Source organism: Vibrio hepatarius (assembly GCF_011806575.1).
Taxonomy (GTDB): domain Bacteria; phylum Pseudomonadota; class Gammaproteobacteria; order Enterobacterales; family Vibrionaceae; genus Vibrio; species Vibrio hepatarius_A.
The window spans coordinates 1-212377 of sequence record NZ_JAATOO010000008.1 but is presented as its reverse complement, the minus strand read 5'-3'; the positions used below and the strand labels follow the sequence as shown (position 1 = coordinate 212377).

191 protein-coding genes are annotated in these 212377 nt (G+C 45.8%); 86 read left to right on the top strand and 105 right to left on the bottom strand.

Going from position 1 to position 212377, the window contains the following annotated elements; all coding sequences use genetic code 11:
* Positions 1-1004: 1004 nt before the first annotated feature.
* Positions 1005-1457: a dCMP deaminase family protein gene (locus HCZ42_RS08810; protein ID WP_053409101.1), complete on the top strand. Its 453-nt coding sequence runs from the start codon at positions 1005-1007 to the stop codon at positions 1455-1457.
* On the opposite strand, the gene HCZ42_RS08805 is transcribed toward HCZ42_RS08810, so the two are convergent.
* Positions 1440-4001 carry a hybrid sensor histidine kinase/response regulator gene (locus HCZ42_RS08805; RefSeq protein WP_254868914.1) on the bottom strand — a complete coding sequence of 854 codons (2562 nt, stop codon included), beginning with the start codon at positions 3999-4001 and terminating at the stop codon, positions 1440-1442. The genes HCZ42_RS08810 and HCZ42_RS08805 overlap by 18 nt on opposite strands.
* Positions 4002-4836: 835 nt before the next feature.
* Between HCZ42_RS08805 and HCZ42_RS08800 the strand changes: the two genes are divergently transcribed.
* The 5 genes from HCZ42_RS08800 (at position 4837) to HCZ42_RS08780 (ending at position 8866) form a co-directional block, all read left to right on the top strand.
* Positions 4837-6273: a glyceraldehyde-3-phosphate dehydrogenase gene (locus HCZ42_RS08800; protein ID WP_053409103.1), complete on the top strand. Its 1437-nt coding sequence runs from the start codon at positions 4837-4839 to the stop codon at positions 6271-6273.
* A gap of 170 nt (positions 6274-6443) precedes the next feature.
* Positions 6444-6650 carry a hypothetical protein gene (locus HCZ42_RS08795; protein ID WP_167420337.1) on the top strand — a complete coding sequence of 69 codons (207 nt, stop codon included), beginning with the start codon at positions 6444-6446 and terminating at the stop codon, positions 6648-6650.
* 19 nt (positions 6651-6669) lie between these two features.
* Positions 6670-7836, top strand: coding sequence for an alpha/beta hydrolase (locus HCZ42_RS08790; RefSeq protein WP_368484179.1), 1167 nt, complete (start codon positions 6670-6672; stop codon positions 7834-7836).
* Between the two features lie 183 nt (positions 7837-8019).
* Entirely contained in the window at positions 8020-8505 is a 486-nt protein-coding gene (locus HCZ42_RS08785) for an acyl-CoA thioesterase (protein ID WP_053409106.1), read from the top strand.
* 115 nt (positions 8506-8620) lie between these two features.
* Positions 8621-8866, top strand: a complete 246-nt coding sequence (locus tag HCZ42_RS08780) for a hypothetical protein (RefSeq protein ID WP_053409107.1) — start codon at positions 8621-8623, stop codon at positions 8864-8866.
* 413 nt (positions 8867-9279) lie between these two features.
* Here the strand turns inward: HCZ42_RS08780 and malG are convergent, their stop codons facing one another.
* The 3 genes from malG to malE form a co-directional block, all read right to left on the bottom strand.
* Entirely contained in the window at positions 9280-10170 is an 891-nt protein-coding gene (malG, locus tag HCZ42_RS08775) for a maltose ABC transporter permease MalG (protein ID WP_167420336.1), read from the bottom strand.
* An 11-nt stretch (positions 10171-10181) separates the two neighbouring features.
* Positions 10182-11756, bottom strand: a complete 1575-nt coding sequence (gene malF, locus HCZ42_RS08770) for a maltose ABC transporter permease MalF (RefSeq protein WP_167420335.1) — start codon at positions 11754-11756, stop codon at positions 10182-10184.
* A 74-nt stretch (positions 11757-11830) separates the two neighbouring features.
* The gene (gene malE / locus HCZ42_RS08765; RefSeq protein ID WP_167420334.1) at positions 11831-13012 is read right to left on the bottom strand and encodes a maltose/maltodextrin ABC transporter substrate-binding protein MalE; all 1182 of its coding nucleotides are present in this window, start codon (positions 13010-13012) and stop codon (positions 11831-11833) included.
* Positions 13013-13692: 680 nt separating this feature from the next.
* Here malE and malK point away from each other — a divergent pair.
* Positions 13693-14817, top strand: coding sequence for a maltose/maltodextrin ABC transporter ATP-binding protein MalK (malK, locus tag HCZ42_RS08760; RefSeq protein WP_167420333.1), 1125 nt, complete (start codon positions 13693-13695; stop codon positions 14815-14817).
* A gap of 57 nt (positions 14818-14874) precedes the next feature.
* Here the strand turns inward: malK and HCZ42_RS08755 are convergent, their stop codons facing one another.
* From HCZ42_RS08755 to HCZ42_RS08740, 4 genes are all read right to left on the bottom strand, one after another.
* Positions 14875-15927, bottom strand: coding sequence for a TRAP transporter substrate-binding protein (locus tag HCZ42_RS08755; protein ID WP_167420332.1), 1053 nt, complete (start codon positions 15925-15927; stop codon positions 14875-14877).
* 122 nt (positions 15928-16049) lie between these two features.
* Positions 16050-17324, bottom strand: coding sequence for a TRAP transporter large permease (locus tag HCZ42_RS08750; RefSeq protein WP_167420331.1), 1275 nt, complete (start codon positions 17322-17324; stop codon positions 16050-16052).
* Positions 17321-17854, bottom strand: coding sequence for a TRAP transporter small permease (locus tag HCZ42_RS08745; protein WP_167420330.1), 534 nt, complete (start codon positions 17852-17854; stop codon positions 17321-17323). Before HCZ42_RS08745 ends, HCZ42_RS08750 begins: the two co-directional genes overlap by 4 nt.
* 426 nt (positions 17855-18280) lie before the next feature.
* The gene (locus HCZ42_RS08740) at positions 18281-19546 is read right to left on the bottom strand and encodes an alanine racemase (RefSeq protein ID WP_167420329.1); all 1266 of its coding nucleotides are present in this window, start codon (positions 19544-19546) and stop codon (positions 18281-18283) included.
* Between the two features lie 170 nt (positions 19547-19716).
* Here HCZ42_RS08740 and HCZ42_RS08735 point away from each other — a divergent pair, with 170 nt between their 5' ends.
* From HCZ42_RS08735 to HCZ42_RS08715, 5 genes are all read left to right on the top strand, one after another.
* Positions 19717-20580 carry a MurR/RpiR family transcriptional regulator gene (locus HCZ42_RS08735; protein ID WP_167420328.1) on the top strand — a complete coding sequence of 288 codons (864 nt, stop codon included), beginning with the start codon at positions 19717-19719 and terminating at the stop codon, positions 20578-20580.
* A gap of 41 nt (positions 20581-20621) precedes the next feature.
* Positions 20622-22061, top strand: a complete 1440-nt coding sequence (locus tag HCZ42_RS08730) for an N-acyl-D-amino-acid deacylase family protein (RefSeq protein ID WP_167420327.1) — start codon at positions 20622-20624, stop codon at positions 22059-22061.
* Between the two features lie 66 nt (positions 22062-22127).
* On the top strand, positions 22128-22529 hold the full coding sequence (locus HCZ42_RS08725) for a RidA family protein (RefSeq protein ID WP_167420326.1): 402 nt from the start codon (positions 22128-22130) through the stop codon (positions 22527-22529).
* Between the two features lie 37 nt (positions 22530-22566).
* The gene (locus tag HCZ42_RS08720) at positions 22567-23493 is read left to right on the top strand and encodes a sugar kinase (RefSeq protein ID WP_167420325.1); all 927 of its coding nucleotides are present in this window, start codon (positions 22567-22569) and stop codon (positions 23491-23493) included.
* A gap of 9 nt (positions 23494-23502) precedes the next feature.
* Entirely contained in the window at positions 23503-24126 is a 624-nt protein-coding gene (locus HCZ42_RS08715) for a bifunctional 4-hydroxy-2-oxoglutarate aldolase/2-dehydro-3-deoxy-phosphogluconate aldolase (protein WP_167420324.1), read from the top strand.
* Positions 24127-24226: 100 nt separating this feature from the next.
* On the opposite strand, the gene HCZ42_RS08710 is transcribed toward HCZ42_RS08715, so the two are convergent.
* Entirely contained in the window at positions 24227-25045 is an 819-nt protein-coding gene (locus tag HCZ42_RS08710) for a phosphate ABC transporter substrate-binding protein (protein WP_167420323.1), read from the bottom strand.
* 157 nt (positions 25046-25202) lie between these two features.
* Between HCZ42_RS08710 and HCZ42_RS08705 the strand changes: the two genes are divergently transcribed.
* Both HCZ42_RS08705 and HCZ42_RS08700 read left to right on the top strand, forming a co-directional pair.
* Positions 25203-25556, top strand: a complete 354-nt coding sequence (locus HCZ42_RS08705; RefSeq protein WP_167420322.1) for a DUF3024 domain-containing protein — start codon at positions 25203-25205, stop codon at positions 25554-25556.
* Positions 25557-25910: 354 nt separating this feature from the next.
* Positions 25911-26468 carry a YfbU family protein gene (locus HCZ42_RS08700; protein WP_167420321.1) on the top strand — a complete coding sequence of 186 codons (558 nt, stop codon included), beginning with the start codon at positions 25911-25913 and terminating at the stop codon, positions 26466-26468.
* A gap of 564 nt (positions 26469-27032) precedes the next feature.
* Here HCZ42_RS08700 and rnb read toward each other — a convergent pair.
* The gene (rnb, locus tag HCZ42_RS08695; RefSeq protein ID WP_167420320.1) at positions 27033-29036 is read right to left on the bottom strand and encodes an exoribonuclease II; all 2004 of its coding nucleotides are present in this window, start codon (positions 29034-29036) and stop codon (positions 27033-27035) included.
* Between the two features lie 368 nt (positions 29037-29404).
* On the opposite strand from rnb, the gene HCZ42_RS08690 reads away from it, so the two are divergent.
* Entirely contained in the window at positions 29405-31336 is a 1932-nt protein-coding gene (locus HCZ42_RS08690) for a DEAD/DEAH box helicase (protein WP_167420319.1), read from the top strand.
* 90 nt (positions 31337-31426) lie between these two features.
* Here the strand turns inward: HCZ42_RS08690 and HCZ42_RS08685 are convergent, their stop codons facing one another.
* The 6 genes from HCZ42_RS08685 to rbsD form a co-directional block, all read right to left on the bottom strand.
* Positions 31427-32431, bottom strand: coding sequence for a substrate-binding domain-containing protein (locus HCZ42_RS08685; protein WP_167420318.1), 1005 nt, complete (start codon positions 32429-32431; stop codon positions 31427-31429).
* Between the two features lie 34 nt (positions 32432-32465).
* Entirely contained in the window at positions 32466-33386 is a 921-nt protein-coding gene (gene rbsK / locus HCZ42_RS08680; RefSeq protein ID WP_167420317.1) for a ribokinase, read from the bottom strand.
* Positions 33387-33565: 179 nt separating this feature from the next.
* Complete coding sequence (gene rbsB / locus HCZ42_RS08675) at positions 33566-34444, bottom strand: ribose ABC transporter substrate-binding protein RbsB (RefSeq protein ID WP_167420316.1); 879 nt, start codon at positions 34442-34444, stop codon at positions 33566-33568.
* A 56-nt stretch (positions 34445-34500) separates the two neighbouring features.
* The gene (rbsC, locus tag HCZ42_RS08670; RefSeq protein WP_167420315.1) at positions 34501-35484 is read right to left on the bottom strand and encodes a ribose ABC transporter permease; all 984 of its coding nucleotides are present in this window, start codon (positions 35482-35484) and stop codon (positions 34501-34503) included.
* Complete coding sequence (gene rbsA / locus HCZ42_RS08665) at positions 35481-36986, bottom strand: ribose ABC transporter ATP-binding protein RbsA (protein WP_167420314.1); 1506 nt, start codon at positions 36984-36986, stop codon at positions 35481-35483. Before rbsA ends, rbsC begins: the two co-directional genes overlap by 4 nt.
* Positions 36987-37009: 23 nt before the next feature.
* Entirely contained in the window at positions 37010-37429 is a 420-nt protein-coding gene (gene rbsD, locus HCZ42_RS08660) for a D-ribose pyranase (protein WP_167420313.1), read from the bottom strand.
* Between the two features lie 304 nt (positions 37430-37733).
* Here rbsD and HCZ42_RS08655 point away from each other — a divergent pair, with 304 nt between their 5' ends.
* A complete protein-coding gene (locus HCZ42_RS08655; protein WP_167420312.1) occupies positions 37734-37997 on the top strand; it encodes a DUF3012 domain-containing protein in 264 nt (87 codons plus the stop codon).
* A gap of 70 nt (positions 37998-38067) precedes the next feature.
* Here the strand turns inward: HCZ42_RS08655 and HCZ42_RS08650 are convergent, their stop codons facing one another.
* From HCZ42_RS08650 to HCZ42_RS08630, 5 genes are all read right to left on the bottom strand, one after another.
* Complete coding sequence (locus tag HCZ42_RS08650; RefSeq protein ID WP_167420311.1) at positions 38068-38727, bottom strand: LuxR C-terminal-related transcriptional regulator; 660 nt, start codon at positions 38725-38727, stop codon at positions 38068-38070.
* Positions 38728-38887: 160 nt separating this feature from the next.
* Complete coding sequence (locus HCZ42_RS08645) at positions 38888-39913, bottom strand: S1 family peptidase (RefSeq protein ID WP_167420310.1); 1026 nt, start codon at positions 39911-39913, stop codon at positions 38888-38890.
* Positions 39914-39973: 60 nt separating this feature from the next.
* Complete coding sequence (locus HCZ42_RS08640) at positions 39974-40999, bottom strand: S1 family peptidase (protein WP_167420309.1); 1026 nt, start codon at positions 40997-40999, stop codon at positions 39974-39976.
* A gap of 106 nt (positions 41000-41105) precedes the next feature.
* Positions 41106-42224 carry a glycine cleavage system aminomethyltransferase GcvT gene (gene gcvT, locus HCZ42_RS08635; protein ID WP_167420308.1) on the bottom strand — a complete coding sequence of 373 codons (1119 nt, stop codon included), beginning with the start codon at positions 42222-42224 and terminating at the stop codon, positions 41106-41108.
* A 259-nt stretch (positions 42225-42483) separates the two neighbouring features.
* A complete protein-coding gene (locus tag HCZ42_RS08630) occupies positions 42484-43107 on the bottom strand; it encodes a helix-turn-helix domain-containing protein (protein WP_167420307.1) in 624 nt (207 codons plus the stop codon).
* 372 nt (positions 43108-43479) lie between these two features.
* Here HCZ42_RS08630 and HCZ42_RS08625 point away from each other — a divergent pair, with 372 nt between their 5' ends.
* From HCZ42_RS08625 to HCZ42_RS08605, 5 genes are all read left to right on the top strand, one after another.
* Positions 43480-44775 carry a serine hydroxymethyltransferase gene (locus tag HCZ42_RS08625; protein ID WP_167420306.1) on the top strand — a complete coding sequence of 432 codons (1296 nt, stop codon included), beginning with the start codon at positions 43480-43482 and terminating at the stop codon, positions 44773-44775.
* Between the two features lie 36 nt (positions 44776-44811).
* Entirely contained in the window at positions 44812-45192 is a 381-nt protein-coding gene (gcvH, locus tag HCZ42_RS08620; RefSeq protein ID WP_167420305.1) for a glycine cleavage system protein GcvH, read from the top strand.
* Positions 45193-45315: 123 nt separating this feature from the next.
* Positions 45316-48180 (top strand): aminomethyl-transferring glycine dehydrogenase, encoded by a 2865-nt coding sequence (gene gcvP / locus HCZ42_RS08615; RefSeq protein ID WP_167420304.1) that lies wholly within the window; start codon positions 45316-45318, stop codon positions 48178-48180.
* A 194-nt stretch (positions 48181-48374) separates the two neighbouring features.
* On the top strand, positions 48375-49076 hold the full coding sequence (locus HCZ42_RS08610) for a helix-turn-helix transcriptional regulator (RefSeq protein WP_167420303.1): 702 nt from the start codon (positions 48375-48377) through the stop codon (positions 49074-49076).
* 64 nt (positions 49077-49140) lie between these two features.
* Entirely contained in the window at positions 49141-49512 is a 372-nt protein-coding gene (locus HCZ42_RS08605) for a VOC family protein (RefSeq protein ID WP_167420302.1), read from the top strand.
* Between the two features lie 60 nt (positions 49513-49572).
* Here HCZ42_RS08605 and HCZ42_RS08600 read toward each other — a convergent pair whose 3' ends face one another.
* The 7 genes from HCZ42_RS08600 to HCZ42_RS08570 form a co-directional block, all read right to left on the bottom strand.
* A complete protein-coding gene (locus tag HCZ42_RS08600; RefSeq protein ID WP_167420301.1) occupies positions 49573-49857 on the bottom strand; it encodes a type VI secretion system PAAR protein in 285 nt (94 codons plus the stop codon).
* Between the two features lie 28 nt (positions 49858-49885).
* Entirely contained in the window at positions 49886-50593 is a 708-nt protein-coding gene (locus HCZ42_RS08595; RefSeq protein ID WP_167420300.1) for a DUF2931 family protein, read from the bottom strand.
* Positions 50577-52655, bottom strand: coding sequence for a phospholipase effector Tle1 domain-containing protein (locus HCZ42_RS08590; RefSeq protein ID WP_167420299.1), 2079 nt, complete (start codon positions 52653-52655; stop codon positions 50577-50579). The genes HCZ42_RS08595 and HCZ42_RS08590 overlap by 17 nt, the downstream gene beginning before the upstream one ends.
* Complete coding sequence (locus HCZ42_RS08585; RefSeq protein WP_167420298.1) at positions 52652-53428, bottom strand: DUF4123 domain-containing protein; 777 nt, start codon at positions 53426-53428, stop codon at positions 52652-52654. The genes HCZ42_RS08590 and HCZ42_RS08585 overlap by 4 nt, the downstream gene beginning before the upstream one ends.
* 14 nt (positions 53429-53442) lie before the next feature.
* Positions 53443-55482, bottom strand: coding sequence for a type VI secretion system Vgr family protein (locus tag HCZ42_RS08580; RefSeq protein ID WP_167420297.1), 2040 nt, complete (start codon positions 55480-55482; stop codon positions 53443-53445).
* A 125-nt stretch (positions 55483-55607) separates the two neighbouring features.
* The gene (locus HCZ42_RS08575) at positions 55608-56126 is read right to left on the bottom strand and encodes an Hcp family type VI secretion system effector (protein WP_053409141.1); all 519 of its coding nucleotides are present in this window, start codon (positions 56124-56126) and stop codon (positions 55608-55610) included.
* A gap of 258 nt (positions 56127-56384) precedes the next feature.
* Entirely contained in the window at positions 56385-58001 is a 1617-nt protein-coding gene (locus HCZ42_RS08570; RefSeq protein ID WP_303047955.1) for a glutamate synthase-related protein, read from the bottom strand.
* A gap of 157 nt (positions 58002-58158) precedes the next feature.
* Here HCZ42_RS08570 and HCZ42_RS08565 point away from each other — a divergent pair, with 157 nt between their 5' ends.
* The 10 genes from HCZ42_RS08565 to HCZ42_RS08520 all read left to right on the top strand — a co-directional run bounded on the left by HCZ42_RS08565 (position 58159) and on the right by HCZ42_RS08520 (position 70601).
* On the top strand, positions 58159-58794 hold the full coding sequence (locus tag HCZ42_RS08565; RefSeq protein WP_167420295.1) for a response regulator transcription factor: 636 nt from the start codon (positions 58159-58161) through the stop codon (positions 58792-58794).
* Between the two features lie 35 nt (positions 58795-58829).
* Positions 58830-60386: an MASE1 domain-containing protein gene (locus HCZ42_RS08560; RefSeq protein WP_175579445.1), complete on the top strand. Its 1557-nt coding sequence runs from the start codon at positions 58830-58832 to the stop codon at positions 60384-60386.
* Positions 60387-60478: 92 nt separating this feature from the next.
* Entirely contained in the window at positions 60479-61783 is a 1305-nt protein-coding gene (gene uhpC / locus HCZ42_RS08555) for an MFS transporter family glucose-6-phosphate receptor UhpC (protein ID WP_167420293.1), read from the top strand.
* A gap of 69 nt (positions 61784-61852) precedes the next feature.
* Complete coding sequence (locus HCZ42_RS08550; protein ID WP_053409146.1) at positions 61853-62887, top strand: ABC transporter substrate-binding protein; 1035 nt, start codon at positions 61853-61855, stop codon at positions 62885-62887.
* A gap of 78 nt (positions 62888-62965) precedes the next feature.
* On the top strand, positions 62966-65050 hold the full coding sequence (locus tag HCZ42_RS08545; protein WP_167420292.1) for an ABC transporter permease: 2085 nt from the start codon (positions 62966-62968) through the stop codon (positions 65048-65050).
* A 14-nt stretch (positions 65051-65064) separates the two neighbouring features.
* The gene (gene fbpC / locus HCZ42_RS08540) at positions 65065-66126 is read left to right on the top strand and encodes a ferric ABC transporter ATP-binding protein (protein ID WP_167420291.1); all 1062 of its coding nucleotides are present in this window, start codon (positions 65065-65067) and stop codon (positions 66124-66126) included.
* Positions 66127-66351: 225 nt separating this feature from the next.
* Complete coding sequence (locus HCZ42_RS08535) at positions 66352-66774, top strand: MarR family winged helix-turn-helix transcriptional regulator (protein ID WP_167420290.1); 423 nt, start codon at positions 66352-66354, stop codon at positions 66772-66774.
* 50 nt (positions 66775-66824) lie between these two features.
* Complete coding sequence (locus tag HCZ42_RS08530; protein ID WP_167420289.1) at positions 66825-67262, top strand: hypothetical protein; 438 nt, start codon at positions 66825-66827, stop codon at positions 67260-67262.
* A 339-nt stretch (positions 67263-67601) separates the two neighbouring features.
* Positions 67602-69164, top strand: coding sequence for a bifunctional metallophosphatase/5'-nucleotidase (locus HCZ42_RS08525; RefSeq protein ID WP_167420288.1), 1563 nt, complete (start codon positions 67602-67604; stop codon positions 69162-69164).
* A 30-nt stretch (positions 69165-69194) separates the two neighbouring features.
* On the top strand, positions 69195-70601 hold the full coding sequence (locus HCZ42_RS08520) for a hypothetical protein (protein ID WP_167420287.1): 1407 nt from the start codon (positions 69195-69197) through the stop codon (positions 70599-70601).
* Positions 70602-70654: 53 nt separating this feature from the next.
* On the opposite strand, the gene copI is transcribed toward HCZ42_RS08520, so the two are convergent.
* The 6 genes from copI to HCZ42_RS08490 all read right to left on the bottom strand — a co-directional run bounded on the left by copI (position 70655) and on the right by HCZ42_RS08490 (position 79235).
* On the bottom strand, positions 70655-71212 hold the full coding sequence (copI, locus tag HCZ42_RS08515) for a copper-resistant cuproprotein CopI (protein WP_167420286.1): 558 nt from the start codon (positions 71210-71212) through the stop codon (positions 70655-70657).
* Between the two features lie 90 nt (positions 71213-71302).
* Positions 71303-74422, bottom strand: coding sequence for an efflux RND transporter permease subunit (locus HCZ42_RS08510; protein ID WP_167420285.1), 3120 nt, complete (start codon positions 74420-74422; stop codon positions 71303-71305).
* Positions 74423-74424: 2 nt separating this feature from the next.
* Positions 74425-76131 (bottom strand): efflux RND transporter periplasmic adaptor subunit, encoded by a 1707-nt coding sequence (locus HCZ42_RS08505; protein ID WP_167420284.1) that lies wholly within the window; start codon positions 76129-76131, stop codon positions 74425-74427.
* Positions 76132-76144: 13 nt separating this feature from the next.
* Entirely contained in the window at positions 76145-77443 is a 1299-nt protein-coding gene (locus HCZ42_RS08500) for a TolC family protein (RefSeq protein WP_439848992.1), read from the bottom strand.
* A gap of 170 nt (positions 77444-77613) precedes the next feature.
* Positions 77614-78030: a hypothetical protein gene (locus tag HCZ42_RS08495; protein ID WP_167420283.1), complete on the bottom strand. Its 417-nt coding sequence runs from the start codon at positions 78028-78030 to the stop codon at positions 77614-77616.
* 209 nt (positions 78031-78239) lie between these two features.
* The gene (locus HCZ42_RS08490; RefSeq protein ID WP_167420282.1) at positions 78240-79235 is read right to left on the bottom strand and encodes an NADP-dependent oxidoreductase; all 996 of its coding nucleotides are present in this window, start codon (positions 79233-79235) and stop codon (positions 78240-78242) included.
* Between the two features lie 237 nt (positions 79236-79472).
* Between HCZ42_RS08490 and HCZ42_RS08485 the strand changes: the two genes are divergently transcribed.
* The gene (locus tag HCZ42_RS08485; protein WP_167420281.1) at positions 79473-79901 is read left to right on the top strand and encodes a MarR family winged helix-turn-helix transcriptional regulator; all 429 of its coding nucleotides are present in this window, start codon (positions 79473-79475) and stop codon (positions 79899-79901) included.
* A gap of 75 nt (positions 79902-79976) precedes the next feature.
* Here HCZ42_RS08485 and HCZ42_RS08480 read toward each other — a convergent pair whose 3' ends face one another.
* Positions 79977-80534, bottom strand: a complete 558-nt coding sequence (locus HCZ42_RS08480; protein WP_167420280.1) for a DUF1439 domain-containing protein — start codon at positions 80532-80534, stop codon at positions 79977-79979.
* A gap of 300 nt (positions 80535-80834) precedes the next feature.
* On the opposite strand from HCZ42_RS08480, the gene HCZ42_RS08475 reads away from it, so the two are divergent.
* Entirely contained in the window at positions 80835-81149 is a 315-nt protein-coding gene (locus tag HCZ42_RS08475) for a DUF1840 domain-containing protein (protein WP_167420279.1), read from the top strand.
* A gap of 46 nt (positions 81150-81195) precedes the next feature.
* On the opposite strand, the gene HCZ42_RS08470 is transcribed toward HCZ42_RS08475, so the two are convergent.
* The gene (locus tag HCZ42_RS08470) at positions 81196-81705 is read right to left on the bottom strand and encodes a hypothetical protein (protein ID WP_167420278.1); all 510 of its coding nucleotides are present in this window, start codon (positions 81703-81705) and stop codon (positions 81196-81198) included.
* A 277-nt stretch (positions 81706-81982) separates the two neighbouring features.
* On the opposite strand from HCZ42_RS08470, the gene speG reads away from it, so the two are divergent.
* Complete coding sequence (gene speG / locus HCZ42_RS08465; protein WP_167420277.1) at positions 81983-82507, top strand: spermidine N1-acetyltransferase; 525 nt, start codon at positions 81983-81985, stop codon at positions 82505-82507.
* Positions 82508-82583: 76 nt separating this feature from the next.
* Here the strand turns inward: speG and HCZ42_RS08460 are convergent, their stop codons facing one another.
* A complete protein-coding gene (locus tag HCZ42_RS08460) occupies positions 82584-83177 on the bottom strand; it encodes a porin family protein (protein WP_167420276.1) in 594 nt (197 codons plus the stop codon).
* A gap of 405 nt (positions 83178-83582) precedes the next feature.
* On the opposite strand from HCZ42_RS08460, the gene HCZ42_RS08455 reads away from it, so the two are divergent.
* Both HCZ42_RS08455 and HCZ42_RS08450 read left to right on the top strand, forming a co-directional pair.
* Positions 83583-85166: a BCCT family transporter gene (locus HCZ42_RS08455; RefSeq protein ID WP_167420275.1), complete on the top strand. Its 1584-nt coding sequence runs from the start codon at positions 83583-83585 to the stop codon at positions 85164-85166.
* Between the two features lie 231 nt (positions 85167-85397).
* Positions 85398-86183, top strand: coding sequence for an HAD-IIB family hydrolase (locus HCZ42_RS08450; RefSeq protein ID WP_167420274.1), 786 nt, complete (start codon positions 85398-85400; stop codon positions 86181-86183).
* A gap of 117 nt (positions 86184-86300) precedes the next feature.
* On the opposite strand, the gene phnE (HCZ42_RS08445) is transcribed toward HCZ42_RS08450, so the two are convergent.
* From phnE (HCZ42_RS08445) to HCZ42_RS08415, 7 genes are all read right to left on the bottom strand, one after another.
* A complete protein-coding gene (phnE, locus tag HCZ42_RS08445) occupies positions 86301-87104 on the bottom strand; it encodes a phosphonate ABC transporter, permease protein PhnE (RefSeq protein ID WP_167420273.1) in 804 nt (267 codons plus the stop codon).
* Positions 87104-87895, bottom strand: coding sequence for a phosphonate ABC transporter, permease protein PhnE (gene phnE / locus HCZ42_RS08440; protein WP_167420272.1), 792 nt, complete (start codon positions 87893-87895; stop codon positions 87104-87106). Before phnE (HCZ42_RS08440) ends, phnE (HCZ42_RS08445) begins: the two co-directional genes overlap by 1 nt.
* Positions 87883-88653: a phosphonate ABC transporter ATP-binding protein gene (gene phnC, locus HCZ42_RS08435; RefSeq protein WP_167420271.1), complete on the bottom strand. Its 771-nt coding sequence runs from the start codon at positions 88651-88653 to the stop codon at positions 87883-87885. The genes phnE (HCZ42_RS08440) and phnC overlap by 13 nt, the downstream gene beginning before the upstream one ends.
* Positions 88654-88740: 87 nt before the next feature.
* On the bottom strand, positions 88741-89781 hold the full coding sequence (gene phnD, locus HCZ42_RS08430) for a phosphate/phosphite/phosphonate ABC transporter substrate-binding protein (protein WP_167420270.1): 1041 nt from the start codon (positions 89779-89781) through the stop codon (positions 88741-88743).
* Positions 89782-90013: 232 nt separating this feature from the next.
* Positions 90014-91225 carry a glycerophosphodiester phosphodiesterase family protein gene (locus HCZ42_RS08425; RefSeq protein WP_167420269.1) on the bottom strand — a complete coding sequence of 404 codons (1212 nt, stop codon included), beginning with the start codon at positions 91223-91225 and terminating at the stop codon, positions 90014-90016.
* Between the two features lie 214 nt (positions 91226-91439).
* Entirely contained in the window at positions 91440-92825 is a 1386-nt protein-coding gene (locus HCZ42_RS08420) for a sigma-54-dependent transcriptional regulator (protein WP_167420268.1), read from the bottom strand.
* The gene (locus HCZ42_RS08415) at positions 92822-94777 is read right to left on the bottom strand and encodes an ATP-binding protein (RefSeq protein WP_368484177.1); all 1956 of its coding nucleotides are present in this window, start codon (positions 94775-94777) and stop codon (positions 92822-92824) included. Before HCZ42_RS08415 ends, HCZ42_RS08420 begins: the two co-directional genes overlap by 4 nt.
* Before the next feature lie 318 nt (positions 94778-95095).
* Between HCZ42_RS08415 and HCZ42_RS08410 the strand changes: the two genes are divergently transcribed.
* Complete coding sequence (locus HCZ42_RS08410; RefSeq protein ID WP_167420267.1) at positions 95096-95998, top strand: DMT family transporter; 903 nt, start codon at positions 95096-95098, stop codon at positions 95996-95998.
* Positions 95999-96048: 50 nt separating this feature from the next.
* A complete protein-coding gene (locus tag HCZ42_RS08405; protein WP_167420343.1) occupies positions 96049-97002 on the top strand; it encodes a GGDEF domain-containing protein in 954 nt (317 codons plus the stop codon).
* 32 nt (positions 97003-97034) lie between these two features.
* Here the strand turns inward: HCZ42_RS08405 and HCZ42_RS08400 are convergent, their stop codons facing one another.
* Positions 97035-97952, bottom strand: coding sequence for a DMT family transporter (locus HCZ42_RS08400; RefSeq protein WP_167420266.1), 918 nt, complete (start codon positions 97950-97952; stop codon positions 97035-97037).
* Between the two features lie 89 nt (positions 97953-98041).
* Here HCZ42_RS08400 and HCZ42_RS08395 point away from each other — a divergent pair, with 89 nt between their 5' ends.
* Positions 98042-98932, top strand: a complete 891-nt coding sequence (locus tag HCZ42_RS08395) for a LysR substrate-binding domain-containing protein (protein WP_167420265.1) — start codon at positions 98042-98044, stop codon at positions 98930-98932.
* 90 nt (positions 98933-99022) lie between these two features.
* Positions 99023-99502, top strand: a complete 480-nt coding sequence (locus tag HCZ42_RS08390; RefSeq protein ID WP_167420264.1) for an aminoacyl-tRNA deacylase — start codon at positions 99023-99025, stop codon at positions 99500-99502.
* A gap of 46 nt (positions 99503-99548) precedes the next feature.
* Here the strand turns inward: HCZ42_RS08390 and HCZ42_RS08385 are convergent, their stop codons facing one another.
* Positions 99549-100511, bottom strand: a complete 963-nt coding sequence (locus HCZ42_RS08385; protein ID WP_167420263.1) for a ribonuclease Z — start codon at positions 100509-100511, stop codon at positions 99549-99551.
* Between the two features lie 554 nt (positions 100512-101065).
* Here HCZ42_RS08385 and HCZ42_RS08380 point away from each other — a divergent pair.
* From HCZ42_RS08380 to HCZ42_RS08355, 6 genes are all read left to right on the top strand, one after another.
* On the top strand, positions 101066-102103 hold the full coding sequence (locus tag HCZ42_RS08380) for an LPP20 family lipoprotein (RefSeq protein ID WP_167420262.1): 1038 nt from the start codon (positions 101066-101068) through the stop codon (positions 102101-102103).
* A 48-nt stretch (positions 102104-102151) separates the two neighbouring features.
* Complete coding sequence (locus HCZ42_RS08375; RefSeq protein ID WP_167420261.1) at positions 102152-103132, top strand: hypothetical protein; 981 nt, start codon at positions 102152-102154, stop codon at positions 103130-103132.
* Between the two features lie 23 nt (positions 103133-103155).
* Complete coding sequence (locus HCZ42_RS08370; protein ID WP_167420260.1) at positions 103156-103770, top strand: lipoprotein; 615 nt, start codon at positions 103156-103158, stop codon at positions 103768-103770.
* Between the two features lie 81 nt (positions 103771-103851).
* Positions 103852-105333, top strand: a complete 1482-nt coding sequence (locus tag HCZ42_RS08365; protein WP_167420259.1) for a transglycosylase SLT domain-containing protein — start codon at positions 103852-103854, stop codon at positions 105331-105333.
* A 64-nt stretch (positions 105334-105397) separates the two neighbouring features.
* A complete protein-coding gene (locus HCZ42_RS08360) occupies positions 105398-105568 on the top strand; it encodes a hypothetical protein (RefSeq protein ID WP_167420258.1) in 171 nt (56 codons plus the stop codon).
* Between the two features lie 2 nt (positions 105569-105570).
* Positions 105571-106386 (top strand): ETEC_3214 domain-containing protein, encoded by an 816-nt coding sequence (locus tag HCZ42_RS08355; RefSeq protein ID WP_167420257.1) that lies wholly within the window; start codon positions 105571-105573, stop codon positions 106384-106386.
* Between the two features lie 100 nt (positions 106387-106486).
* Here HCZ42_RS08355 and HCZ42_RS08350 read toward each other — a convergent pair whose 3' ends face one another.
* From HCZ42_RS08350 to HCZ42_RS08340, 3 genes are all read right to left on the bottom strand, one after another.
* Entirely contained in the window at positions 106487-107215 is a 729-nt protein-coding gene (locus HCZ42_RS08350; RefSeq protein ID WP_368484176.1) for a substrate-binding periplasmic protein, read from the bottom strand.
* 302 nt (positions 107216-107517) lie between these two features.
* Entirely contained in the window at positions 107518-108006 is a 489-nt protein-coding gene (locus tag HCZ42_RS08345; protein ID WP_439848990.1) for a hypothetical protein, read from the bottom strand.
* Between the two features lie 28 nt (positions 108007-108034).
* Entirely contained in the window at positions 108035-108547 is a 513-nt protein-coding gene (locus HCZ42_RS08340) for a nicotinate-nicotinamide nucleotide adenylyltransferase (RefSeq protein ID WP_167420255.1), read from the bottom strand.
* Positions 108548-108726: 179 nt separating this feature from the next.
* Here HCZ42_RS08340 and nadE point away from each other — a divergent pair, with 179 nt between their 5' ends.
* Together nadE and HCZ42_RS08330 are read left to right on the top strand one after the other, a co-directional pair.
* Entirely contained in the window at positions 108727-109554 is an 828-nt protein-coding gene (nadE, locus tag HCZ42_RS08335; RefSeq protein WP_167420254.1) for an ammonia-dependent NAD(+) synthetase, read from the top strand.
* 278 nt (positions 109555-109832) lie between these two features.
* A complete protein-coding gene (locus tag HCZ42_RS08330; protein ID WP_167420253.1) occupies positions 109833-110381 on the top strand; it encodes an MSHA operon transcriptional regulator in 549 nt (182 codons plus the stop codon).
* Here HCZ42_RS08330 and HCZ42_RS08325 read toward each other — a convergent pair.
* Together HCZ42_RS08325 and HCZ42_RS08320 are read right to left on the bottom strand one after the other, a co-directional pair.
* Positions 110378-110659, bottom strand: coding sequence for a hypothetical protein (locus tag HCZ42_RS08325; RefSeq protein WP_053409186.1), 282 nt, complete (start codon positions 110657-110659; stop codon positions 110378-110380). The genes HCZ42_RS08330 and HCZ42_RS08325 overlap by 4 nt on opposite strands.
* A gap of 117 nt (positions 110660-110776) precedes the next feature.
* Positions 110777-111706, bottom strand: a complete 930-nt coding sequence (locus tag HCZ42_RS08320; protein ID WP_167420252.1) for a carbamate kinase — start codon at positions 111704-111706, stop codon at positions 110777-110779.
* Between the two features lie 341 nt (positions 111707-112047).
* On the opposite strand from HCZ42_RS08320, the gene HCZ42_RS08315 reads away from it, so the two are divergent.
* Both HCZ42_RS08315 and HCZ42_RS08310 read left to right on the top strand, forming a co-directional pair.
* Complete coding sequence (locus tag HCZ42_RS08315; protein ID WP_167420251.1) at positions 112048-112599, top strand: DUF924 family protein; 552 nt, start codon at positions 112048-112050, stop codon at positions 112597-112599.
* Between the two features lie 28 nt (positions 112600-112627).
* Positions 112628-113617 carry a D-2-hydroxyacid dehydrogenase family protein gene (locus tag HCZ42_RS08310; protein ID WP_167420250.1) on the top strand — a complete coding sequence of 330 codons (990 nt, stop codon included), beginning with the start codon at positions 112628-112630 and terminating at the stop codon, positions 113615-113617.
* On the opposite strand, the gene HCZ42_RS08305 is transcribed toward HCZ42_RS08310, so the two are convergent.
* The 3 genes from HCZ42_RS08305 to hutX form a co-directional block, all read right to left on the bottom strand.
* Positions 113611-114132 (bottom strand): ATP:cob(I)alamin adenosyltransferase, encoded by a 522-nt coding sequence (locus HCZ42_RS08305; protein ID WP_167420249.1) that lies wholly within the window; start codon positions 114130-114132, stop codon positions 113611-113613. The two genes, HCZ42_RS08310 and HCZ42_RS08305, sit on opposite strands and share 7 nt — an antisense overlap.
* Positions 114133-114227: 95 nt before the next feature.
* Positions 114228-114758, bottom strand: a complete 531-nt coding sequence (gene hutZ, locus HCZ42_RS08300; RefSeq protein WP_167420248.1) for a heme utilization protein HutZ — start codon at positions 114756-114758, stop codon at positions 114228-114230.
* A gap of 117 nt (positions 114759-114875) precedes the next feature.
* Positions 114876-115379: a heme utilization cystosolic carrier protein HutX gene (gene hutX, locus HCZ42_RS08295; RefSeq protein WP_167420247.1), complete on the bottom strand. Its 504-nt coding sequence runs from the start codon at positions 115377-115379 to the stop codon at positions 114876-114878.
* 380 nt (positions 115380-115759) lie between these two features.
* Here hutX and HCZ42_RS08290 point away from each other — a divergent pair, with 380 nt between their 5' ends.
* The 6 genes from HCZ42_RS08290 to HCZ42_RS08265 are packed head-to-tail and all read left to right on the top strand — an operon-like array spanning position 115760 to position 120280.
* The gene (locus tag HCZ42_RS08290) at positions 115760-116506 is read left to right on the top strand and encodes an energy transducer TonB (protein WP_167420246.1); all 747 of its coding nucleotides are present in this window, start codon (positions 115760-115762) and stop codon (positions 116504-116506) included.
* Positions 116506-117192 carry a MotA/TolQ/ExbB proton channel family protein gene (locus HCZ42_RS08285; RefSeq protein ID WP_167420245.1) on the top strand — a complete coding sequence of 229 codons (687 nt, stop codon included), beginning with the start codon at positions 116506-116508 and terminating at the stop codon, positions 117190-117192. The genes HCZ42_RS08290 and HCZ42_RS08285 overlap by 1 nt, the downstream gene beginning before the upstream one ends.
* The gene (locus tag HCZ42_RS08280; RefSeq protein WP_167420244.1) at positions 117189-117605 is read left to right on the top strand and encodes an ExbD/TolR family protein; all 417 of its coding nucleotides are present in this window, start codon (positions 117189-117191) and stop codon (positions 117603-117605) included. Before HCZ42_RS08285 ends, HCZ42_RS08280 begins: the two co-directional genes overlap by 4 nt.
* A 7-nt stretch (positions 117606-117612) precedes the next feature.
* Complete coding sequence (locus HCZ42_RS08275) at positions 117613-118452, top strand: heme/hemin ABC transporter substrate-binding protein (protein ID WP_167420243.1); 840 nt, start codon at positions 117613-117615, stop codon at positions 118450-118452.
* 8 nt (positions 118453-118460) lie between these two features.
* Entirely contained in the window at positions 118461-119498 is a 1038-nt protein-coding gene (locus HCZ42_RS08270; protein ID WP_167420242.1) for a FecCD family ABC transporter permease, read from the top strand.
* Positions 119495-120280 (top strand): heme ABC transporter ATP-binding protein, encoded by a 786-nt coding sequence (locus tag HCZ42_RS08265; RefSeq protein ID WP_368484174.1) that lies wholly within the window; start codon positions 119495-119497, stop codon positions 120278-120280. Before HCZ42_RS08270 ends, HCZ42_RS08265 begins: the two co-directional genes overlap by 4 nt.
* Before the next feature lie 45 nt (positions 120281-120325).
* Here the strand turns inward: HCZ42_RS08265 and ppsR are convergent, their stop codons facing one another.
* Positions 120326-121159: a posphoenolpyruvate synthetase regulatory kinase/phosphorylase PpsR gene (gene ppsR / locus HCZ42_RS08260; protein WP_167420241.1), complete on the bottom strand. Its 834-nt coding sequence runs from the start codon at positions 121157-121159 to the stop codon at positions 120326-120328.
* A gap of 179 nt (positions 121160-121338) precedes the next feature.
* Between ppsR and ppsA the strand changes: the two genes are divergently transcribed.
* The gene (gene ppsA / locus HCZ42_RS08255; protein WP_167420240.1) at positions 121339-123711 is read left to right on the top strand and encodes a phosphoenolpyruvate synthase; all 2373 of its coding nucleotides are present in this window, start codon (positions 121339-121341) and stop codon (positions 123709-123711) included.
* 56 nt (positions 123712-123767) lie between these two features.
* Here the strand turns inward: ppsA and ompW are convergent, their stop codons facing one another.
* From ompW to HCZ42_RS08235, 4 genes are all read right to left on the bottom strand, one after another.
* Entirely contained in the window at positions 123768-124406 is a 639-nt protein-coding gene (ompW, locus tag HCZ42_RS08250; protein ID WP_167420239.1) for an outer membrane protein OmpW, read from the bottom strand.
* Positions 124407-124658: 252 nt separating this feature from the next.
* Positions 124659-125912: a peptidoglycan DD-metalloendopeptidase family protein gene (locus HCZ42_RS08245; RefSeq protein ID WP_167420340.1), complete on the bottom strand. Its 1254-nt coding sequence runs from the start codon at positions 125910-125912 to the stop codon at positions 124659-124661.
* 196 nt (positions 125913-126108) lie between these two features.
* The gene (locus tag HCZ42_RS08240; RefSeq protein ID WP_167420238.1) at positions 126109-126408 is read right to left on the bottom strand and encodes an isoamylase early set domain-containing protein; all 300 of its coding nucleotides are present in this window, start codon (positions 126406-126408) and stop codon (positions 126109-126111) included.
* An 86-nt stretch (positions 126409-126494) separates the two neighbouring features.
* Positions 126495-127112, bottom strand: coding sequence for a hypothetical protein (locus tag HCZ42_RS08235; protein WP_167420237.1), 618 nt, complete (start codon positions 127110-127112; stop codon positions 126495-126497).
* Between the two features lie 137 nt (positions 127113-127249).
* On the opposite strand from HCZ42_RS08235, the gene HCZ42_RS08230 reads away from it, so the two are divergent.
* The 5 genes from HCZ42_RS08230 to HCZ42_RS08210 all read left to right on the top strand — a co-directional run bounded on the left by HCZ42_RS08230 (position 127250) and on the right by HCZ42_RS08210 (position 131772).
* Entirely contained in the window at positions 127250-127657 is a 408-nt protein-coding gene (locus tag HCZ42_RS08230) for a GFA family protein (protein ID WP_368484172.1), read from the top strand.
* Positions 127658-127746: 89 nt separating this feature from the next.
* Positions 127747-128430 (top strand): YoaK family protein, encoded by a 684-nt coding sequence (locus tag HCZ42_RS08225; protein ID WP_167420235.1) that lies wholly within the window; start codon positions 127747-127749, stop codon positions 128428-128430.
* Between the two features lie 223 nt (positions 128431-128653).
* Positions 128654-130024 carry a YjiH family protein gene (locus HCZ42_RS08220; protein ID WP_167420234.1) on the top strand — a complete coding sequence of 457 codons (1371 nt, stop codon included), beginning with the start codon at positions 128654-128656 and terminating at the stop codon, positions 130022-130024.
* A 159-nt stretch (positions 130025-130183) separates the two neighbouring features.
* Positions 130184-130678: a molybdopterin-dependent oxidoreductase gene (locus HCZ42_RS08215; protein ID WP_254868912.1), complete on the top strand. Its 495-nt coding sequence runs from the start codon at positions 130184-130186 to the stop codon at positions 130676-130678.
* Between the two features lie 68 nt (positions 130679-130746).
* On the top strand, positions 130747-131772 hold the full coding sequence (locus tag HCZ42_RS08210) for a GGDEF domain-containing protein (RefSeq protein ID WP_254868911.1): 1026 nt from the start codon (positions 130747-130749) through the stop codon (positions 131770-131772).
* A gap of 61 nt (positions 131773-131833) precedes the next feature.
* On the opposite strand, the gene HCZ42_RS08205 is transcribed toward HCZ42_RS08210, so the two are convergent.
* From HCZ42_RS08205 to HCZ42_RS08100, 22 genes are all read right to left on the bottom strand, one after another.
* A complete protein-coding gene (locus HCZ42_RS08205) occupies positions 131834-132280 on the bottom strand; it encodes a low molecular weight protein-tyrosine-phosphatase (RefSeq protein ID WP_167420232.1) in 447 nt (148 codons plus the stop codon).
* On the bottom strand, positions 132281-133690 hold the full coding sequence (locus tag HCZ42_RS08200) for an O-antigen ligase family protein (protein ID WP_167420231.1): 1410 nt from the start codon (positions 133688-133690) through the stop codon (positions 132281-132283).
* A 50-nt stretch (positions 133691-133740) separates the two neighbouring features.
* Positions 133741-134193: a hypothetical protein gene (locus HCZ42_RS08195; RefSeq protein WP_167420230.1), complete on the bottom strand. Its 453-nt coding sequence runs from the start codon at positions 134191-134193 to the stop codon at positions 133741-133743.
* A 73-nt stretch (positions 134194-134266) separates the two neighbouring features.
* On the bottom strand, positions 134267-134932 hold the full coding sequence (locus tag HCZ42_RS08190) for a hypothetical protein (protein ID WP_167420229.1): 666 nt from the start codon (positions 134930-134932) through the stop codon (positions 134267-134269).
* Positions 134922-135677, bottom strand: coding sequence for a WecB/TagA/CpsF family glycosyltransferase (locus tag HCZ42_RS08185; protein ID WP_167420228.1), 756 nt, complete (start codon positions 135675-135677; stop codon positions 134922-134924). The genes HCZ42_RS08190 and HCZ42_RS08185 overlap by 11 nt, the downstream gene beginning before the upstream one ends.
* A 12-nt stretch (positions 135678-135689) precedes the next feature.
* On the bottom strand, positions 135690-136415 hold the full coding sequence (locus HCZ42_RS08180; protein ID WP_167420227.1) for a heparin lyase I family protein: 726 nt from the start codon (positions 136413-136415) through the stop codon (positions 135690-135692).
* Positions 136402-137430: a glycosyltransferase family 4 protein gene (locus HCZ42_RS08175; RefSeq protein ID WP_167420226.1), complete on the bottom strand. Its 1029-nt coding sequence runs from the start codon at positions 137428-137430 to the stop codon at positions 136402-136404. Before HCZ42_RS08175 ends, HCZ42_RS08180 begins: the two co-directional genes overlap by 14 nt.
* Entirely contained in the window at positions 137430-137987 is a 558-nt protein-coding gene (locus HCZ42_RS08170; protein WP_254868910.1) for a serine O-acetyltransferase, read from the bottom strand. Before HCZ42_RS08170 ends, HCZ42_RS08175 begins: the two co-directional genes overlap by 1 nt.
* Positions 137974-139080 carry a glycosyltransferase gene (locus tag HCZ42_RS22030; protein ID WP_167420224.1) on the bottom strand — a complete coding sequence of 369 codons (1107 nt, stop codon included), beginning with the start codon at positions 139078-139080 and terminating at the stop codon, positions 137974-137976. The genes HCZ42_RS08170 and HCZ42_RS22030 overlap by 14 nt, the downstream gene beginning before the upstream one ends.
* Positions 139077-140003, bottom strand: a complete 927-nt coding sequence (locus HCZ42_RS08160; RefSeq protein WP_167420223.1) for a glycosyltransferase family 2 protein — start codon at positions 140001-140003, stop codon at positions 139077-139079. Before HCZ42_RS08160 ends, HCZ42_RS22030 begins: the two co-directional genes overlap by 4 nt.
* Positions 140000-141331, bottom strand: a complete 1332-nt coding sequence (locus tag HCZ42_RS08155) for a flippase (protein WP_167420222.1) — start codon at positions 141329-141331, stop codon at positions 140000-140002. Before HCZ42_RS08155 ends, HCZ42_RS08160 begins: the two co-directional genes overlap by 4 nt.
* Positions 141324-142529, bottom strand: coding sequence for an O-antigen ligase family protein (locus HCZ42_RS08150; RefSeq protein ID WP_167420221.1), 1206 nt, complete (start codon positions 142527-142529; stop codon positions 141324-141326). The genes HCZ42_RS08155 and HCZ42_RS08150 overlap by 8 nt, the downstream gene beginning before the upstream one ends.
* A gap of 71 nt (positions 142530-142600) precedes the next feature.
* A complete protein-coding gene (gene wecC, locus HCZ42_RS08145; RefSeq protein ID WP_167420220.1) occupies positions 142601-143851 on the bottom strand; it encodes a UDP-N-acetyl-D-mannosamine dehydrogenase in 1251 nt (416 codons plus the stop codon).
* 80 nt (positions 143852-143931) lie between these two features.
* Positions 143932-145062 carry a non-hydrolyzing UDP-N-acetylglucosamine 2-epimerase gene (wecB, locus tag HCZ42_RS08140; protein WP_167420219.1) on the bottom strand — a complete coding sequence of 377 codons (1131 nt, stop codon included), beginning with the start codon at positions 145060-145062 and terminating at the stop codon, positions 143932-143934.
* 9 nt (positions 145063-145071) lie between these two features.
* A complete protein-coding gene (locus HCZ42_RS08135; RefSeq protein ID WP_167420218.1) occupies positions 145072-147285 on the bottom strand; it encodes a GumC family protein in 2214 nt (737 codons plus the stop codon).
* A gap of 38 nt (positions 147286-147323) precedes the next feature.
* Entirely contained in the window at positions 147324-147854 is a 531-nt protein-coding gene (locus HCZ42_RS08130) for a polysaccharide biosynthesis/export family protein (protein ID WP_167420217.1), read from the bottom strand.
* Between the two features lie 25 nt (positions 147855-147879).
* Positions 147880-149109, bottom strand: a complete 1230-nt coding sequence (locus tag HCZ42_RS08125; RefSeq protein WP_167420216.1) for an outer membrane beta-barrel protein — start codon at positions 149107-149109, stop codon at positions 147880-147882.
* 10 nt (positions 149110-149119) lie between these two features.
* Positions 149120-150517 carry an undecaprenyl-phosphate glucose phosphotransferase gene (locus tag HCZ42_RS08120; protein WP_167420215.1) on the bottom strand — a complete coding sequence of 466 codons (1398 nt, stop codon included), beginning with the start codon at positions 150515-150517 and terminating at the stop codon, positions 149120-149122.
* A gap of 469 nt (positions 150518-150986) precedes the next feature.
* Positions 150987-151736: a phosphate ABC transporter ATP-binding protein PstB gene (pstB, locus tag HCZ42_RS08115; RefSeq protein ID WP_167420214.1), complete on the bottom strand. Its 750-nt coding sequence runs from the start codon at positions 151734-151736 to the stop codon at positions 150987-150989.
* 48 nt (positions 151737-151784) lie between these two features.
* The gene (gene pstA, locus HCZ42_RS08110) at positions 151785-152648 is read right to left on the bottom strand and encodes a phosphate ABC transporter permease PstA (RefSeq protein ID WP_167420213.1); all 864 of its coding nucleotides are present in this window, start codon (positions 152646-152648) and stop codon (positions 151785-151787) included.
* A 20-nt stretch (positions 152649-152668) separates the two neighbouring features.
* The gene (gene pstC / locus HCZ42_RS08105; RefSeq protein ID WP_167420212.1) at positions 152669-153601 is read right to left on the bottom strand and encodes a phosphate ABC transporter permease subunit PstC; all 933 of its coding nucleotides are present in this window, start codon (positions 153599-153601) and stop codon (positions 152669-152671) included.
* A gap of 96 nt (positions 153602-153697) precedes the next feature.
* Positions 153698-154519, bottom strand: a complete 822-nt coding sequence (locus HCZ42_RS08100; RefSeq protein ID WP_167420211.1) for a phosphate ABC transporter substrate-binding protein — start codon at positions 154517-154519, stop codon at positions 153698-153700.
* Positions 154520-154894: 375 nt separating this feature from the next.
* On the opposite strand from HCZ42_RS08100, the gene HCZ42_RS08095 reads away from it, so the two are divergent.
* Positions 154895-156538 carry a methyl-accepting chemotaxis protein gene (locus tag HCZ42_RS08095; RefSeq protein ID WP_167420210.1) on the top strand — a complete coding sequence of 548 codons (1644 nt, stop codon included), beginning with the start codon at positions 154895-154897 and terminating at the stop codon, positions 156536-156538.
* A 54-nt stretch (positions 156539-156592) separates the two neighbouring features.
* Here the strand turns inward: HCZ42_RS08095 and HCZ42_RS08090 are convergent, their stop codons facing one another.
* Complete coding sequence (locus tag HCZ42_RS08090) at positions 156593-157936, bottom strand: DEAD/DEAH box helicase (protein ID WP_167420209.1); 1344 nt, start codon at positions 157934-157936, stop codon at positions 156593-156595.
* Positions 157937-158280: 344 nt separating this feature from the next.
* On the opposite strand from HCZ42_RS08090, the gene HCZ42_RS08085 reads away from it, so the two are divergent.
* Entirely contained in the window at positions 158281-158529 is a 249-nt protein-coding gene (locus tag HCZ42_RS08085) for an Lpp/OprI family alanine-zipper lipoprotein (protein WP_053409231.1), read from the top strand.
* A gap of 59 nt (positions 158530-158588) precedes the next feature.
* Here the strand turns inward: HCZ42_RS08085 and HCZ42_RS08080 are convergent, their stop codons facing one another.
* The 4 genes from HCZ42_RS08080 to HCZ42_RS08065 are packed head-to-tail and all read right to left on the bottom strand — an operon-like array spanning position 158589 to position 162648.
* Positions 158589-159491: a L,D-transpeptidase family protein gene (locus HCZ42_RS08080; protein ID WP_167420208.1), complete on the bottom strand. Its 903-nt coding sequence runs from the start codon at positions 159489-159491 to the stop codon at positions 158589-158591.
* On the bottom strand, positions 159481-160908 hold the full coding sequence (gene phrB, locus HCZ42_RS08075) for a deoxyribodipyrimidine photo-lyase (protein WP_167420207.1): 1428 nt from the start codon (positions 160906-160908) through the stop codon (positions 159481-159483). The genes HCZ42_RS08080 and phrB overlap by 11 nt, the downstream gene beginning before the upstream one ends.
* 2 nt (positions 160909-160910) lie before the next feature.
* A complete protein-coding gene (locus HCZ42_RS08070) occupies positions 160911-161708 on the bottom strand; it encodes a MerR family transcriptional regulator (RefSeq protein ID WP_167420206.1) in 798 nt (265 codons plus the stop codon).
* Positions 161698-162648 carry a YbgA family protein gene (locus HCZ42_RS08065; protein ID WP_167420205.1) on the bottom strand — a complete coding sequence of 317 codons (951 nt, stop codon included), beginning with the start codon at positions 162646-162648 and terminating at the stop codon, positions 161698-161700. Before HCZ42_RS08065 ends, HCZ42_RS08070 begins: the two co-directional genes overlap by 11 nt.
* 345 nt (positions 162649-162993) lie before the next feature.
* On the opposite strand from HCZ42_RS08065, the gene deoD reads away from it, so the two are divergent.
* The 6 genes from deoD (at position 162994) to HCZ42_RS08035 (ending at position 170088) form a co-directional block, all read left to right on the top strand.
* Positions 162994-163704, top strand: coding sequence for a purine-nucleoside phosphorylase (gene deoD / locus HCZ42_RS08060; RefSeq protein ID WP_167420204.1), 711 nt, complete (start codon positions 162994-162996; stop codon positions 163702-163704).
* A gap of 62 nt (positions 163705-163766) precedes the next feature.
* A complete protein-coding gene (locus HCZ42_RS08055) occupies positions 163767-165236 on the top strand; it encodes an IS1 family transposase (protein WP_167420203.1) in 1470 nt (489 codons plus the stop codon).
* A gap of 124 nt (positions 165237-165360) precedes the next feature.
* Positions 165361-166842 (top strand): tetratricopeptide repeat protein, encoded by a 1482-nt coding sequence (locus HCZ42_RS08050; protein ID WP_167420202.1) that lies wholly within the window; start codon positions 165361-165363, stop codon positions 166840-166842.
* The gene (locus tag HCZ42_RS08045) at positions 166826-168403 is read left to right on the top strand and encodes a tetratricopeptide repeat-containing diguanylate cyclase (protein WP_167420201.1); all 1578 of its coding nucleotides are present in this window, start codon (positions 166826-166828) and stop codon (positions 168401-168403) included. The genes HCZ42_RS08050 and HCZ42_RS08045 overlap by 17 nt, the downstream gene beginning before the upstream one ends.
* 165 nt (positions 168404-168568) lie before the next feature.
* A complete protein-coding gene (locus tag HCZ42_RS08040; protein ID WP_167420200.1) occupies positions 168569-168958 on the top strand; it encodes a DUF3302 domain-containing protein in 390 nt (129 codons plus the stop codon).
* Positions 168958-170088, top strand: a complete 1131-nt coding sequence (locus HCZ42_RS08035; RefSeq protein WP_167420199.1) for an HlyD family secretion protein — start codon at positions 168958-168960, stop codon at positions 170086-170088. The genes HCZ42_RS08040 and HCZ42_RS08035 overlap by 1 nt, the downstream gene beginning before the upstream one ends.
* A 48-nt stretch (positions 170089-170136) precedes the next feature.
* Here the strand turns inward: HCZ42_RS08035 and HCZ42_RS08030 are convergent, their stop codons facing one another.
* Positions 170137-170493: an acyl-CoA synthetase gene (locus HCZ42_RS08030; RefSeq protein WP_167420198.1), complete on the bottom strand. Its 357-nt coding sequence runs from the start codon at positions 170491-170493 to the stop codon at positions 170137-170139.
* A 301-nt stretch (positions 170494-170794) separates the two neighbouring features.
* On the opposite strand from HCZ42_RS08030, the gene HCZ42_RS08025 reads away from it, so the two are divergent.
* The gene (locus HCZ42_RS08025; RefSeq protein WP_167420197.1) at positions 170795-172228 is read left to right on the top strand and encodes a methyl-accepting chemotaxis protein; all 1434 of its coding nucleotides are present in this window, start codon (positions 170795-170797) and stop codon (positions 172226-172228) included.
* Positions 172229-172273: 45 nt separating this feature from the next.
* Here the strand turns inward: HCZ42_RS08025 and HCZ42_RS08020 are convergent, their stop codons facing one another.
* Complete coding sequence (locus HCZ42_RS08020; protein WP_167420196.1) at positions 172274-173038, bottom strand: ferredoxin--NADP reductase; 765 nt, start codon at positions 173036-173038, stop codon at positions 172274-172276.
* A 224-nt stretch (positions 173039-173262) separates the two neighbouring features.
* Between HCZ42_RS08020 and HCZ42_RS08015 the strand changes: the two genes are divergently transcribed.
* Complete coding sequence (locus HCZ42_RS08015; RefSeq protein WP_167420195.1) at positions 173263-173967, top strand: DUF445 domain-containing protein; 705 nt, start codon at positions 173263-173265, stop codon at positions 173965-173967.
* A 59-nt stretch (positions 173968-174026) separates the two neighbouring features.
* Here the strand turns inward: HCZ42_RS08015 and HCZ42_RS08010 are convergent, their stop codons facing one another.
* From HCZ42_RS08010 to HCZ42_RS07975, 8 genes are all read right to left on the bottom strand, one after another.
* Complete coding sequence (locus tag HCZ42_RS08010) at positions 174027-174560, bottom strand: hypothetical protein (protein WP_167420194.1); 534 nt, start codon at positions 174558-174560, stop codon at positions 174027-174029.
* 50 nt (positions 174561-174610) lie between these two features.
* Positions 174611-175180: a hypothetical protein gene (locus HCZ42_RS08005; protein ID WP_167420193.1), complete on the bottom strand. Its 570-nt coding sequence runs from the start codon at positions 175178-175180 to the stop codon at positions 174611-174613.
* Positions 175181-175423: 243 nt separating this feature from the next.
* Entirely contained in the window at positions 175424-175900 is a 477-nt protein-coding gene (locus HCZ42_RS08000; RefSeq protein ID WP_053409248.1) for an Lrp/AsnC family transcriptional regulator, read from the bottom strand.
* A gap of 104 nt (positions 175901-176004) precedes the next feature.
* Entirely contained in the window at positions 176005-176235 is a 231-nt protein-coding gene (locus HCZ42_RS07995; RefSeq protein WP_167420192.1) for a hypothetical protein, read from the bottom strand.
* Between the two features lie 174 nt (positions 176236-176409).
* Positions 176410-177897 carry a sodium/proline symporter PutP gene (gene putP / locus HCZ42_RS07990; RefSeq protein ID WP_167420191.1) on the bottom strand — a complete coding sequence of 496 codons (1488 nt, stop codon included), beginning with the start codon at positions 177895-177897 and terminating at the stop codon, positions 176410-176412.
* A gap of 99 nt (positions 177898-177996) precedes the next feature.
* Positions 177997-178695, bottom strand: a complete 699-nt coding sequence (locus HCZ42_RS07985) for a 1-pyrroline-5-carboxylate dehydrogenase (RefSeq protein ID WP_167420190.1) — start codon at positions 178693-178695, stop codon at positions 177997-177999.
* A 22-nt stretch (positions 178696-178717) separates the two neighbouring features.
* Positions 178718-181837 (bottom strand): bifunctional proline dehydrogenase/L-glutamate gamma-semialdehyde dehydrogenase PutA, encoded by a 3120-nt coding sequence (gene putA, locus HCZ42_RS07980; RefSeq protein WP_167420189.1) that lies wholly within the window; start codon positions 181835-181837, stop codon positions 178718-178720.
* Between the two features lie 186 nt (positions 181838-182023).
* Positions 182024-182839 (bottom strand): AraC family transcriptional regulator, encoded by an 816-nt coding sequence (locus HCZ42_RS07975; protein WP_167420188.1) that lies wholly within the window; start codon positions 182837-182839, stop codon positions 182024-182026.
* Between the two features lie 812 nt (positions 182840-183651).
* Here HCZ42_RS07975 and HCZ42_RS07970 point away from each other — a divergent pair.
* A complete protein-coding gene (locus HCZ42_RS07970) occupies positions 183652-184362 on the top strand; it encodes a helix-turn-helix transcriptional regulator (protein WP_167420187.1) in 711 nt (236 codons plus the stop codon).
* 18 nt (positions 184363-184380) lie between these two features.
* Here the strand turns inward: HCZ42_RS07970 and pdxH are convergent, their stop codons facing one another.
* Positions 184381-185016: a pyridoxamine 5'-phosphate oxidase gene (gene pdxH / locus HCZ42_RS07965; protein ID WP_167420186.1), complete on the bottom strand. Its 636-nt coding sequence runs from the start codon at positions 185014-185016 to the stop codon at positions 184381-184383.
* A gap of 211 nt (positions 185017-185227) precedes the next feature.
* Here pdxH and HCZ42_RS07960 point away from each other — a divergent pair, with 211 nt between their 5' ends.
* The 4 genes from HCZ42_RS07960 to HCZ42_RS07945 are packed head-to-tail and all read left to right on the top strand — an operon-like array spanning position 185228 to position 191388.
* Positions 185228-186619, top strand: a complete 1392-nt coding sequence (locus HCZ42_RS07960; RefSeq protein ID WP_167420185.1) for an HlyD family type I secretion periplasmic adaptor subunit — start codon at positions 185228-185230, stop codon at positions 186617-186619.
* A 54-nt stretch (positions 186620-186673) separates the two neighbouring features.
* Positions 186674-187336, top strand: coding sequence for a transglutaminase-like cysteine peptidase (locus tag HCZ42_RS07955; protein WP_053409257.1), 663 nt, complete (start codon positions 186674-186676; stop codon positions 187334-187336).
* 5 nt (positions 187337-187341) lie between these two features.
* Entirely contained in the window at positions 187342-189252 is a 1911-nt protein-coding gene (locus HCZ42_RS07950) for a bifunctional diguanylate cyclase/phosphodiesterase (protein WP_167420184.1), read from the top strand.
* A gap of 21 nt (positions 189253-189273) precedes the next feature.
* Entirely contained in the window at positions 189274-191388 is a 2115-nt protein-coding gene (locus HCZ42_RS07945) for a type I secretion system permease/ATPase (RefSeq protein ID WP_167420183.1), read from the top strand.
* 98 nt (positions 191389-191486) lie between these two features.
* Here HCZ42_RS07945 and HCZ42_RS07940 read toward each other — a convergent pair whose 3' ends face one another.
* Positions 191487-194036, bottom strand: a complete 2550-nt coding sequence (locus tag HCZ42_RS07940; protein WP_167420182.1) for a glycosyl hydrolase family 18 protein — start codon at positions 194034-194036, stop codon at positions 191487-191489.
* 345 nt (positions 194037-194381) lie between these two features.
* Positions 194382-195779: a tryptophanase gene (locus HCZ42_RS07935; protein WP_167420181.1), complete on the bottom strand. Its 1398-nt coding sequence runs from the start codon at positions 195777-195779 to the stop codon at positions 194382-194384.
* A gap of 417 nt (positions 195780-196196) precedes the next feature.
* On the opposite strand from HCZ42_RS07935, the gene HCZ42_RS07930 reads away from it, so the two are divergent.
* Positions 196197-196835, top strand: coding sequence for a DUF2057 family protein (locus HCZ42_RS07930; protein ID WP_167420180.1), 639 nt, complete (start codon positions 196197-196199; stop codon positions 196833-196835).
* Between the two features lie 16 nt (positions 196836-196851).
* On the opposite strand, the gene HCZ42_RS07925 is transcribed toward HCZ42_RS07930, so the two are convergent.
* Positions 196852-198129, bottom strand: a complete 1278-nt coding sequence (locus HCZ42_RS07925; protein ID WP_167420179.1) for an HD-GYP domain-containing protein — start codon at positions 198127-198129, stop codon at positions 196852-196854.
* Between the two features lie 226 nt (positions 198130-198355).
* On the opposite strand from HCZ42_RS07925, the gene HCZ42_RS07920 reads away from it, so the two are divergent.
* The 5 genes from HCZ42_RS07920 to sstT all read left to right on the top strand — a co-directional run bounded on the left by HCZ42_RS07920 (position 198356) and on the right by sstT (position 201903).
* Positions 198356-198889, top strand: coding sequence for a GNAT family N-acetyltransferase (locus HCZ42_RS07920; RefSeq protein ID WP_167420178.1), 534 nt, complete (start codon positions 198356-198358; stop codon positions 198887-198889).
* 101 nt (positions 198890-198990) lie between these two features.
* Entirely contained in the window at positions 198991-199419 is a 429-nt protein-coding gene (locus tag HCZ42_RS07915; RefSeq protein WP_167420177.1) for a hypothetical protein, read from the top strand.
* Positions 199416-200012, top strand: coding sequence for an SCO family protein (locus HCZ42_RS07910; protein WP_167420176.1), 597 nt, complete (start codon positions 199416-199418; stop codon positions 200010-200012). The genes HCZ42_RS07915 and HCZ42_RS07910 overlap by 4 nt, the downstream gene beginning before the upstream one ends.
* A 1-nt stretch (position 200013) precedes the next feature.
* Positions 200014-200460 carry a copper chaperone PCu(A)C gene (locus tag HCZ42_RS07905; RefSeq protein ID WP_167420175.1) on the top strand — a complete coding sequence of 149 codons (447 nt, stop codon included), beginning with the start codon at positions 200014-200016 and terminating at the stop codon, positions 200458-200460.
* A gap of 222 nt (positions 200461-200682) precedes the next feature.
* Positions 200683-201903: a serine/threonine transporter SstT gene (gene sstT / locus HCZ42_RS07900; protein WP_167420174.1), complete on the top strand. Its 1221-nt coding sequence runs from the start codon at positions 200683-200685 to the stop codon at positions 201901-201903.
* 73 nt (positions 201904-201976) lie between these two features.
* Here sstT and HCZ42_RS07895 read toward each other — a convergent pair whose 3' ends face one another.
* On the bottom strand, positions 201977-203203 hold the full coding sequence (locus tag HCZ42_RS07895) for a tetratricopeptide repeat protein (RefSeq protein WP_167420173.1): 1227 nt from the start codon (positions 203201-203203) through the stop codon (positions 201977-201979).
* Between the two features lie 365 nt (positions 203204-203568).
* Here HCZ42_RS07895 and nagB point away from each other — a divergent pair, with 365 nt between their 5' ends.
* On the top strand, positions 203569-204369 hold the full coding sequence (nagB, locus tag HCZ42_RS07890) for a glucosamine-6-phosphate deaminase (protein WP_167420172.1): 801 nt from the start codon (positions 203569-203571) through the stop codon (positions 204367-204369).
* A gap of 90 nt (positions 204370-204459) precedes the next feature.
* Here the strand turns inward: nagB and HCZ42_RS07885 are convergent, their stop codons facing one another.
* Positions 204460-204636 (bottom strand): aminoacyltransferase, encoded by a 177-nt coding sequence (locus tag HCZ42_RS07885; RefSeq protein WP_167420171.1) that lies wholly within the window; start codon positions 204634-204636, stop codon positions 204460-204462.
* 493 nt (positions 204637-205129) lie between these two features.
* On the opposite strand from HCZ42_RS07885, the gene HCZ42_RS07880 reads away from it, so the two are divergent.
* Together HCZ42_RS07880 and HCZ42_RS07875 are read left to right on the top strand one after the other, a co-directional pair.
* Positions 205130-206878: an SgrR family transcriptional regulator gene (locus HCZ42_RS07880; protein ID WP_167420170.1), complete on the top strand. Its 1749-nt coding sequence runs from the start codon at positions 205130-205132 to the stop codon at positions 206876-206878.
* 135 nt (positions 206879-207013) lie between these two features.
* Positions 207014-207811, top strand: a complete 798-nt coding sequence (locus HCZ42_RS07875) for a Cof-type HAD-IIB family hydrolase (RefSeq protein WP_167420169.1) — start codon at positions 207014-207016, stop codon at positions 207809-207811.
* Positions 207812-207885: 74 nt separating this feature from the next.
* Here the strand turns inward: HCZ42_RS07875 and HCZ42_RS07870 are convergent, their stop codons facing one another.
* The 3 genes from HCZ42_RS07870 to malQ all read right to left on the bottom strand — a co-directional run.
* The gene (locus HCZ42_RS07870; protein WP_167420168.1) at positions 207886-208524 is read right to left on the bottom strand and encodes a hypothetical protein; all 639 of its coding nucleotides are present in this window, start codon (positions 208522-208524) and stop codon (positions 207886-207888) included.
* Between the two features lie 234 nt (positions 208525-208758).
* Positions 208759-210936 carry a 1,4-alpha-glucan branching protein GlgB gene (gene glgB, locus HCZ42_RS07865; RefSeq protein ID WP_439848991.1) on the bottom strand — a complete coding sequence of 726 codons (2178 nt, stop codon included), beginning with the start codon at positions 210934-210936 and terminating at the stop codon, positions 208759-208761.
* Between the two features lie 164 nt (positions 210937-211100).
* On the bottom strand, positions 211101-212377 hold a 1277-nt coding region (gene malQ / locus HCZ42_RS07860; protein ID WP_167420166.1), incomplete at its 5' end, for a 4-alpha-glucanotransferase.

Here is a 212377-nt window from a genome sequence, read left to right as displayed (position 1 = left end):
AGCAATAAGTTGCTTAAATCGAGCAAGAAGTTGCCCGCGCGAGCAAAAATCCGCCCGAAGCAAGATCTCATTTTTGCTTACGCTTGACTTAAGTCGTTGGGAGAAATAGATAAGTGTCAGAGTACAGTATGCGTATTTGCTGTAAGAGCAAATGAAAGACGTCATTATAACCTTAGGCTTAGCGACAAAAGAAAACCCCACTAAGCTTTCACTTAGTGGGGTTTAAACTTTACTCGCAGCAATCCGGCTACTAATAGGTGCTCCCTGCATCTATTCCTTGATAGTACGCTGAATCCTTCAGCACTTTCCTTACCATCGCCTTCCTAGCGGTGTCCTTGGCAATCCAGCCCGTTAGCTATCCTCGCTAACTCTCATCGCTTTATCCTTAAGCGGTGTCCTTGCTTCCATCATCCTGACGGATATTGCCTTAGTCCGTTAAGCGTCCATTGATTTTCCCTGTGTAACCATCCTAGTTACTAGCGTCCAGCCAATGTCCTTTGCTTTCCATGCCAATTATTCATCCTGAATAATCGAATCTTCGTCCTGAAGATGACCTATCCTTGGGTCTTTCCTGTTCCGTGTCTGCATCCTGCTGACAAATCCAGAATAGGAGATCGAGAATTTTTCACAACAAGACTTTTGGCTAATCTCCCTACACCCACTTGAACAAAAAGCAGACAAATAAAATAATTTCAATAAGTTAAAAACCACCCGTACCTGTTGTCGCATACTTTAATTCTATCTAAGCTTACGCTCTTGTGAGAGATCTCGCACAAGATGGCGAGCAAATATGCCTAAGCTTCCAAATAACTGTTCGTCACTTTATGTGACATCAATCACGCGACAACTATGAATCACACTGTATTCATTCGAGATAGATTTGTTTTTACTAGACGAACAGGGGCTAAGTTAGGATATTATTACACGATCTCTATCACACTTAACCCGTATTCATGCCTGACAAAGCTAGAGGCACGAAACCAATTTCCTAGAGGAAAGACTGAATGATTTCTAAGTGGGCACAACGCTTTTACCAAATGGCTGAACTTGTTGGCTCTTGGAGTAAAGATCCATCAACACAAGTTGGCGCAGTTATCACCAAACAAAACCGTATTGTATCGGTTGGTTTTAATGGCTATCCACACGGCATCTCTGATAGTGCGATGACTGACGATAGAGAGATGAAGTACCTAAAAACCCTGCACGCAGAAGAGAACGCGATTCTATTTGCTAAGCGTGATTTAGACGGGTGTGAGATTTGGGTAACTCACTTCCCTTGCCCGAACTGTGCGGCAAAAATCATTCAAACAGGTATTGCTGCTGTGCATTGTCCTGAGCAAACCGATGACTTCCTTTCACGCTGGGAAGACAAGATCAAAGTTAGTCAGGAAATGTTTCTACAAGCTGGCGTCAAAGTGAACTGGCTGCCTCTCGAAGAGTTAGAAAGCGACCTGTAATCTTTCGAAGGTGTCAAAAAGCTGCTGCGATTTATAAGGTTTAGGCAGATACGCATCCATACCAACATCAAAGCAGCTTTGAATTTCTTCCGGAAGCACACTTGCAGTTAAAGCAATGATCGGGACTCCCGGGAGATTGTTTTCTTTTTCCCACGCTCTGATCTCTTTGGCGGCAGTCAAACCATCCATGATAGGCATCATACAGTCCATCAGAATTGCACTGTAAGTCTCGCCGGATTTAATCAGATCCACTGCTTCTAGCCCGTTACTTGCGATGCTAAATTCAATCCCGACTTTACTCAGGAAGAAGCTCGCAATCTTCTGATTCATTAAGTTATCTTCCACGATCAGCACTGTTTTCGAGCTATGTGCAGGTAAGCCCGCTGTTGACCTACCTTCCTTGGTATGACGGATGGTCGCACCTTGCTGGGCATTGCGTAGAACAAACTCAAACCTTTTACCCAGTAACGGCAAGGTAACCTGAGACGTAAGCAAAGCATCGAGATCGCCTTCCATATAAAGGTGGTGCTGCATACCAACGATATCCGCAGTTGGGAAATGCGCCCTGATATTGGCTAGGTTGCGCCGTGACTGTTTCTCTTTATATAAACAATACATCACCAAATCGACGTCATCTTGCAGACTCAAAATGCCATCGCTATCTTCGCTCGCTATGACGTCCAATCCCAAGCGTTGGCTTTCTTTCAGTACTAATGGAGCGTGTGGTGCAGAATTCGTCACGAGTAATGCCTTAAGTGGGTACTTACGTGGCTGTGGCATAACTTCTGGTAACGTGATGGGGATGGTCACGGTAAAACGGCTGCCTTCCCCTACAGTTGATTCCACCGATATGCGCCCTTTCATCAACTCCAGCAATTGGCTACAAATCGTTAACCCCAATCCTGTGCCACCGAATCGACGCGTAATGGTTCCATCTTCTTGAGTAAATGGGGCAAAGATTTCTTTGAGCTTTTCATTGGCGATCCCGACACCGTTGTCGTGTACCTCGACAGACAACATGTCACCAGGCTCATTTCTCAATACAACACGGACTTGCCCATTCGGGCTGAACTTAATCGCGTTACTCAACAAGTTCATCAGGATCTGTTTGAAACGAAACTCATCAATCTCAACGCAATCGGGTAAGTGTGGGGAAAACTCAACATTCAGTTCGACTTCTAACTTCAACGCATGGCCATTGACCATATTCAGCGCATCGTAAATCAGTTCACGTAAGTTTGAAGTGTGGGGAGATAACGCCAAGTTACCCGACTCAATCTTAGACAGGTCTAAAATGTCATTAATCAAGACCAGTAGCGCCTGAGACGATGCATCAATATCTTTTAAGATTTCTTTCTGGCTGGTGTTGAGCCGGCTATCTGACAAGATCTCACTCATGCCGATAATTCCGTTGAGCGGCGTTCGAATCTCATGAGACATATTGGCAAGAAATACGCTTTTTGCTTGGTTAGCGGCTTCCGCATTTTCTTTTGCCTCGACCAGTTCATGCTCATACGCCCTTTGTTTGGCAATGGTGTAGTTCAGCTCATGGGCAAACTTAGCAAACTCATCTCCGCCGTCGACTGGGATCAATTCAACCGAACCTTGATCGCGCATGTTTCCCATAACCGAAAGAATCTTTGAGAGTTTTGAGTTGATTCTGTAGAGCGTACTTGTGCCCCAAGCAAACATAAGCACTAACAAAGCGATTGCCGCGCCAACCACCAGCCATAGCCGCTGCTGATCTTGTTTGATCGCAATGTCTAACTCGTTCTGTAGTTGATTAGAAAGCGACAACAGTTGTTTCTCTACTAGTAAGTTACGGCTCTCAATAATACCTACTGATTCTTGGATCTCTTCTGCGGTCGGTAAATTGTGGAGAATCTGCTCTTTAACAGCGACACCCTGCCTGAAATCACTGCTGGTAAATATCTTCAGTAAAGCGGCACTCTGTTCGTGCAAACCCACATTGTTCAGAAACTTATCGATAAAAAACTGTTGCCGTTCACTAACACGAAAATACGCAGGCGCGTAACCTTGATAAGCCCAATCAGTCGTATGTATCTCCTTAGCGATCCATGCTTCTTTTTCCATCCAGAAATAGAGCCAACTGAGATCGCTGATAATGATGTCCAAACGGTGAACTCGAGCACTGGATTCATGACTTTCGGTTGACAATATGCTGGCGTACAAATCATACAACAAGCGATATAGCGGTCGCCCCAACGCGATGCTTTCCGATTGCGAGCTACGTTCGAGCTTAACGATCATTTGTTTGAGATCGTAAATATAGCCAGTAATCGTCGGTGAGAATTGATGGGCTTTATCAACGCTACCAAAAGGAATTTGGCTCAACTCATTAAGCGTCGATTGTGCAAGCTGTAATGATGAGCTAGAAGGCTGCCCCAGTAAGCGTTCGCTTAACGCGGTATAAAGATGCTGAGAGAATCGAGTTAATAATCGGATCGAGTGATTTTTCTCACTGACTAACTGGTAGTTATCGAGACGAATTTGGGTCTGCTTAACGAGATTTGTACTCAACAAGATAATGACTATAGTAGGCAGCAAACACAGTATTAGTAGTCGACTTTTTATAGACATTCTCGTCAAAAGCATTTGAGTTCATTCCTTTGAATCAAATTTGTTACCAACCGCTAAGTCTAAATGAATTTTCCGGACATAGCATTAATGGCACGTTTACTCATACATAGACATTAGTCGTCCTTTACAACTATTGACAATATTTGCACCAGCAAAAACATAAAATATGTGACCATTATTTCGCCTAGAATTTAAAACTTAAGTTCAGCATCAACGAATTAACATTAACCTTAGTGTGGTTAATCAGAAAACTTAATACTCAGGGTGTTTTAAACGCCGATTTTTATCTCAGTTTGATTGTGAATAATCGATAACTCGTGTCAAAAATTGTTCAAGTACGCCAAAAATTAAGAAAGAGACTCTCATACTTGCAACCTAAAATTGCATAAACCTTAGTTTCATTGATTTTTAACGAGAGAATGCCACTTCTTGTTTACGCTTTAAGTGTATAAAACAATCTAGATCACACTTACATTCACTTGCTGATCATGTATTTCATAGATTCATGATGTGTGAGTATTTTTTTTCGCGAAATAACCAAGGTAGATTTGTAAAGTCAATAGGATAATCAACTAAGGATATATGGCTAAATTCGCTGTTTAGTTGGGTTCTTACAGTAAATTACCCTGATATTATTTTTACTAGCAGAATAAGGTGTTAGGCCTTACAATCCTGCCGCATAAAAATTACAAAAATAATACACAGTTTTAATCTCTATTTGGCTTCCCCTACAAAGCGATTTAGAGTCTGTCCCCCATAGCGAAAGGTCCAAACGAAAATGAGTCCAGAGAAACATCTTCTAGACTGGCAAAAGAGCCAAACGATTGCGGAAACTATCTCCCCACTACTTGGTCAACTTTACCGTCAAAAAGGCGTAGAAGTTTTACTTTTCGGTAAAACGCTCGTGAACGCGGCAACGATCGACATCATCAAAACTCATCGTCTAGCGCGTCGCTACACAGGCACTCCTCTCTCTCCAGAGCAAACTTTACCTCTGATTAAAGCCCTGTCTGAAATGGAACTTTCACCATGTCGCATCGACGTTGGTCAACTTGCACACGAGTTTTGGCAAGGTCGCGACGACGAGCACGGCGTTAAAGACTTCTTGCACACTTCTCTACTCGGTGCAATGAACGGCCAAACAGTTTCTGAACCACGCGATGTTGTTCTGTACGGTTTCGGTCGTATCGGTCGTTTGTTAACTCGCCTTCTTGTTGAGAAAAACGGCCCAGGCTACCCACTACGTCTTCGCGCAGTTGTTGTACGCGGTGGCAAAAAGGGTGACCTAGAAAAACGCGCAAGCCTACTACGTCGTGACTCTGTTCACGGTCAGTTCAACGGCAGCATCATCGTAGACGAAGAGCGTAAAGCCATCATCGCTAACGGTAACTACATTCAATTCATCTACGCGAACAAACCAGAAGAAGTGGATTACACTAGCTTCGGTATCAACAACGCACTGATCGTTGATAACACTGGCGTATGGCGCGATGCAGATGGCCTAAGCCAACACCTAGCGTGTAAAGGTGCCGAGAAAGTGCTACTGACAGCGCCAGGCAAAGGCGACATTAAGAACGTAGTATTCGGCGTTAACGAAAGCGTTATCAAGCCTGAAGATACGATTATCTCTGCAGCGAGCTGTACGACGAACGCTATCACGCCAATCCTGAAAGCAATGAACGACAAGTTCGGTGTAATCTCTGGTCATATCGAAACGGTTCACTCGTTCACTAACGACCAAAACCTTATCGATAACTTCCACTCTGGTGAGCGCCGCGGACGTAGTGCTTCACTGAACATGGTCTTGACCGAAACAGGTGCGGCTAAAGCGGTAGCAAAAGCACTCCCTGAACTTGCTGGTAAGCTAACGGGCAACGCAATTCGCGTACCAACGCCGAACGTATCAATGGCGATCGCTAACTTGAACCTTGAGAAAGGCACAAACAAAGACGAACTGAACGCATACCTACGCGAAATGGCGATTGCTTCAGAGCTTTCAGCACAAATCGACTACACTGAGTCAACTGAAATCGTATCGACTGACCTAGTGGGTTCTCGTTTTGCTGGTGTGGTTGATGGCGCAGCAACTATCGCACAAGATAACCGTTGCGTATTGTACATCTGGTACGACAACGAATTTGGTTACAGCTGTCAGGTTGTTCACTGTATGGAACAAATGATGGGCGTACGTTACAAAACGTACCCAACTAAATAACCAACCAAATAAAGCTCCCAGTTCTCGCTGGGAGCAAGTCTCCACAACACCTATAATAATCCCCCAATTATTTGCCGCTTTTACTGGCTGAAAGTGGCTTTTTTTATTCCATTCATCTTTTGTTCATTTACCCATCGTTAAGCTGAAAACACGATTAAGAGGTAACGAATATGAACAGAGTCCTATCCAGCATCGCGCTACTATTTATTGGCTTCTTCACACTACTATTCAGTCTCGTTTTAGCGATCCCGTTGACGATCGTGGCACTTGTCACTGGTAAACGAATACAGAATGCGATTAAAGTAAACAGCTCAGCTTTCAAACAACGTTCACAAAGCAATGTTTTTGAAGGAGAATACGAAGAAGTGTCAAAGTAAAGGATTCGCTTAGCTCATCGTGAAAACAATATCGTCTTTACTGGCTGTCACTGCCAGTTTGCTTTTATTTAGCGGCTGCTCGGCAGATATCGAAGCCCCTGAATACAACAAAGCAGAAACACTACCCAGTTACACGCAAACCAGTTTTGCTCAATACATCGAAGACACGCGAGAGTGGCTTGAGCAGAATCGCCTGTTTATTACCGATGACCAACAATCAGAACTGTCGTTGGTGCTACCAAGAGAATACGTCCCTACCAAACCTAACGGTCAAGGTGTGTTGCTCGTCCACGGCTTAGGGGACTCTCCTTATTCCTTTGTCGATATTGCCACTCATCTTGCTAATCAAGGCTATTTGGTACGCACGATTCTTCTACCCGGCCATGCAAGCAAGGTAGGAGACTTACAACTTCCGACACTTGAAGATTGGCAGGGCGTGGTAAAACACCATATCAAGCTACTCCAACAAGACACCGATTCAATTTGGGTTGGCGGCTATTCAACCGGTGCAAACCTCGTCACTTCAGAAGCACTTAACGATGATTCGATTAACGGGTTACTGCTGTTCTCGCCTGCCCTGTTACCAAATTCGGGCGCGGTGAAATTTGCGGGTATCGCCAGTTATTTCTTTACCTGGGCTGACCAAGACCCAGAAGATAATCCGCTACGCTACAACTCCTTGCCGATGAGTGCGGCAGCAGTGTATTACGAAACCTCAGCGATTGTCAGAGAGCAACTCGATGGCGTTAGCTACAATAAGCCCGTGTTTATGCTGATGAGTGAAGGCGATAAAGTCATCAGCACTCAGTACGCAATCGACGTGTTCAGCAAGCAAATGCCAAACCCAAACAGTCATATTGTCTGGCAGGGCGAAGTTGATCTACTCGAGCCGCGTTCCAGCCGATTCTCAATGAAGCGCGACGATCTGCGTATCTCCAATGGCTCGCACATGGGGCTACTCTTCTCTCCGAACAATCCTTATTACGGAGTGAACGGGAGCAACGTCATTTGTAGCAATGGTCAAGGTGAGGAGGCAGAGCCGTTATGCCTACAGGGATCCACACCGCTGTGGTATTCCGCGTGGGGGTATCGTGAAGAAGGCAAACTGCACGCTCGCTTAACCTACAACCCTTATTTTGAGCAAAGTATGGCAATAATGGACAAAGTCATGTCCTCATCGCTGTAGTGCTTGTCTCTTTTGCTTATAGCCTGCGGTAATGCAGGCTTTTTATTTGCGCCTTGTTGAGCGTGGAAAGCCTCTCCATCAGACATTCTCAAGCGAAATCTAAGCCTAAAGTCTAATAGATGTTGCAGAATGATAACGGGTTTGTTATTAACAAATAAACCTATAACAATACAGGATTGACAGATGAGCACTGGTCAACGCAGCACAACACTACGATTTCTAGCTGAACCCGGGGATGTAAATTTTGGCGGTAAAGTCCACGGTGGCGCCGTAATGAAATGGATCGACTTAGCCGCCTACGCTAACGCGGCTGGATGGAGCGGAAAATACTGCATTACCGCTTACGCAGGTGGTATCCGGTTCGTTCAACCGATTCACGTGGGTAACCTCGTCGAGGTCAGCGCTAAAGTGATTTATACAGGTAAAACATCCATGCACATCGCTATCGATGTACAAGCCAGTGATCCAAAAGAACTCAAGAACCGACTTACGACTCACTGTATCGTCATCATGGTTGCTGTTGATGAAAATGGTAAGCCGACTTCAGTGCCAGAATGGGTACCACAGACACCGGAAGATATTGAGCTGCGTGACTCCGCTGTACGCTTAATGAACATGCGTAAACAAATCGGTGACGAGATGGAAGCACACGTCAAATACTTAAAGTAGCCCCCGAATCGAAAAAGAGACGCTCAGTCTCTTTTTTCATCTCTGCATTGTCATCATTCCTTCATCTTGATTTGCTTTAATCCGCAAGCATCCGGAATTGTATGAAGGAATATCAGTGAACGTAACAGGCATTACATTGAGTGAAGAAACATTGTCGAATCCAAAAGCGGTCGAGTATCAATGGGTCAGAACGATGTATGTAGAAGGTTATTGTGACGACGACATTAACCAATACATAAGAAAGTGCTTTGGTGGTGATGACATCTTTGCCAATCTATTTCGAAAAGTCGCGCTATCACAAGAAAGTATTTTCGTGCTACTTCAATACGCAGGTTGTGCTCCCTCTAATCGCGAATTTTAATTCACCGCAACTATACTTCACGCTACCAACTCAACTGTAAATTATGGATTTAATTACAGTTTTATCACCATTCTCTCGTCTGTCAGAAAATAGTTATAATTCAGTCAACAAATTGCTGAATGCGATACTGTTATTACATTTTCCTGTGCGTTGTCGATCGCATGCCCTACTTGTTGAAATCATTCGAATGTAAAACACCGATATAATCCCCAGCAGCAAAAAACAAAAAACCCGAGCAATGCTCGGGTTTTGGTTACAAAAACTGTTAGTAGTAATTTAGTAAGGAATCTAGCTAACAGCCAGCTATGCGTAACGCCAGTTATGCACTCTTCTTAACTGATCGGCGGCCAAACCAAAATTGTTAAGCGGAGATACAAAATGGGCGACCCTAGCGGTCGCCCTTATCGTTCTTATTAGCCTTTCACCCCGCCGGCGGTCAATCCTCCGACCAACCAACGCTGTGCAAGTAAGAATACGATGGTAATTGGTAGTGCAGACAATACTGCTGCTGCTGCAAAATCGCCCCACAGATAATTTTGTGGGTATAGATATTGCTGCATACCAACTGCTAGTGTGTATGAGTTTACATCAGAAAGCAGTAATGATGCTACTGGAACTTCACCCACCACCATGATAAACGACAGGATGAATACCACCGCTAAGATAGGCACTGATAATGGCAGTAGTACCAATCTAAAAGCTTGCCATGGAGTTGCGCCATCAAGCGCTGCCGCTTCTTCAAGCGATCCATCGATGGTTTCGAAGTAACCTTTAATCGTCCACACGTGCAGGGCAATACCGCCGAGATAAGAAAAGATTAAACCGCCATGCGTGTTCAAGCCCAAGAAAGGAATGTACTGACCTAACTTATCAAACAAAGCGTAAAGTGCGACCAGAGCCAGTACCGCAGGGAACATTTGGAAAATCATCATCGCTTTCAAAATGGTGTTCTTGCCTTTGAACTTCATGCGAGCAAACGCATACGCCGAAGTGGTTGACAGACACACAATCAAGATAGATGAGATACCAGCCACTTTCACCGAGTTCCACAACCAAGTCAAAACTGGGAATGGTGGTGGCGTCACCGTACCATCGGCATTGGTGACTGAGAAACCAAGCGCCAGCTTCCAGTGCTCGAGTGACGGGTTGTTTGGAATGATGCTACCGGTCGCAAAGTTACCCTCACGGAACGAGATAGCAACAATCATCAACAGTGGGAAGATAATCAGTGAAAGAAACGCCCACAAAGCGATGTGCGTTGCCCACACTCGGTATTTTATAGACTTACCTTGTACCATTGCCATTATGCGTCTCCTTAATCCTGAGCGACTTTTGTTACTCGTAGGTTAAGCAGTGCGAGTGCCCCTACAAGTAAGAAGATAAGTGTTGCGATTGCACTAGCCAGACCAAAGTCCTGACCACCAGCCCCTTCAAAGGCAATACGGTATGTGTAGTTAACCAACAAGTCCGTGTAGCCAGCAGGTTCCGAAGTGCCAATCATATTTGGACCACCTTGAGTCAATAGCTGGATAAGAACAAAGTTATTGAAGTTGAACGCGAACGCCGCAATTAAAAGTGGTGTCAGTGGCTTGATCATTAACGGTAGCGTGATTTTGGTAAAGTTCGATACGAAGTTAGAACCATCAATCGCAGAGGCCTCGTAAAGATCCTCAGGAATCGCTTTTAGTAGCCCCATACACAGAATCATCATGTAAGGGAAACCAAGCCAAGTATTGACGATAAGAATCATGGTCTTAGCCAAAATTGGATCTGAGAACCAAGACGGGCTGATACCAAACAAACCTTGCAACACCATGTTCACTTCACCAAAGCTCTGGTTAAATAAACCTTTGAAAATCAAAATCGAGATGAATGCAGGTACCGCGTAAGGCAAAATCAGCAACACACGATAGATAGCGCGACCTTTAAGCGCTTCCCACTGCACAATACTGGCTAGAATGAGTCCGATAAACACCGTCAGCGCGACACTCACAGCAGAGAAAACAACGGTCCAGATAAAGATACTGATAAACGGCTCTTTGATACCATCGTCTTGCCAAACACGCTCAAAGTTGTCGCTACCAATGTTAACGATAAAGCCCGGGGAGACCGTATTACCAACGAAGTTACCGTTTTCATCCACCGGTTGATAGAAACCGACTTCCATGTTTGGACGCAGTAGCTCTTGGGTGCGATTGTTATAAAGGGATTCACCATCATCTTGTAGCGTATACAAAGCAACCACCGCGGCAAATTTGCGCAGACCACTCATACGAATGTCTTCACCACTTGGCAGGTGAAGGTCCAGCTCAGACAATACCGGACGGTTTTGGATAATGGTTTTGATTTTCTCTTTTTGACCATCAATTGCATCAACTGGCATCAAATCCATATCCGATGGCGTCAAAGCCGCTAGGTCAAAAGCCTCTGTGGCTAACAGCTGGTCACCACTAGTGATTGCAATGCGGTGGCCTTGTTCGGTGCTGTAGAGAGAGAATGGGTAGCTTTGACCACTTTGGAAAGTACGATCAAGCAGAACACTTTGAGCACGGTCGAAGGAAAGCTGATTTTTAGCACTGTAGTTCGTAAATGCAAGACCAATAGTGTACGCCAATGGGAATAGGATGAAGAGAATCATCCCCGCGATACCCGGATAAATATAGCGATGTGCGTAGGTCTTTTTACTACCGAAGACAAAAAGTGCCAAAGCAGTAAGAATAATGGTCAGGAGGGCAAAAGCCATCTCACCGCGTGAATACATAAGAATAGTAGCGTAACCATTGAGGATGCCGATACCGCCGAGTAATGCCCACTTAATGAATACATTTTTACTTGATGGCAAGCTCGCTTTTGTAGATGCCATTGCATCTGTACCTTGAACTGACTGCATAATAGAACCTGCTAGCGATAATAAAACTTAGAAAAGCAGGAGGGGTTGCCCCCTCCGCAAAAGGTAGATATTGGCTATTTAGTCATTTGTTTTTCTGCGTCAGCAAGCGCTGCATCAACAGTTTGACGACCATCTACGATGTTAATGATCGCGTTTTTCGCGCTGCCCCAGAAAGCATTCATCTGTGGGATGTTTGGCATCACTTCACCATTCATCGCGTTGTCCATCGTCGCCGCGATACGCTTGTCTGAATCTAGCTCACGTTGGAAAGAATTCAGTGCTACAGCGCCCAGTGGCTTATCTGCGTTCACTTTTGCCAGACCTTCGTTAGTCAGTAAGTAGTTCTCTAAGAACTCAACCGCGAGATCTTTGTTTGGAGAAGCCGTGCTGATACCAGCTGTCAGTACACCAACGAATGGTTTCGATGATTGGCCGTTAAACTTAGGCAGTGTGGTTACACCGTAGTTGATACCAGACTTCTCGATGTTGCCCCAAGACCAAGGACCATTGATGGTCATCGCGACTTCACCTTGGTTGAACGCAGATTCAGACACTGAGTAATCCATATCCGCTGAAATCACGCCTTTATCCACTAAGCCTTTCACAAACGTCATGGCGTCTTTTACGCCATCTTTTGCAATACCTGCGTCTTTGATGTCGTAACCTTCAGCGCCAAATTTGAATGCATATCCGCCATCAGCGGCCATTAGTGGCCAAGTGAAGTACGGTTCTTTCAAGTTCCACATGATTGCAGATTTGCCGTTTTTCTTCAGCTCTGCATCCAGTTTTGCTACGTCTTCCCAATCTTTAGGTGGATTTGGTACTAGGTCTTTGTTGTAGATGAGAGATAGAGACTCAACAGCCACTGGGTAACCGATAATTTTGCCGTTGTATTTCACCGCGTCCCACGCGAAGTCTACGATGCCTTCTTTGATTTCTTTTGATGGCGTGATTTCAGCTAGAAGGCCAGCTTCTGCGTAGCCACCGAAACGGTCGTGTGCCCAAAATACGATATCAGGACCATCACCTGTGGCCGCAGTTTGAGGGAATTTATCTTGAAGCGCATCTGGGTGAGCAACAGTGACTTTGATACCCGTATCTTCTTCAAACTGTCTACCTACTTCAGCAAGTCCGTTATAGCCTTTATCACCGTTAATCCAGATTGTTAGTTGACCTTCTTCAATAGCAGCATTAGCACCAAATGAACCAAGAGCAACCAGAGTACCCAGTGCTACCGTAGTTAGGGCATTTTTCATGTTCATATCCTTTTTATATTTGTGTTGTAGAGCTCAACCAAGAGGCTTCACCGTATTTCGCCATATATTTTCAGCCAAACTGAGCGGTGGCTCATCCTCCTACTCCCTACGCCCTAGGTATTATGGCTTATTTTCGTGATCACCATCGTTTTAGCTTGCGGAGCGAAATCACAAAATCGACCCTTTATGTGATCAGATTCAACGTTGAGCGTGAAATTAATTTGAACTTGATCTAACTACGCCTTTTACCCCCTCCTTTGGCTCCTCCTCCTCTACTACCCCTACAAAAAACCTAGGCAGGAGGATGTACAAGACTGTCAATAAGGAGAAACTACAGCCATCCAAGAGTGGATGGTAAGAACCCTTTCCAGTTTTCACGTTGGTCTACTGCCAAACGCTATACTGGTTTGCAATGCCGCAGGGTTTGCCGTTATGCAATAAGCATTCGTATTGATTGGGTCTTTGGACCAGACATTTAACGGGGGAGGTGCTTATTGAATATGGGGGAGGCAAACTCTTGATTGGCTTTGATGGGTGATGTGAGTAATCCGTCACCCAAATTTTCTTACCACTGTAAACAATCCATTCCTTACCAAATTCCTACTGTTACTGTCCGAGCAATAATTCATATAATGAAAGGCAGTAAAAATATAAAAATTATTGATTCGAGGGCGAGCTAGATGGCGAGTGTCACGTTAAAAAATGTATGTAAAGCTTACGGCGATGTTCTAATTTCAAAGAACGTTGATTTGGACATCCAAGAAGGTGAATTTGTGGTCTTCGTTGGCCCGTCAGGCTGTGGTAAATCGACCCTACTACGTTGTATTGCAGGTTTAGAAGACATCACCTCTGGTGATCTTTACATCGGCGAACAGCGCATGAATGACGTAGAGCCGTCTAAACGCGGCGTGGGCATGGTGTTCCAGTCTTACGCGCTCTATCCTCACCTAAACCTGCACGACAACATGTCGTTTGGCTTGAAGCTGGCAAAAGCAGACAAAACAGAAATCAACAAACGTGTTGAGCACGCGGCAGAAATCCTGCAATTGAGTCATTTACTCGAGCGCCAACCTAAAGCGCTATCAGGTGGTCAGCGTCAACGTGTGGCGATCGGCCGTACTTTAGTCTCTCAACCTCAGGTTTTCTTACTCGACGAACCGTTGTCTAACCTTGACGCAGCGCTTCGTGTACAAATGCGTTCAGAAATCACTAAGCTGCAACGCAAGCTGGGTTGTACCATGATTTACGTCACCCACGATCAGGTCGAAGCAATGACAATGGCAGACAAGATCGTCGTATTGGATGCGGGCTTCGTCTCTCAGGTGGGTAAACCGCTAGAACTTTACCACTACCCTCAAAACCGTTTTGTAGCGGGCTTTATCGGCTCTCCAAAAATGAACTTTATGAGTGTATTCATTGAAGCGGTTGAGAAAGACCGCGTGATGGTACAACTGGCGAACGGCACTACGTTCTGGATTCCAGTTGACGGCACTACGGTCACCAAAGGCGAACGTATGTCTTTAGGCATCCGCCCTGAACACTTAGTTCCAGCAAACGACGGAGATGCAACCATCGAAGGTGAAATCAATATCGTTGAAAAACTCGGGAACGAAACGCAGGTTTACATGCACATTGATGCAGCAGACGCTGACATGATTTACCGCCAACCAGATACCCTAGCAGTAGAAACAGGCGACAAACTTGCGGTTGGTATTCCAGCGCACCGTTGCCACTTGTTCCATAGCGATGGCCAAGCGTGCCAACGACTATTCAAAGAAGCAGGCGTTGAATTCGACAACGAATAACCCGCAGCTAAGATCAACAAAGCCCAGCGACATGCTGGGCTTTATTGAGAGTAACGCTTATTGTAGATAAGTTGAATTATTGGCTTTTTCCACTTCAGATAAGAATAGGTTGAGCAACTCTTGACCCTTCTCTCCATGTGTCTGTGTAATGTATTTTTTTACACCAGGTTGAGTCGCCTGACGCATCTGCTCACGGTGCTCGTCAGTTAGCGCGTTTACTTTCATCTTCTTCTTCAACCCAGCCAACCCACGTTCGCTAGAAGCTTCAATCAGGCGAGATAGTCCACGGTTCGCACTCAGCGCAATCTCTACAGCATCAGATACAATTTTTTTCTCGTTAGGGGTCAAGCTGTCATAAAAAGACTTATTCACCATAAAGGTGTAAGGTGCGAACAAATGGTTAGTTAATGTAAGATATTTTTGCACCTCATCAAACTTCGCAAACGAAACGGTAGGCACTGGATTCATTTGACCATCAATTACGCCAGTTTGAAGTGACGAGTATACTTCACCCCACGAGAGAGGATAGGCTTCTGCACCCAGTGACTGAATAATCTTCTGATGCGTTGGTAGTGTCATCGTTCGGATACGTAAACCTTTAAAGTCATCCAAGTTTTCAATCGAGCGCTGCGAGTTAGTTACCGAGAAGAAGCCACCTGTATCTGGGAACCCCAGCACTTTGACATCTTTTAGTTCTGCTTCAATATCACGAGCAAGTGTCTGGCCAAACTTCCCATCGAATACTTCGTATGTAGAGGCGTTGCTATTGAAAGCAAATGGCACATCCAGCACACCAATACGTGGATAGTAGCCAGCCAAAGGACCAACGGGTGCCAGCGTACCTTGAAGTTGACCATCACGAACCATTTGAATATGTTCTTTTGCATTTCCTAACTGGTTGCTTGGGAAGACCTGAACTTTGATCTCGCCGTTAGTTGCTGTTTCTACAATATTCTTAAAAACACCGGTAAACGCATGGGCTGGGTTTTCCATCATGTCCGCTTTATTGTCATGGCCAATACGCAATACTTTTTCCGCCATTGCTATTGGTGATGCTGTTATAGCTGTCGCTAGCGCAGCGGTTATCAGCGTTGTGGTTAACTTTTTCATATCTACTCCATTACTATGAATGTTTTTGTGTGTATCAAGTTAGCAAGAGGAACCCCTTATACCCTCCACCGTATGTTGACTCGACAGTCGATTGAGCCAAAAAATCATTGTGCTACATAAGATTAATAACCAAGCAATCTCGGTATAAATAGAACGATGTCAGGGAAATAGGCGATAGCGAACAGTAGTAGCAGCTGGCCTATTAAAAATGGCATAAGCTCTTTTGATATCCCTTCAATCTTTGTACCCGTCACGGAGGAAAGGACAAATAAACATGCTCCAATTGGTGGCGTCATTAACGAGATATTAAGCGCTAGGATGAATACAATCCCAGCATGTAGTGGATCCATCCCTATTTCCGCAGTCAATGGGATCAAAATAGGAGCTAGAATTACTAACATCACATTGATATCCATGATCATTCCCACAACAAGCAGCAAAATAATGATCAAAGCGAGGATAATGTTAGGATTATCAGACAGGGCGATAAACGTATCTGCAATCATTTGTGGGATCTGATTAAAACTCAACCACCAACCGAGTATCGAAGCGGAGCCGATAATCAAGTAGATAACGGCTGAGATCTGCGCGGTACGCACTATCATATGGTAGAGAGCCTTGACCGAAAGATTACGGTAGATAAAAACGCCTATGAACAGCGCATATGCCACCGCAATCGAAGCAGCTTCGGTTGGTGTCACTATACCAAATACAATCCCACCAAGTATGATTAGTGGCATCAGAAGGGCTAAAGACGAGTACTTAAAGTGGTTAAGCACTTCACTTAAGGACGCTCTTTGACTCATTTTTGGCAAATTCTTACGTTTACCCATCGCGGCAATGATCGCCATACACACTAGGCACACTAGAAGGCCAGGTAGAATACCTGTAGCGAATAACCCGCCAATCGACACTCCCATCAACGAGCCATAAACCACCATTAGACCAGAAGGCGGAATTGTCGGGCCAATAATTGAGCCAGCGGCAGTCACTGCACAAGCGTACTCGCGACTGTAACCTTGCTTTTCCATTGCTGGAACTAATGTACGTCCAAATGCGGCCGCATCAGCAGTTGCAGAACCAGTTATGCCGGAGAAGAACACAGAAGCCACCATATTTGAGTGCGCTAATCCTCCACGGAAGTGCCCAACCAGTGCTTCAGAAAGATAGACTAAACGATTAGTAATTCCAGTATGGTTCATGATCTCGCCAGCCAAGATGAAAAACGGCATGGCAAGGAATGGGAAGATATTCAATCCATTAAATATCTTACTGGGTGCTAATGAGGTAAAATGAGTCCCTCCAACTTCGTGCATGCCTGCCAATCCAGCGACCCCCAACGCAATAGCAATAGGTGCGCCAAGTAACATCAGTGCAGCAAATATAATTCCGATCATAGCGGCTCTCCTTGAGTCACTGAAGTATCCTCAGCCATTCTTAATTTCAACAGGTAAATATCTTCGAGCCACACCAGGAATGCTTGCAGGGCAGAAAGAGAAAAGGTCACTGGTATAGCGGCATAGGCATAAGACATAGGCATTGCAAAAACAGTCGAGAGTTGATTGACTCCTTTCTCTGCGAACGCATAACCAAGATAAGCAACGTAGGCAAAGAAAACAGTAGTTAACGCACCGATCAGAATCTTCAGAACATACTGGATTTTGATTGGTAACCGCTTGGTGACAAATTCTAATCCCATATGCTCGCGTCCCGCCGTACAGCAAGGAACAGCCATTAATATCGCCCAGATCATTATGTAACGAGCGATTTCTTCTACCCACACCAACTGTAGTTTTAGAATGTATCTATCCAGTACGCCGAGCCAAACATCTAAGATTAGAAGAGTGGTCAACACCGCAACGCATAATTGATTGGCTTTATTTAAACGATGTTTAGTCTTTGTAATTATGTTTGTCGCTATCGCCATTACTCAGGTCCCTTACTTGAAACTACCGCAACACTCCACAACCTCAAACGAATGTGCTTTGCAATAAACTCACTTTAGCGACTCCTCAAATTATTAAAATTGACAATGCTCACAAAACAATCAATGCGTGATACTTTCAAACATTAGGCAGTATAATATCAACACAAAGCATTGATTTTTAAATCAAAAATAAAATAACGCATATATAGCACGCCAAGGTATAGTGTTTAAAAGTAACATGATGAAATGTTATTGATATTCAAGAACTTATAAGATCACTTCATTTAGATTTTGATAAAACTATCTCCAAATATATGCGTTGATATTTGAGATGAATCACACTTTCATGTTCAAGAATACGAGGGAAAGAAAGGCGCAAAAGCGCCTTATATTGAATATGAAATATTGACGGGCAACTGTCTGATATTAAAAGTAAGTCTCCATCCAGTGGGTAATCACATCATCTTGATTGATGACACCAACAAATCTCCATTTATCAAAAGTTAAGCAAGGATGCGATGTGGACATGACTAAAATATCTCCAACCTGTAGCACCTCTTGAGGCATATCCACAAATAAGTGCTGATCCATCACATTGCTAGCCACGAGCCCCTTAATGGCGATCTCCTTACCATCTCTAATCACGCGCTCAATCTTAGGCAAGCCAGCATCAAAAGCAACGTCACGCTTACCAAGCCCAACAACAGCTTTGCTTGGCTCTGGAACAGATATGACATAGGCCCAAATTTCAAGGGAGGAAACGAGATCGCCAGCAAGATCACAGGCGATTCCACCATTAATACGTGCTCGTTTTTGTACCTTATCTTGTGCCATCTGATAAATTCCAGTGTCATGCACTGCGTAACAGCCAGGGCGAATTACCGCTGTTATATTCTGCAGTTGGCTAAATTCTTCTGCCACCACGTCATACCAAGCAGATCCTGCTCCTGAAATAATGGGTTGGGCGAGAGCGTAAATTTGTTTCAGCTCAAGTAGAATAGAAACGGCAAAACATAAGAACTGGCGAATATTCTGCTCAGCATGCTCACCACTAATCACTCCTTCATATACTTCTATCCCATGCAGTTCCAATGCGTCACTAGCCATTATTAACTGTGCAAGTTGCTTTACTTGTTCCTCAGTGCGACACCCACATCGCCCACCTTTTACCCCTAGCTCAATGAATAGCGGTACCGTCACCCCAAACTCTTTCGCTTGAGCTTGCCAAGCCTTCACATTGGCCACACTATCGACACAAATGAAGATATTCACGCCATGTTGCTGAATCAGGTTAATTACCATCTGCATATTGACGATACCTACCACCTGATTGGCAATAATGATTCTCTGAGCACCAGCCATCACGGCGATTTCCGCTTGAGCTGGAGTGGCTACTGTCAATCCCCATGCGCCAGCCTCTAATTGCTTGGCAAAAAGCTCAGGAGTCATCGTGGTTTTCCCATGCGGACAAAGTTCAACATTATGCTGCTTTGCAAATGTCTGCATCCAGTCGATATTACTCTCAATAGCCGAACGCCTGACAACTGCACACGGTAAACTAACCTCTTCATCTTTTAGTGAAAATGCTCCTTGTGATGAGCGACAAAGAGGTGCCCCTTTACTACCCAATGGCAATCGCGTACCTCGGTTGGCAGATAAAAACTGTTGAGAAAGGTGTTTTTCTTGATACATATTCAATTTCTCCTAACAAGGTGCTGATCGCCAGTAGTCACTGGACCTAATGTCAGTTAACATAGAGATCATGTTAGAAAGTATCAAACAAAAAATTGTTAACTGTGCACTTTCTCACTTTTTAGTTTCAACACACTTTTTAGTATTTATTCTGCAGAAGGGAAAGCCTTATGAGTATCGATATTGATATCGTTTCTTGTATCTCTGAGCGTTTTAATGCGCTACGGGATGCAGAGAAAAAAGTCGCAAAGTTGGTAATGGATGATTTGGATAGCTGTGCTAATGCTAGCATCACGCAGCTGGCTGAACGTGCAGGTGTCAGTGAAGCAACAATTACTCGTTTCGCTAAAGCGGTGGGTTGTAAAAACGTTAGAGATCTAAAAATCAAGCTCGCGCAATCTTTGGCTGTGGGCCAACGCTTTATCTATGAACCAGTTGATAACTCAGGTGCTCAAGGAATTTATGAGTCGATTAAACAATCGATGGATTTAAACCGAAAGTTACTCAATGAGGATGATATCCGCACCGCAGTTGAATGGCTGCACAACGCCCGCCAAATCATAGCAATCGGCATGGGCGGAGGGTCAACGATGATAGCGCAAGAATTTCAAAATCGAGTTTTTCGATTGGGCTATGCGGTCACCTCCTATTGTGATGGTCTGCAAGTACGAATGGTCGCGTCAACGGCAGACGCCAATGATGTCATTCTGATTATGTCGGTCACAGGTTACACGCCAACGATAGTAGAAACTGCGGAGCTGGCAAAACATTATGGCGTGAAAGTGATCGCGATTACCGTTGTTGACTCACCGCTAGCAGAGTTAAGCGATTTAGTTTTACCCATAACAACAAAAGAAACAGATTTTATTTATAAACCCTCTGCCTCTCGATATGCCATGTTGGCGATGGTCGATGTTCTTGCGATGGAGCTTGCTGTTAGTCACAAACGTCGCTCTCGAGATCGTTTACGTCGATTGAAACTGGCTCTTGACGCACATCGAGGAGGCATTGATAGGCAACCACTAGGAGACTAAAGCACATTGTGGCTTTGGCCCATAACCGGGAATAGCTAACTATGCTGTTTGATATTGTGATTCGAAATGCCACTGTAATAGATGGTACCGACTCTCCCGCCTACTTTGCTGATGTCGGAATTTATCGGGATAAGATTGCTGCGATTGGTGATCTCTCTAATGCAACGTCCCCAAACACTATCGATGCACAAAAGCATATACTTGCGCCCGGTTTTATCGATGTACATACGCATGATGATACCAACGTTATTCGTATGCCAGAATGCCTCCCTAAAATTAGTCAAGGCATAACAACGACAATTGTCGGAAACTGTGGTATCAGCGCGTCACCAGCGACCCTATGTGCCCCACCACCAGATCCGATGAATTTGCTTGGAAAACAAGAAGATTTTAAATATCCCGAATTTTCTGATTATGTTGACGCAGTGACCCAGGCTCAACCTGCCGTCAATGTTGCAGCTTTGGTTGGTCATACGACCTTACGGAATAACGTAATGGACAACCTACATCGTCATGCAACTTCAGAGGAAATTACTCAGATGCAAGACACCTTGCGTCTCGCGATGCAGCAAGGAGCATTGGGGTTAAGTAGTGGCTTAGCTTACGCAAATGCAAAATCCAGCTCAGAAACGGAAGTTCAGCAGCTTGCACAAATCCTCGCCTCCTATCAAGGGATTTATACAACCCACATGCGTACTGAGTTTGCAGGCATATTAGATGCGATGGATGAGGCTTTTCGAGTCGGTCAAAAAGCACAGGTTCCAGTCGTCATTTCGCATCTTAAGTGTGCCGGTGCTGGGAACTGGGGACGAACTGTTGAAGTGCTCGATAAACTTGATGGCGCTCACCAGCAACAGGAAGTCGCCTGCGACTGTTACCCATACTCTGCCAGCTCCTCTACTTTAGACCTCAATCAGGTTACTGAAGATATCGACATTTTCATCACATGGTCAGATTCCAAACCCGAATACGCGGGGAAAATGCTTAAAACAATTGCCAACGAACTCAAACTGTCGCTCATAGACGCAGCCAAAGCCCTGCAACCTGCTGGCGCCGTCTATCACTGCATGGACGAAACCGATGTAGAGCGCGTTCTCAAGTATAAGCTCACCATGATTGGTTCCGATGGCCTCCCGAACGACCCCCACCCTCATCCACGTTTATGGGGAGCATTTCCTCGCGTCCTAGGTTATTACTGTCGCGAGCGTGAGATTTTTCCACTTCATACTGCAATTCACAAAATGACTGGCTTATCAGCAAAAAGATTTAACTTAAATCAACGCGGTGAGATTAAGACAGGGAACTACGCAGACCTGGTACTGTTCGATAAACAACGCATCAAAGACACCGCAGACTTCAAAGCCCCCATCGCAGCAGCGCATGGGATAGAGCTCGTAGTTGTTAACGGAAGTATCGCTTATAAACCAAATTTAGGGGTCATCAAACGCAGTGGGCGCTTTATCAAACGCAGTTCGCAGTAACGGAACGTCACTTTAATTCACGGTACATAACCGAACATTTTTAACGTAAATCAATTGGAGATAAACATGACGATTAAACGCTACGGTATTGAAGGCGGTACTGGAACCGGAGGCCAACATTTACCATTCGCTCGCGCAACACAGGCCGGGGGATTCTTGTACGTATCGGGTCAAACCCCTATGACAAATGGAGAAGTCGTTGAAGGTGGCATCATTGACCAGTCTCGCCTCGCTATACAAAACTGTATCGACATCATGACTGAAGCTGGATATGAAATGAAAGATGTTGTGCACGTAAAAGTAGTACTGACGGACTCCCGCTATTTTCAGTCGTTCAACAAAGTATTCAAAGAGTTTTTTGGTGAACATCCACCTGCTCGTATCTGTATGGTTTGTGACCTTGTGGTCGATGTGAAGGTTGAAGTGGACGTGACTTGCTATCGAGCGGACCGCACTGATTTGTCATGAAGCAGTGAATAACTTCATAGCAGTAGGAGTGAGCACAATGTACGAAAAAAACATCATCGTATTCGGTGAATGTATGGTTGAGCTAAGTGGGTCGCCACTTAGTAAGCGCTTTGGAGGAGATACGCTAAATACCGCGCTCTACCTAACTCGGATATTACAAAACCATCCTTTTACTATTCGTTATGCCACTGGATTGGGTAATGATATGCACAGTTCATCACTAATTGATGCATGGCAAGCGGAAGGGATCAGATGTGATTTAGTCGCCACCATCGATGGGAAACAGCCTGGACTATATATAGTGGAAACTGATGCCAATGGCGAACGTTCTTTCCATTATTGGCGTAGCGATAGTGCCGCTAAGTACTACTTTGAACAACATTCGCCACTAGAACAAGCAGTGGAGCAACAAACTATAGATATGTTCTATCTCAGCGGCATCAGTTTGGCGATTCTCAGTCATACCGCCAGAGATAAACTACTAGCAACCATAGCGAAAATGAAAACCAATAATACGATAATTGTATTCGACAACAACTATCGAGAGGCACTTTGGTCTGCAGATGAGGCTAAGTTATGGTATGAAAAAGTTCTCAAGTATACCGATATCGCACTGATCACTGAGGAAGATGATTATGCAGTGTGGGGGGATCAAGAGATTATTCAGCGATGTACTGACTTCGGTTGCCAACAGGTTGTGATCAAACGAGGCGGTCACCCTTGTACCTTGGTAGAAAATCTACAATCGCAACAAACCTTAACTAATGTTGCTCCTATAAAAGTTGAGAAAGTCGTTGACACCTGTTCTGCAGGAGACGCTTTTGCCGCAGGTTACTTATCGGGCTACCTAACTGGGCAGTCAGCACAACAGAGACTTAACCTCGCACATCAAACCGCCGCTACCGTTATTCAATATCCAGGAGCAATCACTCCAAAGTCGGCGATCACTCCACTGGAAATTTAAGGAAAAGCCATGTCTCTCATATCTAAACTACAAACGTTTAAAATTATTCCTGTTGTACAAATCGATGACGCTAATAATGCAGTCCCATTAGCTAGAGCTTTAGTTGAGAATGGTTTACCTGTAGCTGAAATTACGTTTCGTACTGATGCCGCAGCGCAAGCCATCAGTGCTATGCGAGAAGCCTATCCTGATATGTGCATTGGAGCGGGAACGGTACTCAACAAAGAACAAGTTGACCTAGCTAAAGCTGCTGGTGCAGAATTTGTAGTCGCGCCAGGCCTAAACCCTAACACCGTCCAATACTGCCAAAAAGTTGGTATTCCTATCATTCCTGGTATCAACAACCCTAGCCAAATTGAGCAAGGTTTAGAGTTAGGTCTTACACTGATGAAGTTCTTCCCTGCAGAAGCCTCCGGGGGAGTTAAAATGGTGAAATCACTACTCGCGCCATATAATGACCTTAGTTTAATGCCCACTGGTGGCATCAATGAAAACAATGTGTCGAATTACTTAAATATAGATAAAGTCGTGTGCTGCGGTGGAACTTGGATGGTGTCGCCGACGTTAATAACAAAGCAAGATTGGGAAGAAATTGGACGATTAGTTCGTGAGACGGTAAAACGGCTCTCTTAACATCAACCTAATACCAACGTGGCCAGCAATACTAAAATTTATTACCAATCAAAAAGGACGCTCCCTGCGTCCTTTATAAGCACTTCTCTAGATTACATTTTTATCTCTCGATTGGCGTATAACCGTATTCTTCAATCAGTTTTTCCGCATCTTTGCTGCTCAAATACTGAATAAAAGATTTGGTGTCATCATCAGCACGCTCCGGCAGATAAACCACAAGAAACGGGCGCGCAAGCTGATATTTGCCACTTGAGATGGTTTTGCTCGTTGGCTTAATACCTTCAAACAAGATAGGTTTAACCGACTGGTCAATCGAACCCATTGAGATAAAGCCGATCGCTTGTTTGTTGTGGTTTACAATGGTTTTCACCATGCTATTGCTGTTTACCACTAGGTTGTCTTGGCTAATATCTGATACCAGACGATCATTAATGACTTTCGTTAATCCCATCAAGCTTTCAAAACTGTAGCGAGAACCTGACGACGCTTCGCGGGTAACGACAGCAATAGATTGATCATTGCCACCGACCTGTTTCCAGTTGGTGATCTTACCTTTGTAGATATCAAACAATTGCTCGCGGCTAATGTTTTCGACCGGGTTAGACTTGTTTACCACCACAGCAAGACCATCGTACGCGATAAGAGTGGTATCTAAACTTTCATCCTTTTCGCTTTCTGTCAGGTAGCGAGAACTCATGCCGATATCAGCAACACCTTTCTTCACCAGTGTAATGCCGGCGGTAGAACCCACGCCCTGTACGGCGACGTAGCTGTCTGGATGAGTAGCGTTATAAGTTTCGGCCAAAACATCCATGACTCGTGCTACTGAGGTAGAGCCGGAAACATTCACTTCTGCAGCAAGTGCAGGTTGAGCCACAAATGACCAAGAGAGCAGCGCAGCTACCGCAACACGGACCATAATTTTCTCCATACTTGTTTGGGTATAACACTAGGGGCGACGGACCCTAAGACTTGTCTAATCATATTGCGGTTAGATTACAATTTTGTGAAAGGCTATGCAGACAGCGAAATATCCATTAAATACTATGCTTAGAGTATCTATACTGGGAGCCGATATGAGTGTTGTGAGTTTGCTACAAAGACAAGTCGAAAGCCGCGCTCAACTCATCTGTCAGCAGCGTAATCAAAGCGTGCCTGCCGAACTCGGTAAAGCGAGCTATGAAGTGACTCCCCTCGGCGTGGTATTTATTAAAGAACACTTCCTACTCGATTCCACTCATCGAGAATTTTTAAACCGCGTCGCGAAGGTGGAATGGAACGCAGACACCAACCGCTGGGAACTCTTTATGGCTGACGCTGATAGCAATGATGATTGGCTACCCTACCCGTTTTTAGCCAGCAGTAACGATTTGACCGCAATCATGCGCGAAATCGATAAAGACCCCAAAGAGATATTCTGGGAAGATTAACCACCGTGTTGGTATCTCCACACTTCCTAAAATCAAAGTTAGCTCCACATCCTGTGACCAAGATAAATTATCGGTTCTTCTCTACTTACACTTAACCTTGATACTTCAATTAACGTGTCAGCTTAAATGCGTGATTAAGTTCGCTAACGAATCTTCCCTCAATGATAAACATTAAACATTACAAGTTTGTCATATTTCCAAAGTTCCTACTTTCATTTTTGTTTTTTCTGGATTTTTTATCTACTGCACAGAAAGCAAATTAAGTAATTCTTAGTTTTAAAATTAGTGATACCACTTCAATCACGTCATTTTACTATGTGCAAGAATGCCAACTCACTTGAGTAGGAGGAAGGCATGGTACTAACGGAAGGTGAAAAATTGAATGCGTTAATGTTGGCTGACTTATACGAGAATTTGGAGGTAAAAGGCGATATCGACCCTAGTTTTATCAAAACCGCTATTTACAACAATCACTGTTGGAGCATTTCTTTTAGGTACCCCAGTATTTTTTCAAAAAGCCGGGAATTGCCTGAAAAAGTAAACGACGTATTTGAAATTTTAGAAATGTGGCAATTCATCGAGCGTCATTGTTTGTTGCTCAATGAAGAGGAAAAAACGAGACTCACACGGGCGATTAAACCACTGCGAAGCAACCCCAAATTTGAGGGATTTGATGGCAACAACGAAACGGAATATATGGAGATCACACAGTGTATCGTGGAGGAACTCGAACTTTTTCAAGAATTTAAAGGTAGAAGCTTTAACTCGTATGCTCCATCGATAGACGGCTACAAACGGATGCTAGTTGTTTATGAGAAAATAAAACAAGCTAGTCTGTACGGAAACCAAATAGGAGTCGAAGAAATTGCTCGCGTATTACATGAAATGCTATACCTAAAACAAATTTACTAACGTCAAATAGTTTCAGTTTGCTAGGGTCGCGTAAAGCGGCCTTTTTATTTCCTTTTTGGCGACTCCCTAGTCACTACTTATCGACTCCGAATCCTTTGCTACGCGAAATCTCAGACAAAAAAAATGCTCGCTATACTGGGATATAACGAGCAATCGCTAAAAAACGCACTATTTGATAATCAAGTTATCTATGACTTAGTGTCAGACTTACAATAAGCAGCGCACAAACAAAAGTATGTAGTCGGATTCTTGGTCTAAAATCCTTTTTGTCGGATTGTTATGACAAACAAAAATTAAATGGCGCAAAAAATGTAGGAAGGCAAATGTGAAGCGCTAAACAGCAGATAAAAAAAATGCTCGCCATACCTAAGATTACGACGAGCCTAACACCAACAATACATTGTCGAAAATAAACTTCTATTGCTATTTATGAAGCAACACCAGAGTAGTCAACCTCGAAACAAATGTATGTCATCTGATTCTGCTTTTCTGTCGTTTTATGTCAGATGTTGATGACAAAAAAGGCCGCTATCTCTAGCGACCTTAGCAGTACTCAGTGTGGTGTTATTCCGCCGCAGCTTCTGTTTGCTTAGGCGTTTTCACGTCTTCAAACACTTGCACAGGTTTCGCGACGATGCTGCGGTTCTCTTGGTTAACATCGTTGAGAACAACTTCAAGAACATCACCCAGACGGTAAACCACTTCTTTGTCGATAGAGATCATGCCCGATTCGCCATCGCACGCCAAACGTTCTTTGTTCGCAAGAATCAAAGAGCCTGGAATAAACGCTGCCGCACCGTTTTCTAATAGACGGATTCGAGCGCCAGCGCGTGAGATATCAAAGATCTCGCCGTTAAACACCGTGCCTTTTTCAACTTCACCCGCCAAAGTACGCGCGTAAAGCCAGTCGCCCACGTTACGCTCTGCAATCTTGTGGTGCTTGCGGTGCAGTGCCAGCTCTTCGCCCACAGTTTCATCCGCGGTTTGTACTGGCTCTTTACCCAACACATGTGCTTTTAGCATGCGGTGGTTAATCATGTCACCGTATTTACGGATTGGTGATGTCCACGTTGCGTACAGGTCTAGGCCCATCGCGTAATGTGGTAGTGGTTGGTTACCAATTTCGCTGTAAGTTTGGAACTTACGGATACGGTTATCGAGGTATGACGTTTCTTGCGTCGCTAACCAGCGGCGTAGTTCAGCAAAACCTTCTAGAGTCGCAATAGATTCCGCAGTGAACGGTAGTTCGCCGTCAGGGTTGATCAGCGCAACCACTTCTTCGATTTTCTCTGGTTTGAAACCCGCGTGAGTGTTAAACACACCCGAATCAAAGTTCGCTTTTAGCGTACGACCTGCACAGATGTTTGCGGTGATCATCGCTTCTTCAACCAAACGGTTTGCACTACGACGCATGTCAGCGTGGATAGCCACGACGTCGTTGTCTTCGCTTAGCTCAAATCGGTAATCTGGACGGTCTGGGAACACAACCGCGTTCTTCTCACGCCACTCTGCGCGCGCTTTAGAGAACTCGTACAAGTCGCGCACAATTTCCGCAATGTCATCGCTTGGCAGCCAAGCGTCTGAGGTGCCGTTTTCGATCCAGTCAGAAACGTTGTCGTAAACCAAACGAGCATGAGACTTAATGTTGGCAGCGAAGAACTTGATGTCATCCCCAATCACGCCGTCTTTACTGACCGTTACGCTACAACATAGTGCTGGGCGAACTTCGTTCTCAATCAACGAACACAGCTCATCCGCTAGATCGCGTGGGAGCATCGGGATATTGCGGCCTGGAAGATAAATAGTGAAACCACGCTCGCGTGCCACTTTATCCATATCGCTATCTGGCGTGATGTAAGCGGTTGGATCGGCAATCGCAATCGTCAGCTCAAAGTCGCCAGATTCGGTTTTCTTCGCGTACAGCGCATCGTCCATATCTTTTGTTGATTCACCATCGATGGTCACGAAAGGAACATGAGTCATGTCTACGCGTTCGAGATCTGCGTCGTCTTTGATTTCCCAGTTATCGATGCCCGCAGGTTCGCTATTAGGCAGATCGTTTTCCGCCAACGTTACCCACCAAGGTGCGATCTTGTCGTCGGCGTCGGTGATCTTTTCAGAGATTTCAACGAAGAAGCCGTTGTCACCTTTTAGCGGGTGACGAATTAGGTGAGCAACCACCCAATCGCCCTCTTTCAGATCATCGCTCTTAATGCCCTTACGGGTTTTCGCTTTGAGAGACAGCTTTTTCAATTGAGGGTGATCCGGTGCAACGTTCAGCTTACCTTTGAACAGTTTCACTCGACCGATAAAGCGAGTCAGAGATTGTTCCAATAACTCTTCTGGTTCAGCAACTTCACGCTCTTTTTCAGTACGGATGATCGCCTTTACTTTGTCGCCGTGTAAGCACTTTTTCATGTACGGTGGCGGAATAAAGAAGCTGGTTTTACTGTCGACTTCAAGGAAACCAAAGCCTTTGTCCGTTGCTTTGATTGTACCTTCCTTTTTAGGTAGGTTCTCTTGGATTTGCTGCTTAAGTTGAGCCAGTAGCGGGTTATCTTGGAACATCTCTACATTTCTTACTGGAAAAATTGCCGACACTATAACATTGCCGCTATAGCCAAGCTAGCTTGAGGCCATGTCTATCGACAGAATTATCGCCATCAACGAACTATCAATCACTTGGCGTAACTCAAATGTGACGTAAATATGAACAGATTCTCCGCTGTCGAGAAAAATATGTGATGTATTTCAATTTTTTCTGGCTTTTCTTATGCTTTTAGGGAATAATTCGCCCCCTTATATATATGTCCCTAGCGGCTTGATGCGATTTACGACTTATCCGCATCTGAACGGAATCAGCAATTTAACTGGATTGGTATTGGAATTGGTAGAGCTCGTGGGACCTTTTGTTGACATTAATTAGTAGGATCCCAATGACAGATTCTGTAATTCAGTTTAGCGATCTAGCGCTTAACGACTCTATCCTTTCGGCTCTTGACGGAATGGGTTTCGTTTCACCAACTCCAATTCAGGCGGCGGCTATTCCTCACCTGATGGCTGGTTCAGACGCACTAGGTAAAGCTCAAACTGGTACTGGTAAAACAGCAGCTTTCTCTCTGCCACTTCTAAACAAGGTTGATTTCTCTCAACGTAAGCCACAAGCAATCGTGCTTGCTCCAACTCGTGAGCTAGCGATTCAGGTTGCAGCTGAGATGAAAAACCTAGGTAAAAACATCTCTGGCCTTAAAGTACTAGAAATCTACGGTGGTGCATCTATCGTTGATCAGATGCGTGCTCTTAAAAATGGCGCACAAATCATCGTTGGTACACCAGGTCGTGTTCAAGACCTTATCAACCGCGATCGCCTTCACCTAGACGAAGTACACACTTTCGTTCTTGATGAAGCAGACGAAATGCTAAACATGGGTTTCGTTGACGACGTAACAGCGATCATGGAACACGCACCATCATCTGCACAGCGCGTATTATTCTCTGCAACTATGCCTCCAATGCTGAAAAACATTGTTGAGCGCTTCCTACGTGAACCAGTAACGATTGACGTTGCAGGTAAAAACCACACGGTAGATAAAGTAGAGCAACAATTCTGGGTTGTTAAAGGCGTAGAAAAAGACGAAGCAATGTCTCGTCTACTAGAAACTGAAGAGACTGACGCGTCAATCGTATTCGTACGTACTCGTCAGGACACTGAGCGTCTAGCAGATTGGCTATGTGCACGTGGTTTTAAAGCATCTGCACTACACGGTGACATCCCTCAATCTCTACGCGAGCGTACGGTTGACCACATCAAACAAGGTGTTATCGACATCCTTGTTGCAACTGACGTTGTTGCTCGTGGTCTTGACGTTCCTCGTATTACACACGTATTTAACTACGACATCCCATTCGATGTTGAGTCTTACATCCACCGTATCGGCCGTACTGGTCGTGCTGGACGTAAAGGTAAAGCGATCCTTCTAGTTCGCACTAACCAAATGCGTATGCTTCGCACTATCGAGCGTGTAACTAAGTCTTCAATGGAAGAAATCCAACTTCCACTGCGTGACAAAGTTGCAGAGGCTCGTCTAGTTAAACTAGGTGCAGAACTAGAAGCAGACAAAGAACACAAAGCGCTAGAGAAATTCTCTGAGCTTGTTGAAAAACTGCAAGAAACGCTAGAAATCGATGCAACCGCACTGGCTGCAATCCTTCTTAAGCGCCAGCAAGGCAAACGCCCTCTATTCTACATTGGCGAAGACCCAATGGTTGAAGCAATTGAGCGTGATAAGAAACGTCGTCAAGAGCGTCGCGAAGGTGGCCGTGATGGTCGTCGTGAAGGCGGTCGTGGCTTCAACAGCAACCAAGATTGGGATACTTACCAATTCCAAGTTGGTCGCGAGCAAGGCGTTCAAGTGAAAGACATCGTTGGTGCACTAGCAAACGAGCTAGGCCTAACTAAAGGTTCTATCGGCGCGATCAAACTGGATCAAGGCGAAACTTACGTTCAGCTACCAAAAGCGATGTCTTCAGACGCAGCAACTAAGCTAAGCAAACTGCGTATTCGTCAGAAACAAGTCGATGCTGTTGTTTGTGACTTCAACGATTTCCGTGAGCCTCGTGGTCGCCGTGAAGGTGGTCGTGGTCGCGATGGTGGTCGTCGTGAAGGTGGTTTCCGTAATCGTGATGGAAACCGTGAAGGCAACCGCGAAGGCGGCGGCTACCGTGGCAACCGTGAAGGTGGTCGTGGTAATCGTGAAGGCAGCGGCCGTGATGGCGAGCGTCGTTTCGACCGTAACCGTGGTGGTGACCACCGTGGTAACTACCGTGGCGAACGTGGTCATGGACGTACTCGTCGCAGCGAAGGTTAATCCTTGCTGATACGCACATGAATACAAAAAGCCAGTAGCGATGCTACTGGCTTTTTTTGTTAACTCTTAAATGAGTTCGGAAAAGGTTAGTTAACTCACTCGTTTCACGGTTTTTCGTTCCACCAGCGTAGGCTCAAGCTGCACCACTTGCGGTTCAGTTTCTCCGCCATCTAACTTATTCAACAAGGCTTCTACTGCCGCTTTGCCTAAACGGTATTTTGGCTGGTGTACCGTAGTCAGTGCCGGAGTCATAAATTTCGCGATATGAATATCATCGTAGCCGATAATCGAAAGATCGTCCGGAATACGAATACCTCGCTCGTTCGCCGCGTGAATCACGCCCATCGCCATCATATCGTTACACACAAAAATCGCGTCAGGTAATGTTCCTTTGTCGCACATTTTAATAAACGACTCATAGCCACCTTCACACTCGAAGTCTGACTCGATGATCCAGTTAGAATTGAACTCTAGCCCTGATTCATTCAATGCGCGTTTATAGCCTTCGTAACGCATTTGCGCCTGATGCTTAACCAGCGGCCCGGTAATACAACCAATGTGCTTATGTCCCGCATCCACCAAGTGCTTCGCCGCCATATAGCCACCGCGCAGTGAGTTATCTTGAATCTTGTCACTGGTAAACAACATCGGTCCCCAGTCCATCACCACCACGGGAATGTCTGGGTACTTTTCAAACACATCGATACGCTCGCCTTCCAACGAGGAACACATCAGAATCAAGCCATCGACACGCTTTTGCAGCAGGGTGTTAATTGATTCACGCATACGCTCATTGTCACCCTCCGTGTTACACAAAATGAGGTTGTACCCTTTGTGATAACAGCTGCGCTCGACCCCTTTCACCACTTCACCAAAAAACGGGTTGGTTGATGTCGTAACCAGCATGCCGATGGTTTTGGTGCGATTGATTTTCAGGCTGCGAGCTAGCGCGGAAGGTGCATAATTGAGCTCCTGAGCAGCCTTGTTGACTCGCTCAGAAATCTCTTCACTGACAAATCGCGACTTGTTGATTACATGGCTAACGGTTGAGGTCGATACCCCCGCCAGTCTCGCAATGTCTTTCATTGTTGCCATGCAATATCCTCTTTCAAACTGGCGAAAATACTAACTAAGCTTGCTCAGCTAGAAAGGCATCGACTTCTTCTCGGCTAGGGATAGAGGTTTGTGCACCAAAACGCGTGACCGAGATTGCTGCCGCCGCATGAGCAAACTTAATTGCTGATTTTAGAGGCAATTGTTCCAATAAACCAGTGACCAATGCCCCATTAAAGGTATCGCCTGCTGCGGTAGTATCAGTCGCCTTAACTCTGAAACCGGCAATCAATTCACCTTGCCCCGCACGACTTAACCAAACGCCTTTTGCGCCAAGTGTAATCAATACGGTGTCGATACCCTTTCTGTGAAGCGCATTCGCGGCTTCTTGCGCGGTCGCATCATCAATAACTTCAATACCCGTAAGCACTTCCGCTTCGGTTTCGTTCGGAGTGATGATGTCGACACAAGATAGTAGCTCATCAGACAACGCTTTTGCTGGCGCTGGGTTGAGGATCACCGTAGTGTGCGCTTGTTTCGCCACTTGTGCCGCCTTTTCAATGCCGCAAAGTGATGTTTCAAGCTGCATCAACAAATAGTTGGCCTGACGAATGCGTTCAAGGTCAGGCTCAATGGCTTCAGCAGTCAACTGAGCGTTGGCTTCCGCAGAAATGCAGATGCTGTTCTCGCCGCTGTCAGAGACTTGAATCATCGCGATACCGGTTGGGCAGTTGGGCTGCATTTTGACCGCACCGATATCGATGCTATCCATTTTGAAGTTTTCACGAATATTGATGCCAAACGCATCATCACCAACACAGGCAATAAAGCCGGTATCTGCTTTTAGGCGCGCGGCTGCCACCGCTTGGTTCGCCCCTTTGCCACCTGGGATAACTTGGTAATTACGACCATGGAGCGTCTCGCCTGGACGAGGAAAAGAAGGCACTTGAAGAACATGGTCAGCGTTAACACTACCTAAAACCACTAACTTATTCATACGGTTATCCTCGGTTCTCTAGAACCTTTATACAATTTCAACAGTTAATAAGTTTGTGCTCTCGTAAAAGCACAAGCTTATTGGCCCTCCCCCTCTAAACGACAGATTACAACGAGGGAGAGGACACAATTTGGCTCACGCCAATGTTAAGGACGGCTTCTCGCCCTAATAGGTGTCAGTTATTTAGTCACCACTTTTAGTGGTACTGGGATGTATTGCTCAACCGACTCGCCTTTTAGTACTTTGGCTGCAGTTTCAATGCCTAGTGCACCAATTAGCTCTGGTTGCTGCGCTACCGTCGCTGCCAGTTTGCCGCGATTCACCGCAGCAATACCGTCGTCTGTACCGTCAAAGCCGACGATCATCACATCTTTACCTGACGCTTGTACCGCACGTAGTGCACCCAACGCCATTTCGTCGTTTTGTGCGAATACCGCTTGAACATCTGGGTTGGCCGCTAACAGGTTCTCCATTACGTTCAGGCCTTTAGTACGATCGAAATCAGCAGGCTGGCTTGCGAGCAGTTCCATCTCGCTACCTTTCACTGAGTTCATAAAGCCTTCACCACGTTCACGCGCGGCAGAAGTCCCCGCAATGCCTTCTAGCTGGATAACTTTCGCCTTCTCACCCACTTTTTCCATGATGAAGCGACCAGCCATTTCACCGCCAGCTACGTTGTCTGACGCGATGTGGCTAACAACGTCCCCACGGCTTGCACCACGGTCGAGCGTCAGTACAGGGATGTTTGAACGGTTTGCCATGCGAATCGCGTTCGATACCGCATCGGAATCCGTTGGGTTGATCAAAATGGCTTTAACACCACGAACCGTTAAGTCTTCCACGTTAGAAAGCTCTTTGCTCGGGTCGTTTTGAGAATCTAGAACGATTAGGTCGTAACCCAGTTCTTTGGCTTTTGCTTCTGCACCGTCTTTCATCGTAACGAAGAACGGGTTGTTCAACGTAGACAGTACGATAGCCATCGTGTCTTGTGCCTGTGCTGAAACGGAAACAGTGGACGAAAGAAGTGCAGCAGAGATAAGAGTTGCGAGTTTTTTCATTGTGTTAGTCCTTGTGTAGGGTGGCTCGAAGTCCTTTCCTCCGAGCCTGTTATGAATCACTTGTTTTTGTTGTCTACCAATACTGCCAGTAGGATAACGACCGCTTTCGCAATCATTTGGTAGTAAGAAGATACGTCGAGTAGGTTTAGAGCGTTGTTAAGGAAGCCGATGATCAGCGCACCAATCAAGGTGCCCATGATGCGGCCTTTACCGCCCATTAAGCTGGTACCGCCGAGTACCACTGCGGCAATCGCATCCAGCTCGTATCCCATGCCTGCAGTCGGCTGCGCAGACGAAAGACGTGACGTAATGATGATGCCCGCGAGAGCGGCAAGTAGACCACAGATGGCGTACACGCCAATCTTCACGCGGTCAACATTGATTCCCGATAAGCGAGTCGCTGACTCGTTGCCACCTAGCGCGTAAACGTAGCGGCCAAAACGAGTATGGTTAAGCACATACCAAGCCGCAGCGAACACCACCACCATGATCCAAACTGGAACAGGGATACCCAGCGCGTAGCCAGTACCGAACCAAGCAAAAGCATCAGCGGTATCGGTAAAGCCTGTCGAGATTGGACGACCTTCGGTGTACACCATAGTTACACCACGTAGCAGCGTCATTGTGACTAGCGTTGCAATGAACGCCTGTACTTTACCTTTGGCGATAATAATGCCGCTGATCGCACCCAGTGCCGCACCGGCAAACAAAGCGGTCGGTACAGCAATCAGTACCGGAACTTCCATCGCAATCAAGCTAGCGGCAAAAGCACCACACAGCGCGAGTACCGAACCAACACTCAAATCAATCCCGGCGGTTAAGATAACCAACGTCATACCTACCGCAATAATCGCATTCACAGAGGTTTGACGCAGAATGTTAAGAATGTTGTCGACGGTAAAAAAGTTCGGATTGAGGAAAGAGACCACAACAATCAAGAACAGTAATGCAATCAGCGATTTTTGTTCAATCAGCCATTCTTTGCTGAACAGCTTCTTGCTGCCAGTTTCATTTGGTTTGCTCATCGTGTTAGTACTCATGCTGCTTCCTCGTTAATATTTTTGCCAACGGCACAGGCCAGTAGTTTTTCCTGATCGGCATCTTTTGCATCAAATTCACCGCTGATACGACCTTCGTGCATCACCAAAATGCGGTCGCTCATGCCCAATACTTCAGGCATTTCGGAAGAGACGAGGATGATGCTCATCCCATCAGCTTTGAATTTATTAATTAGTTGGTAGATCTCTTTCTTGGCACCAACGTCAACACCACGTGTTGGCTCGTCGAGAATGAGAACTTTAGGTTTGGTCATTAGACCTTTAGCTATCGCAACCTTTTGCTGGTTACCGCCAGACAGGTTGCCAATAATTTGATCGCGGGTTGGCGTCTTGATGTTGAAGAGTTTGATGAAGTCTTCAACGGCAATCACTTCTTCGTTGTGTTGGATACGACCACCTTTGGTTAGCTTATCCAGCGCACACAGTGACATGTTTTCTTTCACCGACAGACCCAACACTAAACCGTCGCCTTTACGGTCTTCCGAAATATAAGCAATACCATTGGCCAAGCCGTCTTGCGGGCTTACAGGATTAATGGTTTTGTGGTCTAAGTTGATCACGCCGCGCTCACTTGGCAACGCGCCATAAATCACTTTCATCAACTCGGTTCGACCCGCGCCCATCAAGCCTGAAATACCGAGAATCTCACCACGTTTGAGGGTAAAGCTGACGTCTTTCACACCCGAACCCGTCAGGCCAATCACCTCAAGACAAGTTTCGCCGTGACGCACGTCGATGCGTGGGTATTGTTCATCGAGTTTACGGCCGACCATCATTTCAATCAGGCCGTCTTCATCGGTATCGGAAACTTGACACTCACCGATAAATTTGCCATCACGCAACACGGTAATGTCATCGCAAATCTGAAAGATTTCTTTCAGGCGGTGCGAGATGTACACAATGCCGCAGCCTTGGTCGCGCAATTCGTTGATCACGCTAAACAGCGATTCAGTTTCGGTATCGGTCAACGCATCGGTTGGTTCATCCATAATGATGACTTTCGACTCAAACGACAGTGCTTTGGCAATTTCCACCATTTGCTGCTCGCCTAAACTCAAGTCGCCCAATAACGTCTTCGAGCTGTGTTTGACGTTCAAGCGCGCCAGCAGCTTGTCGGCTTCAACGTACATTTTGTCCCACTGAATGCGTCCCATCACGCCTGTGAACTCTCGGCCAAGGAATATGTTTTCCGCAATGGTGAGTTCTGGGATCAAGTTAAGCTCTTGGTGAATAATACTGATGCCCGCGTGTTGAGAGTCTCGCGGGCCTTTAAATGCCGCTGGGCTGCCTTGGTAGTGAATCGAACCCGCATCTTTGCTGTAGATGCCAGTCAGCACTTTCATCAAGGTAGATTTACCAGCGCCATTCTCACCCATAAGTGCCATCACTCGACCTGGGTATACGTTAAGACTGGCTTTGTCTAACGCCTTCACACCTGGGAATGCTTTCTCAATCTCGCTTAGTTGTAAGATGGCTTGAGTCATATTCAATCCTTAATTTGTGTGGTTTAAAACACCACACCAGCTTGAAAAATCACATTCGCGTATGGCGTGCATTCACCAGTACGAACGACGGCTCTGCTCTGCTGAGAGCGAGATTTAAATTCTTCGTGTGATAGATAAGAAATGGCGATGGTTTTGCCAGTTTTCTCTTGCTCGCTAGCAAGCTCTTCCAGCAGTGCTTCATGCAGCTGTGGACTGACGGAAGCAAACTCTTCAGCCATGATCACGCCTTCAACCTGAGATTCACTCAACCAAACACGCACCGTTTGCAAAAAGCTTGGGACTCCATGAGTCAGGGCAAGATCTATGCGCTGCACCGATGGCGGGATGGGTAGTCCGGCGTCACAAATGGTGACTTCATCGGTATGTCCTAGCGTGGCAACTAAGTAAGAAAGTTCAGAGTTAATCAGGGTACTTTTTTTCATCTCATCGACCTATGTCATTCACGTTTAGACAAACAAGAGCTTTCAAAACCTGCCATTTTCGTACTGACAGAAAACTCATCGAAACGTTTCGATGAAATCTTAATAGCTATCTGTAAATTTGCGAGAAGGGACGAGTAATTGTGTGAAATGGATCTTTTAAGTAACTAAAAACCGCTTCAAAAAGTGATTTCATTCACTAATTTGATATTTAAAGATCGCAAGAACGAATGAATTTTACCTGCCGCAAACACACTGATCGATAAAATTTAGGTATAGTGTCGCCAATTAGATTCAGGAACAAAACATGAAAAAAATTACATTTATGTTGTTTGCGCTAGTGACTTTAAGCGCGTGTGAAGACGAAGTTGGCACCCAATCTTGGTGTGATGAAATGGACAGTACGCCAAAGACAGAATGGAATGCACAAGGTGCGGTGGATTACGCTAAACATTGTGTTTTGCTTGATGCAGTGGGCAGCCAAGCATGGTGTGAACAGCTGGAAAACAAGCCTAAAGCAGATTGGTCAACCAACGACGCGACAAGCTACGCTAAATACTGCATTCTTTAAACTCAGATCAATGCCTATAAACTAGAAAAAGCTGCCAATTGGCAGCTTTTTTTTCACTTTAAATGAGCGGTTAGGCTCTTTCTTCAAGTGAGATGTTATTGTTTGCCCACAGTAGAGCTTGCAAACGGTTCTTGGCATTAATCTTCTTAAAGATATTGTGCAAGTGTGTTTTTACCGTGTTTTCACTCACATATAGCTTATCAGCGATCTGTAAGTTTGAAGCGCCATGCCCAAGCAGACGCATGATCTCTTTCTCTCGCTTAGTCAGGTTGGCGTACGCTTGAGAAGTCGTCACCGTGTTTGCACATCGGAAGTACTCGATGTAGTCCTGCGCCACTCTACGTGACAACCACATCTCACCATCCATAATTTTTGCCATCCCTCTTAGCAGAAGGTCGATGTCATCATCGACATAGAAAACGCCCGCTAAGTTATGCCATCGGAACAGTCGATTTGAAGCGACATCCTTTGGGCAGTTGATTACGATTTCCTTTGCCGGTTGTTCGTAATTCGCACGCGCTTGGCTATATTGGCTTAGTTTTTCATCATCAAGATATTGAAAATCGAATAGTACAACGTCGCCGAGACTATGTTCATTATTAGATTCACTGAGCTGCTCTAGAGTTAAAAGATCAACTTTGAGCTGTAGCCCCCTTTCTAGTGAATCCTTAAATAAGTTCGACTGCATATTCACATCCGATAAAAGGGTGATTCGATAGGTATTTTCCATAATCGTCAATCTCCAGCTCGGTTACTCGGTCTCCTAGACTATCTAACTTTTAGCATTATCTAGTCAATATCGCTCATACTCAAACTGGTGGAAAATCAGCGAAAAACACTTATTATTCAAATAATTATTAAATAGTTCTTAAGTTTGAGAAAACGTAATATTAAAGTTTAGTCCTATATATAGCTATCAATAGCGCGTTCCGAAGCATCAAGATCACAAATAAACTAATGGCGCTGATGAAAGAGAACGCCCCGCCACCACTCCGGCTAAAGATAGTACTCACGGCATCTGGATCGGCGCCTCCAGGATCGTTGTTAATCAGTACACGTACGCCATTTTGTACCTCAACGTACGCTTTAGGTTCGACTTCCCCATTCAGTACTTTGGTTATCCATGCCTGATAGTCGTACACATCCGTGTAAATCGAGCTCACACTGTAATTTGGGTCACCACAGGAGACTGGGCCGAAACTGGTAATACCGACTTGTACATATTGCATACCGTCGAAATAGTAGATTGGCCCCCCTGAGTCACCGATACAGGTTGAGTTCTGCAAGCCATTGACGATCTCGCCACCAAAGCAAAGCTGTTTACTGGTGATTTTGCTACCGATTTCAAATCGACATTGTGAGGTCGACACGTAATCCATCTCTGTTTCCAGTAATTCAGTGCCTCCTCGAACACCATCTTCAATGTAACCATGACCAACGGCTCGAAATTCGGAATTGGGCGGATAACTGTTATTCAGCGAGCTATTGAGAAGAGACCTTAAGTTGCCAGTAGAGAGCGCAGTTTCTAGTTTAATGATGGCAATATCGTCTGGCCACAACTCAACAGAAGAATTGATGAACGTATCTGGGTAGTAGAATTCGGCTGCGCGAGCCTGTTCATTTGAGAGGAATTGGCTTTCGTCTTGCAGTTGCGGCGCAACCACGGTGTACAACATCATATCGTCATCACCATAGACACAGTGGGCTGCGGTCAACACATATTGACTGTTGATCATCGTAGCGCCACAGAAGCTGCGCGTGCTATAGACTGTATTGTCGCGGTAAAACAAGCTGGCAAACGATGGATAATCACTAACCGTCGCTGTTGTACCGTTTACGATATAAGGCTTCACTTCCACTGCGTTAACCGAAGTACAAGCGAGCAGTGCCAAAAAGAAGCTCAACCGCCAAAGCATGGATCTTCTCCCTCTTTTGTATGACTTAAAATATAGTCGAGTCCTAAAAGAAGAGAGAAGTTATTGTGCCGTTTGTGAACTGTGAAGCTTACGTCTGAAGCCAATAAGAGCCAATACGAACATCGATAGCGCACCTAAAGAGCCGCCACCACCGGAACTACTTTGGCTAGAGCTATCATCGTCTGTACTCGTGATTGAGGAAGTCGTAGCGCCACCACTGGCTAAGAACTCCGCACGTTGCTGATCGTTGACCACGACTTTAGGTAACGCCGTACCGGCGAGTACAGATTGAATCCAGTCGTGGTATCTTGCGACCTCAGTAAATACCGAGTTGGGCTCTACTCCCGGGTCACCGCAGGTAGTCGGGCCAAAACTGGTGATACCGACTTGCCTACCTTGCCAGTAGAGCGGTCCACCCGAGTCCCCCTGACACGTAGCATTGTCATAAACAACCGTTGCTGCGCCCGTCATGCACAAATTCTCTGACGTATCAGCGTTTAGATACACATTGCAATTGGCATTATCCACAAAGCTCAGTTGCGTATCTTGCAGCGTATCACTGTCATCCACATTAGATTGGGTATTACCGTGGCCTACTGCATAAAATGCCTCGGTTGTTTTACGGTAATCACCGATATTTGCTATATCGACAAATGTTGCATAGCTCGACACCGCAGTAATTGGCGACGCTAGTTTTAGAATCGCAATATCATCTTGCAGGGTCGTGTTATTGTATGTATCGGGGTAGTAATACTCCTCCACCATCACGCGCTGTAAAACGGAATATGGGAAGTCGCTTTCGTTTTGCAATTGAGGCACGGCAGAGGTAAATAACTGGGTATCCTGATCGCCGTAAATACAGTGAGCTGCGGTGAGAACATATTGGTCGGCAAGTAACGTCGCACCACAATATGGCCCAACGCCGTACCGACGATCATAATTGATACGGTCATAGAAAAGGCTAACAAAAGACGGATATTTGATTGCGCTAATGTCATTGCCATTCACGATGTAAGGCGTGACTTCAACTGACGCTGCTGCATTTAGTACGGTCAATAAACCCGCTGTGAATACAACTTTTTTCATTCGTTAACTCTTAACTACAACTTTATGGCTAGTTTCGAATATACATACAAAAAAACCTCTCAGTCGAGAGGTTTTATCACTATTAACGATAATTTTGACAATTCTATTAACCGCGGTAATAACGCTGAGGTACGAAAGGCATTTTCTCAACAGTCATTGGAAGCTTTTTACCACGTACATCGGCAAACAACTCTGTACCGATAGCCGCTAGGTCAGCTCTTACATAAGCCATTGATACTGGTTTGCCCGCGTTAGGACCCGCCGTACCACTGGTTACTACGCCAACTTTATTATCTTCTGCGTCGAACAGTTCTGCGCCTTCACGGACTGGAGCTTTCGTTTGACCAACCAAACCCACGCGCTTACGAGTGACGTCTTTAGATTCAATTTGGTTAAGGATGATATTTGCGCCCGGGAAACCACCTTCACGCTCGCCACCAATACGACGAACTTTTTGAATACCCCAAAGTAGGCTTGCCTCAACAGGTGTCGTCGTCGTATCTAGGTCGTGGCCATATAGACATAAACCACACTCCAAGCGTAGTGAGTCACGTGCACCAAGACCGATCCACTCTACTTCCGCTTCATCAGTCAGTTTACGAGCTAGCTCTTCAGCATGAGAGCTTGGTACTGAGATTTCGTAACCATCTTCACCGGTGTAGCCACTGCGGCTTACGATGCATTCAACGCCGAGAATGTCTAACGTCTTCACATCCATAAATAACATATCAGCCACTTCAGCATTGAAGCGCTTCAATACCTCAACCGCTTTAGGACCTTGCAGGGCAAGCAGCGCGCGATCTTCGATCACCTCCAGCTCAACACCTTCAGGAAGATGCGCTTTAAGATGGTTGATATCTTGTTCTTTACACGCCGCATTCACGACCACAAACAGATGATCACCCAGATTCGCGACCATTAGGTCATCCATGATGCCGCCTTGCTCGTTAGTAAAGAAAGCGTAGCGTTGGTTGCCTTGCGGCAAATCGATGATATCTACAGGAACTAATGACTCAAGGAATGCTGCTGCACCTTCGCCGTGTAGACGTAGTTGCCCCATATGAGAAACATCAAACAAACCCGCAGCGTCGCGCGTATGTAAGTGCTCTTTCTTCACGCCAAGCTTGTATTGCACTGGCATATCGTAGCCTGCGAAAGGAACCATTTTCGCACCCGCTTCAATGTGCAAAGCATGAAGTGGCGTTTTTTGTAGATCTTGAGTCATTGTTGTCTCCATTTAATCAGGTTCGTTTTCCATTCGAGGAAACCTTGTTTCCAATAATAAACACGAGTGGAGAAGTTTTGCACCATTAACAAGTTGGGAACAGTTCAAAATGTGACATTTAACATTAAATTCACATCGAAAGTGCAGAAGAGAAAGCGCCACCTTAGGCAGTAATTGCTCAAGGTGGCGCTATTGTACTCATCTAAAACTCAAAAGCAAACGTTTGCTTTCACTATAGGAAATTTCAATTTAAGTCTGATTATTTCGCGGTAACCCACAAAATGAGCGCATCTTCTTCGCTGGTCGACACCAACATATGTCCCATATTGGCATCGTAATAAACACTGTCGCCCTCATGCAGCTCTACCGGTTCATAGAACTCTGAAAAGAAGCGGACAGAGCCGGACAAAATCAGCAGAAACTCTTCACCATCATGGCGAACCCAATCACTATACGCTTCAAACTCACGCGCATGGATTCGGCTCTTAAATGGCATCATCTTTTTGTTTGACAGTTGAGTGGCCAGCAGCTCGTGTTCGTAAGTGGGCGTTGGGTGTGGTTTACCTTGTCCTGCCAAGGTGATATCTCGTCGACCTGTTGCTGCTTTTTTCCTTGGTGGTTCAAACAGTTGAGGCATATCGATTTGCAAGCCAACGGCCAGTTTTTGCATCGCTTGAAAGGTTGGCGAAATCTGCTCGTTTTCTATCTTACTCAATGTAGAGCGCGCAAGCCCAGTGCGCTGGCTTGCTTCTTCCAGAGTAATGCCTAGCTTGCTACGAATATCCTTGATGCGTTGGCCTAGCTTTAAAGGCTCTATATTTTGCTCTGTCGACTCTTTCGCTAGAGTCAGTGACGGGTACTCGTCATAGATGTCTTCAGACATGCTTCCCTCTTTTAAGACTGCTACTTCCTGTTCCATTTTCATTGTGCACGAAGCGGATCATAGAAAAAAGTATCGAACAATAAATAAACCGTGCTCCCGGTAACAAAATTAGAAACCATGTTTCCAATAGGAAATTTTTGGTTGATTGTTGTGGTAACAACGGCTATGTTACCAACTTGTTAGTTGAAGAGATGCTGTTTCCGAATTTTTGAGTTGATGCTTTTAACAATTAAATTCGGCTTTACCCCGTCGTTTTGGGGCATGGAATTCACGTTGTTTTCTCCTTAAAGAAAACAATTACAAGTAAGGACTGACAAGAGCTGTACCCCTACAAAAAACACTCTTGTTAGCACGATAGGAAGGTCTTCTACCATGAACAACACTTATCAGAATCACAGCCTAGAGAACTTTTTCTCTACTAACCTTTCTGCGACAGATGACTCAGTATTTGCCGGCATTCAGGCAGAGTTCACGCGTCAAAACGAACAAATTGAGCTTATCGCTTCAGAGAACATTGTGTCTAAAGCGGTAATGCAAGCACAAGGCACATGCCTAACCAATAAATACGCAGAAGGTTACCCAGGCCGTCGTTACTACGGTGGTTGTGAACACGTTGATACAGTAGAGGCAATTGCTATTGAACGTGCGAAGAAACTTTTTCAATGTGAATACGCAAACGTTCAACCTCACTCAGGCGCTCAAGCAAACGGTGCAGTGAAACTGGCACTTCTTCAACCAGGCGACACAATTTTAGGTATGTCTCTAGACGCAGGCGGCCACTTAACACACGGCGCGCGCCCTGCTTTATCTGGTAAATGGTTTAACGCGATTCAGTACGGCGTTGACCGCGATACGCTAGAGATCAACTACGAAGATGTTCGCGCTCTTGCCCTAGAGCACAAACCAAAAATGATCATTGCAGGTGGTAGTGCGATTCCTCGTACCATCGACTTCGCTAAGTTCCGCGAAATCGCTGATGAAGTTGATGCAATTTTGATGGTCGATATGGCGCACATCGCAGGTCTTATCGCGACAGGTGCTCACCCTAGCCCACTACCACACGCACACGTTGTAACCACCACAACACACAAAACACTGCGCGGTCCTCGTGGCGGTATGATCCTGACTAACCACGAAGACATCATTAAGAAAATCAACTCCGCGGTATTCCCTGGCCTCCAAGGCGGCCCGCTAATGCACGTTATTGCGGCAAAAGCAGTCGCATTTGGTGAGGCTCTTGGTCCTGAGTTCAAAACTTATATCGATTCGGTGATCAATAACGCAAAAGTATTAGCCGAAGTATTGCAAACTCGCGGTTGCGACATTGTGACTGGCGGAACTGATACTCACCTGATGCTGGTTGACCTTCGTCCTAAAGGTTTGAAAGGTAACAAAGCAGAAGAGGCTCTAGAGCGTGCAGGGATCACATGTAACAAAAATGGCATCCCGTTCGATTCAGAGAAGCCTATGATTACATCGGGTATCCGTTTGGGTACTCCGGCTGGCACAAGCCGCGGCTTTGGCGCAGAAGAATTCAAGCTCATCGGTAATTGGATTGGCGATGTACTGGATGGGTTGGTAGAAAACCCAGAAGGTAACTCAGAAGTAGAACAACGCGTTCGCAAAGAAGTGAAAACGTTGTGTAATCGCTTCCCTCTTTACCAATAAACAAGTTAATCAAAGTTATTTTTTGGAGATTAAGCAATGGACAACACACTGAAGTTTGCAGATAGCCACGAGTGGGTACGTGACAATGGTGATGGCACAGTAACTATCGGCATTTCTGAGCATGCGCAAGAAATGCTGGGTGACGTAGTATTCGTTGACCTACCAGAAGTGGAAGACGAAATTGAAGCAGGCGATAGCTTCTCTCTTGTTGAGTCTGTAAAAGCAGCTTCAGATATCTACGCACCAATCAGCGGTGAAATCGTAGAAATCAATGAAGAGTTGGAAGATAGCCCAGAGCTAATCAACGAAGAACCATACGAAGGCGGCTGGATTGCTAAAGTTAAGATGTCTGACCCATCTGAACTAGGCAACCTAAAAGACGCAGAAGAATACCTAAACTCAATTGAAGACGAGTAATTAGGAAGATTAGGAAAGCTGCCCCCGTTTCGGAAGGCAGCTTTTTTTCAATGTTCGGAAGTATAACTAACCTTATCAGTAACGACACATCCGTTACCCGAACGATGGAGTAGGTAAAGGACAATGACTGAATTACTTCAAAGCCTCAGCACACAAAATGAGTTCGTTGCTCGCCACAACGGCCCAAACAAATCTGACCAACAAAAAATGTTGGATGCGATCAATGTTGCTAACCTTGACGCACTTATCGAAGAAACGGTTCCAGCGCAAATTCGCCTAGAAAAACCACTAGCACTTGCAGAAGCAAAAAGCGAAGCAGACATGCTGGTTGCAATGCGCCAGTTCGCTGATCAAAACCAAATCAAACGTACATTCATCGGCCAGGGTTACTACAACACTTTCACACCGAACGTGATTCTACGTAACGTGCTAGAGAACCCAGGTTGGTACACAGCATACACTCCTTACCAGCCAGAGATCTCTCAAGGCCGTCTGGAAGCACTTCTTAACTACCAACAAATGGTCATGGACCTAACTGGTATGGAAATCGCGAACGCTTCTCTGCTAGACGAAGCAACAGCCGCCGCTGAAGCGATGACGCTATGTAAGCGTGCTGGTAAGAGCAAGAGTAACGTATTCTTTGTGGCTGACGATGTTCATCCTCAAACACTAGAAGTCGTGAAAACTCGCGCAAAATTCATCGGCTTTGACGTACAAGTTGGCTCACTAGAATCACTTCCAGAACAAGACGTATTTGGTGCGCTCGTGCAATACCCAGGTACGACTGGTGAAGTTCGCGATCTAACCGACATCATCGCTAAAGCGCAGGCAAACAAAACGCTAGTGACAGTGGCGACTGACCTACTCGCTTCTACTCTGCTGAAACCAGCAGGTGAAATGGGTGCGGACGTGGTTATCGGTTCAGCTCAGCGTTTCGGCGTACCAATGGGTTACGGCGGTCCACACGCAGCATTCATGGCAACGCGTGATAAACATAAGCGTACAATGCCAGGTCGTGTTATCGGTGTTTCTATCGATGTAAACGGCAATCAAGCACTTCGCATGGCAATGCAAACACGTGAGCAGCACATCCGCCGTGAAAAGGCGACATCAAACATCTGTACTGCGCAGGCTCTACTGGCGAACATGGCGTCTTTCTACGCAGTCTTCCACGGCGCAGAAGGTCTACGTACAATCGCTCGTCGCACTCACCACATGACTGCGATTCTAGCGGCTGGCCTGACTAAGTCTGGTTACGAGCTAGCACACAACAGCTTCTTCGATACCATCACGATCAACACAGAAGGCAAAACTGAAGAGCTTTACACGAAAGCACAAGCGGCAGACATCAACCTACGTAAGCTAGATGGCAAGCTAGGTATCAGCTTCGACGAAACCACTACAACGGGTGATATTGAAGCGCTATTTACTGTGTTCGGCGTTCAGCAAGAAGTGAACGCGCTGTCTTCTGAAATCGCAAGCAACGAGTTTGCTGCTATTCCTGAAGCGCTACGCCGTACATCTGAGTTCCTAACGCACCCAGTATTCAATACACACCATAGCGAAACGCAAATGATGCGTTACCTGAAACAGCTTGAGAACAAAGACTTCTCACTGACTCACGGTATGATCCCGCTAGGCAGCTGTACAATGAAACTGAACGCTGCGGCAGAGATGATCCCTATCACTTGGCCTGAGTTTGGTTCTATTCACCCATTCGCTCCTCTAGAGCAAGCGGCTGGTTACTCTGCGCTAGCGAAAGATCTAAAAGAGAAGCTATGTGAGATCACAGGCTACGACGAATTCTCTCTACAGCCAAACTCTGGCGCATCTGGTGAGTACGCAGGTCTTATCGCGATTCAACGCTACCACGAAAGCCGTGGTGAAGGTCACCGCAACGTATGTTTGATTCCAAGCTCTGCGCACGGTACCAACCCTGCAACTGCATCAATGGTGTCAATGAAAGTCGTTGTGGTTAAATGTGATGAAGATGGCAACATCGACATGACTGACCTAGCAGCGAAAATCGAGAAGCACAAAGACAACCTATCAAGCATCATGATCACTTACCCTTCTACGCACGGCGTATACGAAGAGCAAGTGAAAGAAGTGTGCGAAATGGTTCATGCTGCGGGCGGTCAGGTTTACCTAGACGGCGCGAACATGAACGCGCAGGTAGCCCTAACGTCTCCTGGCTTCATTGGTTCTGACGTATCTCACCTGAACTTGCACAAAACCTTCTGTATCCCACACGGTGGTGGCGGTCCTGGTATGGGTCCTATCGGTGTTAAATCACACCTAGCACCATTCCTACCGGGTCACATCGAAAACGGTGTAGAAGGCGATGACTTTGCAGTGTCTGCGGCAGATATGGGTAGTGCGTCAATCCTACCTATTTCTTGGGCATACATCGCTATGATGGGCGAAGCGGGTCTACAAGAAGCGACTAAAGTGGCGATCCTTAACGCGAACTACGTGATGGAGCGTCTACTACCTCACTACCCTGTTCTTTACCGTGGCACTAACGGCCGCGTAGCGCACGAATGTATTATCGACATTCGTCCACTAAAAGAAGAAACAGGCATCAGCGAAGAAGACATTGCAAAACGTTTGATGGACTACGGTTTCCACGCGCCAACGATGTCGTTCCCAGTTGCTGGCACGTTAATGGTAGAGCCAACTGAATCAGAAGATTTGGAAGAGCTAGACCGCTTCTGTGACGCGATGATCGCAATCCGCGAAGAGATGACGAAAGTGAAGAACGGTGAATGGCCGCTAGAGAACAACCCTCTAGTAAATGCACCACACACTCAAGTTGATCTTGCTGCAGCAGAATGGGATCGCCCTTACTCTCGTGAGCTAGGTTGTTTCCCATCGAAAGCAACTAAATCTTGGAAATACTGGCCAACAGTAAACCGCGTAGATAACGTTTACGGCGACCGTAATCTAATCTGCTCGTGCCCAAGCATCGATAACTATGAAGATTAATCTTTGTAAGGCATAAATAACATAAAGCGAACCACATGGTTCGCTTTTTTATTTGTTCCGAATGAATCAGGATATAAACCACTTTAGACACTATTTAGGGCAACAACCAGATGCCCTTCTTTCATCCATAGCGCAAATCTCATCCCAGTTAAAATGGTATACTTGCTCCACACTCACTTTAGAACCACACAACTATGTCTCGAAGCCAGCGACTCCTTGATCTTTTGCAGTTATTTCGATGCCATAAGTACCCTGTTTCGGCAGAGCACTTAGCGGATAAGCTTAACGTCAGCATTCGTACTATCTATCGAGATATCGCAACTTTGCAGGCTCAAGGTGCTGATATTCAAGGTGAGGCGGGAGTCGGATATTTATTAAAACCGACATTCACTCTGCCTCCGCTGATGTTTTCCACCTCCGAATTGGAAGCACTCTTGTTAGGCGCAAGTTGGATAGCCAAACAAGGTGGCGACGAATTTGAAGAATCGGCTAGGAATGCGATAGCGAAAATATCAGCGGTGTTACCTCCTGACCACAAAGCAAAGTTCATCGAAGATGTATTTAGAGTCGCTCCAGCTCAAGAAGAAGTGGCAAAAAGTGGGCAGTTATCGGAGATCAGGCATGCTATCAAGCAGCAACAAAAAGCTAAAATCCATTATCTAGATTTGAAAGATAACCGCAGCGAGCGAGTGATATGGCCACTTTTAGTTGGCTTGTTCCAACATCATCAGGTATTGGTCTCTTGGTGTGAGAACAAAAATGCGTTCCGCCATTTCAGGCTTGACCGAATCGAACAATGGCTTTGCGATGAAGGCAGTTACTCTGTTGACCGACGAGTCTTAATAAAACAATGGCAACAGGAACAAGGAATTCGTGATAAGGACATACGCTACTGACAAAAACTGTCAGTGCACTCCGTTAAATTGGCAATGAACCATAACCAATTACTAGGGAGTGTCTATGTTAGCGTTTGAATCGGTGGTATTTTACGTCGAAGATATTGAGGCGAGCAAAAGCTTTTATGCCAAGGTTTTCGATGCTAAAAGTAACGTGCTATCGCCAACTTTTGTATTTATTCCATTACTTTCCAATCTTAGCCTTGGTTTAAAGCAGCTTGACCAAACGGTACCACCAGCGAATAAGAGTGGCGGCGGAACGGAGCTATCCTTAATCGTTGAGAACGAAACCGAACTGAATCAACTTTATCAAGAGTGGAAAAGCAAAGAAGTACGCTTTTCTCAGCAACCAACAGAGTTGGTTTTCGGCAAAACATTTGTAGCTCTAGACCCAGACGAGCACCGAATTCGAGTGTTTGCGCCTAAATCTGAATAAGCAAGGTATGTTCTGGCTTCTAGTACTGGAGCAAGCTGTAGATTGGGTGAGCTTAAACACTCACCCAATATTCACTGAACAACCACCGATAATCACACCGCCACAAGAGACCGCGTCACCCACTCTCGCAGCAGGTAAGCCATCAATTTTCACTGAGCTCGACCCTTCTTTGATTGCACGGGGATGCATCGGATTTTTCGGCTTATCGTGTGGGGCTAATGGGTCACCCTTTCTAGCCACAGGTTTTCCGTCAATTTTCACGGTTGGCGAGCCTGCAATGATTGGCGTTGGTGGAAAACCATCGTGATCCGACCCAATATCTCCAAGTAACGCACCTTTAGGCATATTTTGCTCCTTAATAACAATTATCGGGTTAGAGTTTTACAACATCGTCGATGTTTTGCATTTTGTACTTTTCTTTGTCGTACCATACTTGATTGACTTTATCCCAAGGAATTGGTTTGTTTTTTATTTTACTTGGGTCTGCTGGCGGCATAACTTTCGTAGGTTGGTATTCACCAACATAGGTATAAATGTTGCACCCTTCCAACCATAATTTAGCTCTACCATCTGGAAGTAAACCGAAAATGAAGTCCGTCTGATAGCAGTTTTCGCCCTCAAATCGCCAGCTTGGATGTGGATAAGGCTTAGTTATTGCGGCTTTAATTTGGGGAGTCACATCAACTACCGTAGCGTAATCCGTACCATTATTACGCCAGTAAACATAAAGTTGTTCTGGTAGTGTCTTAAAACCTAAACCAAGCTGATTTGGGGTAAAGTTAATTATGTTGTTCAGGATAAGAGAGTTACCATCGTACTCCGGATAAGAACTGCGCTTATAATTTTCTAGGTTCAATCTTTTTCCGCTTACCAAATTCCCATAAGGCAGCATCACACTCGTCCAATCTTCTGTTTTATTGACTCCATATGCCTCCAAAACACCGGAAGAAAACTCATAGGAGATTGCCGCACCAATGCGCCAAGGTTTATAACGCTCGTCATCAGGGTAATTTTGTTTGGCGCAAGAGGTTGCACTAAATATTATAAAAAGAGGGAATAGTATTTTATAACTCTTTTTCACATTCGTGCTCCTTACGTTTGTATTGATTATCAACCATATTAGGTGCATTTCCTTTTACAAGACCATAGTTTAGGTCCTCATCTGAGGAATGGTGGACTAATCCTAGCTGCATAAAGTCGCTAATTTTATCATTCAGTTTCAGCACATTAATCACTTCACCACGTTTTGCGAACTCAAGTACTTGTGCACAAAGGTCCCCAAATGGAAACTTTTCCTTCGATACGTGATTCATTAACTCTTTTGGAACTGGATAATAAAGATGAGCATCTGAATCACTTTCAACACATGTCCAAACCGAATTATTTTTTTCAACGTCATATATCGGTACGCCAGCAAACTCCGCTAAACCATACATTACACGTAGATAGAGACGCGACAGGTCCCCTTCCGTATACGTTCGGTAAATAAGCTCCATACTCGCAGACTCTTTGTCTCTGCCTGATCGAGTTATCTTAGGCTCGGTAACAAGATAATTGTTTTCATTCCAGCCGTGAGACAATTCTTGTTGTTTCACCGCTTCCAGCTTTTGCTTTAAAACATCGATACGTCGTTGCTTACCGAAAGTTGGTAGGTCTCTATCCCATACTTTCCTAATTCTCTGGTTTTCCAATAGTGGTAACCAATAATCTTTTTGTGGATACGCAACTCTAGAGTGGTACCCACCACCTAAATCTGAATGTGCGCCCGGCAATATCAGTTCATCAAAATGTGGAGCTCGATTTAGCTTATTTAAGCTGAAATTAATCCGATATTCAGTATTTTCGTGCGCGACTAAATGAACAGCTTTACGAACCCTTTCAGGATCTAACCACAATCTGACTGGATCATTGTCATCGTTATGTAACGACATATCGAGTGTCAATGGATTCATTATTGCGGCAACGGTATCAAACACACCAACAAACGCCACTTCACAATTACTGTTGTTGTTCCAGTCAAAATTTTTACTAAGAGCGACTCTATTAAGCCTACAAGTTTCCATAAATTTCGTGGAAAACAATCCTTCTTGCCCATCTAGTGCAACGTTAACAAAATGTCGCGCTGCTGCTGCTCCACGACTAAAACCGAAGATATCGAACTCTAACTTTGAAAATCCATCAATTGGGAAATGGTTATTTTCTATAAATAGAATTATGTCTTCTAGTTGGTTACATACTTGCTCAATACCAGTTTCAACTTTCGCTATCACACCGTACTTGCCAAGCCCTAATGACTGACCGGGTATTTCATCTTCATCCGCAGGTGCAATATCGGTACTATTCCCAGTACCAATACCAGTAATATACTGGGCGTGATTGAATACGGTTTTATCTTCATTAAAAGTATCTGTTTGGTATAAGTCGAACAATTTTTGAATATTGGTCAGCTCGTTTGCAGCACTTCCGGTCACATCTCCAAAATCAAAACATGAGTCGATAAGTTCTGTGGCAGGTACTTCGTTAACCGCTTTTCCCTTAGACTCTAAAATGCTTTTTGATGCTTGGTACGACGCTTTCCAAGAATTGTATCGTGCTTCAAGTTGTTGTTTACCCCATTTGGCACTGTAGGTGTTATTGGCGGTACCATCAAAAAACATCCCTAAACGAAGCGTGATATACCGACACCCTTGAACCGTGACAACATGGCTGTTATCCGTCACCAGTTTGGCCGCACCTAATTGTTGTGCTTGATGGCGTTTAGGTAAGTCCTTCCCTTCTTCTGCGGTGATAAAATCACCTAGAGTTAGATCGTGGCGAGTCCTTTTCTTAGATTCATGTCCTAGCGGATTATCTGTTAGCCATAGATCCACCGGGCAGTCACTGCCTTCAAACGGTGTTCTCTTTTCTGTTTCTTCAAGCCAAGATATCGCATCCAGTTTCAACTCAACTCTTCCTGACGCTAAATCGGTCAGAAGGATTGGGGCTTCGCCAACGGTAACTGGATATTCGGCTCCACTTCCGTCAATCAAAGTACCTGAGATGTCAGGGAACGCTTGATTGTGCTCATCACTCACAACAATCTCTACCCAATGGGTATATTTTTCACAGACAATACAATGCGAATCGACACCGAGCGCCCTCATACACACTCCTTCATATAGTTCTTAAGCCTCTGTTCCTCGTCAGAAGACAGTAACAACGCCCGTGCCGCATCTTCTGCTTTTCCCTGTCCTTGATGAACGATCAGAGCCAAGGCTCTAAACTGAGCCTCATCGCCTCCAAATCCTAGCTCTTTGCTGTCGATAAGAACCGCTGTAATTGCGTCCAAGGGAGAGTCGACAACATTCATGACATCTGGCAGTTTTTCCCAAAATCTGCGCTCTAAGTTTTTAGCCAAAACATCGACGTTTTCAGGCTCAGTGAGGTGCGATTCCTTGATCACCCACCATGCAGAAGTTGAGATTTTAAAATCGGGGCTTGGAATCGATGAATAGCTCAAAGCCGTATCGTTATTAAACTGCGTCCAGCTAGAAGTGTTTCCCATAAAAGCATTGCGTTCCGCAGTACTCATAAGTTCAAACATTGGGAAAATGACTTTGGGATCATAAAAACGGAATAAAACTTCTTCTCCAAATAAGCCGGCGGTTAACAGGCTACGCAAGTGGGCGAGAACATCCTCTAGCCCTGCATTTGAAGTAATAAAAATCCCGCAAGTTAGAATCGAATCATCGATATCAAGGAGCGACTCAGGAGCCACAACCCAAGGAGAAAGAGACATCACTTGCGCATACATGTCACCTGTAAACAAAGGGGTTGCGTTATTTAGAGAGGGAGTACTGTTAACTGCATCTTGGTACGACTTAGCCGTCGCTATCCAATACACTGGTTCAGATTGCCCTGTGATCCATGCTTTCATGCTCATGCCTCTCATTACTGCAATGGACAGGTTTTGACTGCTGGCACATTCAATTGCTCAGCTTTCAACAACGCTTGGTAGTTAATCGTTTTGGCTTCTGCTGGCGGCGCGATTGCCTCAACACCATTTGGCAACAAGGCGGTTTGACCTGCATATCCACTGCCATTGCCTGGGCTACCACCTGAATTCAAATTGACTGCGGCCCCGACAATGCTGACACCCGATGCATCCACTTTGACAAAGCTTCCACCTGCTTTAACTGTCAGTTCAGAGCCCGCTTCTATCACTACTTTTTGGCCCGCTTTAACGTGCACTTCACGTCCTGCTTCACTGACCCAAGTGTTGCCCATTTTTGCATGAACACTGCCATCGACTATCAGAGTCTGATCTTTTGTCACTTTGCTGCGACTCTCACCACCCACAGTAAGGTGCTGATCATTATTAATGTGTTCGAAACAATCATTATCTACCTTCAGGTGTTTGTCGTGTTTAACCTGAGTGGTGTGATCGTTAAGCACATCCGAGACATAATCTTTCTGTGCATGTAGGTAGATTTTTTCTGCTTCCGCTTGATCTTCGAAACTCAGTTCGTTAAACCCTTGTCCCTGATGAGTCTCGCTACGCCATACGCTCTTAGTTTTGCTCTCAGGCAATGGGTAGGGCGATGTATTGGTAGCGTGGTAAGTGCGGCCAGTGATAATCGGCTGATCCGGGTCACCATTGAGGAACTCAACAATCACTTCATGCCCAACACGAGGGATTGCGAGCATACCATATTCACTCCCCGCCCAACCTTGAGAAACACGTACCCAACAAGAACTCAACTCATTTGCAGAAGAATACCTATCCCAATAGAAATGAACTTTTACCCGTCCATGTTCATCACAATAGATTTCTTCACCTTCTGGACCAACAACAATAGCGATCATAGGTCCATCAACTAGAGGTTTTGGTTGCGGTGTTGCTTGCCAAGTCTGAGTGTCAGGAATCACTTTAAATTGGTTGCTGTACGTTGTTTCCCCTTCACCACCATCCTCTTCCAGCGCCTGTGGTTGTTCACCTCGGCAGATGACTGTCACCACTAACCAGTCACGGTTCATCTCGGGTAAAAGGTGGTCTTGCAACGAAAATCTGTAACCAGGACGAAGCAACGTATAGTTACTCTGCCCGATTGCGATACAGGCATTTCGGCGTAGATATCCGAGTCGTACTCGACTTATCGCTTTACCATTCTCATCGTCCTTGTATCGCCCAGGCGCATCAAAATGTTGGTAACCTTCTCGCTGATACGCCATATCGGCTCCCTGCTGGGTTTGCGAGAAGCTGAAGTCAGGCTTTTTAAAACTGTAGTCTTTTAGCGATACTTCAGAGGTTTCTGAGCGAGTATGAGTTTCTAAGTTAGCGATGAATGGGGTATCCATCGCCCCACCTGACGTATTGTTATACAGGACTGGGGCTTCTAATTTAGGTAACACTGCTGAACTGTCGCTGAAGATCAGAGTATGTTGCCCTTCAAGGTGTTCAAAGCTGTAAACTAACCCTTCCTCTGCCGCCAAACGCTGCAAAAACGCCAAATCGGTTTCTCGATACTGAACGCAAAACTCGCGACTAGGTAAGTCACGAGTAAGCGAAAACGCATAGTGTTGCACTCCCATCTCCAATAACAGGATGGAAATGATCTCACTAACGCTTTGATGCTGAAAAATGCGGCTGTTGTGACGAAGAGAGAGGCGCTCTAATGCAGGAACTAATGTTAGTGCGTAAAACGTATGATTATGGCCAATATCACCTTGAGTGAACTGCCGGATTATTCCGTTTACGCGCTGCGATAGCTCACCATTTCGGTAGATCTTCAATTCGGCGGACATATCAACCATTTGCTCTGGCGACAAATCCGTACGACGACTTGCTAGGTTGATGTCATAACGAAAACCAACGATAGTCTGAGTAAAGAAGCTGTCATCGGACAGTGTTTCCCGTCCTTCAAAGCTTCTCACCACTAAACTATCGTCGTCTAACCCTTCAACTTTCAGTGTATAGTGCAATGTCGTCATCTAATTTCCCTTACGGCTAACGTCAAACGCCTTAACCAAAGCAGGCTAGCATTACCCTGCTTTGGTTAAGGCAAAGCCACTCGAACCTTGCAACAAAGATCGAGTGGCTGATATACGATATGAGCTTACGCTTCAATCGGCTTACGCCAATCGTCCGCACCTGATGTGCCAGCGTTGACGTGATCCCAAGTGATCTTACGGTAAGACATCGCTACCGTGAGGTTCTGCGTGAAGTCGGATTTCGATGGATCTTGGCAGTGTGGCATTTCACATTGAATATCGATGATCGATGCGTTTTCTAGTGTGGTGGTAAAGAAGTTCTCTTGTTTACCTTCAATCGATGTGCGATACCACTTCAGTTTTACTTCGCTCATCTTCTCGCCTGACGCCAATGCGTTGTAAAGCAGCGGTACAGCTTTGTTTAGGCACACGGTAAACTTGAACGCTTTGTGGACACGTTGGCCAGAAGGTTGTCCTGATTGTGGGTCAGTTGGAACCGTTACGCTGTGGTCAAACTGTTGCACCAGCATTTCGTCTTCGTGACCTTCAACGTATGAATCACCGATTGAATCTGCAGTACACGCACCTGCCGTGATAAGGCCCTGAGTTTCACCGTTGATAGAGATATAACATGGAGTTGGCATAGCTATTCCTTTTGAATTAAGTTCAGTAAATGCGAACTAGCTAAATCAAAAGTCATGCCAATAAAAATAATCTTTAAAATCAATTAATTAATTATTTCTCTTTTTCACCATGAGCAACCAATTGCTCAAATCGAGCAATAAGTCGCCCAAGCGAGCAATAAACCGCCCGAAGCAAGATCTCATTTTTCTCAAAGACAGTCAGGAAAAGTAGCGGGCTGATAGTACCCGCCACATCAATTGGCTGAAGGTTGTCGAATGCTATTCTTTATCCACTAACCCCGAATATCGGATCCCCGATAGGTGTGCCATTTCTCTGTTCCAAGTTGCCAGGTCATTAAGATTAAACTGATTTAATGCGTCATGTCCGCAGGCTCTCGCAATCACTTGCATCAACTCGGTGGACGCTTCAAAAAAGTTTTTCAACTGGTTGGCGGATTTCTCCACGTTTAACCGTTGCCGCAAGTCTTCTTTCTGAGTCGCGATACCTGCAGGACAATTATTGGTGTTACACATTCTTGCTGCCACACAGCCAATCGACTGCATCGCACTATTCGCAATCGCGACCCCGTCAGCACCAAGCGCCATTGCTTTGATAAAGTCTGTTGGGACGCGCAGTCCACCCGTGATGATAAGCGTAACCCTTCCACTAGCACCGATCTTATCTAGGTAAGCTCTGGCTCTGGCAAGCGCTGGAATAGTCGGCACACTAATATGGTTTCTAAACATTTCAGGCGCCGCGCCCGTACCGCCGCCACGACCATCGAGAATGATGTAATCTGCGCTAGCGTCAACCGCGAACTGAATGTCTTGTTCGATATGATTAGCACTTAATTTGAATCCGATGGGAATACCACCAGTAACTTCACGTACACGATCGGCAAACTTCTTGAAATCTTCAACGGTATGGAGGTCTTGGAATGTCGGAGGGGAGATAGCGGGCGTGCCAGCTTCAATACCACGAACTTGAGCTATCTTACCTATATTTTTAGCTCCCGGAAGATGTCCGCCTGTTCCGGTTTTCGCCCCCTGACCGCCTTTAAAATGAAATGCTTGAACTTGTTTGAGCTTCGCTTCGTCATAACCAAATTTTGCGCTCGCTAACTCATAAAAATACCGAGAGTTCGCCGCCTGCTCTTCAGGTAACATTCCGCCTTCGCCAGAACAGATTCCCGTCCCTGCCAGCTCAGCGCCTTTCGCTAACGCCACTTTTGCTTCTTCTGACAACGAACCAAAACTCATGTCCGAAACAAACAAAGGGATGCTGAGTTTTAACGGTTTTTTGGCTTTTGGACCAATGATCAGTTCCGTCTTAACCGGGACATCTTCTTGCAAGGGTTGCGTTGCCATTTGCGCAACCATTATTTGAATATCATCCCAATGCGGAAGTAAATGCCTAGGTACCCCCATTGCCGTCATCGGTCCGTGATGGCCTACCTTTGACAACCCTTCTCGCGCAAGTTGGTGAATAAACTCTACGGTCGGCTCTTCTTTCGTTGCAGCCGCTTTTGGTGAGCTATCGAGGGATTGAAGCTGTACGCCGGGACCTTCGTGGCCAACTTGATCCTCAGAGAACTGTTTGTGAGTACCATCGCAATATGGTGGATTTTTCGTATGTTTACAGCGACACAAATACGCCTCTCCACTTTCACTGGCAACAAAACGCTTTGGTTTAAAGTCAGTCCCTGCATGTGAACCGTCGCAGTATGGTTGATTACCAGAGCGGCCGCACATACAAAAATAGTATTCCTGCCCTTGTGTTTGCTCCACCTTAATCGGTTTATTCGCTGCTATCACGGGTTTGCTCATCGTCCACGCTTCCTTGTTATTGTTACTTTTAATACTGAAAGGGTTACTAATCAGTAAAGGCGAAAGCATGAGTCATCGCAAACCCACCACTAAGACTGTCTCATTTCAGATAGCGATTGCTGCAAATTGAGCGACGGCTATCACATCTGTATTGCCGTTTTATGTATTCTGCTTATCACACTAATAATTTTTATAAATATCTTCGAATGAATTGTAGGTTGCCAATATGATTTCTGTCGCGCTGGTCGACGACCACATCGTCGTGCGGTCGGGCTTTGTTCAACTGCTCTCTGTTGAGCCTGATATTCACATCCATAGCGAATTCAGTAATGCCAAAGAGGCTTACCGCGTGTTGTCAGTATCCAATATTGACGTTGCAGTGATCGACATCTCGATGCCTGACGAAAGCGGCTTAGTGCTGTTAGAAAAACTGCGGCAGTGCCAGCCCGACTTTAAAGCAATCATCTTGAGCATTTATGATTCGGCTTCATTCGTCAGTAAAGCCATTGAGGCTGGCGCATGCGGTTACTTGTCCAAGCGATGCGGACCAGGCGAGTTGGTCACCGCGATTCGAACCGTCGCAGAGGGCAACCGCTACTTATGTGCCGACGCCTTGGTGAATTTGAGTAACGCCTCGGTAGAAACACATGTGCTGCAAGAGCTCACTAAGCGAGAGCGTGAAGTGTTCGACTACTTAATTCGAGGCAAAGATGCAAAAGAAATCGGCGCCAAACTCTGTATTAGTCACAAAACGATTCACGTTCATCGCTCGAACATTCTCAGCAAACTCAATGTTGCGAACAACGTCGACCTGATTCGCTTCGCGCTGCACCATAAACTACTCAACGACGAGTCTGTATGAGAGAGATAGCGGAACACTCAATGCCACGTCAGATCCTGTCCCAAGGGTTTACTTACGCATTTTCATTGGTTCTGTTTGTTATCAGTTGGTTTGCGCTTTGGAACATAAGTCGCTATTTCTCATCAGATTTAATCCTAGCTACGCTGTTTTTGCCTTCCGGATTAAAACTGGCGGCTTACGCGCTGAGTTCACAACGTCTTTGGCTGACGTTTACGCTTGGCGAAATGGGGCTGATCATTCTATTGACGCCACTGCTCGGCGAGTCAAATCTCTCTTACTTATTGTTGCTGTTTTCCATTTTCGGTCATGGTTTAGCCATTGTATTCCAACCGATTTGGAGCCAATTAAACGTCTATTGGAAGAGGCTATTGGGCCTGTGTGCGCTCGTACTTTGCTATTCTCTTGCGTGTGGGTTGGCGCTTCTACTACTGGCAAAACCACTCGGACTCGAGTTTAACTATGTTCTTGAAAGCACGGTGTCCATATTCACTGGCGGTATCCTACTCGTTCCGTTTTTTTATCTACTCTATGACTATCTTAATCGCCAGATTTGGCAGCCATTGAGTCCTGAATTGATCCACCAAGAAGTTACCCTGCGAAGCTCTGCCTTAATATGGTGTTTGGTATTTTTTAGCATAGGCCTGATCGCGGAGCTCACCTTACTCGACGAGATCAAACCATTAGCACTTTTGCTGTTCTTACTTCCCAATGTTTTTATGGCGTACCGATACGGCTGGCAAGGTGGCGTAATGGCAAGCGTGATGAACAGTATTCTTCTCGCTACCGCGCGGCAAGTGACCGGCTCATTCGATACCGCTCTAGAGCTACAGAGCTTTGTGGCGACCCAAGCGATCATCGGGTTAGGTCTAGGTATCGCTATCAGCCGCCAGTACTTACTTTCTCAGCAGTTGCAGCAAGCAAACCAAGATCTAGAAAAACAGCTGAAGTTCAAGAAAAAGCTCGCTCGACAATTGGTGCATATTGAAGAGGAGATACGTAAATCCGTCGCGCGCGAGTTGCACGATGAGATCGGCCAGAACATTACCGCCATCCAGATTCAATCCATGCTGGCAAAAAGATTGGCAGCCACCAGCGACGCTGAAAAGATCGCTGATACCACCAACGAATTGGCCATGCGCATCCACTCTTCGACACGCCAACTGCTCAAGCAACTGCGCCCACAAGCTCTGGATGAAATGGGCTTAGAAGCCGCTATCAGACAATTGGTTTCTGAAATGCGTTTTAGCGAACGTCATATCCATTTTCAACTCAACTTTGGCATCTCGGCGGATAAGTTGGATGAAGTAACCACCGTCACCCTATACCGAATCGTGCAAGAACTGCTCAACAACGTCTGTAAACACGCTAACGCGACCGAAGTTCAGTTGACTCTCATTCCCGGCAATCAGTTCAGTTTGGAGCTGCGTGACAATGGTGTTGGCATGCCGACAGACTGGCGTCATAAAGGGCAAGGCATTAAAGGGGTCGAAGAGCGGGTTAGCGCGCTTGGCGGACAACTCCACATCCAAAGTGACGAGTTTGGTTGTCGCACAACTGTTAACTTGCCCACAAAACCCAACACATCTGATTAAAACTAGGAATTTTTCCTAGTCATTTATAAATCCGTCTTATTCATTTCAACCCCATAACCAATACCATTTAATTCAGAGCTTAAGGAGAAGTGATGAGGTTAGCAGCTGCACCAAATTCCAGTCAGGTTGACGAAAGTTACCGCTACTGGCGTCTTCATCTGATGGCAGCCATGTACGTCGGCTATGGTGTTTTCTACTTCACCAGAAAAAGCCTCAGTTTCTCTATGCCAGAAATGTTGTCGAGCCTTGAATTGAGTACCGCTGATTTTGGTGTATTAGGAACGCTTTTTTATATCACATACGGCGCGTCCAAGTTTCTCTCCGGCATGGTGAGTGACCAAGCGAAACCTAGCTACTTTATGGGGCTGGGCTTAATCGCCACCGGCGTGGTCAACATTTTGTTTGGCATGAGCTCATCATTAGCTGCATTTGCAGTGTTGTGGACATTGAACGCATTTTTCCAGGGTTGGGGATGGCCGCCCTGTGCAAAGTTATTAACCAGTTGGTATTCGCGCTCAGAGCGTGGTTTCTGGTGGTCGGTTTGGAACACTTGCCACAACTTAAGCGGCGCACTAATTCCAGTCTCGATTGGACTAATCGCGGTGTCATGGGGCTGGCGTTATGGGTTCATTCTGCCGGGTGTACTGGCGATAGTCGTCGGAACGGTGCTGTGTTTTCGCTTGCAGGATAAGCCACAAACGCTTGGTTTGCCTACTGTCGGCGAATGGCGCAATGATCCGCTCGAGAAGCAACATGAGGCTGAAGGTAAAGGGCTACCGTTTGGTCACATAGTGAGAATGTACGTGCTAGGAAACAAATACATCTGGCTGCTTTGCAGCTCGTATTTGCTGGTTTATGTGGTACGAATTGCACTAAACGATTGGGGGAATTTGTACCTGATCGAACGCCACGGTTACGAGCTTATCACCGCAAATACGGCAGTCTCGATGTTTGAAGTGGGTGGATTTCTTGGCTCGCTGTTTGGTGGATGGGGATCGGATAAATTTTTCCGTGGCAACCGTGCACCAATGAACCTGATTTTTGCACTGGGCATTTTTATTTCAGTCGCCGCGCTATGGCTGACGCCACTTGATAACGTCGTCGTGCTTTCTGGGTGTTTTTTTGCGGTCGGCTTTTTTGTTTTTGGCCCGCAGATGATGATCGGTATGGCAGCCGCGGAGTGCTCGCACAAAGATGCCGCGGGCACCGCAACGGGATTTGTCGGTTTGTTTGCCTACCTTGGCGCCGCCTTAGCGGGCTACCCATTAGCCGTATTGATTGAACAGTTTAGCTGGGAAGGTTTTTTCGGAGTCATTACGCTGTGCTCAGCGTCGATTGGCTTACTGATTCTACCTTTCATCAAAGCACAACAACGAGCAGGGATCGCTGTCACTTAATTATTAAGACTCCTCTCGTTGAGTAACTACTCCAACCCTACACGTTGGAAACAACAAGAGGAAACAACAATGAAAGTTAGAACAAAACGCTCGCTGCTTGCTGCATGCATTCTCGGTTCAGCACTTGCTGCTCCACAAGCGATGGCGGAAGGCAGATTAGTTGTCTACTGTAGCGCGACCAACGCGATGTGTGAGGCGGCAACCAAAGCGTTCTCTGAAAAGTATGACGTTAAGACTTCATTTGTACGTAACGGTTCGGGCAGTACACTGGCTAAAATCGAAGCGGAAAAGAAAAACCCTCGTGCTGACGTGTGGTATGGCGGCACATTAGACCCTCAATCTCAGGCTGGCGAAATGAACTTGTTGCAAGCCTACACCTCTCCTGAACTCGACAACATCATGCCTGACTTCCGCGATCCGGCGAAACGCAAAGGCAACTACTCTTCTGCCGTTTATATGGGCATCTTGGGTTTTGGGGTGAACACTGAACGTCTTGCTGAAAAAGGCGTCGCCATCCCTCGTTGTTGGAGTGACCTAACCAAACCTGAATACGCCGGCGAAATCCAGATTGCTGACCCACAAAGCTCAGGCACGGCATACACCGCACTCGCGACCTTTATCCAGCTGTGGGATGAAGACAAAGCATTTGATTACTTTAAAGCGCTCGATAAGAACGTTTCCCAATACACCAAGTCTGGCGTGACACCTTCTCGCAACTCCGCACGTGGCGAAATCGCGATCGGTATCGGTTTCTTACACGATTATTCGCTAGAACAGTCAAAAGGGGCGCCGTTAGAGCTTATCTCGCCATGCGAAGGTACGGGGTACGAGATTGGTGGTGTGAGCGTGATCGAAGGCGCGCGTAACATCGACAACGCGAAGAAATTCGTCGACTTTGTTCTGTCGAAAGAAGGCCAAGAGACTGCATGGAAAGAAGGTCAATCATTCCAGATCCTGACCAACACCAAAGCAGAGCAATCGCCTAACGCGCTGAATCCAGAAGATCTCACTCTGATTAACTACGACATGGACAAGTACGGTTCATCAGACGAGCGTAAACGCCTAATCAACAAGTGGGTAAACGTCGTCAAAATGGGTCAATAGTCCAACTGGGGCTGCTTCGTCAGCCCCATCTTGTCCACTGTTGGCTTGCCAACACCGCGCAATATTTAGGTGTCTAACATGAACAAACTTGCCGCACATACTCTTCCCAGTACAGCTCAGCGCGACCCGATTTTTTACTGGGTACTAAGCTTGATTGCAGCCTTTGTCCTTTTGCCTTCCTTTGCTCTCGACTGGGGCTTGTTTGAGTCCACCCCAGAAGAGTTTCGCGAAGCGATGGGGTGGAGCAGCATGAACATCTCCTGGCTGTGGTTTACTTTACCTGCCGCGTTATTGATTCGCCCTACCCAAGCACTAGACAAGTACGCCAAAAACCGTCACTACTTTGATATCGGTTATTCGGCTTTCTGCATGTTATTTATCGTCATCTCATCTTGGTACACACAGCAAGGGATGGGTTACGCGACCATTGCGCTGTTTATCGTCTTAGGTGCGGTAATGACACTGGCGTTCTCACGCCTCGAATACTTAGGTGGCGATCGCTTCGTTATCGGCTCGCTTATCGCGATTGTCTTGCTAATCACCACATTTATTATTTATCCGAGCATCGCGATCTTTATCCCGATGTTTAAAGACGAAATGGGTAATTTCGTCGCGTGGCAATTTTTGGAAATCCTTGGCCGTGCGCAAATTATCCAGATCATCATCAACTCCGTATTGCTCGGAACGTCGGTAGGGATAGGCGCCACTTTCTTTGGCTTAATGTTTGCGATCTACACGACTCGAATTGCCAAACGTAGCGCTTTTATCGCCCGCATCTTTTCTATTCTACCGATTGTTACCCCACCATTTGTTGTTGGGTTAGGTGTCACACTGATGCTTGGTCGCTCGGGTTACATTACTGAATTGATGGCGGATTGGTTTGGGCTCACGCAAACCAACTGGCTATACGGCTTTACCGGAATTTGGATGGCGCAAGTACTGGCGTTCGCTCCGATGTCTTTCATGATTCTGGACGGCGCATTAAAGTCCCTCCACCCGTCTTTGGAAGAAGCGTCTTACACTCTACGCGCCAACCGCTATCAGACGTTTTTCAAAATCGTCATGCCATTGCTCAAACCCGCGCTAGCAAATAGCTTCCTGATTATCTTCGTTCAATCACTGGCAGATTTTAGTAACCCGCTGGTATTGGGCGGTAGCTTTGACGTATTAGCAACACAGATTTACTTTTACATTGCTGGTGCACAGCTAGACTATGCCTCTGCCAGTACCTTGGGCGCCGTGTTATTGATCTTCTCACTGGCGATTTTTGTCGTGCAGTATCTGTGGATTGGTAAACGCTCTTACGTCACCATTTCGGGTAAGTCTTACCGTGGCGATGTGCAACCATTACCGAGTTCACTCAAACACGGCGTGTCTGGCCTGCTCTACTTTTGGATCGGCTTTAATATCCTGCTTTACGGCAGCATCATTTACGGTAGTTTCACCGTTAACTGGGGCGTCGACTACAGCCTAACGCTTGCCAACTATATCAACCTATTTGGCATGGGAATGAGTGAAGGCGCTTGGCCATCATTACTCACTACCATTACGTACGCGGGTATCGCCGCACCGTTAACCGCGCTGTTTGGTTTGCTTATCGCTTACATCGTTGTTCGCCAGCAGTTCTACGGTAAAAAAGTGATTGAGTTTGCAACCATGCTTTGTTTTGCCGTTCCTGGCACAGTCGCTGGTGTCTCGTACATTCTGGCATTCAACGACGCGCCTGTTTACTTAACAGGTACCGCGGCAATAGTGGTGATTTCCATGGTGATGCGAAACGTACCAGTGGGTATTCGCTCGGGGGTTGCGGGGTTAGGCCAGCTAGATAAATCCTTGGATGAGGCATCACTGAGCTTGCGTGCTAATTCGCTCAAAACCATCACCCATATATTGCTGCCGCTGCTGCGCCCAGCGATCTTATCGACCTTGGTGTACAGCTTCGTGCGCGCCATGACGACCGTCAGCGCAATCATCTTCCTTGTCACGCCAGAAACACGCGTCGCAACATCTTACATTTTGAACCGCGTGGAAGACGGCGAATACGGTATCGCCATCGCGTACGGCTCAATTCTGATTGTAGTGATGCTCGCGATCATTTTGATATTTGATTTCCTTGTCGGTGAAGCGCGCATTTCGCGTTCCAAAGCCAAAAATGAAGAGTAATTGGAGAAAAATTCATGGCAACTGAAAACTTTGTAGTACTCAAAAACATCTGCAAGCGCTTTGGAGATAAAACCGTTATTGGAAACTTCAATCTCGAGATCAAAAAAGGCAGTTTGGTGACCTTATTAGGGCCTTCTGGGTGCGGAAAAACTACCGTGCTACGTCTGGTCGCAGGACTAGAAAAGCCCACCAGCGGGCAAATATTCATCGACGACGAAGACGTCACCAACACTTCAATTCAAAACCGAGATATCTGTATGGTGTTTCAGTCTTACGCACTGTTCCCGCACATGTCGTTGCATGAGAACGTGGGTTACGGCCTTAAGATGCTTGGCTTAGACAAAGCCGAAATCAAACAACGTGTTGACGACGCGCTGAAACTGGTTGACTTGGAAGGTTTTGGTGAACGTTTCGTCGACCAGATTTCTGGCGGTCAGCAACAGCGTGTCGCATTGGCTCGCGCCTTGGTGCTAAAACCCAAAGTGCTATTGTTTGATGAACCATTGAGTAACCTAGATGCCAACCTGCGCCGAAACATGCGTGAAACTATCCGCGACCTACAGCAGCGCTTTAATATCACCTCTCTCTACGTGACTCACGACCAGTCAGAGGCCTTCGCAGTCTCCGATACCGTAGTCGTCATGAAAGACGGTGATCTGATGCAACAAGGTAGTCCAACCGAGTTATACAAGCACCCAGCGTCGATGTTTATGGCCAACTTCATGGGTGAAGCCAACATGTTTGAAGGTCATTTCGACGGAAATACCATCGATATCCACGGTTATCAAATTCCTGCTGCTCAGGACAATGTTGACGGCATCACTGTTGGTCACTATCAAATCGGGGTTCGCCCAGAAGCGATTCTACTGGCGAAAGAAGGGCAAGTTTGTCAGCAGTGCCAAGTGAAAAGTACCGCTTACATGGGTTCAATGTACGAAGTTGTCGTTGAATGGCAACAGCACGAGTTATTGCTGCAGCTTAACTCTGCTCAGTTCGACCCTAGCTACACGGACCATGCTTACCTCACGATCAACGCCAATGGCGTGTTCTTACTACCGAATCAAGCAGATCAATAAACGTAGAGAAGGAAAAAAGCGCCAGCGACACCATTTGCTGGCGCTTTGCTAATCTAGAACCTTAATTTCTATTATGACTTCACCAGATCCGATCACATACGTTACATCTCTTCCAGCCACTCTTTTTCAAACGTCGCAGTGTTTTTTGTCAACAAAGTAATAATGGGTAAAACAATTGCTAGTAGTAAGTTGACTCAATATAGTTAGCACGCTAACATTTATTTTATGAAACTTGATGATAGCCTAGGATTCCTGCTTAACAAAGCAGCAGGAGAAATGAAATACGCACTTGAGACAGCCCTTCGTCCCTACGATCTGACTCCAGCTCAGTGGTCTGTGTTAGCCCGACTGTCTTATAAAGATAGCCAAACAATAAGTGAGATTGGCTCTTCTTTGTACTTTGATCGCCCTACCATGTCTGGAATTATCCGTAGGCTAGTAGAGAAAAAATTAGTACGTAAACAAAAAGATGTGCGAGACCAGCGTATATCAAGACTATTGATAACCGATTTAGGGAAGCAAGTGTTTGCTGAACTTCCACCGATCGCTCAAGCAATTAACGAACGAGCATTATGCTCTTTCAGCAAAAATGAAGCCGACCTACTAAAGGAATACTTACGAGTGGTACTAAAAAACATGTCGAAATAAATTTACCTAACTAGTTAGCGCGCTAACTATGAACACATGGAGTGTCAGTCATGAAATCTATCTTGAAAGTTATACATTTATTGAGTTTTGCTGTTTTTTTAGGCAGCATTTCAACCTACATTTTTTTCGGCGAGATCATTGCAAAAGATGACCTTGTAGCAATGGGGTTCAATAGAGATTGGGTGTCTACAGGCACCGCATACTTAACGATTGGTTCAATGTGGATAACGGGGATAACAGGCATGCTCATGAGTGGCGTCCCTAAGAAACGTTGGTTGTGGGCTAAAGTTTTTGGTTTTATCCTCATTGTGCTTAATACTTACATTTTTATTTACCCTGCCATTGTTTTATCTCGCACTGCTCTCAACGATAATTCCGAACTATTTCAATCCGCTATGTTACAAGAGGCGATTTTTGGTGCGGTAAACCTACTGCTAATTATCATTCTCGTTGCGGTTGCAACACTCAAACCTAAATTGCGTAGATAAACGTAACTTGTAACGCTGAAGGCGAAAAAGCGAGCTTCTCAGCTCGACCCTAGCGACACGGACCATGCTTACCTCACAATCAACGCAAATGGCGTGTTCTTACTGCCAAACCAAGCCGACTAATCAATACGGTTGACTACATAGCGCCAGCGACACCATTCGCTGGCGCTTTTTTATACTCAACGGCCTATTACCAACTCAAAACGAAACTCTATCTAATCACCAAGCAGTTTTACTTCCACGGTGTGATCCAATTCAAATGTGACCAAATTGTTGCCACCCATAATCGCTGTTGCTGTCAGCGAGCTCATTTTAATTTCACATTTATTGGAACAAGACATGAAGACTAATTACATCAAACCCATCACTCTTACGCTTGCACTCTCATTGCTGGGCGTTTCTCAACAAGCGTTAGCCGAGATTCGTAACGTCACTCTTCTGCACACCAACGATATTGAAAGCGTGTACGAACCTGTAGACGCGTTTTGGAACCCTGATATTAGCCGTATCGGTGGGATTCCTTACTTGGCTACCTTGATCAAACAGACCCGAGCAAACGAAGACACCAGTTTCTTGTTCGATGCTGGCGATATCTTTACAGGCTCTTTAGCAAAGAAAACCCAAGGTAAACTCTCTTTCGACCTATATGGCGCGATGGGCTATGACGCCATTACACTGGGCAACCATGAATTTGAATACGGTTGGAAAACCCTCAAAGAAAACATGCCTCGCGCCGCTTACCCTGTACTGAACGCCAACATCAAATTTAAGAAAAATGACGCGCCATTTGCTCAGCCGTACACCATAGTTGAACGTGATGGCATTCGAGTTGGTGTGATTGGCGTTATGGGCATCGACGCGTTTTACAACACCATGTGGAAAGGCAATCGACAAGGCCTAACCATTGACGATCCAATTAAAACCACGCAATTTTGGGTAGATAAAATTCGCGATGACGTCGATATGGTTGTCGTGTTGACCCACCAAAACAAAACAGCCCCAATGCAAACCGACAAAGAAGCCGATCCAGAAGTTCAACGCGGTTTTGACGAAGACTACGAAATGGCGGGCAAACTCAAAGGCGTGGACGTAATTTTTGGTGGTCACTCTGACCACGGTTTATGGAAGCCAGTGGTGCACCCAAAAACAGGTACTGTGATCGGATTAACTTTCGGTCAGGGCAAATACCTTGGATACACCAAGTTTGCCGTCGATACCGACAAGCACAACGTCAAACTATTGGAAGGTAAACTTATCCCTGTCGAATCAGATAAACTCGAACGAGATAAAAAAAACAGTCAGTTGATTAGCTCTGCTCGTGAACAGTTCCCAGAACTGAATCAGCAACTGGCGACCCTCGATCAAACTGCGTATCGTCGCTATTACCGCGAATCAAACGTTGGTAACTTGGTAGCGGATATGATGCGTGAAAAAGCAGACGCCGATATCAGTATGATCAGTTCAGGTAGTATCCGCGTTGACCTGAACAAAGGTCCAGTCACAATGGAAAATGTCATGGACTTGTTCCCATTTACCGATAAGCTTTCTTTGGTTGAGTTAAACGGTAAGCAAGTCAAAGAGTTGCTGGAGTACAGCTACACACTACCGTATGGTTTGGCCCAGTTCTCTGGTATTGAAGCGAAATACGACAGCAAAAAGCCAGAAGGCAAGCGTCTCTTAAGTCTTAACATTAACGGGGAACCAGTGAAACTGGAGAAAACCTACAAAGTCGCTACCTATTCTTATGCCGCGAGCGGTGGTGATGGCTACCACGTGTTTGAACAAGGCAAGCTGCTGTCTCAAGGCGATTCGGTAACCAATGTGTTGATTGAGCAGTTTACCGCTAGACAGAAAGTGACGGTGCCGGTACTTGGCCGTCAAGTCGATGTAGCTGAGCAGTAATCAGCACTTACTAAGGAAGAGTATACGCCTATGGCATTTAGACAAGAATACAACTGCTGCAAAACGTATGGCTGCCCAAATTGCGGTAACCCAGACCTTGCCCTGTATTCTCGTTCTAATCGCTTAGGCTACGAGGCATGGCACTGCGACCAATGCGGTGCCTACCCTCCCGTGTTACTCAATCAACCTATCCTCGCCTTGGCACAGCAAATCCAAACGCATCGCCACCACAATAGCGTGTTTCCACAATGTCGCTGCGCCAATCCCAAAATCCATAGGTTTGGTTTTACCCGCCAAGGTAGCCAACGAATCAAGTGCTCTTGCTGTGGCGTGGTTAACGCGTTGCCTAATGTCCAAACTCTCGTTAGAAAACTCCAGCCCATACTCGACGTATTAATCAGCGGAGTGCCACCAAGTCAGTTGCAAAAAGCCTGCAAACTTCCCAACAAAACTTTTGCGCAGAACATGTCGCTGATGTGCGAGCTACTCAATCACGCAAGTCGTATGTGCGAAAAACACTTATCTATTGTCGGAGTTCAAACGCAAACCAGCGTTCACTCTTGTCGATCTGGGTTTCTTCACCAGAACCATAAACAAAGTGCAGCCCACTTATGGACGGTGTCGAGCGCAGATGCACATTCTGGCTATATCTTACTCATCAACGACAACGCGTTATTTGATACGGGGTCTCTCAACTCACACATGCTTGAAAAAAGCCGTTATCAGTTGGATGAACACGAGGAACAACAAATCAACCAAGACGTGTTGGTAAACGCCGAAAGTACGTATAACAAGATTCTTGCTCGTAGCCAGTTTGACCAAATTGCCTATTCCACCCAAGCGCACGCCCAGTGTAAAGATGCGGCTATTTTAAGACCGGTGTACGCGGCGCACGCTCATTTCCAAAACCTCAAAGCGCTGCTGGCGCCTTCGCTTCCACACTATATTTTGCTGGAGCATGAGAGCTTTCTACGAGGCGCTGCCATTACCGCGTTCGACCGCGCGGTTCGCAGAGGTGGGCTTGACCTCTATTATCACCATTTATCACGCATCTCCGCTGATGCTCGTTGCGATACTTCCACCAGAGTGATGAGTTGGTGGAACGAAAAATGGCACCGAATCCAAGTCAGCAACGAATCAGGGCAATGGCAAATCGGCGTTTGTGGACTGACGGCTAACAAAAGAAATTTGACCAGTTTGTTCCCAAGTCATCCGGATTGGAACGGTGAGTTCTGGCGTGGATTCAATGACTGGATGGGCGAGAAATATCCTCAGCGAATCAGTATTCAACGCTTTAAGCAGTGGCAGGCCATTTACCGTTTTCTTTTTAACGTCGTCTTTGATGATAGAGCAAACATCAGCCAAGATGGCTTGAATCCAAGCAATATTGAACAGTTAGTTCACGCCATGATTAATCAACGCTACTTTCAGCGCTGAAGGCAAAAAAGCGAGCTTCTCAGCTCGCTTTATCGTTTGGGTTCACTCAAAATTTACAGCGTAATTTTCTTCACCATACCCGCTTCAGCGTGCCCTGGGATGTTGCATGCAAATTCGATGTTGTTGTCACCACTGAAATGCCAAAGCAGTTGCTTCGCTTTACTTGGCTGTACCGTTACCGTGCTGCCCGTGTCATGCGCATGGTTGCCCATCTTCTTCATCATTTCACGGTGTTTGAGCTGTTCAGCCGCAGAACCAATCGAGAATTCGTGGTCGATTTTGCCTGTGTTCATCACCACAAACTGCACAACGTCGTTTGGCTGAATCTCAACGTCTTTCTTAAACGTGATTTTCATATCGTCACTTAGCATCACGTGTACCACGACATCTGGTTTCGCACCTTTTGCAGGCATACCCACTTCAGACATACCGTCCATATTCATCATGCCTGAGTGGTCCATTTTGCCGTCTTGCATCTGCATCGCACTATGATCCATTTTCATAGAGCCTTGCTTCATGTTTGAATGATCCATATTTGACATGTCCATACCGTCTGCTAGAGCGCTGGCACTTAACATCGTCATTGCTAGGGTAATCAGTGTCTTTTTCATTGTGTTTCCTTTTGGTGTCATTCAAATCAGTGTGCAAGGATTTTCCCAAATCGCATTGCACACCTCATTGAACAGAGTTAATCGAATTCGTTACTTAACTTCGCGTTGTTTCCAGAGTTTAAAAATCGCCGGTAATACCAGCAGTGTGAGCAACAGTGCAGACGCCATGCCGCCAATCATCGGAGCAGCAATGCGCTGCATGACTTGTGAACCTGTTCCTGAGCCATACATGATTGGTATAAGACCAATGATGACTGTCAGCACCGTCATCATTACTGGACGAACCCTTAAACCCGCGCCTTCTTGAATCGCTTTCGTGAGGTCATCTCTATCCAGTTGCTTGTTTTGCTCTTGAGCATCGAGCTTCTTGTGATGCCAAGCTTGGTTAAGGTAGACCAACATGATGACGCCTATCTCGACCGCGACCCCGGCGAGCGCGATAAAGCCCACCCCGACTGCAATAGAGAAGTTGTAACCGAGGTAGTGCATCAGCCATAAGCCGCCAACCATCGCTAGCGGCAGAGTCGCCATGATGATCAACACTTCGCCGATGCGGCGGAAGCTGAAGTAAAGCAGCAGCATGATGATGACGAGGGTAATCGGCACCACGACGCTCAAACGCTCTTTAGCGCGTTGCATGTACTCATACTGACCTGACCATGTCAGCGCGTAGCCCGCGGGCATCACTAGTTGTTCTGCGACCACTTGCTGCGCTTCAGCAACATACGAACCCAAGTCTCGACCGTCGATATCGACAAATACCCAACCGTTTGGACGCGCGTTCTCGGTCTTGATCATCGGTGGACCGTCTTCATAGCGAATGTCGGCAACATCCGCGAGCGCAATACGCGCACCGTTTGGTGTCACCAAGGGTAGGTTCTGCAACTTCACCACAGAATCACGATAGCTTTGCGGGTAACGAACGTTGATCGGGTAACGTTCCAAACCTTCGATGGTTTCACCCACGTTCATACCACCGACAGCGGTCGAAATGACTTGCTGCACATCTTTGATATTCAAACCATATCGAGCAGCAGCGCGGCGTTTAATATCGATCGTGACATAGCGACCGCCAGCGACACGTTCGGCGTAAACCGACGCTGTACCTTGCAGTTGACTCAAAATTGGCTCTAATTGCGCACCGATTTTTTCTATCTCTTTCAGATCAGGACCAGAGATCTTGATACCGATAGGGGTTTTAATCCCCGTCGCTAGCATATCGATACGTGTTTTAATTGGCATAACCCAAGCATTGGTTAAACCCGGGAACTGCACCAAATCATCAAACTCTTTGCGCAGCGATTCAGTGGTGACCCCTTCGCGCCATTCCGAGCGCGGTCTCAACTGAATAACGGTTTCAATCATGGTTAGCGGCGCTGGGTCGGTCGCAGTTTCAGCTCGGCCAATCTTGCCCCACACCGTTTTCACTTCCGGTACGGTTTTGATCAGCTTATTGGTTTGTTGAAGAACCTCACGGGCTTTACCGATCGAAATACCTGGGTAAGTGGTCGGCATGTACATGAGATCGCCTTCATCCAACGGCGGGATAAACTCGCTGCCCAATTGGCTGGTCGGATAGTACGCCGATGCCATCAAACCAATCGCCAGAACGATCATGCTCTTTGGATACTTGAGACTGATATTGAGCAGCGGTTTGTACAACGCGACCAAACTCTTATTGATTGGGTTTTTATGTTCAGGCAACACTTTACCGCGGATAAAGTAGCCCATCAGCACAGGGACTAACGTGATTGCTAAGCCCGCCGATGCTGCCATCGCGTAAGTTTTGGTAAACGCCAGTGGCGAGAACATTTTGCCCTCTTGTCCTTCAAGGGCGAACACTGGGACGAAGCTCAAGGTAATGATAAGTAGCGAGAAAAACAGCGGTGCACCCACTTCTTCAGCGGCTTTTCCGATCACTTGCCAACGGTTTTTGTCGGTGAGTGGCGTCCGCTCTATGTGTTTGTGGACGTTTTCTATCATCACGATCGCCCCATCCACCATGGCACCAATCGCGATGGCGATACCGCCGAGTGACATGATGTTGGCGTTGATGCCCTGCGAGTGCATAACGATAAAAGCGGAAAGAATACCGACGGGTAAGCTCAGAGCAATCACCAGTGACGAACGAATGTGGAACAAGAACAGCGCACACACGATCGCAACGACGATGAACTCTTCGGCGAGTTTCTTCCATAGGTTTTCTACCGCAGCGTCAATCAACGTCGAGCGGTCGTAGGTAGCGACGATTTCCACACCTTCCGGTAAGCCGCGTTGTAGGTCCGCAAGCTTATCTTTGACTTGAGAAATCACCTGACTGGCATTTTCACCGTAGCGCATCACGATCACTCCGCCAACAGCTTCACCTTCACCGTTGAATTCAGAAATGCCACGACGCATCTGCGGACCTAGGTTGATGTCAGCAATATCCCCCAATAACAGCGGCGTGCCTTTTTCGGTCACTTTGAGTGGCAGCGATTGGATATCTTCAATACTCGACAGGTAACCCGTCGTACGCACCATGTGTTCCGCTTCCGCGACTTCAACGACCGATGCCCCCGTTTCTTGGTTACCGTTTTGAATCGCCATATTTACTTGTTGCAACGTCAGGTTGTAAGCACGCAGCTTGGCGGGGTCGATTTGCACTTGGTACTGCTTGACCATACCGCCGACAGTCGCGACTTCTGATACGCCATCTACGGTTTGCAGTTCATATTTGAGGAACCAGTCTTGCAGACTTCGTAACTCTGCCAAATCGTGTTTGCCTGTTTTGTCTTGCAACACGTAGCTGTACACCCAGCCCACACCTGTTGCATCAGGCCCTAGCGTCGGTTTTGCGTTCGGCGGCAACTTAGGCGCGACTTGGCTCAAGTACTCCAACACCCTCGAACGAGCCCAGTACATGTCGGTATCGTCGTTAAAAATGATGTATACGTACGAATCACCGAAGAACGAGTAACCACGCACGGTTTCTGCACCCGGTACCGCTAACATCGCAGTAGTCAGCGGATAAGTCACCTGATCTTCAACTACTTGCGGCGCTTGGCCCGGGTAGCTGGTTTTAATGATCACCTGAACGTCAGACAAGTCTGGAATGGCGTCAACTGGTGTGTTTTTTACACTGTAAAGACCGCCAAGAACCAGCGCCAACGTCGCGAGGAGAACGATGAATCGATTGCCAATCGACCAACGAATAATTGCACCGATCATAATTAGCCCTCTATCGCTTCAAGTTTCTTAAGTTGATAGTCAGAACCTCGTTTCTCGACTAGAAACCGAACCTTCTGACCCTCCTCAAAACCTGATAGATCCACATCCTCACCCACAGAAAAGTTCATTTCTCCTGCTTCCCAGCTCCACTCAGCTACCGGCAGGTGATTTAAGGTCAGCATGCCAAAGTCCGCCATCAACATAGAGATATCGCCAGTCAACCAAACTTCAGACGCCAATACGCTGTCGTCCGCTTTGAAATCGACGATTTCATACTGACCTTGGGCATTTTTCTGCATTTCGAACTCAATCGCTTGTCCCTTTTGTAAGGCGCTAATATCAACACCGTCAGCAAAGGTGAAGTTCATTGTCATTCCCGGCCAATCCCATTCTGGAACAGGTTGATGACTGATAGTCACCATTCGATGGTCTTGCATCAGGTCGGTGATCTCCCCTTTAGCCCACGCAGTTTCTTGCGCCTCTGAGACACCGTTAATTCGCGACAAGTCCGCGGTTTGGCTCGATTCAGAATCCAGCATGAAGTGTGCTGACGTCACCACTTGGTCATTTTCATTAAGCCCGTTAAGCACTTCGATACGCTCACCCGCTTCACGTCCAACATCGATACGAGCTGAGCGATATTTGCCCTCACCTTCTGCCAACACAACGCGCGTCATACCACCAGAGCGAATCACGGCAGAACGCGGAATGGTTAACACCGCATCTTCGCTAACGGGTTGCAACGCGATATTGGCAAACATATTTGGCTTTAGTTCACCATTTGGGTTCGGGAACTTAAGGCGTACGCGTAATGTGCGGGTTTTCGGGTCGAGGATCGGGTAGACATAATCCACCACGCCTTGCCACTCGCTACCCGGTATCGCGTCGAGGGTCATGGTCGCTTTGCTGCCAGACGAAATCCAATGGGTCTGGCGCTCAAACACCTCCGCATCAACCCAGACATTATCAAGCGGGCCAGCACTGATCACCGCTTGTGCTGGAGACAGATATCCTCCTTCGCGAATGTTGAGGCTGGCGATCACGCCGTCTGCTGGTGCTTTGATTTCTATCGTCTGCGACGCTTTACCACGACGTTTGATCGCATTGATTTGCGCTCTGTCAACGCCCAATGTCACCAGTCGTTCGGTCGCTCCTTTCACTAAACCGCTACGACCAGTGCGGTACGCATTGATTAACTCTTCCTGCGCTTTGACTAACTCAGGCGAATAGAGGCTAAATAGCACATCCCCTTGATTGACCTTCTCGCCCACCGCGTTGATGTAGAGTTTTTCCACCCAGCCTGCGACGCGAACGTTGGTCTGCCATAAGTAGCTTTCATCAAAGGCAATGTAGCCAACAGTTTCGATTCGTGGAGACAACTGCTCAGTTGTAGCACGTTCCACCTTCACGCCGAGGTTGTTTTCAACCGATGGGTCAATGGTGACTGTTCCTGGCTGGTCATTTTCACCACTGAAGTCTTCGGCATACACCGGAATCAAATCCATTCCCATCGGTGATTTTCCTGGCTTGTCACGCTTGTAGTTAGGGTCCATCGGCGCAACCCAATACAAGGGTTCATTGCTGCTGGCTTGCGCCGTACTTGCCATCGCGTCCATACCTTGCGCCGCACCAGGCAGCAAATAATTCGCACTAAACCCTAAAGCACCGCCAACCAACAAAGCGACGGATGCAACTTGTAATGTTTTCATTTTTCTTACCTTATTATTCTTCAATGTCGTCGAGTTGAGGTTTGTCTACTTGATAGTCAAACCCTCCCAGCAGCGCCGCTAAGTTACTGTTAACTATGTTTAAATCGGTCGTGAGACGTTGCTGTTCGAGCTGAATCGCGAGCTCATCCGTGGTGGCAGTGATCACATCATTAAACTGGGCGGTATTGTTTTGATACCCTCGTTCTACCGCTTTAATTCGCGCTGAAGCTTGGGGTAATAAGGTCGATTGATAACGTTCAAGTCGCTGCTCTAGGTTGCTTCGGTCGACTAACAACGCGTTCACTTTGGCGTTCATTTGCGCCAATAGCGTATCTTTTTGAGACTTGGCTGCGCCTACTTGGTATTGCGCTGACGCTAAGTTTTTGTCTTGGCGGTTACCTGTAAACAAAGGAATGTCCATGGTCAGGTAAGCGCTCACCAAATCGGATGCTGGTTCACCTCGCATGTTTTCCGCTTGGCGATAGGCGTACATGACTTCCACGCCAAACTGGGGGCTGTAAGATTCCTCTGCCAGCTCTACTTGGGTTTGATTGGCTGAAATACTGACATCCGCCATTTTGACCATCGGATGCTGGAGCAATTGCTGGTAATGCTTGGTGGTATCGGTATTGACGAGCTGATCAAGCGAGCTCCAATCCAACTGGTTGATCGCTCGAACTGACTGATTAGCGTTCAACCAGTCAGAGCCTAACCACTCAGAAAGTTGGGTAATAATACGACGCTGCATCTGAGCATTGGCCTGCAGTTTTTCATCCAGTTTGGTCACTTGCAGTTGCGCATTCAGCAGATCTTGCGCTTCGCTTTTACCAATCGAGTAATTGGTTTGAATGAAGCGCTCCATTTCTCTCATCAAGGTGCGATTTTGCTGCAATATCGTTTGTGCGGTTTGCTGATAACCAAGTTCCAACCAAAGCTGAGTGATGTTATTGGCCACTTCACGCTCTCGGGTCTCAACTTGAAAAGCGGCGCCATCGGCCTGTTGATTGGCTTTCTTCTGTTGCAAGTCCAAGCTAGAACCGCGTTCAAACTGCTGCATCAAACCCACCGAAATATTGGTCATTGGGTCTTCATCAAACTCAAAGCTATCGACAGGCAGTCCGCCAAATCCGACCTTAAGTTTCGGGTCCATGAGCGTGGCGCTGGCAACGCCGGTTTCGCGCATTGCTTGTGACTGCGCAAAGTACTGTTTTCGGCTGCTGTCTTGTGTCAGCGCGTGTTCAATTAATTGGTTGAGTTGCGTTGTGGCATTAGTAACCTCAGCCACTGACCTCACCTTGGTTTCGGCGCTCACCGAAACCGACGGATACAGCACCACGGCGATACTGGCTGCCACGGCGACTAATCGTGTGTCTATATTCACAATCTTTATCCATTCTGGGCGTCAAAAGACGCGTAGATCGATCCCTCACTACGCAGCGTTACGCTGACTAACGTGAAAGGCGTTAAACATCAGATAAGGATTTAGATGGAAGGCGGGCGCAGTATGCTTTGCGAGCGGGTGACTTTGTCACCGATAATGATTGGAGAATGAAGTGCGAGCGAGAAGGTGTAATCTCGCGAGACTTGAGAAACTTGCAGTGGGAAACAGACACTAGAACAGACCGACGAACAACAGTTGTAAGCATCATCCATCAGTGTTGCGCAATGCGAGCTCGTTTCAGGGGAAGACGTTTCTGCGTGCTGAGCATGGTCAAGACTGGCTACGACTGTGTCACAACCAGCCATATTGGTGTTTGACTGCATAGCGTTATGATTGAGGTTTGCTGATGGACTTATCATATTCGCCATCATGACAGGTGCGCTCGAAACATAGCTAGACATCAACATTGCAAGAATGCTGAGTATCGTAATCCATGTTGTTCGAAACGTGTTGGTCATCACGCACCTATATATCAAAACGTACTTTATTAAAATGCACTAGTAACAAAACCCAAGTATCTTAAAGCTTACCTTAGGGGCAAGGTCAACGTTGTTTTTGAGTTTAATTAGTACATATCCAGTGGCTATAGCAATAATGTGAGCAAGTTTTCAGTACGTGAAGACAAAAAAGGTGGGCTTATGCCCACCTGTACTTATCACTTAGCTCGTTAAATCTTAACCAACATCTTACCTTTGTTTTTGCCTTCAAATAGACCGATAAATGCTTCAGCTGCGTTTTCAAGGCCTTCATATACAGTCTCTTCAGACTTCACTTTGCCTTCTTTAATCCATTGGCCCATTTGTTCAACAAACTCGCCATAGTGCTCCCAGTAATCCATCACGATAAAGCCTTGCATTGTCAGCTTCTTAGTGTTGATTTGCAGTAAGTTGCTAGGACCAGGTTGTGGAACATCGGCATTGTAGTCAGCAATCATGCCGCAAACTGGGATACGACCATATGGGTTGATCACTTCCAGCGCCGCTTGTAGGTGCGCACCGCCCACGTTTTCAAAGTAAACATCAATGCCTTCTGGTGCAGCTTCACGTAGCGCTTGAGTCAGATCATCCACTTTCTTGTAGTTAATCACAGCGTCAACGCCCATCGCTTTGACCATCTCCGCTTTCTCATCAGAGCCTACGGAGCCGATGACTTTACAGCCGTATTGTTTGGCGATTTGGCAAACTACACTACCTACCGCACCGGATGCCGCTGATACAAATACAGTATCGGTTGGTTTAAGCTGCGCCACTTTAAACAGACCAACCCAACCAGTAAGACCTGGCATACCAATAACACCAAGGAAGTGTTGATCAGGGAGTTCAACCGAAGGAAGTAATGTCAGATCGTTACCATCGCTGACAAAGGTTGTGCGCCAGCCACTGAGATTGCTTACTTTCGCACCGACAGGGAAATCTGCATTTTTAGACTCAATCACTTCACCAACGGCACCGCCTTCCAGTACTTCGTCAATCTCGAATGGCGCGATGTATGAGTCACTAACCACCATACGACCGCGCATATATGGGTCTACCGACATCCAAGTGTTTCTGACCAGTACTTCACCGTCTTGGATTGCAGGGAGTTCAACTTCAACAAGTTTAAAGTTTTCTTGTGTTGGCATGCCGCTTGGGCGAGACACTAGGTGGATTTGTTGGCTGTTCATTTTGCTCTCTCTTTAGTTTTGTTTCACGAGATACGCCGCCATGAAACTGACTGGATGTATCACGAAATATCGCGTTGCTTGGCTAACAAATACTTTGCGCACAAACAATTTGCAATTAAGTTAACTTGAGTCAGAGGAGAAAGCAATACCTTTGCTCAAAAATAATTTGCACGCAAAATATTTTAAATTACGTAGAATTTGTTATCATGTTGCCCTTGCTCAATTATGGACTCACTCATGGCCGATAAATTATCCGACAACGTCTGCTTTGCGTTGTACACAGCGACTAACTCGTTAGTACGCGCATTTCGCCCGTTACTTGATGAATACGACCTGACTTATCCTCAGTACGTTGTGATGCACTCTCTGTGGTGTAAAAACGATGTGAGTCTCAAAGAGCTTTCTCAAGATACCCACTTAGATCCAGGCACATTGACACCTATCGTTAAGCGTTTGGAATCCAAAGGGCTATTGACGCGAAAAGTTTCAGAGTTAGATGAGCGCAAGAAAGTGATTTCCTTGACGCCAAAAGGCAGCCAGTTGCAGGAAGAAGCACAAGAGCTGACCGCGAAACTGGAGTCTCGCTCGAGTATGGCGGCGGAGAGTATTGAAGCGCTGCGAGTGTTGTGTCTTGAACTGGACACCAACCTGCGTAAAAGCGATTAAGATTGGCGCTAAATCATCCGTCGTCACTCTGTTTTGAACAAACTGACTGACGACGGAAAACGGGCGAGGCAGCGATTAATCGAATAGTTCAATCACTAGCTTGTTGTCTTTGATAACCAGATTTGGACTTGCCGACTTGAGCAATACCGCCTGAACTTTATCGCTTTCCAGCTTATACACTGGCTGGTTTGATAATGCGTAGCCTATCATCGATACCGCTGGCTTGAGCAGCTTACTGACTTCTGGCGTCAGTCGTTTGCTTTTCTCTTCAAATCGCTCTAAACGCAGCGATTGCAAAAAGACCTCACCAGTATCTTGGTCATATTTAGGTATGGCACTGAACTCTAGGTCAAGGTCCAACCCCATATCTTGCTGACTTAAAAACTGTATGTTTGCGGTAGTATTGGCGAATACGGAAATACGATCAGCATCTGCACGACCAATCTTCACCTCAAGATCGTCCACCGAAACTTGAGCATACATAACGTTTTGAACACCAACAGACTGATTAATCTTCGCTTTGTCCTGTAAGTATTGATTCATATCCTGTTCGGTGATGCTATAGCTCGCACAACCGTTAACGACAAATATTGTGGCGGTTACGGCTAGGATTTTGGCAATTTTATTTATCATCAATTGTTAGCTCTTATTCGTTTACTGCAAACAGTGAATTCTATTACTCATCAAATCGATAGCAATAGAGCAATAATTCCAATTCATCGGACAAATTATTAATACTTCACTACGCTCTTCCCTCAATACAATAGTGAAACCCAGAATGTGTCAAGTTTGACGGGAATCTGGATATCATTACTGACACAAATATTGCTTTCGTCCAATCAACGTAACGATAGTGCGCTGCCTCAATGGCTTACATTTCCAACTATGTGCTATGGTTTAGCTTAATAAAACACGCACAAAAGGTAGCTGTTTATGCTCGTAACTTTCCGTACCAAAGCTTATGCCAACGTCACTATGTTTGGTAACGTCGCCCTCGAGATGATCAAAATGATGGGGCACAGTGAAACCGTTCCCGGCGCAATTACGGCCGAGAATGTGCCAACAGCACTTGAACAATTTAAAGCGGCGGTAGCGATCGAAAAAAACAAACCAGACCCTGAAGAAGTAGAAGATGACGAAGAAGATGCCGAGCCACAAGTAAGCATTGCAACTCGGGCGCTTCCGCTACTCGAACTCTTGACCGCAGCGGCAAAAGACGACTGCGACGTTATGTGGGACAAAGAATAAGCCGCAACGCGCCCGAAATAGCACCGCCATTTCGGGCTCGTTAACTTTATAAATCAGCAAGTTGACACTTAGCGTCTCGCTCTTCATCTAGCAACCAAGAAATCCAACGTTTACGCGCATTGATAACAAACCCTTCCTCCCGCGCAACGCCCTCGACAATGTAACCGTCGCTTTGCTTAAGCTCACCTTTGTAGCTAAAAACCCAATCTTCACTGTGTATCGGCTCTCCATTGAGAATCGCTCGACTCAATTCAGGGCTGCGAATAGCAATCTTGAGTCCAGTCACGTCGGCGACATCCAAACCCGCACTCTGATCAATAAGTCCAACCGCGACAGGGACCGTTATTCGGCACAGCTCTCCCTGAGCATTTCGCGCCTGATACTCCCCTCCTCCCACTCGCCCTTTCAACCACAGTAGTTGCCCTTGCGTCATTACTGGCACAGTGAGCATTCCTTCAATTCGGTAATCAATCTCGCTGGCCAACACCGATGTGCTTATCACTGCCGACAACACCACTGCAGCGAGTCGGCGACTGATTTGATATCTGATTTTCATGACTTGACTCCTCACGCGCTCATTGGCTGTTGGCTAGGTTGCGCTAATAGATAGAGCAGTAAAGCCGAAAGCACAACGCCGGTAATGTCTGAGCAACAAGCGCGAGAGATCACCGCTCAGTTTGACCACCTTATGACCTCTCAACATACTGCACAGACAGGCTATTCCACTGGTTGCAAAAATAAGCAAAATTTCACTATTCATTTAACCAATTCTCTCTATCATAGAGACAACCTCACCAACGTTTGGTAGGTGTTTTTCTGTTTGGAGAAGTACCATGACAAAAGGTCTAAGCATTCGAGCTTTGGAGCGTTCTGACTTACGTTTTATTCATGACCTTAACAACAACCGCAACATCATGACCTACTGGTTTGAAGAACCATACGAGTCATATGACGAGTTGGAAGAGCTATACCAAAAACACATCCACGATGACGCCGAGCGACGTTTCGTGGTTGAAAATGAGAATAAAGAGTTGATTGGGCTGGTCGAGTTAATCGAGATTAACTACATCCACCGTAGTGCTGAGTTCCAGATCATCATTGCCCCCGACTATCAAGGCAAAGGCTACGCAAAGCAAGCGGTTCACCGCGCACTGGATTACTCGTTCTCGATCCTCAACCTGCACAAAATTTACTTACTGGTCGCACTTGATAATGAAAAAGCGATCCATCTGTATAAACAGTGCGGCTTTATCGAAGAAGGCCACTTGGTAGAAGAATACTTTATGAACGGCCGCTACCGCGATGTAAAACGGATGTACATTTTGCAGCATCATTACAGCGGCAACAAAGACGAATAAAACAAATCCGCTCCTCTATAACCACTAAAGGCGAACAATAATGTTCGCCTTTTTATTCAAGTTTGCTCTGCTGACTTTAGAAGAAGTAACGAGCACCTAAGTATGCCGTATTTACCGATGCATCAATATTGTCGACTTCAACGTGCGCCGAACGATAACCTAAGTGGAGGTCCACATTACGGTTGATGATAAAGCCCAGCTCCGCGCCAAATTGGTAGCTCGCTTCAGATTCTGATGCACTAACACCTTCAGCTTTGGCATCAATATCCATGTTGCCCACACCAGCCAGTAGCGATACATACACATCTGCCTCATCATATTGAACAATAAATTTCGGCTTGATGTTGATGTAAAAACCAGAACCTTCAACTTTTAATACGTCTTCATAATTCACTTCAGAAAACGAGCGATATTCTGCTTCAACACCCAGTTTCACAACTTTGTGTGTATTGAATTCGTATCCAGCAACTAAGTTGAACCCTAAATCACCGAAGTCACTATTTTCTGAAATAGAGACACCGCCTGACTCAAGTTTGACGTCATTATAAGCCGCCCAATCGGCCCCCAGATAAAATGTGCGTTCACTCTCAGGCTGCTCCGTCGAAGCAAAAGCAGAAAAGCTCATGCCAGCCGTTGCTAGCGCTGGTAGAAACCAAAAGCGTGGATTCATAAAGTTACTCTGATTATTTTAAATTAAGAATGTTTGTAGCCGCAAAATGGTTGTAGCTAAAGGAATGTAGCTGACTGATTTATATCGTGATTTACGCTCAAACCACTACCAGTAAAACTACATGCATATCCTACCATAAGCATATTTATATACCACATACCATTTGCCATTCGGATAGCACGTTTATCACCACCAACAAAATTGTTTAGATGTCATAAGATTTTTATATTCAAATCACATCACCAACGTTCCAATTTGACGAAATTTACAGCCATTTGAGTTAATTTGTGATCTTTGTTACACTTCTTGCGCAACTTAAACTTTAGAACTCAAATTAATTGGAGGCGGTTTTGTTGTCTTTCTCACTAGAGAAAGGCGTTTATATAAAACGTAGCAATTGTATTTATGGAAAATGCATTAAAAAAATATAGTATCGAAACGACTGACTATCAGGTTGGACAGGACAACGTCCAGAAGTGGGGTTTCGATATTCATAATCCTGTTTTTGGTATTAGTGCTGGTCTGGTTATTCTCAGCCTAATTTCTCTTCTTGTTCTTGACCCATCAACCGCACGAGACGCTCTCAACGGTCTTAGAAACGGTATCATCGAAGACTTTGACGTCTTCTTCATGTGGTCGACCAACTTCTTTTTATTCTTCGCGGTAGCTTTGCTTTTCTCTCCGTTAGGTAAAGTTCGTATTGGTGGTAAAGACGCCGTTGCGGAGCACTCCACTCTTTCTTGGCTATCAATGCTGTTTGCTGCTGGTATGGGTATCGGTCTACTGTTTTGGAGTGTCGCCGAACCAACGGCATACTTTACTGACTGGTGGGGAACGCCACTGAACGCAGAACCATATAGCGCAGAAGCTAAATCACTAGCGATGGGCGCTACATTGTTCCATTGGGGCATTCATGGTTGGGGTATTTACGCGATTGTCGCATTATCGCTAGCGTTCTTTGCGTACAACAAAGGCCTTCCGCTATCACTACGCGCTGCGTTCTACCCAATTTTTGGTGACCGTGCTTGGGGCTGGTTAGGGCATGTGATTGATATCCTTGCAGTACTGTCGACTTTGTTCGGCCTAGCAACTTCGCTTGGTTTAGGTGCACAGCAGGCAACCAGTGGTATCAACCATGTGTTTGGGCTAGATGGCGGTATTGGTATGCAAATGGTAGTGATCGCGTTTGTTACCTTTATTGCCGTACTATCCGTTATTCGTGGTATCGACGGCGGCGTTAAGCTACTAAGTAACATCAACATGATCGTCGCTTTTGCCCTGTTAATTTTTGTTACCTACATCAGCTTCGATACAGCAGTTAAATCACTGTGGGATACGACGCTGGCTTATGCACAAAACATCATTCCGTTGAGTAACCCTCACGGCCGTGAAGACAGAACATGGATGCACGGTTGGACGGTATTTTACTGGGCTTGGTGGATCTCGTGGTCGCCATTCGTCGGAATGTTCATTGCACGTGTATCAAAAGGCCGTACCGTACGTGAGTTCCTGTTCGCTGTGATCGTGATTCCTACTACAGTCACGTTAATCTGGATGTCAGTATTTGGTGGTATCGCACTGGATCAGGTCGTGAACAAAGTTGGTGAGTTGGGTGCAAATGGTCTGACTGATATTTCGTTGACCTTATTCCATGTGTATGACGCGCTACCATACAGTTCGGTAATTTCGGTTCTATCGATCATGTTGATCTTAGTCTTCTTTATCACCTCGTCAGACTCTGGTTCACTGGTTATCGATAGTATTACCGCAGGCGGTAAGATTGATGCACCCGTACCACAGCGTATTTTCTGGGCGTGTATTGAAGGTGCTATCGCAGCGGTAATGTTGTTTGTCGGGGGCAAAGAAGCGCTACAAGCACTGCAATCTGGCGTAGTTGCAACCGCACTGCCGTTTACCTTTGTGTTGCTGCTGATGTGTATCAGCTTGGTCAAAGGGCTACGATCCGAGCTACCAGCTTATCAACACTAACCACAAAACTAACAAAACACCGAACGAAATCGTTCGGTGTTTTTCTTTATCCCTGACGATCAGCACGTCTCGTTGAGAACACGTTGCCCATCACTCGGTACGCATATCGTCAAACACGACAAAAGGTGAGAAAAACGTGCGTCAGAGTCCGCCTAACCTCGTTGACCTCACTGAATTTAGCGCTGAAAATTCATACAATAATCACTTGTATAAACAGTGAAGAATTTTTTGATGGGAAACGCACTTTCAAAGGAATGGAAATCGGTCAAATACGTCCTGACTGACGTTGATGACACTCTGACTTGGCACGGAAAGCTACCGCCAGAAACGCTGCTCGCATTAGCCAAACTCCAGCAACACGATATTCAAGTTATCGCCGTCACGGGGGCATGTGCGGGTTGGTGCGATCACATCGCGCAGCTTTGGCCAGTCAATGCGGTATTAGGTGAAAACGGCGCATTTATCATGGAAAAAGGCGCATCAGGACTAACACTCAAATCCAGTGTCGACCTTGCATTTATGCGTCAGCAGCAAGAGAAGCTCAAAACGTCTGTCGAATCGATTCTTGAACACTACCCCGACGTCGACCTGACATTGGATCAAGCCTATCGCCTGTGTGAAGTGGCGATTGATATCGGTCAGAACCGTGCGCCACTGGCGAGCGATATCGTCCAAGCCATTGTCAGCCAGATCCATGAGTTAGGCGCGCACGCCACCGCCAGTTCAATCCACATTAATGCTTGGTACGGCGAGCATTCAAAGAAACTGACTTCGCTTAGCTATCTGGCAGAGAAAGGCTTATCGCAACAACAAATACTGACGCAATGTTGTTACGTTGGCGACTCGCTCAACGACCAACAAATGTTTGAGACACTCCCGCTAACCATCGGGGTTAAGAACATTGAGAACTATTGGCAGCAGTTACAACACAAGCCCTCACTGGTAATGACTCAACCTGGCGGCTATGGATTTGCAGAATTTGTCGATCAGCTTATCGCCCTTAAGCACGGCGAATAAGATCAACTTTACCGAGACTAAAATAATAATTCCCGACTACGATGGAACTCGCAGTCGGGAATAACAGAACTTAACCTAAGGACTCAAGAAAGGAAAAGTTCCGATTCTTAAAACGATTTAAATAAGCTTCTTACGGATATGTACGACGAGCGCTTCAGCAACGATCACCACCGCAAAGATACTGACCAGTACCATCGACACTTTCTGCCACTCGAATAGGTTTTGCGCGTCGTTGAGCACCACACCGATACCGCCCGCGCCCACCAGACCTAATACCGCTGACTCACGTACGTTGATGTCCCAACGGAACAACACAATAGAGTAAAACGCTGGCATCACTTGTGGCCAGTAACCTTTCAATAGAATGCTTGCCCAAGAAGCCCCCGTTGCTCTCAGCGCTTCGATTGTTCCCATGTTCGCCTCGGCGATGGCTTCTGCAAGCAGTTTACCGACGAAGCCGACACTGCGCACCGCGATAGCCATGATCCCCGCCAATACACCCGGTCCAAACAGCGCGATAAACAATAGCGCCCAAACCAGTGAGTTAACCGAACGCGATGACACCAAGAAGAATTGAGCAATCCAGTTTAAGGTTTTGCTTGGAGTAATGTTTGGCGCATTCAGCAATGCCAGAGGAATCGCGAATACCAGTGTAAACAGCGTCCCTAACGTCGCAATGTGCAAGGTCTCAATCAGCGCTTCGTGAATAGTTTCAGGGTAGAAAGCGTAATCCATCGGCACCATACGCTGGAACATATCTGCAAACTGAGCCGGCGCGTCATACAGGAACTCTGGGATCACCTCCACCGTTTGCCAAGACCAAACGATCGCAGAGACCATACACAAGTACACCGCGTAGCGAGCCATGCGTTCACTAAAAGTAAATCGCTGCCATTCTTTATCAATTGAAGCTGTCGTCATCAGAAGATTCTCCTTACTACATTAGACAAAAACTCCCCGACCAGAATCAGCGCAATAATGGTGATCAAAATCGCCGCGACAAAGTCGTAGTCGAAACGTTGGAAAGCTGAAAACAAAGTCCCGCCCAAACCACCAGCCCCCACGATACCCACCATGGTTGAGTTGCGAAGGTTCGAATCAAGCTGGTAGCTGGCGAAACCAATGAAACGAGTAAATACCTGAGGCATGACAGCATAAAGGATGACGCTGACAAAACTTGCGCCGGTGGCACGAATCGCTTCGACAGGTTTAAATGAGATCTCTTCAATTGCCTCGGCAAACAGCTTGGCGATAAAGCCAATCGACGCAAAAATCAGCGTCAATATCCCTGCTAAAGCACCAAAGCCAACCGCTTTTACAAACAAAATCGCGATGATCACAGGGTGGAACGAACGGCATAAAGCGATAAAACCACGTACGGGCGTTGAGATAATCGACGGCATCATGTTTCGAGCCGCGAGCAATCCCAAGAACAGCGAAATGACGATACCGAAAAAGCTCGAAATAATCGCGATCTGCAAACTTTCCGCCAAACCTCCTAGCAGCAGATTAGTGCGCGAAAAATCCGGCGGGAACATGCGCGCCAGTAAGCGCTCGCTTTCCACCAAACCGATCATTAAACGATCAAACGTCAGCCCAAGCGTCCATACGCTGTAAAACAGATATACGATGACTGCCGCAAAACCGATTCGAGTCGCCCATGAGGCTTTGAACGGGTTTTCTACCTTGCCATCGGCAGTTAATCCAGCCATGACTCACCCCCGTAGATGATCTTAAGATCGTGTTCGGTAATGCCTTGCGGACTGCCGTCATAATGTACTTTACCGTTACACATCCCAATAATGCGGGTGGCAAAACGCTTGGCGAGATTCACGTCATGGATGTTGACCAGAACCGGGATTTGCTTCTGTTCCGCAAACGTCTCCATCAGTTCCATGATTTCTACTGCGGTTTTCGGATCGAGTGACGAGGTCGGTTCATCCGCCAACAAAATATATGGGTCTTGCATCACCGCGCGAGCAATACCGACACGCTGCCTCTGACCACCCGACAAGCTGTCTGCACGCTGATTGGCAAAATCTTGTAGGCCAACGAACTCTAGCAGTTCAAAGGCTTTCTTCAGGTCTTTTTGCGAGTAGTTTCGACGCCATGCATTCCAAGCGCTCATGTAACCTAAGCGACCGCTGAGTACGTTTTCGATCACCGTTAAACGCTCAACTAAGTTGTACTCTTGGAAAACCATACCAATGTGGCGACGTTGCTTGCGCAGAGCTTGACCTTGCAGTTTCGTCAGGTCTTCGCCTTCAAAAATGATCTCACCGCCGCTTGGGTCGTTAAGGCGGTTGATACAACGCAGTAAGGTACTCTTACCTGTACCTGAAGGGCCAATGATGGCGATGATGCCCGGCTTATCAATGTTGATATCAATGCCTTTAAGGATTGGCTTGCCTGCCACGTACTCATGAAATAGGTTGTTGATCTTTATTCCGTCATAGCTTGCTACGGCCATACAGCTGTTCCTTGTAATAAATTGGGGGTGTACAGTGCCCTACTCGTGAGAGCACTGTACGAATTGACGTTGAAAGTTAAGTTGGGATTACTGGCTTTTCGCTTGCTTAGCGAGCTCTGCGGCTTTTTGCTTCGCGCGCTTAGCGGCGTCTTTCTCAGCCAGCTTTTTCAAGCCTGCTTTGGTGTAAGCGGTGCCCGTTGCGTGTGCGATATCTCGGATAACCGCCCAGTCTTCTTTGTAGGTAATTGGCGAGAATCGATCTGCGCCTTTAAATGCTGCACTCATTTCCGGTGTAAATCGGTAGCTAAAGAACGCTTCGTTGATCTTGTCGACCAGTTCAGGTTTTAGGTTGTAAGCGTAACCAAACGCAGAAGTTGGGAAACGTGGACTACGGTAGATAATTTTTAGATCTGCGCCATCAACACGACCCGCTGCGACCATACGATCATATACATCCGATGCAACAGGCGCCGCATCGTAGTCACCGTTGTAAACACCAAGGATTGATTGGTCATGTTTACCGGAATACAGCACTTTGTAATCTTCGTCCGGAACGAGTCCCTCAGCTGGGAATAGAGCGCGCGGCGCAAGGTTGCCAGAGTTGGATGATGCAGAAGTGTGGGCAACACGTTTACCTTTTAAGTCCGCCATTGATTCAATGCCGCTGTCTTTGCGCACAATAGTGATCAGGTTGTAGCCTTGAAAGCCTTTCTCATCGCCTTTTACTGCGATTGGTACGTAACCCGCTAGGTTAACCGCATAGCCTGTTGGTCCGGTTGAGAAACCCGCCACGTGCAGACGACCAGAGCGCATTGCTTCTACTTGAGCCGAGTTCGAATGCACTGTGTAGTAAATCACTTTCTTGCCAGTGACTTTGCTCAGGTGCGCTTGGAAGTCAGCAAACGCATCTTTGTAGAGCGCCGGGTCTTCCACTGGCGTATAGGTAAAGACGAGAGTACTCGGGTCGATCCATTCCGCCGAGTCTTTTGGTGCATCCGCGACTAAATCGTTGTTCTCGTCGCAGTAGCGCTCGTCCAAAACACCACGGTTCGCACAGTCATTAGCCAGTACAACTGAAGGCAGCAGCAAAGAGCCAGCGATTAACAATCCTTTTACACTGTTTTTCATATTAGAACCTTACATTCACGTTATTGTATTATTCGCTTTTGTTATTGCAGATGCTGTGCCAATTTTTATTTTATTATAATTCAATAACTTAATAACACCTCAGATATACCCATTTAGATTTGGGTCATTTGTGTCCTGCGCAATTTTATCGGTTTGGGTCATTTTTGTCCTACTCAAATTTAAGGTATAAAAAAGGGCCTTTCGGCCCTTTAGCAATCACGTTTTATCAGACTTAAATGTCCATACAGTTCGCGTAGTAAGTGACGGTTGACGGCCAATCACTGAACACACCAAGAACACCAACATCTTGCGCTAACACATCAAGCACTTTCATCATGTCACCGTCTTGGTCAATTTGCTCGCTCACGCTTTGGTAGTACCAACCACCGCCTTGCGACAGCGGGCCAGAACGCTCAAGTGTCCACGCGATAATGTCGAGGTCAGCTTGTTTAGCTAACTTTGCGTAGTCTGACGGAACAATTTTCTTATCGTTATCCAGCGCCAACAACGCGTAGAGCGGTGGAGCGATGATGTTCACGCCGGCATCAGATAGCGCTTTCATGTTGTCCAATGTTGCAACAAAACCTTCTTGCTCGTACATACGGTCATCAAGATAAACCGCTTGCTTACCAAACGCAGGTGTTTTGTTGATCCAGTATTTAACGTCATCTAGGTTGAAAGATTGCACATACGCGTCTTTGGCACTAAAGCCCGCTTGCTTCAGTTCATCTACCAGTTTCTGCGCGTACATCTCTTGGCTAAAGCCGTTGAATGGCATCTCAACTGCAGCAGCTTTGAGCTCTGGCGTCACTTTCACGCCGTACTTCTTAAACAGCTCCGCACTCTCTGCGTGTGTCATCAAAGTACCAGTTTGTGAATAAAGATCAGTACGCCAGCCCGGTGTGCCTTGCATGTACTCTTCAACCGTTGTTGCTTTCGGGTTTGCGCCGTCCATCTTACCTTTTAGCGTCTTAAACTCCGCCAAAGTGAAGTCTGAGGTGCGACACTCTGCTTGCGCATCTTCACCTGTTGCTGGGTTCGCTGGTTTGAAAGGAACGGTACACTTCTTCGCGAGATCAGGGTGCGCCAAAACATCAGTGGTGGTGTGTAGGTCACTTTGCGAGTGGCGACATACCAACTGTTTATCTTTGGTAAACGTCACGTCACACTCCAATACACCTGCACCCATCGCGATTGCCGCTAGGTAAGACTCTTTAGTGTGCTCAGGGAACTGCATCGCAGCGCCGCGGTGGCCGATAGAAAAGTCGGTACGACGAAAAGGACCGGCACTGCAGCTTTGAAGTTTGTTTTTTAGTTCACCATCTTCCATGTCATTAACCAGATACAGAGGTCGTGGTCCAACTTGCGCAGGCTCATTCCCTGCCATAGCCAGTGAGCTGACGCCTAACAATAGAGCGATACTACTCGTTAAGATTTGCTTCATCGGTTTCTCCTTGCAGCAAAATTGTTTTATTTGACTATTTGCGCCCGTTACTAAAACACCCCCACATTTCAGTTTGATAACAGTGTCGGATGTTTTATTCCTGTAACCGAGCAACCTCACAATTAGCAGACTCTATGCCAAGAAAAATAATCAATAATTTCAAGGAGATAAAAAACAAAAACTCGCGCCCCACTACGCTTGGGTCATTTGTGTCTCAAGGTTGATTGTGCTGACTGGTTTCTCGACTCGGCTTAAAACTCTCTTTATCCAATTGGTGCTTTTTCATTTTACGATACAGCGTCTTACGTGGCAGATTCAAACGCAATGACACCTCATTAATGTTACCCGCCATCTCAATCAAAGCCTCGGTCAACACGTTCCGCTCGTATTGCTCCATTTGCTGTTCAAAAGCAAAAGGTTGCTGCGATGAATAACTCTCTTCGCCTGATGTTGCAGGAGTTTGCAGATCAAAGCCATCACCAACGATACCGAGTACAAAGCGATCCGCGACGTTACGCAATTCACGCACGTTACCCGGCCAGTCGTGGCGGCACAACTGCTGGATCTGCTCAGCGTACAGGCTGGACGGACGGGTTTTGTATTTCTGACTGGCTTGCACCACAAAGTGCCTAAACAGCGCTTGAATATCTTCTTTTCTCTGTCTTAATGGTGGAAGGTTCAGGCTGGCAATGTTCAGTCGATAAAACAGATCGGCACGAAACTCACCGCGTTCACTCAACTTGGCTAGGTCGGCTTTACTCGCCGCAACCACGACAATATCAACCGGAATCAGAGTATTCCCACCAACACGCTCAATCACCCGCTCTTGGATCACACGAAGTAGCTTAATTTGTACCGCGATGGGCATGCTTTCGATTTCATCGAGAAACAAAGTACCGCCGTGCGCCTGTTCAATTTTGCCGATGCGCTTTTTGTTTGCGCTGGTAAAAGAGCCCGCTTCGTGGCCAAACAACTCACTCTCAATAATGCTCTCGGTCATACCACCACAGTTGATGGCCACAAACGGTTTGTCTTTACGGTCGCTGTATTGATGAAGCGCGCGAGCAATCACCTCTTTACCCGTTCCCGTCTCACCATTGATGATGGTATCGACGCCCGTGCGAGATAGCGCAAGCACCTGATTGCGAATCCGCTCCATCGCTTGCGATTCACCAATCACAACCGATTCAATCGGCAGGTCTTCGGCGTCATTGAGATCCGGCTGCGCCTGAATATGTTCAATCGCTAAGTTAAGCTTTTCGATCACTTCATCGCTGTCGAGTGGCTTTTCGATAAAGTCGAATGCGCCCTGCTTCATCGCTTCTATCGCCATTGGGATATCACCGTGACCACTCATCAGAATCACTTCACAACCTGGCGCGCGATTTTGCACCGCATCCAGCAACATTAAGCCATCCATTTCTGGCATTCTCACATCGCACAACACGACGTTTTTTGCGCTTGGCGAAAGACACTTCAGCCCCAGTTTGGGATCGGTAAAGTAAGTGACGTTAAAACCCTCTAGTTCCAGCATCTCACTCACCGCTTCCACTACATCCACTTCATCGTCTATCAGCGTGACGTGCTTTTCCATGTTCATGAGTTCTCGCCTTGTTTTAGTTGTACTTTAAACTCTGTGCCTTGCTTTGGCTGTGATGACACCTTAATCGAGCCACCAAAATCTTTAATGATGTTAAACGCGATCGACAGCCCGAGCCCAAGCCCTTTGCCGACTTCTTTGCGGGTGTAAAACGGGTCAAAGATATGCGGAAGATCATCTTCAGCGATTCCTTTACCATTATCTTTCACCGAAATCGTAATATCGTTCAGGTGGTGCTCAATACGTACCACGATGAGTGGGTTGTCTTTATCACTCACCGCGTCCACTGCGTTGCTTAACAGGTTCACCAATACCTGCTCAAGTCGAATTGCATTCGCGCGCACCATTTCATCTGCGGGAATGCTGCACTCGAGTTTGATCGGTATTTCGCGGTTAGCAAACAACTCGATTGCATCACTGACCACGGGTAATACTCGCGTGGCTGAAACTTTGCCGTCGCTTTTGCGCGAAAACGCTTTCAAGTGATGGGTTAACGCAGCCACCTTTTCCAATAACTGCTCGATCTTTTGTAAGTTGATCACCGCTTTGTCGGCACGTTGCTGCTCAAGCCATTTCTGCGCACTCCTGACGTGGCTATTGACTGCGGTGAGCGGCTGATTGATCTCGTGTGTGATGCCAACGCTGAGCTGACCAAGCGCCGCGAGCTTACCCGCTTGCACTAACTCGTCTTGCGTGACGCGTAAACGTTCCTCCGCGAGTCGGCGCTCTTCCACTTCCGCTTCCAGTTTTTGGTTGGTCTGCTTGACCACTTTCGCCGTGGCTTGGAACACTTGCAGCGACTTGGCCATTTGCGTGACTTCATCGTTACCTTTTACGGCGATCTTGGTATCGAGGTGACCAGTTGAAATCGCGAACATGTCGTCTTTCAATTGCAGCAAACGCTCAAGAATGTTCTTGCGCACGTAGAACCAAGCGATCGCCGCCGCCGCGAGCAAACTGAATATGGATAACGCGAGCGAAAGCGTGCGGTTGGACGTCAGAGAGCGCTGCGCTCTGACGATGGAAGCGTCAATTTCTAAATTCACTTTCGAGGTATTGCCTTCAATCTGGATCGAAAGCTGGTTGAGATATTCTCGGCTATTTTGCAGAAAGTACTCTTGTTGATAATGATGCTCTAGGGCTTGGTTTTTAAGCTGATAAAGCTTGCTGGAACGAGAGGCAAGGGTGTAAATCACCGATAGCTTTTCATCCAGCTCTGGACGCAGTTCCGATACGCCACTCGCCTGCCACAACCCTCGCCATTCCAGCCCGACTTGCTCAAGGCGGTAGCTGGTGTAGTCCAACTCATTGAAACTACTATCGTTGTAAAGCTTTTCCACCAAGCCAAGTTGATAATAAAGCAGTGCTTTCAGCTGGCTGTATTGAATTTTTTCTTTCTGCTCAGAGGGCAATAGGTCCAGCTCATCACTCACTTGTTGCAACAGTGGGTAAAAGCCTTCAAGCAAGTTTCTTAACTCTTGGTTGAGTTGGCGAGACTCTTCTCCGCTTTGATACAACAGACTTAGGCTGTTACTCACCTGAGCGATGATGTCTTTGAAATAAGCGTAGTATTCCGGAAAGCTCCCCATAATATCGGTCATCTGTTGGATGTTACTTTCGATACTTTGGATCGCCTGACGACGTTCTAAATTAGAGTCCGCTTCGGTCAAAGTGGAGGAGTCGGTGATCACCAAACGCACCATGTCATTCAGCCGCGCTGCTTGCTCTAAAGCAGGAATATCTTTTTCCTTTAGCTCGACCAGCGCTTGGTCAAGTCGGTTGAAGGTGAAGGTCGAGAACAGCGCCAGCAACAGAGTGGTCATCGAAAGAATCGCCAGTGCGAGGCCAAGACGCAACTCAATCCCCTTCCATCTAAGCCAGCGTGTGGACGGTGAGAAAGTCGAGTTTGTCGTTTCTGTTTGATTCATCGGGTGGCGGGTCAGCTGATTCACAACACAATCTCCTTTTGCTCAGCGCGCACGTTGTCTACCTGTTTGGGATAGATGTGTACCAAATAGGAGCCTTTAACAATATTAATAAAACATCACTACATTTTATTAATAAAGATGACAATGCTTATTTTGTGCATCAGATACGAAGAAAGTCTCTAAACCGATACCTTAATCAAACTTAAATACCAACCACTCCCTATCTGGGATGAGAAGATGTTTTCACGCCTTCGAACAAGCGCAAGATGGGTCAAAATTGCTCAACGTGAAAGAACATTATGTTGTATCATATCGGCTCATTTTGTTAATTATTTTGCGCACATGCCTTCTACGTTTGCTTCAGGGATCCCGGTTGGGGTCAGATATATGATTTTGTCTGCCATGGGATTTGCCCTAATGTCAACGTGCGTAAAATACGTCAGCACATACGGCATTCCGGTATTTGAAATCGTCGCCGCAAGGGCGTTGGTCTCTTTGATCCTCAGTTATCTGGATGTGAAGCGAAAACGAATCTCTATTTGGGGCAACAACAAACCGCTTCTGTTTTTGCGAGGCGCGGTCGGCACTTTCGCACTGATGTGCGTTTACTATTCGGTAACGACTCTACCACTCGCCGAAGCTACGATTCTTCAATATGTTCATCCGGTGTTCACTGCGCTGTTGGGCTTGCTGTTTCTTAAAGAGCGTATACAAACGCCGACGGTGATGTGTATCGCGCTATGTTTACTTGGGCTTCTCGTGATGGTGCAACCGACGCTAGACGGTAATCAGGTGAACGAATTGCCGCTGTTCAGCGTTGCCACCGCACTATTAGGTGCCTTCGGCAGCTCTATTGCTTATGTCGTGGTTCGTAAACTGAGCCAAACGGAAGACAGTTCGGTGATCATTTTTTACTTCCCGCTGGTTGCATTGCCGATTTCATTGCTGCTGATTTGGGACAACTTCGTCTGGCCAAGTCTGTTTCTGACCATGATGCTGATTCTGGTCGGCATCTTTACCCAAGTCGGCCAATATGGTTTAACTAAAGCGATGCAAACACAAGCTGCTGGGCAGGCATCTGCGTACTCTTATGTGCAGATCGTCTTCTCGACTTTGATTGGCGTGTGGCTGTTTAACGAGGTCCCTTCAATCTGGACATACATTGGCGGTTCATTGATTGTTACCGGCGCATTGATTAACGTATTTGGTAAACAAGTTGTCAGACGTGCCAAAGTGCACGAATAGGTATGCCGAATCCGGCGTGGCATAAAGTGAAAGCAAGAGCTGTAGAGATGATGGAAAATCAGTCAAACAAGATTGCACAACTCGAACAAACTATCGAACAGTTGAAGAAAGAAAATCAACGTCTCGAAGAAAAGCTCAACGCCGCGTTAGACGGAACTGGATTGTGCCTGTGGGAACAACACGTCCCAACGGGCAAACTCACCATCTTCAATATGGAATGGGGCAAGATGCTGGGGTTTCAACCACACGAGTTAGAAGCCAACGTTGAAACCTGGAAAAGCAAATTACACCCAGACGATTATGAGCTTGCGGTCGGTGCGTTTGAATCTCATCTCAACGGAGAAACCGAGGCGTATCAGGTCGTACACCGTATGATCCACAAAGACGGTAGCCACAGCTGGGTGTCGGACCGCGGACGAATCGTCGAGTACACACTTGATGGCGAACCGTTGCGCATTATGGGAACGCACATCGACATCACCAATGAAAAACGCTACGAGCTTGAGTTGGCCAAGCTTGCCACACAAGATCCACTCACTGGATTGATGAACCGCCAAGCGCTGAAATCGGCGTTTGACGAGCGCCCAACGCTCTCGCCGCAAGACTCATCGGCTTTGATCTTTATCGATGTGGATGATTTTAAGAAAGTAAACGACCACCTTGGACACAAAGCGGGCGATCAGGTGCTGGTTTATATTGCCGATTGGATGAGAAAACTCGCTCCTCAAAAAGCCAAAATTGCCCGTATGGGTGGCGACGAGTTCGTGATTTTCTGCCCGCACTACCACGTAGACATGGTCCAGCAGTTTGCCGATAACTTATTGAGCCAAGCCTACCAACCTATTCGCCTTGAAAACGGTGAAGCTAACATCGGCTTTAGTATCGGTGTCTGCCAGTTCAGCGGCGCATATCAAGACTTCGAAAAGCTCTACGAGCACGCTGACCAAGCGATGTATCAAGTAAAACGCAGCGGCAAAAACGGCGTCTCGTTTGTGTCGATTTAACCCAGTGCTCAGCACTAATTCAGCCCGATGCCTTACTGCCTTGCCAATCGCATCGAGCGACTTTTACGCCATTTTGGAATAATCACACAACCCACATTCGCGCCGATAATCAAGGCTAAGCCCAACATTTGAAACGTGTTATAGCTTTCATCAAAAAACATCAACTGCCACAACGCGGTAAAGATTAAGTTAGTGAAAATAAGTGGCGCAAGCTGTGAGCCAGATTCCGCCAACTTATACGCTTTAGAACGAAAAACCTGAGTGTTAATAATCAACATCGCAAGTGCCAAAACGGTCACGACCAATACCCAAACACTCACGTCACCAAGCTCATACAAGGCGTCTTGTTGTGCTGCACTGATTGCAACTAGCGGAACGATCAACACAGAGGCAAACAAGAATGTCCAGAAGTTAATTGCCCAAGCACTGAGCTTACTCTGGCTAATGCGATACAAGCTCAACTGCGAACCTGCGTTAAACAAACCAGCCACTAAACCGAGCAATAGCTCAGGGCGAAACTCTATCCCCGATACATCCCCCGCCAGCATCACAACACCGGTGAAGGTCACAATCAGTCCCACTAATTTGATTCGGCTCAGCGCGACAGAAAAGATTAACTTTTCTAACAATGGAATAAACAAAGGACCAGTACTAAAAAGCACCACACTCTCCACAAGGGATAAGCGCTGTAAAGAATAGATAAAACACACCTGACAGGCCGCTATACACAGCGCACGTACCCCAATTGACACCGTTTCTCGTCTATTCGGCAGCGTCCATCTCTGACCGACTAATAAGATCACGATGAGCAGTGTCGGCACGATAAATCTAAGGAGACTGAACAAACTGGTTTCTAAGTGCTGACCAAGAAACTTGGAAAAAAGTCCAGTTAATGACAAACTGAACGTTGACGATAACATGAACAATATTGGGTACAACTGGTTTGGCATAACTCCTCCCTTTTGACGCTAAGTTTAGGAGTGTGCTAGGTGAATTAAAAACGATTAATATTTACAGATTACGTAAGAAAAACTTACAGATGAAAAAACTTGCTTCACTGAAATCGATCTATTCTTTTGTCGCCGTAGCCGAGACTGGCAGCATGACAGACGCCGCAAAAGTGCTTAGCGTCAGTCACTCGGCGGTCAGTCAGGCGATCAAATCCCTAGAACATCAGCTCGGTCAGCCCTTGTTTCAACGAGTTGGGCGTGCAGTGGTCTTGAATGCGGCAGGTAGAAAATATTACAAGCAAGTCGCTCCTGCATTAGCGCAGATCGTCGAGGCGACGCAGCAATTGATCGGCGCACAACAAAGTCATCGCCTCACCCTCAATATGGTCAACTCACTGGCAATGCATTGGTGGATCCCACGCGTACACCGCTTTAACCAGTTTGCTCCGCAATTGGATGTCCGAATCTCAAACCTTATCGGTAGCTTTGTGATGGAAAGAGAAGGCGTCGATGTCGCCATCATTCACGGCAAATCAGACGAATGGCAAGACTACTACTGTGAATTGTTGTCTGAAGATGAGCTGGTGATGGTCGCCAGCCCAGAGCTAGTGGATGACAACACGACACCTCAGCAACTGCTAGAGAAGTATCCAGCGATTATTGCCGCCAACGACCGGCGTAAATACGATTGGAAAGTGTGGTGTGAAAGCAATGACTTACCCGTTCCCGACAGCGTCAACAACCTCAGTTTCTCTGCGTCTATTCAAGCAGTGCAAGCCACTATTCAAAGGCTGGGCGTGTTCGTCACACATCGTCAGTTTGTCCGTGATGATGTGAACCAAGGCCTTTTAGTTGAAGTGGGTTCTCCAGTATTAAACCCGTATCAGGACTTCTATTTCGCCTGCCAGCGAGACAAACTCAAAAACGAACACGTCCTGACGCTGAGAAATTGGCTGCGTAGTGAGTTTCGCGTTGCGTAAACGAAAACATCTTTAATTACACAATTTAATTGGTCGCCTTTCCGTCCGCTACCTATACTCAGTGTGGGTCTCATACAGAAGGAGGCTTGTATGACTATTTCAACCCGGCTCGACCACTATATGGCAGAGCACGATATTTCATTTAGAGTAGTACGCCACCGTCCTAGCCACAGTTCACTGCAAAGCGGTGTCACTGCAGGTGTGCCGTTGTCTAACTTGGCAAAAGGCGTAGTGTTAGAAGACCACGAAGGTCGACACATGATGGCTGTACTGCCCGCCAACAACAAGATCAGCTTATCTCGTTTAGACGATGAATTTAGTGCCTCTTACCATCTAGTGAAAGAGCGCGAAATCTATCAAATGTTTACTGATTGCGAACACGGTGCGGTTCCCCCTGTCGGCAGTCCTTATCATATGTCTACGGTATGTGATGAAATGCTCACCCACCTCGACTATATCTATCTTGAAGCAGGTGACCATGAAACCTTGATCCGGCTAGATCAAGACGCGTTTCTCGCACTGATTAACCCGATACGCGTCATTAGGTTTAGTAGTCAGGTTTTTCACTAAGCGCAAAAGGGCTTTTATCGCTGTGCTGGTAAAAGCCTTGTGCGGCCTATTCGTCAAAAACTTGCTCAAGTGTGCCTTGGGTATCCATCCGGAACCTAGCTAAGTCCTGCGCGAGAAACAGTCGGCCGCGATACACTTTTTCCGCTTCACTACGTAGCTGTTCGATGGAGGTATCCGCATTGAGCTCGGCTTGGTACCTTGGGCTAAAGTGAGTTAGCACAAGGTTGTTAATCTGCGTTTTTTCCGCAAATTGTGCCACCAGCTCAGCGTAGCTGTGGCCGTACTCTTTGGCCTGAACTGCCAACTCTTTTGCATACGTTGCTTCATGTACCAACGCATGACAATCACGGCTAAACTCGGTCAGTTTTTCTGGTTCACTATTGTCGCCCGCGATAATGATTCGTCTCGGCGGGTGGGAATAATAGGTAAAATCCCGGCTTTTCAGGACCTTGCCACCAAATACCACATCCTCACCTTTTACCAATTGTCCCCAAATCGGCCCCCTCGGAATGTTGTGCTGGGCGAGTTTTTCAAAATCGAGATAACTCTTAATTGTCGATTCGGTAAATCGGTAAGCGAAGGATGGAACGCGATGCGTAAGCGGAGTGAGATCAATCGTGAACTGGCCGATGGTCACACTTGGTAAGCTTTCGGCATCAATAAACCTTAGCGGATAAGGAAGATAAAGCTGAGTGAATTTTTGCGTTGCTTCAAACCAGTCCTGAATGGCTTTAGGCACAATGATCGTCAACGGCTCAGTACGATGATTCATTGCCGCACTGGCAAGTAAACCGGGTAAGCCATAACAATGGTCGCCGTGGATGTGGGTGATTAAAATCGCCTGCAGATTATTAACCGTTAACGAGCTCTTAAGCAGTTGATGCTGAGTCGCTTCTCCGCAATCAACCAAGAACCAACCTTTCCCTTTACTTTCTTTCAACGCAACCGCAGTGACATTGCGCGTTTTAGTCGGTACACCAGACGAAGTGCCCAAAAAGCAGAGTTCCATGAATCTCCTAGATGGTGTGGTTTCCTACTTATAATCATAACCGATTATCTATTCTATCTAGTAAGAATATTTGGCCGCCATAGGCTTGTGAAAATTAAGTACTACCGCTTTCTTCAAACGACAATTCTGAGCCAACACTTGAACTCATAAAAAATAGCTCAATAACAAAATTAATGACTCCAACATATTGCACAGTTACTTATAACACCGTCGAACAGCGTCAATTTAAGATAACTCACAATTTTATAACTAGACCTTAGTCTTATTAAATAAGTTTGTGCATAACTATTTTTGAACACTTTTTATACAAATTGTTTTTTTGTGATGGTAGCTTATAAGACGGTTCTCACATTATTGAATAATAATATAAACTTTCGTACTAGAAACTAATTACTCTTATTATTAAAAATTATCTTATTTTAAACAGTATTTTATATTGATTTGACTATCACTAACGTTCAAAACACAAACAAACCATGTCAGAGAAATGTCAAATATAAACCATAAATTGTATAAATACTGTTCAGTTAAATTAAATATCGCCTTGAATATTTATGAGTCGACATATAACATTTTTCACAAATTATTTGATACTGGTTCAAAAAAAAGTGTCTACAAAGAAAAGATTTTCTCTATTTTTAGTGACTATTCTAAGTGCTTTACTTCTATCTGGTTGTCAATCAACTAAGCCTAGTTGGTATTCCGAACCTGAAGTAAATAATGCTGAATATCTCTATGCTGTAGCGGAAGCTAGGAATCTATCTCAAGCAAAGAAAATGGCAGTAAATAACCTCAATGAAAACCTTTGGACGCAGGTCAAATCCTCTTCTCATATCAGAGAAACAGTGAGAGAGAAAGACAACGAAGGTTCTTTTAATATTCTGGTTGACAACAAAGTTAATACTAAAACAGAGACACTCACTCTGAATGGTATTGAATTTATGCAAATGGAAGAAAATGATCTCGGCGCCTTTGTTAAAGTTCGAATTAAAAAATCACTTGTAACGCAACAATTGAAGCGTGAACTACAAGATATGAACCTTAAAGCTGAGCATGAAATATCCAATATACGTCATCAAGACAAACTCTTGTGGTGGCTAAAAAATAGAACCGCATATCAACTTAAGCATGACGCTGCGGTACGTATATCAATGCTTGCTCCATTAGACCCATCTTATATCGCTGATACGAGTTCGATCACTCGTTACACAGAAACGTACCAAAAAGTGAGTAGCGAGCTTTATTTCCGCCTGTCATATGACTCTAGTTCTAAAAAAGCAGCACAATTTCTTGGCGAACAAATATCCGAATTTAATATTGCCACCTCAACCTCAAAGCGTCGCAATCAGACACATACTCTCAACGTTGTTTCAGAGAAACGTAGAAAGAAAATTGCAGGCGCTTATATTTCAACCTTAGTTTCCCAGGTTAAGGTTTCGAATAGTCAGAATAAAACAGTTTCTCGGAGTGAAGTCATCTCTACAGGTAGCTCTGTGACTAGCTATAAATACGCTGATGAAGGGGCAGCTCGCCACTTTGATGATCAAATAAGAGAAAAAGGAATTTGGGTTGCGTTGGGCTTAATCAACTAGTGCCCAGTTCCTAAATAAAAATTAACGAAAAAATATTCGGAGATAAAAATGTTCAAGAAAACAATGTTGGCTAGTGCATTGCTAACAACTTTGTCAGGTTGTACGCGTATGGCAGATGAAGTTTGTACGCCTGATACTCGTGTAGAGATCGAGTCGGCAGAAGTTAAAATTCCTTCAACTGAAGATACAAAAGTGATTGTTCTATCGCCAAATATTTCTTTTCAGGACGAAGCAAAAACAAAACTTATTACGTCAATGCGAAATGAGTTAGAAACTCAAATTTCAAGCTCAGGCGCAGAGCTTGTTGACCGTTCGCTGGCAAATAAGCTTAAGAACGAATTGATTCTTGCAGAACAAAGTGGACGAGTGAGCACTAAAGGTGCATCTGTTGCAGATGTGGCAATTATCACTGAAATCACGGCGTCAGATCTCACTTATTCATTCAAGGAAGCCTACACTCGCGAGACAGACGATGGCATAAAACGTTATCCAGCGGAGTGTGACTTCACCGTGAATGTCAAAGCAATTGCTAAAGTTGTCGCGATTCCGAGCATGAAACTGATCAAACGAATCGAGATGCAAGGTGATGAGAGCATCGATATCGAAGAGCGTCGTTCAGATTGCCCAATTTCAGTTACCCAGTATCAGAGCCTAGCAAGTAAAGCGGCTATGGAAGCGGTTGAGCACACATACGAGCTTAAGCAGATGTTAGCCGCGAGCGCCCCCGTACTAGAGTTGCGTCAATGTGAGCATGGCAGCATGGTCAGATTGAACATGGGAACAAACAAGAAAGTCACACCGGGTGCCGAAGTCCTATTTTCTAAGGGAATGAAGTCTATGGAAGGCGAACTTGAGATCTTCCCGATCGGCACTGGGTATGTTGTAAACAACCAACACAATGCAGTGACAACAAAGTACTCTTGGGTCTCAATCGATGAAGAAACAGCTCTGAAAGTTCAAAAAGGCTCATTAGGTAAAATCGTCCCTGAACAATGTCGTTGGGGCGATATTGAGTGCATGCTGAAATAACTTCGGATAAAGGAAAATAACTAATGAAAAAAGTAATTATTGCGGCGTCACTCATTGCAGCATTAACAGGTTGTCAAAGCACCAACAATTCAACGGTTGAACAAGCACAAAACTTTGCGCCATGCACATTCCCTGATGCTCCAACAGTCGCCGCGCCGGGTTGGATTTGTGACGTGCTGCCAACAGATTTAGCGGCTGGCGCAACGGGTTACTCGAAAAAGAGTGCCGCGGGCATGAGCGTCATGCGTAAGATTGCAACTAATGATGCACGTGTCAATCTCGCAGCCCAGTTTCAAACTGACGTAAACAACCTGTTTCAACAGGCAGTTGAAAGCTCAGTCAATACTTCTGCTACTGATGGCACGAGTATTGTGAACGAGAATGTTCAAGAAACTTTCGAGAACATTACTAAAAATGTGGTTACTCGCAGTTTAACAAACAGCCGTGTCATCGTGAGCCAAGCAAGTCCAACGGGTGGTCTTTACGTATTAGTTGGTATGGATCAAGCAACGTTTGACGCCAACATAAACAAAGTTATTGACGAAGTATCTAGCGAAGATTCTGCGCTCTGGGACAAGTTCAACAACGAGCAAGCTGCAGCTGATTTAGCCAACGCATTCGAAGCTTTAAAAAAATAAACGCGGTTTGATTACGCTCTAAAAGTGATACAGGCCGCCTCTTTGGTGGCCTTTTATCTTTAGACGCTCTAGGAGTGATACATGTATACAAATTTAAGTAAGACAATGCTTGCTGCCGCTATTTCTGTCGTAGTGAGTGTTCCTGCATTTGCGGTCTCAGAGAATCAAATGCAGCAACTAAATAAAGCTGTTGAAAAAGCAAACCAATTGCCGGAAGACAAGAAAAAAGAGTTTCATGCGTACGTAAATACTTATTTGGATCAGTATGAAGCATGGCGCGACGAATATACTCAAAATTTAGATAATCGACGTGCCGAATTAATCAAAATTTGGGGCGAAGGTGAAGTTTCATCACAAACCAAAGAAGTCCAATACTCTGAAAATGACGCCGTAAAGACGACGGTAGATTATGAAACCAACCTTGCAACCATATCGGTTCTTGTTGATGAAGATAGCTCTACCGAGGAAATTCAGGATTTAGTAAAAAGTTTACCTGTAGAGGTTGCAGGTAAGAAAGTTAAGCTCAATCAAATGAAAGCCGAAGACCATGCTGTGCGTTATTCCTTAGAAAAAGAGCAAGCAGAGAAAGACTTCGTCATTCAACAAACTCAACGTCAAATGAATGAGTTAGATGTACAAGCAGAGCGCTTAATTAACTCACACACAGGTATCCCTGACTCTTTCATCTACCAACGTGCCCATAACAAGAAGCTAACGTTATTGGAGCAAGCGCAGCAGCGAATAGCATCACAAACTGAGCTCTATAATGCGATGCGAGCTAAGTACGGCATTGTTGTTGAGCAATCAGAAACACCAGAAATTGTAGATACAGAATTAAAGCCAGACTTGAATACTCAAGCGGTTGTCAATGCTAAACAACCAAAGCAAGAAAAAGCTGAATCAGTTTCCAAGCAAGTAGTTAAAGCGGATGCGAGTTCCACACAAACTAAAATGCCTTTAGCGGCAGCTTCAATCGAAAAGCCTAAGAAAGTTGTCAGTTACAAAGTCAAACTTCCAGAGAATAGCCTAAAAGTACGTGCTAGCCAGTATGCCCCTCTTGCTGAAAAAGAAAGTAAAAACTGGAAGGTGGATGCCGCTCTGATTATGGCAATTATGCATTCAGAATCGGCATTTCGTCCGAATGCAAAATCTCACATCCCAGCGTTTGGCCTGATGCAAGTGGTACCAACAAGCGCGGGCCATGATGTAAATAAGCAAGTGCGCAATATTGACGCACCAATGAAACCTGAAGAATTATATGAACCTGTCATTAACGTTGAAACAGGTACAGCGTATCTGGATATCTTAAACAGCAAATATCTTAGAAAAATTGAGAATGACGAAAGCAGACTTTACTGCGTAATTGCGGCGTACAACACTGGCGCAGGTAACGTTGCTCGAGCATTTAACCAAGATCGCTCAACGAATATTGGTAAAGCTTCAAAAGTGATCAACTCCATGTCGCCTGACGAAGTATATAAACAGCTAATCGCAAGTCTCCCTTACGATGAAACAAAAGGCTACTTGAAGAAAGTAAGCAGCCGTATCGCTCTATACCAATAATTGTGTCCTAAGCACATACATTTGATATGTGCTTTTCTTTCTACTAGATAATTTGAGAGAAACGATGTTTAAGATTTTTGCTCTTTTCTTTATTGCTATTGGAATTTATATCGGTGTCAACTACACGGATGAAATTGAGCAATTAATGGATACCGGTACTTTTGAGCAAGTACAAGAACACGCTGAAGAGGGAAAAGAAGCCCTACTAGATAAAATTGACGAGATTAAGGGTTGATGATGTCTGTATCGCAAATAAATGAAACAGAGAGTATCCAAGCAGAATTACAGGAATTGCAAGACACGCAAGAAGAACTGGTTGAGGCTCAGCAAAACAGTGTGTGGTCAGGAGGTTGGGCTCGCACTATCGGTTTAGCTTCCGTCGTGTCTATCGCATTGGGTGGGTTCAATGACAGCGTTGACGCCATAGAGAAGATCGTTAATTTTGGTTTGTCTCAAATGACAGATATTCCATCGCATAACAAACTAGAAAAAATCTATATCCGCGCGTCTGCTGTGTTACTCGATGAAACCTTTGGAGCACCTGTTTATATTAAACGCTCGTCGACTAACGATGTGATTAAATATTACCAAGATGAAAACTTTATCATATCGGCGATCAGTAGAGACAACGCGATTGTTGCCTATCTTGTTTTCCCAAGTGAAGGTTTTTTACCTGAAACGATCGAGCATGCTGGCGGCATTCAGATGTTCGACAATAACTTTAACGCTATTGAGAGCATAAATGAGATAAGGGCGTCTTTCGCGCGCACCGGTAACTACTACATTGAAGAGAATAACGGCGGAGAATTTGGCTTCTTGTACTCATCAGTTAGTGGTGTTAGTGAGTTTATTTCTCCGTTGAGTCCAGCCAGTCAAAAATCACTATCAGATGTAGCAGATGCTCTAATGCTGGATGAGAATTTGTCAGAATCGGTGCAGTCATTACGCTCGAATACAAAACCTAACTTTTTCGGTTACAGTACGTTAGGGTTAGGTCCACTGGAAGATGCTATTCTATCCAACACCGAATATCGCTTGATCAACAAAATCTAGATTCATTTACTTTGGGTACTCGTGGCCCAAATCTCGATCTACGTGACAAACTGGTCTATGGCTAGCGTGATCATCCAAACTTGGAGCCGCTAAAAACTTTCTAAACCTTATCGCGATACCGAGTCATCACCTCACTTTTGGGGTGATACTCGTTGATCAATTTTTCAAGTAAGCCCTCTGCTTTTAAGCGTTTGAAACTCTCCACCAGAGCATCCACAACTTCGGGAGACGTTTCTTTGCCTGTTACCAGCCACAGCTCTTTGCAAAGCTGTTCTATGCGCATCACTTCGACGAAGTCATTGGGATTAAAGCCGTATTCTTCCATTCGATAATGGAAGCTCGCGGTAACAAGCGGAGCAAAGTCGACCCGTTTAGCTCTTAGCAAACGGATGGCATCTTTACCATAGCTGACGGGGATATTGTTTTTGATGCCGAGCTTTTTCGTTAGCTCTTCAAACGAGCTTGCGGTCTGGGAGCTGAAGCGATAGTCCTTGAGTTCGGTTAGGCTGGTTGCACTAACGTCAGGGCCATCTTTATGACGATAGAGCGCGACTTCATACGGAGAAACCTGGCCTAACCAGATAAATTGTTGTTCGCGATTTGGGGTTCGGGAAATAGAAAAGAACAGACTATTGGGTTGGCTTTGGGTGGTACGGATTGCACGCTTCCAAGGAACAAAATGCACACCTGAGATTTCCATCGGCACCGTTTTAGCCGCGTCAGCGACGACTGCTTCGATAAACTTAACGACATAACCTTCTGGTTCGCCGTCGACTTCAACCTGTAACGGCGGAAATTCTTGGGTATACAGATCCAGCTTGATTGGCACAGCATTTCCCTGCAATGAGAATAACAGCCCAACCAAACCCACCAGCCCACAATTCAATTTTTTGGCTAAACCCAACATACCTGTACAAAGTTAAATGAGAAATCTACTTATTACTATAAGACACATTAGTACTACTTCAATAGCAATAAAATAGAACTATTGAGCGAGTCACGGATAAACAGTCAGTCATTGGGCATGGTTGCAAAACTGAGGTAAATATACTTAGCTCTCTCGCATAAATTAAATAAAATCATGCAATTAGACATTGGCTTAAACTCGTATCTAATCGTATGGTGGAAGGGTTAGAAAGGGAGTTCAACCTGCATCATAACATCACCCTCATACTTATCGTGCCAACGATAGTCAAGACGCATACGCGGTTCACCGATGTTTTTCTTACCAAAGCCAAGACTAAGTTGCAGACCGTGGCTTAATAACCACTCTTCTGGATGCAGATAGGTCAAACGATCTTCCAGTTCACTCGGCACCCACACACCAAGCCCAACATAGCTGGTCGCTAGGCTTTGAGTGAAAATAGGATTGGTGTCGCTTTGCAAAACCCAGTCAGACCAATAGCCGGCTGTCTCTTCGGCTTCTTCTTGATCAAACAAGTAGTAACGAGCTTGGTATTTATCGGCAGAATATTCGATGCCATTGAGGAGGGAGTAACACACACCGCTGTTAGAATGGAACAGCACTGAGTCATTTTGATCGTCAGGAACCTGATACATCTCGCACGAAAGCGCCGATGCAGACATCAACATTAATAGCGGTATCAGTTTAATACGCACCACATTCGCCCCTAAACTGTGTAATCACTCAATAATAACTATTTTCGACCAATTTACGCCAAACTTTAGGTGTTGTTAAATGAGTAATATCATTTTTGGAACGAAGCGCATTCCTGATGTCTGTACTGCGAACCTTGATTTTCTCTGGGCATGCCATCACTGACCAACGTGAAAGGATCTCTTGTGACTTGTAAAACTTAGCAAAATTAAGCAGATTGTCTGGCCCCATCACAAACGTGAGTTCTGATTGAGGGTATTGCGCTTCAAGTGCTTCCAAGACAGCAAAAGTAGTCACACTTTGTTCGGGTTGGTGGAGCTGCTCTTCGATCGTTGAGCGCTCCACATTGGCCAAACCCATATCGCTAATGAACGCATCGACCAATTCGCAACGCAAAGGGTAATCCAACATCTCTTTGCCCCAAGCATGAGCAATACTTGGCAGAAGCAAGACTTTATCGAAATGAGAAAGTGACTCTATTACGCTCTTATGACCAAGACTTGGCGGATTGAAGGCACTACCAAAGACAGCAATTTTGCTCATTTTTTCCCTTAAACGTTAGTGAAAACTGTGATCACAGTTTTCTAATCGATTCATTTAGGTATCATAGGACTCAGTTGTCTTAGGATATCGCCCTTAACTGGATTAGGAAAGGCTATACCCTAAGGCGACTCATCGTTTTGACAGATTTTAAACTATATTGCTTGCAGGAAGGATAGATTATGGAACAGTTGATCCGCGAGGAAATGCGTGTACAACCCTCTATAGACCCACATTTTGAAATCACCCGTCGTGTCGATTTCATCAAACGCAAACTTCTGGAATCCGGCTGCAAAGCTGTTGTGCTTGGCATCAGTGGTGGTGTTGACTCAACCACTTGTGGTCGTTTAGCACAGATGGCCGTTGATCAACTTAATGAAGAACAAGGCGGCGGTTACCAGTTCGTCGCGGTGCGTCTTCCTTATGGCGAACAAAAAGATGAAGACGAAGCACAACTTGCCCTGAGCTTTATTCAGCCAACGCACTCTGTATCGATCAATATTCAGCAAGGTGTAGACGGCATTCACGCGGCAACCAACACCGCACTGGAAGGCACAGGTCTTATTCCACAAGACCCAGCAAAAGTCGATTTTGTAAAAGGTAACGTAAAAGCGCGCGCGCGTATGGTCGCTCAATATGAAGTGGCGGGTTACGTAGGCGGTTTAGTACTGGGTACCGACCACTCCGCGGAAAACATCACGGGGTTCTACACTAAGTTCGGCGATGGCGCGTGCGACCTAGCACCGCTGTTTGGCTTGAACAAACGCCAAGTTCGTCAAGTAGCTGCAACGCTTGGTGCACCAGAACTACTGGTGAAAAAAGTACCAACTGCGGACTTGGAAGAATTGGCACCACAAAAAGCCGATGAAGACGCACTGAGCCTGACTTACGACCAAATTGATGATTTCCTAGAAGGGAAACCTGTGGCAGATGACGTAGTTAAACGTCTAGTCCACATCTACACCATTACTCAGCACAAACGTCAGCCAATCCCAACCATCTACGATTAATCGATGTAGATTAAAAGGCTTATTCACATATATGAATAAGCCTTTATGCAAACATGCTAATAGCAACGTAATCACGCCTTACACTTTCTTACAACGTAAGACTAAGCCGCCAAAATTTGACCGTTTTTTGTTAATTCCTCTATAGATACTTACCATTGTTTTTACTAGAATAGCCGATTGGATTCTCATTCCAATCCAATTAACGACTCAGATAATAACTTTGTTCGTCATCTTAAGTTCTATCGTTTTGGTTTCTTCAACGATTAAAGTATTTGAATATGGATCAAGATAAATTCACTAATATTTATCGCTTGCCGACTGCGATTCAAATCCGCATCGGTAAATGGCAACAGACATTTAATGGCACTTCTGATCTTGTTATGCATCAGGCGATTTCTGTCCGCAATCAACAATACCGTAAGGCTGATTTTCTGCCGACGGGTTGGTGCGTCAAGTTCTTTGATAAAAACGATATTTCGATTACCCATCACGGTAAGTATATCCAGACTGCGATGCGCACCATGATTGACAGAAAGGTGTCGTACAAACGTATTTACCTATCTCGATTGCCGCTGGAACAAGCCGAACCTGCGCTTATTGCGTTTAAGAAAGAGTGGATCAGCCAGCACAATCGTGTGGCTAAGAAATACAATCAAATTAAGAAGAAACAGTTTATTCGCCTGGCGATGGAAGAACTAGAGACTCTTTATCCAGCGATCACCAAAGAAGAGTTTGACACCAAACTGTGGAATAAACTGGTGATGTCCGAACTCGGCAATCCGAAGAAATTCGACAACCCTTACTTTGTTAAAAAAGCAACGGTTTAAAGCAAACCGTTGCGTTGCAACCCGCGTCTAACGCTGGTGCACATCTTGCCAAAGCGGCGTATCTCATCAAACTGTGGCGTAATGCCGCGATCCATTGCCGATTCCCAATAACTCAACTCTGAGTCCACCATTTCAAGTAGCTTCTTTGGACATCCGGTGCAATTACCTTTGGTACCGCAAATGAAGGTTTCTGGCGCGTAGAGAGGAAGTGTTGTTTTAACTTGTTCGATGATCGAACGCATCGCAGTAACGCGATCAGGTTTGAGGTTTGCGCTCATAATAACCTTGTGGAGCATAGGTGTAACAGAGCGCAAATTATAGGTATTGGCGATGAAAAGCCAATACCTAGAGAGAGTAAATTTATTGCCTCATCAAGGTCTGAGGCAATTTATGCATCAGTAGTACTCAATACCCTCGCCTTGCTTGATTAACGTGCCTGCTTCATTGCAGATCACTTTATCAAGCTCAAATAGCGAACCGATTGCTGCATCACCACGACCCGATTCTACGAATTTGCATACCGCGTCGACTTTTGGTCCCATAGAGCCCGCAGGGAAAGAGAATTCAGACAAGCCTTTTGGCGTTGCCACTTTCATTTCTGCTTGATCTGGTTTGCCGTAGTTGCGGTAGATTGAGCCGTCAGTCAGAATTACAAACAAGTCGGCGTTAATCTTCTCTGCCAATAGTTCTGCAGTTAAGTCTTTGTCGATAACACACTCTACGCCCACACTACGGCCCTGCTCGATGCAAACAGGCACACCACCACCACCGCACGCAATCACTACGTTACCAGCAGTCAGTAGAGTTTCTACCTGAGGCACTTCAACAATGTCTTGCGGCATTGGCGATGGCACCACGCGGCGGTAGTACTCACCATCCGCTTTAAACACTTTATCGCTCACTGCCATCATTTCTTTGGCTTTCGCTTCACTGTATACCGGGCCAACAAACTTAGTTGGATTAGCAAATGCAGGATCGCTCTTGCTCACTTGGGTTTGTGTCACCAAAGTTGCAATGTTTAAGCTCGCATCGCAGTTTCTCAGCTCTTGCTGCAGCATATAACCGACCATACCGCAGGTTTGAGAGCCCAAAACGTCCATTGGGTAAGGCGTCGTTTCAGGTGAGTACTCTTGATAAGCGGCATTTTGTTCCATCAACAGACCAACTTGCGGACCATTGCCATGTACAATCACAACTTCATGTTGCTTAGCGATTGCCGCGATACTCTCTGCCGCTTTTTGAATGTTTTCTCTTTGATTTTCAGCAGTTAAAGCCTGACCACGAGCCAAAAGTGCGTTGCCACCCAGCGCTAATACGATACGCATAAACATATCCTCCAAAAATGGGATAAAAATAACCAAAAATTATGTTCTGTAATTTGTCGAAGTAGAGATTAATTAATTGTTGGCTGGGAAATCGTGACTTAAATCTATTAAATTTGGCGTGAATATTCTGGGATATTTTTGCATGAATTTATAAACTGAATAGTATTTCACTTATAAACACAAAGGTTATTCGCAACGCTATTAAATAGGCTCATATCATGAATAGTTAATTGACTGAGTTTCGCATCACGAGGCAAAACTTTGTTCGAGTTCTTAACGTCTATCACAGATTGGTTTATATTCTTAGAATCTCATCGATAATTATCCAAGGATTATTCAACATGCGAGACACTAACACTCCGCAATCGGTGCTGCAGTTCTGGTTTGAAGAGCTTACCGCACAAGACTGGTTCTCGGGTTCAAAACAGTTAGATAGCACCATCAAAAGTCGCTTTGGTGAACTATTGAAGCATGCTGAAAAATCAGAACTTTTTGCGTGGCGAGTTACACCTCATGGTCGCCTTGCCGAAATCATTATTCTTGACCAGTTTTCACGTAATGTTTACCGCAATGCACCACAGGCGTTCGCACAAGATCCAATGGCGTTAGCCTTAGCGCAAGAAGCGATCACGCTTGAAATAGATAAACAGCTCACCACGATAGAAAAGAGCTTTTTATATATGCCTTTTATGCATAGTGAATCGAATATTATTCACGAAAAAGCACTAGAACTGTTTAGCGCACCAGGTTTAGAGAATAATTATGATTTTGAATTAAAACATAAAGTGATTATTGACCGATTTGGCCGCTATCCTCATCGCAATGATATATTGGGAAGGGTCAGTACTCAGGAAGAGATTGAATTTTTAAAGCAGTCAAATTCTGGTTTTTAAAATTCTTCGAAAAATAAGGACAATAGAAGTGAAAATAGCAATCTTAGATGACTACCAAGACCAAGTTAGACAACTTTCCTGCTTTTCAATTCTGAACGGGCACGATGTCACCATTTTCAACGATACTGTTACCGACTTAGATCTCTTGATTGCAAGATTGCTCCCATTTGATGTGCTAGTACTCATTCGCGAACGTACTGAAATAACGCCACAGCTACTCGCCCACTTACCCAACCTAAAGCTCATTAGCCAAACTGGTAAAATCAGTAATCACCTTTGTTTAGACGATTGCACTCAGCACCAAGTTGCGGTCGCCGAAGGAATTGGTTCACCGACCGCACCCGCCGAGCTTGCGTGGGCGCTGTTGATGGCGTCAATGCGACACCTTCCTGCGTATATAGAACAGTTCAAGCAAGGCAGTTGGCAACAATCTGGTCAACTTGGTTTAGGTAGGACGTTGGCAGGTTTAACCCTAGGTATTTGGGGATACGGCAAGATAGGCCAGCGCCTTGCTCGTTATGCACAAGCGTTTGATATGAATGTGATGGTTTGGGGCAGTGAGCAATCACGCATTAAAGCCTACTCTGACGGGCATCGTGCTGCAGAGAGTAAACAAGCCTTCTTTCAAAGCTGCGACGTTATTTCGCTGAACCTGCGCCTCAATGACGCAACGCGTTATATCGTCAGCAAACGCGACCTAGATATGATGAAAACGGATTCGTTGCTGCTCAACGTCAGCCGCGCAGAACTGATTGAGCCCAACGCGCTCTACAATACTCTACTGGAATGCCCGAGCAAACGTGCTGCAATAGACGTCCACGAACAAGAACCAGCCAATTTATACAACCAGCCCCTACTCACGTTACCCAGTGTGGTCGCGACGCCACACCTTGGCTATGTAGAGCGCAACAGTTATGAACTTTACTTTAAATGGGCGTTAGAAAACGTGGCATGTTTTGCGAAAGGACAACCAGAGAACATTGCCAACCCACAAGTATTGAGCGAGTGCGCTCAATAACTGCGGCTAACAAACTCCACTTCCTGTACCTGTTTCACGCGGTTGGTATAAGAAGCAAGCGCGTACATGACATTGGCAAGCAAGTTAGCGTAACGAAATAACACAGCGTCCGGCGATCGTTTTCCTGAGTGCTCGATTGCAACTAACGCGCGGACAATTTTCTTCGCCTGAGTGCGGCAAAGGTGTAACTCTGCCGCAACCGCATCGCCTCCCGGTAGCATAAACCCTCTGAAACCACCGTCCAGTTTATCTCGCAGCAGGTTGTAATCCTGATAAAGTTCTTGGAGCTCCTTTTCTTCAATCGCGAGCTTGCCACGCACCGAACCATTCAGGTGATAGACGTTAGGCTGAACCCGAGTCAGGATATCGCGGCACACTGGGTCTAGCTCTTGGGTTAGCACCAGCCCAATCCGGCTACAGAGTTCATCCGCTGCGATTTCGAAATCGCACACCGGGCTGTCTTCATAGATAAATGGATAACATATCTCGCCGTGATCCTTACTGACTGGTTTCACATCAAACTCCTAAGATTGCAAAAAAGGGCCTAAATTGGCCCTTTTGAGTCTATCTCAACCGCGTGCAGCGGTTAATCTTTTTTAACTACACAGGTTTATGCATTGGACGCTTTCTTGTGTCCTTCCTGCAAGTGCACAAAATCGACCAAATCGTCGCCTGACACTTGGTAGGCCTGACCAAAACCTTTGACGAACAAACCATGCTCTGGTTTGAAGTTGAACAGCACAAAGTCTTGCAACTGGCTTAAGCCGTCAATGATTTCGCCAAAGCGCTCTTTTAGCTGCGCGATCACTTGGTTCCATTGTTCGCTGTCGCGCTCAACGACTTTCGCGACCGCATCAAACGTCAGGCGCTTACGAGCAAACAGTTGCTTTGAGCTACCTTCGTCTTCAATCATCATAATAGAAACGCTCGGGTTAACTTGCAGGTTACGAGCATGGCGGGCAATTTCAGAGATCAACACAAAGTAACCGTCCTGGTTTTGCACAAACGGGGCGTAGCTGACATTTGGTCGACCATCTTCATCCACTGTCGCCAGTTGCAGGGTACGGCGCTCTTGACGGAACTCTTGAATTTCTGGGCCTAGTCGCCCTTGCAGACGCTGTTGTTTCACTTGTTGATCCATTCTTTGACTCCTGACTTTCTCTTATAATTTTAACTGACTGAACAAGGCTCGCTGATATTTGTTACTACAGCAATGCGTCGTTGAGCCAAGCGACTTTCCATGCTCGGCAAAGTTGGGTTATTGGCTGTACTCGCGCTGCCAGTGTTTAAATTGGGTAACTTGCTCTTCAATAAGTTCGCGTTTTTCATCACGCCCTAAGTAGATTTTGAAGATGTTGTGCCCTTCTTCACTAAAGAATCCGAAGTAGTGACTCTCTCTCCCCATAAACGGTTTGCTAACCAGCGCGATGTTTTTCACGCTTTCTAATTTCAGATGACCGTGGAGTTCACCTTCTTTGCCCATTAGGTTGTAGTAGCCACGAGCAAGTTTGCCTTTTGGAAAGGGAGCCTTCACTTCAAAGATTGAGCCAAACGAGTGCATGATGGTCGTCACAGGGCCAAACCCTACCAACTGCTCCAAAATTATTTGTGCCTGAGCGCCATCCACCAGCGCGACCATCTCGTCCGGCAGTGCCGACACCGCCTCAAACTCAGAGATATTCAAACGCTCTGCAATAGCAGCAGGTAGCAATTTCGGTTCTTGCTCAATCAACTGAGCCACTTGTTGCTTTAGTACTTCCATATTCTTCACTTATTGCGCCACAGCGACTTTTTAGCACTGTCGGTTATTGATATGTATGCAGTAAAACTGGTAAGCAACCTTGTGCTAAAGGACTGCCCACAATTGGCCTGCCAACGTCAGAACCAAGCACTCTTTTTCAAAAAGCAAAGCGCAGCGGATCTGAGTAATCTGAACACAGAATAGATTCATCATATTTATCAACATCCAGCATGACATTAACCTTGAAACACTTGTTATTACTAGCTTCACACTAAATTGCCTTGAAAGTAACAAAATCATAATTTGAGGTGAATGATAATGCAATTGATAATTGATATTATTTGTGTTGTGAGTAATAATCTTACTCCACTTTTTCAACCGTATAGATTTGTGAGGGTAGAGTGAATCTTAAGCGATACAGCGTTGCTGGAGGCATCTCCTTGGCAGTACACGCCGCGTTTCTCGTCGTCGCACAAGAACCAAAAGTGTTTGCTATGCCAGCGGGCAACCAAACCACCTCTGTCTCAATCAACTTTACTTCACAGCCGGCACCTAAGGTCGCGGAGGTAACACCGCCTGCAGAACAACCAGCAGAAAAAGCGCCCGAGCCGCCTCCGGTAAAAGAACCACCAAAGCCGAAGAAGCCAAAGCCTGAAGTAAAGAAAGAAAAGCCTGTTAAAAAACCGGTAGAAAAGAAACCACCGGTGAAAAAAGAAGTTCAGCAAAAACCAAAAACAACAGAAATCAAACCAAAAACGAAAAAAGTCGTTGAAGATAAGCCCGAAAAACAAGAAAAACCGACGCCAGACCAAGAGGTCAGTGAGTCTAAACCAACACCATCGAGCCAAGGTGTAACCGCACAACCTGTCATGGTGGAAAGACCGTCGTTTTTAAGCAGACCAATACCGCCTAAGTACCCAAGACTGGCACGTAAGCGCGGTATTGAGGGCGTGGCAACCTATGAAATCTGGCTCGATAAAAACGGCAAGCAAGTAAAGCAAGTATTGGTTTCTTCTTCTGGCGTCACGATGCTCGATAAATCAGCTCTGGATGCAATTAAAAAGTGGAAGTTCTCTCCACACACAGTCGATGGCGTAAAAATGGCGCATCGAGTTCAAATACCCGTTCGCTTTAAATTGGATCGATAATGGAACATTTACAACAAATTCAAGAAAACCTTGGCTTAATGGCATGGCCGCTAATGATTTGCTCAGCGCTCACTGTGATGATCGTCGTCGAGCGACTGTTTCAAGTCGTTATCAGTCTCGGGGTAGGCAAACGTACGATCCGTGCCGAACTTAAACAGATATCACCCACTGAGTCACAGCAGATCGAAGAACTCGCAGACAAACTCGCACCACGTCGTCCGCTACTATACAAAGGCGTGGCAATGCTGCTCACGCATCATTCATTTTCAAAGACCTTACGTGAAGATGCCGCGGGTATGTGGCTGCAAGAGAAGCGTCACCAGCTAAATTCTGGCCTACGATTGCTGACGCTTATCGGCGTGATCAGTCCACTAATCGGCCTGCTGGGAACAGTATTAGGCCTGATTGAAATGTTTAAAGGTGTCGCTGCCTCAACGGGCAACATCACACCAAACGATCTTGCCGATGGACTGGGCTTAGCGATGCGCACTACCGCAGCAGGCCTGATGATTGCCCTACCCGCGATTGCCGGCGCGCAGCTACTTGGCTTGTGGGCTGACAAAGTGATGGCAAAGCTTGAACACACACTCAACTACGTCAACTTGTGGTTGGAAGGCATCAGCGTGCAACACGTCGCTATAGAGCGTAATGCCAAGCAACCCGCACCGTCTGAGGCGCAAGCATGATTAAGGTTAAACAGCCAGACATCCAATTTGGCCTCACCCCAGACTTAACGCCGCTGCTGGATATTATCTTTATCGTAATGGTGTTCCTGATGCTGACCGCCGCGGTCAAGCTGGACTCGCTAGAAGTCGACCTGCCAACTACCGATTCGCAAGCGGTTTCAGAAGTCGACACCAAATCGCTCACCGTCAATATCCTCGCGAGCGAACCTCATTGGGCGATTGATAGTAAGGAATACCTCGATTGGAACAACTTTACTCTCGCGTTGCTGGAACAACACAAATCGGACTCTAAGCCGATTGTGATTGGTGCAGAAAAAACGGCGGACGTCCAACACCTAGTGAAGCTGCTCGCTTTCCTGCAAGAAAACGGCATTCAAGCGACCCAACTTCTCACTGAAGAATCAAAAGAGTAGTCGTGATATGAAAAACAACAGACTTATCGGTACGTTAACGGCGCTTGCAATGACATTCGCCGCATCAAATGCATTGGCGGGCGAACGAATTATCAGTGCTGGCGCAGCGGTGACGGAATTGATCATCGCCTTGGAGCAGCAAGATAAACTGGTCGCCGTCGATGTCACCAGCCAGCTTCCAAGCGATCTTCAATTGCCAGAGATCGGCTACCACCGCCAGCTTTCTGCCGAAGGTCTCCTCGCTTTGGGTGCGGATCAGCTGATTGGTTCTGATGAAATGGGCCCAGATGCCACGCTCGATCAGCTTAAATCTGCTGGTGTTTCAGTCGACATTGTCAATACTCAAGCGACCGCCGCAGGGCTACTAAAACGAATTGACGAAATTGCCGAACTGACCGATGCTCAACCGCAAGCGGCAGCACTAAAGGTTCAGGTAAAGAATCAACTTCAATCGCTAAGCCAACAACCTCAAGCCGACGCGAAAAAGATTCTGTTCCTACTTATCCACGAGGGAAGACCCGCTAACGTGGCAGGCAGAGACACCACACCAAACGCGATTATCGAACTGGCAGGCGGGATTAACCCTGCGGCAGAAAAACTAACCTCATATAAACCGCTCTCGACTGAAGCTATGGTGGAGATGCAACCGGACATCATTTTGGTCAGCGGTCGCAGCTACGATAAATTAGGCGGCGCCGATGAGATACTCAAACGCATGCCAATGTTAGCGGCGACGCCTGCAGGCCAAAACAAACAGTTCATCACCATTGATGGGCACGCACTTGTCGGCGGGTTGGGACTGCAAAGTTTGGTTGAAGCGCAACGCATTCGACAATTGATTAAATAACTCTTCTTATGTTGATACGCCATCTTCCCCTTTATGTCAGCGTACTGCTATTTAGTGTCGCACTTGGATTGACTGCACTGAGCTCGGTGACTGTCGGTCCAATGAATATCGGGTTTATCGATAGCATCCAAAGCCTTGTGCTGCGCTCGGATACTATCGCGCCGCATATTAACTTAGTGGTCAACGAGATCCGCTTCCCGCGTACCGTGTTGTGCATGTTAGTCGGGGCAATCCTTGCAATTTGCGGCACGGTCATGCAGGGGTTGTTTCGCAACCCACTCGCAGAACCAGGCATAATCGGCGTGTCAGCAGGCGCATCACTCGGCGCTGCATTTGCTATTGTGTTGTTTGCCGAAGTCAGCGCGAAGTATCCGCAGTTTATGAATCTCGCCGCTGTACCATTTTTTGCTTTTTTGGGCGGTGCATTAACAACGGTGCTGGTATACAAACTCGGGACAGGTAAGTCAGGCACATCGGTCACCATCATGTTGTTGGCTGGGGTTGCGATCAGTGCCCTCTCCGGAGCCGGTATTGGTTACATGAACTTTGTCGCCGACGACCAAATGCTGCGTGACTTATCGCTTTGGTCGATGGGTTCACTTGCTGGAGCGAACTGGTCCAGTATTACACTCTGCACCGTAACTTTGGTGTGTTTGATGCTGGTGTTTATGCGCAAAGCGATGGCACTCAACGCTTTGTTGCTCGGTGAAGCCGAAGCCAGCCATTTGGGCATTCCTGTTCAATCGCTCAAGCGACAATTGATCCTGCTCACCGCAGTTGGCGTGGGAATGACTGTCAGCGTGTGCGGCATGATCGGCTTTATTGGCTTGGTGATCCCGCACTTAGGGCGAATGCTTACCGGACCCGACCATAGATCTTTACTGCCGATTTCTGCGCTAATGGGAGCTTTATTGCTTACGTTAGCGGATATGTATTCTCGTGTTGCTGTTGCCCCAGCAGAACTGCCTGTCGGGATTGTCACCGCGATCATTGGCGCCCCCTTTTTCATCTACTTGCTGTTTAAACAAAAAGGAAGGATTCTGTGAGAAGAGAAATTGTTCTTTCTGGCAGACGCATTCACATGCAGTTTGGCAAACGTACGGTGCTCGATAGTATCGATATCGATATTCGTGCAGGGGAAGTGACTACGTTGCTGGGACCAAACGGCGCAGGTAAGAGTACTCTGTTGAAGCTGCTATGCGACGAGATACCCTCTCGCCAAGACATTCGTTATTTTGGCGTGGAGAAACAAAACTGGACAAAAGCACAACTCGCCAAGCATTTAGGGATGCTGCCGCAACACAGTACGCTCAGCTTTCCTTTTCTGGCGCGTGAGGTAGTGGAGCTCGGTGCGATTCCACTTAATTTACCCAGCAAACAGACCAAACAATTGGCACAAAAATACATGGCGCTGACTGATGTGACGAATTTAGGTGAGCGGCTCTACCCTTCTCTCTCTGGCGGTGAGAAACAGCGTTTGCACTTAGCGCGGGTATTAGTGCAGCTCGATCAGTCGCAGCAACAGAAGATCTTGATGCTCGATGAGCCGACATCGGCTCTAGACCTTGCCCACCAGCACAATACGCTAAAGATCGCGAGACAAATGGCCGCTGAGCACAACGCTGCGGTCATTGTGGTGCTTCACGACCTCAACCTCGCAGCACAATACTCTGACCGAATGGTGATTCTGAATGACGGTAAGATTGTCTGCGACGACACACCTTGGAACGCGCTCGATGCGGGGATTATCGAACAAGTCTACGGCTATAAGTGCCTCGTCTCTCAGCATCCTTCGTTGAACTTTCCTGTCGTACATCCCGCCGCATAAGTTTGCTTCCCCCAACGACTCGGGGAAGCAAATTGATTGATGCAATTACAGCAGTCGGCGTCGTAATCCGGATTTTTCCAGTATCCGCGTCGAAATCTCTTCTACCGACAATGAAGAGGTATTGATGTAGGGAATCGCTTCACGTCTAAACAACGCTTCCACACTCGCCAACTCTGAAAGACATTGCTCGGTACTTGCATACTCACTGCCGGCTAAACGGTTCTCACGAATTTCCGTCAAACGCTCAGGGTCAATCGTCAAACCAAACAGCTTATGACGATGAATTTCGAATTCAGGCAGCAGTCTTAGACGTTTGATGTCTTCTTCGATAAACGGATAGTTCACTACCCGCAAACCAAACTGCATCGCCATATACAAGCTGGTTGGCGTTTTGCCACTGCGAGAAACGCCGAGCAAGATAATGTCTGCTTGTTCGAGCCCTTTCAGCGTAATGCCATCATCGTGCGCTAAGGTGTACTCGATTGCCGCAATACGGTCGAAATAGGTGTCTGAATCTTTGCCCACACTGCGCGAACGTTGCAGCTTTGGTTCGGGCTCCATGTGGATGTCGTTTCCGACTTTTTGCACGATGCTTTCTAGCACGTCATAACAGTGCGCTGGTGCATTAAGCAGCAATTGTCTTAGTTCTGGGATCACAATCGAGAAAAACACCAATGGTTTGACGCCATTTAAACGGTATGATATTTCAATTTCTTTTAAAAGGTCAGCAAGTTTGTCTTCACTTTCGACAAACGGAAAGGTTTTTTCATTTGCTTTAAAAGAAAATTGACCCAAAACAACATGGCCTAATGTCTCACATGTTATGGCCGTTCCATCAGAAACATAGAATACATCACGACTTTGAATATCAATTTGCATTTTTTATTTAAACTTTCAAATTCTTTTGAGTAGGATGGACACCATAATATAGATAAAAAAACTTGGTTGACTATTACGTCCCCCACAGCTTTGAAAATTTGTTAAAAAATTTTTTCAGCACTTGCGTAATCGTTTGCCTATTTAGTCCCTACAAAGCTGCACTGTTTCTGGAGTTAGACATGCAAAACAATACCCTCTGGTTCAATAGCCTATCCATGGAAGATGTCGACAAAGTCGGCGGTAAAAATGCTTCACTTGGTGAAATGGTCTCAAACCTTTCAAATGCTGGCGTTTCGGTACCTAACGGTTTCGCGACGACTTCATACGCTTTCAACCAGTTCCTAGATTTTGAAGGCTTGGATGAGAGAATTCACCAACTACTTGATGAACTAGACGTTGAAGATGTAGACGCTCTGCGTAAGACAGGTGCTACTATTCGTCAATGGGTTTTAGACGCTCCCTTCCCTGCGGATCTTGAGCAAGACATCCGCTCTAACTACGATGAGTTGGTAGAAGGCAATCCTGAGATTTCTGTCGCGGTTCGTTCATCTGCAACAGCGGAAGACTTACCAGACGCATCATTTGCAGGTCAGCAAGAAACGTTTCTTAACGTGAAAGGTATTGATGCCGTGCTAGAAGCAACAAAGCACGTGTACGCATCGCTATTTAATGACCGCGCTATTTCTTACCGCGTACACCAAGGCTTCGACCACCGTGGCATCTCGCTTTCAGCGGGTATCCAACGCATGGTGCGTTCAGACAAAGCCTCTTCTGGTGTAATGTTCACCTTAGATACTGAATCTGGCTTCGACCAAGTGGTTTTCATCACTTCGTCTTGGGGTCTGGGTGAAATGGTCGTGCAAGGCGCAGTTAACCCTGATGAGTTCTACGTTCACAAACCAATGTTGGAAGCAGGTCAGCATCCAATCGTGAAAAAGACCTTTGGTTCTAAACTCATCAAGATGATTTACTCAACCAACCAAGAGATTGGTAAGCAAGTCGACATCATCGACACATCAGATGAAGAGCGCAACCAGTTCTCTCTTAATGACGAAGAGATCAAAGAGCTAGCAAAACAAGCGATGATTATCGAGAAGCACTACCAGCGTCCAATGGACATTGAGTGGGCGAAAGATGGTATCGACGGCAAGCTCTACATCGTACAAGCTCGTCCAGAAACGGTATGTTCACAAAGCGAGCAGAACGTGGTTGAGCGATACGAGCTAAACAACAAAGCAGACGTTCTGATCGAAGGTCGTGCAATCGGTCAGCGTATCGGTAGCGGACCTGTGCGTTTGGTGGATTCTCTTGACCAAATGTCATTGGTTCAAGACGGCGACGTGCTAGTCACAGACATGACTGACCCAGATTGGGAACCAGTAATGAAGAAAGCCTCTGCGATTGTGACTAACCGTGGCGGACGTACTTGTCACGCGGCAATCATCGCTCGCGAGCTAGGTATTCCAGCTATCGTTGGTTGTGGCCACGCAACAGAGAGCCTGACAGACGGTCAAACTGTCACGGTGTCCTGTGCTGAAGGCGAAACAGGTTACGTTTACCAAGGTGAACTGGACTTCGAAATCAAACGTTCTTCAGTCGATGAGCTACCATTGCTACCAACGAAAGTGATGATGAACGTCGGTAACCCAGACCGCGCATTCGACTTTGCACAAATTCCAAATGAAGGTGTGGGTCTTGCTCGTCTAGAATTCATCATCAACAAGATGATCGGTATTCACCCGAAAGCACTGCTAAACTTCGATGCACAAAGCGACGAGCTAAAAGCAGAAATTACCCAGCGTATCCGTGGTTACAAAGATCCTATCGACTTCTACGTCAGCAAGCTAACCGAAGGCGTCGCGACGATTGCAGCGGCATTCTGGCCAAAACGCGTTATCGTGCGTATGTCTGACTTTAAGTCGAACGAGTACAGCAACTTGGTTGGCGGCCGCAGTTACGAGCCGCACGAAGAGAACCCAATGCTTGGTTTCCGTGGTGCTTCACGTTACATCTCGCCTGTGTTTGAAGATTGTTTCGAACTAGAAACTCAAGCAATCAAACGCGTACGTAATGAGATGGGGCTGAAAAACGTTGAAATCATGATTCCATTTGTTCGCACACCAAGCGAAGCTGCATCGGTGATTGATCTGCTAGCGAAATTCGACCTACGTCGTGGCGACCAAGGCTTGAAAGTCATCATGATGTGTGAGCTGCCATCTAACGCGGTACTAGCGGACGAGTTCTTGAAGTACTTCGACGGTTTCTCTATTGGTTCAAACGACATGACTCAGCTAACACTTGGTCTTGACCGTGACTCTGGCGACGTGGCGCACTTGTTCGATGAGCGTAACCCAGCGGTAAAAGCGATGCTGAAGATGGCGATTGAAGCAGCAACCAAAGCAGGCAAATACGTGGGCATTTGTGGCCAAGGTCCTTCAGACCACGAAGACCTTGCTGAATGGCTAATGGAACAAGGCATTAGCTCGGTATCGCTTAACCCCGATACGGTGATCGATACTTGGTTAAAACTTGGCGAAGTGTCAGGTAAATAACAGAAACGAAAAGGCGGCTAAATTAGCCGCCTTTTTTATGCTCGGGTTAAACGAGATTAGAACTTGTACCCACCGCCGATCATAAATACCCATGGGTCGATATCAACGTCAGTTTTGTATTTGTTTCCTAAACTATCTTTGTACTTTGCTTCCGTTTCAATATCGATATACCAAACAGACGCGTTGACGAACCAGTTGTCATTAAGCATGTAGTCAACACCTGCATTTGCTGCCAGACCCCATGAATCATCAAGATCTAGATCAGATAAGCCTGACTTAGAGTTAAAATCTTCGTCAAAGAAGAACGTGTAGTTAATACCCGCACCTACGTAAGGACGTAGTTTGCTTTCCGCCTGCCCAAAGTAGTATTGAAGCATAAATGTTGGTGGCAGATGCTTGGTGTCTGCAATAGTGCCAAGTCCACCTAGATCAGTTTTAATATCGTGGCTAAAAGGAGTGGCGGCTAACACTTCAAAACTGATGTTATCAGTGATCATGTAACCAAGAGTTAAGCCAAGCTGAGTGTCGGATTTTACTTCTAGCTCTTCATCAGTACCTAGGATGTCGTCGCTGCTATCATTCGGTACTACTGCCGCTAGACCACCGCGAACGATGAAATCACCTTCTTTGTGAGCAAGGGCATTTCCTGAGGCTAGAATAGCTAAAACTGCAACACCGCATAATGTTTTGTTCATTTTGATTTCCTTAACGTAGGGCTTTTTATTAATGAGTTATCAAGTCATTTTTATTTTGCGAGCAAGGTAACACACAATAACCTTACATTTTTGATGGAAATCAATTTGTAGCATATGGTTATTACTTTGATTACATTTCTCACGATAAGATCACAAATTAAAGAAACAATATAGACATTTATGTAATGCAACTTTTGCGTACATCACATACAAAAAAAGCTCCCGAAGGAGCTTTTTGATTGCATAAATGAGTTAACCAGTCGTGCTTGATAAGCTTTGTCTGACCAATTCCAACTCTTGTTGTTTGAGCATTTGATCAAGCTCATCACGGCGCTGCTTAAATGCCGCCATTTCTTTTTTCGGCACCGAATTCGCCATCGGAATGTTGGCTTTCATCGCGTTAACCGGACGACCACGGTCAATCAACTCATAGTGAATATGCGGCCCAGTCACTCGACCTGTTGCACCGGCTAAACCGATACGTTGTCCGCGCAGAATCTTCTGACCTTTACGCACTAAAATTTTGCTTAGATGCAAATAGCGAGTTTTATAACGACTACCGTGCTGGATCACCACATAGTTACCCGCATAAGGGTGCTTACGCGTCATCACCACGACACCATCACCCGTTGACACAATCGGTGTACCTGTTGGCGTCGCCCAGTCAGTACCGTTGTGAGGAGACACTCTTCCGGTCACTGGATGTTTACGATGCGGATTAAAGTGAGAACTGAGTCGATAGCCGCCAACCACAGGTTGACGTTGGAATGCACGTTGTAGGCTGTCACCGTTTTTATCGTAGTACTGTCCGTCGCTATGAAGGTAAGCGGTCAGCTCACGGCCACGATTAACAATGCGCACCGCTTGCAGTTCACGGTTACCCGTTAAAGTGCCGTTGACCGATTGCTTAGACTGCACGACTTCAAACTTATCTCCCGCTCGTAGATCTCGTCCGAAGTTAACCTTATCTTTTAATAACGTCACGATTTGGCTGATCTCGTTATTTCCTAAACCCAGCGCATGGGCCGAGGTTGAGAAACTACCATTGATCTCTCCGATCAACGCGTACGATTTCCAGTCACCAGGGATCTTTACATCTTTAAATTCGAAGCTACCATCATCAAGGCGGGTATAGACCGCACTTTCAACAAGGCTGAACTTCAATTCCATTTTTTTCAGCGTACCACTCGTTTCACCACGCCAAAAACGCAGTTTATGGCCAGGTTTGAGCGTATCTAATGCTAGATAGTTGAGATCCGTGGCCATCACGCTCATCAGTTCGCTGTAACCAAATCCAAGTTGGTCAAAAATTGAGCTTAAGTTATCGCCCGGCTGGATAACGTATTCGTAATCCGGGACGTTTACCACTTGGTGCTCAGTCTGAAGAATGTCAGCAACAATTTCAGATTCGGGAATAGACAGGTCAATCGTACGGGTAAGAGAGCCGTTATTATTTGCAGAAGAAAGTGCCATCGCCGCCACGATAGGCAGGCTGATAATCAGCAACTTTTTACGCTTAGAAAGCTCATTTAGGCGATTTTTTATTGTATCCGCTCGCACCGGTTTACCCTTGAGTACAAAATTAAGGCGTTAAGGGTACGAATTTCTTCAAACTTTGTCACCTGAGTAATGTAAGAATTGGCTCAAAAAAACCGCAAAAAAGGCTCCATAGGAGCCTTTTTAGAGAAGTTCGCAGCAATTGTTACTGAAATGTGGTAACCAGACAGTTGTCTCCACCGAATCCATTCGGCTTATATTGATCTGCCTGTGGGTCGTTAATCCACTTGTCGTTATCGACTAAATATCGAAACTCAAACTGTGCGTCTTTCGGTAAACGAGTCTTAAATTTGTAAGACTTCGTTTTAGCGACTTTCTTCATTTCCGTTGGTTGCCAATCCAAAAAGTCAGCAAATAGTACCGCCGATTCTGTAACCTCGGTCGCTGGTAACTCAAAAGTTACTTCAACTTCGTCCTTGGTTTTGAAATAACGTTTATTGATCATGGTTCTCTACCTCAACAAGCAAATAATAATTTAAAACAAACTAGTTCAAACAATAAGCAACGTTTTCGGGTTTTACAACTGGATATTTATTCAATAGGGTTCACAATTCCGGCCTTTGATACACTAAATCTCAAAAGCTGTTCATCGCTAGGCGTATCAATCATAGACTGGCCTTGTGCATGTTTGTTAAAGCGGACTTCGATTTCTTGGCCTGATTTGTTTAACGATGCAACTTGAATTCGGTCACCCAGCAGGTAGCTCTCTTTCACAACCATGCGCTTCAAACCTTGGTCGTAGTGGAAACGCGCTAAATAGTAAAATACCCCACTGCCTTGATTAGACACGCTCATTACAGAAACATAATCTGTCTCGCTCACTGAAAGCATCCATTTTGACCAAATAGACACGGTTCCTCGTTCTGAGCCTGCGTCATAGTTCCCGGTAGCCAATTGAGTTTGCTCATCATACTGATCAATAAAGCTGAAGGCATGACTCTCAGGAACTTCAATCGTCCACGGGTTTGGCGTCGAAAGACCAAAAATTTGCTCAATCACGGCATCGTTACTTTGTTGACTAGATGGGAACTTCGCCAAGATTTCATCATCACTGAGGCTAAAACGATAAATGCCCGCCGCAGAAACCACGATCAGAAGTAAAATCGGGATAAGTAGGATTAGAGGGATGGGAAGTAAGCGTTTTTTCATTTTCAGTCTCATCAAAAATCTAGGTGAGTCATGTTACATTACTCACCCGCAACATTTGACCAAATCTCGCTTTCTGACCTAAAAATAGTGACATAGGGGCAAGAATGTATCGATAGCCAATGATGTCAGGAGACAAGGTGAAGACAAAGAGAAAAACACGCGTAGCGGAATGCAGTTGCGGACAAGTGAGCTTGATATGCCGTGGAGAACCTGAGCGTACTGCAATTTGTCACTGCTTCGAATGCAAGAAGAGAACTGGCAGTGTATTCGGAGTACAGGCTCGCTTCGCCAAATCACAAATCAGTTACAGTGGCGAAATGGTCGAATACACCCGTATTGCCGATTCGGGCAATCAAGTGACGTATCATTTTTGTCCTCGTTGTAGCACCACCATGTTGATGCGCTTAACCGCAGCGCCAGACGTACTCGTCATTCCCGCCGGCGTATTCAACGTTCAAGATTTACCATCACCAGCTTTTTCTGTCTACGAAGAGCGCATGGAGAGCTGGGTCAAGTTTGACTGCCAAATAGAACACTACCTTTAGTTGCTTGGGATCAAACTGTTTGCATAATTTACGCTGTCTCACTATGTGGCAAGGCGATATAATCCCACCTTCATTGTGAGGAGCTGATTTTGATTTCTAGATTACCAAAGTGGGTAGAGTTCGGAGCGTTACTACTCGCGCTGCTTGCCGGTGTTGTAAATGCCATTGGGTTACTCGGTTTTCAACATCAAGCTGTATCACATATCTCAGGTACCGTGACTCTACTCGGCACCAGTTTAGAATCCTTTGACCAACAAACTTTCCACCTGTTTATGGTGGTGTTTAGCTTTATGCTCGGCGCCATACTGAGTGGGATGTTTATGGAAGGTACCGCGTTAAAACTTGGCCGCCGATACGGCGTCGCGCTCTGCATTGAAAGCGGTTTGCTGTTTATTGCCTATCTACTTCTGCAAGACGGTAACTTATCTGGTCAATATTTCGCTTCAGCAGCGTGCGGGCTGCAGAATGCGATGATCACCACCTTTAGCGGTGCGGTTATTCGTACCACTCACATGACGGGAATCCTCACCGATTTAGGCATTATGATCGGTTCAAGAATTCGCGGTAAAAGCTTTGACTATCGTAAAGCAAAACTGTTTCTCTTTATCTTTACAGGCTTTCTGTCCGGTGGTGTGATTGGCGCTAAGCTCTATAATGCTTACGCGCTTTCTGCCTTACTCATGCCTATCTTTTTCGCCCTCGCGTTAGCTATTTTGTATTGGGGATATTTATTTACCTCCAGTGATAAATACATCAACCAAGATCACAAATAATACAAAAAACCAAACAAATTAACAAAATCACTACAACTATCTAGTAGAATCGATTTATATCGAGCTAACTATTGAATATTTAGCGATGTTTAATGAATAGTATTGCAAAGCTTATTAAAAGGCATTACGCTAGCGCCATATATGACAAAATATGGATGTTTAGTGAATATATATGCCGCCATGGATAGGCATGCTATTGACTAGTAGTAACACGAGAATTGTAATGTCAGATAACGCTCAAGCACTCTCACAGCCGAAAGTTAAAAGTAACTTTTGGATGTTTTTTATCCCATCCTTGCTGGGACTATTCTTATTTATGGCGCCGATCAGCTACCAAGGCGATATCACTATCCCAGTAGCCGTGTTGGCAAAATCAATCCAAGCTGTATTCGGTGATTACTTAGTTGCGACCGTAACTTCTATCATCGCATTTATGGCAGCCGCGTCTTTACTATTTAGCGTTGCAAAACCAACTTTCATTGCTAACAACTCTTTCTTGAATGGCTTATTCAGCCCATCCCCTCTTTGGTTAGCGGTTCGAGTGATCGGTGGTATTGCTGTCGTGATGACTTACTTTCAGGTAGGACCAGAAGCAGTATGGGAAGAAAACACTGGTGGCTTGGTGCTAGAAGGCCTATTGCCAACGCTGTTTTCTGTTTTCATCTTCGCGGGTCTACTTCTGCCACTATTGATGAACTTTGGACTGCTAGAACTAGTCGGCACACTGCTATGCAAGATCATGCGTCCGGTATTTAATCTTCCTGGCCGCAGTGCAATCGACTGTATGGCTTCTTGGCTAGGTGACGGTTCTGTCGGTATTCTACTGACCAGCAAACAGTACGAAGAAAAATTCTACACTCAACGCGAAGCGGCGGTTGTAGGCACGACATTTTCTGCAGTATCGATTACTTTCAGCTTGGTTGTGATTGCTCAAGTGGAGTTGGAACACATGTTCCTACCATTCTACGGCGCTATCTGTCTGGCTGGTATTGTTGCAGCAATCATCATTCCTCGCCTGCCACCATTGAGCAATAAGAAAGATACGTACATTGACGGCACTAAACCAGACGCAGATGCAGACGCTTTACCTGAAGGCCACACTAGCTTTTCTTGGGGCATGCAACTGGCGTTAGAAAAAGCGAGCAAGGTTGAGTCGATTAAAGGCGTATTTGGTGAAGGCGTACGTAATGCGATTGATATGGTATTTGGCGTACTGCCAGTTGTCATGGGTCTCGGTACCATCGCGCTAGTTGTTGCTGAATACACACCAGTGTTCAGTATCCTAGGCCAACCATTTATTCCGTTCTTAGAACTACTGCAGATTCCTGAAGCTGCAGCGGCATCCGAAACCATCGTTGTCGGCTTTGCGGATATGTTCATTCCAGCGATTCTTGCAGCGTCAATCGACAGTGAAATGACTCGATTCGTTATCGCAGCAATGTCTGTTACTCAGTTGATTTACATGTCTGAAGTGGGTGCACTACTGCTAGGTAGCCGTATTCCTGTAAACATTGTCGAATTGTTCGCCATCTTTATTCTGCGAACTTTAATCACGCTACCTATCATTGCAGGTGTGGCGCACTTAATTTTCTAGCAATTTATTGACAAAATGGTTAAAAAAAAGCCCCTATTCGGGGCTTTTTTCGTTTAAAATGTGACATTTTCGCAAGCAATTCTTTTTAATTGCTCATAATTGTTTAAAAAACATACCGTTCTATAATGGTGCTGTATATAATTAGTAATATTTAAATAAATGAAAATGTTAGCTTCAACCGGAGGGGCGATGGGAAGACTGCTTAGTGTAATCCTAGCCATGTTTAGCTTTCAGGCAGCAAGTTCTCAACTTGTTGTCCGGATAGATGACCAACAAACCATTACTCTTTCTCAACAAGAAATTGCCCAACAGTTTAAGCCAACTACTTTTCATACGCAGTTACCATGGTTTGAAGAAGAGCAAACATTCACTGGCTTCAGAGTTGCAGATCTACTTGAGCAATACGGTATCGATGATTACACGTCAGTCTGGTTTATTGGCCTCAATGATTATTCTTCAATCACGACGAAAGAAAACATCATCCAATACGATCCTATCGTTACCTATGAGATGGATGGAGAGAGCATTCCAGTACGGAAAAAAGGTCCATTCTGGCTTATGTTTAATTTAAGCAAATACCCCGAACTGGATAAAGTTGAGTTCCATGCTCAAATGGTTTGGCAATTAAAAGAGATAGTAGTTCTTAAACAGTGATGAACAACCACACGAGAAACGCAAACTTACCGTCAATACTAGTAAGGTCTAAAGCCTTATTGGTTACAATGTCTTTGCTTCTGATCTTGGCCAACATATACGCGCTTGCCTCAACACGTAATCTAGCAAAAACAGCGACCGACCAACAAAGTCAAGCCACATGGTTCTTGTTCCAACTCACTAAAGAGTTTTCTGAACTCAATGCACTTGCCCCATTTGCCGCTGAAAGCAGCTCACGCCGGGATCAAGTACTCCTCAAGTATGACCTCACTTGGAGCCGCTTCGACGTCCTGTTAAACAACAAAGAAACCGACAGTTTCATGTCTCTTCCTAGTGCGCGAGGGTTCTTTCAGTCGTTGTTTCGTAGTTTCAAAGAGCTAGAACCAGAACTCGCTCTCATCAAGCAACCTCAATACGCGGATAAGCTTGCTGGCGAGTTGTCGTACATTTACATGTCAATGATTGACTACATTAACCTCAACTTCCGTCTCGAAAGCCCGATTTATTTAGGCTACGTTGAACACGCACAAGTGTTGTATCGTATTCAAATCGGTCTGCTGATGCTACTGTGTATATGCGCAAGCTTGACTGGTTACATAATCCATAAAGAAGCACAGTATCACCGCGAATTGTCACTAACCGATTCACTGACTAAAGTGGGAAACCGTCTGGCACTATTCAACGATCTTGAATTTCTAATTGAGGGCAAGCAAGCGTTTACTCTATTTTTGCTTGACCTCAACGGATTTAAACAGATCAACGACCGCTTTGGTCATCAATCAGGTGACCGGGCTTTAAAGCAAATTGCCGGACGCATTTCTGTGCTGGGAATGGACTGCTACCGCGTAGGTGGTGATGAATTCGCTTTAATTTCACTGCACAATGAAGATATCGAAGTGCAATGGGCGATCATCGAAAGCTGTTTTTATGAAACGGTGGATGTTGGCAAGCAGCAGCACGAAAGACTCTCGACGAGCATCGGTGTGGCTCAGTTCCCTAAAGACGCCAACCAGAGCAATCAGCTTATTTCAATTGCAGACGGTAAGATGTACAGGATGAAATTCTCACAGAATGAACAAGGGCTCATTGGATAGATAAAAAAATAGCGAGGCTAAAGCACTCGCTATTTTTATACTCAGATTTAACGTTAGCTAATCATCTAATGCATTTCTTCGACCAGCTCAGTGCCGCCCTTTCTAGAATTTTATAGCATTGCTCGAACTCAGTAAGGCCTTTTCCGTAAGGGTCAGTAATATCTCCCAATTGAATCCATTGCCCTATCAACAGTGTTTTTGAACGTGCTCCACGAGTGACTTCCGCCACCTCTTCCAATTGCTGTCGATTCATCACTAAAATTAAGTCAGATTGGTCAATCAATTCAGGCGTGAGTTGCTGCGCACAGTGCTGTTCTAAATCCAGTTCAAATTGTTGAGCCACCAGCCTAGCATTCTTGTCCGCTGGCATATCGTCGAAGTTAAGAGTCGAGACACAAGTGCCCGCAGAGCGAATCGTATGGTTGGGTAACAGCTTGCTAAAGATGACCTCGGCCATAGGTGAACGACAAATATTCGCAGTACAGACGATTAAAATCGAATTAAACACTTAACTTCCTTTCTCGGTGCTTAGCGATAAAAACTCTTTGGCAGTGACATCTCTCGCCGGCAATATCGATGTGGCGAAACAGACAAACAATACAAAAATGAAAGTGACGGCATTTGCCATCGGCTGAAGGTTAAAATCGACAGAGATATGGATCAACATACCAATGATCGCCATCGTCGCCCCCAGAGCGAGTCCTTTCATGGTGTGACTGTTGCGCTGATGCTGAGTTCTTAGCGAAAGAAACAACGCATAAAGTACCATCAAGCCCAGCATAGCGGTAGCCGGTACCCCCGCTTCTACCGCAAACTGCACGTACTCATTGTGTGCATGGTCGTAGAAGCCGATATCCGCTTTACTGTAGCCTGGAAATACGGTGTAGAAACTCGCCATGCCAGTACCAGTGAGAGGGTAATCTTTAATGATATCTAAGCTCCAGATGGCAACTTGATCACGTGATTCTGCTTGTATCGATGTTTCAACTAAACGCTGCTTTACTTTCTCTAAACCAAACAACGCTCCCACAACAAAGGTGTCGATAGCCAACACACTGACCACCAACAGTGTTAGTGCTCTTGGTTTGGTTTTATAGATAAACAATGCAAGCAGACCACCAATCGCAGTTGCGGCAAAGAAAGCGGTGTTACCCATTCTCGAGCGAGTCATCACCAACGCAATCACCATGATCACTAAGGCTAAGCGAACCAGCATCTTACCGCTTAAAGCGCCAGACAACAGACGCTTCCAGCGAATAAACCAAGACCCAGATTCTGAAGTGTGCAATTGAGTCACAATTAAACCTAAACCAAGGCATAAACTAAGCATCAGGTAGTTGGCAAAGTGGTTCTTGTAGATGAAAGAACCCGTCGCAATCGATTTTTCTGGTAGCCCCCAAATCAAACTTTCTTTTACACCGACCAAGACCAGTGTCGAAGCATAGAAAGCTTGTACGCATCCACTGACCACAAGCGCGACTACCGCGTATTTTAATCGTCGGCCGCTGTTGATCAGCAAGATGAGGTTAAAAACAAGCAGCCAATAACTGACACCACGTAACAGTGAGCGCAGCGTCATCGTCCTATCTAGAGATACTGAATAATCACTCGCGCCAACTAAAGAATACAGTGTATAGGCGTTATCAGATAAAAACGCGACTACGTCTTTCGGCAGCACTAACGTTTGCAGCAACACCCAGAGTTGAAAAACGCCCAAAGGCAATAACAACCATTTGAATTTGCCGATGTAGTGCCAAGGTAGGTTGTTTTTATAAATGATCAGTAAAGACAGCGTTTGTAGCGCTATCCAAATTTCGGCGATGGACCACGCCCAATCACGGTTACTTCCCAATGGGATCGGCAACCAAATTAATAACGCGATTAGGCTGTAGAAAGAGAGTTTCTCTAAAGATTTCATTGAATACTACAAATAAAAAAGCCCAATCAATGTTGGGCTGTGTCGATAAGTTAGTTCGGTGAAACCACACCATTACCACCACCGTTTGCACCTACTGCTGGCGGTGTTGGTGGAGCAATTGCTGGTACGCCTGGTGCTGCAGACGCAATACCAGCAGCGGTTGCCTGTGCAAATTGAGTCGGGTCAATTCCCGAAAGTAGCGCTGCAGTCGTAATTAACTCGTCAGCAATCCCTTCTTCGCGAGCGATAGCAGCGATTTGTTCCGCAAGTTCTGGGGCAATTTCAAAAGCACTTTGAATACTGACCTGAGGATCGACGTTGTCACTGCGCAGCAATATCGTCAAGATATCGAGTACGATGTCGGGATTCGACTTATACACAATCACAACTTCTTCACGAGTCGGATTTTCACCTAGTTGAGAGGTAACCGTATCAGTGGCAGCCAGTGAACTAACCGAAAAGAGTGACGTTAGTATTAGCGTTAAGCGAGATAATGAAGTCATTTATTCTTCCTTGTGATTAATAATCAATTTAGCCGTAACAATCATGGTATGCATGCACCCACTTTGGCTCGACCTAACCGTTGATATTCGTTTGGCATTTTTCATGTTTGGTATTGTTAAACGCGAGCAACCGGCACATACGCTCCGCCCCTTGCGAATAAGTCAGTAACCGAGACAATTCGTCTCGGTATTTCCACTTCAAAGCCGTAGTCAAAAAATTTGTGCTTAGCTCAACCCGTTGCTGGTTGTCCAAGTGGTTCCAGCGACTAAACCCAGCGTCGAACTGCGCAAAAAGAGTTAACGGCATATACGGCCCAAAACGTCGTGCTAACTCAATCTGTCCAAGACTACTGTCTGAAGATTCAAATTGAGCCAACTCAAGATAGGTTGCGTACCAAGTAGGACGAGTCCTAATGCTCGATAACAAGTATTGCTTTGTCAGTTCAGTTTCGTTGTCAGTCAGTTGCTTGTACGCCTGCCAACTTAACGCTTTAGCCGCCAGCTCATACTCATAACCACCAGCAAAAGTCGAAGACAACATACTGCTAATCACAGCATTGTCATCCGCCACGCTTGACTCATTGACTCGCTCACTGTTAAAGGAATATCGACTTAGTGAGATTTCCAAACCGCTTACGTGCAAACTGTTAATTAGTTGGCTCATCGCGAGGAAAATGACGATGACTGCAAGCGCTGCGACGGCGAGTATTTTAAAGTCGGGTAAGCGCTTAGCCAGCATTTTGATAGTTACGTTTTGCAGAAAACTTTTCTTTAAGTAGCAGCCACGCAAAGGTCGAGTTGGTCACTAAATAGCGTTTCCACATCCGGCGCGGCTCTTGAATCACACGGTACAACCATTCTAGCCCCGCGTTTTGCATCCACGCTGGAGCACGATTCACTTTTCCGGCTACCACATCAAACGTGCCTCCCACACCCATAACAAAACTTACCCCTAAACGGTCACGCCATTTGTTGATGAAGTTTTCTTTCTTCGGTGAAGTGATCGCTACAAAAAGCAGCTGCGCACCAGATTGACGGATCTGCTCTACGACTGCTTCTTCATCATCCCAGAAGTAACCGTGATGGATACCCGCAATCTTTAAGTTTGGATGCTGCGCTTGCATTCGCTTCGCCGTTTCTTCAACAACTTCTTGTTTCGCACCTAAATAAAACACCGAAAACGACTCTTGCTCCGCCATCGCATTTAGGTTATGAAACAAGTCTACACCAGCAACACGTTCTGGAATTTTGTGTCCAAGTGCTTTTGCCCCCCAAACTACACCCATACCGTCGATGTTGATGATGTCGCATTCAGTGACGCTGCGAGCCAATTCTGCATCCTTACGCATGTTGACGAGCTTGGCAACGTTCACCACTACGTGCTGGGTGAAATTGCCGCTTAATATTTTGCTTCTAATATCAGCAACAGTTTCATCCATTGTGGCTTGATCCATTGGAAAGCCGAGAAACTCAATACGTTTCATTATTCCCTAACCTTATTCTACCGTCGTAATTTTTAGGTTTCTAAACGAGATATCGTTTTTAGTTTCAATGTCTTGATGTCGATACATACCTATCTTCAAATAGTGTTGATAGTTATTATGCATGTTCTTTCCAGAGAAATTGTATTCAATACCATTAACATGAACTGCCAGCTTCCCATCGTTCCCTTCTGACCAGAAAAACTCAAACTTAAGTGTGTTCCACATACCTAAGTAAAAGGGCAATTCGGTCCTTTCATCGCCATAAATTACACCGAACGTCGAGTTCTTTCCTGAATAAAGTGCAACTAGAGGACTGCGACCTGGGAAATTCTCCCATGTCTCACCCAGGTTACGATCTGGTTGATCATGCCACTGAGTAAGAAGGAACCAGCGGCCTTCGGGATCGGAAGAAAAGTATCGTGGAATATATATTTGGTACTCATAAGTGACTTTGTCTCCCGCATTAAATGGGTAGTTCACTGTGAGTTCTGAACGTATTCCATTGTGTATTTTGTCCTGACAGTCTTGAATCACAAACTTCAGTTTGCCTTCCAACGGGATAATGGTTTTATCATAAACAGCTTCAAGCCTCATAAACTGCGTAAGCCCATGAGCATTGAGCGAATTGGCAACATTTTCTATTTGTTGCTGAGTGATAGTTGCATTAATGGTGGAAGAGAAAACAAAACACAGACTGACTAATATGCGTTGAAACGCTTCTCTCCTAACACTTATCATAGATCTCTCGCCACTTTGGTAGGATCACTTGAGAAGTGAAATTGTTCTGATAAATTGTCAATGCCTGAGTGGTAACAGCCTTAAGTTCATCAGGTTTGGACAAAACGAATTCAAGCTTGTCGCGTATCTGCGTTACATTTCCCGGGTCAACCAAATAACCCGAATAACCCTCTTTGATAACTTCTGGAATTGCACCAACTGGCGTCGTGATGACCGGAATCTGACTACCCATAGATTCAATCAACGTCATAGGCAGACCTTCGTTGTACGCGGGTAAGATCATCACGCTACATGAGTGTAGCAACTCACTTTTCTTTTGCTTATCGACCCAACCATGAACCGTGATTTTGTCTTGAAGATTTAACCTCTTAATCAGCGATTCCACTTTATCATCTTCGCCAGCTCCACAAAGATGCAAATGATATTCACAACGCATCTGTGCACACGCGTTAAGCAAGTCGTAAATCCCTTTACGTTGAATGAACGCGCCAAGAAACAAAATATCTTTAGAATTCTTATTTGAATCTAATTCAATAACATCTACGTAATTATTGATCACCGAAACATCCCTACCAGATATTTCTTTTACATACTCTTTCCATCCGTCAGAAAGTGTGACAAACGCATCGACGTTGTTGATGAGCCAGATAATTAACTTCTGAGTTAGTCTTCTACGCGTAGAAAAATATTGTTTAAACTCAGAACCATGTAAGTGCACTATGGTTGAATTCTTGAAAAGTTTTGCGATAACAACAAATGTCAGCTTGCGCCAAAAACTTCCTTTATACGACATGTGGCAATGAAGAATTAAATGCTTGTTAGTCATTGATAACCAAAGTAAACGGAAAACACCGTTAATAAATAAGCAAAGATCTTCAAACTTACTTCTACCACGGTGCGTGACTAATCGTGTATGTATAGAAGTGTCAAATAAGCCGTTTTCTTCATAACCTTTAATCACCGAATCTATTCCACCCGGTGCCGCTGTGCCAACGGACACTATGTGTTTTTGCATTAATCAAATTTCCAGATATGACGTTGAGAGGATGAGGAACCATTAAAAGAAATAACCTTGCCAGGGTTACCGACGACAACGGCGTTATCAGGCACATCTTTAGTAACGACCGCATTAGCTCCGATTACTACGTTATTCCCTATGGTGATACCCCCTAAAACTACTGCTCCTGTTCCAATGTAAACATTGTCTTTTATAGTAGGGAATTGGTTATTCTTACCCGCGATAGTGACACCATGAACAATTGTCGCGTTGCTACCGATGATCACATTTTGCCCCCATGACGTTGCAAATACATGGTACATAGCGAAGCCAGGGCCTACATTCGCACGATAATTAACATCGGTGGTATAAACTCTTTTGTAATACATATACATGAGTTTAGGCAGAATTCTAATGATAGGATTCGAGTCAAAGTGCTTCGCAACACGCATCCAAAATACGAACTTAAATCCTTTACGAAACAGCAAATCTCGCAAAAATATCTTGAGGCTGACAGTACCATTGTGTCGATACAAATCGGACTTTACTAAATACTTTAAACTATGCGTTTGCATTGACAACCTCGCTGATCGCTGCCAGATATTGCTCCGCAATTTCTTTCTCTGAAAAATCTTTAGACCTAGCGATTAAAACTTCTTTTGTGACTAATGGATTGTGCGTTTCTTGCAAAATCGCATCCGCTAAAGCATCGCTATCGGCTACAGGGACAAGTCGACCGTATTTACCATTCTCCAAAATTTCCGCTGGACCATAGTTACAATTCGTCGATATGACTGGTAAACCAAATGACATAGCTTCGACAATTACATTACCAAAACCCTCCCATGCGGAGCTAAGTACAAAGATGTCGGCATCCTGATAATAATCTTCCACTTTGTCTGTATACCCAGTAAATGTGATGTAGTCTTGTAGTTTATGACTATTGATCAAATCATTTATCGACCGATATTCTTTTTCACAAAATACGCCACCAACAATTGTCAAGTGGTATGAATTAGATTGGGTTAGCTTAGCTAATGCTTGAATTAGCGTAGGGTAATCTTTTTGCTCAGTAATTCTTCCTACCGCTACTAGGTTAGTTTTTTCTCGTTTATTATTATTTACTCTAGGGCTATCTAATTTACCAAAACGTACGGGGTTATATATTGTAGAAACTTTTCTATCACTTCCCATTAGTTGAGTGACTTGACTAGACAGACCTTTAGACACACATATAACTAACTGAGACAGTTTATAAATATGCGAAACATAAAATTTTAATATCTGTTTTTTTAACTTACTTTTTTTTCTCCAGTGCTCCGTAAGGGAAGCATGTTCAGTGACGATCACACGAGAAGTTTGCCCAGTAATTAGCGCAGACAACAAAGTTGCCGCATTAGTATCAGTGTAAGCTGATATTATTATGTCCGGTTTCTCTACTTTGATGAGTTTAGCAAATGGAATTATAGACTTCATCGTTCTTGACACATCAAGACTATATACTTCATGCCCAGCTTTAATTGCTGTCTCTACGTTTTCACTTCCTAACCTATCAACTACAAAGCAGATTCTTGTGCCTTCTATTTTTTTAAACTCTTTGGCTAAAGAAAGAAATACTTGCTCAGCACCACCAAAACCAAGCTTGGATATTCGGAAAAAGATCTTCACTTTTTCAACCACCTTTTTAATATTCTATGAGTATTTGGAAAACCAAGGATTATTTTCTTTCGATATGAAACGTTTCGATCAAATATGTAGCGAACGAATAACTTGAAAAATTCCAATCGAATTTTATTTGGAACTTTAGTTCCTGTTTGACAGCGATAAAAAAGATAGGCGAGATTGATTTTTAAGTAATCCATATAACGCTCATCGACATTGTTTAGTGAGTTATAGAACGACATCAAATTCTCAAAGTAATCAGGCTTGATATTTAGCGTGGCGCCATTTTGATTCAACCTATAACCATAAAGAGCTTTATCTATATGATAAATCGAGCGAACGTCTTGATAGATATTTGTAAAAAGCATTAAGTCTTCACAAAACTTTACGCCTTCTGGAAACCTTCTATTGGAAAAAAATTCTCGCTTGATAACTCTCAACCAAGGATACCAAACCGAACGTGAGTAAATAGTCTCTCTCACACTGCTCGCGTCATTGAGACCAAACTGCTGGTAAACAAATACTCCTGGTGACTGTTCAATACTCTTATCTTGGGAAAACGTTTTAAAGCCAAACTCAATCACTTCTGGCGAATGGGTTTGAATTACTGATAACACGCTTTCCACGTAATCGTCGAGCAGCAAGTCATCAGAGTCAAAAAATGTTACGTATTCTCCGCTCGCATTGTCTAGAGCTAAGTTACGAGCGCGACTCACACCACCATTTTCTTGTCTGAGTAACGTAAGAGCACCTGAAGTAATCTTATCTTGGTAATTATCGACGATAATATCGTAGCTGGAATCTGGTGACCCATCGTCAACAACAATCAACTCTACCTTTGGGTCTTCTTGAGAGAAGTATGACTCAAGAGCTTGCTTGATATAGTCTTCAACATTATATACAGGCATAACAATTGTAAGTAGCTTCATGACTTAATTCCTAATGTATACATGGCTAGACTGTATGCCTGTTTGGGGTTTGTAAATATTTTTCTAAATCCATAGCAACCGTAAAAAAATATTCCTCTCGTATCTTTAAAAAAGATATAGATTAAAAAATCTGCCATAAAATAAGAAAGTACAGACACAACGGCTGCACCTTCGATACCGAACTTAGGGATAAATAAGAAGTTCATCGATATGCTAAATACAGCAACAACGGCAGATTTAATGAACTCGTACTTACCTAGTCCTTTGATGATGAGTAATCTTGAGTATAAGGCGGCTGGAAATATAAACACCCAACACCAAACAGAGATAGATAGCACATCACCGGCACCCTGATATTTTTCTCCATAAAGCACGTAGATGATATAGTCTGAAAAAACACTGACACCTGACGCTAAAATCAGAGAAATAACGATAAGGATGATCGTCAATCCTCGGATGAAATCATCAAACTTCTCATCCTTATCAAAGTATAGGTTTGACAACGAAAGATAGAATGTCATCGTGATAATGTGCCCAAGAAAGACCAGTTGCATCACCAGTTTTGCGGCAGAACTGTATATCCCAACACTAGTCTTATCTAACAAGTGAGAAATAATTAAGATGTCAGCTTGCATGAATATAGGAAACAAAATAGACGAACCAATCAGAGGAATGGCTTCCAGCAGCAGGGCTTTTGCCTTATCAAAATCAAAGCACACACCTCTAAACAAGGATGGTTGTGACGAACGAATGAACGCCCCGAATAGCCACAGAAATTGTACAGTGGCTTGAACAGGAATAAATAAGACAACCCAGTAGTATTGCAGCTCCATCCAAATCGCGACTACCAAATAAGCCAACGCGATGAATCGAGAAAATAATGCCGATTCACCAAGCTTTCTAGGTTGATTAACTGCTTGAAAATACAACCTAAGCACAGTGGCCCTAGCAAAATAGGTAGTCAATGAGACTGCAATGTAAATGATGAAGATATCGTAGTCGACTTGTCCTTCACTAGAAATCCAAAGCACCGCATACACAACGAGTGAATAACCAATCCAACCCATTGTTTGCATGACAAAAACCGTCAGAAGATAGCTGAAATTCGTTGGGTCTTTAGCGGTATCTCTAACAACGATATGGTCAAGCCCAAGCACAACAAGAAATGAAACTGTAGCGGATAACGCTTGAACATAGCTCAGCTTACCTAAGTTTTCAGGTCCAAACATACGAGCAACGACAATGACACTCACTAAACCAAAAGCGACTTTAGTTATATTCTCTGTTGCATACCATGCTGCTTTTTTTAGATTATAGATCTTAGACATTTAGGTTTCTTGCCTTATAGAAATGGTTGGTAGCAATACAAGAAACTAAAATAAACAAATACCACAACAAATTAGTAGAAAATAAGAATGTAGTTTCCGTTATATTGTGTAAGGTAATAAATAAAAATAGAGAAAAAAGCAAAACAAAACCTTTTTCTCTTATTAAACAGAAAAGATTTATGCCTGTATTAATTATATATAAAGTAAATAAAAACAAACCAATCAAGCCAATAGAAATGATAAGGTCAATGTAACCGCCATCAGATGCTGCTAACGATTCAACCCAAAGTGGGTTGTTGGTAAAAAGGTCGGTGTAATATATTTCAGAAAGTTCACCTTTGCCCCATACCGCATTGAAACCAAACCCGTACACTGCGTTGTTTTCTGCGTGAAGCAACATGGTTAGCCACAATTTTCCTCGACCAGTTAGTAACTCTTCGTCCATTGAGTAATACAGATAGTCGAGTATTTCAAATCGGTATGAAGCTAGAATCAAAAAAACAAAGCTAAGCAGCAGAAATGAAGTGATCTTTATTGGTATAACTAACTCAAACTTGTTGCGCCCACCAAACTTATACGCAACGAAACTCACCGTTGAACAGACGATAAAAAGCGCAATCGACGTTTTTGACATAGATAGCATTAGAAGAAAGAGTGCTGACGCAGAGAATATCATCGATAGCTTGCGCCTATTAACCAGAAAGTCATAGCAACAAATCAACAAACTCAAGCTCATCACTAAGCCAAAGTTGTTTTTATGGTTATAGAATCCAACCATCCCAGCTTCACTAAAAGCACTTCCCTTTAGTAAAAGCAACGAAAGTAAATTGATGCTAACGACAACATAAGCCGTGATAGTAAGTGATCTTAAAAGAGTGTTGATACTGAAGGTAAAAGCTATCAGCACTCCGCTCATAAGCATCATCAGTTGAATAATCGCTTCTTCGAGACTTTTATACGCCCAAGATGACCACAATACACTTGCAAAACACCAAGCAAGAACAAAAACCAACTGGTAGTTACTCATCACCTGTTTGGCAATGATTGGAATAAACCTGATACAAAACAGCAAATAGACAAGTAACGTCGCAAGCAGAACCTTTCTATCAAACAGGTTATGGCCCACAAAAAGAAAAATAAAAGATACTAATAAAACCCCTTTAACTAGGTTATCCGTATTTATTTTTTCAAGGTTCATTTTATCTCTGTACTTCAGATAACGGTCAGGGAGAGCTAAGGGCCACATTTGGCCCTTAGATTAGTTTGGACTTACATTAAGCCACGAGTATCAATAACCACTTTACGCGCCAATTCAGATTTATCTGCCGCTTTGAACTGGCGGTGATCAACTAATACGACGATAACGTTCGCTCGCTCCAGCGCAGATTCAAACGTTTCCAAAGTAATGTTTTTGTCGACTAGCTTGTCCGGTAGGCATTTGATATTCGGTTCAACAGCAATTAACTCGCCAACTTCACGCTCAACCAACTCTTCAACAATCTGCAGTGCAGGGCTCTCGCGCAAGTCATCGATATCGGCTTTAAACGCTAGACCAAGACAAGCAATCACCGGGCGCTTAAACTCATTCGCCGCTTTCTCTACTTGTTCGATAACATGATAAGGTTTCGCGTCGTTAATCAGACGTGCTTGGCGAATTAACTTCGCTTCATCTGGCGCGCTATCAACAATGAACCAAGGGTCAACAGCAATGCAGTGGCCACCGACGCCCGGGCCCGGGTTTAAGATGTTAACGCGTGGGTGACGGTTCGCTAGTTTGATCAGCTCCCACACATTGATCTTCAGCTTTTCACAGATGATCGAAAGCTCGTTAGCAAATGCGATGTTCACATCACGGAACGAGTTCTCTGTTAGCTTGGCCATTTCCGCGGTGCGCGCATTGGTCACGATGCATTCGCCACGCACAAACGTTTGGTACAGTTCAACGGCTCTTGCGCTACACGCAGAAGATAGACCACCAATCACACGGTCGTTCGACACAAGTTCCTGCAAAACATAGCCTGGTAGTACCCTTTCAGGACAATGCGCTACTTTGATATCTGCACCATCACCGGCATCTTGTGGGAAAGAAAGGTCTGGGCGCATCTCTTTTAGCCAGTTAGCCAATTTCTCAGTGGCCCCCACTGGAGACGTTGACTCAAGGATGACCAGGTTGCCCTTTTCCAATACAGGGGCAATCGCTTTTGCTGCGGCTTCAATGTAAGACAGATCCGCTTGGTGCTCACCGTTTTCGCTATGTAGGAAAGGGGTTGGGACTGCAACCATAAAAGCATCGGCTTTCTCGGGGGTAGTGGTTGCACGTAAGTTACCTGTGGCAACCACACCTTTTACAACAATGTCTAGGTCTGGCTCAACGATATGAATATCACCAGCGTTGATGGTATCAACTGCATGCTGACTGACATCAACACCTACTACTTTCATGCCACGCGAAGCAACGACTGCTGCTGTCGGTAAGCCAATGTACCCTAAGCCAATTACCGATACGGTATTAAAAGACATAACGTCACCTTAAATATCAAACTGAAATAACTAAAATTTGGAAAGAAAGAGTTTTGTTCTATCGACTCACGTGAGTCGAATTAGAATCGCTCTTTGATAATATCGACGATACGTGCGCAAGCTTGCCCGTCACCGTATGGGTTGTGAGCACGGCTCATCGTTAAATAGGCGTCTCGATCATGAAGTAAGGTTTCTACTTCGCGAATGATAACGTCCTTATCCGTACCAACCAGTTTTACCGTCCCTGCCGACACAGCTTCAGGACGCTCTGTTGTATTACGCATCACCAATACAGGCTTACCGAGCGACGGCGCTTCTTCTTGAATACCACCAGAGTCAGTCAAAATAATATGCGAGCGATTCATCAGATAGATGAACGACAGGTACTCTTGAGGCTCGATTAGATGAATGTTGTCAACATCAGAGATAAGGCGGTTTACAGGCTCTTGAACATTTGGGTTCAAGTGCACTGGATAGACAATTTGGCAATCAGGATTGTTGATCGCAATATCTTTCAGTGCATGGCAGATATTTTCAAAACCGCCGCCGAAGCTTTCTCTGCGGTGCCCTGTTACCAGAATCATTTTCTTACGAGGGTCGATTAGGCTAAACTTCGCATCCAACTGTCGAGACAGCTCCGAGTCGTTTTCCAGTTTGTTTTTGACGAGTAAAAGAGCATCAACCACGGTGTTACCCGTGATATGCACGCCATCAATTATGTTTTCTTGTTTCAGGTTATCTACCGAAGTGCGCGTCGGTGTGAAATGCAGTGCAGCCAGTGCGCCAGTGAGCTTGCGGTTACCTTCTTCAGGCCAAGGAGAATAGATGTTTTGCGTTCTTAATCCTGCTTCAACATGGCCGACAGCGATTTGCTGATAATACGCAGCCAAGCTAGCCGATAACGTTGTCGCGGTGTCACCATGAACCAAAACGATGTCAGGCTGAAACGACTCTAAAATTGGCTTTATGCCCAATAGAATTCGGCTAGTTACTTCATTTAATGACTGACCCGACTTCATAATATCGAGGTCAAACTCAGGCTGAATTTCAAATAGTTCAAGTACTTGGTCAAGCATTTCTCGGTGCTGAGCGGTCACGCAGACTTTGGAGTCGATACCCTCAGCGCTATCCAACGCACGTACTAACGGTGCCATTTTGATCGCTTCTGGACGGGTGCCAAAAACCGAAAGTACTTTAATCATTGAGTTCATTTTCTTTCCTTAACTGGTTGCATGCGAGTAGGCGGCGTACTCGGTGTAGCTATGCTTCCCTTTCTTGGGAACTTGTACTTGATTCAGTATCACGCCATCAGCAACCACTTTGTGTTTGGTAAATAGTGTCATGGTGTGGCGATATACAGAACGCGTCGTGCTGTTGGCTTTCACCACCAGAATGATGCCGTGGGTAAGTTGTCCGACTAAGAATGAGTCTTTAACTGGTAGCACTGGTGGCGTATCAATGATGATGCGGTCGTACTGCTCAGACAGGCGTTTGATTAGGTTTTTAAACGCTTCGCCGCTTAATAACTCTTGCGGATTTGCCGCGACCATACCTGCGGTCAGTACATCTAGCTTGGTACCCTCAATACGCGTGATACAGTCTTTGATCGGCATATCCATTACAAGGTGGTTTACTAGACCCGGGTGGCTATTTGGCAACAAGAAACGCTGGGCGATAGCCGGTTTACGCAAATCACAATCGATAAGTAAAACGTTCTCTAGCTTGGCAAAAGAGAGTGCTAAGTTCACCGATGTGGTTGTTTTTCCTTCTCCGGGAACAGAAGAAGAAATCGCAAGGACTTTTCGCTGCGAGTGACTGAGCATCAATGAAGTACGGATTGAATCCAATGACTCTTGGAACACCGCAAACTTCTCTTCACCGAATACACGGAAGTCGAGTGGCGACTTCTTAAAACGTTTGTCTTTCACCGCAGGAATCGTACCAGTCGGTAACAAGCCAAGTTTGTTCTCAAAATCACGACTCGATTCAATCGTATTGTTGAAAGCATCAAGACAAATACACATCACCACTGCCATCCCCAAGCTGGCAATGAATGCCATCGCAACGATCAGCTTTTTATTTGGTTTACTTGGATTTTGTGGAGCCATTGCATAATCACTAAAGCGCGCGTTCGCGGCGCTAAAGTCACTCGTTGCAGAGGTTTCTTTCTGACGGGTCAGGAACAGGTCGTACAGTTTTGCATTGGTGTCGACTTCACGTTTCAGCGCATCGTATTCTCTTTTCACTACACTTAATGACTGGAACTCTTCTTTCTTCTCCAGCAATTCTGCTTTTAACAGTTGTTCTTGGTTGACCGCGCTAGATAGCTCTTTCTCGATACCGTTAACTAACTTTTTAACAATTGAATCAGCACGACGTTGAATTGAATCTAACTGAGCACGAGCTTGAATCATCTTGTCATGCTTGGGGCCGTAACGTTTTGACAGCTCACTCACCACTTTTTCTGCTTGAGATTCAGCCGAACGAATGTCCCTGATTTGAGGATGGTTGGAGATCAAAGACATTGACGACAGAGTAGTTGCGTCTGCAGATTTATTGTTTTTAAGAGCATTGAACAATGCTTGAGTTGCAATTCGCTTCTCTGTAGCTTGTGCAATTCGGTCAGTAAGATTTGACAATTCAGAGCTGGTTAACGCCACAATCCCGCTATCATCAATCAGTTTTTGCGTTTCCAAGAATTTCAACAAGGCTTGTTCTGAACTATCCAGTTTGCTCTTCAATTCAGCAAGTCGCTGGTTAATCCAATTGGTTGCCTGCTGAGTTGCAAGCAGCTTTGATTCTAGATTGTTTTCAATAAAGGAAAGGACGGCGTCATTAGCAATCTTCGCTGCCAATGCAGGGTCTTCTGATTCAAAACTGATGTTTACAAGCTGAGTTTTTCGGATAGGTGAGATCGTTAGCTTTGACTTGAATGTTTTTAGAACACTGCGGTTCAACGCTTCTTGCTCTGCTTCCAAATCGACGTCAGCCACATCTTCTTCAGGGAAAAGAGTTCTGATTAGAGGCCACTGCTTCACTGATTGCTTGAGTTCTTCGACGGTTGACGGCTCGTCGACAGACATCGCTGGATTGAACTCGGCAACCTGAGTGAGATTTAGCTTATCAATAACACGCTGTGCAACGTGATTTGACTTCAAGATTTCAAACTGAGTTTGGTAGTACTCTTTCGCTCTAGTGTCGATCCCTACGACTTCTTCGATAGAAATCGCCTTTTTCTGAGATGCCTCAATAAGCAACGTCGCGGTTGCGGTGTAAGTAGGCGTAATGGACAAGGCAAACAGCACAGCGATAGCAGTACACAAAGTAGTAAAGGCAGCTATCGATAACCAACGTGACTTGACTAAATGGTAGTAGTAACCAAGATCGATGGTTCGATCTTGATTAGGTAAATCCGCATTGGATTGAGTTAACATGCTAGATAATCCGTGTTAGCAATGATTTTGAAGGTGGGTTAGAAAAAACTCTGATCGATTTCGATGATGTCGCCAGGCTTCACTCGTGACGTCAGTTTCACTCGATTTTTCTGATCGTCTGAACCTGATTGAGTGATATAGACTTTGTTTCTCGCAGCGCGGTCAGTAAAACCACCAGCCAATGCGATGGCTTTGTCTACAGTAAGTCCAGGCTGGTATTCATAACCACCTGGCTTTTTAACCTCACCGTTGACATAGATACTTCTAAAACCAATAACAGAAACTCGTACTTTGGGAGAAATTAAATAGTCCCCTTTCAGCCCCTTAGTGATTTCATGTTTTAGCTGCTCCGGCGTCTTATTTAGGACAGTAAGTTGCCCCAGATATGGGTAGTCAAACTTACCGCTATTGTTGATGTACAGCTCATCAATGGAGAGATTTTCCTCACCATAAACTGAAATCTGGATCTTATCACCTGCCCCTAGTTTATAAGTGTCTTCAAACGCAAACGTCATGTGGCTAAAGCTAACCAAGCAGGTTAAAAGCGAAGTAAGCAAAACGCTTTTCATAGTCTAGAGTTCCGAATTAGAAAGGTTAGAAAAGTAGGTCTGCAGACAGGTACCAAATATTTTGGTCGTAACTGTTGCCAGAAGTCGTTGAATCGTTGGTTTCGAATTTCCAACCTAAGCCGATGTCAGCGAAGTCCAGAATTTCGTAGCCGAATGCCACGCCAGCGGTCATTAAGTCATCTTCACGTTTTGAGTTTGAGTAGTCATCTTCTCGGACTTGACCTGTGATTCGACTGTAAAAGTTATTTACCCAATAGTGTTTCCAACCTGCTGATACACTAGTTTCATCGACATAGGTTGTACCTTGCTCAGGGTCACGAGCACGTTGTGAGCCAGATAGCGCGACGGTAGAATGTTGTAGCGGCTTCCAAATAAATTCTAAATCCCAGCTGAAACCTTGGAAGTCATCTCGGCTAGATTCATCATAGGTTTTATCTTGTAGACCGAGTCTTAATTTACCCGTTGTCTTACCCGATACGTCCCAGCTCGCACCCACTAAGTAATACATGTCTAAGTTGTCTTGAGACAAACCTGCCGCATCATCAAGGTCGTATGTTCGATTGACTGCATCCACTTCAAACAACAAGCTGGTCGCTGGCAATACCCGGTAGTAAAAAGCGATAGCACCGTTGAGTTCGTTATGATCTTTGTATGCTGTACTCACGCGACCGATATCAGGTAGAATCACATTTCGGTAGTTTTTGTACTCTCTGTCTTCATAACCTAGAGTCAGTTCTATTCGCCCAGTCGCTTCTTTCGAGCCATATACGTAAGTTCCGTTTACGTTGTGGACGGCGTACTCTACTGGCTCATCCGCAGCTAGTGAATATAGGTCACCGGCAAGCAACCCTGTACCGCGCTCTTCGTGCAAGTACTGGTAGCTGTAGTTCAGTGCAATACCGTTGCGAGCGTTAAAGCGGATAAAATTGTTTGTAGAAAATTTGTGGTCTAGATAGTTGTCATCACTACTATCAAAATAAGTACCTGACGCTAGTTGATAACTAACACGATATTGATTACCACCTCGGTCAGATTCAATACTCACTCCAGGTTCAACAATGAACACTGTCGAAGATTCTGGATCTTCCGAATCTGAATAACGGCCAACGTTGTCGTTATGTTCGAAACGAGAGTCTAGAATTGGGGTGATTTTTAAGCCGGATTCAGTGGTGTATCCCTGACTCTCAGCTGCTTGTACAGATTGATAATTAACAGCCAACAGCAACGCTAAAATTGATAATTTCGGAGTGTTCATCACTAATCCTTTAGTATGTATTTTTACCTACAAAGCCTTTAAATACGGTGAGAAATATTATTTTTATATCCAGCCACAGCGACCAGTTTCGAATATAGTTCAAGTCATATTCGACGCGTTTTTCCATCTTATCCAACGTATCTGTTTCACCTCGATAACCATTGATTTGTGCCCAGCCTGTTATGCCTGGTTTTACTTTGTGTCTGAGCATATATTTGTCGACAATTTGTCTATATTCTTCGTTATGTGCAACCGCATGAGGACGAGGGCCAACAATAGACATGCGTCCTTGTAAAACATTAATGAATTGCGGAAGTTCATCGAGTGAAGTTCGGCGAATAAAGCTGCCGAACTTAGTTACCCTTGGGTCATCTTTCGTCGCTTGTTTCACAACTCCGCCGTTATCCATGACTTTCATTGAGCGGAACTTCCATACCTTGATTTTTTTTCCATCAATTCCGTAACGATATTGTTTAAATATCACCGGACCGGGAGAGGAAGTTTTGACCCCAATAGCAACCGCTAGCAACACTGGGCTAATTAAGGCGAGGATGATTGAAGAAACGACAATATCTTCTAGGCGTTTAACAAAGGTAGTCACGCCGTAAAACGGCGTATCATAAATACTCAATGTTGGTACTTGACCCACGTTACGCCAGCGAGATTGAATAAGATCAAAAGTGAAGAAATCCGGCACGATATAAACGCGAGCCGTACTATCAGAAAAGTAATTAATGATCTCTTTAATGCGGTGGGACGCTTGCATTGGTAGCGCGACATAGACATGGCGAAAGTCGCGCTCTTTTGCCATTTTTAATGCATCGTTGATTGAACCACGAATTGACGCTTGGCTTTGCTCTGGCAGACGCTCAAGAGAACGATCATCAAAAATGCCGACTAGCTGTAACCCAAGGTGTTTATTTCCTTCAATTTCTCTCGCCAGTGATAAACCAGAAGGTGTTGCACCAATAATGATACTCTTCTGCTCGTATGAGTCAGCGTGACGTGCTTTCGACAACTTACTAAATGCGAATCGGTAAGACGTCAGTGCAATAGGCGCATAAACAAACCAAATGCTGAGAGCAACACGAGAGAAGTTGTCGGTAATCTTCAGCGCGAATGCAAAGGTAAGCAGAAGAGCGATACTGGATAACCAAGACAGGAGAATCGGAGCGAAGGTCTGCTTGGCGGAGTAATAGTAGTTAGAGTTATACACGCCCAATAACTCGGAAATTATGCTAAAGACTAATACCGTAACGCATAGAGCGGTTATATAATGAACGTTAATACTACCCACGTATAAAAGAGACACCAACAAGAAACCAAGAGAAATAAGGGTGGTATCCAAGAGTCGGTAAGCAAGAACATTTTCCTCTCCATGGCTTTTTATTACTCCAATCGCTCTCATAACTGTTTAGTCCTTAATTTGATACGCTACCGCCCTTAGGTAAAGCTCCCAATGCGCTAGTAACACAATTTTTAAATATTCAAGTTCATTCATTTCCAAGCTCAATAGTCTGGATTTTTTTTCGTTAAAAACAAACTCCATAACTCCCCTTATTTCTTATTATCTAGGATGTGAGATGTAATAATTTTCATATATGAGACAACAGTGATCTCAATCCAATTTAAATGTCGAATAAGAAATAAAATAATCATTTTTTAGTAAGAAATAGTTAGATCATTAGCTTTACATTAGTTTTCACTAATTGTCAGAATGAATATACCTAATACTTATTGACGATATTTTTCATGTGACATATAGAAGATTACATTTTCAAGTCGCTATATTTTGGCCAAAAAAAAGCCCCTCTTAAAAAGAGGGGCAAGTACCATCGCTTATTATTATAGTGATAATTTTTTATATAACTATTCGCTTAACCAAAGTCTCCATTCACATAACCTTTGGTACGATCGTCTTTAGGTTCATTGAAGATTGACTGAGTGTCATCATGCTCAACCAGTTCTCCCATCAAGAAAAATGCAGTACGGTCAGAAATACGACGCGCCTGTTGCATAGAGTGCGTCACAATCACGATGGTGTAGTCTTTTTTAAGCTCTTCCATCAATTCTTCAATCTTGTGCGTCGCGATTGGGTCAAGTGCCGATGTTGGTTCATCCATCAGGATCACATCCGGTTCCATAGCGATTGTACGTGCGATACATAGACGTTGCTGCTGACCGCCCGATAAACCAAATGCGTGTGATTTCAAACGGTCTTTCACTTCATCCCACAGCGCCGCACCACGGAGAGAGCGTTCTACGACTTCATCGATGTGTTTTTTATCTTTGATGCCTTGCGCACGAAGGCCGTATGCGACGTTCTCGTATATGCTCATTGGGAATGGGTTTGGCTTTTGGAAAACCATACCAACTCTGATACGTAGGTCTGCAACATCAACGTTACCGTAGATGTTTTCACCATCCATATTAAGCTGACCGGTGATTTTGACACCTTCAATCAAGTCGTTCATGCGGTTAAGACAGCGTAGCAACGTCGATTTACCACAACCAGATGGGCCAATCAATGCCGTCACCTGACGGGTTGGAATTGGCAAATTAATTGCTTTCAGTGCTTGGTTTTCGCCATAGAACAGGTCTAGGTTCTTAATATCAAATTTGTTCATGCTTAAATCTCTTAATCTTAAATTCGTGTAAATCTGGTGTAATAGCAACTAGTAAGTAGCGGTATTAAAACGACTTGCGATAAGTTTCGTTACCATGTTGATCAGTAGAACAACCACAATCAGCACAGTCGCTGTACCGTAAGCTTGGTTCCACTCTTCAACAGTGAACAGCTCGGTAGTTAGCTTATACAGGTGAACCGTTAGCGTTCGACCCGAATCCAATAAAGAATCCGGAATACGTGCCACCATACCTGCTGTTAGAAAGACAGGCGCCGACTCTCCGATTACACGACCAATACTAAGAATGACCGAAGTTAAGATACCTGGCATTGCACTTGGCAAAATCAAGCGCCAGATAGTGTAGATTTTTGACGCACCCAAACCGTATGAACCTTCACGGTATGTTTGAGGTACCGACATTAACGCTTCTTCTGTTGTACGGATAATGACAGGAAGAATCAGAATACTTAGCGTGAGCGCGCCCGATAGAATCGAGAAACCCAAACCAAGGATCGCAACAAAGAAAGTCATACCGAATAGACCGAAAATAATCGACGGAATACCCGCCAATGATTCAGTACAAAAACGAATAACTTTGACTAAGCGGCTACCTACCTTGGCGTACTCAGTTAGATAAATTGCTGTCATGATGCCCAGAGGCGCAGCCACCGCAATAGATGCGATAACCATATATATCGTCGAAACGATCATCGGGAAGATGCCGTGCTCATCGCCCGTACGAGTGTAATTATCAGAAATAAAGGCCCAGTCTACGTGTTGAAGACCGTTTGAAAGAATGTACCAGATAATCCAGAACAAGAAGCCGACTGTCAGTGCCGCTGCCGCCCAGATTAAGCCGTTAAAGATCTTGTCTTTGAACTCACGAGCTTGTTTTAGTTTTGCGCGATCCATTTTCATCACCTATCAGTCACTTACTTCGCTTTTTCGCGGTTAAGATAGAGTAGTGCTGCGTTCAGCATCATAATAAACACCAGTAACACGACCCCTGTTGCGTACAGAGCATTAGCGTGAACGCCACTTGCATAAGACATTTCAATTGCGATGTTCGCCGTCAGAGTCCTAGCTGAATCAAGGATACCTTGTGGCATTGCTGGCGCGTTACCCATTACCATGATGATCGCCATGGTTTCACCAAGGGCACGACCAATACCTAAAATAACACCGGTCATAATGCCTGAACGTGCAGCAGGAACGAGCAATTTGAAAATCGTGTAGATTTTTGACGCTCCGAGCGCCAAAGAGCCTTCTTTGTATGCGCGAGGCACTGCTCGAATCGATGTTTCTGATACCGTAATCACCGTCGGTAGAATCATCACCCCCAATACAATGATACCCGCCAAAATCGTGTTACCCGCAGGCACGTCAAAAACGTTTTGAATCAAGGGTACGATAATGACCAAGCCAAAGAAACCGTAGACGACCGATGGGATACCTGCCAACAGTTCAACCGCCGGACGAATCACATCCGCAACACGCTTCGGTGCGACTTCAGCGATAAAGATTGCCGTCAAAACCCCAACAGGTACACCAACAATGACCGCACCAAACGTCGAAACAACGGAAGCGACAATCATGGTCGCAACACCGTACAACGCAGGTGGCAACCAGTTTTGGCCTAATACGATGCCCGATACACCCGCTTCTTGGAACGCTGGGATAGACTCTCGAATGATGAAGTAAGCAATAATGGATAGGGATACAATGCCGATAACAGCACTGGTGAGAAACAAGCCATGGAAAATGCGCTCTTTCCAGTCAACTTGCTTTTTAGCACGAAGACGTGGCTTTACCGTTTGAGTCGCTTCATTGTTCATAAGCTTTTCACTATTTGTTGCGATGGTCATAAAGTTCTTACCGTTCTAACGAGCTGGTCGCCCGTTATTGAGTGAGAAAGCGCTCAGCCCAAAAGTAGGCTGAGCAATTTATAATTAGAATGTTGATTAGTGAACTGAGATGTAGCCTTTTTGGTCAACAATTGACTGAGCTTCTTCAGTTAGCATCCAATCTAGGAATTTCTGAGTTTCAGCTGATGGTTGGCCTTTCTTGTAAAGAACTAGGAAAGGACGAGCCACTTTGTAAGAACCGTTTTTCACGTTGTCTACGTTTGCATCAACGCCGTCGATTGCTAGTGCGTGAACAGTGTTGTCTACTGTACCTAGAGAGATGTAGCCGATTGCGTAAGGGTTAGATGCAACCATAGTTTTAAGCGCACCGTTACCGTTTGCTACTTGAGCACGTTGAGAAATCGCCGATACTTTCTTCCCAGAGATTTTCATTTTTAGAGACATGATGTCTTCGAAAGCACCACGAGTACCAGATGCAGTATCACGAGTAATCGCTACGATTGGCTTGTCTTCACCACCAACATCTTTCCAGTTAGTGACTTCGCCTTTGTAGATTGCAGACACTTGCTCTGCAGTAAGACCTTTAAGGCCATTCTTAGGGTTTACTACAACTGCGATACCGTCGCGAGCAACCACTTCTTCAATTAAAGAGGGTTCTTTCTCAGAGTCTTTTAGGTTACGAGAAGACATACCTAAGTCTGCTGAACCGTTCTTAGCTGCTTTTACACCAGCAGAAGAACCTGGGCCTTGAACTTCAATAAATACGTTCGAATTCTTCTTCATGTATGTTTCAGAGAAAACTTCCATCAGTGGCGTTACGCTGCTAGAGCCCACTGCAGAGATAGTTTCTTTAGCAGAAACAGGAGTCACTGCCATTGCGCCTAGAAGTGCGATTGCACCGATAACTGTCTTTTTCATCACAATATCCTTAATTGGCTACATTGCCGTTTGTGTTTCACTTGAACGGTGCTCACTTTAGAACTCGAATATGACAGTTGTGTTTCACTTAGTTGAAGCCTACATGACAGATGGCAATAAACACTTTTTTCTCAATATATGAAGGAGAACACCAAGACGGCGGCAACAATAGAACGGCGAACGGTAACAAGCGCATTGCAACCTGACACATAAGCAATTGATAAGTAAATAGATTTTCTTACACAAAATCATCATAATTTTGCGATCGACTCTAGGTTAGATGATTGAATTCTGCCAACGGAAAACTAGAATCATGCCCTCTAATAATAAAAATATTACTTTATTTTCATTTCTTTTTTATGAAGAGGACATTCAATGCGCCAACTACTTAGTGGCTTGTCTATCAAAATTCAGGTCATTGTGCCTGTAGTATTTACATTACTGCTCTTATTAGCCGGTATCAGTTACAGTGCTTCTAACCTTAAAAACGTTTTCAACCAAGTGACAGTATCGACAGAAGGACTCATTACTCACAAGGATGAACTGACCACAATCATCGACAACACATACGGAATGCGAATCAAAGCCATCTACAGCTTATTCCGCTCTGAAGACGTAAAAACACTCGCCAAAACGCTCAATGAAAACAAAAACAACAGCCTGACCTTACTCGAATCACTCAACAACGTTGCCGGGTTAGAAATCGAGGTAGAAGCGTTAAGAACAGCGATCAATGCGTACGTCGATTACTCGATAGAAACCATGATTCCTCTGCTGACTCATCAACATTCAGGAGAAGCATTGGCCCACGACTTTGACACCCAGTATGATAAAGCGGCGGCAGAGTACCGAGAGAAAGGGAATGCGATGATTGTCGCTATCGATGCGTTATCGAAACAACTCAATCAATTGGCTATCCAAGAGGTTGCTGACAACCAAACCAGCCACTCTGAAGTGATGCTACATACCTTCATCGGTTTGTTGGTGGTCCTGACATTAGCCCTTCTAATTAGCTGGATGCTGGCAGGTATTATTGTCAATCCGATCAGAGCGCTACAACAAGCTATGCAGCAACTGGCACAAGGACACCTAACGGTCAAAGTCGCAGAACAAGGCAACAATGAGATCACTGCACTTGCGAAAGACTTCAATATCACCGTCAATCAACTGCGCACCACGGTCGATTCACTGGTGCGCATTAGCGGTGATGTGGCATCGGCGTCAACAGAACTCGCGGCGGTGATGACACAATCAAGTGCAAACTCAGACCAAGAGAAAAAAGAAGTCGAACAAGTTGCCTCGGCAATGAGCCAAATGGAAAGCACCGCGTCAGACGTAACTCAGAATGCCAACCAAGCAGATGCATCATCGATCAATGCCAGCAAACTCGCCCAAGAAAGCCTAACCATTTTTGAACGCAATACGCATGCGAGTAAAGCGATGACCGATCAGCTGACCGAAGCGGCCCATGTGGTGAACTCACTTAAAGAGCAGTCGCAACAGATTGGAAAAGTGATTGAGGTAATCGAAAGTATCTCGGAACAGACCAACCTACTGGCGTTGAATGCTGCGATTGAAGCCGCGCGTGCTGGGGAAAGTGGCCGCGGTTTTGCTGTTGTAGCCGATGAAGTAAGAATGCTGGCTGCGCGGACTCAGGAATCAACCAAAGAGATTCAAGCCATTATCGAAGAACTGCAAAGCCAGTCGAGTGTTGCCAACGAGAGCATGCACTCCAGTTTGGATATGCTGGCGAGTAATCAGGAACAAGCCAATCGTATTAATGAGTCGTTAAACAACATTAGCCAGTCTATCTCACACCTAACCACGCTCAACGCGCAAGTCGCGGTCGCTTCGGAGCAGCAAGGACAAGTCACTTCAGACGTGAACAAGAACTTGGGTAACATATACGAGCTGGTAAGCCAAAACGTCACAGGCATTACCCAAGCGGCAGCGGCGAGCCAAGAATTATCAAATCTCGCAGAGAATCAGAAACAGCAACTCGGCTTCTTCAAGATCTAGTCCGAAAAGCACAGAACTAAAAAAAGGGGTTACTCAACGTAACCTCTTTCTTTATTATTCGTCGTCAGCTTTAGGCGCAACTTTCTTTTTCGGAATAAACACCGAATCACCTACTGCCACGTTTTGGTAGAAACCTTTATCGCGCTGCGCTGGCTTCTTCGCCACTTTTTTAGCTTGAGGCTTGGCTTTCTTGTTCGGCTTCGCCTTACCACGGAAATCTGGTTTGCGCGGTTTAAGTCCTTTGAACTTACCTTTTAGCCCTTCCAATTCTGAGAATTGAAGATCCTGTTGTAGGTAAGCTTCTACGCGCTTAAAGCTGTCCCAGTCTTTTGGTCCAACTAACGAAATTGCATCACCTTTGTTGCCTGCGCGGCCAGTACGACCGACACGGTGAACATATTCTTCAGTGTGCTTTGGCATATCAAAGTTGATCACGTGGGTTACATTCGCAATATCCAAACCACGAGATGCAACATCGGTGGTAACCAGAATCTTAAACACACCACGTTCAAACTGACTCATGATGGTATTGCGTTGGGTCTGGTTGAGGTTGCCGCTTAATGCGATCGCTTTGAGCTTCTGTTCATTCAGCTTTTCGGTCAAACGGTCAGTATCCGCACGTGTTGCCGTGAAAATGATCAGCTGTTTGTACTGGGCTTCTTCTAGCACACGTTCAAGAATCGCTTCTTTATGGTCTAGGTGATCACACAGGTAAAACTTCTGCGTGATGTCTTTGTGCTCTTCATTCGAAACACCAACCGCAATACGTTTTGGCGCATCTTGCATCTCGAAGGCGATTTCATTGACTTCTGCGTGGTCAAGCGTGGCGGAAAACATCAATGTCTGACGACGGCGGTGCTTAGCAGCATTGTGAATACGACGAAGCTCTGGTGCAAAACCAAGATCCAACATGCGGTCTGCTTCATCCAGCACAAGCGTTTCCAAGCCGTCTAAATATAAAGAGCGGTGCTCAAGGTGGTCAGCTAGGCGCCCAGGTGTCGCAACGATGAATTTCGGGTAACGACGCAGCGCTTTCACTTGATCATTAAAGTTTTCACCACCGACGATCAGTGTCGCTTCGTATGACAATCCAGACAGCATTGAACGCAGTTCACTATAAACCTGTTTGGCCAGTTCACGCGTCGGCGCCAAAATCAAACCACGAGGGTCTTTCGCAGAGAATGCTTTGTTCTTTAGCGACTTATGTAACATAGGAAGAACAAAAGCCAGCGTTTTACCCGAACCCGTTTTTGACGAAGCCAAAAGATCTTTACCAGCAATAGCCACTGGAATGGCTCGCTGTTGGATCTCTGTAGCTTGCTTAAAGTCGAAGTGCTTTAGGGTCTTAAGTAAGCGATTGTCTAAACCTAAATCTTTGAAGTGCAAAGTATTCTCCATCTGTGCAGCAGGTCTGTTCTACCGGTACATTGCAGCCGTTCAGAACGTGATAAATTTGAAAACAGGCTATGATACCCACATTTGAACAAAGTGGATAGTGATCACAGAAAATAAACTCTTGACGGACTTATAAAGCGTAAATTTCACTCAATAACCTGTGCATTTTTTGCTCTCACCAATGAGACATAAGTCAATTTATTTGATAATTGCTTAAAAACTTGGGTTTTTTTAACTTTATTCTGCTTTTGGAAGCTTAGAATTACCACTACACTAATATGCGTTACTATACGATTATAAGGTATGGGACGTTCCACATTGATACTAAAAACGCAAGGAGTTCAATTATGAACAAAATGTTGATCGCAGCTGCAGCGTCGTCGGTTCTTCTACTAGCTGGCTGTGCTTCTGGTCCAGATGAAGAAACAACAGCAAAAATGGACGAGCTAAGCAACCAAGTTAGCCAACTAAGCCAAGACGTTCAGGCACTTCAATCTGACGTTCGTAAATCTGGCGATGCGGCAATGGCAGCTCAAGAAGAAGCAGCACGCGCTAACGAGCGTATCGACAACATTGCTCAGTCTTACACTAAGTAATTAGTCACTATTATTAAAAAAGGGTCTGCATTGCAGACCCTTTTTTTATTCGGCTTATTTTAAAAAGAAGGAGGAACTATCTCAACCGGCACCCCATTTTGTGCGGCAATCACGGCTCTCGCTTTGACTTCTGAATGATCAAACTCTTTCAACCACCAGCTTAGCTCTTGCGGTACAGTTAGCGCTTCTTTTACACCATCACTGCGAGTTAACGGTTCATGCGCTTCAACAAACACACTGCGATCTGGTTCCAGTGACACTTTGATTGGTTCATTGATGATGCGAACCTTCTCGCCCAATGTCACTTTTGTGAACAACCATTCAATATCTTTTGGCTCCATACGGATACATCCCGCACTTACGCGCAAACCAATACCAAAGTCTTTATTGGTACCGTGGATAAGGTATTCACCGTAGCCGTAAGCTAAACGAAGAGCATATTCACCTAACGGGTTGTCTGGTCCTGCTTGTACAACATCTGGAAGCTCAATCCCTTTCGCACGGTACTCCTGGCGAATTGAAGCCGGAGGCGTCCATGTAGGGTTAGGACGTTTTTGGCTGATCGAGGTTTGCATCACCGGAGTATCACGCCCGACACGACCGATACCGACAGGGAAAATATGCACGATATTGGAGTTAGGCTCAAAATAGTACAGACGCAGCTCCGCAAGGTTAACCACAACACCTTGTCTCTCAACGTTTGGTAGTATCACTTGCGTCGGGATCGTCAAGACATAATCCACTTGCGGTAGGAAAGGGTCTACGCCCTTATTCGCCGCCATTAATGGCAAAAAGCCCACATCATATTGTTTGGCGATCTCCGCCAACGTCTCACCTTCACTTATCTTGTGATATTGCGTACGTCCAACAATATTGCTTCCTTCAGGCGGCAGTTCATAACTTGCGGCAAATACATTACAAGCAAATATGCTGCAACCTAGCGCAATCAGCTTACGTAGCATCCAAAGTATCCTTAGCGTTTTTGTAATTTAGCAAGGTTATCTCTCTTTGCGCCTTATGATCAACTATTGGTGATGGATATGACAGCGCGCTAACATTGCTCCATTTCCACGGTTGATGAACATACTTATCCGGTACAGAAGCAAGCTCTGGAATCCAGCGTCGAACAAAACTGCCATCGGCATCAAACCGCTCTCCTTGGGTAACCGGGTTGAAGATGCGGAAGTAAGGTTGCCCGTCACAACCAGTTGACGCGCACCATTGCCAACCACCGTTGTTGGCTGGGTAATCACCGTCAATCAACTTACTCATGAAATACGCTTCCCCTATCCGCCAATCTACTTGCAGATCTTTAATCAGAAAACTCGCGACAATCATTCGTAAACGGTTATGCATCCAACCGGTATGGTTGAGCTGTTTCATCGCGGCATCGACAATCGGATAACCCGTAGTACCGGTTTTCCATGCCTCGATACGGATTTGCGAATTTTCCCAGCGGAGCTGTTTACCCCATTCAAGGAAACTCTTGCCCATACTCAACTTTGGTTCGAAATAGACCAAGTGCTGGTAGAACTCACGCCAGATCAACTCACTTTGCCATGTTTCACGTCCCGCACTCAGCGGCATCGACTGCTGGTACAAGACACGAGCCATACATTGACGTACCGACAGCGCACCAATTGCCAAATAAGGCGACAAGCGGCTCGTTCCTTCTATGGCAGGAAAATCTCGCTTATCTTTGTAGTCATCCACATCTTCACGATTGAAACGGCGCAATGTTTGATAAATGCTTTCCGTATCGACAGCATAATCTTCACTCGAAACGCGCGGATAACTGAAGGTACTACTTTGGCTAAACCGGTATTCACTAGTGTGTAACGACTCTGGTGGCAATACCGCTTCAACTGCTTTATGTGGCACAACAGGAGCAAGCGATAGCTGACTTAGATAGGCCTTTTTAAACGGAGTAAAGACTTTAAAGTACTGGTTTTGCTTATTGACGACCGAACCCGGATTGAGGATGCATTTGTCATCAAAGCAATGAAGCGCATTATCTCGCGTCAATAACGCTTGTGCTAAGCGCTCATCACGCCTAACTTCATTCAGCTCGTACTCTTTATTCAAGTACACATCGTCGCAACCCAACTCGTCTGCCAACTCCTCAACCTTGTCAGCGCTGTCGTTGAAACTCGCCACTTCTGCGTATAAAAACGGGATATTCAAGCTCGCCAAGTCTTGCTGCAATTCAAACAATCGGCGATAGATAAAATCCGCTTGGATCGGTGCTAAATCATGTTGTTGCCATGTAGACGGTGTCGCAATGAAGACGGCAACAACCGGCTTTTTCGTATTAATCGCGGCAAGGAGTGCGCTGTTATCGTCTACGCGCAAATCGCGTCTGAACCACACTAAGTTCATAATCAATCCTGCGTTGCATTCAGCACGTCAGACAAGAAGCATTTCCCATCAAAACGTTCTTGTACCTGACGAATAGCGGACTTTTGTTGTTCGGATAAAGGCTTTTCACTGTAAATAGCCAGCGCTTGATAGTTGTCGGCTAAATTGACATCGATTAACCCTGATACGTCTTCCACGTTGTCCATCAAAGTGACATTCCAGCTTTTATCAGAAAGATGAGCCGCCCATAAACGGCTGGCAATGTCGCGACTGTCACCACAGTTAATCAGCAAACATTTACCCGATTTCGCGGCTTTATTTTCGGATTCGATGATCGACTCAAGTTTAGAGACTATCAGCGACGTAAACAGACTCAGTTGCAAAATGCGCTGCGCACGTTTGATCGATCGCAAGGCGACTAAAATCGGTGAGACAAACTGAGTCTCTACTACCTCAAGCGGGTACTCTTTCAAAACGGTGTTAATGACCGACTCTGCTTTCGAACGGCGAAGTGACGCGAGCGCATTGAGTAACGGCTCGACCTCTTCTAAGTATTCAGATTGCTCGGTACCCACACCACTTGGCGTCATGTTAGCTTCCAAAAGGCCTTTCACTTTCCCTATCGAAACCCCTTTACCAAGCCAGCTCTGGATCAATTTGATCAACGCGATGTCTTGATCGGTATATAGGCGGTGGCCTTTCTCTGTTCTTTGTGGCTGAACCAAGTTATAACGACGTTGCCACGCACGCAGAGTCACCGGCTTAACTCCGGTTAACTCTGAAACTTCTCGGATGGCGTACAATTTTTCACTACAGCCCATAACGTAAACGTAACTCCTGTGGGTAAGGTTCCAAGTATTTTTGTTGCTCTAGGTACTCGTCTGGATGTGTCTTTAAATAGTGCTTAATCAGCGTCAATGGCGCGAGTAGTGGCAGCAGACCAACTCGATAGTCATCTATCACTTGGCGTAGCTCTGCTTTCTCTTTCTTGTCCAGATTGCGCTTAAAATACCCTTGCAAGTGCATCAAGACATTGGTGTTATTTTTTCGTGTCGCACGGTAAGCCATCGCCTTCATCAAACCCACTCGATACAGTTGGTAAAACTCCTCGAGTTCGTAATCTTTGATGTTTGCGACCAGTCGACCTAACTCTTTGTATGAATTAGGGTGATGCGCCATGAGGGTCAGTTTATAACGGGAATGAAATGCAATGATACTGCCACGACTGAGATCGTTGCTAACCGACTGATAAAAGTCATACAGTGTAAAGACACGTGTGATGAAGTTCTCTTTGAGGATTGGGTCATTCAGTCGGCCGTCTTCTTCTACTGGCAGCCAAGGCATCTTTTGCATCAACTCGTTGGTATACAACCCGACGCCAATGTTTTCGGCACCGTTATCTTTATATACCTTGACACGCTCCATGCCACAAGTGGGTGACTTAGCACATACGATATAACCGCATAATTGTGCCTCTTCAAGCTCAGCGACTTTACTCTTCGAGTACTCCACCATAGCTTGCGTGTGGTCCTTAGTCGGGTCTTTAGTTTCTACCAATGCCAGACGCTCCTCGTTTGAGATTAGGCGTATTGTCGGTCTAGGAACCGGCATACCCATGCCCACTTCAGGACAAACGGAAACGAACTCGAAAAAAGGCGCCAGTTCTTTCGTCACAAACTTGCTCACTTTATGGCCAGAGTCAAAGCGCACTTTTTCACCCAGAACACAGGAACTGATGCCAATATTAATGTTGTTGCTCATGCCAATCTCCAAACGAATTATTATACAATTTTAATTCTTGTATAAGTTCTAGCATAAACAAACGCATTGTACAAAAATAATTTTTGTACACACCCTGTGATTTTTGCTTTCGTTGACCGATTTTAAATTGAGCAGCTGAGGCAATCGTTTTTCCGAATCGATTGCTTTACCACTTTCAACAGAAAACGTTATTAACTCTTTACTTTAACGATCTAAGGGGTGGTTTTGTGACATACTTCTCAAGGAGAACAAGTATTGCTAGCTAGTATTGCCTCAACAGATTTTTGAGAATCAACAAAATTAGTAATCAGATTCTGAATTACTAGTAAACTTGGAGTAACAACTATGGCAACCCCACATATTAACGCTCAACCAGGTGATTTCGCTGAAACTGTACTGATGCCAGGCGACCCGCTTCGCGCTAAGTACATCGCAGAGACATTCTTGGAAGATGTAAAACAAGTTTGTGATGTTCGTAACATGTTCGGTTTTACTGGCACTTACAAAGGTAAAAAAGTATCAGTAATGGGTCACGGTATGGGTATTCCTTCATGCTGTATCTACACACACGAACTGATCGCTGAGTACGGCGTTAAAAACGTAATCCGCGTGGGTAGCTGTGGTGCAGTACGTGACGACGTAAAACTAATGGACGTTGTTATCGGTATGGGCGCTTCTACAGACTCTAAAGTGAACCGTATCCGTTTCAACAACCATGACTTCGCAGCAATCGCTGACTACGGTCTACTAGAAGAAGCGGTTAACCAAGCACGTGCTCAAAACGTACCTGTGAAAGTCGGTAACGTATTCTCTGCAGACCTTTTCTACACACCTGAAGCCGACATCTTCGAGAAGATGGAAAAACTAGGCATCCTAGGTGTAGATATGGAAGCAGCAGGTATCTACGGCGTTGCAGCAGACCTAGGTGCAAAAGCACTAACTATTCTAACTGTATCTGACCACATCATCCGTGGTGAAAAACTAAGCTCAGAAGAACGTCAAAAGTCGTTCAATGACATGATGAAAGTTGCTCTTGAAACTGCAATCAACATCTAATCGCTTTACCTTTGCTGCCAGAGTTCGTTCTGGCAGCCTGAATAATCCCGAGGGGGAGAATAGTGACATCTGGCAAACTGCCAACGGAAGCAGACGGGTTACAGCTCAACTTTTGTAAAACATTGGCGTGTGACAACTTTGGAATGAGTGATGCACATCGTTACGTCGTGCAACATGCTAACCCTAAGCGACCTGCGATGGTATGCCGAGAATGTGGTGCTTTCCCCCCCTTACTTAACAACCGTGAAGTTCTCAACGAGCTGCACCGTTTACGACACCTACACAGCGATGGTCTTCCTGCCTGTCGCAACAACGACTGCGCGAACTTTGGCCTATCGGTTCACACCCACAAACACCTTTACCACGCTTTTGGCTACAGCGGTGACCGCCAACGTTATCGATGCAAAGACTGCCACTCGACGTTTGTAGACAAATGGTCAGGTGCCAATAAAAAACTCCAGTTTCAAGAAAATCTCCTTGGCTTGCTCTTTATGGGCTACTCGGTACGCGAGATCTGCCGCAAGTTAGAGATCAACCCAAAGACGTTTTACGACCATCTGGTCCACATTGCCAGCCGCTGTCGACGCAAACTTGCAATGTTCGATGCGCGCTGGGTCAACCATGCCAGCAGTTACGAGCTAGCATCCCACTACACCGCACTTCAACCTAAGAGCAACAATGGCGTATTGTGGTTTGTCACGGGCGAAGCGCACAGTGGCTATATTCTGTGCCAACACGTTAACTACGCGGCAGATGAAGAACCGCTTGGCTGTGTCGATCACGACCCATACCAAACACCCGCAAGATTCGTTTCACGCGAGCACTCGTCTGAAGCCAATATGCCGGTACCAAGTCCGTCCCCTGTGCTCAAAGAGCGAATCGACCAAAAGTACCAAACTATCCTTGCTCGTGGTAATGTCGAAGACCCAATGGGGAACTTATCGATATTTAATTACCCGTCTAAAGGCGCGTTGATTCGTCCACCATATACGTCCTACGCCCATTTCTTGCACGTACTCGATATGTGCCAGCAAGACGCTCAAGTTTCAATTTATCTGCCGCAAGACCCTGTTGTCCGCTCTGCGGCATTGAGTGTTTGTCTGCCAAGAATTCAAGCACGCAATGTCGATTTGATGTACGTCGAGGAAGACACGAATTGGAACCCAGACAACGACGTGGATAAAGTCGACATCGTCCATATGGGGTGGTGGCGCGATCGCTGGGCGATTGCGACCGTCGATCACAACTCAAAAGGCATCTGTTACTTGGCGGGAGAGCATAATCAGCCTGAGTTGTGGCTTAAGAAAGCGTCAATTCGAAAAGCCGCTTTTTATCAACAACGATTCCAGACTCTATTTGAAAGCTTTATTAATGAACCAAGGCGTAAGCTACGTCCTGGTGGCTTACTACCAATGCTTGATATTTTCCGCGCTTGGCATAACCTATGCTATCAAGACAAAAATGGGCAAACAGCCGCGCAGAACCTAGGATTAACGCAATCTCCAATGACTCTTCGTGAGCTATTATCATAATTATTATTAATGTGACCAGTGCCCACAAACAGCATGAGTTTTGCTACTTTTAGTAGAGTTAGTTAAGCTGCTGTTCATATAATGCGAAGTTATTAAAGCAGTATTGCGGTAAAGGACTGATTCATTGGATAAAAGCCAGCGACTACTAGACTTAGAGATTGAACAGCTCCGCTCAAGGTTAGAGATAGAGCCGGATAAAGTGAGTGCGAGTGCAGAACAGTGTGCTGCAAGAGCAACGCAAATTCTCTACCCAGAAGGCGAAATCAAATCTCTAGTCATCATGTCTCGCTGCGCTTGGAATACCATGGAGTACCGCAAAGGGCTCAAGTACATTAAAGAAGCCTACAGCAAACTCAACAGCATCGATACCGACGACTTCCTACCAGAAATCCTCCACGTTCACGCACTTCACTATTGGGGACAAGCCAAATACTTCTCCGCACAACAATATTGGATTAACGCGTTAGAGCAATCGGCGCTGGTTGACGAAATCGAGTTTCAGGTCGAAGCCTTGATCGGTTTAGGTAACATCTGGCGTATCACCAACGATTATGAGCTCGCTAAAAGCACCCACGAGCTTGCAATGATTGTCGCCAACCACACCCGTATCAACTGGCTGGAAGGTAAAGCCCGCATTCTACTCGCGTGGGACATGTACCTATTAAAAAACTACGTCGAGATGCTGTCTGTGCTTGACGGCGCGATCGAAGTATTAAAAGACCACCCCGATAGCACCTGGCAAGCCGAAATCTGGGATTTTCGCGGTTTAGCCTTACTCGGGCTCGAACGCATTGAAGACGCGGAACAAGCCACCAACAAAGCACACTCACTGGCGGTGAAACATAACTTGGTGTGGATGAAAGCGCACTCCTACATCAGCCGTGCGCGCTTAGAGCTGCTGCGCAAGAACCCACAAATGGCGTCCGAGCTGCTGAAAAGTGCCGAGCAATCTGCCGCATCATTTGATAACGGTGAGCTGTTATCACAGATATGTTTTCAGCAATCGCTGGTTGCAGAAGAGTACGGCGATCACCAGAGAGCGCTCGAAGCATTCAAAAAATATCGTAAATACTCAAGCAACATGCTGCGCGAACAAACGGCCAAGTTCAATAATGACAAGGCTCGGGCTTCAAAGCGCCAACTTGAGCAACGTGCACGTAAGATCATCAACCTTATTCGTCGACAGCATGAGTTCGATCCAGACAAACATCTGAGCAACATGGTGTCTGAAATTTATTGGTGGGAACAATTAGTTCTGTTTAAAACCGAGCTGAAGCACAGTAACCACTCGGTGATTACTATCCGACACGATGATCCAGAATATATCGATATATGTACCGAGTTAGCCCACTCATTGTGTAGCAAACAAGACATCCTGACCCGTCTAAGCAAAGAACATTTGGGTTTATTGCTGTCCGATAAAGGTGCGTCGGCCGCTAACGTTGCTAACGTACTGAGAAAAATGATCGAGATTTATCCTTGGCAACGTTGCGGACTCAACCGAGCGCTACCAGAGGTGCGCCACCAAGGTATCCTCACATTCCCATTCACAATCGAACAACTTGAGATTCAACAGCAGGAAGAAAGCGATGGAAGTGCTACTTAATAAGATTTCCGAATCGGGCCTAGACGCCTCTTCCGTTGCCGGTGAAGAAGCACTGGCGTTTTGGGACAACATCTGCCAAAACGTCGCCACAACACACCAAGAAAAAGCACAGTGTTTCGTTATCAGCGCAGAGTTTCGCCGTGAACTAAAGCAAATACAAGCGAGCATTAACGATTTAAAACAGGCGCTAAACCTGTTGTCGTTACCAGAAGACGCGGCATTGATCCTCGAGGTCAAAAACAATCTCGCTGACCGATTAGTCGAAAATGGCGAGTTTTCGCTGGCACTGAACGAATACATCACCTCCTCTACCATCGCTGTAGACAATGGATTTATCGATGAATACGTTATATCGGTTTTGGGAATGGGGAACCTGTGCGACATCTACGGCGATCATTTCCGCGCGATACGCTACTACCAAAAGATCGACAGCATTGACCACGCGATCTCAAGTCGTTCACTAAGGCTAAAATACAAGCTGTATATGCTGGCTTGTTACATCTCGCTCAACCGTATTAAAGAAGCCAAAGAACTGATCAAAGAGTGCGAAGAGCTGAGTATCCTAGTCAGTGACAAAGTGCTGTCTGGCCAGATTCATCTGTACCAAGCCAAAATTCACCGCAGTGAGAAAAACATCGAAAAAGCGATGTTGAGCTTGGGTAGCCTACAATACACGTCAGGCAATATTCATTCAGCTTGGTTAGCATCGATGATTCGCTTAGAGCTGGCTTGCTGCTTGACCGATTATGGCAAGCGTCATTGGGCAAGTTGGGTGCTGGAGCGCGCGTATCGCAAAGGGGATTCTTCCTCTCCGACCTTAAACCTTAAAATTTGTGACGCGTTGGCTTGGCTCGGCGAAGAACAAGGCAACTACCAAGCGGCTTTGGCATATCAAAAACAGGCGCATCAACTCGAGAGCGAGTTGATGAAGAAGATTCCGATTGGTGACCTCGGTGCAGCGCAGTTGAGACGCTTGTCTCGATTTGAGCTTCAGCTTAAGTTGATTCTGTCTGAAATCGAAAACCGTGAGCTGAAAGAAACCACGGAAACCCAAAAACACACCGTGGCGAAGCTGCAGCAAGATGTGTTTACCGACCCGCTCACCCAGCTCCACAACCGCCGTTGGCTGGACGTAAAACTCAAAGATCTGCTTCTGCACGAAACACCGTTTGCCTTAATGGTCATCGATATCGACCACTTTAAGTCCATCAACGATGAGCTTAGCCACCTTGTGGGCGACAAAGCGATCGTTAACGTCTCAGCAGAGCTAGCCGAACACTTCAAGTTCAAGAATGCTTCTTGCGTTCGCTTTGGTGGTGAAGAGTTTTTGGTGATCCTAGAGAAGACAGAGCTAGACCAAGCGCGCACCCACGCGGAATCTTTCCGTAATCGTATTTACGACTTCTCTTGGCAAGACGTTCTTGGCGAGCGTGGCCTCACCATCAGTATTGGTGTCACTCTCCATCGTGACGGCGAAAACACCCAGCGTACCTTCTATCGAGCAGATAAAGCTCTTTATCGAGCAAAGGCAAACGGCCGAAACCAAGTTTGTACTGAGTAACGATTACAAAAACTAACAAAGCGGTGGATATTCGCTAAGTAGTTAATCTACAATGAAAACCTACCCAACACGCAGACAAGCGAAATTTGACTGGCTCATTTTTTGCCCTACGTCGTGTTGCTTTTTCCGCTCGTCTTCACAATACACATATACAGGGATTCAAGTATGTTTCTTGACTACTTTGCTCTTGGCCTGTTGGTCTTTGTTACTTTAGTGATCTTCTACGGTATTATCGCAATCCACGATATTCCCTATGAAATCGCGAAAAGTCGCGAACATCCTCACCAAGATGCTATCCACTATGCTGGCTGGGTCAGCCTATTCACGTTCCATGCGCTGTGGCCGTTCCTCTGGATCTGGGCAACGTTGTGGAGAAAAGAGCGCGGCTGGGGTTTCCAAAAACTGCAACAAGAACAATATGACATCCACCACCGTGTTGACGTCCTGATAAACCAAGTCGAGCAACTCCAAGAAGAACTGAAACAACTAAAAACGCAACAGAAGCCAGTAGTCTCTCCGACTCATGATGCTGAACTCCGTGAGGAGGATAACTAATGGATTTATTACTCATTCTAACTTACACCGCCATTTGTATTGCCATTTTTAAAGTCTTTAAAATCCCTTTGAATAAATGGACGGTTCCAACCGCTGTGCTTGGTGGTGTGGTACTGATTGGCACTTTGATTCTACTGATGAACTACAACCACCCGTTTACTCAGTTGGGTAACCAAGTTTTCTCATCTACCCCGATGGTTTCCGGTGTGAGGGGCCGTGTTATCGAAGTACCAGTTGAACCGAACAAACCGCTGAAGAAAGGCGATGTGCTGTTTAAGATTGATCCTGTGCCGTTCGAGGCAGAAGTAGCGAAACTACAGGCGCAAATCAAAGAAGCCAGCCAAGGTGCGCTTGGGCTGGAGTCAGAGCTGAAAGCAGCCAGCGCACAACAGACTCAGGCAGAAGCCGAACGCGACAAAGCGAAACGTGAATTTGCTCGCTACCAGCGCGGTTATGACAAAGGTGCATTTACTGAACAACAACTCGATACCCGTCGCCAAGCCTACAAAGCGACGGAGGCAGCATTAGAAGCCGCCAAGGCGCGTGTTGACCAAGCACAGTTGGCACTTGATTCAGAAATCGGCGGTGAAAACACCACGGTGGCTCGACTACTTGCTGAGTTGAGAAAAGCCGAGTTCAACCTGGAACAGACTGTCGTTTATGCCCCAACCGATGGCTTCGCCACCCAGGTGGCATTACGTCCAGGCGTTATGGCAGTACCACTACCGATCGCGCCCGTGATGACCTTTGTCCACACTGAGAATTTGGTTTACACCGCGGCGTTCAGACAAAACTCTCTTCAGCGTCTGAAACCAGGGTTTGAAGCTGAATTCGTGTTTAGAGCGATTCCAGGGCGTGTATTCAAAGGCGAAGTGATCGACATACTACCTGCGATTGGTGAAAGCCAGTTCCAAGCGCGTGGCGCTCTAGTTGGCACAGAAGCACTGCGTACTAGTGGACGCGTATTTGTCACGTTAAAGATCACCGACGACCTGTCTGAGTTCCATCTCCCGATGGGTACCGCAGTAGAAGTCGCGGTTTACTCAGATAAGTTCAGCCACGTATCCATTATGCGTAAAGTTCTCATTCGTATGAAGAGCTGGCAAAACTATCTCTACCTAGACCATTAAAAGACAAAGCCCTCCAATCGGAGGGCTTTTTTAATAATTCATAAGAGACTAGGCCAAGTTGAGAAACAACTCATCGTCTGTCATGTACTTATGTTTCGGGCCTAAGTTACGCACGTGCATAAACATAAAATCCGGAAAGCCTGGCGCCAGTAAGTCATTCGGCAACCATACGATCCCGCCAACGAACACATACTTACCCTGCTTTTCTGCGCAGTGAAGAGGATTATTGATCTCTGTCGACAGCTCGGGCCTGACCCCTTCAACCACACAAACAATCTGCCCTTTCGCCACACCAACGACGCGTTTAACAAGGTTGGCTTTAATACCACATTTCCATGCTTGGCGAGTCGCCATTTCAAAACCATATTTGCGAACGTTTTTTTGGATGTTAACTATCAAATTCACTGCTTTGCACCTACTACTGATATAACTTTGCTCAGATTAGTCCTACCACTAAAAAATAGCGAGAGAAATAACACGATGTTTCATCGTCAGATGAAAAGACAGAGGGTAGTTTCAACTTAGTAAAATAGCCGAATCGGGCTTAAAACTAGATCTAAATCCCATTACTGTTAATTTTAATACTAGTGGTTACATAAATATTTGAAGAAAATCTCAGTCGGTCGATACAGTATGCGAATATCTTATTGACTTGAATTCACCCTGCCAGATTAACCAGAGCAGGGTAACCACAGAGGAAGTTCACATGAAAGAAGTTGAGTTTAGAACCATAGACCGACTGTTTATCAAGATGTCAATTAATGACAAATTCTGGGTCATTCTCATCCTTTTCCTAAGCGCAATTTCGTTTATCGCTGGCAGCCGTTACCTGTCTAGCATTGAAAACGCCAACGCCTCAGCTATCAGCGCTGCACAGTATAAACTCGCAGGTATGCTGGCGGTTGGTGATAGTACTCGCATTCAAGCTCAATCAGACATAACACTGGTATCACAGTTAAAACAGCCAACCAATAACGACGGTGTGATTACCGTTGCTCAACGTGCTGACAACGGCTCTATCTATCAGCTCACGTTTGACGCGCAAGAGACGATTGCCGAAGCTAAATCACAAGCGCTCACCTCTTTGCTTTTAAGCTACCTTTGGTTTGCGCCTTTCGCTCTATTTTGTTACTGGGTATCCACCTTTATCGGTGGCGCTCTATGGGTGTTGTACAGCACCACTCAGCGTATCGGCGAAGGTGATTTAACCTCACGTCTTGGTTTTCATCCGGGTCGCGACGAGTTCGGTACCATCGGCTGTGCATTGGACAAAGCAATGGATACCTTAAGTGAGCTGATCATCAACGTGAAGCACAACACTCAAACCCTAACCGATACGTCGGCATCGTTTGAAGAAGAGATGAAGCACAGCGAATCACAAGTACGTAGCCAGTATGCATCGCTTGATTCTGTCGCGACGGCAATGGAAGAAATGACTGCCTCAGCCAAAGAAGTCTCTAGTATTTCCCAGCAAGCGACGGAACAAACCGAGCACGACTCACAATACATCGAGGGCAGCCATCAACGCGTTGTGGCTGCCATCCAAGAGATCGACACTCTGTCGCAATACATTGCCCAAACGTCAAACTCTGTGACTAGCTTGAACGAGAACACCACGCAAATTAATGAAGTGATTACGACTATCAACGCAATTTCAGAGCAGACCAACTTGTTAGCATTGAACGCAGCAATTGAAGCAGCGCGCGCGGGTGAGCAAGGACGTGGCTTTGCCGTCGTCGCGGATGAAGTGCGTACTCTCGCCAGCCGCACACAATCGGCAACGGTAGAAATTCAAGCAATGATCGAAAAGCTGCAGACTGAAAGCCAAAACATTGCTTCGATTACGTCTAAAACCGTGTCTCAGGCGCAGACCAGTAGCGACATCATCACCGACCTTGGTCAAGACGTTCAAGCTATTGCTGAGTCTGCACGCTCGCTGACTAACATGAGCGTTCAGATCTCAACCTCGGCGGAAGAACAAAGCTCAGTGGCCAACGATATTGCATCGGAGCTAACCGATATCCGTGCTCAATCGAATGCCTTACGTGAAGTCGCGGAGCAATCTTCAAGCGGCATCGCAAACTTAACTCAGGCAGCGAAATCGCTGTCAGAAATCCTTAAGCAGTACCGTACGCAATAGCCTCAAGAGACAAACAAAAATCCCTGCTTTTCGGCAGGGATTTTTTTACCAATATCGCTCATATAGAATCTGCCCGCCAGTCGCCCTACGATGCTTCTCCAACCCCATCTTGGTTAACACCGTAATTGAGTCTTTGATCATCTCTGGATTGCCACACAGCATCACAAAGCTCTCGTCCTTATCAAGCGGCACACCTACCACGCGTTGCAACGTTTCGCTCTCGATCAGTTGTGGGATACGGCCACTTAACACGCCTTCTACTGGCTCCCGAGACACGACAGGAATATAACTTAGACGTCCTTCATATTGCTGAATCAGTTGGTCGATTAGATAGCGGTACACTAGATCTCGCTCATGACGCACCGCGTGGACGAGAACAATATGCTCGCAGCTTGGACGAAAGTTAATATCATCAAGCAGCGATAAAAAAGGCCCAATCCCTGTCCCAGTCGACAGAAGCCACAAGTTTTTCGTCTGCTTAGGGATGTTACTGAAAACCAAATCTCCATACGCCTTTTCGCCGACGTAGATTTCATCACCTTCTTTAATTTGCTGTAGATAAGGAGAAAGCGCCCCTTCCGGGTGCGACACAATCAGAAACTCAAGCATATCCGTCGTGTTTAACGGGGCGTTAACAACTGAATACGGACGACTGACCAAGTCACCTTGGCTGTTGAACAAGGCCAGTTTCGTGTACTGCCCCGCTTCAAATTGCAAGCGAGCGCCCGTCACTCTTAGGCTAAACAAGTCTTGATTCCAGTCCGTTCGGCGGTCGATATGCGCGCGGGAAAAACCATTGAGGGCAACCATCGTAGATCCTCCAATCGGTTACATATTATTAACGTTACGCTCACTTAATCGTTATGTAAAATCAGAGCGCTACGGAGTGATAGTGGATCACATTTTTTTAACAGTTATCGCTATTTACCCCTTACTCTTGATTCCCACAACCGCAATCCCCATGATGTTTCTAGCGATTAGCGACAGTTGTTATATACTGCGCTCCTTTAAACGTTCAAACCTATCGATTTGCAATGAATAAAAGTTTACTGACGAATATCATCGCCCTTGCTTTGTTAGCAGGTGGCTACCAAACAGACAACCAAATTGCTTTCTACGCAGGCCTGTTCGCCTTTTCCGGCGCGATAACCAACTGGCTTGCGATTCATATGTTGTTTGAAAAAGTACCCGGCCTATACGGCTCTGGCGTTATCCCGGCACGCTTTGAAGAATTTAAACTGGCGATCAAAAACTTGATGATGGAGCAGTTTTTCACCCAAGAGAATATCGACAAGTTTCTTAACCAAGAAATGTCAGGCGGAAAAACGCTCGAGCTGCAACCAGTGATCGATAAAGTTGACTTCAACCCAACCTTCGACTCATTAGTTGAAGTAATCGCATCATCATCATTCGGCGGCATGCTGGCAATGTTCGGTGGCACAGAAGCACTGCAACCATTGAAACAGCCGTTTGTCGAGAAGATGAAAGAAGCAATGGCCGACATCAGCCAGAGTGATAGCGTCAAGCAAGCGCTCAAAGAGCAGTTCGAGTCACCAGCGATGATGAGCGAGATTGAAGCCAATATCGAAGCCATTATCGACCAGCGACTGAGCGAACTGACACCTCAACTCGTCAAAGAGATGGTGCAAAAAATGATTAAACAACACCTTGGCTGGCTTGTTGTTTGGGGTGGTGTGTTTGGCGGCATTATCGGTGTGATCTCATCTTTTGTTGCTTAATCGACTAACCGATACAACGAAAAGGGAAGCGAATGCTTCCCTTTTTATTTAACGATAGGTTATCGGCCAGATTTTAACAAAGACCTCGTGACATTAGCGGAGTCATCCAAGCCAAGAGCATCCATTGCCTGCTGATATTCATCGATAATCTCAGTGTACTGGATATTGTTGAAGTCATCCCTAACGTAGCGAAATGTGCCTATGTAGACAACATCGGCGTTTTCTGGCACTTGAAAATAAACGCCACCGGGAAAGCTCAATACATCGCGTTGCATTGCATCAAGATAGGTTATCGCCCCTCTCAACCATGTGGTGCGACGAGGAACTTCCACCATAAACGGCACGCCCCAGGTCGCTTCAATAGTAGCTTGCCAATCGTCGCTCCCATCCATGGGCCCCGGATAAATTCGGTCTGATCTGGTGCCCGTTGCGACAAACACTTTATTGAGAATGCGACCATCGCCTAGCGCATTCCAATACGTAGTCTGTTCAAGTACCACATCGATCGGCGGATCCAGCTCAAATTTACCGATCACAATGACCTTGCTCTCCGAGCTTGATAACGCCGTGGTATGCGGCAGCATTGTTGGCATACTACAACCACTCAAAAACAGAGTGGCCAAGACGAGATTTAAAACGCTTTTCATAATTGGTCGATTCGGTTTTGGATTCGTTGAGCGACAACAGGATTATCTTTGGTATCTTTAAGAATTTCCTCAAGCATCTGTTTTTCGGAAGGCGCGTTGTCAACGGGAACCACATCGAACTTAGCTTGCTCGAAAAAGCCGGTATCCAACTCTTGCAATGCATAATCACCAAAGTGATAGACACCCGGTTTTTCTATTAGCAATGCCGCCACATCATCGCCTTGTTTGCCGAAGTTGTAGCTATAAATCGTGTTACCGCATATAAAGCCTAGGCAAGACTGCCCTTCTGCAGAGTAGGCAGCGAAAGCACCGTTTGGAAAGGCAAAAGAATAGTAAAGGTAGCCGCCTTCAAACTCTTTGACCGCCAAGTGATAGTAAGGTTTGTCAGATTGGGGACGGTGTTGAAATATTACTACGGAGTGGAGTCGGTTAGCATCGACGTCGTCAATATTGAGCCAACCATACCCCACCGAAAGCTCGGTAAAATCGTCGACTTGCTCTCCTCCCGTTGAGGCACAGCCGACCAGCAAAAACAGAAAAATTGCAGCGACAAAGTGTTTAGTCATTAGTCATCTCCTTTGCTTGAAGCAAGATGTCGATACTGAATGGAGTGCGCTTAATTCTTTGATTTTTAAGCAACACATGAATATCTATCGATTACTCAATAATATCGCTTATGCAAAATGATGCGATGAACCACCTGTGATCATCTTCAACAAATAAGAAAGTTTTACCTGACATTCCTCACTTTAACGAAAATCTATACCCAAACGTTGAGTCCAAAGAAGCCTTATTTATCCGAGCAGGATTTACAGCTTGGTAATGAGATCAGCGTTCACACCAAAACTGGTTTTGTGTTCTTCGATCACGACTTCGCTACGGGTTTGAATCACGCCCGGTAACGTGCCGAGCTTTGAAGACATAAAGTTCTGGTACGCTTTCATGTCTTTCACCCGCACTTTAATCATGGTGTCGAAGTCACCGGACAGCGAATAACACTCTTCGATCTCTGGCATGTCTTCTACGGCATCAGCAAACTTTTCAAAAATGGAGAAGCTGGTTTGATCCAGTCGGATGTGGATAAACACTTGCACGTCTAGACCGAGTTTTTCGGGATTGAGTTCCGCGTGATAGCCTTTGATATAGCCTTCTTTTTCAAGGCGTTTGACTCGGTCAGAACAAGGAGAAGTGGTGAGGTTTACCTGTTTGGCAAGCTCGACAATCGGCAGTCGGCCTTTTAGGTTAAGGGTTCTGAGAATTTCGCGGTCAATTCTGTCCAAGTCCATTTAGCGCTCTTATGATAGTTGTTAGCTTTTTGCTAATACTATCTAAACGCACTAAGTAAACCTAGCACCAAATCAGTGGAATGTAAGAAATATGTGAATGGTGGTTATGCCACTTCGGCATCAGAGAAAGAATTGCTATTCACACGTTCCGTTTGGCTATTACATACACGACAAAAGCACTGCTTTTCCATCTTCATGTAATGTGCGCCTTGGAATAGTGTCGCAAAAAAACAAGCCATATTCTTAACCATAGAATGGTTGGTGTCCTCACATCGCTTCATGACAACCTTATGTGGTGTCACTTTTGCACAGCAATGGCAGTACTCTTGAGGCATGTTTTTCTCTCCTTAGAAGTGGTGGGGTTATTTAATTGACCTATTTGTAAGCTGTTGGTTCGCGCGTCTCAAACTTTAGTGAAAAAAATGTGACGCTTGCCAAATAATTATGCCAAAAATACAAAAAGCCCCTGAAACTCTGCGCTTCAGGGGCTTTTTTACCGACTAATATTCTTATTCAAGTTCAGTCAGTAGTTTTTGATATTTCGAGTGTTGAGATTTCACGCTCTCTTCTGGCTCACCCGTTAGTAGGCTCACAACAACAATCGAAATTGTTGAGAAGATAATGCCCGGTACGATTTCGTAAACATCGAACCAACCGCCAGAGATTTGCTTCCATACGACGATAGTCACACCACCAACAACGATACCTGTAAGTGCGCCATTGCGGTTCATACGTGACCAGTACAAGCTAAGAATAAGTGCTGGACCAAATGCCGCACCAAAACCAGCCCACGCGTAAGATACTAAGCCAAGAACAGAGCTGTCTGGTGTCATAGCAAGCGTTAGCGCAACAATTGAAATTGCGATTACGGCGATACGACCCACCATCACGATCTCTTCTGAGCTTGCGTCTTTCTTAAACACTTGCTTATAGAAATCTTCTGCTAGTGCTGAAGAAGAGACTAGCAGCTGTGAATCCGCCGTACTCATGATTGCTGCAAGAATTGCCGCGAGAAGGATACCCGCCACAACAGGGTGGAACATCGCGTTCACGAGCAGCATGAAGATTTTCTCACCGTCATCCACAGAGATGCCAGAGTTGCTTACGTAGATAAGACCTACCAGACCAACCAGCATCGCACCAAACATTGATAGTGCCGTCCAGATAACCGCGATGCGGCGCGCTGTCGTTAAGTCTTTGTTTGAACGAGACGCTTTGAAACGAGCTAGGATGTGCGGCTGACCGAAGTAACCCAGACCCCAAGCAACTAACGAGATGATCGCAATCGCGCTTAGTGGTTCACCTTTTGAGTCATTCCAAAGTGTCAGTAGCTGTGGGTTGATGTTCGCAAGCTGACCTTCAAGGTCGCTGAAGCCGCCTTCCATCGCCACAATCGGTACAATAACCAGCGCCGCCGCCATTAATAGGCCTTGCACCAAGTCAGTCCAAGACACCGCTAAGAAACCACCAAACAGAGTGTATGACACGACACAAACCGTACCAATAATTACCGCTGTGGTGTAATCCAGACCAAATACTGTTTCAAACAGTTTCCCGCCAGCTACCAAGCCCGAGCTTGTGTAGAAAAGGAAGAATAAAAGGATGAAGAAAGCAGAAATAACCTGAATCAGCTTTGAGTTGTCGTTAAAACGACGTGATAGGTATTCTGGCAACGTCAGTGAGTCAGTGGTGATACTGTAGGTACGCAGACGTTTCGCGTTGATTAGCCAGTTTAACCATGTACCTGCAAGTAGACCACCCGCTAGCCAAAATGCCTCAATACCCGCCGCAAACGCGTAACCAGGTAGACCAAGCAGTAGCCAACCACTCATATCCGACGCACCTGCCGAAAGTGCCGCAGGCCAAGGACCTAGAGAGCGTCCACCCAAGAAGTAGTCTGAAGAGTTTTTCGTTCGTTGATACGCAATGACGCCTATTGCAAGCATCAGAATTAGATACGCAATAAACGTGGCTGTAATAGCAAAGCTATTTTCCATGTGATTTGTCCTCTTTTTATTCGATCGCCTTCCCTAAAATGCCCTCATCGTTCGTAAACACACGTCAAATGAGGGCAAGCCTAACAGGAAAAGAAAGGGTTAGTGAGCTTCGCTACCTAGTTCAAGCAAGGTCGCATTACCACCCACTGCTGTTATATTTATTGTTCTCGTACGCTCAGTAATAAAACGAAGCGAGAGGTGAGGATCCAGCGCTACAGGGAGAGCCGCCAGATCCGTTTCTGAAACAAGGCCAACAATCGCGCCTTCACGTTTCGCTAGCTGACGGTTGATATTCAGCTCAACCTCAGGTTTACCAACGTAACCCACACTACGTACGTCTTGCTCAAGCAATTGATGGTAAGCATCAAGAGGGGCAAACTGTACTAGGTTCATTGGTAAAGAAGACTGCATGTATGCAGCTTCAAGTTTTTCACTCAGTGTTACGTCATCACTGCATAAGATAACGGTGTTGCCGGCAATTAACGCTGCGGTAAGCTGCGCGACTGCCGATTTCTGAGCTTGCTCTGATACATCGTCTTGGATGATAAGAGCGACACCGCGACCTGCGGTGTACAGTTCATTGGTTTCACCAGTTGGACCAACCAATTGATGCGTTTCAGCCAGTAGCGCTGACGCCTGAGCAATATGGTAAGAAACAACCGAAGCCAATGATGGCTGAGCTTTTTGCAAAGCCTTTTTCAATGCGAGTAAGCACTCGCTTTTTGATTCAAAGCTGGTGAGGTTCCAGTTTTCCCACGCCGAAAAAGCATCAGAAAAAAGAGTTACTTGATGAACCATGATATTTCTCCTTGCCTACGGATTAAGAAAACTGAGTTTGAGTGAAACGGAATAGGTAGTGTGGACCACCCGCTTTCGGGCCAGTACCAGACAGACCTTGTCCACCAAATGGTTGTACGCCAACCACCGCGCCCACTTGGTCACGGTTGATGTAGCAGTTACCTACTCGCGCGTGTTTCTCAATCCAGCGGTAAGTGGTTTCGTTACGGCTGTGGATGCCCATAGTCAAACCAAAACCTGTGTTGTTGATTTGCTCTACCACTTGATGCAGTTCGCTCGCTTTGAAGCGTACGATATGCAGGATTGGACCAAACTGTTCTTCTTTCAGGCAAGAAATATCACGGATTTCAAATGCGCTTGGCGCAACGAAATCACCGTATTGATGCTGTTCACCTAACGTCAGCTCTGCCACTTTCTTCTCGGTCGCCGTCATATGTTCAATATGCTTAACCAGTTTGGTTTTTGCCGTATTGTCGATCACTGGGCCAACGTCGGTTGAGTGCAGGTAAGGCTTACCCACGCTCAGCTCGTGCATTGCACCTTGAATCAGCGCAACGATGCGGTCAGCGATGTCTTCTTGCACGTACAACACACGCAGTGCACTACAACGTTGACCTGCAGACGCAAATGCCGAACGAATCACATCACGTACCACTTGCTCTGGTAGTGCGGTACTGTCGACGATCATTGCGTTTTGACCACCCGTTTCAGCAATGAACGGCACAGGCGCTGCGTCACGAGCGGCTAGAGTTTGGTTGATGCGTTGAGCCGTCGCGGTTGAACCTGTAAACGCCACACCCGCAATGGCAGCGTGAGACGTGAGTGCGGAGCCAATTTCAGCACCGCGACCCGGCAATAGTTGAATCGTACCTGCAGGGAAACCTGCTTGGTTCATCAGTTCCACTGCGCGAGCTGCGATTAAGCTGGTTTGTTCTGCCGGTTTCGCAACAACGGTGTTACCCGCCACCAGCGCCGCAGTCACTTGACCAAGGAAGATAGCCAGAGGGAAGTTCCATGGGCTGATACAAACAAATACGCCGCGACCTTTGCGAGTGACGATACGCGCTTTGCCGTCAAAACCATTGATCGCCAGCTCACCCAGCGCATCGACTTGCTTCGCGTAGTAGCGACAGAAGTCTACCGCTTCACGCACTTCATCGATGCTGTCGTGAATGGTCTTACCCGCTTCCTGGTGGCATAGTGCAACCAACTCAGCAAGGTTGTCTTCGAGCAAGTCAGCAAGTTTCTCTAGCTTCTCTGCACGCTCTACCGATGGCGTTGCTTGCCACGCTGCAAAGGCATTCTGTGCACCATTGATTGCTTCGGAAACATGATCAAGAGTAGCAAAAGCCACCTGACCAACCTGAATACGGCGGTCGTATGGCGCTTTAACATCTTCTACATTGATGCTTTCCTTGATCATGCTTTCGGCAAAAGATTGACCGTTGATGATAGGTGCAGCAACCCACTGCTTATCCATGAAGCTTTCAACTTGCGCTTCAAATGGCTTCGCTTCGCTTTCGATGTCGACATTGACGCCAATTGAATTCTTACGCTCAGGGAATACCGCTGGCGGAAGTGGAATACTGGTGTTGTTCTTGGTTTCAAATGCATTCAGCATATCAACCGGATGTTGAGTCAGTGATTCAACTGGACAACGCGCATCGACCAGACGGTGAACAAACGAGCTGTTGGCACCGTTTTCTAACAAGCGACGTACCAAGTAAGGCAGCAGGTCTTTGTGGCTACCAACCGGCGCGTAAATACGTACCGATTGTTTGTGAATGTCCATTACATGGTTGTAAAGCGAATCGCCCATACCGTGTAAGCGTTGGAATTCGTAATCTTTATGTTGCGCCATCACCGCAATGGAAGTAACGGTTTGCGCGTTGTGGCTAGCAAACTGCGGGAAGATGTTTCCACGTACGTTTTCGCTCAGAAGGAAACGGGCACATGCAAGGTACGCGACGTCAGTCGCTTCTTTACGTGTATACACCGGGTAGTTGTCGTAACCCGCTTGCTGAGACCATTTCACTTCGCTATCCCAGTACGCGCCTTTTACAAGACGAAGTGGGATAAGATCACCTTGCTCTTTCGCAAGACGGTTTAGCCATACCAATACTGGTAACGCACGTTTTGAGTATGCCTGAACCACCAGACCAAACTTACCCCAGCCTTTTACAAGTTCGCTGCGGTACACTTTCTCAAACAGTTTCAACGACAGTTCAAGACGATCTGCTTCTTCCGCATCAATCGTGATCGCAACATCCAGCTCAACCGCGCGACGCAGTAGTTGTTGCAGCGTGTCGTATAGTTCAGTCAGAACGCGTTCTTCGTTCGCCACTTCGTAGCGTGGGTGAAGAGCCGAAAGTTTGATAGAAACCGAAGGCGCTGGGCTTGTATCTTGACCGTACTGGTCACGGCCGACCGCTTCGATTGCCATTAGGTAATCTTTGAAGTACTTGTTCGCGTCCGCTGTGGTTAGCGCCGCTTCACCAAGCATGTCGTAAGAGTAAGTGAAACCTTTGTCACGCATTGAACGACCGTTCTTCTGCGCTTCTGCAATGCTGCGACCCAGTACAAACTGGTGTCCCATCACTTTCATCGCTTGGTGCATCGCTTGGCGAATCACCGGCTCAGACATCTTGTTTACAAGACGGTTAACCGCGCTTACTGGGCTACGAGATTCTGCTTCAGAAAGACCAACCACTTTACCTGTTAGCATTAAGCCCCAGGTTGAAGCGTTTACAAACACAGAATCTGAGTTTTTCAGGTGGGATTTCCAATCTGCAACCGTCAGTTTATCGCGGATCAGTGCGTCAGCTGTTGCAGCATCTGGGATACGCATCAACGCCTCTGCAAGACACATCAACAAAATACCTTCCTGAGTATCCAGGCTGTATTCAAGTAACAACGCATCGATCATTTGAATCGATTTCTTGTCCGCTCGAATCGCTTTAATCAGGTCAGTTGTTTTGTCAGTAATCTGCGCCTTCTCAGCGTCAGTTGGCATTGCCAAAGGAAGTAATTGGTCAAGCCATTGTGATTCATCCACCATGTATAGTGGAGAGATCAATGACCACAGCTTATCAAGCGGCTGCTCGACAAACTCGGCATTCAACACATCAGTTGCTGTAAACATGCGTTTTCCTCAATCTCACACCTGAAAATAGATCAGGTTTTTTACAATGGCATGCAGTGTATTTTGAGCGCGAGAGGATTACTTGTCAAAAACTCCGAGTCTTTTGCTAAAAACTCTGATTATTAACAAAACAAACACAGAGTCACATGCAAATAAGCAAAATATTGTATGGTTTTGTTTTCACATTTAACCAACTTGTTTCTTATACAAAGAAGGGGAAACACCCTGAATGCGGGAAAAAGTGTGAGTAAAGGTACTTTGGCCAGAAAAACCGGTCAGCTCCGCGACTTGCCCTAGGGAAAGATTGCCTTGCGCGATCAGTTGTTTCGCCATATCGATGCGCTTACCTAGCACGTACTGGTGAGGCGTAATACCCATTTGCTCTTTGAACAGGTTGTGGAATTGGCTTTCACCGAGGAAGACACTACCAGCCAATTGAGCCACCGAGATCTTCTGGCTTAGATGCTGTTCAATGTATCGGTCGATGGCTTCGAGGTCGAAGCGGGATTCTTTGCGGATAGTAGCAAATGCCGACATATGTCGCTGTAGCAGTGCGATCACCGTATCGTTACAGGCGCGGCTGAGCAGTTGGTCTTCTGGATTCGATTGCATCTCGGATACTAACATGCGGATCAGTTTTTGAATTTGCCCGTCGAGTTGGAAGTAAGTATCACGCTGATTGAGTTCATTCAGCTTTTGCAGCATCAGTGGGTCATCGTCAGACGGAGCAGGAAGGTTGAGTACCAGAATATCCGACTGACCAACAACGCCACCGAACGCGTGGTCGGTTTCCGAGGTCACCACACACCCCTGCCCCGGACCAATAAAGTTGCCATAGCCACTGACTTCAAATTCCGCCTGTCCTTTTAGGCCGATAACAATCTGCGTGTAGCTATGATCATGACAATCCATGTACGAAGGTAAAGTGATCAATTCTGCGGGTCTTGGCAGCCGCAACTTGGCTGGTTCTGATGGTGTTAGAAATTCAGGAGGAAGATTCATTGTGACCCACCCATTAGGATTGTACTCAGGGGCAAATGGTATAACAAAAGTATAGATTACCGAAACACTCCTTCGACAGCTTGCTAACTCGGCTAAATTTTCACCGCAGATCCAATAAGAACGGGAGTTAGCAGCATGTTAAAGGCGCGATCAAACTCCCCGGAACAATGATCAAGTGCACATTATTTACGGTGAATGTCACTTCTACTCAACATCCAGCAACAAAAATGCTCACAGGCTGGCTTTGGACTACAGAGCTCTAGGGGGGCTGATTTGATATTTGCCTTACGCCGTCAGCCAGAGCCTGACTTGGCATCAGTTCTAGCGGAGATAGACAAAGCTTCTTAATCAAACCTTAGAATTCAACCAGTTAGTTAATACAGAGGCATAAGCGGACAGTTAGACGGAATGATACCCTTGATCATGCTTTCGTAAATTGTCTTGGCGATTGGTGAAAACATAGCGCCCCACTATCAAACAACGATAACAAAGAGGCATCTTCAATGGCTGATTACAATGTGCAATCAAACACTTTTCTTCAATATTACAAAAGTAACAGGGGGGATTTCCCCCCTTTCTTCTTCATATGCACCCAGTACAATCGTTCGCGAGCTGTTCCGGTACGAGCAGCTTGTGGTATCTATTGATACGTCTATGCCCTGCTCGCAGGGTTCATAGAGCCTCTTCTACACATTATCAAGAGTAAATCTTGTATTTGCCAGCCACTCTCCGGTGCCTGGCATTTTTTTATCGTACAACCTCCCGATATTCGCTAGAATAAGCGCACTGTTCCATGAGGCGCATATCAGAAAGTGAATCCGCAGTTACTCTCTATCATCGACCAGCTTCCCGGATACTGGGGCTGTAAAGATACTAATTCTGTTTTTGTCTACACCAATCAAGCTTACGCCAATCTAGTTGGACTCGAATCCGCCGAGCAATCCATTGGCCTCAATGATTTCGATATCCCGAGTCCGACTTCTAAATGTGCCCAAGACTTTAGAAACCAGGATGTGTTCGTGATGGAGAAGCGTACCAGCCTCAAGGTACTGGATATTCACCCATACCCAGACGGCCGCTGGCGAGCGCATATTTTTACTAAGACACCTTGGTTGGACGATAACGGCGAAGTGATCGGTACGATTTTCTACGGTCAGGATTTGTCGGATACAGCGATTTTGGAAGTGGGACACTGGATTTGCCGCGCGACTGGCCTACCAACCAGTCAAGCCTTAACCATGCGCCCAAGCCAGCGAGATAAACCGCTTAACCTAACACCAAGGGAATCGGAAGCGCTGTTTCTACTGCTTTACGGCAAGAAGCCGCACTACATAGCAGAAGCGATGAACATCTCGATCAAAACACTGGAAAGTCACGTCGCACGTTTACGGGCAAAATTTGGTGCGCACACCAAAGCACAGTTGGTTGATATGGCGTTAGAACAAGGGTGTGCGTCTTACATTCCACCAACGCTGCTAAAAACGCAAATTTCGGTGGCACTGAATAGTGAATACGCCGCATAAAGCGGCGTATTGAGCAAGTTATGGCGCTAGGCGGTCAATGTCCCAGTGACCGTCGTCTTTAGAGAACAAGAATCGGTCATGCAGACGGTGTTCACCACCTTGCCAAAATTCAATCGACGTAGGTTTGATTCTGAATCCACCCCAGAAACTAGGCACAGGAATCTCACCTTTTTCAAACTTCTGCTTAAGTTCGAGGAATTTACCTTCCAGCACACCACGTGCGGAAATGCGGCTACTTTGTTTACTGGCAATCGCCGCAAGTTGACTCTCTTTTGGTCGCGATGAAAAGTATTTCATGTTCTCAACCATCGACAGCTTTTCTGCCACACCCGTAATGTGCACTTGGCGCTCTAGAGGATGCCACGGAAAGTGAAGGCTTACTTTCGAGTTACCTTCAATCTGATGCGCTTTTCGGCTACCTAAATTGGTGTAAAACACAAAACCATCTTGGTCTACGTGCTTTAGCAGCACAATACGTTGAAATGGTTGACCAGTGTTATCGACTGTCGCCACTGTCATCGCAGTTGGGTCGGTTAACTTGGCTTCAACCGCTTGCTTCAACCAAAGGTCAAACTGAGCGATAGGATCTGGCAGAAGATCTTTTCTTCTCAGGCCACCTTTTGTGTACTCACGGCGAATATCTTCAAGTTCCATCTTATCTCCTCGCTAATTTTTTGGCTGATTGTGCGCCCAATCAACCTAGAACTCAAGTGCCTACCTCTTCAGAAAAGCTACACTCAACCTATTAATTGCACTGTTTCGTGATTAAAACGACTTCAAAGCACTATTCTAACAGCAAGTTCTTAACATTTTTTGTAGTCAGTAATAAAATCAATTAAATAACTTCTATTCACAAGGATCATCAATGAGTAAGAGCAGCTATAACAAGCTTACTCCCTCCGAGTTAGAGTATGTCGACGATAAAACGGCTGCGCTACTGCTAAATACCCCAAACAATGCAAGATTGATGCTTTGGGTAATGGTGATCTTTTTTATCCTCGCCGCAGGATGGTCTTCTTGGGCTCAAATCGACAAAGTGACTGTCGGTCAGGGTAAGGTTGTACCGTCTTCACAAGTGCAGGTTGTACAAAACCTCGAAGGGGGCTTAGTCAAAGAAATTTTGGTGAGAGAAGGCCAACAGGTACAGAAAGGTCAGCAACTGCTTCTTATCGATGACACGCGCTTTCGCTCAGACTTTCGTGAACGCGAGCAACAAGTGGCGAATTTAAAAGCCAATGTGTATCAGTTGTCTGCGTCTATGGAAAGCGTCGAAATCCATGAAGAAGCGCAAGCAGAGCAGTGGCAAAAAAATGTGGTACTCAATGTCGAGAAGCTCGATTTTCCTGAAGAGTTTGCCCAAAACTACCCAACATTGGTCTCTCGCCAACGTGCTGAATATAGACAGGACCTGAACAAACTGCGCAATGAGCTTTCACTTATTGACCAGCAGGTAAAGCAGAAGCGACAAGACTTGGTCGAAATTCAGGCGAGAGTGCGTAACTTACGCGACAGCTACCGCTACGCACGCAAAGAGCTCGAAATAACCAAACCACTTGCTGACGAAGGTGTAGTACCAAGAATTGAACTGCTTAAGTTGCAACGCCAAGTCAACGATACGCGCCGCGAACTGACTTCGAGTGAGCTCAAGATCCCGGTGTTGGAGTCGGCGATTCGTGAATCGGTGCTAAACCGTATCGACGTGGCGCAAAAATTCCGCTCTGAGCAACAAGAAAAGCTCAACCAAGCACAAGACAAGCTCTCGGCACTAACCGAGTCAGCGGTCGGCCTAGAAGACCGAGTTAACCGAACCATTGTTACCTCGCCAGTGACGGGAACAGTAAAAACACTCAACATCAACACAGTCGGTGGCGTAATCCAACCAGGGATGGACATTGTAGAAATTGTACCGAGTGAAGATACCTTGTTGGTCGAAGCGAAAATTGCCCCACAAGACATCGCATTCTTACGTCCAGACTTACCTGCGATCGTCAAATTTACTGCCTATGATTTTACCAAGTACGGTGGTTTGGAAGGCACGCTTGAGCACATCAGTGCCGACACCACAACAGATGAAGAAGGCAACAGCTTCTATTTGGTTCGAGTTAGGACAAAAGAGACAAGCCTTAATAAAGATAGCTCTCTACCGATTATTCCAGGTATGACCGCATCGGTGGATATCATTACGGGTAAGCGAACCGTAATGGAATACTTATTAAAACCAATTTTAAGTGCGCGTAACAACGCCCTCAAGGAGTGACAAAAACGCTATGAGACCACACACCTGTTTGTCCCGACTGTGACTTAACGTCAGATGAAATACGTACTTGCGGTTCTACTGCTGTTAGCAGCACCGACAACCTCGCTTGCGCTTAACTCCCAAGAGCAGCGTTGGGTGGATGCTGTGCGCAATACTTACGGTGATAGAGCAGGCCGCAGAGTAGAAACTTGGCGACAAAAAATGTCGGATTACAGCGGCTTGTCTGAAAGCGAAAAACTCACCCGAGTGAACAACTTCTTTAACCAACTGAATTTCGTCAACGATGACCAGCTATGGGGAAAGAATGACTACTGGGCGACCCCACTTGAATTCCTTGGCAGTAACGCCGGCGATTGTGAAGACTTTACCATCGCCAAGTATTTCTCGCTGCTAGAGCTGGGCGTGTCAGATAAGAAATTGCGCCTTGTGTACGTTAAAGCGATCGAATTAAATCAATTTCATATGGTTTTAGCGTACTATGCGACACCAAGTTCAGAACCGATTCTACTCGATAACATTAACCCGGAAATTATTCGCGCATCTAAGCGCCGCGACCTGCTGCCGATATACAGCTTTAATGGTCAAAACTTGTGGTTAATGAAGTCGAAACAAGGACAGTTGGCAGGAAAGTCATCTCGCTTAAGTTTATGGAATGACCTTCGCGCCCGTGAAAAATCACTCAAACTACAGAAACCCATTATCAATTATGATGAGTAGGCAATATGACATTATATAAACAACTTGTCGCTGGCATGATTGCGGTTATTTTGATGCTGTTGATTTCGGTCTTTATCATCGAATTCAACACCACGCGCAATAACCTCATCCAGCAACAACGCTCGGAAGTAAACAACACCATCAATACCGTGGGCCTTGCCCTTGCACCTTATCTTGAAGATAAGGATACGGTGGCGGTGGAGTCAGTCATTAATGCGCTGTTCGACGGCAGTAGCTATTCTGTAGTGAGACTGATTTTCCTCGACTCAGGTGAAGAAATCATCCGTACATACCCGGTACAACCGATTGATGTACCTAAGTGGTTTACCAACCTAAATCTATTCGAGCGAATCCATGACCGCCGTGTTGTCACGAGTGGTTGGATGCAGTTAGCAGAAGTTGAAATTGTCAGCCACACTGGGGATGCCTACACCCAGCTTTGGTCGGCGTTTGAACGTCTGCTCATTGCTTTCAGTTTCATCATGTTGATTGGTCTTCTGGCTATTTCGTTTATCTTGCGCCGAGCACTGCGCCCGCTGCAGCTTATCGTGACCAAAATGGAACAAGTCGCGCGTAACCAGTTTGGTGACCCATTGCCACGCCCAGCGACTCAAGATCTTATTTACGTGGTAGACGGCATCAACAGCATGTCTTCTCAGCTAGAAAAGTCGTTCAAAGCACAAGCAAAAGAAGCGCAGCAATTGCGTGAACGTGCTTACATTGACCCGGTATCCGGTCTGGGTAACCGTGCGTACTACATGAGTCAATTGAACTCATGGCTAAACGAAGGCGGGATCGGTGGCGTTGCGATTCTTGAAGCAAGCTTTATCCGCGAACTGTACGAAGAGAAAGGGTACGAGGCGGGTGACGGCAAAGTTCGTGAATTAGCCGACCACCTTAAAGTGTCGTTAACTTCGCCAGGATTGGTCTCTGCGCGTATTTCGACCGAAGAATTTGGTTTCATTTTGCCGAACATGGACGATACCGAGCTTAAGCTTATGGCCGATAGCATCATCACCTTCGTTCAAGACATCAACGCTGATCCAACAGGTATGGCGACATCCAATGTTGCTCTTGGTGTAGTACACAGCGAAGAGAAGAAAAAGACGGGCGAAATCCTTGCTATGCTGGATAACGCACTGGCAAATGCTAAGACAAATCCAGAGCTGACTTACGGTTACCTCACCGACTCCAACAGCACGACCATCAAAGGTAAACAGCAATGGAAGAACTTGGTGGAAGAAGCGATCAGCAACGATTGGGTTACGTTCCGTCTTCAGGCGGCGAACAACAGTTGGGGTCAGCCATACCACCGCGAAGTCTTCTCTGCGATTGAAAAAGATGGCGAACGCTTCAGCGCTAACCAATACCTGTTTGCACTTGAGCAACTTAATGCCAGCCATATTTTCGATGAATACGTTATTGAGTCGATGGTCAAACGCATCTCTGCTGGTGGCGTTAGCGAACCACTGGCGATCAACATCGCGCAAAGCAGTATTTCTCAGCCGAGCTTTATCCGGTGGGTAGCGCAACTGCTTAACAAACACAAAGATGAAGCGCCGTTACTGCATTTCGAAATCCCAGAAAGCTGCTTTATCAACTCTCCACACCACACTGCACTGTTCTGTAACGCAGTTCGTGCTGCGGGTGCCGACTTTGGTGTCGATAACTACGGTCGTCATTTCCAATCACTTGATTACATCAATGAGTTCCGTCCGGCTTACGTGAAGCTTGATTACCTCTACACGCACCACCTTGATGATGAGAAGCAGAAGTTTACCCTCACGTCGATTTCAAGAACGGCGCACAACTTAGGAATTACGACTATCGCATCACGAGTCGAGACACAAACTCAGTTAGACTTCTTGTCTGAGCACTTTATTGAAGTCTTCCAAGGCTTTATCGTAGATAAATAACAGTTCAAAGGTATAGATAGCATGCAGGATCCGCTATTAAATTCGCTTATCTACGTGAGCCGCTACTATGGTTTAGCAAACTCACCAGAAGCCCTGATTAACGGCTTGCCATTGACCGATGGCAAGCTCACGCCGTTTCTCTTCCCTCGCTCAGCCGAGCGCGCGGGATTAGTTGCAAAAGAAAACCGCGCTGAACTGGATAAGATCTCGCAACTGGTACTCCCAGTGGTATTAATCCTCAAAGGGGGCGACGCGTGCGTTCTCAATAGCGTCAATAAAGACACTGGCGAGGCGGAAATTGTCACCGGAGAATCAGGTCTAGTACCGATTTCGATGACCTTGGGCGACCTCAACGAGCAATACACCGGTCGCTACTTTCTGGTCAAAAAACAGTTCCGCTATGACGAACGTTCACCAGAAATTCTCAAAACCAAACAAGGTCACTGGTTTTGGGGTACGATCTGGCAATCTAAGCACATTTACCGTGACGTATTGATCGCTTCAATCCTGATCAACCTCTTCGCGGTCGCCGCCCCGATGTTTACCCGCTTGGTTTACGACAAAGTGGTACCCAATCTTGCGTTTGAAACCTTATGGGTGTTGGCGAGCGGCATCTTTGTGATCTTCTTGTTCGACCTAGTGCTCAAGTTGCTGCGCAGCTACTTTATCGACGTAGCAGGAAAGAAGTCCGATATTCTGATCTCCTCCAAACTGTTCAGTAAAGTGATGGGAATTCGAATGGAAGCGAGACCGCCGTCAGTCGGTGCATTCGCCCGCCACTTGCAAGAGTTCGAATCAATTCGAGAGTTCTTTACATCAGCCACCATCGGTTCGTTGATCGATTTACCTTTTGCGGTGCTATTCCTGCTGCTGATTTGGCTGATGGCCGGCAACATCGTACTTGTTCCAATCTGTGGCGTGCTGATTTTGGTCGTTTACTCGCTGCTGATTCAAGGCCCGCTACGCCACACTATAGAAGAAGGTTCACGCCTCGCGTCGCAGAAGTATGCCAACCTTATTGAGAGTCTCGCCGGGCTGGAAACCGTGAAGCTGTTTGGCGCACAAAGCCAATTCCAGTTCCGCTGGGAAGAAGCCGTGGCGCACATGGCAAACTGGAATATCAAAAGCCGTCGAATCACTGACGGTATCCAAAATACCGCGGGATTTGTCCAACAAGCGTCTAACGTCGGCATGATCATTTTCGGTGTTTACCTGATTGCAGAAGGCGAACTCACTATGGGTGGCTTGATTGCCGCGACGATGTTGAGCGGCCGTGCAATCGGTCCTATGGTGCAATTATCTTTGCTCTCGACCCGCTACAACCAAGCGAAGTCGTCGATGACCATCATCGAACAAGTAATGTCGATGCCGGACGAGCAGGAAGAAGGTAAACGCTACATTCACCGCCCAATCGTTCACGGTAAAATTGAGCTGGATAAAGTGACTTTTCACTATCCAGATTCGCCAATCGCTTCAGTACGTGATTTGAGCTTGACCATCAATGCAGGCGAAAAAGTGGCGATCATCGGTCGTATCGGTTCCGGTAAAACCACACTTGAACGATTAATCATGGGCTTGTATCAACCAACTGAAGGTCATGTGCGTATCGATGACACCGATATTCAGCAACTTCACCATATTGATATCCGCCGCAACATCGGTTGTGTTCCGCAAGATAGCCAACTGTTTTACGGTTCCATTCGCGACAACATCACCCTTGGCCGTCCGTTAGCCGACGATCGCGATGTAATGGACGCAGCAAACCGCGCTGGAGTTACCGTATTTACCCAACAAGACCCAGCCGGTCTGGAGCGTCAAGTCGGTGAAGGCGGTATGTTATTGTCAGGTGGACAACGTCAAGCGGTCACTATTGCCCGCGCACTGTTAGGTCGTCCGCCGGTGTTATTGATGGACGAACCCACCAGCGCCATGGACAACCGCTCTGAAATGCACATCAAGCAGCAGCTTGCTCAGTTAAAATCGACTGAAACGCTGATTCTGATTACACACAAAACCTCGATGCTCGATGTCGTTGACCGTGTGATTGTGATGGAAAAAGGGTGTGTGATTGCTGACGGTCCAAAAGCAGAAGTGCTCAATAACCTCAAACAAGGCAAAGTTCGCGCGGTCAACTAGCCTGTTCTTTCGCAAAAACAGCAGACAAAATAAAAGCCATTCAGATTACTCTGAATGGCTTTTTCTTATTGCTCCATGATTAGGATACTACTTAGCGATTAGTTTGTTGAACAGCTCGCTAGGCCAACTTCTTTCCAAACACCCCACTGACCAGACTTGGTTGGGTCTTCACCCACGTTTGCATACCATTTGTTTTCCCAAACTTTACCAGCCCAGCTCACTTGAGTGCCCGGTGTTGGGTAAGCAATGGTCGCATCCCACAAGTTAGTACATTGGTCGCCGCCAGTGACTTTCTTCGCTACCACAACTGTCGCAGAGGCGGTTGAACTTGCTTTACCGTCACTTACTGTCACTGTGAATGCCAAAGACGTATCTTGTGTGTATTCTGCTGCAACAAAGCTTACTGTTGCGCCGTCAACCACTGCGTCGATGCCTGCTGGAACATCCCAAGTAAAGGTAAGCACGTCTTGATCTGCGTCAGTAGAAGCCGATGCATCAACCACTACCACATCACCCGCGTTAACATTTGCAGGCGCATTGATAGCCGCAACTGGCACTTGGTTTTCAGGTGTTACATTAACTGGGTTCACCGTAACAACAACCGTATCAGACGCTGTCGCACCTTCATTGTCAGTCACTGTCAACTTAAAGGTTAGCGTTTCAACCTGAGTCACTTCTGCTACGTCAAAGCTCGCAACCGCTGCATTGGCGCCCGTTAGTGCTACCGCTGTACCTGACACTTGTTCCCAAGCGTAAGTCGCGATAGTGCCATCAGTGTCTTTAGAAGCGCTGCCGTCTAGGCTTACACTTGCAGGACCAACGACTGTTACGTCCGCACCAGCACTTGCTGTTGGCGCACGGTTCGCAGGCGTCACTGAACCACCAGCTAGACCTTCATGCATCGCATTAAGGATATCGCCGTTGTCCGCATCGATTTCCCACGAGAACAGACCCGCTAGACCAAGACTACGTGCGTACGCGCCTTTCGCTTTCACAGAACGGTCGTCATCGAAAGTGATCAACTCACCCGTTGTGCGGTTCCATACCCAAGGTGCTTCCGCTTGTGCATCGTAACCGTATTCAAAACCATTGATGCCTTGGTTATTCGCACCCAACATGAATGACTTAATGCCTTTGTAGTCGATTACGCCATCTTCCCAAACACCTTGTGCACTCGTACCCGTCAGTTTACCTGTCGCAGTACCTGTCATTGGGTCCGTTGGATCAGTTAGGGTTGCAGGCGTCACACCTTCCCAACCACGACCGTACATGGCTGTACCTAGCACCAGTTTGTTCGCTGGAACACCTTGCGCAAGAAGAAGCTGGATACCGTTGTCAGCTGTGTAAGCTGGACCTTTGTAAGGCACACCGCTTTCATCAACACCAGAGCCATCACACTGACCAGGGCGCATAAACGAGCCACAGTACAACGCGGTCTGGTGACCAGGAACGTTGTTCCAACCGCCGTAGAAATCGTAAGTCATCGCGAAGATGTAATCCATGTACTGGATCGCATCTGCGTAGTTCACGTCTTCAATCTTGTCGTAACCCACACCGATTGCTGACGTTAGCTCGTACGTACGGCCTGTTTCAGCTTCCAACTCATCAAGCATTGCACGCAATTCGCGCATCAATGCAACGTATGCTGGACCATCTTTTACCGGGTCACCTTTATCTGCCGCAGCACCGCCGCCACCAGGGAATTCCCAGTCGATGTCGACACCGTCATAGAACTTCCACGTATTTAGGAACTTCTTAACCGATGCGACAAACGTGTCACGCTTGGTTTTGTCTACAAAATCATAAAATGGGTCTGATAGCGTCCAGCCACCAATGGAAGGAATGATTTTTAGATCAGGATTGCGCTGCTTAAGCGCCATCAGCATTGCGTAGTTACCTTTGATAGGCGAGCTGTATTCATGACCCGCTTGCGGGAAGCTCTTCTGGTAAGCCGCCCAAGGATCGTGGATGACGACTTCGTAATCTGCTACGCCCTGACACGCAGTTTGTAGCGCATTAAAGCTGTTACCACCTACCGATTTCACCGATTCGTTCGGGCCACACACTGGGATAAAACCGTACAGAATGTGCGTCAGGTTATCTGCTGGGATGTTATCTACAGTGTATTCACGACCATAGATGCCCCACTCAACAAAGTACGTACCCACGACCGTATTTGGATCGGTGTTGTATGATTTGTTGTTCGGGTCAACGTTCATTGTTAGCGGCTTCAAGTGAGAACCGTCAGTGTCTGCCACGACGATTTCAACTGGAGCACTGGTGCTACAACCCGTTGCATCACACGCTTCAATGGTCATTTGGTAACGACCGCCTTGAGCGTATTTGAAATTTGCCGTTGTCTGGCTACCAGAGATTGGGCCTGTCGCCACCTCTACGCCATCAAAGTAGATTTTGTAAGTGTCGCCCGTTGTACCACTCCACTGATTAAACGTTACGTTAATATCAGCTTCATCAAAGTACTTAACCATCTGGTTGTAGCCAGAAGTCGTTTCCATCGCGAGTTCGATTTTGGAAAACTGTAAATTGTTCGAGCCATATACATCGACGCTTGGAGCGGTTGGTGCTGCGATCGCAGCGCCAGATAACGCCATAGCGATACTAGCCGCGCACAAAGTAATTCGATTCATATCTATTTCTCTCAATCTTGGAATTTCACTCTGAATTCAGAGCTCAATCTGTCCTTCAATAGCAAAAAGAAGAACATCCCCACCAGTATTTAAGAGAGTCATTCTGAGTTGAAAGCCATAAAAAATGCTTTACGAGCCAAAACGAAAAAACACCTTGTTGTTATCATTTTGTTGCATAACAACTCGGACATTGAGTCAAAATATAATCAATTTTATGCCATTCTCACTTGCGCATTTCTCACTCAAAAATAGTAATAACTTGCCAATTCAAAGTTGAAATAAAAAAAGCCCCACCTAGAAAGGTGAGGCAAACTTAGAGCACAGTTTTAGGAAAAAATATAATTACTACTTAGACTTAAAGCGAGCAGTAAAGTGGCGCAGTACTGGCGGTTCATACTCAAACGTCAAACCTTTCAGTTCGTGGGCGCGTTCTTTGAGTGCAATGATCGCATCGGCGATATAGTCCATATGGTCGTTAGTGTAGACACGACGTGGGATGGTCAAACGCATCAACTCAAGTTCAGAGGCTTTTTGTTCACCCGTTTCCGGATCTCGGCCCAGCAGCAACGAACCGATTTCAACCGCGCGAATACCCGCTTCTAGGTAAAGGGCATTACACAATACTTGCGCTGGGAACTCGTGTGGTGGGATATGCGGCAGAATTTTCGCTGCATCAACAAACACTGCGTGACCGCCAGTTGGGTACTGGATTGGAATCCCGCCTTCGCGTAAGCGCTCACCGAGGTATTCCACCTGGCTAATGCGGTAGTGGAGGTAATCTTCGTCAGCACCTTCATACATGCCGCGCGCTAGGGCTTCCATATCACGTCCAGCCATACCGCCATAGGTCACAAAGCCTTCCATTGGTACACAACGCGTTTGCACCGCTTGGAACAGTTCTTTGTGGTCACGAATACAGCACAGACCACCGATGTTGACCATCGGGTCTTTCTTCGCAGACATGGTCAACATATCGCCGTACTGGTACATCTCACGGATGATTTCTAAGATCGATTTATCTTGGTAGCCCTCTTCGCGCTGCTTGATGAAGTAAGCGTTTTCACAGTAACGAGCCGAGTCGATCACCACTGGAATATCGTTCTTCGATGCAATCTCATACACCGCACGCATGTTCTCCATCGACACAGGCTGGCCGCCCGAACTATTACAGGTCACAGTGGTGATAATCGCACAGATATTTTTTGCACCGTATTGTTCGATGGTCGCGGTCAGTTTCTGCAGGTCGAAGTTGCCTTTCCAGTCATACGCTGTGGTAGTGTCAAAAGCGTGCTTATCGACAACATTGATCGCTTTCCCACCATTGAGCTCGATATGCCCAGCTGTCGTATCAAAGTGATAGTTGGAGATGAATACAGGCTCGGTACCACCACGAACAGCTTTCATACGTTCAATCAAAGCTGGGAACAAAATTTGTTCTGCGCCGCGCCCTTGGTGAGCCGGAACCGTAAGCTTGTAGCCAAAAAAGTGCTCTACCGCTGCACACAGGTTGTAGTAGTTTCGGCTGCCTGCGTACGACTCATCGCCCATCATCAAACCAGCCCACTGGTTATCACTCATCGCGCCAGTACCAGAGTCCGTTAGCAGGTCGATATACACATCATCACTTCTTAATAAAAATGGGTTTAGGCCTGCTTCTGCTAGCGCTTCGACACGATCTTGGTAGGTCGTCATTTTGATTGGTTCTACCATTTTGATGCGGAAAGGTTCTGGGATACGTTTCATGTTTAATTTCCTATAAATACGAGTCTATCTGCGCCAAAAAGCGCATAAAATAATTGAATAAACGAGTTATAACGGTGCGGGAGCACCTAGGAGATTAAACGGCAGCAGATTCTTTGCTTTGCAGAGAGAGGCAGTAGTCTAAGTTATACCATGACGACAACACTGAGCGGCTGTCGTGCATCCAAATGCAATTCATAGCGTTATCCTTTTCGTTGGTGTTAGACGTGAGAGTAATATAGGAGTATTTTTTCTCGGTTACCGTGAAACGTAACGCAAAACTGCGATTATTGGCTAGACAATCGCCGAGTGAAATCGTCATAGCAAGGTTAAATATTGCGATTGTGCGAACAAGGCGATTGCGAAAGTTCCTACAGAAGTGCAAAGTTACCGCACAATAAAAACGGAGAAGATTCCAAAATGAACATGAAGATCTCATCGCTTGCTTTAGCAACGTTATGTTTAAGCGGAAACGCACTTGCCCAAGTTACCGTCGCTGTGCCAGATACTATCGAAGTTCTGGTTGCCAATGGAGAAACACCAAACCTAGAAGGCAGCTTGTTCGACGCACACAAATCACTGGTATTGCCGGATGGCGAAAACCAAATCCTATTCCGTTACAAGCCATACTTTAGCCAAGGTAATGACCGCATCATCGTTGAAAGCCAAGCAGTACTGGCTAAGTTCGACGCAAGCGAAACAGAGCTAGAGTTCCAACTGCCAGAATACCGCAATGAGAAACAAGCAAGGCAGAAACTCGATAAAGAGCAATGGCGCTTACTTGATGACAAAGGCGCGACAGTAAAACTTAAACAAGACCTGCTGCTAAAAGATGGCATGCAAGTCGGCCGTAACTACAAGCAAGAAGTCCTTGAGTACAACCGCCGCGGTGGTGTTGCTTCTGTGTACGAGCCAACAAGCCAAGCAATGCGCAACGCTGCGCCGGGTCAAGCTAAACAAGGCGATACAACACCAGAAGAAATGCTGCATTTCTGGTACCAGAAAGCGGACCAAGCGACCAAAGAACGTTTTAAGCAGTTTGTGCTTGAATCAAAATAATACCAATGGCCAGTGTTTACGCACCGGCCATTTTTACATCACTACAACTCACGGAGATTTGGTAGCAAACTTGCGCATGTTGACGCAGACACTCGAATATCTCTTGGTCCAACTTACCGCCTTCAACCAACTCCTGCAAAATCTGCATCGCTTGCTCTAGCGATATCCCTTGTCGATATGGGCGAGATTGCGTCAAGGCTTGAAAAACATCTGCCACAGCGACGATCCGGCTTGGCTTATCCAGCTCCTTGGCCGTTTTACCCAATGGGTAGCCCGAGCCATCTAACCTTTCATGGTGGTTTGACGCCCAATCAATCACCGCCTGTGAATGGAACATCTTAACCAAAGCTTGGCGCGTATCGGTCGCATGACGGCGGATGCAGACGTATTCTTCGTCAGTCAGCTCTGAGGGTTTGTGCAAAATCGACACTGGCGTATTGAGCTTACCAATGTCATGTACTAAGCCCGCTAAATAAAGCATGCGTTGAAAACGGGGAGAAAAGCCCATTAGCAAGCCGAGATACTCGGTCAATTTGGCGACGTTTTTGGAATGGTGAAACGTAAACGAACTTTTTGCATCCACCAGTTGGGCAAACAGTTCGGCCACTTCGATGGTTTCTTCCAAATCGAGTTCTTGTGAAAAGAACGGTACGGGATGAAACCGCTGCGCGAGGCTTTCTATGTATCGAGAATCCATTGAGAACCAAAAGTCATCACTATCAACCAGTTCAAGCATATGCTGTACTTGATTGGGCTCAAACATCGTCCCCGAAAGTTGCAATATAGACTTAGCAATTTCATTGCGGCTCGCGTCAGTAATATTGCCGAAGCTATCGAGCGAATATTCGGTGTGGAGGTAATCCACTCGGTCAGACAAAAAGATCAGCGCGGCGAACTGCTTATCCTCTTCAGATACACCATCGTGGTCAACCAGATCTTGCCACCATGTATGGTGATGTAAAATGGGTAACGCCAACTCCGCGAGCGGTTTACAAGAGCGGAGAAGATGGAAGCCTTTAACGCAGTGCCGTCTGGTATCGGTTGGTTTCAACGAACTCAGTAACGACGTACGCTCTTCGGCTTGCGAGACGCCACAGTCGTGAATTAATCCTAGAGCAAACGCCATTTGCGCTCGCTCTTGGTCCCAACCCATTCTCAGCGCGCACTGATACGCAATGTAAGCGACCCGATGTCCGTGGTGAATATCGTCCACACCGACCGCATCTAATGCACTTGCCATTTCAAACAGTACCTGTCGTAAATCCACACTGACGTTTTCCTGTGGCAAATCCATATACTCCGCACCAACGTATTGACTAATTATTTCTGGCCGAGAGTAAACTAAACTCACAGGCAAAAGACCACACTAGTTAAATGGCTATTGTTGAAATTGTGATTAAGGTAACGTAATACACTTTAATTGTGCTACATGGTTCTTATATTTAGTGTGATTATTGATAGTGGCCTAACCAATCATTGTCTGATAAGTTAGCTTTACCACTTCAGTTGATAGGCTAAATATGTTCTCAATAACGATAGATGATGAGTTAAAGATCAGCTTAGTAAACGAGTCGTTCGCTTCGACTTATTCTGAATTAATATCCACTCAGGTTGAATATTTATCCCAATGGTTAGCGTGGCCACCATATTGCCAAAGTGAACAGGACTTTCGCTTGTTCATACAACGTGTGCTGCATGAGTACGCGGATGGTAAGTCGATGACCTGCGCTATCATCTATCAAGACAATATTGTTGGCAACTGCAGTTTTAACACCATCAACCATGACACCAAATGCGTCGAAGTCGGCTACTGGTTGTCTCAATCTCAGCAAGGCAAAGGGATTATGACCCGAGTAGTCAAAAAGCTAATTGATATTGCTTTCAACGACTACGGTATGGAGAAAGTGCAGCTATCAGCAGCCAACGAGAACCTCCCTAGCAGAATGGTCGCTGAGCGTGTCGGTATGTCACTGGAAGGGATTATCACCAACCATGAAAAAGTGGGTGACCGCATACTAGATCATGCGGTGTACGGCATCCATCGTCGTAAATAACCTCTTTTCCTCAAGACAATCAGCACAGAATTCTAAGCCTGTTCATGTATTTGCCCGCACATAATGCTAGGATGCGGGTTTAAAAATCATGAGAGATCCCTGTGCCCTCGTTAGTCAAAATACTGCTGCTTGCCGTAGCGTTATGTGCTGGTTTCTTTGCCGGAGACGTTTACGAAAAGCTCAAGAGTCAGATCAACACTGTATCGCTAGATGACTACTGTTTGTTGTCGTCTCAACCATGTACTCAAGATGGCGTCAGCATCACCGTCGATCGAGATGTCAGCCAACCACTTATTCCCACTCATATTTCCGTTGAATGGCCACAAACCAATGCTTCTGAGCTACTTCTTAAACTGGAAGGGTATGAAATGGAGATGGGTACAGCGGTATTCAAATTGACAAAAAATCCAAGCGGCGCGTTCACTGGTGACGTTATTCTCCCTGTTTGTACCACCGAAGAGATGACATGGGTTGGTGAGGTTTCTGATGGTCAACAAAGTATTAAAACATCGCTAAGGATGGAAAGATGAGCAAGAACTGGTCATTAATTTTAGTTGTCGCATTCGCGTTGGGTTTCGGTGTCAAAACCTACCTTGATTCGCAGGCGTCGGTAGAGAGTCACCAAGCACAATCTGATAGCGTGACATTATTTGGTAAAGGCAACCAAGCAGTGGAGATCTTCGATCCGCAGGACCTACGAATCCGCGTCGTCTACTTTGGCTTCACTCGTTGCCCCGACGTTTGCCCAACGTCTTTGGCCATGCTAGCTGGCGCGCTTAACCAAATTGACGAAGAGACCAAAGCACGTTTTCGCCCTATGTTTATCTCTCTGGACCCTGAACGTGACGCAGCGGCTGACTCGTACAAATACGCACAGTATTTCCATCCGATGATTGAAGGGTTGTCAGCGCCACTGGACATCACTACCCCGCTAGCTCATCGCTATGGCGTTATCTTCCGCAAAACCACACTTGAAAATTCAGAGCTAAAATACACTCTCGACCATAGCTCTTACTTTTACTTCCTTAAGCCCGATGGCACCTTAATCACTAAAGTGCCGCATACGCTCACGCCAGCACCTTTGGTTGAAGCGTTTAATACCATCACAACAGAAGGACAATAACATGAAGCTGAAAGCTCTTCTTCTTACTGGTTTGGTACTCAGCCCTTTTGCTCAAGCAGCAACGGATGTTTCTGTGCAGCACGCATACGCACGAGCAACACCACCAAATGCGCCTACCAGTGCGGTGTTTGTTGAGTTTGAAAACAAAAGTGACACAGAGCGAGTGATCGTTGGAGCATCCACCAGCGCAGCTGGCAAGGTTGAACTGCATGACGTAATTAAAGAAGGTGACGTAATGAAGATGCGTCAGATTGAACAAATTACACTTCCGGCGCAAAGCACCACGGTGTTAAAACCAGGTAGCTTGCATATCATGTTGTTCCAATTGACTGAGCCGTTAGTAGAAGGCAACGAGATAGACGTGGAAGTAGCGTTTGCCAACGGCGACACACAGAGCTTTAAAGCTCCGATAAAGAAAGTAATGAGTGGTATGAAACATAACCACTAAAATATCAACAAAGACAAAATAAGGAGCTTAATGCTCCTTTTTTTATCGCGTCAAATGGAACAATTACGATACAAAAAGTAGCCAATACGTTGCTAATTAATTTTTATTACTAAATTTAAATTAATTATAGACACATTATTTCAACACGATAGTATGTTTCCCGCAGCCTTGCTCGCTGTCGTCAAAACAACTTATAAAACTAATCATTTGCAGGGATTCACTATGCAACACAACTCATTTATTGCCCGATTTGCGCGAGGTAACCTCGTATTGCAAATCCTAGCCGGTATTGTTCTTGGTGTAGGTCTGGCAACCATCGCCCCAGAATACGCAAAGAGTGCAGGATTACTTGGAAGCCTTTTCGTTGGCGCGCTAAAAGCCGTCGCTCCTATTTTGGTTTTTATTCTGGTTGCGGCTTCTATCGCCAACCAAAAGAAAAACCAACATACTTACATGCGCCCAATCGTGGTTCTTTACCTTTTAGGTACATTCACTGCCGCATTGACCGCAGTTGTACTTAGCTTTTTATTCCCGACCACACTGACGCTAGTCGCGGGTGCTGAAGGCGCAACTCCACCTCAAGGTATCGCTGAAGTTCTGAACACTCTGTTGTTCAAAATTGTCGATAACCCAGTGAATGCACTGATGAGCGCGAATTACATCGGTATTCTCGCTTGGGCTGTCGGTCTTGGTTTAGCCCTTCACCACGCGTCTGGCACAACCAAAGCGGTATTTGAAGACCTAAGCCACGGCGTTTCTCAGATCGTTCGCTTTATTATTCGTCTAGCGCCGTTTGGTATCTTCGGTTTAGTATCTGCAACATTGGCAACAACAGGCTTTGAAGCACTGGCTGGTTACGCACAGCTACTGGCCGTTCTACTAGGCTCTATGGCAATCATCGCGCTAATCGTAAACCCAATCATCGTTTTCGTTAAAACTGGTGAAAACCCATACCCACTTGTGCTGCAATGTCTACGCGAAAGTGGTGTAACGGCATTCTTTACTCGTTCAAGTGCGGCGAACATTCCTGTGAACATGGCGCTATGTGAAAAGCTTAATCTGGACGAAGATACGTACTCTGTATCCATTCCGCTAGGTGCGACCATCAACATGGCTGGCGCGGCGATCACGATTACAACGCTAACCCTAGCTGCAGTACACACTATGGGTATCGAAATTGACCTGCTAACGGCGGTGCTACTGAGCGTTGTCGCCGCGGTATCGGCTTGTGGTGCATCTGGTGTTGCGGGCGGTTCACTATTGCTTATCCCACTTGCGTGTGGTCTGTTTGGTATTCCAAACGATATCGCAATGCAAGTTGTGGCGGTTGGCTTCATTATCGGTGTGGTTCAAGACTCAGCGGAAACGGCATTGAACAGTTCGACCGACGTCGTATTCACAGCTGCTGTGTGTAAAGCAAAACACAAACAAGAACAGCAATAATCTGCGAATAACGAAAAACGGCCTCTGTATCAGAGGCCGTTTTTTTATCTTTTGTCTACTGGATGGACTGAGACTAAAACTGGCGGAAATCTAACTTCTCAGGTTTGTCTTCAGAATCGGTCGCAAGTTCGATTCCTAGCTCATCATCGCTTGCTTGGTTACTTTCTTGCTCATGACCTTGTTGCATTGGGCTTTGAGCCATATCTGAACCCACAACCTGGTTGCTAAACTCGCTGAAATCAGGTTCCAACTCTAACTCAGGTTCTTGGACGACATCTTCTTTCGGCACATCTTGCTCTTGCAAAGGAACCGTGCGCTTATAGAGCTTATTCAGCGCTTTAATGATCGAATGTTTACCCACTTTGTTTTCACGAATCTTCTTGATGATCGGCTTACACAGAGCTTGTAAACCAACCACGGTATCCACGCCTAAATTAAGTGCCACTCTATCGCGCAACGTTTTGGCTGGTGCGTAGCCAAGCTGAGTCGCCAGAAACAACCAAATGTAAGCAATCGCACTGCCATTCGGACGATAGTCCATCCAAGCCTCGCCAGCGCGGTACATCGCTTCTAGATAACCTCGTTCACAAGCGCGTTCTAACCAGTAGCAACCCAACTCATGATTAGCAGTAACGCCAATCCCTTTGATATAACACAGGCCTAGCTTCATCCGTCCTTCATTACTCTTTAACGCGGCTGCACGGCGGAACAGCTCAAGGGCATAAGCCGGCTCTTGCTGAGGGTTCGAGTCCGATATCCACCAGTCACCTAAAAACAGCAGAGAGTTGACATGGTTAAAGTTCGCCGCCGACTCGAGCACTTCGATCGCTTTAGGAATATCTCGCTCAGTACCACGCCCATAAAACAGCGCATTACCCATCTCAAACTTGTGCTCCAAACTGCCTTCAATCGCGGAAATACAAATTTGCCAGAATCGCGATTGTTCGCGCAGCACCATGTCTTGATTCATGCGATTGCTGAGACGGATAATACCGTACATGCCAGTAACATTATCGAGCTTGGCCGCTTTAGTGTACCAATGAAGGGCTTCTTTTGGTCGAGTACGCTCCGCTTCTTTCGCCAAGTACAAAATAGAAGGGATATCATCATGCTCCGCTTTATAAATGCGGTCTTCGCGCTCTTGCTTGCGGTCTCTTTCCATCGCTTTGCGATAAGCTAACTCGCGTTCTTTTCGTTCTTGTTCCATGCGCTTTCGACGCATGGACAACGCGAGCATCCATAAAAACATACCCAGTAACAGCAGTCCGGTGATACCTATCGCGATACCTATAATATTCATTCAGCTTTCTTTTTCTTTACCTAACGTGTCTTGTATCGGCAGGTGCCGCAATTGTTTGAGTTTTATCATCATACCTTGTGATTCGAATCAAGACGCGAATCCACACCATCAGATGTGATGGTTAAAGGAGTTTTTTCTCATTTAATCAAAGATTTTGCTTCGCAACATAAAAAATTAACGAAGAAAATTAATGATTAAACTATAGACAAACAAACTTGTACGATGACGTTTTCTTACCTATTTATTAGGTGTCGTCAAATAATTTGTGAAACTTTGACCAAAAACAATAGCAGAAGCTTTAGACTTATTTTATAATGCGAATTAATGAATCAGAGTATCACTAAATCCAATATTAGGGGCACACAATGAGACTTATCCCGTTAAAGCAGGCAGCACAAGTAGGTAAGTGGGCAGCAGCCCACATCGTTAAGCGTATCAATGACTTTAAACCAACAGCAGAACGTCCATTCGTTCTTGGTCTACCAACTGGTGGTACTCCGCTTGCTACTTACAAAGCACTGATCGAAATGCACAAAGCTGGCGAAGTTAGCTTCAAGCATGTTGTGACATTTAACATGGATGAGTACATTGGCATCCCAGCGGATCACCCAGAGTCATACCGCTCTTTCATGTACAACAACTTCTTCAACCACGTTGATATCCAAGAAGAGAACATCAACCTGCTTGATGGTAACGCTCCAGATAACGACGCAGAGTGCAAACGTTACGAAGACAAAATCAAATCTTACGGCAAAATTAACCTATTTATGGGTGGCGTAGGTAATGACGGTCACATCGCGTTCAACGAGCCAGCGTCTTCGCTATCTTCTCGTACACGTATCAAAACACTGACTGAAGATACTCGTATCGCGAACTCTCGTTTCTTCGACGGCGACATCAACCAAGTTCCTAAGTACGCACTAACTATCGGTGTAGGTACACTACTTGACGCGGAAGAAGTGATGATCCTAGTTACTGGTCACAACAAAGCGCTCGCACTCGAAGCAGCAGTAGAAGGTTGTGTAAATCATCTATGGACGGTATCGGCACTGCAACTTCACCCGAAAGCAGTGATCGTATGTGACGAGCCAGCAACTCAAGAGCTGAAAGTAAAAACAGTGAAATACTTCTCTGAGCTAGAAGCAAAAAACATCGAAGGCTTCTAATTTAGTTAAGCACTAGAATCGAAAAATCCGAGGTTGATATGCAGGTAACACCTACATCGCCTCGGATTTTTTATTGCTGAGAAAAGCGATTTAATCTTCAGGAAATTCGCCTCTTCTTGCCGAATTATCACCATTCGCGTGCCAGTGTTCGTTCGGATCGAACGCTTCATCGCATAGGTCGATGGTGTAACCCATTTCCTGAATCTCTTTGATGGTAAGATTATCCGCCAATTGAGTAATCTCACCTCTTTCATTGCGCAGTTCCATGTTACCTCCTCTAGCCGAGCCACTACGGCATCCCATTAATCAGTATAGATAACCGTTTTGCTTTGGTAACAGTTTCTTCCGCTCGGATTTGTAGGCAAGCATTTGGACGCTTTCATTTACAGTGTAAAAAACGAGACACTATTATTCGTGCGCCCTAACGAATAAACAATTTACCGAACAGCTTTTGTGCTAATTTTCGGTGTCGTAGCAGCAAGCGACTGCGCGGTAACCAATTTGAAGGGTGGAAAGGAATTGAAAAGCACTGATTGGAATGATCGCGGGGGTGTTTGGAGCATAAACCCAATCAGTGCTGGGTAGTGTGGTTAACCACAATTGTTATTCTGGCACTAAACTAGGATTATCAATACAGAGAAAACCCATTTGTTTACTTCCTATTTTTAGTGTTTTTGAACAAAACCAAGCAGGAATGGCTTGAAAATCGGCAAAATAAGGAACACCCTTAAACCATCATTTTCATAGTATCGAGAATACTTTGTCTGACTTAACCCTCTTACGCTATTACGGCCGTCTTTCAAATTTAGGAACAGGTGAAGAGATCAAAACCTCTCTGCCGAATGTGGCAGAGACACTTTTCACCAGTCCTCGTCATGCACGTAACTTGCTCAACGACATGCAAAAACTGGACTGGTTAGAATGGATTCCTAAGGTCGGCCGCAACCAACGTTCGTCACTGGTGTTGAAGTATCCATTAAACGAGCTTAAAGCTCAGTTGGCCGCGATACGCGTGCGCGAAGGAAAGTATGAAAAAGCACTCTCGATCTTGGATGACGACAAAGTAGCGTTTGGTCAGTTACTGCAAAGCACTTCGGGCGCATCCATGCGTGAAGGCAGGCTACATATTCAGCTAACCTATAAACGCCCCTTGGAGCGTTTAGTCCCTCACCTTCTACAACGCTCGAGTGAGCGCTACTTAATGCGCCAAGTCTATTGCTGTCTTGTTGGGAGCAATTCACAAGGCCAGTTGGAGCCGCAACTTGCCCACCATTGGGAGTGCGACCAACACGCTCGCATTTGGACGTTCTACCTCAGGCCCGGACTCTGTTTTCATAATGGAACCGCAATCGACGGCAATTGCATTGTGAGCCTTTTTGGCAAACTCAAGTCGTTACCCAATTACCAAAGCGAGCTGGCACATTTGGTTGATGTACAAGCACCGCAAAACAATAAAGTGGTGTTTCAACTCAGTGACGCGGACCAAGGCTTTGGAGGGCTAATATCGGGCGTGAAATATGGCATTCAACCCGCTAGTCAGGTCAACCAAGTGGGCCAAACGTTGGTGGTTGGCAGCGGGCCTTTTGTGGTCACTGAGCACTCAAACGCTAAACTGTGCCTCAAAGCATTTGACCGTTACTACGCCTGTCGCGCTCTGACGGACCAAGTCACCATCTGGCAATTTGACGATTCTCATGGCACAGAAAAGCAGATTGAGACCAATCAACCCGAAGCCTACGACCAAGGCTGCAACTACTACCTTTCTCATGCCGCAAATACCAATACAGACAAAGATAGCCAAGAGTCTCAGACCGAAGATGGTTGTCTATTTGTGCTGTTCAACCAACGTGGAGAGACGAATTGGGACAACGCTCAATGCCGCTATTTGTCCGACATTCTTTCGCCAACCAATGTGTTTGAACAGCTAAAAAAGGCCAATACTTTGTTTGGTTGCGTCCGGGCACAGAATTTACTACCCGGTTGGCAAAAAATCCTCCGCCCTAACGCCGACAAAGCGCCTTTACACACGCAACTTTCAATCGCTGTTTATGACTACAGCGCGCTAAAACACTGCGCTTACGCGGTGAAGAATATTTTGCAAGCACTCGGCTGTGAAGTGACCGTCCATGTCTACTCTTACCGAGACCTCAACCAACGTGCGATGGATGGTGAGCTGTCAGAATCTCTAGTAATTACCAACATCAATCTAGACGACAACCGACACGCATCTGCGTTTAACAGCTTGTATCACAACCCTATTTTGCAACATTGTATTGGTGAATCGTCACAGCGCTGGTTGGCGCAATCACTCAATCAATTGCGCTCAGAGAACCCACTAGAAGAGTACCTCAACGCGCTTGATCCGATTGCCTCGGCGCTGATCAATCAGTATTGGTTAATCCCTTTGTTTCACCACCGACAGACGCTGCGCTTTCATGGCGTTCTCAAAGACGTGGCACTCACCAACTGGGGATGGCCGGATATTCGCAACGTTTGGTCAACCGATTAAGTTTGGTTCAAAAGGATGAATTTGCGCTTTCTCAGACTGACTTGATGGAAATCACTTGAGTCGCTGGGTAGTTCCTGTAACGTATTCAGCTTGATTTATACAAGATATTCTCCGATTCAGAGCACCTTCGCGACTATGCCAAACAGTGATATTAAATTTATTGCCGCCGATATGGACGGTACGCTTCTTGACGAAAACGGCCAACTTAACCCTGAATTTTTCGACATTTATCCACAACTGACACAAAAAGGAATCATTTTTGCGGCAGCATCGGGTCGTCAGTACTACAGCCTGATTGAAACATTCTCGCCAGTAAAAGAGCAGATGATGTTTATTGCGGAAAACGGAACTTTGGTGATGCATCAGGGTAAAGAACTGTATAGCTGCGAGATAGATAAACCGTCTATCAAGGCGATTATCGAGCAAGCACGCGCGATTGAAGGCGCACAAATTGTGCTATGCGGCAAGAAGTCTGCTTACATCGAAACTCAAGATCCAGATGCACTGAAAGAGTTCGCCAAATATTACCACCGCTGCCAATATGTAGAAGATTTGCTGCAGGTAGAAGATGACTTCATCAAAGTTGCTATCTGTCATTTTGGCGGTACCGAAGAGCTAGTCTACCCAGCCTTCAACCAAGCATTTGGTCATACACATCAAGTGGTTGTCAGCGCAAAAATCTGGCTAGATCTGATGAATGCAAAAGCGTCGAAAGGCGCGGCGATTGAGCACTTACAACGTACACTCGGTTTTAGCTTTGAACAGACCATGAGCTTTGGTGATTACTTAAATGATCTCGAAATGCTCAAAGCAAGCGGCCACTCGTACGCGATGGAAAACGCTCACCCTAAAGTGAAACAAGTCGCCCGCTTTACTGCTCCGAGCAATAAAGAAGCGGGTGTATTCACCGTCATCAAGCAACAACTGCTCTAATCTCTCCTCTGGGTAAGTCGATCGCCATCGGCTTACCCTCGCGTTCATCGGCTGCGCGACTCTAGTCCAAATGACTAATTACCCCATAACACTTCGAAACTCAGCCCCAATGAAGCCGCGACCAAATCTTCACCCGCTTTCAACTCCGCAAAGAACATGTCGTGATGAAAGCCCGCCAACATCGAAAATTCATCTTCAATCAACTCAGGAGAATTCAGTTCCTTTGAAGCTTCTAACCCGACGTAGAAAGGGTAGCCCCAGAACTGGTTTAAATTGAGTCGATATCTGGCGATCGCCCACATTGCCCACTCACCATTAGTGATCGTATTTTGGTGTTCAGGATCGATGATGCGCTGGTCAATTTCGTATTCTTCTTTCGCGTAAGTGCCCTTGTATTTTAAGCTGACCCAGTGATTCGGATTGGGGCGATAGCGAATACCCAACTCAGACGTGCGAGAGTTTCTCAGCTCCGAAGTGCCCATTGCCGCTTTGACAAACAAATCCCAGTTCTCAAAGTCATGGATATATTTCACTCCAATGCCAAATTCCACGCTATTTTCTTCGTAGTAGAAACCTGGGCTGTCGCTATAAGGTAATTCGTAATAGAACTTAGGCTCGCCAACGTAGGTACCATCAAGAAGCTCGAGGGAAACTTGCAGTTCAGCGGCAATCAGTTGGCTAGGAAACAGTAACAATAAGTAGTACTTCTTCATAATCCCACCGCCTTTCGTGAACGTGTTGCCTCACGCTGACGCTACGAGACCGCTCTCTTAGTTCGCTCGACCTTCTCAAACTTTAGCCAAGATAGTGACGAGCCTAGGTGGTGATTGGAACCGATTTCATTGTTACGACAAGATTACAATATTATCCCATTTTTAAGATAACCAATTGATTCATATGCAACAAAAAAGCCCGGAAACTCCGGGCTTGTTGTCTTCAATTATGGATTATTTCAGCTTGTAGAACACCGTAGAGAGCGGCGGTAAGCTTAATAACAGCGATTGCGGTAGACCTTCACTTTGTGTTGCTTCGGTTTTGACGCTCGCTTTTACTTCGTAATCGCTGCCGTGGTATTTCGCATCATCAGTATTCAACAGCAATTCGTAGGTACCCGCATTAGGCACGCCTAAGCGGAACGAATCGTGCGGCACAGGGGTAAAGTTGCTGATCACCAGAATGCGTTCACCACTTTCGCTGATACGCTCATGTGCCAATATCGACGCTTCAGCCGAGTCTTGCAGTCGCCATTCGAAACCCGCTGGGTCGCAATCTTGGTCGTGCATCGCTTTCTCATCACGGTACAGATTGTTCAGATCGCGAGTGAGTGCTTGCACACCTTGGTGGCGTTCAAATTGCAGTAAGAACCACTGCAGTTGGTCATCATGATTCCATTCTGCGGTTTGGCCGATTTCAGCACCCATAAAGTTGAGCTTCTTACCCGGTTGCGCATACATGTAACCTAAATACGCACGTAGGTTAGCAGTTTTCTGCCATTCATCACCCGGCATTTTGTCGTGAATCGAACCTTTGCCGTACACCACTTCGTCGTGGGATAGCGACAGTACGTAGTTCTCACTATGCGCATACACCAACGGGAACGTGATAGTGTTGTGATGGTATTTACGGTGAATCGGGTCTTCCTGAATGTACGACAGCGAATCGTGCATCCAACCCATATTCCACTTAAAGCCAAAACCAAGACCGCCCATAAACGTTGGCGCCGAAACACCAGGGAAAGCCGTTGATTCTTCGGCAATCGTCATCGCGTTCGGGAAGTATTTGTAAACTTCTTCGTTCATCCACTTCAGCGTCGCAATAGCGTCGTAGTTTTCGTTGCCACCATTAACGTTCGGGATCCATTGGTCGTGGCTGCGTGAATAATCTAAATACAACATTGAAGCCACCGCATCGACGCGGATACCGTCGATATGGAACTGCTCAAACCAATACAGCGCGTTTGACACTAAGAAGCGACGCACGTGCTCACGACCCATATCATAAATGAACGAGTTCCAATCTTGATGCCAGCCGCGACGCGGATCAGGGTCGTGGAACAGCGGCGTACCGTCAAAGTTGGCTAAGCCGTGATCGTCCGACGGGAAGTGCGCTGGCACCCAATCGAGCACCACACCCAGACCTGCTTGGTGACATTGGTCGACGAAGTATTTGAAATCATCAGGAGAGCCGTAGCGGCTAGTCGGAGCAAACAGGCCAACGGGTTGATAGCCCCATGAACCGTAGAATGGGTGTTCAGACACAGGCATCAGCTCAACGTGGCTGTAACCCATATCAACAAGGTAAGGGACCAACTGGTCTGCAAGCTCACGATAACTCAGGAAGTCACCGTTTTCATTACGCTTCCAAGAACCAACGTGCAATTCATAGAATGACAGCGCTTGTTTGCGTTTTTCCGTGACCGGACGGGTTTGCCACTTATCATCTTGCCATTGGTAGCGGGTATGGTCGTAGGTCAACGAGGCAAACGACGGGTATTGCTCTGAGTGCGCGCCCCATGGGTCCGCTTTATGTGGTAGCCCTTCACCGTTTGGACCTTTGAGTTCAAACTTGTATTGCGTGCCTTCTGGCAGGTTCGGTACAAACAGGCCCCAGATACCGTAATCTAGACGCTGCATTGGATGGCGACGACCATCCCACTGGTTAAGCGCGCCCACCAAGCTGCATGAGCTCGCGTGCGGTGCGTAAACCAAGAATCGCGTGCCTGAGATTTGCTTGCCGTCACGCTCCATCGTGATGAACTGAGCGCCCATATGCTTGTACATATCTTTCGGCGTGTGCAGGTCATCGTACTCGGCGTAAATCGAGTGATACTGATAAGGGTCATCCACTATCTGCTCTGTGCCGTTCCAATCAACTGCAAGTGAATAATGGGTAAAGTGCAGGTTTCGCTCTTGTTTTAAGACGAAACCCGACTCTTCTTCACGTTCCAGTTCAATGCGGTCTTCACCGTCGATAAGCAGAGAAACTTTATTCGCACCCGGCATCCATACGCGCAGTGCGACACCCTGTTTGGGGTCGATGAATGGGCCTAAAAAGGCAAAAGGGTCAGCAAACGCAGCTTGTGAAAGTTGGGCATATGCTTCTAATTGTTTGTTTAGAGTTTTCATTTTCAAAATACTTCTCTCCTAACCTAACTTTCAATTGAATCTTGTTATAAAAAAGCCCGCTAAAATAGGTGCGGGCTTAATAGCGTGTTAAAAGTTTACTGAATTCTATTTTCACATAGAGTGATTAACTCGAAACTTTCCGTGTCAACATTGAGATTGCGTTGCTAATTGCTTACCTTAGCACGGACCTCGGTCAACTTTTTCGCTATTCGATTCACCCCTTCTTGAGCAAACACTTCGTCAAGGTTCATCGACAATTTACGACGCCAGTTTGGATACTCATCGACCGTGCCCGGAATGTTGACTGGCTTATCCATTTCTAACCAATCCTCAAGCTGCACGCTAAGTAAAGTCGACGCACCCGCTGCAACATGCAGTTGCAGCGCTTCGGCTAAGTAAGAGTCCATTGGCACGTATTGCGCATCGCGACCGACACCTTCTGGTAAATAGCCGTGCCACGCAACCGAATCGAGAATACCCTGCTTGCATTCAAGACGGTTGGCAAATAGCACCTCTAGCTGCTCAGGATCTGGGTACAGACCAAGCTCTTGACCCATTTTCAGGTCATCGCAATGCCAGAAGCCACGTAACGTCGGCATATCGTGGGTACACAACGCAGACATCGATTGTTCAGCATAGTGCGCTGGAGAAATAAAGCCACCGTCTTCTTCCGAAGTTTCAAAGAAGAACACTTTATATGAGTGGACACCCGCATCACGGAGAATTTCAACAATTTCATCCGGCACCGTACCTAAATCTTCACCAATGACACTACATTGATGACGGTGCGATTCCAATGCCAAGATCGCCAGCATGTCTTCAACCGGGTAGTAGATGTACGCGCCGTTAGTGGCATCTTCACCCTTTGGAATCCACCACAAACGCAGTAGGCCAAGTACGTGGTCAATACGCAGTGCGCCGCAGTGTTTCATGTTAGCACGCAGCAGTTGCACGTATGCATCATACCCGGTAGCCCGCAGCACTTGTGGATTCAGTGGTGGTAAACCCCAGTTCTGGCCCAAAGGACCAAGAATATCTGGCGGCGCACCGATGCTGGCATCCAGAATCAAGTTGCCTTCATCTGCCCACGTTTCGGCGCCAGAGTCCGCCACACCGACCGCTAAATCACGGTATAAACCGACCGACATGCCTTTTTCTTCGGCCAGTGCTTGCGCTTCGTTAATTTGAGTATCCGCGACCCATTGCAAGTACATGTAAAGATGCACTTGGTCTTGGTTCTGATCGATAAATTTCTTCACCGCTCCACTCTCAAAACGGCGGTACGCTTCAGGGAAGGCTGGCCAACCCCACACGTTGCTGTCTTGCATATGCAGTTTGGCGTGCAGTGCATCAAACGCGGCTTGATGCATCAGGCTGTCGCCGCCCTCTTCAACAAACGCCAAAAATGCTTGTGCGCGTTCGCTGTTCTTGTCCAGATGAC

Excerpts from the sequence above, each read along its gene's own strand:
- nadE (WP_167420254.1), top strand. The coding sequence starts at position 108,727 with ATGGAACAGTTGATCCGCGAGGAAATGCGTGTACAACCCTCTATAGAC.
- HCZ42_RS08590 (WP_167420299.1), bottom strand. The coding sequence starts at position 52,655 with ATGAGGGCGCTCGGTGTCGATTCGCATTGTATTGTCTGTGAAAAATAT.
- HCZ42_RS08425 (WP_167420269.1), bottom strand. The coding sequence starts at position 91,225 with ATGAAGCAAATCTTAACGAGTAGTATCGCTCTATTGTTAGGCGTCAGC.
- HCZ42_RS08240 (WP_167420238.1), bottom strand. The coding sequence starts at position 126,408 with ATGATCAATAAACGTTATTTCAAAACCAAGGACGAAGTTGAAGTAACT.
- HCZ42_RS08010 (WP_167420194.1), bottom strand. The coding sequence starts at position 174,560 with ATGCCAACAATGCTGCCGCATACCACGGCGTTATCAAGCTCGGAGAGC.
- HCZ42_RS08170 (WP_254868910.1), bottom strand. The coding sequence starts at position 137,987 with ATGCAAACGCATAGTTTAAAGTATTTAGTAAAGTCCGATTTGTATCGA.
- HCZ42_RS08785 (WP_053409106.1), top strand. The coding sequence starts at position 8,020 with ATGAGCACTGGTCAACGCAGCACAACACTACGATTTCTAGCTGAACCC.
- HCZ42_RS08220 (WP_167420234.1), top strand. The coding sequence starts at position 128,654 with ATGTCAGATAACGCTCAAGCACTCTCACAGCCGAAAGTTAAAAGTAAC.
- HCZ42_RS07905 (WP_167420175.1), top strand. The coding sequence starts at position 200,014 with ATGAAGCTGAAAGCTCTTCTTCTTACTGGTTTGGTACTCAGCCCTTTT.
- HCZ42_RS08005 (WP_167420193.1), bottom strand. The coding sequence starts at position 175,180 with ATGACTAAACACTTTGTCGCTGCAATTTTTCTGTTTTTGCTGGTCGGC.
- pstC (WP_167420212.1), bottom strand. The coding sequence starts at position 153,601 with ATGACCATCGCAACAAATAGTGAAAAGCTTATGAACAATGAAGCGACT.
- HCZ42_RS08280 (WP_167420244.1), top strand. The coding sequence starts at position 117,189 with ATGATTAAGGTTAAACAGCCAGACATCCAATTTGGCCTCACCCCAGAC.
- HCZ42_RS08810 (WP_053409101.1), top strand. The coding sequence starts at position 1,005 with ATGATTTCTAAGTGGGCACAACGCTTTTACCAAATGGCTGAACTTGTT.
- pstB (WP_167420214.1), bottom strand. The coding sequence starts at position 151,736 with ATGAACAAATTTGATATTAAGAACCTAGACCTGTTCTATGGCGAAAAC.
- gcvT (WP_167420308.1), bottom strand. The coding sequence starts at position 42,224 with ATGACTCAAGATCTACAAAAAACGCCACTTCATGCTTTGCACATTGAA.
- HCZ42_RS08455 (WP_167420275.1), top strand. The coding sequence starts at position 83,583 with ATGGAAAATGCATTAAAAAAATATAGTATCGAAACGACTGACTATCAG.
- malK (WP_167420333.1), top strand. The coding sequence starts at position 13,693 with ATGGCGAGTGTCACGTTAAAAAATGTATGTAAAGCTTACGGCGATGTT.
- HCZ42_RS08690 (WP_167420319.1), top strand. The coding sequence starts at position 29,405 with ATGACAGATTCTGTAATTCAGTTTAGCGATCTAGCGCTTAACGACTCT.
- HCZ42_RS08585 (WP_167420298.1), bottom strand. The coding sequence starts at position 53,428 with ATGAAAGCATGGATCACAGGGCAATCTGAACCAGTGTATTGGATAGCG.
- HCZ42_RS08090 (WP_167420209.1), bottom strand. The coding sequence starts at position 157,936 with ATGGAGAATACTTTGCACTTCAAAGATTTAGGTTTAGACAATCGCTTA.
- HCZ42_RS07885 (WP_167420171.1), bottom strand. The coding sequence starts at position 204,636 with ATGGAACTGCGCAATGAAAGAGGTGAGATTACTCAATTGGCGGATAAT.
- HCZ42_RS07945 (WP_167420183.1), top strand. The coding sequence starts at position 189,274 with ATGCAGGATCCGCTATTAAATTCGCTTATCTACGTGAGCCGCTACTAT.
- HCZ42_RS08745 (WP_167420330.1), bottom strand. The coding sequence starts at position 17,854 with ATGGCGATAGCGACAAACATAATTACAAAGACTAAACATCGTTTAAAT.
- HCZ42_RS08420 (WP_167420268.1), bottom strand. The coding sequence starts at position 92,825 with ATGAACATGGAAAAGCACGTCACGCTGATAGACGATGAAGTGGATGTA.
- HCZ42_RS08150 (WP_167420221.1), bottom strand. The coding sequence starts at position 142,529 with ATGAACCTTGAAAAAATAAATACGGATAACCTAGTTAAAGGGGTTTTA.
- HCZ42_RS08655 (WP_167420312.1), top strand. The coding sequence starts at position 37,734 with ATGAAAAAAATTACATTTATGTTGTTTGCGCTAGTGACTTTAAGCGCG.
- rnb (WP_167420320.1), bottom strand. The coding sequence starts at position 29,036 with ATGTTCCAAGATAACCCGCTACTGGCTCAACTTAAGCAGCAAATCCAA.
- HCZ42_RS07995 (WP_167420192.1), bottom strand. The coding sequence starts at position 176,235 with ATGCCTCAAGAGTACTGCCATTGCTGTGCAAAAGTGACACCACATAAG.
- HCZ42_RS07950 (WP_167420184.1), top strand. The coding sequence starts at position 187,342 with ATGACATTATATAAACAACTTGTCGCTGGCATGATTGCGGTTATTTTG.
- HCZ42_RS08530 (WP_167420289.1), top strand. The coding sequence starts at position 66,825 with ATGAAATCTATCTTGAAAGTTATACATTTATTGAGTTTTGCTGTTTTT.
- pstA (WP_167420213.1), bottom strand. The coding sequence starts at position 152,648 with ATGGATCGCGCAAAACTAAAACAAGCTCGTGAGTTCAAAGACAAGATC.
- HCZ42_RS08705 (WP_167420322.1), top strand. The coding sequence starts at position 25,203 with ATGAGTGTTGTGAGTTTGCTACAAAGACAAGTCGAAAGCCGCGCTCAA.
- HCZ42_RS08375 (WP_167420261.1), top strand. The coding sequence starts at position 102,152 with ATGTTCAAGAAAACAATGTTGGCTAGTGCATTGCTAACAACTTTGTCA.
- HCZ42_RS08035 (WP_167420199.1), top strand. The coding sequence starts at position 168,958 with ATGGATTTATTACTCATTCTAACTTACACCGCCATTTGTATTGCCATT.
- HCZ42_RS07925 (WP_167420179.1), bottom strand. The coding sequence starts at position 198,129 with ATGGATTTGCCACAGGAAAACGTCAGTGTGGATTTACGACAGGTACTG.
- HCZ42_RS08525 (WP_167420288.1), top strand. The coding sequence starts at position 67,602 with ATGAAGACTAATTACATCAAACCCATCACTCTTACGCTTGCACTCTCA.
- ppsA (WP_167420240.1), top strand. The coding sequence starts at position 121,339 with ATGCAAAACAATACCCTCTGGTTCAATAGCCTATCCATGGAAGATGTC.
- HCZ42_RS08020 (WP_167420196.1), bottom strand. The coding sequence starts at position 173,038 with ATGGTTGCCCTCAATGGTTTTTCCCGCGCGCATATCGACCGCCGAACG.
- deoD (WP_167420204.1), top strand. The coding sequence starts at position 162,994 with ATGGCAACCCCACATATTAACGCTCAACCAGGTGATTTCGCTGAAACT.
- ppsR (WP_167420241.1), bottom strand. The coding sequence starts at position 121,159 with ATGCAAATTGATATTCAAAGTCGTGATGTATTCTATGTTTCTGATGGA.
- HCZ42_RS08200 (WP_167420231.1), bottom strand. The coding sequence starts at position 133,690 with ATGAAATCTTTAGAGAAACTCTCTTTCTACAGCCTAATCGCGTTATTA.
- HCZ42_RS08755 (WP_167420332.1), bottom strand. The coding sequence starts at position 15,927 with ATGAAAAAGTTAACCACAACGCTGATAACCGCTGCGCTAGCGACAGCT.
- HCZ42_RS08725 (WP_167420326.1), top strand. The coding sequence starts at position 22,128 with ATGACGATTAAACGCTACGGTATTGAAGGCGGTACTGGAACCGGAGGC.
- HCZ42_RS08315 (WP_167420251.1), top strand. The coding sequence starts at position 112,048 with ATGCGAGACACTAACACTCCGCAATCGGTGCTGCAGTTCTGGTTTGAA.
- phnE (WP_167420273.1), bottom strand. The coding sequence starts at position 87,104 with ATGACGACAGCTTCAATTGATAAAGAATGGCAGCGATTTACTTTTAGT.
- HCZ42_RS08100 (WP_167420211.1), bottom strand. The coding sequence starts at position 154,519 with ATGAAAAAGACAGTTATCGGTGCAATCGCACTTCTAGGCGCAATGGCA.
- HCZ42_RS08085 (WP_053409231.1), top strand. The coding sequence starts at position 158,281 with ATGAACAAAATGTTGATCGCAGCTGCAGCGTCGTCGGTTCTTCTACTA.
- HCZ42_RS08535 (WP_167420290.1), top strand. The coding sequence starts at position 66,352 with ATGAAACTTGATGATAGCCTAGGATTCCTGCTTAACAAAGCAGCAGGA.
- HCZ42_RS08000 (WP_053409248.1), bottom strand. The coding sequence starts at position 175,900 with ATGGACTTGGACAGAATTGACCGCGAAATTCTCAGAACCCTTAACCTA.
- HCZ42_RS08210 (WP_254868911.1), top strand. The coding sequence starts at position 130,747 with ATGTCTTTGCTTCTGATCTTGGCCAACATATACGCGCTTGCCTCAACA.
- HCZ42_RS07940 (WP_167420182.1), bottom strand. The coding sequence starts at position 194,036 with ATGAATCGAATTACTTTGTGCGCGGCTAGTATCGCTATGGCGTTATCT.
- HCZ42_RS08195 (WP_167420230.1), bottom strand. The coding sequence starts at position 134,193 with ATGACTTCATTATCTCGCTTAACGCTAATACTAACGTCACTCTTTTCG.
- phnE (WP_167420272.1), bottom strand. The coding sequence starts at position 87,895 with ATGGCTGGATTAACTGCCGATGGCAAGGTAGAAAACCCGTTCAAAGCC.
- HCZ42_RS08325 (WP_053409186.1), bottom strand. The coding sequence starts at position 110,659 with ATGAGCGCAAACCTCAAACCTGATCGCGTTACTGCGATGCGTTCGATC.
- HCZ42_RS08565 (WP_167420295.1), top strand. The coding sequence starts at position 58,159 with ATGATTTCTGTCGCGCTGGTCGACGACCACATCGTCGTGCGGTCGGGC.
- HCZ42_RS08235 (WP_167420237.1), bottom strand. The coding sequence starts at position 127,112 with ATGAAAAAACGCTTACTTCCCATCCCTCTAATCCTACTTATCCCGATT.
- phrB (WP_167420207.1), bottom strand. The coding sequence starts at position 160,908 with ATGAACTTAGTGTGGTTCAGACGCGATTTGCGCGTAGACGATAACAGC.
- HCZ42_RS08130 (WP_167420217.1), bottom strand. The coding sequence starts at position 147,854 with ATGAAAAGCGTTTTGCTTACTTCGCTTTTAACCTGCTTGGTTAGCTTT.
- HCZ42_RS08710 (WP_167420323.1), bottom strand. The coding sequence starts at position 25,045 with ATGGTCCGTGTTGCGGTAGCTGCGCTGCTCTCTTGGTCATTTGTGGCT.
- HCZ42_RS08410 (WP_167420267.1), top strand. The coding sequence starts at position 95,096 with ATGCCTTCTACGTTTGCTTCAGGGATCCCGGTTGGGGTCAGATATATG.
- HCZ42_RS08610 (WP_167420303.1), top strand. The coding sequence starts at position 48,375 with ATGTCTCGAAGCCAGCGACTCCTTGATCTTTTGCAGTTATTTCGATGC.
- HCZ42_RS07920 (WP_167420178.1), top strand. The coding sequence starts at position 198,356 with ATGTTCTCAATAACGATAGATGATGAGTTAAAGATCAGCTTAGTAAAC.
- putP (WP_167420191.1), bottom strand. The coding sequence starts at position 177,897 with ATGGAAAATAGCTTTGCTATTACAGCCACGTTTATTGCGTATCTAATT.
- HCZ42_RS08385 (WP_167420263.1), bottom strand. The coding sequence starts at position 100,511 with ATGGAACTCTGCTTTTTGGGCACTTCGTCTGGTGTACCGACTAAAACG.
- HCZ42_RS07895 (WP_167420173.1), bottom strand. The coding sequence starts at position 203,203 with ATGAATATTATAGGTATCGCGATAGGTATCACCGGACTGCTGTTACTG.
- HCZ42_RS08485 (WP_167420281.1), top strand. The coding sequence starts at position 79,473 with ATGGCCGATAAATTATCCGACAACGTCTGCTTTGCGTTGTACACAGCG.
- HCZ42_RS08320 (WP_167420252.1), bottom strand. The coding sequence starts at position 111,706 with ATGCGTATCGTATTAGCGCTGGGTGGCAACGCACTTTTGGCTCGTGGT.
- HCZ42_RS08380 (WP_167420262.1), top strand. The coding sequence starts at position 101,066 with ATGAGTCGACATATAACATTTTTCACAAATTATTTGATACTGGTTCAA.
- HCZ42_RS07870 (WP_167420168.1), bottom strand. The coding sequence starts at position 208,524 with ATGAAGAAGTACTACTTATTGTTACTGTTTCCTAGCCAACTGATTGCC.
- HCZ42_RS08215 (WP_254868912.1), top strand. The coding sequence starts at position 130,184 with ATGAAAATGTTAGCTTCAACCGGAGGGGCGATGGGAAGACTGCTTAGT.
- gcvP (WP_167420304.1), top strand. The coding sequence starts at position 45,316 with ATGACTGAATTACTTCAAAGCCTCAGCACACAAAATGAGTTCGTTGCT.
- HCZ42_RS07975 (WP_167420188.1), bottom strand. The coding sequence starts at position 182,839 with ATGAATCTTCCTCCTGAATTTCTAACACCATCAGAACCAGCCAAGTTG.
- uhpC (WP_167420293.1), top strand. The coding sequence starts at position 60,479 with ATGAGGTTAGCAGCTGCACCAAATTCCAGTCAGGTTGACGAAAGTTAC.
- HCZ42_RS08740 (WP_167420329.1), bottom strand. The coding sequence starts at position 19,546 with ATGTATCAAGAAAAACACCTTTCTCAACAGTTTTTATCTGCCAACCGA.
- HCZ42_RS08155 (WP_167420222.1), bottom strand. The coding sequence starts at position 141,331 with ATGTCTAAGATCTATAATCTAAAAAAAGCAGCATGGTATGCAACAGAG.
- wecC (WP_167420220.1), bottom strand. The coding sequence starts at position 143,851 with ATGTCTTTTAATACCGTATCGGTAATTGGCTTAGGGTACATTGGCTTA.
- HCZ42_RS08135 (WP_167420218.1), bottom strand. The coding sequence starts at position 147,285 with ATGTTAACTCAATCCAATGCGGATTTACCTAATCAAGATCGAACCATC.
- malE (WP_167420334.1), bottom strand. The coding sequence starts at position 13,012 with ATGAAAAATGCCCTAACTACGGTAGCACTGGGTACTCTGGTTGCTCTT.
- ompW (WP_167420239.1), bottom strand. The coding sequence starts at position 124,406 with ATGAACAAAACATTATGCGGTGTTGCAGTTTTAGCTATTCTAGCCTCA.
- HCZ42_RS08685 (WP_167420318.1), bottom strand. The coding sequence starts at position 32,431 with ATGGCAACAATGAAAGACATTGCGAGACTGGCGGGGGTATCGACCTCA.
- HCZ42_RS08570 (WP_303047955.1), bottom strand. The coding sequence starts at position 58,001 with ATGCTTTCGCCTTTACTGATTAGTAACCCTTTCAGTATTAAAAGTAAC.
- sstT (WP_167420174.1), top strand. The coding sequence starts at position 200,683 with ATGCAACACAACTCATTTATTGCCCGATTTGCGCGAGGTAACCTCGTA.
- HCZ42_RS08630 (WP_167420307.1), bottom strand. The coding sequence starts at position 43,107 with ATGTCTGAAGACATCTATGACGAGTACCCGTCACTGACTCTAGCGAAA.
- HCZ42_RS08550 (WP_053409146.1), top strand. The coding sequence starts at position 61,853 with ATGAAAGTTAGAACAAAACGCTCGCTGCTTGCTGCATGCATTCTCGGT.
- HCZ42_RS08720 (WP_167420325.1), top strand. The coding sequence starts at position 22,567 with ATGTACGAAAAAAACATCATCGTATTCGGTGAATGTATGGTTGAGCTA.
- HCZ42_RS08340 (WP_167420255.1), bottom strand. The coding sequence starts at position 108,547 with ATGAGCAAAATTGCTGTCTTTGGTAGTGCCTTCAATCCGCCAAGTCTT.
- HCZ42_RS08120 (WP_167420215.1), bottom strand. The coding sequence starts at position 150,517 with ATGAGAGCGATTGGAGTAATAAAAAGCCATGGAGAGGAAAATGTTCTT.
- HCZ42_RS08185 (WP_167420228.1), bottom strand. The coding sequence starts at position 135,677 with ATGAAACGTATTGAGTTTCTCGGCTTTCCAATGGATCAAGCCACAATG.
- HCZ42_RS07960 (WP_167420185.1), top strand. The coding sequence starts at position 185,228 with ATGAGTAAGAGCAGCTATAACAAGCTTACTCCCTCCGAGTTAGAGTAT.
- hutX (WP_167420247.1), bottom strand. The coding sequence starts at position 115,379 with ATGGAAGTACTAAAGCAACAAGTGGCTCAGTTGATTGAGCAAGAACCG.
- HCZ42_RS08460 (WP_167420276.1), bottom strand. The coding sequence starts at position 83,177 with ATGAATCCACGCTTTTGGTTTCTACCAGCGCTAGCAACGGCTGGCATG.
- HCZ42_RS08800 (WP_053409103.1), top strand. The coding sequence starts at position 4,837 with ATGAGTCCAGAGAAACATCTTCTAGACTGGCAAAAGAGCCAAACGATT.
- HCZ42_RS08395 (WP_167420265.1), top strand. The coding sequence starts at position 98,042 with ATGAAAAAACTTGCTTCACTGAAATCGATCTATTCTTTTGTCGCCGTA.
- HCZ42_RS08575 (WP_053409141.1), bottom strand. The coding sequence starts at position 56,126 with ATGCCAACTCCATGTTATATCTCTATCAACGGTGAAACTCAGGGCCTT.
- HCZ42_RS08040 (WP_167420200.1), top strand. The coding sequence starts at position 168,569 with ATGTTTCTTGACTACTTTGCTCTTGGCCTGTTGGTCTTTGTTACTTTA.
- phnC (WP_167420271.1), bottom strand. The coding sequence starts at position 88,653 with ATGGCCGTAGCAAGCTATGACGGAATAAAGATCAACAACCTATTTCAT.
- HCZ42_RS08370 (WP_167420260.1), top strand. The coding sequence starts at position 103,156 with ATGAAAAAAGTAATTATTGCGGCGTCACTCATTGCAGCATTAACAGGT.
- pdxH (WP_167420186.1), bottom strand. The coding sequence starts at position 185,016 with ATGGAACTTGAAGATATTCGCCGTGAGTACACAAAAGGTGGCCTGAGA.
- HCZ42_RS08520 (WP_167420287.1), top strand. The coding sequence starts at position 69,195 with ATGGCATTTAGACAAGAATACAACTGCTGCAAAACGTATGGCTGCCCA.
- HCZ42_RS08190 (WP_167420229.1), bottom strand. The coding sequence starts at position 134,932 with ATGCTGGCTAAGCGCTTACCCGACTTTAAAATACTCGCCGTCGCAGCG.
- HCZ42_RS08160 (WP_167420223.1), bottom strand. The coding sequence starts at position 140,003 with ATGAAGCTACTTACAATTGTTATGCCTGTATATAATGTTGAAGACTAT.
- HCZ42_RS08510 (WP_167420285.1), bottom strand. The coding sequence starts at position 74,422 with ATGATCGGTGCAATTATTCGTTGGTCGATTGGCAATCGATTCATCGTT.
- HCZ42_RS08750 (WP_167420331.1), bottom strand. The coding sequence starts at position 17,324 with ATGATCGGAATTATATTTGCTGCACTGATGTTACTTGGCGCACCTATT.
- HCZ42_RS07930 (WP_167420180.1), top strand. The coding sequence starts at position 196,197 with ATGAACATGAAGATCTCATCGCTTGCTTTAGCAACGTTATGTTTAAGC.
- HCZ42_RS07935 (WP_167420181.1), bottom strand. The coding sequence starts at position 195,779 with ATGAAACGTATCCCAGAACCTTTCCGCATCAAAATGGTAGAACCAATC.
- speG (WP_167420277.1), top strand. The coding sequence starts at position 81,983 with ATGACAAAAGGTCTAAGCATTCGAGCTTTGGAGCGTTCTGACTTACGT.
- HCZ42_RS08475 (WP_167420279.1), top strand. The coding sequence starts at position 80,835 with ATGCTCGTAACTTTCCGTACCAAAGCTTATGCCAACGTCACTATGTTT.
- malF (WP_167420335.1), bottom strand. The coding sequence starts at position 11,756 with ATGCAGTCAGTTCAAGGTACAGATGCAATGGCATCTACAAAAGCGAGC.
- HCZ42_RS08175 (WP_167420226.1), bottom strand. The coding sequence starts at position 137,430 with ATGCAAAAACACATAGTGTCCGTTGGCACAGCGGCACCGGGTGGAATA.
- HCZ42_RS08450 (WP_167420274.1), top strand. The coding sequence starts at position 85,398 with ATGGGAAACGCACTTTCAAAGGAATGGAAATCGGTCAAATACGTCCTG.
- HCZ42_RS08795 (WP_167420337.1), top strand. The coding sequence starts at position 6,444 with ATGAACAGAGTCCTATCCAGCATCGCGCTACTATTTATTGGCTTCTTC.
- HCZ42_RS08605 (WP_167420302.1), top strand. The coding sequence starts at position 49,141 with ATGTTAGCGTTTGAATCGGTGGTATTTTACGTCGAAGATATTGAGGCG.
- gcvH (WP_167420305.1), top strand. The coding sequence starts at position 44,812 with ATGGACAACACACTGAAGTTTGCAGATAGCCACGAGTGGGTACGTGAC.
- HCZ42_RS08490 (WP_167420282.1), bottom strand. The coding sequence starts at position 79,235 with ATGAACAGCCAACAAATCCACCTAGTGTCTCGCCCAAGCGGCATGCCA.
- HCZ42_RS08080 (WP_167420208.1), bottom strand. The coding sequence starts at position 159,491 with ATGCTACGTAAGCTGATTGCGCTAGGTTGCAGCATATTTGCTTGTAAT.
- HCZ42_RS08730 (WP_167420327.1), top strand. The coding sequence starts at position 20,622 with ATGCTGTTTGATATTGTGATTCGAAATGCCACTGTAATAGATGGTACC.
- rbsB (WP_167420316.1), bottom strand. The coding sequence starts at position 34,444 with ATGAAAAAACTCGCAACTCTTATCTCTGCTGCACTTCTTTCGTCCACT.
- rbsK (WP_167420317.1), bottom strand. The coding sequence starts at position 33,386 with ATGAATAAGTTAGTGGTTTTAGGTAGTGTTAACGCTGACCATGTTCTT.
- HCZ42_RS08505 (WP_167420284.1), bottom strand. The coding sequence starts at position 76,131 with ATGAAAACATTACAAGTTGCATCCGTCGCTTTGTTGGTTGGCGGTGCT.
- rbsA (WP_167420314.1), bottom strand. The coding sequence starts at position 36,986 with ATGACTCAAGCCATCTTACAACTAAGCGAGATTGAGAAAGCATTCCCA.
- HCZ42_RS08545 (WP_167420292.1), top strand. The coding sequence starts at position 62,966 with ATGAACAAACTTGCCGCACATACTCTTCCCAGTACAGCTCAGCGCGAC.
- phnD (WP_167420270.1), bottom strand. The coding sequence starts at position 89,781 with ATGAAAAACAGTGTAAAAGGATTGTTAATCGCTGGCTCTTTGCTGCTG.
- HCZ42_RS07985 (WP_167420190.1), bottom strand. The coding sequence starts at position 178,695 with ATGGTTCATCAAGTAACTCTTTTTTCTGATGCTTTTTCGGCGTGGGAA.
- HCZ42_RS08650 (WP_167420311.1), bottom strand. The coding sequence starts at position 38,727 with ATGGAAAATACCTATCGAATCACCCTTTTATCGGATGTGAATATGCAG.
- HCZ42_RS08355 (WP_167420257.1), top strand. The coding sequence starts at position 105,571 with ATGTCTGTATCGCAAATAAATGAAACAGAGAGTATCCAAGCAGAATTA.
- HCZ42_RS08600 (WP_167420301.1), bottom strand. The coding sequence starts at position 49,857 with ATGCCTAAAGGTGCGTTACTTGGAGATATTGGGTCGGATCACGATGGT.
- HCZ42_RS08700 (WP_167420321.1), top strand. The coding sequence starts at position 25,911 with ATGGTACTAACGGAAGGTGAAAAATTGAATGCGTTAATGTTGGCTGAC.
- HCZ42_RS08045 (WP_167420201.1), top strand. The coding sequence starts at position 166,826 with ATGGAAGTGCTACTTAATAAGATTTCCGAATCGGGCCTAGACGCCTCT.
- HCZ42_RS08580 (WP_167420297.1), bottom strand. The coding sequence starts at position 55,482 with ATGACGACATTGCACTATACACTGAAAGTTGAAGGGTTAGACGACGAT.
- HCZ42_RS08400 (WP_167420266.1), bottom strand. The coding sequence starts at position 97,952 with ATGCCAAACCAGTTGTACCCAATATTGTTCATGTTATCGTCAACGTTC.
- HCZ42_RS08125 (WP_167420216.1), bottom strand. The coding sequence starts at position 149,109 with ATGAACACTCCGAAATTATCAATTTTAGCGTTGCTGTTGGCTGTTAAT.
- HCZ42_RS08715 (WP_167420324.1), top strand. The coding sequence starts at position 23,503 with ATGTCTCTCATATCTAAACTACAAACGTTTAAAATTATTCCTGTTGTA.
- HCZ42_RS08495 (WP_167420283.1), bottom strand. The coding sequence starts at position 78,030 with ATGACCAACACGTTTCGAACAACATGGATTACGATACTCAGCATTCTT.
- HCZ42_RS08405 (WP_167420343.1), top strand. The coding sequence starts at position 96,049 with ATGGAAAATCAGTCAAACAAGATTGCACAACTCGAACAAACTATCGAA.
- HCZ42_RS08275 (WP_167420243.1), top strand. The coding sequence starts at position 117,613 with ATGAAAAACAACAGACTTATCGGTACGTTAACGGCGCTTGCAATGACA.
- fbpC (WP_167420291.1), top strand. The coding sequence starts at position 65,065 with ATGGCAACTGAAAACTTTGTAGTACTCAAAAACATCTGCAAGCGCTTT.
- nagB (WP_167420172.1), top strand. The coding sequence starts at position 203,569 with ATGAGACTTATCCCGTTAAAGCAGGCAGCACAAGTAGGTAAGTGGGCA.
- HCZ42_RS08095 (WP_167420210.1), top strand. The coding sequence starts at position 154,895 with ATGCGCCAACTACTTAGTGGCTTGTCTATCAAAATTCAGGTCATTGTG.
- malG (WP_167420336.1), bottom strand. The coding sequence starts at position 10,170 with ATGGCAATGGTACAAGGTAAGTCTATAAAATACCGAGTGTGGGCAACG.
- rbsC (WP_167420315.1), bottom strand. The coding sequence starts at position 35,484 with ATGAGTACTAACACGATGAGCAAACCAAATGAAACTGGCAGCAAGAAG.
- HCZ42_RS08180 (WP_167420227.1), bottom strand. The coding sequence starts at position 136,415 with ATGATAAGTGTTAGGAGAGAAGCGTTTCAACGCATATTAGTCAGTCTG.
- wecB (WP_167420219.1), bottom strand. The coding sequence starts at position 145,062 with ATGAACTCAATGATTAAAGTACTTTCGGTTTTTGGCACCCGTCCAGAA.
- HCZ42_RS08480 (WP_167420280.1), bottom strand. The coding sequence starts at position 80,534 with ATGATAAATAAAATTGCCAAAATCCTAGCCGTAACCGCCACAATATTT.
- glgB (WP_439848991.1), bottom strand. The coding sequence starts at position 210,936 with ATGAAAACTCTAAACAAACAATTAGAAGCATATGCCCAACTTTCACAA.
- HCZ42_RS08360 (WP_167420258.1), top strand. The coding sequence starts at position 105,398 with ATGTTTAAGATTTTTGCTCTTTTCTTTATTGCTATTGGAATTTATATC.
- HCZ42_RS08470 (WP_167420278.1), bottom strand. The coding sequence starts at position 81,705 with ATGAAAATCAGATATCAAATCAGTCGCCGACTCGCTGCAGTGGTGTTG.
- HCZ42_RS08015 (WP_167420195.1), top strand. The coding sequence starts at position 173,263 with ATGAATAAAAGTTTACTGACGAATATCATCGCCCTTGCTTTGTTAGCA.
- hutZ (WP_167420248.1), bottom strand. The coding sequence starts at position 114,758 with ATGGATCAACAAGTGAAACAACAGCGTCTGCAAGGGCGACTAGGCCCA.
- HCZ42_RS07875 (WP_167420169.1), top strand. The coding sequence starts at position 207,014 with ATGCCAAACAGTGATATTAAATTTATTGCCGCCGATATGGACGGTACG.
- HCZ42_RS08735 (WP_167420328.1), top strand. The coding sequence starts at position 19,717 with ATGAGTATCGATATTGATATCGTTTCTTGTATCTCTGAGCGTTTTAAT.
- HCZ42_RS08330 (WP_167420253.1), top strand. The coding sequence starts at position 109,833 with ATGGATCAAGATAAATTCACTAATATTTATCGCTTGCCGACTGCGATT.
- HCZ42_RS08365 (WP_167420259.1), top strand. The coding sequence starts at position 103,852 with ATGTATACAAATTTAAGTAAGACAATGCTTGCTGCCGCTATTTCTGTC.
- HCZ42_RS08390 (WP_167420264.1), top strand. The coding sequence starts at position 99,023 with ATGACTATTTCAACCCGGCTCGACCACTATATGGCAGAGCACGATATT.
- putA (WP_167420189.1), bottom strand. The coding sequence starts at position 181,837 with ATGTTTACAGCAACTGATGTGTTGAATGCCGAGTTTGTCGAGCAGCCG.
- HCZ42_RS07955 (WP_053409257.1), top strand. The coding sequence starts at position 186,674 with ATGAAATACGTACTTGCGGTTCTACTGCTGTTAGCAGCACCGACAACC.
- copI (WP_167420286.1), bottom strand. The coding sequence starts at position 71,212 with ATGAAAAAGACACTGATTACCCTAGCAATGACGATGTTAAGTGCCAGC.
- HCZ42_RS08285 (WP_167420245.1), top strand. The coding sequence starts at position 116,506 with ATGGAACATTTACAACAAATTCAAGAAAACCTTGGCTTAATGGCATGG.
- HCZ42_RS08070 (WP_167420206.1), bottom strand. The coding sequence starts at position 161,708 with ATGGGCTGTAGTGAAAAATTGTACGCCATCCGAGAAGTTTCAGAGTTA.
- HCZ42_RS08645 (WP_167420310.1), bottom strand. The coding sequence starts at position 39,913 with ATGCTTTGGCGGTTGAGCTTCTTTTTGGCACTGCTCGCTTGTACTTCG.
- rbsD (WP_167420313.1), bottom strand. The coding sequence starts at position 37,429 with ATGAAAAAAAGTACCCTGATTAACTCTGAACTTTCTTACTTAGTTGCC.
- HCZ42_RS08270 (WP_167420242.1), top strand. The coding sequence starts at position 118,461 with ATGTTGATACGCCATCTTCCCCTTTATGTCAGCGTACTGCTATTTAGT.
- HCZ42_RS08065 (WP_167420205.1), bottom strand. The coding sequence starts at position 162,648 with ATGAGCAACAACATTAATATTGGCATCAGTTCCTGTGTTCTGGGTGAA.
- HCZ42_RS08640 (WP_167420309.1), bottom strand. The coding sequence starts at position 40,999 with ATGAAAAAAGTTGTATTCACAGCGGGTTTATTGACCGTACTAAATGCA.
- HCZ42_RS08025 (WP_167420197.1), top strand. The coding sequence starts at position 170,795 with ATGAAAGAAGTTGAGTTTAGAACCATAGACCGACTGTTTATCAAGATG.
- HCZ42_RS08625 (WP_167420306.1), top strand. The coding sequence starts at position 43,480 with ATGAACAACACTTATCAGAATCACAGCCTAGAGAACTTTTTCTCTACT.
- HCZ42_RS07910 (WP_167420176.1), top strand. The coding sequence starts at position 199,416 with ATGAGCAAGAACTGGTCATTAATTTTAGTTGTCGCATTCGCGTTGGGT.